The organism is Pseudomonas sp. LBUM1658 (assembly GCF_059716055.1).
The window spans coordinates 1,494,092-1,724,777 of record NZ_CP166798.1 but is presented as its reverse complement, the minus strand read 5'-3'; the positions used below and the strand labels follow the sequence as shown (position 1 = coordinate 1,724,777).

General features: G+C 58.1%; 193 protein-coding genes, 5 tRNA genes, 6 pseudogenes and 1 riboswitch (2 of these 205 cut by a window edge). Of the genes and pseudogenes, 84 read left to right on the top strand and 120 right to left on the bottom strand.

Annotation, left to right across the window (positions count from 1 at the left end; all coding sequences use genetic code 11):
• From ACA064_RS07855 to ACA064_RS07845, 3 genes are all read right to left on the bottom strand, one after another.
• On the bottom strand, positions 1-2,151 hold the 5' end (the start) of the coding sequence (locus tag ACA064_RS07855) for an amino acid adenylation domain-containing protein (RefSeq protein ID WP_497672862.1). The gene continues 4,389 nt to the left of window position 1, outside the view; 2,151 of the gene's 6,540 nt are visible here — the first part of the coding sequence; the start codon lies at positions 2,149-2,151; its stop codon lies off the left edge, out of view.
• Positions 2,152-2,164: 13 nt separating this feature from the next.
• Positions 2,165-17,677, bottom strand: coding sequence for a non-ribosomal peptide synthetase (locus ACA064_RS07850; RefSeq protein ID WP_497672861.1), 15,513 nt, complete (start codon positions 17,675-17,677; stop codon positions 2,165-2,167).
• Positions 17,678-18,007: 330 nt separating this feature from the next.
• Positions 18,008-18,742 (bottom strand): thioesterase II family protein, encoded by a 735-nt coding sequence (locus ACA064_RS07845; protein ID WP_497672860.1) that lies wholly within the window; start codon positions 18,740-18,742, stop codon positions 18,008-18,010.
• Positions 18,743-18,873: 131 nt separating this feature from the next.
• Here ACA064_RS07845 and ACA064_RS07840 point away from each other — a divergent pair, with 131 nt between their 5' ends.
• A complete protein-coding gene (locus ACA064_RS07840) occupies positions 18,874-20,007 on the top strand; it encodes a cupin-like domain-containing protein (RefSeq protein ID WP_497672859.1) in 1,134 nt (377 codons plus the stop codon).
• 277 nt (positions 20,008-20,284) lie between these two features.
• Here the strand turns inward: ACA064_RS07840 and ACA064_RS07835 are convergent, their stop codons facing one another.
• Complete coding sequence (locus tag ACA064_RS07835; protein ID WP_497672858.1) at positions 20,285-21,457, bottom strand: MFS transporter; 1,173 nt, start codon at positions 21,455-21,457, stop codon at positions 20,285-20,287.
• A gap of 271 nt (positions 21,458-21,728) precedes the next feature.
• On the opposite strand from ACA064_RS07835, the gene ACA064_RS07830 reads away from it, so the two are divergent.
• The gene (locus ACA064_RS07830; protein ID WP_497672857.1) at positions 21,729-23,570 is read left to right on the top strand and encodes a glycoside hydrolase family 15 protein; all 1,842 of its coding nucleotides are present in this window, start codon (positions 21,729-21,731) and stop codon (positions 23,568-23,570) included.
• A gap of 68 nt (positions 23,571-23,638) precedes the next feature.
• Here ACA064_RS07830 and ACA064_RS07825 read toward each other — a convergent pair whose 3' ends face one another.
• From ACA064_RS07825 to ACA064_RS07810, 4 genes are all read right to left on the bottom strand, one after another.
• Positions 23,639-24,064: a hypothetical protein gene (locus ACA064_RS07825; RefSeq protein ID WP_497672856.1), complete on the bottom strand. Its 426-nt coding sequence runs from the start codon at positions 24,062-24,064 to the stop codon at positions 23,639-23,641.
• Between the two features lie 258 nt (positions 24,065-24,322).
• Positions 24,323-24,559 carry a hypothetical protein gene (locus tag ACA064_RS07820; RefSeq protein WP_497672855.1) on the bottom strand — a complete coding sequence of 79 codons (237 nt, stop codon included), beginning with the start codon at positions 24,557-24,559 and terminating at the stop codon, positions 24,323-24,325.
• Positions 24,560-24,631: 72 nt separating this feature from the next.
• Positions 24,632-24,934 (bottom strand): hypothetical protein, encoded by a 303-nt coding sequence (locus ACA064_RS07815; protein ID WP_497672854.1) that lies wholly within the window; start codon positions 24,932-24,934, stop codon positions 24,632-24,634.
• Between the two features lie 106 nt (positions 24,935-25,040).
• Positions 25,041-25,412, bottom strand: coding sequence for a cupin domain-containing protein (locus tag ACA064_RS07810; RefSeq protein ID WP_497672853.1), 372 nt, complete (start codon positions 25,410-25,412; stop codon positions 25,041-25,043).
• A 272-nt stretch (positions 25,413-25,684) separates the two neighbouring features.
• On the opposite strand from ACA064_RS07810, the gene ACA064_RS07805 reads away from it, so the two are divergent.
• Positions 25,685-26,044: a hypothetical protein gene (locus ACA064_RS07805; RefSeq protein WP_497672852.1), complete on the top strand. Its 360-nt coding sequence runs from the start codon at positions 25,685-25,687 to the stop codon at positions 26,042-26,044.
• 64 nt (positions 26,045-26,108) lie between these two features.
• Here ACA064_RS07805 and ACA064_RS07800 read toward each other — a convergent pair.
• The 3 genes and pseudogenes from ACA064_RS07800 to ACA064_RS07790 all read right to left on the bottom strand — a co-directional run.
• A pseudogene (locus tag ACA064_RS07800) lies at positions 26,109-26,185 on the bottom strand (AzlC family ABC transporter permease); the annotation flags it as partial.
• A 139-nt stretch (positions 26,186-26,324) separates the two neighbouring features.
• Positions 26,325-26,783, bottom strand: coding sequence for a DUF2442 domain-containing protein (locus tag ACA064_RS07795; RefSeq protein ID WP_497672851.1), 459 nt, complete (start codon positions 26,781-26,783; stop codon positions 26,325-26,327).
• Between the two features lie 191 nt (positions 26,784-26,974).
• Positions 26,975-27,064, bottom strand: a tRNA-Ser gene (locus ACA064_RS07790).
• Positions 27,065-27,382: 318 nt separating this feature from the next.
• Between ACA064_RS07790 and ACA064_RS07785 the strand changes: the two genes are divergently transcribed.
• From ACA064_RS07785 to ACA064_RS07770, 4 genes and pseudogenes are all read left to right on the top strand, one after another.
• Positions 27,383-28,072: a crotonase/enoyl-CoA hydratase family protein gene (locus ACA064_RS07785; RefSeq protein WP_497672850.1), complete on the top strand. Its 690-nt coding sequence runs from the start codon at positions 27,383-27,385 to the stop codon at positions 28,070-28,072.
• A gap of 215 nt (positions 28,073-28,287) precedes the next feature.
• A complete protein-coding gene (locus tag ACA064_RS07780) occupies positions 28,288-29,010 on the top strand; it encodes a lysophospholipid acyltransferase family protein (RefSeq protein WP_497672849.1) in 723 nt (240 codons plus the stop codon).
• A gap of 133 nt (positions 29,011-29,143) precedes the next feature.
• Positions 29,144-30,115 carry a magnesium and cobalt transport protein CorA gene (locus ACA064_RS07775; protein WP_497672848.1) on the top strand — a complete coding sequence of 324 codons (972 nt, stop codon included), beginning with the start codon at positions 29,144-29,146 and terminating at the stop codon, positions 30,113-30,115.
• Between the two features lie 160 nt (positions 30,116-30,275).
• Positions 30,276-30,506, top strand: a pseudogene (locus ACA064_RS07770) (terminase); the annotation flags it as partial.
• A 29-nt stretch (positions 30,507-30,535) separates the two neighbouring features.
• Here ACA064_RS07770 and ACA064_RS07765 read toward each other — a convergent pair.
• The 3 genes from ACA064_RS07765 to ACA064_RS07755 all read right to left on the bottom strand — a co-directional run bounded on the left by ACA064_RS07765 (position 30,536) and on the right by ACA064_RS07755 (position 32,602).
• On the bottom strand, positions 30,536-31,333 hold the full coding sequence (locus ACA064_RS07765; RefSeq protein ID WP_497672847.1) for an acyl-CoA thioesterase: 798 nt from the start codon (positions 31,331-31,333) through the stop codon (positions 30,536-30,538).
• 134 nt (positions 31,334-31,467) lie between these two features.
• Positions 31,468-32,226, bottom strand: a complete 759-nt coding sequence (locus ACA064_RS07760) for a CHAD domain-containing protein (RefSeq protein ID WP_497672846.1) — start codon at positions 32,224-32,226, stop codon at positions 31,468-31,470.
• 97 nt (positions 32,227-32,323) lie between these two features.
• The gene (locus ACA064_RS07755; protein ID WP_497672845.1) at positions 32,324-32,602 is read right to left on the bottom strand and encodes a hypothetical protein; all 279 of its coding nucleotides are present in this window, start codon (positions 32,600-32,602) and stop codon (positions 32,324-32,326) included.
• A gap of 221 nt (positions 32,603-32,823) precedes the next feature.
• Here ACA064_RS07755 and ACA064_RS07750 point away from each other — a divergent pair, with 221 nt between their 5' ends.
• Positions 32,824-33,870 (top strand): patatin-like phospholipase family protein, encoded by a 1,047-nt coding sequence (locus tag ACA064_RS07750; protein ID WP_497672844.1) that lies wholly within the window; start codon positions 32,824-32,826, stop codon positions 33,868-33,870.
• 21 nt (positions 33,871-33,891) lie between these two features.
• On the opposite strand, the gene ACA064_RS07745 is transcribed toward ACA064_RS07750, so the two are convergent.
• The 6 genes from ACA064_RS07745 to kdpF all read right to left on the bottom strand — a co-directional run bounded on the left by ACA064_RS07745 (position 33,892) and on the right by kdpF (position 42,020).
• Positions 33,892-34,587, bottom strand: a complete 696-nt coding sequence (locus ACA064_RS07745; protein WP_497672843.1) for a response regulator — start codon at positions 34,585-34,587, stop codon at positions 33,892-33,894.
• Positions 34,588-34,624: 37 nt separating this feature from the next.
• Positions 34,625-37,276 carry a DUF4118 domain-containing protein gene (locus ACA064_RS07740; protein ID WP_497672842.1) on the bottom strand — a complete coding sequence of 884 codons (2,652 nt, stop codon included), beginning with the start codon at positions 37,274-37,276 and terminating at the stop codon, positions 34,625-34,627.
• Positions 37,277-37,397: 121 nt separating this feature from the next.
• A complete protein-coding gene (gene kdpC / locus ACA064_RS07735) occupies positions 37,398-37,943 on the bottom strand; it encodes a potassium-transporting ATPase subunit KdpC (protein WP_497672841.1) in 546 nt (181 codons plus the stop codon).
• Between the two features lie 215 nt (positions 37,944-38,158).
• Positions 38,159-40,222: a potassium-transporting ATPase subunit KdpB gene (kdpB, locus tag ACA064_RS07730; protein WP_497674193.1), complete on the bottom strand. Its 2,064-nt coding sequence runs from the start codon at positions 40,220-40,222 to the stop codon at positions 38,159-38,161.
• Positions 40,223-40,227: 5 nt separating this feature from the next.
• Positions 40,228-41,922, bottom strand: coding sequence for a potassium-transporting ATPase subunit KdpA (kdpA, locus tag ACA064_RS07725; protein ID WP_497672840.1), 1,695 nt, complete (start codon positions 41,920-41,922; stop codon positions 40,228-40,230).
• An 8-nt stretch (positions 41,923-41,930) separates the two neighbouring features.
• Positions 41,931-42,020: a K(+)-transporting ATPase subunit F gene (kdpF, locus tag ACA064_RS07720; RefSeq protein ID WP_007899818.1), complete on the bottom strand. Its 90-nt coding sequence runs from the start codon at positions 42,018-42,020 to the stop codon at positions 41,931-41,933.
• Between the two features lie 428 nt (positions 42,021-42,448).
• Here kdpF and ACA064_RS07715 point away from each other — a divergent pair, with 428 nt between their 5' ends.
• From ACA064_RS07715 to ACA064_RS07705, 3 genes are all read left to right on the top strand, one after another.
• Positions 42,449-42,616 (top strand): DUF2897 family protein, encoded by a 168-nt coding sequence (locus ACA064_RS07715; protein ID WP_008006000.1) that lies wholly within the window; start codon positions 42,449-42,451, stop codon positions 42,614-42,616.
• Between the two features lie 1,058 nt (positions 42,617-43,674).
• The gene (locus ACA064_RS07710; RefSeq protein WP_497672839.1) at positions 43,675-45,312 is read left to right on the top strand and encodes a ShlB/FhaC/HecB family hemolysin secretion/activation protein; all 1,638 of its coding nucleotides are present in this window, start codon (positions 43,675-43,677) and stop codon (positions 45,310-45,312) included.
• Positions 45,313-45,415: 103 nt separating this feature from the next.
• Positions 45,416-50,227, top strand: a complete 4,812-nt coding sequence (locus ACA064_RS07705) for a hemagglutinin repeat-containing protein (protein WP_497672838.1) — start codon at positions 45,416-45,418, stop codon at positions 50,225-50,227.
• 75 nt (positions 50,228-50,302) lie between these two features.
• On the opposite strand, the gene ACA064_RS07700 is transcribed toward ACA064_RS07705, so the two are convergent.
• A complete protein-coding gene (locus ACA064_RS07700) occupies positions 50,303-51,154 on the bottom strand; it encodes an urea carboxylase-associated family protein (RefSeq protein ID WP_497672837.1) in 852 nt (283 codons plus the stop codon).
• Between the two features lie 229 nt (positions 51,155-51,383).
• Positions 51,384-52,043, bottom strand: a complete 660-nt coding sequence (locus ACA064_RS07695; protein ID WP_497672836.1) for a GntR family transcriptional regulator — start codon at positions 52,041-52,043, stop codon at positions 51,384-51,386.
• A 167-nt stretch (positions 52,044-52,210) separates the two neighbouring features.
• On the opposite strand from ACA064_RS07695, the gene ACA064_RS07690 reads away from it, so the two are divergent.
• On the top strand, positions 52,211-52,768 hold the full coding sequence (locus ACA064_RS07690; RefSeq protein WP_497672835.1) for a TetR/AcrR family transcriptional regulator: 558 nt from the start codon (positions 52,211-52,213) through the stop codon (positions 52,766-52,768).
• Between the two features lie 3 nt (positions 52,769-52,771).
• Here the strand turns inward: ACA064_RS07690 and fabF are convergent, their stop codons facing one another.
• Positions 52,772-54,046, bottom strand: a complete 1,275-nt coding sequence (gene fabF / locus ACA064_RS07685; protein WP_497672834.1) for a beta-ketoacyl-ACP synthase II — start codon at positions 54,044-54,046, stop codon at positions 52,772-52,774.
• Positions 54,047-54,084: 38 nt separating this feature from the next.
• Positions 54,085-54,879: an SDR family NAD(P)-dependent oxidoreductase gene (locus ACA064_RS07680; RefSeq protein ID WP_497672833.1), complete on the bottom strand. Its 795-nt coding sequence runs from the start codon at positions 54,877-54,879 to the stop codon at positions 54,085-54,087.
• Between the two features lie 610 nt (positions 54,880-55,489).
• On the opposite strand from ACA064_RS07680, the gene ACA064_RS07675 reads away from it, so the two are divergent.
• Entirely contained in the window at positions 55,490-56,761 is a 1,272-nt protein-coding gene (locus ACA064_RS07675) for a Wzz/FepE/Etk N-terminal domain-containing protein (protein WP_497672832.1), read from the top strand.
• Positions 56,762-57,069: 308 nt separating this feature from the next.
• Here the strand turns inward: ACA064_RS07675 and ACA064_RS07670 are convergent.
• Together ACA064_RS07670 and ACA064_RS07665 are read right to left on the bottom strand one after the other, a co-directional pair.
• Positions 57,070-57,389 (bottom strand): annotated as a pseudogene (locus ACA064_RS07670) (IS66 family transposase zinc-finger binding domain-containing protein); the annotation flags it as partial.
• A pseudogene (locus ACA064_RS07665) lies at positions 57,377-57,819 on the bottom strand (IS3 family transposase); the annotation flags it as partial. The pseudogenes ACA064_RS07665 and ACA064_RS07670, both read right to left, overlap by 13 nt.
• Before the next feature lie 725 nt (positions 57,820-58,544).
• On the opposite strand from ACA064_RS07665, the gene ACA064_RS07660 reads away from it, so the two are divergent.
• From ACA064_RS07660 to ACA064_RS07630, 7 genes are all read left to right on the top strand, one after another.
• Positions 58,545-59,570, top strand: coding sequence for a glycosyltransferase (locus tag ACA064_RS07660; protein WP_497672831.1), 1,026 nt, complete (start codon positions 58,545-58,547; stop codon positions 59,568-59,570).
• Entirely contained in the window at positions 59,570-60,694 is a 1,125-nt protein-coding gene (locus tag ACA064_RS07655; RefSeq protein WP_497674192.1) for an NAD(P)/FAD-dependent oxidoreductase, read from the top strand. The genes ACA064_RS07660 and ACA064_RS07655 overlap by 1 nt, the downstream gene beginning before the upstream one ends.
• Positions 60,681-62,018 carry a hypothetical protein gene (locus ACA064_RS07650; protein WP_497672830.1) on the top strand — a complete coding sequence of 446 codons (1,338 nt, stop codon included), beginning with the start codon at positions 60,681-60,683 and terminating at the stop codon, positions 62,016-62,018. The genes ACA064_RS07655 and ACA064_RS07650 overlap by 14 nt, the downstream gene beginning before the upstream one ends.
• An 85-nt stretch (positions 62,019-62,103) precedes the next feature.
• Complete coding sequence (locus ACA064_RS07645; protein WP_497672829.1) at positions 62,104-62,895, top strand: NAD-dependent epimerase/dehydratase family protein; 792 nt, start codon at positions 62,104-62,106, stop codon at positions 62,893-62,895.
• Entirely contained in the window at positions 62,892-63,728 is an 837-nt protein-coding gene (locus ACA064_RS07640) for a sugar phosphate isomerase/epimerase family protein (protein WP_497672828.1), read from the top strand. The genes ACA064_RS07645 and ACA064_RS07640 overlap by 4 nt, the downstream gene beginning before the upstream one ends.
• Positions 63,725-64,081, top strand: a complete 357-nt coding sequence (locus ACA064_RS07635; RefSeq protein WP_497672827.1) for an EamA family transporter — start codon at positions 63,725-63,727, stop codon at positions 64,079-64,081. Before ACA064_RS07640 ends, ACA064_RS07635 begins: the two co-directional genes overlap by 4 nt.
• Positions 64,082-64,089: 8 nt before the next feature.
• On the top strand, positions 64,090-64,902 hold the full coding sequence (locus tag ACA064_RS07630) for a glycosyltransferase family 2 protein (RefSeq protein ID WP_497672826.1): 813 nt from the start codon (positions 64,090-64,092) through the stop codon (positions 64,900-64,902).
• A gap of 706 nt (positions 64,903-65,608) precedes the next feature.
• Here the strand turns inward: ACA064_RS07630 and tnpC are convergent.
• From tnpC to mtnA, 27 genes and pseudogenes are all read right to left on the bottom strand, one after another.
• Positions 65,609-67,162 (bottom strand): annotated as a pseudogene (tnpC, locus tag ACA064_RS07625) (IS66 family transposase).
• A gap of 17 nt (positions 67,163-67,179) precedes the next feature.
• Positions 67,180-67,539 carry an IS66 family insertion sequence element accessory protein TnpB gene (gene tnpB / locus ACA064_RS07620; protein ID WP_497672825.1) on the bottom strand — a complete coding sequence of 120 codons (360 nt, stop codon included), beginning with the start codon at positions 67,537-67,539 and terminating at the stop codon, positions 67,180-67,182.
• A gap of 288 nt (positions 67,540-67,827) precedes the next feature.
• On the bottom strand, positions 67,828-68,157 hold the full coding sequence (locus tag ACA064_RS07615; RefSeq protein WP_497672824.1) for a ComEA family DNA-binding protein: 330 nt from the start codon (positions 68,155-68,157) through the stop codon (positions 67,828-67,830).
• A gap of 113 nt (positions 68,158-68,270) precedes the next feature.
• A complete protein-coding gene (locus ACA064_RS07610; protein WP_497672823.1) occupies positions 68,271-70,265 on the bottom strand; it encodes a polysaccharide biosynthesis protein in 1,995 nt (664 codons plus the stop codon).
• 106 nt (positions 70,266-70,371) lie between these two features.
• Positions 70,372-71,388 carry an MraY family glycosyltransferase gene (locus ACA064_RS07605; RefSeq protein ID WP_497672822.1) on the bottom strand — a complete coding sequence of 339 codons (1,017 nt, stop codon included), beginning with the start codon at positions 71,386-71,388 and terminating at the stop codon, positions 70,372-70,374.
• Positions 71,385-72,368, bottom strand: coding sequence for a UDP-glucose 4-epimerase family protein (locus ACA064_RS07600; RefSeq protein WP_497672821.1), 984 nt, complete (start codon positions 72,366-72,368; stop codon positions 71,385-71,387). The genes ACA064_RS07605 and ACA064_RS07600 overlap by 4 nt, the downstream gene beginning before the upstream one ends.
• A 35-nt stretch (positions 72,369-72,403) precedes the next feature.
• Positions 72,404-73,531, bottom strand: a complete 1,128-nt coding sequence (locus tag ACA064_RS07595; protein ID WP_497672820.1) for a glycosyltransferase family 4 protein — start codon at positions 73,529-73,531, stop codon at positions 72,404-72,406.
• Positions 73,528-74,547, bottom strand: a complete 1,020-nt coding sequence (gene galE / locus ACA064_RS07590; RefSeq protein WP_497672819.1) for a UDP-glucose 4-epimerase GalE — start codon at positions 74,545-74,547, stop codon at positions 73,528-73,530. Before galE ends, ACA064_RS07595 begins: the two co-directional genes overlap by 4 nt.
• A gap of 140 nt (positions 74,548-74,687) precedes the next feature.
• Positions 74,688-75,740, bottom strand: coding sequence for an EpsG family protein (locus ACA064_RS07585; RefSeq protein ID WP_497672818.1), 1,053 nt, complete (start codon positions 75,738-75,740; stop codon positions 74,688-74,690).
• Positions 75,740-76,570: a glycosyltransferase family 2 protein gene (locus ACA064_RS07580; RefSeq protein ID WP_497672817.1), complete on the bottom strand. Its 831-nt coding sequence runs from the start codon at positions 76,568-76,570 to the stop codon at positions 75,740-75,742. The genes ACA064_RS07585 and ACA064_RS07580 overlap by 1 nt, the downstream gene beginning before the upstream one ends.
• An 83-nt stretch (positions 76,571-76,653) precedes the next feature.
• Complete coding sequence (locus tag ACA064_RS07575; protein ID WP_497672816.1) at positions 76,654-77,670, bottom strand: polysaccharide biosynthesis protein; 1,017 nt, start codon at positions 77,668-77,670, stop codon at positions 76,654-76,656.
• 26 nt (positions 77,671-77,696) lie between these two features.
• Positions 77,697-78,554, bottom strand: a complete 858-nt coding sequence (locus ACA064_RS07570) for a dTDP-4-dehydrorhamnose reductase family protein (RefSeq protein ID WP_497672815.1) — start codon at positions 78,552-78,554, stop codon at positions 77,697-77,699.
• Positions 78,555-78,627: 73 nt separating this feature from the next.
• Positions 78,628-80,079: a lipopolysaccharide biosynthesis protein gene (locus ACA064_RS07565; RefSeq protein ID WP_497672814.1), complete on the bottom strand. Its 1,452-nt coding sequence runs from the start codon at positions 80,077-80,079 to the stop codon at positions 78,628-78,630.
• Positions 80,080-80,169: 90 nt separating this feature from the next.
• Positions 80,170-81,369, bottom strand: coding sequence for a glycosyltransferase family 2 protein (locus ACA064_RS07560; protein ID WP_497672813.1), 1,200 nt, complete (start codon positions 81,367-81,369; stop codon positions 80,170-80,172).
• A gap of 874 nt (positions 81,370-82,243) precedes the next feature.
• Complete coding sequence (locus tag ACA064_RS07555) at positions 82,244-83,335, bottom strand: IS630 family transposase (protein ID WP_497674191.1); 1,092 nt, start codon at positions 83,333-83,335, stop codon at positions 82,244-82,246.
• 126 nt (positions 83,336-83,461) lie between these two features.
• Entirely contained in the window at positions 83,462-84,511 is a 1,050-nt protein-coding gene (locus ACA064_RS07550; protein ID WP_497672812.1) for an LPS O-antigen chain length determinant protein WzzB, read from the bottom strand.
• A 187-nt stretch (positions 84,512-84,698) separates the two neighbouring features.
• The gene (locus ACA064_RS07545; RefSeq protein WP_497672811.1) at positions 84,699-84,935 is read right to left on the bottom strand and encodes a lipopolysaccharide assembly protein LapA domain-containing protein; all 237 of its coding nucleotides are present in this window, start codon (positions 84,933-84,935) and stop codon (positions 84,699-84,701) included.
• Positions 84,936-84,961: 26 nt separating this feature from the next.
• Complete coding sequence (gene ihfB / locus ACA064_RS07540; protein ID WP_497672810.1) at positions 84,962-85,258, bottom strand: integration host factor subunit beta; 297 nt, start codon at positions 85,256-85,258, stop codon at positions 84,962-84,964.
• Positions 85,259-85,449: 191 nt separating this feature from the next.
• Positions 85,450-85,731 carry a hypothetical protein gene (locus tag ACA064_RS07535; protein ID WP_497672809.1) on the bottom strand — a complete coding sequence of 94 codons (282 nt, stop codon included), beginning with the start codon at positions 85,729-85,731 and terminating at the stop codon, positions 85,450-85,452.
• Positions 85,732-86,086: 355 nt separating this feature from the next.
• Positions 86,087-87,781, bottom strand: a complete 1,695-nt coding sequence (gene rpsA, locus ACA064_RS07530; protein ID WP_497672808.1) for a 30S ribosomal protein S1 — start codon at positions 87,779-87,781, stop codon at positions 86,087-86,089.
• A 123-nt stretch (positions 87,782-87,904) separates the two neighbouring features.
• Entirely contained in the window at positions 87,905-88,591 is a 687-nt protein-coding gene (gene cmk / locus ACA064_RS07525) for a (d)CMP kinase (RefSeq protein ID WP_497674190.1), read from the bottom strand.
• Entirely contained in the window at positions 88,591-90,798 is a 2,208-nt protein-coding gene (locus tag ACA064_RS07520; protein WP_497674189.1) for a bifunctional prephenate dehydrogenase/3-phosphoshikimate 1-carboxyvinyltransferase, read from the bottom strand. Before ACA064_RS07520 ends, cmk begins: the two co-directional genes overlap by 1 nt.
• A 28-nt stretch (positions 90,799-90,826) precedes the next feature.
• Positions 90,827-91,939, bottom strand: coding sequence for a histidinol-phosphate transaminase (gene hisC / locus ACA064_RS07515; protein ID WP_497672807.1), 1,113 nt, complete (start codon positions 91,937-91,939; stop codon positions 90,827-90,829).
• 10 nt (positions 91,940-91,949) lie between these two features.
• A complete protein-coding gene (gene pheA, locus ACA064_RS07510) occupies positions 91,950-93,044 on the bottom strand; it encodes a prephenate dehydratase (protein WP_497672806.1) in 1,095 nt (364 codons plus the stop codon).
• Positions 93,044-94,129 (bottom strand): 3-phosphoserine/phosphohydroxythreonine transaminase, encoded by a 1,086-nt coding sequence (serC, locus tag ACA064_RS07505; protein WP_497672805.1) that lies wholly within the window; start codon positions 94,127-94,129, stop codon positions 93,044-93,046. Before serC ends, pheA begins: the two co-directional genes overlap by 1 nt.
• A gap of 334 nt (positions 94,130-94,463) precedes the next feature.
• Positions 94,464-97,127, bottom strand: a complete 2,664-nt coding sequence (gene gyrA, locus ACA064_RS07500; protein ID WP_497672804.1) for a DNA gyrase subunit A — start codon at positions 97,125-97,127, stop codon at positions 94,464-94,466.
• A 433-nt stretch (positions 97,128-97,560) separates the two neighbouring features.
• Positions 97,561-98,637, bottom strand: a complete 1,077-nt coding sequence (gene mtnA / locus ACA064_RS07495) for an S-methyl-5-thioribose-1-phosphate isomerase (RefSeq protein ID WP_497672803.1) — start codon at positions 98,635-98,637, stop codon at positions 97,561-97,563.
• 108 nt (positions 98,638-98,745) lie between these two features.
• Between mtnA and ACA064_RS07490 the strand changes: the two genes are divergently transcribed.
• The 5 genes from ACA064_RS07490 to ACA064_RS07470 all read left to right on the top strand — a co-directional run bounded on the left by ACA064_RS07490 (position 98,746) and on the right by ACA064_RS07470 (position 103,698).
• The gene (locus ACA064_RS07490) at positions 98,746-100,077 is read left to right on the top strand and encodes a TRZ/ATZ family hydrolase (RefSeq protein WP_497672802.1); all 1,332 of its coding nucleotides are present in this window, start codon (positions 98,746-98,748) and stop codon (positions 100,075-100,077) included.
• 66 nt (positions 100,078-100,143) lie between these two features.
• Positions 100,144-100,842: a bifunctional 2-polyprenyl-6-hydroxyphenol methylase/3-demethylubiquinol 3-O-methyltransferase UbiG gene (gene ubiG / locus ACA064_RS07485; protein ID WP_150640208.1), complete on the top strand. Its 699-nt coding sequence runs from the start codon at positions 100,144-100,146 to the stop codon at positions 100,840-100,842.
• Positions 100,843-100,846: 4 nt separating this feature from the next.
• Positions 100,847-101,518, top strand: coding sequence for an N-acetylmuramic acid 6-phosphate phosphatase MupP (gene mupP, locus ACA064_RS07480; protein ID WP_497672801.1), 672 nt, complete (start codon positions 100,847-100,849; stop codon positions 101,516-101,518).
• A 147-nt stretch (positions 101,519-101,665) separates the two neighbouring features.
• On the top strand, positions 101,666-102,406 hold the full coding sequence (locus ACA064_RS07475; protein WP_497672800.1) for a YciK family oxidoreductase: 741 nt from the start codon (positions 101,666-101,668) through the stop codon (positions 102,404-102,406).
• A gap of 365 nt (positions 102,407-102,771) precedes the next feature.
• Entirely contained in the window at positions 102,772-103,698 is a 927-nt protein-coding gene (locus ACA064_RS07470) for a GGDEF domain-containing protein (RefSeq protein WP_497672799.1), read from the top strand.
• 474 nt (positions 103,699-104,172) lie between these two features.
• On the opposite strand, the gene ACA064_RS07465 is transcribed toward ACA064_RS07470, so the two are convergent.
• The 7 genes from ACA064_RS07465 to ACA064_RS07435 all read right to left on the bottom strand — a co-directional run bounded on the left by ACA064_RS07465 (position 104,173) and on the right by ACA064_RS07435 (position 112,096).
• A complete protein-coding gene (locus ACA064_RS07465) occupies positions 104,173-104,934 on the bottom strand; it encodes an iron-containing redox enzyme family protein (protein ID WP_497674188.1) in 762 nt (253 codons plus the stop codon).
• Between the two features lie 78 nt (positions 104,935-105,012).
• The gene (locus ACA064_RS07460) at positions 105,013-107,472 is read right to left on the bottom strand and encodes an EAL domain-containing protein (RefSeq protein ID WP_497672798.1); all 2,460 of its coding nucleotides are present in this window, start codon (positions 107,470-107,472) and stop codon (positions 105,013-105,015) included.
• Between the two features lie 199 nt (positions 107,473-107,671).
• Positions 107,672-109,498 (bottom strand): ABC transporter ATP-binding protein, encoded by a 1,827-nt coding sequence (locus ACA064_RS07455; RefSeq protein WP_497672797.1) that lies wholly within the window; start codon positions 109,496-109,498, stop codon positions 107,672-107,674.
• Entirely contained in the window at positions 109,491-110,093 is a 603-nt protein-coding gene (locus ACA064_RS07450) for a DsbA family protein (RefSeq protein ID WP_497674187.1), read from the bottom strand. The genes ACA064_RS07455 and ACA064_RS07450 overlap by 8 nt, the downstream gene beginning before the upstream one ends.
• A 36-nt stretch (positions 110,094-110,129) precedes the next feature.
• Entirely contained in the window at positions 110,130-111,071 is a 942-nt protein-coding gene (gene trhO, locus ACA064_RS07445) for an oxygen-dependent tRNA uridine(34) hydroxylase TrhO (RefSeq protein WP_497672796.1), read from the bottom strand.
• Between the two features lie 188 nt (positions 111,072-111,259).
• Entirely contained in the window at positions 111,260-111,559 is a 300-nt protein-coding gene (locus tag ACA064_RS07440; protein WP_497672795.1) for a BolA family protein, read from the bottom strand.
• 12 nt (positions 111,560-111,571) lie between these two features.
• Positions 111,572-112,096, bottom strand: a complete 525-nt coding sequence (locus tag ACA064_RS07435; RefSeq protein ID WP_150640218.1) for a DUF2059 domain-containing protein — start codon at positions 112,094-112,096, stop codon at positions 111,572-111,574.
• A 192-nt stretch (positions 112,097-112,288) separates the two neighbouring features.
• Here ACA064_RS07435 and ACA064_RS07430 point away from each other — a divergent pair, with 192 nt between their 5' ends.
• The gene (locus ACA064_RS07430; RefSeq protein WP_497672794.1) at positions 112,289-113,683 is read left to right on the top strand and encodes a class II fumarate hydratase; all 1,395 of its coding nucleotides are present in this window, start codon (positions 112,289-112,291) and stop codon (positions 113,681-113,683) included.
• 174 nt (positions 113,684-113,857) lie between these two features.
• On the opposite strand, the gene prmB is transcribed toward ACA064_RS07430, so the two are convergent.
• A complete protein-coding gene (gene prmB, locus ACA064_RS07425; protein ID WP_497672793.1) occupies positions 113,858-114,766 on the bottom strand; it encodes a 50S ribosomal protein L3 N(5)-glutamine methyltransferase in 909 nt (302 codons plus the stop codon).
• Between the two features lie 237 nt (positions 114,767-115,003).
• Between prmB and ACA064_RS07420 the strand changes: the two genes are divergently transcribed.
• The 8 genes from ACA064_RS07420 (at position 115,004) to ACA064_RS07385 (ending at position 121,404) form a co-directional block, all read left to right on the top strand.
• Entirely contained in the window at positions 115,004-115,594 is a 591-nt protein-coding gene (locus ACA064_RS07420) for a cysteine hydrolase family protein (protein ID WP_497672792.1), read from the top strand.
• 131 nt (positions 115,595-115,725) lie between these two features.
• Entirely contained in the window at positions 115,726-116,046 is a 321-nt protein-coding gene (locus tag ACA064_RS07415; RefSeq protein WP_497672791.1) for a hypothetical protein, read from the top strand.
• A 73-nt stretch (positions 116,047-116,119) separates the two neighbouring features.
• A complete protein-coding gene (locus tag ACA064_RS07410; protein WP_497672790.1) occupies positions 116,120-116,677 on the top strand; it encodes a Smr/MutS family protein in 558 nt (185 codons plus the stop codon).
• A 227-nt stretch (positions 116,678-116,904) separates the two neighbouring features.
• On the top strand, positions 116,905-117,309 hold the full coding sequence (locus ACA064_RS07405) for a hypothetical protein (protein WP_497672789.1): 405 nt from the start codon (positions 116,905-116,907) through the stop codon (positions 117,307-117,309).
• 565 nt (positions 117,310-117,874) lie between these two features.
• Complete coding sequence (gene folE / locus ACA064_RS07400) at positions 117,875-118,420, top strand: GTP cyclohydrolase I FolE (RefSeq protein ID WP_497672788.1); 546 nt, start codon at positions 117,875-117,877, stop codon at positions 118,418-118,420.
• A gap of 102 nt (positions 118,421-118,522) precedes the next feature.
• Positions 118,523-118,894, top strand: coding sequence for a glutathione S-transferase N-terminal domain-containing protein (locus ACA064_RS07395; RefSeq protein WP_497672787.1), 372 nt, complete (start codon positions 118,523-118,525; stop codon positions 118,892-118,894).
• A gap of 470 nt (positions 118,895-119,364) precedes the next feature.
• On the top strand, positions 119,365-120,714 hold the full coding sequence (locus ACA064_RS07390; protein WP_497672786.1) for an NCS2 family permease: 1,350 nt from the start codon (positions 119,365-119,367) through the stop codon (positions 120,712-120,714).
• A 63-nt stretch (positions 120,715-120,777) separates the two neighbouring features.
• Positions 120,778-121,404, top strand: coding sequence for a LysE family translocator (locus ACA064_RS07385; RefSeq protein ID WP_497672785.1), 627 nt, complete (start codon positions 120,778-120,780; stop codon positions 121,402-121,404).
• A 198-nt stretch (positions 121,405-121,602) separates the two neighbouring features.
• Here the strand turns inward: ACA064_RS07385 and uraH are convergent, their stop codons facing one another.
• Complete coding sequence (uraH, locus tag ACA064_RS07380) at positions 121,603-121,956, bottom strand: hydroxyisourate hydrolase (protein WP_489357023.1); 354 nt, start codon at positions 121,954-121,956, stop codon at positions 121,603-121,605.
• Between the two features lie 107 nt (positions 121,957-122,063).
• Here uraH and ACA064_RS07375 point away from each other — a divergent pair, with 107 nt between their 5' ends.
• The 9 genes from ACA064_RS07375 (at position 122,064) to ACA064_RS07335 (ending at position 130,489) form a co-directional block, all read left to right on the top strand.
• Positions 122,064-122,402: a hypothetical protein gene (locus ACA064_RS07375; RefSeq protein ID WP_497672784.1), complete on the top strand. Its 339-nt coding sequence runs from the start codon at positions 122,064-122,066 to the stop codon at positions 122,400-122,402.
• Positions 122,392-123,318: an allantoinase PuuE gene (gene puuE / locus ACA064_RS07370; RefSeq protein WP_497672783.1), complete on the top strand. Its 927-nt coding sequence runs from the start codon at positions 122,392-122,394 to the stop codon at positions 123,316-123,318. Before ACA064_RS07375 ends, puuE begins: the two co-directional genes overlap by 11 nt.
• Positions 123,315-123,830, top strand: coding sequence for a 2-oxo-4-hydroxy-4-carboxy-5-ureidoimidazoline decarboxylase (uraD, locus tag ACA064_RS07365; protein ID WP_497672782.1), 516 nt, complete (start codon positions 123,315-123,317; stop codon positions 123,828-123,830). Before puuE ends, uraD begins: the two co-directional genes overlap by 4 nt.
• A gap of 90 nt (positions 123,831-123,920) precedes the next feature.
• Positions 123,921-124,916: an allantoicase gene (alc, locus tag ACA064_RS07360; RefSeq protein WP_497672781.1), complete on the top strand. Its 996-nt coding sequence runs from the start codon at positions 123,921-123,923 to the stop codon at positions 124,914-124,916.
• 141 nt (positions 124,917-125,057) lie between these two features.
• Complete coding sequence (locus ACA064_RS07355; RefSeq protein WP_497672780.1) at positions 125,058-125,561, top strand: ureidoglycolate lyase; 504 nt, start codon at positions 125,058-125,060, stop codon at positions 125,559-125,561.
• 50 nt (positions 125,562-125,611) lie between these two features.
• Positions 125,612-126,919 carry a urate hydroxylase PuuD gene (locus tag ACA064_RS07350; RefSeq protein ID WP_497672779.1) on the top strand — a complete coding sequence of 436 codons (1,308 nt, stop codon included), beginning with the start codon at positions 125,612-125,614 and terminating at the stop codon, positions 126,917-126,919.
• A gap of 135 nt (positions 126,920-127,054) precedes the next feature.
• Entirely contained in the window at positions 127,055-128,413 is a 1,359-nt protein-coding gene (locus ACA064_RS07345) for a nucleobase:cation symporter-2 family protein (RefSeq protein ID WP_497672778.1), read from the top strand.
• A gap of 138 nt (positions 128,414-128,551) precedes the next feature.
• Entirely contained in the window at positions 128,552-129,337 is a 786-nt protein-coding gene (locus tag ACA064_RS07340; protein WP_497672777.1) for an outer membrane protein OmpK, read from the top strand.
• Positions 129,338-129,703: 366 nt separating this feature from the next.
• The gene (locus ACA064_RS07335) at positions 129,704-130,489 is read left to right on the top strand and encodes an outer membrane protein OmpK (RefSeq protein WP_497672776.1); all 786 of its coding nucleotides are present in this window, start codon (positions 129,704-129,706) and stop codon (positions 130,487-130,489) included.
• Between the two features lie 123 nt (positions 130,490-130,612).
• On the opposite strand, the gene ACA064_RS07330 is transcribed toward ACA064_RS07335, so the two are convergent.
• Both ACA064_RS07330 and ACA064_RS07325 read right to left on the bottom strand, forming a co-directional pair.
• Positions 130,613-131,785: a patatin-like phospholipase family protein gene (locus tag ACA064_RS07330; protein WP_497672775.1), complete on the bottom strand. Its 1,173-nt coding sequence runs from the start codon at positions 131,783-131,785 to the stop codon at positions 130,613-130,615.
• 46 nt (positions 131,786-131,831) lie between these two features.
• Complete coding sequence (locus ACA064_RS07325; protein WP_497672774.1) at positions 131,832-132,764, bottom strand: lipid A biosynthesis lauroyl acyltransferase; 933 nt, start codon at positions 132,762-132,764, stop codon at positions 131,832-131,834.
• Between the two features lie 121 nt (positions 132,765-132,885).
• Between ACA064_RS07325 and minC the strand changes: the two genes are divergently transcribed.
• From minC to ACA064_RS07290, 7 genes are all read left to right on the top strand, one after another.
• The gene (gene minC / locus ACA064_RS07320; RefSeq protein ID WP_497672773.1) at positions 132,886-133,620 is read left to right on the top strand and encodes a septum site-determining protein MinC; all 735 of its coding nucleotides are present in this window, start codon (positions 132,886-132,888) and stop codon (positions 133,618-133,620) included.
• A gap of 199 nt (positions 133,621-133,819) precedes the next feature.
• Positions 133,820-134,632, top strand: coding sequence for a septum site-determining protein MinD (gene minD, locus ACA064_RS07315; RefSeq protein ID WP_150640238.1), 813 nt, complete (start codon positions 133,820-133,822; stop codon positions 134,630-134,632).
• Positions 134,633-134,635: 3 nt separating this feature from the next.
• A complete protein-coding gene (gene minE, locus ACA064_RS07310; protein WP_150640239.1) occupies positions 134,636-134,890 on the top strand; it encodes a cell division topological specificity factor MinE in 255 nt (84 codons plus the stop codon).
• Positions 134,891-135,085: 195 nt separating this feature from the next.
• Positions 135,086-135,721 carry an RluA family pseudouridine synthase gene (locus ACA064_RS07305; RefSeq protein ID WP_150640240.1) on the top strand — a complete coding sequence of 212 codons (636 nt, stop codon included), beginning with the start codon at positions 135,086-135,088 and terminating at the stop codon, positions 135,719-135,721.
• A gap of 181 nt (positions 135,722-135,902) precedes the next feature.
• The gene (locus ACA064_RS07300; RefSeq protein WP_497672772.1) at positions 135,903-137,192 is read left to right on the top strand and encodes a M18 family aminopeptidase; all 1,290 of its coding nucleotides are present in this window, start codon (positions 135,903-135,905) and stop codon (positions 137,190-137,192) included.
• Positions 137,193-137,389: 197 nt separating this feature from the next.
• On the top strand, positions 137,390-137,566 hold the full coding sequence (locus ACA064_RS07295) for a hypothetical protein (RefSeq protein ID WP_497672771.1): 177 nt from the start codon (positions 137,390-137,392) through the stop codon (positions 137,564-137,566).
• 77 nt (positions 137,567-137,643) lie between these two features.
• Complete coding sequence (locus tag ACA064_RS07290) at positions 137,644-139,800, top strand: mechanosensitive ion channel family protein (RefSeq protein WP_497672770.1); 2,157 nt, start codon at positions 137,644-137,646, stop codon at positions 139,798-139,800.
• 94 nt (positions 139,801-139,894) lie between these two features.
• Here the strand turns inward: ACA064_RS07290 and ACA064_RS07285 are convergent, their stop codons facing one another.
• On the bottom strand, positions 139,895-140,419 hold the full coding sequence (locus tag ACA064_RS07285) for a hypothetical protein (RefSeq protein WP_497672769.1): 525 nt from the start codon (positions 140,417-140,419) through the stop codon (positions 139,895-139,897).
• A gap of 176 nt (positions 140,420-140,595) precedes the next feature.
• On the bottom strand, positions 140,596-141,309 hold the full coding sequence (locus ACA064_RS07280) for a UTRA domain-containing protein (protein ID WP_497672768.1): 714 nt from the start codon (positions 141,307-141,309) through the stop codon (positions 140,596-140,598).
• 362 nt (positions 141,310-141,671) lie between these two features.
• Between ACA064_RS07280 and ACA064_RS07275 the strand changes: the two genes are divergently transcribed.
• From ACA064_RS07275 to ACA064_RS07250, 6 genes are all read left to right on the top strand, one after another.
• Positions 141,672-142,739, top strand: coding sequence for an extracellular solute-binding protein (locus ACA064_RS07275; protein ID WP_497672767.1), 1,068 nt, complete (start codon positions 141,672-141,674; stop codon positions 142,737-142,739).
• Positions 142,740-143,019: 280 nt separating this feature from the next.
• Positions 143,020-143,826 (top strand): alkaline phosphatase family protein, encoded by an 807-nt coding sequence (locus tag ACA064_RS07270; protein ID WP_497672766.1) that lies wholly within the window; start codon positions 143,020-143,022, stop codon positions 143,824-143,826.
• Positions 143,823-144,668, top strand: coding sequence for an ABC transporter permease (locus tag ACA064_RS07265; protein ID WP_497672765.1), 846 nt, complete (start codon positions 143,823-143,825; stop codon positions 144,666-144,668). The genes ACA064_RS07270 and ACA064_RS07265 overlap by 4 nt, the downstream gene beginning before the upstream one ends.
• Positions 144,655-145,455 (top strand): ABC transporter permease, encoded by an 801-nt coding sequence (locus ACA064_RS07260; protein ID WP_497672764.1) that lies wholly within the window; start codon positions 144,655-144,657, stop codon positions 145,453-145,455. Before ACA064_RS07265 ends, ACA064_RS07260 begins: the two co-directional genes overlap by 14 nt.
• Positions 145,452-146,441, top strand: coding sequence for an ABC transporter ATP-binding protein (locus ACA064_RS07255; protein ID WP_497672763.1), 990 nt, complete (start codon positions 145,452-145,454; stop codon positions 146,439-146,441). Before ACA064_RS07260 ends, ACA064_RS07255 begins: the two co-directional genes overlap by 4 nt.
• A gap of 43 nt (positions 146,442-146,484) precedes the next feature.
• Positions 146,485-147,138, top strand: a complete 654-nt coding sequence (locus ACA064_RS07250; protein WP_497672762.1) for an HAD family hydrolase — start codon at positions 146,485-146,487, stop codon at positions 147,136-147,138.
• A gap of 191 nt (positions 147,139-147,329) precedes the next feature.
• Here the strand turns inward: ACA064_RS07250 and ACA064_RS07245 are convergent, their stop codons facing one another.
• Positions 147,330-148,292 (bottom strand): zinc-binding dehydrogenase, encoded by a 963-nt coding sequence (locus ACA064_RS07245; RefSeq protein WP_497672761.1) that lies wholly within the window; start codon positions 148,290-148,292, stop codon positions 147,330-147,332.
• A gap of 138 nt (positions 148,293-148,430) precedes the next feature.
• On the opposite strand from ACA064_RS07245, the gene ACA064_RS07240 reads away from it, so the two are divergent.
• The gene (locus ACA064_RS07240) at positions 148,431-150,512 is read left to right on the top strand and encodes a carboxy terminal-processing peptidase (protein ID WP_497672760.1); all 2,082 of its coding nucleotides are present in this window, start codon (positions 148,431-148,433) and stop codon (positions 150,510-150,512) included.
• A gap of 135 nt (positions 150,513-150,647) precedes the next feature.
• Positions 150,648-152,426, top strand: coding sequence for a bifunctional diguanylate cyclase/phosphodiesterase (locus tag ACA064_RS07235; protein ID WP_497672759.1), 1,779 nt, complete (start codon positions 150,648-150,650; stop codon positions 152,424-152,426).
• Between the two features lie 89 nt (positions 152,427-152,515).
• Here ACA064_RS07235 and ACA064_RS07230 read toward each other — a convergent pair whose 3' ends face one another.
• The 9 genes from ACA064_RS07230 to ACA064_RS07190 form a co-directional block, all read right to left on the bottom strand.
• Positions 152,516-152,929 carry an SEL1-like repeat protein gene (locus tag ACA064_RS07230; RefSeq protein ID WP_497672758.1) on the bottom strand — a complete coding sequence of 138 codons (414 nt, stop codon included), beginning with the start codon at positions 152,927-152,929 and terminating at the stop codon, positions 152,516-152,518.
• Positions 152,930-153,301 (bottom strand): hypothetical protein, encoded by a 372-nt coding sequence (locus ACA064_RS07225; protein ID WP_497672757.1) that lies wholly within the window; start codon positions 153,299-153,301, stop codon positions 152,930-152,932.
• A complete protein-coding gene (locus tag ACA064_RS07220; RefSeq protein WP_497672756.1) occupies positions 153,298-153,639 on the bottom strand; it encodes a helix-turn-helix domain-containing protein in 342 nt (113 codons plus the stop codon). Before ACA064_RS07220 ends, ACA064_RS07225 begins: the two co-directional genes overlap by 4 nt.
• 115 nt (positions 153,640-153,754) lie before the next feature.
• Positions 153,755-154,210: a YkvA family protein gene (locus ACA064_RS07215; RefSeq protein WP_497674186.1), complete on the bottom strand. Its 456-nt coding sequence runs from the start codon at positions 154,208-154,210 to the stop codon at positions 153,755-153,757.
• 293 nt (positions 154,211-154,503) lie between these two features.
• On the bottom strand, positions 154,504-155,232 hold the full coding sequence (gene bamJ, locus ACA064_RS07210; protein ID WP_497672755.1) for a BamJ family beta-barrel-assembly machinery protein: 729 nt from the start codon (positions 155,230-155,232) through the stop codon (positions 154,504-154,506).
• 484 nt (positions 155,233-155,716) lie between these two features.
• Positions 155,717-155,793: transfer RNA gene (locus tag ACA064_RS07205), tRNA-Asp, on the bottom strand.
• 18 nt (positions 155,794-155,811) lie between these two features.
• A tRNA-Val gene (locus tag ACA064_RS07200) sits at positions 155,812-155,887 on the bottom strand.
• A gap of 167 nt (positions 155,888-156,054) precedes the next feature.
• Positions 156,055-156,131, bottom strand: a tRNA-Asp gene (locus tag ACA064_RS07195).
• 19 nt (positions 156,132-156,150) lie between these two features.
• Positions 156,151-156,226 (bottom strand) — tRNA-Val (locus tag ACA064_RS07190).
• Between the two features lie 161 nt (positions 156,227-156,387).
• On the opposite strand from ACA064_RS07190, the gene rdgC reads away from it, so the two are divergent.
• Positions 156,388-157,308: a recombination-associated protein RdgC gene (gene rdgC / locus ACA064_RS07185; RefSeq protein WP_150640257.1), complete on the top strand. Its 921-nt coding sequence runs from the start codon at positions 156,388-156,390 to the stop codon at positions 157,306-157,308.
• Between the two features lie 282 nt (positions 157,309-157,590).
• Positions 157,591-157,905 (top strand): quaternary ammonium compound efflux SMR transporter SugE, encoded by a 315-nt coding sequence (gene sugE, locus ACA064_RS07180; protein WP_027922462.1) that lies wholly within the window; start codon positions 157,591-157,593, stop codon positions 157,903-157,905.
• Between the two features lie 137 nt (positions 157,906-158,042).
• Here sugE and ACA064_RS07175 read toward each other — a convergent pair whose 3' ends face one another.
• From ACA064_RS07175 to ACA064_RS07160, 4 genes are all read right to left on the bottom strand, one after another.
• Positions 158,043-159,917 (bottom strand): MFS transporter, encoded by a 1,875-nt coding sequence (locus tag ACA064_RS07175; protein ID WP_497672754.1) that lies wholly within the window; start codon positions 159,915-159,917, stop codon positions 158,043-158,045.
• An 83-nt stretch (positions 159,918-160,000) separates the two neighbouring features.
• Positions 160,001-161,152, bottom strand: coding sequence for a TDT family transporter (locus ACA064_RS07170; RefSeq protein ID WP_497672753.1), 1,152 nt, complete (start codon positions 161,150-161,152; stop codon positions 160,001-160,003).
• 107 nt (positions 161,153-161,259) lie between these two features.
• Positions 161,260-161,571: a cupin domain-containing protein gene (locus tag ACA064_RS07165; protein WP_497672752.1), complete on the bottom strand. Its 312-nt coding sequence runs from the start codon at positions 161,569-161,571 to the stop codon at positions 161,260-161,262.
• A 110-nt stretch (positions 161,572-161,681) separates the two neighbouring features.
• Positions 161,682-162,905: an MFS transporter gene (locus ACA064_RS07160; RefSeq protein WP_497672751.1), complete on the bottom strand. Its 1,224-nt coding sequence runs from the start codon at positions 162,903-162,905 to the stop codon at positions 161,682-161,684.
• A 91-nt stretch (positions 162,906-162,996) separates the two neighbouring features.
• Between ACA064_RS07160 and ACA064_RS07155 the strand changes: the two genes are divergently transcribed.
• Positions 162,997-163,542, top strand: a complete 546-nt coding sequence (locus ACA064_RS07155; protein ID WP_497672750.1) for a TetR/AcrR family transcriptional regulator — start codon at positions 162,997-162,999, stop codon at positions 163,540-163,542.
• Positions 163,543-163,803: 261 nt separating this feature from the next.
• Positions 163,804-167,274, top strand: a complete 3,471-nt coding sequence (locus ACA064_RS07150; RefSeq protein WP_497672749.1) for a hybrid sensor histidine kinase/response regulator — start codon at positions 163,804-163,806, stop codon at positions 167,272-167,274.
• A 140-nt stretch (positions 167,275-167,414) separates the two neighbouring features.
• On the opposite strand, the gene ACA064_RS07145 is transcribed toward ACA064_RS07150, so the two are convergent.
• Positions 167,415-168,779, bottom strand: a complete 1,365-nt coding sequence (locus ACA064_RS07145) for a DNA recombination protein RmuC (protein ID WP_497674185.1) — start codon at positions 168,777-168,779, stop codon at positions 167,415-167,417.
• 175 nt (positions 168,780-168,954) lie between these two features.
• Positions 168,955-169,275: a sel1 repeat family protein gene (locus tag ACA064_RS07140; RefSeq protein ID WP_497672748.1), complete on the bottom strand. Its 321-nt coding sequence runs from the start codon at positions 169,273-169,275 to the stop codon at positions 168,955-168,957.
• 978 nt (positions 169,276-170,253) lie between these two features.
• On the opposite strand from ACA064_RS07140, the gene ACA064_RS07135 reads away from it, so the two are divergent.
• From ACA064_RS07135 to ACA064_RS07125, 3 genes are all read left to right on the top strand, one after another.
• The gene (locus tag ACA064_RS07135) at positions 170,254-170,475 is read left to right on the top strand and encodes a hypothetical protein (protein WP_150640264.1); all 222 of its coding nucleotides are present in this window, start codon (positions 170,254-170,256) and stop codon (positions 170,473-170,475) included.
• A 268-nt stretch (positions 170,476-170,743) separates the two neighbouring features.
• Positions 170,744-171,226: a hypothetical protein gene (locus tag ACA064_RS07130; RefSeq protein WP_497672747.1), complete on the top strand. Its 483-nt coding sequence runs from the start codon at positions 170,744-170,746 to the stop codon at positions 171,224-171,226.
• 145 nt (positions 171,227-171,371) lie between these two features.
• Positions 171,372-172,643 carry an OmpP1/FadL family transporter gene (locus ACA064_RS07125; protein WP_497672746.1) on the top strand — a complete coding sequence of 424 codons (1,272 nt, stop codon included), beginning with the start codon at positions 171,372-171,374 and terminating at the stop codon, positions 172,641-172,643.
• Between the two features lie 86 nt (positions 172,644-172,729).
• On the opposite strand, the gene ACA064_RS07120 is transcribed toward ACA064_RS07125, so the two are convergent.
• The 14 genes from ACA064_RS07120 to cobO form a co-directional block, all read right to left on the bottom strand.
• Positions 172,730-173,281, bottom strand: a complete 552-nt coding sequence (locus ACA064_RS07120; RefSeq protein WP_497672745.1) for a glutathione peroxidase — start codon at positions 173,279-173,281, stop codon at positions 172,730-172,732.
• Between the two features lie 58 nt (positions 173,282-173,339).
• Positions 173,340-173,462: a hypothetical protein gene (locus ACA064_RS07115; protein ID WP_497672744.1), complete on the bottom strand. Its 123-nt coding sequence runs from the start codon at positions 173,460-173,462 to the stop codon at positions 173,340-173,342.
• Positions 173,459-174,667: an MFS transporter gene (locus ACA064_RS07110; RefSeq protein WP_150640268.1), complete on the bottom strand. Its 1,209-nt coding sequence runs from the start codon at positions 174,665-174,667 to the stop codon at positions 173,459-173,461. Before ACA064_RS07110 ends, ACA064_RS07115 begins: the two co-directional genes overlap by 4 nt.
• A 53-nt stretch (positions 174,668-174,720) precedes the next feature.
• Positions 174,721-175,125, bottom strand: a complete 405-nt coding sequence (locus tag ACA064_RS07105) for a MarR family winged helix-turn-helix transcriptional regulator (RefSeq protein ID WP_497672743.1) — start codon at positions 175,123-175,125, stop codon at positions 174,721-174,723.
• Positions 175,126-175,321: 196 nt separating this feature from the next.
• A complete protein-coding gene (locus ACA064_RS07100; RefSeq protein WP_497672742.1) occupies positions 175,322-176,053 on the bottom strand; it encodes an adenosylcobinamide-GDP ribazoletransferase in 732 nt (243 codons plus the stop codon).
• Positions 176,054-176,055: 2 nt separating this feature from the next.
• Positions 176,056-176,631, bottom strand: coding sequence for an alpha-ribazole phosphatase family protein (gene cobC / locus ACA064_RS07095; RefSeq protein WP_497672741.1), 576 nt, complete (start codon positions 176,629-176,631; stop codon positions 176,056-176,058).
• Positions 176,628-177,683 (bottom strand): nicotinate-nucleotide--dimethylbenzimidazole phosphoribosyltransferase, encoded by a 1,056-nt coding sequence (gene cobT / locus ACA064_RS07090; protein WP_497672740.1) that lies wholly within the window; start codon positions 177,681-177,683, stop codon positions 176,628-176,630. Before cobT ends, cobC begins: the two co-directional genes overlap by 4 nt.
• A complete protein-coding gene (gene cobU / locus ACA064_RS07085) occupies positions 177,680-178,201 on the bottom strand; it encodes a bifunctional adenosylcobinamide kinase/adenosylcobinamide-phosphate guanylyltransferase (RefSeq protein WP_497672739.1) in 522 nt (173 codons plus the stop codon). The genes cobT and cobU overlap by 4 nt, the downstream gene beginning before the upstream one ends.
• Before the next feature lie 150 nt (positions 178,202-178,351).
• Positions 178,352-179,803, bottom strand: a complete 1,452-nt coding sequence (locus ACA064_RS07080; RefSeq protein WP_497672738.1) for a cobyric acid synthase — start codon at positions 179,801-179,803, stop codon at positions 178,352-178,354.
• On the bottom strand, positions 179,800-180,795 hold the full coding sequence (gene cobD, locus ACA064_RS07075; protein WP_497672737.1) for a threonine-phosphate decarboxylase CobD: 996 nt from the start codon (positions 180,793-180,795) through the stop codon (positions 179,800-179,802). Before cobD ends, ACA064_RS07080 begins: the two co-directional genes overlap by 4 nt.
• Positions 180,788-181,696, bottom strand: coding sequence for an adenosylcobinamide-phosphate synthase CbiB (gene cbiB, locus ACA064_RS07070; protein ID WP_497672736.1), 909 nt, complete (start codon positions 181,694-181,696; stop codon positions 180,788-180,790). The genes cobD and cbiB overlap by 8 nt, the downstream gene beginning before the upstream one ends.
• Positions 181,693-182,343, bottom strand: a complete 651-nt coding sequence (bluB, locus tag ACA064_RS07065) for a 5,6-dimethylbenzimidazole synthase (protein ID WP_497672735.1) — start codon at positions 182,341-182,343, stop codon at positions 181,693-181,695. The genes cbiB and bluB overlap by 4 nt, the downstream gene beginning before the upstream one ends.
• Positions 182,340-183,722: a cobyrinic acid a,c-diamide synthase CobB gene (locus tag ACA064_RS07060; RefSeq protein ID WP_497672734.1), complete on the bottom strand. Its 1,383-nt coding sequence runs from the start codon at positions 183,720-183,722 to the stop codon at positions 182,340-182,342. Before ACA064_RS07060 ends, bluB begins: the two co-directional genes overlap by 4 nt.
• A gap of 10 nt (positions 183,723-183,732) precedes the next feature.
• The gene (gene cobO, locus ACA064_RS07055) at positions 183,733-184,344 is read right to left on the bottom strand and encodes a cob(I)yrinic acid a,c-diamide adenosyltransferase (protein ID WP_150640285.1); all 612 of its coding nucleotides are present in this window, start codon (positions 184,342-184,344) and stop codon (positions 183,733-183,735) included.
• A gap of 81 nt (positions 184,345-184,425) precedes the next feature.
• A riboswitch (cobalamin riboswitch) is annotated at positions 184,426-184,660 on the bottom strand.
• A gap of 154 nt (positions 184,661-184,814) precedes the next feature.
• Between cobO and ACA064_RS07050 the strand changes: the two genes are divergently transcribed.
• On the top strand, positions 184,815-186,128 hold the full coding sequence (locus ACA064_RS07050) for a PQQ-dependent sugar dehydrogenase (RefSeq protein WP_497672733.1): 1,314 nt from the start codon (positions 184,815-184,817) through the stop codon (positions 186,126-186,128).
• Between the two features lie 69 nt (positions 186,129-186,197).
• Here the strand turns inward: ACA064_RS07050 and ACA064_RS07045 are convergent, their stop codons facing one another.
• The 6 genes and pseudogenes from ACA064_RS07045 to ACA064_RS07020 all read right to left on the bottom strand — a co-directional run bounded on the left by ACA064_RS07045 (position 186,198) and on the right by ACA064_RS07020 (position 191,519).
• Positions 186,198-186,860: a class I SAM-dependent methyltransferase gene (locus tag ACA064_RS07045; protein ID WP_497672732.1), complete on the bottom strand. Its 663-nt coding sequence runs from the start codon at positions 186,858-186,860 to the stop codon at positions 186,198-186,200.
• A gap of 23 nt (positions 186,861-186,883) precedes the next feature.
• The gene (locus tag ACA064_RS07040) at positions 186,884-187,417 is read right to left on the bottom strand and encodes a C40 family peptidase (protein WP_497672731.1); all 534 of its coding nucleotides are present in this window, start codon (positions 187,415-187,417) and stop codon (positions 186,884-186,886) included.
• Between the two features lie 166 nt (positions 187,418-187,583).
• A complete protein-coding gene (locus ACA064_RS07035) occupies positions 187,584-188,204 on the bottom strand; it encodes a C40 family peptidase (protein ID WP_497672730.1) in 621 nt (206 codons plus the stop codon).
• Between the two features lie 223 nt (positions 188,205-188,427).
• Complete coding sequence (gene hda / locus ACA064_RS07030) at positions 188,428-189,132, bottom strand: DnaA regulatory inactivator Hda (protein WP_497672729.1); 705 nt, start codon at positions 189,130-189,132, stop codon at positions 188,428-188,430.
• Between the two features lie 237 nt (positions 189,133-189,369).
• Positions 189,370-190,431: pseudogene (locus ACA064_RS07025) on the bottom strand (AI-2E family transporter); the annotation flags it as partial.
• Between the two features lie 35 nt (positions 190,432-190,466).
• Positions 190,467-191,519, bottom strand: a complete 1,053-nt coding sequence (locus tag ACA064_RS07020; RefSeq protein WP_497672728.1) for a DUF2066 domain-containing protein — start codon at positions 191,517-191,519, stop codon at positions 190,467-190,469.
• A gap of 385 nt (positions 191,520-191,904) precedes the next feature.
• On the opposite strand from ACA064_RS07020, the gene purM reads away from it, so the two are divergent.
• The 5 genes from purM (at position 191,905) to ACA064_RS06995 (ending at position 196,050) form a co-directional block, all read left to right on the top strand.
• The gene (purM, locus tag ACA064_RS07015; protein WP_497672727.1) at positions 191,905-192,963 is read left to right on the top strand and encodes a phosphoribosylformylglycinamidine cyclo-ligase; all 1,059 of its coding nucleotides are present in this window, start codon (positions 191,905-191,907) and stop codon (positions 192,961-192,963) included.
• A 23-nt stretch (positions 192,964-192,986) separates the two neighbouring features.
• Positions 192,987-193,637 (top strand): phosphoribosylglycinamide formyltransferase, encoded by a 651-nt coding sequence (purN, locus tag ACA064_RS07010; RefSeq protein ID WP_497672726.1) that lies wholly within the window; start codon positions 192,987-192,989, stop codon positions 193,635-193,637.
• An 8-nt stretch (positions 193,638-193,645) separates the two neighbouring features.
• Positions 193,646-194,359 (top strand): DUF3108 domain-containing protein, encoded by a 714-nt coding sequence (locus tag ACA064_RS07005; RefSeq protein ID WP_497672725.1) that lies wholly within the window; start codon positions 193,646-193,648, stop codon positions 194,357-194,359.
• 379 nt (positions 194,360-194,738) lie between these two features.
• A complete protein-coding gene (locus ACA064_RS07000; protein WP_497672724.1) occupies positions 194,739-195,761 on the top strand; it encodes a hypothetical protein in 1,023 nt (340 codons plus the stop codon).
• Positions 195,745-196,050: a hypothetical protein gene (locus tag ACA064_RS06995; protein ID WP_497672723.1), complete on the top strand. Its 306-nt coding sequence runs from the start codon at positions 195,745-195,747 to the stop codon at positions 196,048-196,050. The genes ACA064_RS07000 and ACA064_RS06995 overlap by 17 nt, the downstream gene beginning before the upstream one ends.
• 92 nt (positions 196,051-196,142) lie before the next feature.
• On the opposite strand, the gene ACA064_RS06990 is transcribed toward ACA064_RS06995, so the two are convergent.
• The 7 genes from ACA064_RS06990 to ACA064_RS06960 form a co-directional block, all read right to left on the bottom strand.
• Complete coding sequence (locus tag ACA064_RS06990) at positions 196,143-196,682, bottom strand: DUF2058 domain-containing protein (protein ID WP_497672722.1); 540 nt, start codon at positions 196,680-196,682, stop codon at positions 196,143-196,145.
• Between the two features lie 24 nt (positions 196,683-196,706).
• Complete coding sequence (mazG, locus tag ACA064_RS06985; protein WP_497672721.1) at positions 196,707-197,540, bottom strand: nucleoside triphosphate pyrophosphohydrolase; 834 nt, start codon at positions 197,538-197,540, stop codon at positions 196,707-196,709.
• A 120-nt stretch (positions 197,541-197,660) separates the two neighbouring features.
• On the bottom strand, positions 197,661-199,904 hold the full coding sequence (gene relA / locus ACA064_RS06980) for a GTP diphosphokinase (RefSeq protein WP_497672720.1): 2,244 nt from the start codon (positions 199,902-199,904) through the stop codon (positions 197,661-197,663).
• 121 nt (positions 199,905-200,025) lie between these two features.
• Positions 200,026-201,378: a 23S rRNA (uracil(1939)-C(5))-methyltransferase RlmD gene (rlmD, locus tag ACA064_RS06975; protein WP_497672719.1), complete on the bottom strand. Its 1,353-nt coding sequence runs from the start codon at positions 201,376-201,378 to the stop codon at positions 200,026-200,028.
• The gene (gene cysM / locus ACA064_RS06970; RefSeq protein ID WP_497672718.1) at positions 201,378-202,280 is read right to left on the bottom strand and encodes a cysteine synthase CysM; all 903 of its coding nucleotides are present in this window, start codon (positions 202,278-202,280) and stop codon (positions 201,378-201,380) included. The genes rlmD and cysM overlap by 1 nt, the downstream gene beginning before the upstream one ends.
• A 179-nt stretch (positions 202,281-202,459) precedes the next feature.
• Positions 202,460-203,815 (bottom strand): HAMP domain-containing sensor histidine kinase, encoded by a 1,356-nt coding sequence (locus ACA064_RS06965; protein ID WP_497672717.1) that lies wholly within the window; start codon positions 203,813-203,815, stop codon positions 202,460-202,462.
• Positions 203,802-204,524 (bottom strand): response regulator transcription factor, encoded by a 723-nt coding sequence (locus ACA064_RS06960; protein ID WP_497672716.1) that lies wholly within the window; start codon positions 204,522-204,524, stop codon positions 203,802-203,804. The genes ACA064_RS06965 and ACA064_RS06960 overlap by 14 nt, the downstream gene beginning before the upstream one ends.
• A gap of 222 nt (positions 204,525-204,746) precedes the next feature.
• Here ACA064_RS06960 and ACA064_RS06955 point away from each other — a divergent pair, with 222 nt between their 5' ends.
• From ACA064_RS06955 to ACA064_RS06940, 4 genes are all read left to right on the top strand, one after another.
• Entirely contained in the window at positions 204,747-207,500 is a 2,754-nt protein-coding gene (locus tag ACA064_RS06955; RefSeq protein WP_497672715.1) for a response regulator, read from the top strand.
• Positions 207,501-207,566: 66 nt separating this feature from the next.
• Positions 207,567-208,556 carry a 2-hydroxyacid dehydrogenase gene (locus ACA064_RS06950; RefSeq protein WP_497672714.1) on the top strand — a complete coding sequence of 330 codons (990 nt, stop codon included), beginning with the start codon at positions 207,567-207,569 and terminating at the stop codon, positions 208,554-208,556.
• 91 nt (positions 208,557-208,647) lie between these two features.
• Positions 208,648-209,082, top strand: coding sequence for a hypothetical protein (locus ACA064_RS06945; protein WP_497672713.1), 435 nt, complete (start codon positions 208,648-208,650; stop codon positions 209,080-209,082).
• Positions 209,082-209,486: an META domain-containing protein gene (locus ACA064_RS06940; protein WP_497672712.1), complete on the top strand. Its 405-nt coding sequence runs from the start codon at positions 209,082-209,084 to the stop codon at positions 209,484-209,486. The genes ACA064_RS06945 and ACA064_RS06940 overlap by 1 nt, the downstream gene beginning before the upstream one ends.
• Positions 209,487-209,673: 187 nt before the next feature.
• Here ACA064_RS06940 and ACA064_RS06935 read toward each other — a convergent pair whose 3' ends face one another.
• On the bottom strand, positions 209,674-210,141 hold the full coding sequence (locus ACA064_RS06935) for a TlpA family protein disulfide reductase (protein WP_497672711.1): 468 nt from the start codon (positions 210,139-210,141) through the stop codon (positions 209,674-209,676).
• A gap of 126 nt (positions 210,142-210,267) precedes the next feature.
• Here ACA064_RS06935 and arsC point away from each other — a divergent pair, with 126 nt between their 5' ends.
• From arsC to ACA064_RS06920, 3 genes are read left to right on the top strand one after another with little or no spacing between them, the layout of a single operon-like run.
• Positions 210,268-210,621, top strand: a complete 354-nt coding sequence (gene arsC, locus ACA064_RS06930) for an arsenate reductase (glutaredoxin) (protein ID WP_497672710.1) — start codon at positions 210,268-210,270, stop codon at positions 210,619-210,621.
• On the top strand, positions 210,618-211,223 hold the full coding sequence (wrbA, locus tag ACA064_RS06925; protein ID WP_497672709.1) for an NAD(P)H:quinone oxidoreductase: 606 nt from the start codon (positions 210,618-210,620) through the stop codon (positions 211,221-211,223). The genes arsC and wrbA overlap by 4 nt, the downstream gene beginning before the upstream one ends.
• Positions 211,216-211,638, top strand: coding sequence for a DUF2069 domain-containing protein (locus ACA064_RS06920; protein ID WP_497672708.1), 423 nt, complete (start codon positions 211,216-211,218; stop codon positions 211,636-211,638). Before wrbA ends, ACA064_RS06920 begins: the two co-directional genes overlap by 8 nt.
• Positions 211,639-211,773: 135 nt before the next feature.
• Here ACA064_RS06920 and ACA064_RS06915 read toward each other — a convergent pair whose 3' ends face one another.
• Both ACA064_RS06915 and ttcA read right to left on the bottom strand, forming a co-directional pair.
• Complete coding sequence (locus ACA064_RS06915) at positions 211,774-212,445, bottom strand: DNA-3-methyladenine glycosylase I (RefSeq protein WP_497672707.1); 672 nt, start codon at positions 212,443-212,445, stop codon at positions 211,774-211,776.
• Between the two features lie 78 nt (positions 212,446-212,523).
• Complete coding sequence (gene ttcA / locus ACA064_RS06910; RefSeq protein WP_497672706.1) at positions 212,524-213,348, bottom strand: tRNA 2-thiocytidine(32) synthetase TtcA; 825 nt, start codon at positions 213,346-213,348, stop codon at positions 212,524-212,526.
• Positions 213,349-213,828: 480 nt separating this feature from the next.
• Between ttcA and ACA064_RS06905 the strand changes: the two genes are divergently transcribed.
• Together ACA064_RS06905 and ACA064_RS06900 are read left to right on the top strand one after the other, a co-directional pair.
• A complete protein-coding gene (locus tag ACA064_RS06905; RefSeq protein WP_150640311.1) occupies positions 213,829-214,431 on the top strand; it encodes a Yip1 family protein in 603 nt (200 codons plus the stop codon).
• 169 nt (positions 214,432-214,600) lie between these two features.
• On the top strand, positions 214,601-215,095 hold the full coding sequence (locus ACA064_RS06900) for a SprT family zinc-dependent metalloprotease (RefSeq protein ID WP_497672705.1): 495 nt from the start codon (positions 214,601-214,603) through the stop codon (positions 215,093-215,095).
• Positions 215,096-215,149: 54 nt separating this feature from the next.
• Here ACA064_RS06900 and ACA064_RS06895 read toward each other — a convergent pair whose 3' ends face one another.
• Both ACA064_RS06895 and ACA064_RS06890 read right to left on the bottom strand, forming a co-directional pair.
• Positions 215,150-216,331 carry a CaiB/BaiF CoA transferase family protein gene (locus ACA064_RS06895; protein WP_497672704.1) on the bottom strand — a complete coding sequence of 394 codons (1,182 nt, stop codon included), beginning with the start codon at positions 216,329-216,331 and terminating at the stop codon, positions 215,150-215,152.
• 150 nt (positions 216,332-216,481) lie between these two features.
• A complete protein-coding gene (locus ACA064_RS06890; protein WP_497672703.1) occupies positions 216,482-217,816 on the bottom strand; it encodes a dicarboxylate/amino acid:cation symporter in 1,335 nt (444 codons plus the stop codon).
• Between the two features lie 337 nt (positions 217,817-218,153).
• Between ACA064_RS06890 and ACA064_RS06885 the strand changes: the two genes are divergently transcribed.
• A complete protein-coding gene (locus ACA064_RS06885) occupies positions 218,154-219,152 on the top strand; it encodes an AraC family transcriptional regulator (protein WP_497672702.1) in 999 nt (332 codons plus the stop codon).
• 38 nt (positions 219,153-219,190) lie between these two features.
• Here ACA064_RS06885 and ACA064_RS06880 read toward each other — a convergent pair whose 3' ends face one another.
• The 3 genes from ACA064_RS06880 to ACA064_RS06870 form a co-directional block, all read right to left on the bottom strand.
• Entirely contained in the window at positions 219,191-220,537 is a 1,347-nt protein-coding gene (locus ACA064_RS06880; protein WP_497672701.1) for an ATP-binding protein, read from the bottom strand.
• Positions 220,534-221,211 carry a response regulator gene (locus ACA064_RS06875; RefSeq protein ID WP_497672700.1) on the bottom strand — a complete coding sequence of 226 codons (678 nt, stop codon included), beginning with the start codon at positions 221,209-221,211 and terminating at the stop codon, positions 220,534-220,536. The genes ACA064_RS06880 and ACA064_RS06875 overlap by 4 nt, the downstream gene beginning before the upstream one ends.
• A 117-nt stretch (positions 221,212-221,328) precedes the next feature.
• Entirely contained in the window at positions 221,329-221,931 is a 603-nt protein-coding gene (locus ACA064_RS06870; RefSeq protein WP_497672699.1) for a hypothetical protein, read from the bottom strand.
• 144 nt (positions 221,932-222,075) lie between these two features.
• Here ACA064_RS06870 and ACA064_RS06865 point away from each other — a divergent pair, with 144 nt between their 5' ends.
• Positions 222,076-222,882, top strand: coding sequence for a dienelactone hydrolase family protein (locus ACA064_RS06865; RefSeq protein WP_497672698.1), 807 nt, complete (start codon positions 222,076-222,078; stop codon positions 222,880-222,882).
• A 217-nt stretch (positions 222,883-223,099) separates the two neighbouring features.
• On the top strand, positions 223,100-223,825 hold the full coding sequence (locus ACA064_RS06860; RefSeq protein WP_497672697.1) for a 4'-phosphopantetheinyl transferase family protein: 726 nt from the start codon (positions 223,100-223,102) through the stop codon (positions 223,823-223,825).
• A 140-nt stretch (positions 223,826-223,965) separates the two neighbouring features.
• Here ACA064_RS06860 and ACA064_RS06855 read toward each other — a convergent pair whose 3' ends face one another.
• Positions 223,966-225,576, bottom strand: coding sequence for an ATP-binding protein (locus ACA064_RS06855; protein ID WP_497672696.1), 1,611 nt, complete (start codon positions 225,574-225,576; stop codon positions 223,966-223,968).
• Entirely contained in the window at positions 225,573-226,298 is a 726-nt protein-coding gene (locus ACA064_RS06850; protein ID WP_497672695.1) for a response regulator, read from the bottom strand. Before ACA064_RS06850 ends, ACA064_RS06855 begins: the two co-directional genes overlap by 4 nt.
• 735 nt (positions 226,299-227,033) lie before the next feature.
• On the opposite strand from ACA064_RS06850, the gene ACA064_RS06845 reads away from it, so the two are divergent.
• A complete protein-coding gene (locus ACA064_RS06845; protein ID WP_497672694.1) occupies positions 227,034-229,925 on the top strand; it encodes a ribonucleoside-diphosphate reductase subunit alpha in 2,892 nt (963 codons plus the stop codon).
• Between the two features lie 299 nt (positions 229,926-230,224).
• Here the strand turns inward: ACA064_RS06845 and flgE are convergent, their stop codons facing one another.
• Positions 230,225-230,686, bottom strand: partial view of a flagellar hook protein FlgE gene (gene flgE, locus ACA064_RS06840; protein ID WP_497672693.1) — the end only. Its footprint extends 867 nt past the window's final position; the window shows 462 of its 1,329 coding nt (coding positions 868-1,329); its start codon lies beyond the right edge, outside the window — the gene reads right to left on this strand; the stop codon is at positions 230,225-230,227.

The window sequence follows — 230,686 nt, the reverse complement described above, 5'->3', positions numbered from 1 at the left end:
ACTGTCATCGCGCAGCAGCAGGCTCGAACCATGGGTCAGCGGAGTGAGCCAGCGTTCATGGGCGCCATCGAAGGCAAAGGACATGAAGTGCAGTTCGCAGTCGGACTCGCCCATGGCGTAGCGCTGGCCGATGGCCTGGCAATGCATGGCCAGCGGACCGTGGGCGACACAGACCCCTTTGGGTTGGCCGGTGGAGCCCGAGGTGTAGATCACATAGGCCAGGCTCTCTGCCTGCAACGCGACTTGCGGTGCGCTGTCCGGCAGATGGCCGAGATCGAGGCTATCGAGCGCCAGACAACGCAGGCCGGTGCTCAGTGGCAACTGTTGGCGCAACCGCGAATCGCTAAGCAGCAAGGCGATCCCCGAGTCCTCTATCAGGTAGGCCAGGCGTTCGCGAGGGTAACTGGCATCCAGCGGCACATAGGCACCGCCGGCCTTGAGTACCGCCAGCATCGCCACCAGCATCTCCGGGCTACGCGGCAGGGCCACGCCTATCCGCACTTCAGGCCCTACGCCCTCGGCAAGCAGATGCCGGGCCAGTCGGTTGGCCCGGGACTCCAGCTCGGCATAGCTTAGTTGTTCATTGTCACAACGCACCGCCAGATGTTCCGGCTGCTGCCGGGCCATCTGCGAAAAGCGCTGATGCACCGGCAGCAAATCCATGGTCGCCAGCGCGTTGCTCGCCTCGAGTTGCAGCAGTTCATCCGCACCGAGCATCGGCAGATCGCCGATAGGTTGTTGCGGCTGGGCGACCATGCCTTGCAGCAGGCGCTGCCAATGCCGGGCCAAACGCTCGATGGTCGAAGCTTCGAACAGGTCTGTCGCATACACCAGCGACGCCGACAGTCCCCCTTCCGATTCATGGGTGTCGAGGGTCAGGTCGAACGGCGCGGCATGACTGTCCCAGCCCATGGCCTCGATGCTCAGCCCCGGCAACTGCGTGGCCCCACCGTTGGAGCGAGTGGCAGTCTGGTGGTTGAACATCACCTGGAACAACGAGCTGCGGCTCAGGCTGCGTGTCGGCGCCAAGGCTTCCACCAGTTGCTCGAAAGGCAAGTCCTGATGGGCCTGGGCTTCCAGCGCCGTTTGCTTGACCTGCTGCAACAGTTCGCTGAAGAGCATGCGCTCGTCGATCTCGGCCCGCAGCACCTGGGTGTTGACGAAGAAACCGATCAGCCCTTCGGTCTCGCTGCGGTTACGGTTGGCGATGGGCACGCCGACGCGGATGTCGCCCTGGCCGCTGTAGCGGTGCAGCAGGGTCTGGAACGACGCCAGTAACACCATGAACAGGGTCACCCCTTCACGCCGGGCGAGGTCCTGCAAGCCTTTGCTCAACAGCGGCTCGAGGACGATATCCAGGCCGGCCCCCCGATAGCTCTGGAGCGCCGGACGTGAATGATCCAGGGGCAATTCCAGCACCGACTGCTCGCCACCCAGGCGCTCGGCCCAATAGGCCAATTGCCGCTCACGCTCGCCGGCTTCCATCCAGTTGCGCTGCCAGAGGGCATAGTCGGCGTACTGGATTGGCAGCGGCGCCAACTCTACCGCCTCGTCCCGGCTGAGGCCGGCATACAGCTGGATCAACTCGCTGACCAGCACCTGCATCGACCCGCCATCGGAAACGATATGGTGCTGGACCGCGACCAGCACATGCTCGTCGTCGGCCAGGCGCAGCAAGCTCACGCGCAGCAGCGGGTCGCGCTGCAAATCGAATGGCCGGGCGATTTGCGCCTGGATAATCCCCTTGAGCTGCGCCTCATCGATCCCCGCGACGTCCTGCACCACCCGTTCCAGGGCAAAGGGCGCCTTGATCCACTGCAGGACCTTGCCCTGCTCGTCGGGGCTGAAGCCGGTACGCAGGCTTTCGTGGCGCTCGATCAGCGCATCGAAGCCGGCGTACAAGGCCTGCAGATCCAGCGCCCCGCGCAAACGCAGGACGGTCGGGATGTGATAGGCCGGACTGTCCGGCTCCATTTGCCAGAGGAACCACTGCCGCTCCTGAGCATAGGAAAGCAACAGGGGCTCACCGGCACTGCGCCGAAAAATCGGGGCAATGCCATAGAGGTTGATGCCCTGTTTGCCCAGTAGAATCGCCAGCGCCTTGCGTTTCTCGGGAGAAAGCGCGCCCACCGATTCAATCAACTGCTGCATGCCGTGGTCCTCGTTAGGAAATCAGTTTTTCAAGTTCATCTGCTGATAAACGATTGAGGGCCTCCAAGGATTTAGCCAAAACATCGTGAACAGGCTGCAAATCCGGTTGCAGGGCTTGCACCGCCTGGCTGAAGCCGTTCAGATCGGCGCTGTTGAACAGGGTCTTGATCGGTATCTCCAGGCCCAATTGCTCGCGCACCCGCAACGTCACCTGAGTAGCCAGCAAGGAGTGCCCGCCCAGTTCGAAGAAGTTGTCGCCAAGGCCGATTCGCTCAAGCTTGAGCACCTCGCCCCAGATCGCGGCAAGCTGTTGCTGCAAGGCCGTGACCGGCGCCACATATACTTGCTGCTGCAGGCTGACATCGGGTTTGGGCAAGGCCTTTCGATCCAGCTTGCCGTTGGCGCTCAACGGCATCTGCGGCAACAGCAGCACGTGGCTGGGCACCATGTAGTCCGGCAAGGACTGCCCGACATGTGCCTTGAGCTCGGCAACCAGCTCCTGGCTCTGATGTTCCATCGATGGCTCATCGACCGGCACCACATAGGCGGCCAACAGCAAGCCGTCCACGGCCACCACCACTGTTTCACGAACCTTTTCATGCTCCAGCAGGCGCGCCTCGATCTCACCCAGTTCGATCCGCAGACCGCGCAGCTTGACCTGATGGTCGATCCGCCCGGCGTACTCGATCATGCCGTTGGCGCGATAGCGCGCCAGGTCTCCGCTGCGGTACAGGCGCTCGCCGTCGCCCACCGGGCTGACCACGAAGCGTTCGGCGGTCAGCGTCGGACGCCGGTGATATCCGCGAGCCAGGCCCTGGCCCCCGAGGTACAGCTCACCCAGCACACCGACCGGCACCGGTTCTAGGTTGGCGTCGAGGATGTAGCAACTCAGGTTGGCAATCGGCTGGCCGATCGGCACGCTGTCGCGGCCTTCTTCGACACAGGTCCAGTGAGTGACGTCGATGGCGGCTTCGGTCGGGCCATAGAGGTTGTACAGGCCGGCATTCGGCAACTTGCTGAACACCTGCTGCTGGGCATCCGCCGGCAAGGCTTCGCCACTGCAGACGATCCGCTTCAGGCTCAGGCAGGTGGCGACCTCGGCGTCCTGCAGGAACGCCTGCAGCATCGACGGCACGAAATGCAAGGTGCTGACCTGCTCGCGCCTGATCAGCTCCACCAGCCGCGCCGGATCGCGGTGATCGCCCGGCGCGGCCAGCACCAGACGCGCACCGGTCATCAGTGGCCAGAAGAACTCCCAGACCGACACGTCGAAACTGAACGGGGTCTTTTGCAGCACCGTATCCTGCGCGTCGAGACCGTAGGCGTCCTGCATCCAGCACAGCCGGTTGGTCAGCGCCGAGTGGCGGTTGCCGGCGCCTTTGGGTTTGCCGGTGGAGCCCGAGGTGTAGATCACGTAAGCGAGGTTTTCCCCCTCGACCGTGATGTCCGGGTTGTCTGGCGAACAGGCGTCCAGCCAGTCGCCCGGCTGATCCAGCACCAGGGTTTGAACGCCGGGCGCCAGGGGAAGGCTGTCGACCAGTGTCGCTTGGGTCAGCAGCAACTCGACGCCGCTGTCCTCGATCATGTAACGCAGACGATGCTGCGGGTAGTCCGGGTCCAGCGGCACATAAGCGCCTCCGGCCTTGAGGGTCGCCAGCAACCCGATCACCATCTCGATCGAACGCTCCACGGCAATCCCCACCAGGCTTTCCGGCCCCACGCCCAACTCGATCAGCTTGTGCGCCAGGCGGTTGGCCCGGGCATTGAGCTGGGCGTAGTTCAGCCGGGTTCCAGCAAATGCCAGCGCCTCGGCATTCGGGGTTTTCAGCACCTGAGCCTCGATCAACTGCTGGATGCTGCTGGCCAGCGGATAAGGGGTATTGGTAGCGTTCCATTCGCCCACGATCAATTGCCGCTCGGCCTCACCCAACAGCTTGATCTCGCCCAGCAACTGATCGGAGTCGGACTCGGCCATCTGTTGCAGCAGCTGCTGCAGATGGGCTGCCAGTCGTTCGATCACCTGCGGGCTGAAATGCTCGCGGCCATAGGCGAATTGCAGTGACAGGGTTTCCCCCAGATCCACCAGTACCGTCAACGGGAAGTTGGTCTGTTCCTGGCTGGTGACCTGACCGAAGCTCATCCCTTGCGGCGCACCTTTTTCCAGCGCCGCGGACACCGGGTAGTTCTCGAACACCAGCAAGCTGTCGAACAGGCCTTCACCGCCCTGCCCGGCCCAGCGCTGGATATCGAACAATGGCGTGTGCTCGAGCTCGCGCAACCTGAGGTTCAGCGCCTGCACGTCCTGCAGCCAGGCGCCGAGCTGCTGCTCCGGACGTGGACTGGCAATGACCGGCAAGGTGTTGATGAACAGCCCGACTTGCTGCTCGACCCCCGGCAGGTCGGTCGGACGCCCCGACACCGTCGCGCCGAACGCCACGGTCTGCTGACCGGTATAACGCTGCAGCAGCAACAGCCACGCGCCTTGCACCAGGGTGTTGAGCGTAATTTTCCGGGCGCGGGCGAAGGCTTCCAGACGACGAGTCTGCCCGGCCTCGAGCAATTGCAGATGATTGCCATGACCGCTGACTGGCGCTGCCTGCGCGCTATCGCTGCAGCTGCGGGCCAGCCGGGTCGGTTCGTCCAGCTGGGCCAACTGCGCTTTCCAGAAGGTTTCGCTGGCCTGCGCGTCCTGGCGTTGCAGCCAGGCAATATAGTCGCTGTAACGCCCGGTCCGGCTCTGCGGGACTTGCCCGCTGTAGCGTTGCAGCACCTCGCCGAGCAACTGCGAATTGCTCCAGCCATCCATCAGAATATGGTGACTGGTGTAGATCAACTCATGGCTGTCGTCGCCGGTGCGCACCAGCACCAGGCGCAACAACGGCGCCACGGCAAGGTCCAGGCCGGCCTGCAATTGCTCTTCGGCCAAGGCCTCCAGCGCCTGCGGCAGGTCGGCCTGGCCACGCCAGTCATGGACGATGAAGGGTAGCTCGGCATGCCGTTGCACGATCTGCAGCGGCTGCTCCTGCTGGCTCGGCCAGATGAAGCGGGTCCGCAGCACTTCGTGAGCTTGCACGGTGTCTTGCCAGGCGGCGCGGAAACCTTCGACATTCAGCCCCTGCACGGTGACGCGCATCTGGTTGATGTAGTCGCCGCCACCTTGTTCGTAGAGGCTATGGAACAGCATGCCTTGCTGCATCGGCGACAACGGATAGATATCCTCGATGTCCCGGGCCGGCAACGGCAGGTCATTCAGCTGCTGCTGGTGCAGACGCGCCAGGGGGAAGTCCGCAGGCGTTACACCACCGTTGGCGGTCTCGCGGCAATAGGCAATCAGCGTCGCCAGTTCGCTGGCGTAGTCATCGGCCAGATGCTGGATGGTCTGCTCGTCGAACATCTGCCGACTGAAGCTCCAGTCCAGGCTCAACTCGCCGCCATAGACCTGACCGTTGAGTGACAGCCAGTTGCTCAATGGTGCGGCATCGCTCTGCTCGGCGCCGGCCTGCTCGCTGGCCGGCACGAACAGCGAGTGCTCATCGAACTGCTGGTCAAACTGGCCCAGGTAATTGAAGGTGATGCGTGGCCTGGCCAGATTGCCCAGTGCCGTTTGGGTCGTGGCATCTCCCAGGTAACGCAAGGCACCGAAACCGAGACCTTTACCGGGGATCGCCCGCAGCTGCTCCTTGATCGCCTTGATCGAAGCGTCGAGGGTCGCCTGGGGAGTCAAGCGCACCGGGTACAAGCTGGTGAACCAACCGACCGTGCGAGTCAGGTCGAGATCGTCGAACAGCTCCTCGCGGCCATGGCCTTCCAGTTCAATCGAGGTCTCGGCCTGCCCGGTCCAGCGACAGATCACCCGCGCCAGGGCAGTCAACAATAGATCGTTGACCTGGGTCCGGTAAGCGGCCGGGGCCTCTTGCAGCAATTGTCGGGTCAGACCCGGATCAAGACGCGTCTGCACGATCGCCAAGTGGCGGTTTACCAGGCTGCCCTGAGGGTGGTCGCAGGGCAGTTCGGCAGCAGCGCCCTGGGTCTGCCAATAGCCGAGCTCGCGTTGCAGTTCGGCGCTTTGCCCGTGAACCTGCAAACGTTCGGCCCAGGCCTTGAACGCATTGCTCTTGAGCGGCAGCTTGACGGCCTGCCCGAGCACTCGCTGTGCATAAGCACTCTGCAAGTCTTCGAGCAAAATGCGCCAGGACACACCGTCCACCGCCAAGTGGTGAATCACCAACAACAAACGCTGACTGCCATCGGCCATCTGCGCCAACAGGGCACGCAACAAGGGGCCTCGTTGCAGATCGAGGGAACGCTGGGCCTCGGCGCACGCGGCCTGAAGCTGATCGGCATCGGCCACTTCGGTTTGCCAGAGCAGCTGTACGGTCTGCTCAACCGGCAGGTGACTCGCCTGCCAGCCGGCTTGCGCCTGGCTGAAGCTCAGTCGCAGGGCATCGTGATGACTCAGCAGCGCCTGCAACGCTTGCTCAAGGGCCTCGGAATGCAGCCTCTGCGCCGGATTCAGCAACAACGACTGGTTCCAGTGATGACGCTCAGGGATGTCCTGGGCGAAGAAGTCATACTGGATCGGCAGCAGCGCAGTCGCCCCGCTGACCGCTCGCTGATCCACCAGCGCGCCGGCTTGGGAAACTTGAGCGACTCGCGCCAGCCCTTGCACTGTCTGGTGCTGGAACAGTTCCTTGGCGCTGAAGTGGATGCCGGCGGCACGGGCACGGCTCACCACCTGGATGGAGACAATGGAGTCACCGCCCAGCTCGAAGAAGTTGTCGGTGATACCGACCTGTTCGAGCTTGAGCACTTCTTGCCAGATGTCGACCAGGCTCTGTTCCATCGAGTTGGCTGGCGCCCTGTAGCCCTGCTGCGCTGCCGTGACATCCGGTTCCGGCAGGGCCTTGCGGTCCAGTTTGCCGTTCGGCGTCAGCGGTAACTGTTCGAGAAACACCAGGTGCGCGGGCAGCATGTAATCCGGCAAGGTTTCCTTGAGCCAGGCGCGCAGGCCTTCCTCAAGTTCCGGCTCTGCCTGGACCGGCACCAGGTAACCCACGAGCTGCGTGCCACTGCCGCCCTCCCGGGCAACCACCACTGCTTCATGGACCCGAGCATGTTCGAGCAGACGCTTTTCGATTTCCCCCAGCTCGATGCGGAAACCACGGACCTTGATCTGATGATCGACCCGTCCCAGGTATTCAATCTCGCCACTGGGCTGGTAACGCACCAGATCTCCGGTGCGATACATCCGCTCAGCGAGTTCGCTGAACGGGTTGGGCACGAAGCGTTCGGCGCTCAAGTCAGGCCGCAGCAGATAACCCCGGGCAATCCCCGCGCCCGCCAGATACAGCTCGCCGACGACGCCCAGCGGTACCGGCTGCAGCCGCGCATCAAGCACGTAGCTGCGGGTGCCGGCAATCGGTCGGCCGATGCTCGGCTGTCCACCAGCCACCCGCCGTACATAAGTCGAGTAGGTGGTGTCTTCGGAAGGTCCGTAGAGATCGTAGACATGGGCCAGCTGCCGATGACTGTAAAGCGCATCCACCAGCGGCTGCTTGAGCGGTTCGCCGGCCAGGTTGATGATCCGCACACTCTCGGGAATCTGCCCGGCCTGGTGCAAGGCGGCAATCGCCGAAGGCACGGTATTGATCAGGGTCACCCGATCGCGAGCCGGCAGCTCGGGCAGTTCCAGGGCATTTTGCGCAAGGACGAAGAAGCCGCCGCCAGCGAGGGTGACAAACAGTTCCCAGACCGACAGGTCGAAGCAGATCGAAGTGGAGGCCAGCACGCCTTCCAGTTCATGGCTGGAATAAACCTGATGGGCCCAGTGAATCAGCGCCACCGCATTGCGATGGGTAATCGCCACGCCCTTGGGTTTGCCGGTGGAGCCCGAGGTGTAGATCACATAGGCAAGGTTGTCGGGACCGGCGCAAGGCGCGAGGTTTTGGGTGTCGAGTCCCTGCTCGTCGCTGTCCGGTTCGACTGCCAGCACCTCGAGGCCCTCGGCGGCCATAGTCGCCAACGGCCCATCGACACCCACCAGCAGCAGCCGTGCCTGGCTGTCCTGCAGCATGTACGCCAGGCGCTCGGCCGGGTATTGCGGGTCCAGCGGGACATAGGCGCCACCCGCTTTCAACACCGCCAGCAAGGTGACGATCATTTCCACCGAACGCGGCAAAGCGATACCGACCCGCACCTCAGGGCCAACCCCGCGTTCCCGCAGATGAAGTGCCAGGCGGTTGGCTCGGGCATTGAGCTGACCATAGCTGAGCTGCTGTTCGCCGAAGATCATTGCCAGCTTGTCGGGGGTCGCCAACACTTGGGCCTCAACCAATTGATGAATGCAGTGCTCGGTCGAATGTTCCAGCTCGTTGCTGTTCCAGTCGTGCACGATCATCTGCTGCTCGGGTGAGTCGAGCAGCGGCAACTCGGCAATCTGCCGGGTCGGATCGGCGACTATCGCCCGCAACAGATTCAGCCAATGTCGCGCGAGTTGTTCAACGGTGCGGCGCTCGAACAGATCGGTGGCGTAGGTCAGGGAAGCGCATAGCCCGTCCTCTACCTCACCGGTGTCCAGCGTCAGGTCGAACTGGGCGGCGCCGCTATCCCAGGCGATGCCCTCGATGCGCAAGCCCGGCAGTTCGATCGGTTGGCGCTCGAGGTTCTGATGGTTGAACAGCACCTGGAACAGCGGGCTATGGCTCAGGCTGCGTTGCGGCTGCAGCGCGTCCACCAACTGTTCGAACGGCAAGTCCTGATGAGCCTGAGCCTCAAGCACCGTCTGGCGAACCTGTTGCAACAAGTGCTTGAAGTCTTGCTGCCCATCAACCTCGGTACGTAATACCTGGGTGTTGACGAAGAAGCCAAGCAAGCCTTCGGTCTCGACCCGGTTGCGGTTGGCCACCGGCACGCCGACGCGGATATCGCTCTGCCCGCTGTAGCGGTGCAGCAAGGTCTGGAACGAGGCCAGCAACAGCATGAACAGCGTGCTGCCTTCACGTCGGGCCAACGCCTGCAAGGCCTCGGCCAGCTCGCGGTCCAGCTGGAAATCCAGACGGGCGCCACGGAAACTCTGCTGGGCCGGGCGCGGGAAGTCGAACGGCAACTCCAGTACCGGCTGCTCGCCCGCCAGTTTTACGCTCCAGTAGGCCAACTGGCGCTGACTCTCGCCATCACTCATCCATTGGCGTTGCCATACGGCATAGTCGGCGTACTGCAACAGCATAGGCGCCAGGGCAACGGCTCGCCCTTCGCTATAACCGGCATAGAGTCGCACCAGCTCATCGACCATCAGCTGCATCGACCAGCCATCCGAGACGATGTGATGCTGGGTGATCACCAGCACATGCTGCTCCGCCCCCAGCGTCAGCAGCTTGACCCGTAATAGAGGCCCGGCGAGCAGGTCGAATGGACGCTGGATCTCGTCTTCCACTCGTTCCTTGATCGCCTGCTGATCCGCCAGCGACTCGCGTTCGATTTGCAGCGTCAGTGACGGCGCAATGACTTGCAAGGTGCACTCTCCTTGCTCGACGAAGGTCGTGCGCAAGGATTCATGACGCTCCACCAGGGTCTGCAGACTGCGCTGCAGCGCATCGATATCCAGACGGCCGCGCAGCTGCAGTGCACAAGGCACATGGTAAGCCGCGCTCTGCGGATCCAGTTGCCAGAGGAACCACTGCCGTTCCTGGGCAAAGGACAGCGCCATCGGCTGGCCGCGCTCCAGGGCGAGCATCGGCAATGCCAGCGTCTGCTGCTGTCGGGCGCACTCGGCGGCAAATGCCTTGAGGGTCGGCTGCTCGAACAGGGCACGCAGCGGCACGTCCAGTTTCAGTTCATGCCGGACCCGCGAAATAACCTGGGTCGCCGACAAGGAGTGGCCGCCTCGCTCAAAGAAGTGATCGGCCAGACCGATCGGTTCGACCTGCAGCACCGTTTCCCAGATGCTCGCCAGCTGCATTTGCAAAGCGCTGCGAGGTGCCTCGTAAGCGTGTTGCGCGAGGCTGAAATCGACAGTTGGCAGGGCCTTGCGGTCGAGCTTGCCGTTGTTGTTCAGCGGCAGGCCGGCCAGCAACAGCAGCTGCGTGGGCACCATGTACTCCGGCAGTGACTGGCGCAGGGCCGCCTTGAGCCCATCGAGGTACTGCTGCTGATGCAGTTCATCAGCCTGCATCAACGCCGGATCACTGGCCACCACATAAGCCACCAGCTGCGCGCCGGTCGGGCTGTTCTGGGCGATGACCGCCGCCTCGCGAACCTGATCCAGGCCTTGCAGGCAGGCTTCGATTTCGCCCATTTCGATGCGCAAGCCGCGAATCTTCACTTGATGATCGATACGCCCGACATACTCCAGGTCACCGGCCGGGTTGTAGCGCGCCAGGTCGCCGCTGCGATACAAACGTGCGCCCGGCTGGCTGGCGAATGGATCGGGCAGGAAGCGTTCGGCGGTCAGCCCTGGTCGGTCGAAATAGCTTTGCGCCAGGCTGGTGGCGGCACCGATGCACAACTCGCCGACCCCACCGGCGGGCAGCAGATTGCCGGCGCTATCGAGGACATACAGCGAGCGTCCGGCAATGGCCCGACCGACAGGAATACCGAAGGCGTCGCTGGCATCTTCCAGGCGGCACTCATGAACGCTGGAAACTACGGTGGCCTCGGTCGGCCCATAGGTGTTGAGCAAACGCACATGACCAAGCCCGGCGACGTGCCACAAGCGCAGACCTTCGACCGACATGGCTTCGCCACCGACATGCACCTGGCGCAACTCGCCGAGGCTACCTGCTCCGCTCGCACACTCCTGGGCCAGCAAATACCAATAGGCCGCCGGCAAGTCAGCCAGGGTCACTCGCTGACGGACGATTTCATCCACCAGTTGCCCGGCATCCCACAGTTCATCGCCGCGCATGATCAGCGCCGCGCCGACGCACAACGGCGGGAAGCACTGCTCGACAAAACCGTCGAAGCTGAAGGTGGCGAACTGCAGCACCCGGTCCCGGGCCGACAGCACGGAATACTCTGCAGCGCTCTGGCAGAATTCGCGCAGGGCCCCGTGATCAATAGCGACGCCCTTGGGTTGACCGGTCGAGCCGGAGGTGTAAATCACATAGGCCAGGTCGTTCACCGCGGCCAGATTCTGCGGATCGCTTTCAGAGTAACCGGCCAGTTCCGCGCCGGAGTGACTGAGGCACAACCCCGTCAACTGCGGCGGCAACGTCAGCTCCTCGAGCAATCCGGACTCCCACAGCAGCAAATCGAGTCGGCTGTCGCCAATCATGTAGGCCAAGCGCTCGGCCGGGTATTTCGGGTCCAGCGGCACGTACGCCGCCCCGGTCTTGAGTACCGCCAACAGGCTGACGATCAGTTGCGGGCCACGGCGCAGCGCCAGCCCGACTCGCTGACCCGGGCCGACCCCGCATTCGAGCAGACGGTGCGCCAGGCGATTGGCCCGGGCATTCAACTGGCCATAACTGAGCGCCTGATCGGCCGTTTGCAGCGCCAGCGCCTCGGGCGTCGCCGCGGCCTGTGCGGCAATCCGCTGATGCACCAGCGCCTGACTTTGCAGCGCCACTTCAGCGCCCGGGTTGCGGCCGAGCACGGCTTGGCGGCCGGCTTCATCGAGCAGTTCCAGAGCACCCAGCCGAGCGTCTGGCATCCGCACCAGTTGCTCCAGCAGATGACTGAGATTGGCCCCCAGCTCAACCACCTGAGCCGCGCTGAACCGCGCCCCGTCGTAGCTGAACTCCAGGCTCAGTCTGGCGCCCAGTTCAATGCCCAGGGTCAATGGATAATGGGTACGTTCATGGTTGCGCATCTCACCGAATTGCAAGCCGGCGGGGGCGCCTTGCTTCAAGGCCTCGGCCACCGGGAAGTTTTCGAACACCAGCAGGCTATCGAACAGCGCGCCCTGCTGCCCGGCCCAGCCTTGAATGTCGTAGAGCGGCACATGCTCGTGCTCACGCAGACTCAGATTCAACGCCTGCAGATCGCTCAACCACTGCGACACTGTCTGGTCCGCAGAGGCGGCACAGATGATCGGCAAGGTGTTGATAAACAGGCCCAGTTGCTGCTCGATTCCCGGCAACGGCGCCGAACGTCCGGCGACCGTGGCACCGAAAGCGACGCAATCCTGGCCGGTGTAGCGCTGCAGTAACAAGCTCCAGGCGGCTTGCAACAGGGTGTTGAGGGTGACTTTCTGCTGCCGGGCAAAGTCGCCAAGTCGCCGGGTCGCCGCGACATCCAGGGCCAAGCGGTATTCGCCGTCGGTGCTGGCGCTGGTCGGGCGGCGTAGCGCTTCGGCCAACAATGTCGGAGTCTGCAGCGGCGCCAGCGCGGCTTTCCAGAAATGCTCGGCGTCCACCGCCGATTGCTGCTGCAACCAGCCAAGGTAATCGCTGAACTGCCCCAGTGGCGCGCCCGGCGTTTGTCCGGCGTAGTGCTGGATCACTTCGGCGAGCAACTGCGCGTTGCTCCAGCCGTCCATCAGGATGTGGTGACTGGTGTAGATCAGCTGCCAGGCGTCAGCACCGGTGCGCACCAGCAGCAGCCGGAACAACGGTGCCGCGCTCAGCTCGAAGCCGCGAAGGCGTTCGGCGTCAGCCAGGGCATCAAGGTCCTGATCCGTCGCCTCGATCACCTGCAGCTGCACATCGATTTGACGATGAATCACCTGATGGGCGACTTCCAGCCCCAGCCAATGAAAACTGCTGCGCAGAATATCGTGGCGATCCAGCGCTGCCTGCCAGGCGCTGGTGAACTTCTGCAGGTCCAGCCCCTGAATATCCAGGCGCAGCTGGTTGATGTAGGCCCCCACTTCGGGCTCATACAAGGTGTGGAACAACATGCCTTGCTGCATCGGCGACAGCGGGTAAATATCCTCGATAACCGCAGCCGCGACCGGCAATGCGTCCAGCTGCGCCTGGCTGATGCGTGCCAACGGGAAGTCAGATGGCGTGGCTTGCCCGGTGGGAGTCAGGCAGCAATGCTCGATCAGCGCCTGGAGTTCCTCGATGTAGGCATCGGCCAGGCGCTGAACGCTGGACTCGGCGAACATCTCCCGGCTGAATCCCCATTGCAACGACAGCTCGCCGCCATAGATCTGGCCTTCCAGCGTCAGCCAGTTGGCCAGCGGCGCCTCGGCATCCTGGGCCTGGCCACTGCTTTCCGGCGCCGGCAGGAACAACGCCGACTCATCGAACTGGCGGTCGAACTGACCCAGGTAGTTGAAGGTGATCCGTGGTGGCGTCAGGCTGCCTAGAGATTCGCGCACCGACGGCTCGCCCAGGTAACGCAGCAGGCCATAACCCAGGCCTTTGCCGGGTACGGCACGCAGTTGCTCCTTCACCGCCTTGATCGAAGTCGACAGCTCGTGGTTCGGCTGCAACCTGACTGGAAACAGGCTGGTGAACCAGCCCAGGGTCCGGGTCAGATCCAGCTCGTCGAACACATCCTCGCGACCGTGACCTTCCAATTGAATCAGCGTGGAATCCTGCCCGCTCCAGCGACAGATGACCCGTGCCAGGGCGGTCAGCAGCAAGTCGTTGACCTGGGTGCGATAGGCCGCTGGCGCGCTTTGCAGCAGTTGCCGGGTCAGTTCCGCATCCAGTCGCGACTGGATTTTTTGCCCGTGACGATTCTGCAGGCCTCCTTGAGGATTATCACAGGGCAGTTCGACCGCGCCCTGGTGCTGCGCCTGCCAGTAAGGCAGCTGTTCGACGAGCTGCGCCGCGTGTTCTTGCAGCTGCCCGGCCCATGCCTGATAGGCGCTGGTCTTGGCCGGCAGGGCCGAGGCGTGGCTGTAAGCCTGCTGCAAATCTTCCAGCAGGATGCGCCAGGACACGCCATCCACCACCAGGTGATGGATCACCAGCAGCAAGCGCTGGCCGCCGTCTTCAAGGTCGACCAACATGGCACGGATCAGCGGCCCCTGCTGCAGATCCAGGCTGCGCTGCGCCTCGTCGCACAAGGCTGACAACGCCTCGACGGAAGCGGCCCGACGCAGCCACAACCCGGACTCGCCGACCGGGGCCGCATGCTGTTGGCGCCAGCCCGTCGGCTCCTGGGAGTAACGCAGGCGCAAGGCATCGTGGTGATTGATCAGCTGCGTCAGCGCCAGTTCCAGCCGCTCGGCGACCAGCACTTCACGCGGAGTCAACAGCAGCGATTGGTTCCAATGCCCGCGTGCCGGGATTGCCTGCTCAAAGAACGCCTGCTGGACCGGGGTCAGGATCACCTCGCCGGTGACCGGCCCCTGGTCGATCAGGTTGAGGTTATCAAACCCGGCCACCCGCGCCAGACTGCGCACACTCTGGTACTGGAACAGATCCCGCGGGCTGATGCGGATCCCCGCCTGGCGGGCGCGACTGACCACTTGAATCGAGACGATAGAGTCGCCGCCCAGCTCGAAAAAATTATCATCGAGGCCGACCCGTTCGAGCCCCAGGACATCGCGCCAGATGGCGGCCAGGGCCTTTTCCATCTCGCTTTCGGGTTCAACGAAACCTTGCTGCGGCGCCGCTTCCGGCTGCGGCAAAGCCTTGCGGTCGAGCTTGCCGTTGGCCGTGACCGGCAGTTTCGGCAAGCTCAGCAGATAGCTCGGCACCATGTATTCCGGCAGGCTGTCGAGCAGCCAGGTCTTCAGATCCTGCTGCCATTGCCCATCGACCTGCGGGCCCTCCAGCACCAGCCAGGCCACCAGATGCCGGGCGTTTTGCACCAGCACCACGGCCTCGCGCACCAGCGGATGCTGCATCAGCCGGGTCTCGATCTCGCCCAGCTCGATCCGCAGGCCACGCAGTTTGACTTGATGATCGAGTCGCCCGAGGTACTCGATCACCCCGTCGAGACGCTGACGCACCCGGTCGCCGGTGCGATACAGCCGCGCCCCGGCCTGGAACGGGCACGGCACGAAGCGTTCGGCACTGAGACCGGGACGTCGGTGATAACTGCGCGCCAGCCCGGCGCCGCCCAGGTACAGCTCGCCCGCCACGCCAGCGGGTACCGGCAACAGCTGAGCGTCGAGTACATAGGTGCGCAAATTTGCGATTGGCCGACCGATCGGCACGCTGTCCGCGCCTTCATCGATGCAGGTCCAGTGAGTGACGTCGATGGCCGCCTCGGTCGGACCGTAGAGGTTGTACAACGCCGCCGCCGGCAACCTGGCGAAGACCTGCTGCTGGGCGTCCAGCGGCAGTGCTTCGCCACTGCAGACAATCCGTTTCAAGCTGACACAGGCGGCGACGCCCGGCTCATGGATGAACGCCTGGAGCATCGAGGGCACGAAGTGCAAGGTGCTGATCCGCTGTTTGCCGATGGTTTCGATCAGCCGCGCCGGCTCGCGATGTTCACCGGGGGCGGCCACCACCAGTCGGGCACCGGTCATCAAAGGCCAGAAGAATTCCCAGACCGACACGTCGAAACTGAACGGGGTTTTCTGCAGGACCGCATCGCTGGCGTCCAGGCCATAGGCCTGTTGCATCCAGCACAGACGGTTAACCAGCGCGGCATGGCTATTGCCGGCGCCCTTGGGTTTGCCGGTGGATCCGGAGGTGTAAATCACATAGGCCAGATTCAGGGGGTTCATTGTGACTTGCGGGCGACTTTCGCTATAGCGATCCAGCCAGTCATCATCGCGGTCGAGGGTGATCACTTTTACCGCTTCGCTCGGCAGGGTCTGCAGCAGCGAGCTTTGCGTCAGCAACAGGGCGATGCCGCTGTCTTCGATCATGTAAGCCAGTCGTTCCCGCGGATATTCCGGGTCCAACGGCACATAGGCTCCGCCTGCTTTCAGAATCGCCAGCAGCCCGATGACCATTTCCAGCGAACGCTCGACAGCGATCCCCACCAGCACATCCGGGCCAACACCCTGTTCGCGCAGCAAATGGGCCAGCTGATTGGCCCGCGCATCGAGCTGCCCGTAGCTCATGTCACTCGCGCCAAACACCAGGGCCGTTGCCTGCGGAGTGCGTTGCGCCTGGTCTTCGATCAACTCATGGATGCAGCGTTCGACCGGGTAGGTTTCCTCGGTGCGATTCCAGTCGTGGACCAGCGCCTGATACTCGCTGGCCTCGAGCATCGGCAGTTCGCCGATGCGCTGGGTCGAATCACCGACCAGCGCCTGCAACAGGTGGGTCCAGTGCCGGGCCATGCGCTCGATGGTGACGGCGTCGAACAGGTCATTGGCATAAGTCAGGGCCGCCTGCAACTTGCCGGACTTTTCGTAAGTGTCGAGGGTCAGGTCGAACTGGGTGGTGCGGCTTTGCCATTCGATCAGGCCCAGCTCCAGGCCGGAAGCGGTGGTCACTGTGGAAATATCCGCCACCAGCGGCTGATGGTTGTACATCACCTGGAACAGCGGCGTGTGGCTCAGGCTGCGTTCCAGCTTGAGCGCTTCCACCAGCCGCTCGAAGGGCAGGTCCTGATGGGCCTGGGCGCCGAGGGCGGTTTCCTTGATATCCAGCAACAGGTCGGCGATCCGGGTCTGACCATTGAGCTGGGTGCGTAGTACCTGGGTGTTGACGAAGAAGCCGATCAGGCCTTCGATTTCCGCGCGGTTGCGGTTGGCGATCGGCACGCCGACCCGGATGTCGTTCTGGCCGGTGTAACGGTGCAGCAGCACGTTGAACGCGCCGAGCAATAACATGAACAGGGTGATGTTGTGCTGCTGCGCGATGGCCCGCAGTTGCTCGGCCAGCCGGCCGTCGATCGCGAATTCATAGCGAGTGCCGCAATAGCTGGGCATCGCCGGACGCGGGTGATCGGTCGGCAACTCCAGCACTGGATGATCAAAGCCCAGTTGCGCTTGCCAGTAGGCCAGTTGCCGCGCCTGCTCACCGGCTTCCAGCCAGCGGCGCTGCCAGAGCGCGTAGTCGCTGTATTGGACCGGTAGCGGCGCCAGTTGCGGTTGGTCGCCACGATCATGGGCGTCGTAACAGCGGATGAACTCGTCGATCAGCACGTTCATCGACCAGCCATCGGAAACGATGTGGTGCAAGGTCAGCAACAAGACGTGCTCTTGCTCGTCGAGCTTGAGCAGCTTGACTCGTAGCAGCGGCCCGACTGAAAGATCGAAGGGCAACAACGACTGCTGCCCTGCTTCGGCCACCACCGACTGCTCGCGCTCGGCGTCCGGCAAGGTACTGAAGTCGAGCTGCTCGATAGCCAATGACGCTTGCGCCGGGACCTGTTGCAGGCTGTCGTCGGGCTGACGCTGAAACACCGTGCGCAAGGTTTCATGCCGCGCCACCAGACTGGCGAACGCCTGCTCCATGGCCGGCAGATTCAACTGCCCTTTCAGGCGCACCGCGCCTGGAAGGTTATAGGCACCGCTCTGCGGATCCAGCTGCCAGAGAAACCACATGCGCTGCTGGGCGTATGACACTGCTTGACGATCCTGCGCCTCGACCCCCGCCGGAATCGGCAGCTGAGCGAAATCCACGCCCTCCTTCTGCAAGGCGGCCAGAAAAATCCGGCGCTTTTCCAGGGGCAACCCGATAAACCGGCGAGCGAGTTTCAAGGAGTCATCAGCATTCATTTCTTAGCATCCGGATCAATAGGCAGGAAGCACAAAGGCACGTCGTCCCTATAAAACGAATGCAGTCGGGAAAAATTAGCGGGTGAGAACAAGTATCAGAAGGGAGGGTAAACGTGCTGCCAAAGCAGCTGGAATCGGGGTGTAGCGAAGAATGAAGGTCGGACACAGAACCTGTGGCGAGGGAGCTTGCTCCCGCTGGGTTGCGAAGCGACCCTAAAATCAGTCACCGCGAACCTTCAGATATAACGCAGGTGCAGGCTTTACGACTGCTTCGCAGCCGAGCGGGAGCAAGCTCCCTCGCCACAGATATCACCGAACTGAAGCATCGCGTTAACCGACTGACGCCAAGGCATGACGCCGGTGATGGATTTCCAGGTGACTCTTGATCATCCGCAGGACCTTGGCTTCATGCTCGTGGATGAAGAAGTGCCCACCGGCGAGCATATCTACCGAAAAACTGCCCTGGGTTTCCTTGCACCAGCCGATCAGCTGTTCGGTACTGGCCCGGTCCGTCGTGCCGCCGAGCACATGCACCGGGCATTTGAGCAGCGGTCGGGGCGTCGGATTGAAACTGCCGCACAACAGAAAGTCGGCGCGCAGCACGGGTAAGGTCAGGCTCATCAACTCTTCATTGGCCAGCACTTCTTCGCTGGTACCTTCAAGGGTGCGCAGCTGGTCGATCAACTGTGCATCGGTTTTCGGCACGGAAAGCTCTCGATCATATTCCGTGCGCTGGGTTGGCGCCGCGGTACCCGACGGGAACAACGCCACCGGCTCCGGACACCCCAGCGCACGCAGGGCATGGGCCATCTCGCAGGCCAGCAAGGCACCCAGGCTATGACCGAACAAGGCATACGGCGCCCGCAACGTGGGCATGCATTCCTTGGCCAGTTGCAGCGCCAGGGTGCGCATGTCGGTCTGTAATGCTTCGTCAAAACGTGCGCCGCGCCCCGGCAGCTCCACCGGTTGCAACTGCAGCCACTGCGGCAGCTTGCTCCGCCAGCGGCTATAGACCATGGCGCTGGCCCCGGAATACGGCAGGCACAGCAGTGTCAGCTTGGTCACCGCGGTTACCTCATTAAATTGTCTGTAACAAAGGAACGGATAAAGGGCCGGACGAATTAGTCACAGGGACATAAATTTCCCGGATGCGCACTCGTTCCCTGTTCAGACCAAAACCAACAAGAGGCATCGTCGTGGACCTGCAGACCATCCTGTCAAAGCTGTTTGCCAATGCCGGCGCGGTTGGCATCGAAGGCGTCTTTCAGTTCGTGTTCGCCCCGCAGTTGGCGTTCTGGTCCGAGGTCAAGGCGCACAGCCGCACTGAAGCCGGTCGCCACTCCAATCCCGACGTCACCATCGAGGTGGCGGAAAAGGACTTCCTGGGAATCATGGGTGGCGTGGCCAATGTCGAGGAACTGTTCGCCAGCGGTCGACTGAAGATCGGCGGCAACATGGGCTTGGCGACGATGCTGCCGCAGATCATCGATCATGCGCGCCAGGGCGGTGGCAAGGTCGAGAAAGTCGACATGAACAAGCGCTATCCGACCCCGCCGCGCTTCAGCGAAAAGATTTCCGCCAGCCTGCCGACCCAGCGCACGGTGGAACGCCGGCCGCGCAGTGAAGTGTCGGTCAGCGAGTTCCAGCGGCGCTACCTGCCCTATGGCATCCCGCTGGTGATCAGCGATGCCTTGCAGGACTGGCCGCTGTTCAAACTCAGTCGCGAAGAGTCGCTGGTGCATTTCGCCGAGCTGCAAGGCATCACTCGCCATGGCGACTACGTGAAAAAAACCTTCTCCACCGAACGCGACTTCCGCTCCACCTCCATGGCCGACTTCATCGCCTCGCTGGAGACCCCGGCGGTCAAAGGCGCCAATGGCGAGCCGCCGGCCTATATGGGCAACAACATCCTGCCGGCGCAATTGATGGAGCAGATCAACTACCCGCCCTACTTCGAGCAGTCGTTGTTCATTGCCCCGCGAATCTGGATCGGCCCCAAAGGCACCCTGACCCCGCTGCACCGCGATGACACCGACAATCTATTCGCCCAGGTCTGGGGCCAGAAAACCTTCACCCTCGCTGCCCCCCACCATCGCGAGGCACTGGGCACCTGGTCGACTTCGCCAGAGGGCGGGCTCGATGGTTGCGAAGTCAACCCGGATGCGCCCGACTATCGGCGCTTCCCCGCCTCCCGCGATGTGACCTTCCTGCGGGTGACCCTGCAAGCCGGCGATTTGCTGTTTCTGCCCGAGGGCTGGTTTCATCAGGTCGAATCGGTATCGACTTCCCTGTCGGTGAATTTCTGGGTGAACTCGGCGCGCGGTTGGTAAACCGGCCTTCTTCGGGGGGAAACTTCCAAAGGCCGCCGGGTGCAGATCCTGTGGCGAGGGGGCTTGCCCCCGCTCGGCTGCGAAGCAGTCGTAAATACGGCTGATGTGTTCTACCTGAAAAACCGCGATTGCTGGTTTTGGGGCCGCTTCGCGACCCAACGGGGCGATGCGGCGTTCCGACAAGCCCCCTCGCCACAAGTAGAGTGCCCGGGGCTTAGTCTTCTTAACTGACTGGCATTGAGGAAACCCCAATCCCACAGGGACAAGCACTGACCACTCAACCCAGGCGTCGAAAGCTCAGGATCGCCGCGCCCAGGACCACGACCCCCGCCACCAGCGCCACCCAGAACCCGCTGCGGGCACCGAAGGCATCCACCAGCCAGCCCGAGCCGGCTGCGCCGATCGCCACCCCGATGCTTAAGCCAGTGACCAGCCAGGTCAGGCCTTCAGTAAGCTTGGCCGGCGGCACCAGGTTCTCCACCAACGCCATGGCCACGATCAAGGTCGGGGCAAAAAACAGTCCGGAGACGAACACCGCCATCGACAGGCCAAAAATATCGCTGGCCAATAGCAGCGGCAGCGTGGTCACCGCCGTAGCGACGCCCCCATACAGAAACAACCGCGGCAACGGGATGTCCAGTTTTAACGCACCGAAGACCAGCCCGGCCAGACACGAACCGATGGCGTACACCGACAGCACGATACTCGCGGCCGCTGGCTGGCCCTGTTGATGGGCAAAGGCCACGCTGACCACATCGACCACGCCGACGATAGTGCCCAGGGCAACCATCAACAGGCAGAGCAGACGAATCGCCCCTGAGCGAATGATCGAGCCACGGTCTTGATCCTCATGGGGATGCACCGGCGGCTCGGTTCCGCGCTGCAAGACAAACGCCGTCATGCCGACCGCCAGCATCAGCAACGCCGCCAGCGGACCGGCCTCGGGAAATGCCACCACGCACAACCCCACCGACAACGGCGGGCCAACGATAAAACACACCTCGTCCAGCACCGACTCCAGCGCATAGGCCGTCTGCAACTGCGGCTGGCCGCGATACAACTCGGTCCAGCGCGCCCGGACCATCGCCGACATGCTCGGCATGCACCCGGCCAGCGCAGCGAAAACAAACAGCGTCCAGCTCGGCGCCTGCAAGCGGGTGCAAAGCAACACCATCAACAACGCCCCACCACCGACCAGCGCCGACACTGGCAGCACCCGGCCCTGACCGAAACGATCGACCATGCGCGATACCTGGGGCGCACACAGCGCCGTGGCCAGGGCAAAGGTTGCCGCCACCGACCCCGCCAGCGCGTAACCGCCCTGTAATTGCGCGAGCATGGTGATCAGCCCGATGCCAGTCATGGAGATCGGCATCCGCGCGATCATCCCCGCCAGCACAAAGGCTCTGGCACCGGGGGCGTTGAATAACTCGCGATAGGGGTTTGCCATCTGGTTCCAGCCTCATCAGGGGCTTGCAACTTGCCACAAACCGCAATTGCGCAGAAGCAAAGATCAAAAGATCGCAGCCTGCGGCAGCTCCTACGAGGGATTTGCGTTTACCCGCGACATTGCAGGTGGACGCGATCGGCGTAGGAGCTGCCGCAGGCTGCGATCTTTTCGGCTTCACGCGCACCTGCAGGTCAAATCAACCACCTGGACCTGAACTCTGCCCTCCACCACCAGTCAGCTAATTAGGCCCTCTATACGGAGTTCCATGGCAATGGCTGCCCCTCATTCAGAACGACAAAGCACCGAACGACAGAGTCCGATCGATGCCCATGGCATCATCGGCGACATGCGCAGCGCGGCATTGGTCAACGACAAGGGCAGCATCGACTTCCTCTGCTGGCCGGAATTCGATAGCCCATCGATTTTCTGTTCCCTGCTCGACTCTCCGACCGCGGGGATTTTCCAACTGGCGCCGGATCTGCCCGATGCCCGACGTGAGCAGATTTATCTGCCCGACACCAACGTGCTGCAAACCCGCTGGTTGAGCGAACGCGCCGTGGTCGAGGTCACCGATCTGCTGAGCATCAGCGACAGCGAGGATGATTTGCCGCTGTTGATCCGCCGGGTGCGAGTGGTCAGCGGCAAAGCCAGCATTCGCATGCATTGCGCGGTGCGTCACGATTACTCCCGAGCAAGCACCAGGGCACGGATGGAAGGTTCGGATGTGTGCTTCGAGGCGCCCGCTCAACCCGGTTTACGTCTGGCTTCAAGCCACCCGCTGCAGATCGACGAACACGCCGCCAGCGCCGAATTCGTGCTCGAACTGGACCAGTGCGCCGAATTCATCCTCGGCGCAATCGACGACCCGCGGGTGCAGCCGGGGTGCAGCGAGCTGTGCCTGGAGCGCACCCTGAAGTTCTGGCGGGACTGGATCGGCCACTCCAACTATCGCGGCCGCTGGCGGGAAATGGTCAACCGTTCGGCGCTGGCGCTAAAGCTGCTGACCTCGCGCAAACACGGGGCAATCCTTGCCGCCGCCACCTTCGGCCTGCCGGAAACCCCGGGTGGCGAACGCAACTGGGATTACCGCTATACCTGGATCCGCGACGCCTCATTTACCGTCTACGCCTTCATGCGCCTGGGCTTCGTCGACGAAGCCAACGCCTATATGCGCTGGCTGCGTGGGCGGGTCAGCGATTGCAGCGGCAAATCGATGAAACTGAACATTCTGTACGCCATCGACGGCCGCCAGGAGTTGCCGGAAATCAAGTTGTCGCACCTGTCCGGCCACGGCAACGCGGCGCCGGTGCGGATCGGCAACCAGGCGTATGAGCAGATCCAACTGGATATTTTCGGCGAGTTGATGGACGCCGTATACCTGGTCAACAAATACGGCGAAGCCATCTCCCACGAAGGCTGGCGGCACACCATCGAGGTGATCGACCAGGTCTGCGAAAGCTGGCAACAGAAAGACGTCGGCATCTGGGAAATGCGTGGCGAACAGCATCATTTTCTGCACTCGCGGCTGATGTGCTGGGTCGCCGTCGACCGCGCCATCCGCCTGGCCTCCAAACGCTCCCTGCCCGCCCCGTTCGCCCGCTGGGACCAGACCCGACAAGCAATCTACGAGGACATCTGGAGCAATTTCTGGAACGAAGAACGCGGGCATTTCGTCCAGCACATTGGCAGTACCAGCCTCGACGGCTCGATGCTGCTGATGCCACTGGTGCGCTTCGTCGCCGCCACCGATCCACGCTGGTTATCGACCCTGCAAGCCATCGAGAAAAGCCTGGTGCGCGCCGGCATGGTCTATCGCTACCGCAACGACGACAGCCAGATCGACGGCCTGCCAGGCACCGAAGGCGCCTTCGCCGCATGCTCCTTCTGGTACGTCGAATGCCTGGCCCGCGCCGGCCAGGTGGAAAAAGCCCACCTGGAATTCGAACAACTGCTGCGCTACGCCAACCCGCTCGGGCTGTACGCCGAAGAGTTCGACAGCCATGCCCGGCACCTGGGCAATACCCCGCAAGCACTGACTCACCTGGCACTGATCAGCGCCGCGAGTTTTCTCGATCGCCGGTTGAGTCGGGAGAAAACCCTTTGGCAGCCGTAAAGGCCTGAACCAGAGACGAAAAAGCCCGGCACAGGGCCGGGCTTCAAACGCATCAACTGATCAGGAAATCAGTCGTGCCTGTGCTTGTTACTCTTGTGGCCGTGCTTGTGCTTCTTGCCGCTGGAATGGCTGTCGTTATCGCTAGCCAGGTTGCTACCCACTGCACCGCCCGCCGCGCCGCCAAGGCCAGCACCGATGGTGGAGCCGGTCGAACCACCGAGCTTGTTACCGATTACCGAACCGCCCGCCGAGCCGATACCACCGCCAATCGCGGCTTCAGTCCTGCTGCCCTTGCGAGCGCCCACGGCACTCCCCGCTGCGCCGCCAACTCCAGCGCCAATCGCTGCACCGGTGCTGCCACCGAGCTGCTGGCCCACCACGTTCCCTAACGCACCACCAAGACCACCGCCAACCGCGGCTGTACCATCGCCTGCCGCCATTGCACCCTGAGCGACCAAAAGCCCAAGAACCATTGTGGGCAATGTTAAACGCATGATGTGAACCTCAAAAAATGCTGGATATTGTAGGAGGGAAAATTCTGGATGATAGCAAGTTACGCACCGGAACCTGCTAAATCCCTGCGAGATGCAGGGGATTGGACATTTTTTGAGGGAATAGTTTTCACACATGCAAAAAAAAGCCCGCTGGGGAACGGGCTGAATGGATTTGCTTTTTAACGGATGGTTTGAGCCTACGCAGCCGCCTGTGAATAATTCGTGAAAGGAATGTCGCTGGGAAGAGAAAACCCGGGGCTACAGAGTTCTTTGGCCATTACCTATGCTTCTGGCAATGCCTATCGCTAAATCCATAGCAGCCTCCATATCCAGGTTATGCAGCTCCGGGGCGTAGTCCTCGACGATCGTCTTCCCGTTCGGCGCGTAAACATTAACCAGCAGCAGCAGGGAACCATCCTTCAGGATCTGCGCTTTCACTTCGATCCTGCAGCCATTGGAGAGCGTTTCCCGGTGATCCACATGGCGTTCAGTCATCTCCGGCATCCTTCTGAAGTTCAAGTCTCGTAGCAACACCCGGTCGCGTCACGCCACTCGGGTGCACCTTCGTTAAAAGTCAGGTAAATCCTTGATGGATCTACCCGAGCCACCATGCTCTTCAACTTCGACGGTCACGTGGCCATCCGGGAGCGCCTTGAGCACCAGCCGACCGCCATGGACCTGCTGGCCCTCGGCAATAAAGAGCGTATCGATAATGTCGCCGTCATCGATGGAGGCCACCACTACCGAAACTGGCACAACCTCTTCGTTGCCACTCTGGTGAGGTTCATCTCCGCCATAGGGCGCCCACTTGATGTATTCGACAATCCCGGCCTCATTCCTGCGAACGCCACTCACCACATAAAGAGACATGGGTCCACCTTGAAAGCTTGCGCTTTCAGCTACTGATCAAGACTCCAACCTACCCCCATTACGCGCCACCAGCCATAGCGTAACGACGAGTTGCGCCCTCAGCATTTCAAGCCTTGCGCGCATAGTTACTGGCGCCAAACCAGTCGACCACCACCACCGCCTCGTCTCCGACCACCCATGCATCGTGGCCTGCCGGCAGTGAGGTGATGTCTCCCGGCCCGGCGATGATCTCGGTGCCGTCATCCATAAGAATCGCCAGTCTGCCAGCGACGTGATACTGGAAGTGCGGCGCCTGGCAGGTAGGTGTCTGGGCCAGCGGCTGGATGTCATTGGTCCAGCGCCATCCGGGTTTAAAAGTAAAACGCCCAACCTCCGAATGGCCAATTCTCAGGATTTCAGCTTTGCCGTGAGGAAATTCGCGCGTTTCGTCGGGTTCCGAGAAGGACTTATGCTCAACCATTTGCTCGTAAGTAGACATGAAATAGCCCTCGAATGAGTGGCTGAAAAGTCTGTAGCAACGCAAATGGCATCTGCCTGCCACAGACTATTGGCATCGCACTTCATTGATGCATCTGATAATTCTAGACCCTTAATGGTGGAAACCCGAGGTTCGGCAGCTGACCGCGTACCGGACGCGATTTCGGAAAAAAGCATCGGGGATGGCGTTGCATTTCATCGCCACAGGATTGACGTCCGCTCGCTGCAAGCGCGCAATGCTTCTTCACCGATTGCCACCAAGGGAAGATCCAAATGGCAGACATCACAGTCTTGGCGGGGGACTTTCTGCAGGGTGATGGAGAATATCAAAACGGAGTCTTCACCCTCAGGACCTCTCTCAATCGTTGGCCCGGTATCACCCTCCCCCTCTCAGCGTTTAAAACGCTGGAAATAGCCAATGAGGAATCGATAAACAACGTCAAGGACGCCATAGGTTTCGGCATCGCCGGCGCCATGTTGCTCGGCCCCATAGGGGCGATCGCCGGATTCATGCTGGCGGGCAAGGAAACCGAAGTGACTTTTATCGCGACACTCAAGGACGGCAGAAAGCTCCTGGCTGCCGTTGACAGCACGACCTATGAAGAGATTTCAGGGCGAGTCCACCATAAGTAGCGCTCAAGTGCGCCGCACCACTGTGGTGGTGCGGCATACATCGAACCTGCCCCTCCTGTAGATTAAACGTCAGGCCCACACCAGCGCGTACCAGCGGTTGAACGTCTGTCGGTCGTGCTGGCTGACCAGCGCGAAAAACTCCGAAACACCTCTTCGGGCTCTTGTCATGTTCTCGTCACACCGGACTGGCACATTGAAGTCAGTCACAGGGACGTGACAACTTACTATCTGAAGCCCGCCATGTGCGGGCTTTTTTGCTTTCATGATTCCACAGCGCAATCTAAACGCAATTCTCCCTGCGCTCCTTGTGCTCGTACTCCCACCCCCTGCACGCCAACCCTACATGCTTTGGGATCAACGCTGCACCGCTGCTATACGCGGTGATAGTTCGACGGGTGAATCCCAGCTCGACAGCCGCCGCCGATAACGAGAGATTATTACTCAGCATCCAGCGTTTGAAATCACGGGTCGGCATGACCTCTCCCGATTGCTCCAGGGCCATGCGATGCAATGTCGTAGCGGAGAGCTCGATGTCATCACCCCAGGTCACGTCGAATCCCCACTCGCCTACCGCGACCTGGCTGAACAACCTCAGGTCTTGCAACGGCTCGAGCACAGGGAACGTCTTGATGTGTTCGGTGACATCCACGGTATGCCGCTTGCCGTTGTTCCACTCGATATCAAGGGCATGTTTGCCGGCAACTGGTTGCACAGCAGAAATGCGAAGCTTGCTGGTCATTAGTCAGTACCTCCGGTTTTGCTCATTCCATACACGCCAGAGATCTGCTTTCCAGTTTCGTTCGCTATGAAGGGTAGCCATAGCCGGATGCTAGAGAAATTTTTTCCCTAGCACAATAGACTTTTTAAAGACGCAAAAACCACAAAACCCCTGATTTCTTTCGAAACCAGGGGTTTTGTGTACATCGAATTTGGCGGTGAAGGAGAGATTCGAACTCTCGATACAATTTCTTGTATACACACTTTCCAGGCGTGCTCCTTAAGCCACTCGGACACTTCACCGTATCTCGTCAAACATGTTCTGTCTGTCGAGGCGCGCTAATGTAGTCGAAAGCTTTTCCAATGGCAAATATTTTTTTCAGAATTTTCATGCGCTTAGAGATTTATGTCGGTGGAAGCGGTTGGCCGCTGTGCCTGGCCATGGCAAACCGGCCAATCTCCGGCCTTGCCTGTGCTTCTATATAGAGGGCAACGTGGCGCTGGCGTGGCCGGCCAGGCTTGTCGGGCGGGCAAAGGCTGACTCACCGGTCAGTCACGGCGCTTTACCTGGCCGGTGGCGCTGGGTAACGTCTGCCCTACTTCATTACAAGGAATAGCGTCATGAGTGAGTTGATTTCTTACCACCTCGAAGACGGTATCGCGACCCTGACCTTGAGCAACGGCAAGGTCAATGCCATTTCCCCGGACGTGATTGCTGCTTTCAATGCTGCGTTGGATCAGGCGGTGACGGATCGCGCGGTGGTGATCATTACCGGGCAGCCGGGGATTTTGTCGGGCGGTTATGATTTGAAGGTGATGACCGCAGGTCCCAAGGAAGCGGTCAGCCTGGTGACGGCGGGATCGACCCTGGCCCGGCGCCTGTTGTCGCATCCCTTCCCGGTGATCGTCGCTTGCCCTGGGCATGCGGTGGCCAAGGGTGCATTTCTGCTGTTGTCGGCGGATTACCGGATCGGCGTCGAAGGCCCGTTCAGCATCGGCCTGAACGAAGTGCAGATCGGCATGACCATGCACCATGCTGGCATCGAGCTGGCCCGCGATCGTCTGCGCAAGTCGGCGTTCCATCGTTCGGTGATCAATGCCGAGATGTTTGACCCGCAAGGTGCGATGGATGCCGGGTTCCTCGACAAGGTGGTTGCTCCCGAGGAGCTGCAAGGCGCCGCACTGGCTGCCGCGCGTCAGTTGAAGAAGATCAACATGACTGCTCACAAGAACACCAAGTTGAAAGTACGCAAGGCCCTGCTGGAGACCCTGGACAAGGCGATCATCCAGGACCAGGAGTTTTTGGTTTAACCGCCGAACGTCACACAGAGAAAAGCCCGGCCATCGAGTCGGGCTTTTTCTTGGGTTTTCTTTGAAAAGCCTTACAGCCGCTCTAGACCGCATCTGACGTTTCAGATCGGAAACATGCGCTTAAACATCGGCTATCTCCCACCTCTATACAGGCAATTGCCGAAAACAGTGCACATCCGTACACTGCGCCACCTTTTGTCCCGGTGGGCCTGTAAATGCTCTATCTGTTTCGCATGGTGTTGATGGGCTTGCATTTTATTGCCGCGGGAGTGCTCGGGGTGGTGCTTGGGCTGTGTCGACCGTTCAATCCGGACAACAGCCGTTTATGCGCTCGCCTTTATGCCTGGCCGGCCATGTGTATCTTGCGTCTGCGGGTGAAAGCCGAGGTCGGGCCGTTGATGGACAAAGCTCCAGGCTGCGTGATCATTGCCAACCACCAGTCCAACTACGATTTGTTCGTGCTCGGCAATGTGGTTCCGCGGCGTACGGTGTGCATCGGCAAGAAGAGCCTGAAATGGGTGCCGTTGTTCGGGCAGTTGTTCTGGCTCGCCGGCAACGTGTTGATTGACCGTGGCAACGCGCATAAGGCCCGCCAGGCGATACTGACCACCACCCACACCTTGCGGCACAAGGACACCTCGATCTGGGTCTTCCCGGAAGGCACGCGCAACCTCGGCGAAGAGTTGCTGCCGTTCAAGAAAGGCGCGTTCCAGATGGCGATTGCCGCTGGAGTGCCGATCGTGCCGGTGTGTGTCAGCACCTATATCAAGCATATGCGCCTGAACCGCTGGCGCAGTGGCAAGATCCTGATCCGCTCGCTGCCGGCGATTCCCACCGCAGGGTTGAGCCTGGATGATATGCCGAGGCTGATCGCCCAGTGCCGCGAGCAGATGCGCGAGTGCATCGAATCGATGGATCGGCAGTTGCAACCCGCCTGAACCCAGCCCGCCTCGCGCGGGCGTTTTTTTGTCGGTGAACTGCGCCGATGTTGCTGACTCTGATCAGACAGAGCAGGCTAAGCATGCACCATGCCTGCCACTGCCATTGGCCACGAAGAAGCGAACAAGAATTATGGGTAGAGTCGTTGCTGCTGCGGTTTACAGCGCTGGTAAGAAAGTCACCAACATCACCCTCGATGAAGGCAGCGCCTGGGCGGCTAAGCCTGGGCACTTCGTCTGGATCGGTCTGGAAGAGCCGAATGCCCAGGAACTGGCCAACCTGCAAAAACAGTTCAACCTGCACGAACTGGCCATCGAAGACGCCCTGGAAAAACACAGCCGCCCGAAACTGGAAACCTTCGGCGATGCATTGTTTATCGTCACCTATTCGCCGGTGCGCACGGCGGGCAGGCTGGAGTTCATTGAGACCCATATCTTTGCCGGCAATGGCTACATCATCACTGCCCGCAACGGTCAATCAAAGTCTTACGCCCATGTCCGACAGCGTTGTGAGGCGCGACCGCTGTTGCTCGAGCACGGGGAAGATTTCGTACTCTATGCCCTGCTCGACTTCGTCATCGAAAACTACCAGCCGGTGGGCGAAGCGATCCATGCCGAGATCGATGAGCTGGAGAGCAACGTGATGTGTAGCTCACTGAATGAGCGCGACATCCAGAAACTCCACAGCCTGCGCCGCGATGTGCTGCGATTGCGTCGGTATGCCGCGCCGATGGTGGAGATCGGTGAGGAATTGCAGAAGCTGAGCTTTCCGTTCATTGACAAGAACATGCGGCCGTATTTCCGCGATGTGCAGATTCATGTCACCCGGCAGATGGAAGACCTGGCGACCCTGGCGGACATTGCCAGCCAGACCATCGAAGTCGGGGTGTTGCTGGAGGCTTCGCGGCAAAGTGTGGTGCAACGCAAGTTCGCGGCCTGGGCGGCGATTCTGGCGTTTCCGACGGCGGTGGCCGGGATCTACGGGATGAACTTCGAGAACATGCCCGAATTGACCTGGCAATATGGCTACTTTGCGGTAGTGGGGTTTATTACGGTGGGTTGTGTCGGGTTGTGGATGAGCTTCAAGCGGTCGGGGTGGTTATAGGTTCCGGCCGATGGGTTTTGCAGGTTAAACCGGTTGAGCCCTTCGCGAGCAAGCCGCCTCCTTGGTCGTCTATCACCCCCATAGCCAGCCTTGATTCGCTCAAGCCCTTTGGCGGGCCTATTCTTTATCTATAGGTTGCAACGGATCGAGGGCTACCAACATGGGCAAACGTCACCCCAATTTCCCCGCCTGGCAATGGCGTGTCCATCCAGGTAACCATCGCAATCCGACCAATCGGGTGTTGCAGCTGATTGCCGTGCAACTGTTTATCCTGGCGCTCCTGTTGATTGTTACGGGAGTGTTCGGGATGAGTTTTTCGAGCGTTGCCATTGGCATCGTCGGATTGCTCGCCGCATTAGTCCTGCAACGCCACGGTCACAGCCTGGAGGCTTAAGCCTGCGGGCCGTGGACTGAGCGGGTTTAACCGAAGACGGTAACCGTCTGGCGGCTCATTGCGATCAACTGTCCTTCAGCGCTCCACAAGGCTGCAGCCGCGTGACCATAACCGTCGCGGGCATGCTCGATCACCACCTGGTATTTGCACCAGTCCAGAGTGCTCAATTTCAGCAATGGCTGGACGAATTCGATGGTCCAGGTCAGGGTGCTGCCCGCTGCCGGTTTGTTCAAGTGTGGCAACAAGGCCGGAGGCCAGGCATCCACCAATGCCAGAATATGCGCCTCGGTCAAGGGTTCTTCCTTCACATCCCCGCGTAACCGCACCCAACCGCCCATTTCCCGCGACTTGTTACCGGTGAACGGCAAACCGCCGACGCTCCAGCGCATCGCCAGATGGCGCATGAATTCCGGGGTCACGCCCTGGATGTAAGGCAGTTCCTGACACTCGTCCCAGTGTTTCATGGCCGGCGCCGGTTCGGCCGCGACGTCGATTTCGGAAGAGCGAGAAGCGCCAAAACTGCCCTGGACCAGGGTCACCACCTGGCCGTTCTGCATGGCCCGGCCCAGCACCTGGCTGACAGCCTTGCCTTCGCGCAGAACATCCACTTCAAAGCTGATGGGTACATCGGGCTCGGCCGGGCCGACAAAGGTGATCGCCAACGAGCGCACCGGGCGATCGGCCGGAACTTTGGCGCGCATGGCTTCGTACTGCAAGGCGGCCATCAGCCCACCAAAACTGGCGCGCCCCTGAGCCCATTGCGCCGGAATAGACAGCTCGAGCGGATGGCTGCGGACAGCATCGACCAAATCGGAAAAGCGCATGAAAACCTCAAGCCAGGAAAAAGACTCAAGGATCTTAACCACCGATTACTGACTGCACAGCACTTATTCCGGCCAAAAAGACTGACAGATAAGCCGGACGCTACTGGCACCGCGCATTCTCTTGGAAGAGTGCGTCAGGATTTGAAGCAAGCCGCACTCAACTTGTCCAGCACCCGATCGGCGCGCTCTTCTGCCTGGGTCATGGTGGTTTTCCACACCGCTACACAGGGCTGCAAATCAGGCTCTTGCTCGGCTTTGGTCAGCCATTGCAAGCAATCATGCCAGTCGCCCAGCGCGCCTTGGGCAGACTTGAGACGAGGCATCGCCTGTTTGGGCAAGCGATCCAGCTCGGGATAGGCTTCGATGGCGTAACGCACGCGCTTGATCAGCAGGCGCAAGCGATGCCGGTCGTGGGCTGGATCGTGCAACGCCTTATCCAGAGACTTCCACTGCTTGGCCAGACGCTTTTCAATGCGCTGACGCAAACCCTTGAGCAAGCCCTGTCGCTGGGAAGCGCGCAAAAAGCGCGGAAATGCATCGAGGATCAGGAACAGTTGCGCCAGTTGTGGACTGTTCGCCACGTCGGGATAGGCTTTGGCCATTTGCAGCATACGGCGCTCGGCCGCTTCACGCTGACCATGGCTGTGCAGGTACGCGGCCAGGACTTCGCGGTCGCGCAAGGGTGTGGTCAAGTCGCCGACCGCAGCCGCAGCGGCCTCCAGCTGCTCGACACCGGGCAAACCGCGCAGGGGCCGCAACAGGCTGCGCAGACGGCGAGCCGTAGTACGCAAGTCGTGCAGCGCTTCAGCATCGGTCAGCGCATTCAAGCGTGCCTGACAGGCCAGCAAGCGAACTTCCAGACCGAACAACCGAGCCACCAACCGATTGATCATGGGGTTTACTCCATAGAGGCAGCTGCAAGGTTCAAGCGCCAAGCTTCAAGCTAACAGCCGGCGCGATTCAAGCTTGCGGCTTGTATCTGCTCCTTCATCAACGTCCCGCGCGGGATTCGCGGATGTAGAAGCGGGCTTTCTCGGCTTTTTTGGTACAACCTTCGTACGCCTCGAACTGCTGCTGAGTCTTGGCCCCGGTCAACAAGGACAGCGCCTTGGAATAGCTGACGGTGCCGGCGAAACCTTCGACCTTGGCCAGGTCCAGCTCATGCCATGCCGCGTCGAGCTGGCTACCGCAACTGTCACGGTACGCCGTTTTACCGGCACAACCGGCCAGAGCCAGCGCAATCAAAGGCAGACAGATCCAGGCTTTCATCGATGACACCTCAACATAATAAAACATTCGTGCACGTAAGACGGTAGGCCGCGTAAAAAGTGCCTTGCCCACCGCTGAAGAATGTAGCTGGCGCGAGAATACTCGCCTGCCGTCAGTGAGTGTCGAAAAAACGACCCTGGGCCGCCACCAGCCAGCCACAATGATTGAAGCGGTACCCTTGATGGGTGCATTGTTGACGCATGTTCGAGAAGGGGCCAGTCATGAAGAAGCGCGTCGCATTGGTACTGGGCTCGGGTGGTGCCAGGGGGTATGCCCATATCGGGGTGATCGAAGAGATCGAAAGACGCGGTTATGACATCGCCTGCATCGCCGGATGTTCAATGGGGGCAGTGGTGGGCGGAATCTATGCCGCCGGCAAGCTCAACGACTATCGGGACTGGATTGAAAGCCTGGACTACCTCGACGTGTTGCGTCTGGTGGACGTCAGCTTCCGTCTCGGGGCGATCCGTGGGGAGAAGGTCTTCGGCCAGATCCGCAAGATCGTCGGTGAAATCAATATCGAAGACCTGCGCATCCCCTACACGGCGGTGTGCACGGATCTGACCAACCAGCAGGAAATCTGGTTCCAGGAAGGCTGCCTGCATCAGGCCATGCGCGCCTCGGCGGCGATTCCCAGCCTGTTCACCCCGGTAATGCAGAACGGTCGGATGCTGGTGGACGGCGGCCTGCTCAACCCGCTGCCGATCGTCCCGGTAGTCTCCAGCCACTGCGACCTGATCATCGCCGTCAACCTTAACTCGACCAACCAGCGCCACTATCAATTGCCGGTGATTCAGCGCCCCGCCGCGTTCAAGAGCCGGTTCGACAACCTGATCAACTCCCTCGGTTCGCATTTGCCGTTTCGGCGCAAGCCAGCCGAGCAGTTGTTGCTGCTCGAACAGGAGGCCATGCGCAGCGAGGCTGCCGACCTGAGCAACCCGTGGATCGAGTCCGCCGAACCGGAAGCCCAGCAACCGGCTGCCGCCCCCGAAATAGAAGGAGCCGGAGCGCCGAAGTCGGCTACCGGGTCGTTCATCATCGACAACGTCGGCCCGGCGTCGCTGCTGGATCTGATCAACCAGAGTTTCGAGGTGATGCAGACCTCCCTGGCGCAATACAAGATCGCCGGTTATCCGCCGGATATCCTGATCAACGTGCCGAAGCGGGTGTGCCGGTTTTTCGAGTTCTACAAGGCCCCGGAGCTGATCGCCCTCGGCCGCGAGATAGCCCGGGATACCCTGGATCGGTATGAGAATGATAAGAATTGAAGATCTTTTCAGGGGCGACACCTAACCCAAGGCATCGATCAACCGATACCCCACCCCCGCCTCGGTCACGATAAACCTCGGCTGTGTCGGGTCGTCCGCCAGTTTCTGTCGCAGATGCCCGACCACAATCCGCAGGTAATGGCTGTCTTCAGTATGAGTCGGGCCCCAGATGTCCTTGAGCAGTTGCTGCTGGGTGATGACCCGCCCCGGATGCCGCGCCAGTTGCGCCAGCACCGCGTATTCCTTGCGAGTCAGGGCCACTTCGTTGCCATCCAGCAATACCCGGCGATAGGCCAGGTCGACGGTCAGCGGGCCGAAGTTGAGCGCTACTTCCCGGGCTTCGCCCGTCGGGGCCTGACGCAGTAAAGCGCGCACCCGGGCGAGGAATTCCTGAATGCCGAACGGCTTGGTCACGTAGTCGTTGGCACCGCCATCCAGTGCTTCGACTTTCTGCCCTTCGTTCGCGCGCACTGACAGTACCAGCACTGGCACCGTCGACCATTCGCGAAACTCACGCAGCACCTGCTGACCGTCCATGTCCGGTAAGCCGAGGTCGAGCACCAGCAGGTCCGGCTTGTTCAGCGCGGCCTGGGCCAGGCCTTCGCTGCCGCTGCCGGCTTCAAGGACTTTGTAGCCTTGGGAGGTCAGGCTGATGCGTAGAAATTTGCGAATCTGCGGTTCGTCGTCGATGACCAAAATGGTCGCGGTCTGGCTCATGAATTCTGATCGCGGCAGGGAAAGATCCGAAAGGGTATCAGGCTTCACGTTCAAAACCCGGCTGTTCCTGCAAAGGCAGATGAAGTGTGATGCAGGTGCCACGGCCGTCGATGCCGTCGGCGACGCTGATTCGCCCACCATGGGCGCCGACCATGCCCTGACAGATCGCCAGCCCCAGCCCCGTACCCTGTCCGCCGCGATCCCCGCGGGCAGCGGTGTAGAACATGTCGAAAATTTTCGCCCGTTCCGCTTCCGGAATGCCGGGTCCTTCATCGCTAACGGAAAAAAACAGCTCGCTGTCAGTCGAGCCGGCACTCAGTTGCAGACGCCCCTGAGGCAGTGAAAAGCGCGCAGCGTTCTCCAGCACATTGACCAGCGCCTGTTCAATCAGCGCCGCGTGAACATAGAGCAGCGGCAATTCGCCCGGCACCTCGGTGCTGACCTGCAACGGCGCCAGCACCGCGCGCAAGCGATTGCGCGCACTGCCGACGATATCCGCCGGCGACACCCAGTCCCGCGCCAGTTTCAAGGCACCATGGCCCAGACGAGTCATGTCCAGCAGGTTCTGGATATAGCGATCCAGCCGCTCGGCTTCATCGCGAGTGCCTTCGAGCAGTTCACGGCGGTCCTCCAGCGGGATCGCTTCGCCCAGGGCCAGCAAGCTGTCGATGCTGCCGCGCATGGACGTCAGCGGCGTGCGCAAATCATGGGACACCGAGGCCAGCAAGGCGCTGCGCAATTGCTCGGTTTCGCCATGCAGGCGTGCGGCCTCCAGATCCTCGGCCAATTGCGCCCGGGCCAGCGCCTGAGCCAACGGCTGGCTCAACGCGGTCAACAAACGGCGGCGCTGCCCGCTGAGTGGCTGGCCGTCCTTGGTGCACACGCCAAGTAACCCTAACGGCCCCTCCTCCACCGACAACGGCCACCACCACCAGCGCCCGAACGGCAAGGTACCGGTGCCCATGCCCGCCGGTTGATCGTGTTGCCAGGCCCAGTCGGCGGCGGCGCGCTCGGTTTCGGAAAACAGCTGCGGGCCACCGGTTTCGACCTTCCAGCTGCTCGGTCCGTCGCGATTGAGCAGGCACAACTGCAGATCGTTCCAGCCATCAAGGTGCTGGGCGGCGGCGCTGACCACTGCCTGACGGTCGGTGGCCGCGGTCAGTTTGCGCGACAGGTCGAGCAGTTCGCTGGTCTCTTCCTGGGTGTCGCGCAGCGCCTGCAACTGCCGGCGCTGGCGCGCTGCGAGGTTACCGGTGAGGGCCGCCATCAGCAGGAAAAACAACAAGGTCAGAACATCTTCTTCGCGCTGGATGCGGAAGGAGAAATTCGGTGGAATGAACAGAAAGTCGTAGGTCAGGAACGACAACGCCGCACAGGCCAGGGCCGGGCCGAGACTGCTGCGCACCGCCACCAGCAGCACCGCGGCGAGGAACACCAGCGAGATGTTCGGCAGCGGCAACACACTGGCCACCGCCCAGGCCAGGGCGCTGGCCAGTACCGTCGCCAGCACGGCCAGCCCATAGTCGAACCAGACCAATGAATGCGCTGCACGCATGCGCGGTACCGGTTGGTCGGCTTCACTGTCGAGGACGTTGATTTCCAGTCCGCGCGCATCACGCAACAGCCGTGAGGCCAAGCCGCCGCCGAACAGCCGACGGCGCAAACGCTGCCTCGACTGCCCGACCAGCACCAGGCTGGCACGGCGTTCGGCAGCGTGCTGGATCAAGGTTTTCGCCACCTCGCCGGCCCGCAACAACACCACTTCACCGCCCAGACGTTCGGCCAGTTGCTGGGCACTTTGCAGGCGTAAACGCGACTGCTCGTCGCGCACGCTGCCGTTATCCACATGCACCAGACTCCAGGGTAAATGCCGGCGCTGGGCGACTCGACTGGCGTGGCGCACCAGACGTTCGGCCTGGGCATCGCCATCGACCCCCACCAACAGGCGGCCGCGCACGGCCGGTGCCGCCTGGCCCAACTGCCGGTAGCCCTGGTGCAAATCATCATCGACCTGGGCCGCTGCAGTCTGCATCGCCAGTTCACGCAAGGCCGTGAGGTTGGTCTGGGTGAAGAACGCGTCGATCGCCGCCCGCGCCTGTTCCGGCACGTAGACTTTGCCGTCGCGCAAACGCTCCAGCAGTTCCCGGGGTGGCAGGTCAATCAGCAGCAGTTCGTAGGCTTCCTGCAGCACCCAGTCGGGCAAGGTTTCGCGGACCTGCACGCCAGTGATGCCGCGTACCTGATCGTTGAGGCTTTCCAGATGCTGGACGTTGACCGTGGTGAACACATCGATGCCGGCGGCCAACAGTTCCTGGATGTCTTGCCAGCGCTTGGCGTGGCGACTGCCGGGCGCATTGGTATGTGCCAGTTCGTCCACCAGTGCCAACTTTGGTTTGGCCTTGAGCAGGCCGTCGAGGTCCATCTCATCGAGCAGCACTCCGCGGTACTCTGAACGCAGCAACGGCTGCTGCGGCAAACCACCGAGCAGCGCCTCGGTTTCCGCGCGGCCGTGGGTTTCCGCCACGCCGACCAGCACTTTCACTCCCTGACGCAATTGGGTGTGGGCTGCTTGTAGCATGGCGTAGGTCTTGCCGACCCCGGGGGCGGCGCCGAGGAAGACTTTGAGCCGGCCACGACCGTCGCGGGGCAAGTCTGCTAACAGCGCGTCGGCGCGGCCGGAGTCACTCATGCTTGTTTCGCCTTGTACGTCTTGAGATTGGTTTGTCCCCGAAAAGATCGCAGCCTGCGGCAGCTCCTACAGGGATGTAAGCGGTCATTGCAGGAGCTGCCGAAGGCTGCGATCTTTTGATCTACAGCTGTTGCAGCGCGATATTCAGCGCCAGCACATTCACCACCGGCGGACCCACCAGGGGCCGCTCGACATGGGCATCGACCAGCTGTTGCACAGTGGTAACCGGCAGATTACGCGCGGCCGCGACCCGTGCCAGTTGATAGGCAATCGCCGCCGGTGGCAAGTGTGGATCAAGGCCGCTGCCGGAGGTAGTGAGCAACGCCAATGGAACCGCCCCCTGCCCCGACACCAACAGCTTGTTGGCGTCGTCTATCACTCGGGTGGCCAGCGCCGGGTTACTCGGCGACAGGTTGCTGGCACCGCTCGATACCGTGGCAAAGGCGCCCGCCGACGGGCGCGGATGGAACCAGGCATCACCAGTGAAATCCTGGGCAATCAGCGCCGAGCCACGGACCTTGCCGTCGGCATCGCGTACCAGGCTGCCGTTGGCCTGATCCGGGAACGCGACCTGGGCTACACCGGTGACTACCAACGGGTAGGCGACGCCGGTAATCAGGGTCATCAGGATAAGCAGGCTCAGAGCCGGACGTAACATAGTGGACATTTCAGATCCCTCGATTCAAAAACATACGTAGTGTCTGAAGTAGACACATAACCCTGTGGCGAGGGGGCTTGCCCCCGCTGGGCTGCGAAGCAGGTCCAAAACCTGCAAACTCATTCCTCCCAGGCACACCGCATGCACCGGGTTTACGACTGCTGCGCAGCCGAGCGGGGGCAAGCCCCCTCGCCACAAAAACGCGCTCCTCAGGCAGACTCGCGTCAAACCAACTGCAACGCCGTCAACAACATGTCGATCAACTTGATCCCCACAAACGGCACCAGAATCCCGCCAACGCCATAAATCAGCAGATTGCGCCGCAATAACGCCGCCGCGCTCGCCGCCTGGACTCGCACGCCGCGCAGCGCCAGCGGGATCAGCACCACGATGATCAAGGCGTTGAACACAATCGCCGAGAGGATCGCGCTCTGCGGGCTGCTCAGGTGCATGATGTTGAGCACGCCAAGCTGTGGATAAATCGAGGCGAACAGCGCCGGCAGGATCGCGAAGTACTTGGCCACGTCGTTGGCGATGGAAAAGGTGGTCAGCGCGCCACGGGTCACCAGCAATTCCTTGCCGATCTGCACCACGTCCAGCAGCTTTGTCGGGTCGCTGTCGAGGTCGACCATGTTCGCCGCTTCGCGGGCCGCCTGGGTGCCATCGTTCATCGCCATGCCGACGTCGGCCTGGGCTAGCGCCGGCGCATCATTGGCACCGTCGCCGCACATTGCGACCAGGCGTCCGTCATTCTGCTCATGCCGAATCCGCGCCAGCTTTTTCTCTGGAGTCGCTTCGGCCAGCACGTCATCCACACCGGCCTCAGCAGCAATCGCGGCGGCGGTCAGCGGGTTGTCGCCGGTCACCATCACGGTGCGAATACCCAGCTTGCGCAGTTCGGCGAAACGCTCGCGAATGCCGGGCTTGACCACGTCCTTGAGGTGGATGGCGCCGAGCAGTTTGCCCTCGGCGCAGACCAGCAACGGGGTGCCGCCGCTCTGGGCGATCTTGTCGATTTCCCGTGCCAGCGCCGGCTGCAGATCACGGCGTTGCAGACCGACAAAGCTCAGCAGCGAATCCACCGCGCCCTTGCGGTAAATCCGACCCTGGTAGTCGACACCGGACAAGCGGGTCTCGGCACTGAAGGGCACTGCAGTCAGTAACTCGGTGGCCGGTTCAGGCTGTGGATAAAGTCCGCGCAGGTACTCGACTATGGATTTGCCTTCCGCAGTGTCATCGGCCAGCGATGCCAACAACGCACCTTCGGCCAGCTCTTTGGCGCTGATCCCGGGTGCGGGATAAATCGCTGTGCAGCGGCGGTTACCGAAGGTGATGGTGCCGGTCTTGTCCAGCAGCAACACATGCACGTCACCCGCCGCTTCCACGGCGCGACCGGATTTGGCTATAACGTTGAGCCGCACCAGACGGTCCATCCCGGCAATACCGATGGCCGACAACAGGCCGCCGATGGTGGTCGGAATCAGGGTTACCAATAACGCCACCAGAAACACCAGCGGCAGGCTGCCGTTGGCGAAGTGAGCGAACGGCTGCAGGGTGACGACCACCAGCAGGAAGATCAGGGTCAGGCCGATCAGCAGGATATCCAGCGCCACTTCGTTGGGGGTTTTCTGGCGCTTGGCACCTTCCACCAGCGCGATCATCCGGTCGAGGGTCGACTCGCCGGGGTTGGCGGTGATCCGTACCAGCAGCCAGTCGGAGACCAGTCGGGTGTTGCCGGTGACGGCCGAGCGGTCGCCGCCGGACTCGCGGATCACCGGTGCCGACTCGCCGGTAATCGCCGCCTCGTTGACCGCCGCGATGCCTTCGATCACTTCGCCGTCACCGGGGATCATTTCCCCGACTTCGACCCGGACGACATCGCCTTTGCGCAGGCTGGTGGCGGGCACCACCTGAAAGCTTCCATCAGCTTTCTTGCGCCGGGCACTCAGGCCTTCGCTGCCGGCCTTGAGACTGTCGGCGCGGGCCTTGCCGCGACCTTCGGCCAGGGCTTCGGCAAAGTTGGCGAACAACACGGTGAACCACAGCCACAGGGCGATTTGCGCGGCCACGAAAGTCGGCACCGCCGGGTCCGGCACAAAGCACAGGACGGTGGTGAGGATCGCCGTCAGTTCGACCACCAGCATCACCGGCGCGCGCTTGAGCTGACGCGGGTCGAGCTTGACGAAGGCTTGCACCAGCGCCGGTCGCCAGAGGGCCGAAATCGCGGTTTTCCGTTGTTCCGACGCCTTGACGGCGGCGGTTTTGGTTGCGGGCATATTCATCATCAGATCCCTCAGAAGCCTAAGCTCAAGTGTTCAGCGATAGGACCCAGCGCCAAGGTCGGCAGGAAGGTCAGGCCGCCCACCAGCAAAATGGTCACAGTCAGCAAGGTCACAAACAGCGGGCCATGAGTCGGGAAGCTGTTCTGGCCGATCGGCGCGGTTTTCTTCATCGCCAGGCTGCCGGCCAGGGCCAGCACCGGGAGGATGTAACCGAAGCGACCGATCAACATGCCCAGGCCGAGCATCAGGTTGTGGAACCCGGTGTTGGCACCAAAACCGCCAAAGGCTGAACCGTTGTTGGCACTGGCCGAGGTGTAGGCATAGAGCAACTGACTGAAACCGTGGGGGCCGGGGTTACTCACCGAAGCCACCGGGCCGGGCAAACTCGCCGCGATCGCACCGAGCACCAGCACACCAATTGGCATCACCAACAAGGTCACGACCAGCAACTGGACTTCCCTGGCCTGGAGTTTCTTGCCGAGGTATTCCGGAGTACGACCGATCATCAAACCGGCGAGAAACACCGCGATCAGCACGTTGAGCAGCATGCCGTAGAGCCCGGCACCGACGCCGCCGAAGATCACTTCGCCGACCATCATGTTGACCAGCGCGACCATCCCGCTCAGCGGGTTGAGGCTGTCGTGCATGCCATTCACCGAACCGTTGGACGCGGCGGTGGTGGTCACCGACCAGAGCACCGTGGCGGTGGTGCCGAAGCGCGCTTCCTTGCCTTCCAGTGGTGCAGTTTGTTCGACCGCAACGTTGTCCAGGGTCGGGTTCGGCTGATACTCGGCCCACAACGAAGTGGCGCCGCCGATCAGGAACAACGCCAGCATGCAGGCGATGATCGCCCGGCTCTGGCGCAGGTCTTTCACGTAATGGCCAAAAGTGAACACCAGCGCAACGGGGATCAGAATGATCGACGTGACTTCGAACAGGTTGCTCCAGGCCGTCGGGTTCTCGAACGGATGAGCCGAGTTGACGCCGAAGAAGCCACCACCGTTGGTGCCCAGTTGCTTGATCGCAATCTGGCTGGCTGCCGGGCCCAGGGGAATCACTTGATCCACGCCTTGCATGGTCAGCGCATTCACGTATTGGGCGAAGGTTTGCGGTACGCCCTGCCAGACCAGGAACAGCGCCAGCAGCAGGCACAACGGCAACAGGCCATAGAGAGTGGCGCGGGTCATGTCGACCCAGAAGTTACCCAGGGTTTGCGCCGAACGCCGGCCGATGCCACGACACAGTGCAACCAGCACGGCCAGGCCGGTGGCAGCGCTGACGAAGTTCTGCACGGTCAGGCCAACCATCTGGCTGAGGTAGCTCAGGGAGGCTTCACCGCTGTAGGACTGCCAGTTGGTGTTGGTCATGAAACTGATGGCGGTGTTGAACGCCAACGTCCACTCCTGACCCGGCAGGTTTTGCGGGTTGAGCGGCAAATAACCCTGCAACAACAGGATTAAAAACAGCAGCAGAAAACCCGCGAGGTTGAAGGCGAGCAAGGCCAGGGTGTATTTCTGCCAGCTCTGTTCGGTCTGCGGATCGACGCCGGCCACTCGATAACAGCCGCGCTCCACAGGCCCGAGGACCGGCGTCAGCCAGGTTCGCTGGCCTTCCATCACCTTGTAGTAGAAGCGCCCGAGAAACGGTGCCGGTATCAGCACCAGGGCGAAGAAGGCGAGGATCAGCCAATAGTCATAACTGTGCATAGCCGCTCCTAGTTCCGATCCGCGCGCAACAGCGCAACCAGTAGATAAATGAACAGCCCCACTGCCAGCAGCAGTGACACTCCGTCCAGAACGCTCATGGAATTTCTCCGTCGTACGGCGATTGCCGCGTGTGCATTCATTGTCGGCAGGGAGGCTGTAAAGGAACGAGAGCGAGGGGTGAGGCGCGGCATAAAGAATGTGTAAAAAGTACGGGTATGTGGCGACTTGTCGGGCCTCATCGCGAGCAAGCCCGCACAGTGAATTTGTGTTGAACACAAAACAGGTGATCGACACAGATCCACTGTAGGAGCGAGCTTGCTCGCGATGGACGTTAACGATAACGAGTGGTTTCAGAATGAACGCGGCGCCCTTGAGTCCATCGCGAGCAAGTTCGCTCCTACACAGCGCTATCCACACCGATCAGGCCTACAATGGAACCACTGAGAAACGCAATTACTCAAAGTGGTATATGCACGACCATCGGACGAAACCCTTCGCCCAGTGGCCTGCCTTGAAGGAGAGCCCTATGCCCTGGTATGCCTGGTTAATTCTGATAGTTGCAATCGGCTCGATCGTCGGTGGTTTGATGATGCTGCGCGACACCGCCAACAAGGTGGAACTGACTGAAGAACAACGCAAACGCGTGGCCGAACGCAACGCGGAAGCGGACGCCAAGGATGCGCAAGATCGTTGATCCCCAAACCCTGTCATTGAGAACCAATGACAGGGTTTAACTTATCAATCGCCATGCACAACCCCTGTGGCGAGGGGGCTTGCTCCCGCTCGGCTGCGCAGCAGTCGTAAACCCGGTGCATGCGGTGCGTCTGACAGAATGGGGTAGCAGGTTTTAGGCCTGCTGCGCAGTCCAGCGGGGGCAAGCCCCCTCGCCACAATTGATCACCTGTTCATAGATCTGCGCTGCTGACACAAACCCCTCACCACAATTGATCAACCAATCAAAGATCTGCGCTGCCGACACAACCCTGTTGCGAGGGGGCTTGCCCCCGCTCGGCTGCGCAGCAGTCGTAAACCCGGTGCATGCGGTGCGTCTGACAGAATGGGGTCGCAGGTTTTAGGCCTGCTGCGCAGTCCAGCGGGGGCAAGCCCCCTCGCCACAATTGATCACCTGTTCATAGATCTGCGCTGCTGGCACAAACCCCTCACCACAATTGATCAGCCAATCAAAGATCTGCGCTGCCGGCACAAACCCCTCACCACAATTGATCAGCCAATCAAAGATCTGCGCTGCCGACACAAACCCCTCACCACAATTGATCAACCAATCAAAGATCTCCGCTGCCGACACAACCCTGTGGCGAGGGGGCTTGCCCCCGCTCGGCTGCGCAGCAGTCGTAAAGCCGGTGCATGCGGTGTACCTGACAGAATGGGGTAGCAGGTTTTAGGCCTGCTGCGCAGTCCAGCGGGAGCAAGCTCCCTCGCCACAATTGATCATCCAAGTCAAAGATTCCGCCGCTGACACAAACCCAATTGATGACTTGATCATAGATTTCCATTAGTAGAGCGAAATACACCATTCGTCCTACACAATCCCACGCCGAGTCCTAGGAACGTAGGGCACTTCTTACACCAAATTCAGACGCTAGCCCCCGTATTTGCTGGTCGAAATCGCTTTAAACTTTAGGTTTACAGCCATTGGCAATTACGAGTATCGGGCTTATGCCGAATGTTCATTTCAGGTTCGCACTCCGCACCTTCGCTTTCTGGTTGGCGATAATCCTGTCGATTGGACTGATGTATGCCCCCTCTGCCTGGGGTGACGATCCGTCGATCAGCGATCTGAACCTGCGCTCGCAAGACCGCGAACGGCGAACCCGCGAGCAACTGGAGCTCGACCAGCGTCTGCGTCTGCTGGAACGCTCCGGCGCCGCGCAACCGGAACACACAGCCCCCGAGTCGGCATCGCCTGGCAGCGAAAACTGCTGGAATTTTCAAGGACTGCGGCTGGCCGGCAATACCTTGATCACTCAGAAGCAGATCATCGCCCGACTCAAAACGCTGATCACGCCCTGCATGAATGCCCAACAGCTCAATCAGCTGTTGGCAGCCCTCACCCAGCTGTATGTCGATGCCGGCTATATCGCCAGCCGCCCCTATCTGGCGAGCCCGCCGCAAGATGCACAGAGCCTGGACATCATCATCGAGGAAGGCTTCGTCGAATCCATCGAACTGGAGGATCCGACCCTACCTGTGTCACTACAGGGCGCATTTCCCGGGATGCTTGGCTACCCCTTGCAACTGCGCAATCTGGAGCAGGGTCTCGACCAATTGAACCGCCTGCGCTCACTGGACCTGACCGCTGACATCGCGCCCGGCGCATTGGCCGGCGGCTCGCGGTTGATCATTCGTTCGCGCACTCAGGCGTCGCCCTTGGCCGCAGCGCTGAACTACAACAACCGAGGCAACCAGCAAACCGGGCGCGACCGTGCTGCGTTGAGCCTGACCCTCGATAGTCCCCTGGGGCTGAACGATTTCGTCAGCCTCAATGGCAGCACCTCGCTGAATCAGCAAGACGCCTACAGCCGCAGCCAAAGCCTGTATTACAACATTCCTTATGGTTTCTGGACCCTTGGCCTGAGCCTGAGCCGCGCCGAGTACCGTTACCCGATTCAGCTCAAGCACCAGGTCGTGGTCAGCAACGGTCAGACCGACCAGTACGATCTGAGCCTCAACCGCATGCTTTGGCGCGATCAGGGAACGTTGCTCAACGGCACGCTGCGCCTGAGTTCCAAACGCTCGGACAGCTACTTTGCCGGGCAGCGCCTGCTCATCCAGAGCCCGCGTCTGACAGTGGCCGAGGCCAGTCTCAATCTGCTCAAAGTCTCGGACGGAATCTGGAGCAGCACCCTCAGTTACGCCCAAGGGCTGGACTGGCTGGGCGCCGACCGCGATAGCGAGCGGCTTACGAAGCAGTTGCCACAAGCACAATTTCGCAAGTACCGCGCCGACATCAGCTACTGGCGCCAAAGCCGCGACGCCCTGTGGAACTGGGACAGCCAACTGGCTATGCAGTACAGCCCCGACCTGCTGCCGAGCCTCGAGCAAATGCTGTTGACCGATTACTACGCGGTCCGGGGTTTTCGTCTTGGCTCGCTGTCCGCCGCCAATGGCGCCGTATGGCGCAATACCCTGAGTCTGCCGCGAACATTCAGCCCGCAGCTACGCATCAGTCCGCGCGTGGGGCTCGACACTGGCTGGGGAAAGTATGCCCAAGGCGCCAGAAGCCAGCGATTGGCGGGCGCGAGCGTTGGCGTCGGGTTCAGCGGAAAAAACTTTCAAGTCGATTTCGACTACCAACGCGGGCTGTACAGCTCGCGACCTTTAAACCCGGAGCCAGGTTTCTGGCTAATGGAGGTGAACCTCTGGATTTGAAACAAAGGAAATCCTGGAAGATTTCCCAAGGAGTGATCACTCGTGCCCAAGGACGATAAGGACATTGCACGGAAACCCATAAAAACAATCAAAAGGTTTCTTCATGAAAACAAAAACAACAAATCCGCCCCTGCAACTCAAGCCCTGCCAGGCATTGCGCTGGGCTATTTCCGGACTGGTATTCGTTCATTACATACAACCGGCACTGGCTGAGAATCTAACCCCGGTCCCCGGCGGCGCCCAGGTTTCCCGTGAGCAAGGCGTTCCGGTGGTCGGCATTGTGGCACCCAATGGCGCGGGTGTTTCCCACAACCAGTTTTACGACTACAACGTCGAACGCCAGGGTCTGGTGCTGAATAACTCATTGGCGCCCGGCATGTCTCAATTGGCCGGTCAGCTCGGCGCCAACTCGCAGTTCAACGGACGCGACGCCAGCCTGATTCTCAACGAAGTCATCAGCCGCAATGCCTCGAGCATCGCCGGGGCGCAGGAAATTTTCGGCCGGGCTGCGGACTATGTGCTGGCCAACCCCAACGGCATCAACGTCAATGGTGCGAGCTTTATCAACACCCCGCGCGCCAGCTTCGTGGTCGGCAGCCCGGAACTCGAAGACGGTCGCCTCACCCGCCTGAACACCTTCAATGCCAGCGGTGATTTGCAGGTCGGACAGCTTGGCTTGCACAACAATGGCGGCGCCATCGACTTGCTCGCACCGCGGGTGACCACTGACGGCGAAATCAGCGCACAGAACACCTTGAACCTGACGGTCGGGCGCAACCAGGTGGACTACGCCAGTGGTAGCGTCGAGCAAAGCCGCAGCGAACCGGGCAGCCAGCAACGGGTCGACGCACAACTGTTCGGCGCCATGCGTGCGGGACGAATCAATATCGTCAGCACCGCCGATGGCGCCGGGGTCAGGATTGCAGCCCCCATCACCTCAAGGGCAGACCTGAAGATCGAGTCAGCGGGTGATCTGGAGATCACCGGTAAAACCCGACCCAACAACCTGAATGTACAACGCGCAGTGCTGAGCAGCACCGAGGGCGATGCCCGGTTGTCTGCCAAGGGCGACTTGACGCTCAAGGCTGCCAACGTCAACGGGCGCAACATCGATGTCGCAGCGGGCCGCAACCTGCGCCTCGACGCCCTGACCGCCGAACAAAAAACCGAGACCCGTGAAAACTGGGAAAACAAGTTCTGGTTCATCACAACCGAAACCTACGATAAAAACCGCACTGAAACCCGCCGTCGGCAACACGGCAGCCAACTGAACGCCAGCGCGGACCTGCAACTGAAAGCCGGTGAAAACGTCGACTTCAAAGCCTCTGGCGCCAAGGCTGGCGGCCAGCTACAGATCGATGCTGGCAAGGATCTGCTACTCAGTGCGCTGAACGATTCGACCGATATCAAAGAGAAGGTCAATCATCGCAAAAACCTCTGGCGCGGTGACTATGAACAGAACGAGCTCACCGAAAAAGCCCAAGACAGCCACCTGCAAAGCGCTGGCGCGATGAATCTCACCAGCAAAGGCAATCTGCAGGTGCGGGGCAGCGAGATCGAAAGCAACGGTGACATGACGCTTCAGGCTGGCGGAAAAATCGGGATTGGCGCTTCCCGCGTCGCCCAATCGAACTACAAGAAAAACTATCAGGGCGATCTGGTCTCCGGAAGCTTTTTCGGCGAGAACGGCAAGGACGATCAGAGCAAGGATCTGGCCGTTGGCAGCCGGGTCGAGGCCCAAGGCAAGCTGCGGATGACCTCCGAGGACGTCACCATCAGCGCCAGCCAGGTGCTGGGTCAACAGGACGCGCTGTTGATCAGCAAAAGCGGCGCTCTGACCATCGATGGTGAGCACAACGTTGAGCGCTCCGATAAATCGGATAAAGACAGCAAGCTCTTCGGCCTGATCAAGGATGAAACACGCACACAGAGCGAAACAGGTACTCACCTGCGTAGCGAGGTGAAATCGCAGAGCAATCTGCGCCTGCAAAGCGCCAGCGACTTGAACGTGACCGGCGCCGAGGTCAAGGCCCAAGGCAAGCTCGAACTCACGGCGAGCAACGACATCAACCTTCGGGCAGCCCAGAGCAGCGGGAAAACCATCCGCGAAACCGACACCCACGGTTTTTCCGCCTCGGCCGGGGAAACCAAAAAGGCTGCCGACGGAATCAAAGGCTCGAAGCAATACAAGGCCGAAGTCGGCTATACCCAGAAGGAAACAAAAAACACCCTGGACACCCTCACCCACGAGGGCAGCCAACTGAGTGGCAGCACAGTGGAACTGCTGGCCGGCAATAACCTGCAGGTCAAGGGTTCAAAGGTCGAGGCCACGGCCGGAGATCTGCAGGTCAAGGCAAAATCCATCGAGCTGCTAAGCGAAGCGGACAAAATTACCGACAGTACCCAGGAGAAGAACCTCAACCTGGGTGCATTTGCCACCGGCGGCATGGACCGCGCCGGGACTGGTTTGCAAGTCGGCAAAGAAAGCATCGACACCAACGTTCAAGCGTCCACCGTCAAGTCGAGCCAGCTCAGCGCCCGTGATGACCTGAAACTGATCGCCGATAATGGCCAGGGAAACATCATCACCGAAGCGGCCAAGGTCAAAGCCGGCAAAGACCTGGTGGTCAGCGCTGGCAGTCTGGAAAACCGTGCGGTTCATGACACCAGGTCCGAGACTTGCGACGTCAACCAATGGACCGCCAATCTGGGCGCCAGCCTCGAGTACAAGGACGTGACCCGGCCTGTGCAGAAGATGATCGAGGACACCGGGCAGAGCAAGTTCTACCAACCCTTGGCGATCGATGCGATCGAAACGCCGAACGTCGGCGTCGACCTGGCCTTCAATCTGCTCGACACCGAGACCGGCGCAGATTCGAGCAAAGCCGTGGTCAGCGAGTTCGAAGGCGGGGCGGTGAAGGTCGTGGTCGATGGCGCACTGACCGACATCGGCACCCGCTACACCGCCACTGATGGAAAGGTCGAGATCAAGGCCGACACCCATGAGTTCCTCGCTGCCGAAGACACCTCCAATACACACACCAAAGGCACCGACGTCGACGCCAGCTTGCGGGTCTATACCAGCACCGGCAGCGACATCAACGCCCGGGCGGCAGGTTCCGGCGGCAGCTTTGACCTGGCCAAAACCAATAGCACTGCGGTGCCCGGTAGCCTCTCAGGCAAGCAGGGTATCCAGATCCAGTTGGGCGCCGACGGCCGTTATGAGGGCACTCGCTTCGACGCCCAACAGGGCGCGTTGAGCATTCATACCCCAGGTTCATTGACCTTCGACGAAGCCCGCGACCGGCAAACCTCCAAGGAAAACACCTTAGGCGGCTTCGCCTGGCTGGAAGGCGGAACCAGTCCGACCAGCGGGAAAAAAGCCAACGGCGGTTTCCAGCTCGACAAATCCGACCTGCGTACCGAGGACACCCAGGGTCGTGGCGCCACATTCCACGCCAAGGGCCTTACCGACATTGTCGCCGGCCAGGACCTGACCTTTCATGGCTCGCAGATCGGTGACGCAAAAAACCAAAATGGCGAGGTCAATCTGAGCGCTGGCAATACCCTTGAATACCTCGCAGGTGTCGATACCCACGAGGCCCAAGGCAGCAAGATCGGTGGCGGCGCCCGGCTGAGTTTAAAAGCCAGTCAATCCGCCGCGAGCAGCACCCAAACCGGAGGCATCGGCGCGCAGTTCAGCCTGGGCAAAACCGACGAAAGCAGCCAGATCCAGCGCGGCGGCAGTATCGACAGCGCGGGCAAGGTTCATATCGAAGCGGAAAACGTCCGCCTGCAAGGGGTTCAGGGCAAGGCTCAAGCATTCGAACTGATAGCCAATAACGGCGACCTGATTCTCGAGTCGGCGACTTCCACCGAAAAACGCGATAACAAATCCATTGGTGCAGGCCTGGGCATCAACGCCACCGGTAGCTCGGACAGCAGCAAAAACGCTGACGGCCTGTTTGGTCGGGCGAAGCTGGAAATCGACAAGCTCGATAGCCTGACCCATGACAACACCCGACTCACCGCCGACCGGGTCCAACTCGACAGCCGCGGTGACACTCGACTGGCGGGGGCGACGATCAACGCCAAAGCCGTCAGCGGCCAGATCGATGGCGATTTGCTGGTTGAGAGCCGCCAGGATCAAGTGAAAGGGGCAACCGTGAAAGTGGATGCGCAACTGACCACCGAAAAGAACCCGAACGGCGTAGTCGACAAAGTTGCAGCGCTCGGCGGCCCTGCCACCGATACCCTCAAAGACAAAACCAAGGGCTTCTACGAGAAAGCCGCCGACAAGGCCAAAGACCTCAAGGACAACCTGGTGGCCAAGGTCGGTGACGCCAAGGAAAAACTCGGCAACAAGCTGACCCGCAGTGATAGCTACAATCTCGACAAGGCACGTACTGCTGCGCCGGCCTCGGCGCCGGTGCAGGAAGGTTTCAGCGCCAACGCCAACAGCGCCGAAATCGCCCGTTCACGGCTCAAGGATCTGTTCTTCAAGAACCCGCGCAACCGCGATATCACACCAACCTTGCTGGTGGATGTCAGCCATACCAGCAAGGACAGCGTCGCCCAGGCTTCAAGCATCAAGGGCATCGACAAGGTGGATTTGCAGGTGGGCGGCAAGGTCGATCTGATTGGCGCGCGGATCAGCTCCTCCCGAGGTGCGGTTGACCTGGGCGGCGCATCGGTCAACGCCAAGGACCTGAAGGGCCGTGACTACCGGGCCGATGTCAGCCTGAATTCGTCGACTTCTGTCACCCAGAGCGGCACTGAAATACTCAAGGAATTCCTGAAAAAACGCGACTCACAAACCAAGGAGGACGAGGTGTTCAATATCGGTCTGCTGCGCGGCGGCGGACATAACAACAGCCAGATACTGGCCAGCGGCATCGATCAGAAAACCCGCTAACCCATTCATAAGGAACTGATCGCAGCCTGTCACCAGCCCCGCTCTACGCAGGAACTGGTGCAGGCAGCGAACGACTTACTTCTCCCACTCAGCCTTGGCAATCTGCAACCCGTGCATTCCCTTGTAGGCCGCACGCTCCGGCTGGCTCCAGCCCTCGAGCAACGAATCCTCAAGCTGATAGATCTCCACCCCCAACGGCCGGCATACACTGAGCGGATCCTGCGCATCCGGCCCCCACATCGCCAATGACAAATCGCCTCCCGGGCAGGTGGACAAGGCGCAGAGCAAATCGATTTCGGCAAAGAACTCCAGATAGTCGCCCTTCTGCGCCGGACAGGCTTTCATGAAGTACATATCATCGTGATTGAGACCGGTGCACTGGAAGATATTCAGCACATCGTGCACGTCAAACTCGGTGAGACCATGGGGCAACACCGCGCGAGTCAGGTTCGAGTGGCAGTGATGGTGGAAGTCTTCGCCGGTGAGCATTTTATTCACATAGGGATCGCAACGGGTGCCCAGCAGATCGTGCAGTCGGCCGCCATGCTCATCGATACCGTAACCCGCCAGGCTGTCATCGGTGATGGTCACCAGAGGCCGCAAAAACGGCAGGTTCGACCAGAGCCGGTCATGGGTGCTGACATGGGCGCCCTGCAGCTGACGGGTACGCGCGGCCCACAAGCGTTCGCGCGGATCATTGGCATTCCAGACATTGAAATCCCCCACCTGCGGGCCGACCGGGGTAGTCACCCGAAACACCTGCCCGGCCGCAACCTTCCACGCCCGGCCCGTGCGGATCGGCACTTCGAACTGCTCGATCAGCGTGCGCCGGTCCTTCGCCTCGCGAATCCGCTCATAGAAGGCCTTGTCTACCTGCAGGGCCGAGCCTTTGCTGACCTGATAAGCCGCGGGATAGTCTTTGTACATGGTGAACATCCTCGATCAGTGGACATTTTTTTGTTCCGACTCTCGTCGCAGTAAACGCCGAACTTGTGGCGAGGGAGCTTGCTCCCGCTGGGCTGCGCAGCAGCCCTAAAACAGATCGCCGAGTTCTTTCTGAAATACCGCAGTAACCTTGTTGGGGCCGCTGCGCGACCCAGCGGGAGCAAGCTCCCTCGCCACAGTAATTGGCAGCTCTTAAAAGATGTGTAGATACCTATGCCGTAGTGGTGGTGGGATGGCTGAGCATGTCGAGTAACAGCTGTTCGGAGTCATCGAGGTACAGACTCATCGCCTCCTGGGCGGCGGCTTTCTTGCCCTCGGCCAGCAAGTCGTGAATCTGTCGGTCGCGCGCAAGCCAAGGCGATTGAAAGCGCTGCTCATCTGGCGCGGCGGAAAACACCAGACGCAACTGGGCGACGATGTTGGTGAAGAACTCATCGAACAACGGGCTGCGCATCAGCCCGACGATATGCTGGTGAAAACCCAGGCTATGGGTACCGACTGCCCGCCAGTCCTCGCGTTCACGGGCAAGCTCGGTGGCTTCGATAGCCTCGAGCATGCGATCGGACTGGTACTCGCGCAGCGGTTTGCTGCCGGCAATGGCCTGCAACTCCAGGGTGCGGCGAACCTGGAACAGATCGCGCACCTCATCGACGCCGAGGCGGCGCACCACCACCCCTTTGTTGCGCACATACCGGGTCAAGCCCTCTTGTCCCAATCGGTGCAAGGCTTCGCGAATAGTGTTTCGAGAAGCGTTGTAGGCTGTTACCAGATCGCTTTCGATCAGCGCCATACCGGGTAACAAACGGCCGCCGATAATGTCGGTGCGCATCTCCAGCGTGATGTGATCGGCCAGGGAAAGTCCGCTGCTCATGGTGATCGCCTCAGGATTGTTCAACAATCGTCAGCTAACCCATAACCATTATTCGTGCCAATGAGTATCTGTCGAGTTCCAGACAACGGCGCCTTGCAGGTGTAAAAGTACAGTCACCATCCAATTCACCTTGGTTAATATGGGGGCATTGTTGTGGAGACTCTTAGATGCGTTACTCGCAAGACCATAAAGCCCAGACCCATCAGCGCATCATCAAGGAAGCTTCAGTGCGCTTTCGCCGAGACGGAATCGGCGCCACCGGTCTGCAACCACTGATGAAAGCACTAGGCCTGACCCACGGTGGTTTTTATTCCCACTTCAAATCCAAAGACGAACTGGTAGAAAAAGCCCTCCAGGCCGCCGGCGAACAAGTCGAGGTTCGTTGCGCCGAACTCTTCGCCCAGGAACGCCCGCTGGAAGCATTCATCGACACCTACCTGTCCGAATGGCACCAGACCTCACCCGATCAGGGCTGCCCGTTGCCCACCATGTCCTCGGAACTCGGCCAGCGCGGGCAACCCAGCCCGACCAGCGATGCCATCCTCGACGCAAGACTCAAGCAAGTGGAAACCGCCCTCGGCGGCCCGGATGCCGCCGATCAGAGCATCATCGTGATGTCGACCCTGGTGGGGGCGCTGATGCTGTCGCGCAGTGTCGAGAACCCGGAACTGGCCTCGCGGATTCTCGACATCACTCGCGACTTCTTGAAACAGCAGTCCGACTAAACCTCAGCCCTGCCAACGCTTGAACAACACACTGGCATTCACCCCGCCAAAGCCGAAGCCATTGGACAACGCATACTCGATCGCCATCGGCCGCGCCTGGCCATGAACGATGTCCAGCCCTTCGGCTGCCGCATCCGGGTTATCCAGATTGAGCGTGGCCGGCGCGATCTGATCGCGGATCGCCAGGATCGTGAAGATCGCCTCTATCCCGCCCGCAGCGCCCAACAGATGCCCGGTGGCGGACTTGGTCGAAGTCACCGCGACCTCCGGGTGCTCACCGAACAACGACTTGATAGCAGCGATTTCAGCCTGATCACCCACCGGCGTAGAAGTCGCATGGGCATTGAGGTGCTGCACCTGGCCCGCGCTGATCCCCGCCTGAGCCAAGGCCAGCGCCATGGAACGCCGCGCCCCGCTGCCATCCTCCGGGCCGGCAGTCAGATGATAGGCATCGGCACTGGTGCCATAACCGACCAGCTCCGCCAACGGCTGAGCACCACGGGCCAACGCGTGCTCCAGCTCCTCAATCACCAGAATCCCCGCCCCCTCGCCCATCACAAAGCCATCCCGGCCACTGTCGAACGGCCGCGAAGCGCGCTCAGGCGTCTCGTTATAACCACTGGACAAGGCCTGGGCCGCCGCGAACCCGGCAAGACTGACCCGATCGATCGCCGCTTCCGCACCGCCACAGACCGCAATATCCGCCTCGCCACAGCGAATCAACCGTGCCGCATCACCAATCGCCTGAACACCTGCCGCACACGCGGTTACCGGCGCACCCAGCGGACCTTTGAAACCGTGCTGAATCGACACATGACCGGCCGCCAGATTGACCAGAAACGACGGAATAGTGAACGGCGACAACCGTCGCGGGCCCTTGCTGTCGGTAGTCCTTACCGCATCGGCAATCGCGCCGAAACCACCCACCCCAGAACCAATGATCGTTGCCGTACGCTCCTGCGCCTGAGCATCGCCCGCCACCCAACCCGCCTGCTCCAGCGCCTGCTGCGCCGCCGCCATGGCGAATAAAATGAACCGGTCCATCTTCTTCTGCTCTTTGGGAGAAGTCGCCCAATCCGGATCAAAACCCGCTTCAGCATCCTCCGCCAGAGTCGGCACCACACCGCCAACCCTGGCCGATAAACCCGCCACCACCGCCTCCGGCAACTGCCGCAGCCCCGAACGACCAGCGAGCAAACGTTCCCACACCGGCTCGACACCGCAACCCAACGGCGACACCAACCCCATGCCGGTCACAACCACTCGACGTCCACTCATAACTACACCACCTCAAATCGATTCATGGATCCCGCCCATTACTTATAGCGGGCAGCCGCACTGCTCTTCGACAAATTCGGTCCCAGCGCATGGCGCGCAGCCGTCACTGCCTCCCAATCCGCCGCATCCGGCAGCGACGGAATAGTGATCAACTCACCCTGATCAAAACCGGCCAACGCCGCACTGACCATCTCATCCGCCTCCATCACCATCTCCGCCGGAATCGCACCGGCATCGATACCCGAACGCTCCCAGATCTCAGTGCGAGTCACACCAGGCAACACCGCCTGCACCTGCACACCCGAACCATCCAGCTCAGCGTTCAACGACTGCGTCAGACTCAACACATAAGCCTTGGTCGCCGAATACGTCGCATTGAACCGCTCCGGAATCAACGCCACCACCGACCCCACATTGATAATCGCCCCCCGCCCCGCAGCGGAAAAACTCTGCGCCGCAGCCGAAGCCAAGCGCGTGACTGCCACTACGTTGAGCTGAATCATCCGCTCCATTTGATCCATATCGGCACTGGCCAATGGACCATCGGCAGCGATACCGGCGTTGTTCAGCAGCAGGCTGATGTTGGAATCGTTGCGTAAGCGTTGTTCGACCTTTAACAGATCCGCCTTGAGCGTCAGATCCGCCTTCAACACCTCGACCTGCACACCGTGCTCGGCGCGTAACCGAGTCGCGGCTGTTTCCAGGCGCTGCTCGTCGCGAGCTACCAGTAGCAGGTCGTAACCACGTGTTGCCAGGCGCTCAGCGTAGATCGCACCGATGCCGGAGGATGCGCCGGTGATGAGGGCCGTACCTTTGGATTGGACAGGGTTCATAGCTGTACTCCTGGGGGATGCTGAGGGAGCCTGAGTGTCCTGGGGGGGGCACCGCGGGCGATTGAGGTTTTATTATAGGCATAATTTTAGGATAATATGATAGTCGTAATTTAATTGGTCGAGGAATTTTCACGGCTCAAATGCCTTCAACGTCATACGTGCATTTACGACATTTCAATATAGCGGCGATGTGCGGATGAGCGCAGGATGGACGACGAAAAAATCAGCGGTCTCCCAGTGTCCTTTTTGACCGGCTAGGAGAGTGGAGGTAACCCTTCCTCATGTCATTTAGCAATGAGCATGGCTTAACCGAACAGGCATTGAGTCTCTCGTTGGGGTCTGTTTTTGGGACGGCGCTGGAGTGATGCTCACCGTGAACAAAAAAGCTGTTTTTTTGCTTTATGGTGTGGCTTTTGTTTTTTCTAAAAAGCCATAGCTTGTCAAGTCTTGTAATGTTTTTTATAGCAGGCAAAATGCCCGCCAGGCTCCTCGTTGGTCAGATTTTTGCCACATTAAGTTGCACGGATGCTTACCCCCGACGGAAAACTTAACAAGCACAAGCTTTTACGCAGAAATTTTTGTGGCTTTTATTTGAAGGTAGGGATGGGCTATGACCATTATTTCCCGTATTCCGACGGGTGGTACTTCGGATGAAATTGATTTATACGCAATATTCCAAGGTGTTTGGAAGCAAAAGAAACTGATTGCTTTATCTGCTTTTATAGTTGGAACGGCTGCATTGATTTACGCCTATACGGCGACTCCGGAATATCAGGTAAGCAGCGTTCTGCGCCCTGCAGCACTTAATGAGCTGGATGCTTTAAATCGTTCAGAAGTCTATAAGCTTCCTCCAGGTGACGCACTATCAAAGGTGGGGGCATCCCTTGAATCCTACGAAACGCGTCTTGGCTTTTTTCGAGCCAACGAGGCTCTCTTCCAAAAATTTAAACAGCCTGGGCGTACCCTTGAGCAAAGCTTCGAAGAATTCAACCGCAATTCAATCCAGCTAATTCTTCCGGACCCCAAAAAAGCTGATTCCCTGAGCGCTTACATTGGGTTACAGCTGAACTACCCCAAGGATGTTAATGGTGTAGCGATTCTCAACGGTTTTGTTGATTACGCGATTGCAGTTGAGCGTGAGCAGATCGCTGCGGATCTTAAAGTTATCGTTACTAATCGTTTGAGCGAATTGAGGGGTAAAATTGACGCTGTCCGCTCAGGCTACCAGTCTGAGAAAGAGGCGAAAATTGCATCCCTACTTGAAGCGGACAACCTGAAACGTGCTCAACTTCAGGACGAACTCAAAGGGCTGCGCTTACAATTGAAAACCGAGCGTGGTGATCGGATGGCTCAGCTAAGTGAGGCAATCAGCATTGCCACATCCTTGGGTATCCTGAAGCCGACTACCCCTTCTGCTTTGGCGGACTCCGGTCGCCCGTCTTCAGCCAGCGTCATGCGGACAGAAGTCAATAATCAGCAGATTCCACTCTATTTCATGGGTGTAGAAGCGCTTGAAGCAGAGCGAAAAGCATTACAATCACGTAAAACAGATGACTTTACCGAAAAACGTATTGCCGAGATCGCAAAAGAGCTGATGTTACTTCAAACAAACCGCCAAATCGAAATACTCAATCAACGTAAAAACGAAGATCTTTTCCTAAGGGATGTTCAGCCATTGCGGACAGAAGTTGCTCGTTTGCGTAACTTGAATATTGATATGAGTCGACTAAAACTGGTCACCATCGATCGGCAAGCTTTGGAACCAATGGGGCCAATCAAGCCGAAAAAAGCCATAATTATTGTGCTCGGTCTGGTTCTTGGTGGAGTGCTCGGGGTGATCTTGGCGCTTGTTCGTCACTATGTCATAGTACGACGCACATAATTATTGAACACTACTTCCCCTGCACTTGTACCGGTGTTTGATGAGAGACTCTTTCGCGACTCCGGAAAAAACTTGCACAATGATTCAAGCGGATCTGAGCTATGGATATAGGGAGTGCGGGATCAGTTGTGAGCCAATCATATCGCTAGCAGGGCATCACTATAAATCCTGCCCTCCATCGCGCACGAATGGTGGGAGTCTTATATTCCAAAGCAGGAAGACTTCGAAATGAAGAGGCGCAGCGAAGTAGAATCTGAAGCACTTCTCTGCCCCCCTCTCCCTGCCCCACATTCAAGAGTTGCTGGTCGGTCTTGATCCGGTGCCTTCAGCACTTGCACCCGCGCTCTATCGCAGTGGCAACGTGTCGGCTCAGCACTGTTTCGAAGTGAGACAGGCCGTCGACGTATGTTTGTCACCAACATCGCTAGCAAGTTGAAGCTGGCCATACTTTCGATCAATTGCACCGGCTTGTTGGCGGCGATCTGTGCGGTATCACAGCCACGGCAACGGTAGACCTTGCGGATGTGTTCATCACGCGAATCTGCATTGGCGCGATCGCCAGCTGTTCGCTAGTGTCTTCACCGATGGGGTGCTTGCAGCAACCAAAAACACAGGTCAGTTCATACTCATGCGAGCTTTTTCAGCGTAGTTCAACAGCAAGGTACCAATCGGCTCCCAGTTATGCGTCCGCCCTGACCAGTGCTCCTGGGTTTTCCGCTTGGCTCGTTCGTACACCTCATGTCGCCGGGTCAGGATCTGTGATCTAGTCCTCGATGACGCTCAGTCGACGTGACGAACCGGATATGGCTATACCGATGTTCGTTGTTGTACCAACGCATGAAATCTCTCACCCAACCCCGTGCAGTAGGCAAAGCCATCCTGCGGCCATTCCGGGAGTATTTTAGCGTTCTAAACAATGACTCCGAGGATGGGTTGTCATTGCTCAGCCGTGATCGGCCTCGCGAAGGTGTGATGCCCTGGTCATACACTTTGCTCAGCAGCGTCACCGATTTCATCGGTGCCCCGTTGTTCGAGTGCAACACCAGCGGTTCGTGTAAAACACTGCTCGCTGACGGCCTCGACGTTGCTATAGGCTGTGATGCGTCCCGACGCCAAAGGTGAAAAGTGTACACCTACCCCTAACCCCCGGCCTTTCGAAATCCCATCGTTGCCTCAGCGACCATCTTGAACAGGATACAAAGTGGTGGTGTTTCTCCCGGGTGGTGCTGGCTCAAGAAAGAAATCGGAAGCAAGGCATCCAGCATCAAATTACGGCTTAAATGTCGGACTCAAGGAGCGGTTACGTTACAAGCGACCGGCATGCCCCCAACGAATTACCGGCCCACCCAAGGCATCATCAAGGGTCAATAACCTTTGCGGCCTGTCAAGCATGTAGAAATTTCCGAAGCAGAAAATCAACATCGAGGATCTCTGGACAGTCTCATGACTTTCCTTTCCGAAATGGCCGTCACTCCTATAGGAGCGTTCAGTGTATTTTTTGTGATAAAGTCCTGCGTAAGTCTGGATCGTGGGGTCTCATGAGAGGCGGAACAGAGCTAAGGCTTTTGAATGGATGCTCCTTATTTGGTTAAATCTGACTGGAAATTACCGAATGGATTTTTTTTGGCAGGAACGGCTCATCCCCTCGTCAAATGAGACGAAACGCTGTTGCTTGAGTTCTGAAGCAATGAGTCCACTTGGTACGGTACGGAGCTAATACTGTTGTGCAAACCGTCATTCAATGTTGACTGCATCAATACAGTAGTCTTTTAGAGAATAAAAAATGGCGTTTTTCCCCTGCTTTTTATCTGTTGTCTTTGTAGTTCGCAATCAGCCAGAATATATTGAAAAAATTCTGACTGACGCTGCAAATGTAATTTCAACATTAGTCGACGATTACGAACTAATTATTATTGATAATGCATCGGACGACCAAAGCATATCAGTTATGAAACGCCTTACCAGCGAGAATGGATTAGCCAACTTGCAGGTGTACGCACTCACGAAAGAAGTAGATACAGATACCGCTACATGGGTCGGACTGGAAAACTCACTGGGCGATTTTGTGGCAGTTATTGACCCATTAGCGGACGACATAAATTTTTTACCTGAAATGTTGAACCAAGCTGTTAGCGGAGCTGATGTGGTGTTTGCCAATAACAAGCAAAAGCCAGCGCAAAGCCTTGCTTATCGCGGTGCTTTTGCCGTTTTCAATGGACTCTATAATTGGTTTAACGGGGTCCACCTGGCCAAAGAAGCACCCCAGTACCGCATTTTGAGTAAGCGAGTTATTAACTTCATTCTTCAGCATCCCCAACCTGCTATGTCCTATCGTCACCTCCCCGCTACGGGAGGGTTCGCCCGCTCATACCTAAACTACAGCGCGATGCCCAAAGTATCTCCACCAAAGCGCTTGGGAGAGAGTATAGATCGTGGTATACGCTTGCTGGTTTCGACCACGCGTGCTCCGATGCGTCTGGTAACATCACTTTCATTATTTGGTGCCGTTGCTAACCTGATTTATTGCATCTATGTGGTCGCCGTCGGAATTCTGAAAACTGATGTCGCTCCTGGCTGGATCAGTCTTTCACTTCAACAGTCGGGCATGTTTTTTTTAATCTCGCTGGTGCTTCTTGTGCTAGGTGAATACATTCTGAACATGGCCAGCTTGTCGAATGAAGGCCCTCCATACCATGTTGGGCAAGAGTTAACCAGTGCTCGTTTGACAAGGTGTGAGAAGCTGAACATTGAAGAGGTTACCTCAAATTCTGACAACACGACAGCTTCGGTCAATAAACGAGGCTCATGATGTTTGGTACCGACCCCAACTGTGATGCCGTAGTTATTGGTGGTGGATTTTATGGCGCGGCTATTGCTGTTTATCTAGCAAAGCAACGAGGTCTCAAGAGCGTCGTACTGGTGGAGTGCGAGTCAGCGCTATTGACACGCGCGTCCTATAACAACCAGGCGAGAGTCCATAACGGTTATCACTACCCACGTAGTTTCACGACTGCTTATCGCAGCCGTATAAACTTACCCAAGTTTGTGCGTGATTGGCCTGATGCGGTTACCCAAGACTTCACTAAGTTATACGCTATTGCACGCCGCAATTCGAAGGTCACTGCAGCACAGTTCCGGCGCTTTTGCCGAGAAATCGGGGCTAGGATTGAACCTTCCGACCATGAGTTGCGGGCGTTGTTTGAACCGCGCCTGATCGAAGATGTGTTTCTCGTAGAAGAATACGCATTCGACTCGACAAAACTGGCAAGCTGGGCTGAGCGAGAACTGAAAGAGTGCGGCGTACAGGTCCGCTATCAGACGCGAGTGACTGCTATCTCAAAAGGTCAAGATGCAACGCTTCAGGTAGTGGCAGAAACACAAAACGGTCTGCAGGAGCGGATATTCGGCCGTTATGTATTCAATTGCACCTATTCTGGCCTCAATCAGTTCAAAGGCGATTTCCTAGGCGTAAAAGCCGGTCTCAAACATGAAATAACGGAAATGACCTTGATCAAGATGCCCACTATCCTCAATGGTTTGGGCATTACCGTAATGGATGGTCCTTTTTTTTCGATAATGCCATTTCCTGCTCGTGGGCTACACACACTATCTCATGTTCGCTATACCCCCCACTTGCACTGGAGTGACCAGATCGGTATCGACCCTTACAGAAAGCTACACCAATACGAGCAAGCAACCCGTGTCGATCGCATGGTAAGGGACGTAGGACGGTATGTTCCTGCTGTTCTTGAGGCCAAGTATGTAGATTCTTTATTCGAAATAAAAACCGTTCTAATGAAGAGCGAGGGGAACGACGGAAGACCGATTCTTTTCGAGACTCATCCAGAGTTGCCGGGCTGCATCTCCATATTGGGCGGAAAGATCGACAATATTTACGATGTTATTGAAAGGCTCGAAAATGAAACATTTTAGAATAGAGCTGCATAAAATTGGACCGCCCTTTATAGCACTGATGGCTATGATTGGGTGTTGTTTTGTATTTTATCCTGGTGCGATGTCGTGGGACAGCTTGGAGCAGCTTCGCCAAGCACGTTCAAATGAATATGGTGACTGGCAACCCCCCACCATGGCTTTTTTATGGCGCCACTTATTATGGATAAGTGATGGGCCCGGCATGATGCTGATACTCCAGATGGCGATGCTTTTTAGTGCAACAGTGATTCTTTATTTTTGGAGCTTGAGAAACAACAATAGATGGAGTGCTGTGTTTTTATTGCTCCCTTTTTTTCCTTGGGTTGTAAACTTTCAGTTTGCCATCTGGAAAGATGTCGAACTCGCTTACTCCTGGCTTCTTGCGGTAGCGATAGCCATTTATTGTAGTGAGAGACAGAAATTTTCTGTACTGGCTTTTATTGCGATTATTTTGTTATTTCTCTATGGCTTCCTAGTGCGCGCAAACTCCCTTGCGGGCGCGATCTTTGTATTTCCGTTTTTGATGGCATGTATCTTCAAGAGAAACTCAATAAAATTTTTCTTACTAACATCTTCATGCGCCGTACTGTTTTTTTTGTTTTTGCCGACCGCAGTAAATAGCGCATTACTCGCCAAAGTTACTAATCCGCCTAGTTATATAATGTTTGACGATCTCGCCGCATTGAAATTAAAGGGCGCGAATGTTCCGGATTCAATTTTTCAGCCATTGGATGTGGCGGAGCTTGAGCGCTGTGAATCCTTGAAGCAAAATAGAGTTGGAGCTCCATTTTGCATTAATGAAAAGTTTGAAGATATCCGTATAAACCATTATAGCGTACTAAAGACAGCGTGGCTTTCAGCGGTTTCAGAGAATTTTGCGAAATATATTAGTTACAGAATAGGGGCCTTTTTTTCCTTAATTAGATCCCCTCATCAAGAACCTTACTACTACACTGAGTTTCGCATTGTAAATAGTCCGTACACCTTTGATTCTGATGTACCACCGAACTCTAAAGGCGTAGAATTTTTCGTACAATATATTCAAAACTCAAAATTGATATTTTCAGAAGTATTCAAGCCTTATTTCTGGCTCGTTGCATCACTGCTGATCTGCCTGGCTCTTTTAAAAGAGAAGACAACGACCGCCCCACTCTGGATGCTGCCACTTTCTGGTTTTACATATACGCTTGGCTTTCTTCCAATAACGCCTGCGATAGATTTTCGTTACGTATACTGGTTATGCCTAATTGTGACCGCATCTATTATGCTATGGGTGACTACTCGATTCAAAACAAGACAGAAGAAAATTAGCGAAGTGGGTTGATGTCGCATTTTTCTATGGTCATAATTTTGTGAACGGCTTCTGAGTTTCGGACTTTTAATTAAATATTGAATGCGGACCTACGCTAATGACAGCGCTAATTGGATTTTCAGGTTTTGTAGGCGGTACTCTTCTCCGACAGTATCACTTTGAAAAGCTTTTTCGCTCGCTCAACATCAACGATATCAATGGCCAAAAATTTGACACTGTGGTGTGTGCAGGCGCACCCGCCCAGAAGTGGATTGCGAATCAGGCGCCAGAGGTTGATCGCGTCAAAATCGAGAACCTCATATCTCACCTTAAAACTATCGAGTGCAAGAGTTTTGTTTTGATTAGCACAGCGGATGTCTTCAAGAGCGCCTTAGGAGTGGATGAGGATGCTCCTGTTGATGAATCAGGATTACATGCCTATGGCCTGCATCGTCGACTTCTGGAAAAGTTTGTCGAAAAACATTTCCCAAACCACTTAATAGTTCGTCTGCCTGGTCTGGTTGGCCCGGGCTTGCGGAAAAACGCCATATTTGATTTTTTGAATGATAACAACCTCCAGACGATTGATAGCCGAGGTAATTTTCAGTTTTACCCCATGGTCAACCTTTGGTATGACATACAAACGGCACTAAATGCGAGTTTGAAGTTGATTCATCTCACTGCGGCGCCTCTCAGTATTGCGGAGGTTGCACAAAAAGGATTTGGCAAAGCCTTTTTCAATGAAGTATCAAACCTGGTTGCCAGCTATGACATGCAGACTAAGTACGCCCAGTTATTTGGAGTATCTGGCCGCTATCAATACAGCGTTCGTGAAACTATTCAAGCAGTAAGATCTTATGCGCAATCGGAACCACGTACGCTAAAATCTGATTCAGAGGTGATCATATGAGGCTGGCCCTTTCTAATATCGCTTGGGATGTTGCAGAAGATGATGTGATTGCTACGTTGCTTCAGCGCTTTGCTGTGGATGCGATTGATGTCGCTCCAGGTAAATATTTTCCGGAACCAGCTAAGGCTACTGATGACGACATTGCAAGCGTCAAGAACTGGTGGGTTGAGCGTGGCATTGAAATTACCGGTATGCAGGCGTTGTTATTCGGCACCTCGGGCTTGAACGTTTTTGGCTCGCAGGAGAGTCAGTCTACTTTACTCCAACATCTGGCGGCGGTTTGTCGTATTGGCGCAGGTCTGGGTGCTACTCGCTTGGTATTTGGTTCACCGAAGAATCGTGATAGAACAGGACTGAACGATCAGGAGGCTCTGGACGTGGCTGTTCCATTTTTCAGACAACTGGGTGATATTGCCCTAGCTCGTGGTGTGATGATCTGCCTAGAACCAAATCCGACCTGCTATGGCGCGAACTTCATGACGACTAGCGCTGAAACGCTGAAAACTGTTAGGAAAATTTCTCACCCAGCCATCAGAATGCAGTTAGATACTGGTGCAATGGTCATAAACTGCGAAAATGCTCGTGTGATACTAAAAGAGTGTGCAACGTTGATTGGCCATGTGCACGCCAGCGAACCTGACCTATTGCCTATGGGCGAAGGAGGGACTGATCATGGACAAATGGGGTTACTCCTGAAGCAGCATCTACCCGAGCATTTGGTATCCATAGAGATGCTCGCGACTAAGCATGAACCGCATGCGGTGTCGATTGAGCGTGCTCTTACCGTGGCAGTGCAACATTACCGCAGAGATGACGTTGGGGCGATTGTATGAAGTGGCTAATCCTGTTTTTGGGAATTCTATCTAATGCCTCTGCCAGTGTACTGGTCAAGATGGCCATGATGCCTCCGCGCAAGTTCCCCTCTCTCAACGACCCTTCAGCCGCCTTGGGTAATTGGCCATTCTGGATAGGGCTTGGGCTTTATGGTGCAGCATTCCTTCTCTATGCCGCCGCTCTGGCCCGCCTCCCCCTCAATGTAGCGCATCCGGTTCTGACTGCAGGAGCAGTCGCGACTGTAGCCCTCTTTTCTGTGCTCATTTTTCGTGAGTCTTTCCACTGGACAACAGGGGTAGGAATCGCTTTGGTAATTGTTGGCGTAGCGCTGATTACAGCGCGAATTGCCTGAAGGTAAATATGCTCAAGTCTCCCGAAATCACTCCTGCACTACGTGCCGCTTGGCAAGTGCCGGCTTTCGAAAAACCACTATGGCTTGGTCGTCAGCATCCATGGTGCGTGGTAATTCCCGTCATCAATGAAGGTGAAAGAATAAAGAGCCTGTTAGCCAGGATGTCAGCTCTTAAAATCGAACTTCTCGCTGATATTATCATTGTTGATGGTGGCAGCACAGATGATTCCCTTGAACTCCACGCGCTACAACAGGCAGGTGTGCGAGGTCTTTTACTCAAGACAGATACTGGCAAACTAAGTGCACAACTCCGCTGTGCCTATGCATTTGCACTCGACCAAGGATACGAGGGCATAGTTACCATTGACGGCAATGATAAAGATGATCCAGAAGCAATACCCCGCTTTATCGAAGCGTTAAAACAAGGTATCGATTTCGTACAGGCATCTCGATTTGTGGCAGGAGGCGTTGCAGAGAACACACCTCAATCGCGAGATTTCGCCATTCGCTATATCCATGCGCCGATGCTGAGCTTATTTTCCGGTTTTAGATGGACTGATACCACTCAGGGTTTTCGTGCCTACAGCCGAAAAATGCTATTGGATCAAGATGTAGCGCTATTTCGCGATGAATTCATCAACTATGAACTGCTAGCCTATCTCTCCTATCGGGCCCCGAAATTAAATTATCGTTGCCTTGAACTACCAACAGTCAGACGTTATCCAAAAGGCGAAGTCCCGACTAAAATTAGCGGCATCAAGGGAAATCTTTCAGTTCTAAAAGTACTTTTTTGTGCATGTTTAGGCACCTATAATCCATAAACTGAATTTTACCACGGATAAATTATCGAGAGGGTGTCTCCGTGGTGTGGTGTTTAAACTCGGAAACAGCGTAAATAAGCTGATCAGCACCCAATGCTAGGATGCAGGGAGTATGAGTTCCGCACAACAAAAACGAACGGACGAGTTACCAACTGCGACACACAGTTTTGATTAAGGGGTTGTGGCGTAATAACCTAGCCTACGTCAACGCAACTGCTTGTAATCTTAAGGTTTTGCCGAGGGCGAAAGTGGGAGTGAGCACTATGTCACGCCTGTCATCGACATCTATTGCCATGTATTGGACCATTGCGCCAATGAGCAACTTACCTGCACGGAAGAAGTAGAAAGTACGTGCTAACTAATCTCCTCAATTCCTAATTTTTTCGATTGCAAATTAAGCGACCAGGATTCAGGTGACCACCATTAGTAGGACGGCTTTTGAACTGGATCAGCAAAAGCTCAACTTGCAATTTAAGTAGAACTGTTCTTCGCAATATAGCGCCCCCCAATTATAACTCTCAACTATACGACATAGAGAGCTACCAATCATGTTCGGCGGAACATAACGCTGTGAATAAAAAGACAATTTTTGTAATCTATTCCTGGATAGTGCCTGTGATCAGATCGCCGGAGATAATGCAAGCGATCCATCATCTACAGTAAGCGCCCCATAAACCACACATGGCAAAAAAAACGATGTGTGTATTTAGCGCGAGATAGTCGGGGAGCAGTTCCATGGCAGCAAGGCTTCGAAGTCTTCAATCGAAGCCGCCAGCGGCAAGCGTTCCAATACGTGACGCAGCCACGTATAGGGCTCTTGGCCGTTGGCTTTGGCAGTTTCGACCAGGCTATAGATCTGCGCACTGGCCGTCGCGCCCTTGGGCGTGTCGCTGAACATCCAATTTTTGCGACCGATAACAAAGGGTTTTACTGCTCGTTCTGCCCTGTTGTTATCGATGGGCAGGAAGCCGGCCTCGGTGTAACGCTCAAGCTTACTCCAGTTGCTGGCCAGATAACCGACGGCCTTACCCAAGGCACTTTGCGTCGTCACCTGGGGATGGGTTTTCTCCAGCCAGCTTTTCAGTTCTGCGAGTACCGGCAGGCCTTTTTCCTGTCGAGCGCTAAAGCGCTGGTCATCGCTGGCTTCTTTGAACTCGCGCTCGATGCCGTAGAGTTTGTTGATCAGGTTCAGCGCGATGTCGGCTCGCCCGGTCTTACCCTTGGGCTGCACTTTTTGCGCATCGACGAACTTACGTCGCGCATGTGCCCAGCAGCCCAAACGCTCGACACCTGGCTGCGCGCCCAAGGCGTTATAACCGGCGTAATCGTCGGTCATCAGGTAGCCGCGATAATCGGCAAGCAGGCGCAACGGCACCTCCTGCGCTCGGCTGGTGGTGTAGTCAAACAGGACAACTGGGCGTTCAGGCGGGCCGCTGGCTTGGACCCACATCCAAGACTGGCTGGTCGGGTCTCGATCCGGTTCCTTCAGCACTTGTACCCGCGTTTCGTCGCAGTGGATCACCGGACTTTCCAGCAATCGGTCGCGCATCAAATTCAGCAACGGTTGCAAGTGTTCGCCGCACTGGATCACCTAGCGCGCCAAGGTTTGGCGGGGGATATCGACGCCGTGTCGGCCAAGTACTTTTTCGAACCGATACAGTGGCAAACCGTCGACGTATTTGGTGGTCAGCAGCATCGCCAGGACGCTGTGACTGGCCATGCTCTTTTCAATCAGTTGTGCCGGTTTGTCAGCAGTGACCGGTGCCGTTTCACAACCACGGCAAGCGTAGACCTTGCGGATGTGTTTGATGACGCGGATCTGCATCGGCACGATCTCCAGCTGTTCGCTGGTTTCTTCGCCGATGACGTGTTTGCGGCAACCGCAAAGGCAAGTCAGTTCGTGTTCGGGCAGCTCGTGGATGACTTCAATACGCGGCAGGTCGGCGGACAGCGGTTTGCGTTTGCCACGGAGCTGGGTCGGGGCAACAAACTCTTCGTCAGACTCATCGGTGACCGGAACCGCGAGGCTTTCGGGCTCATTAAAGAGCGCGAGCTGCGGTGTCTGCGGATCGACTGTTTGTTCTGATTTGCTCGCGAACAAGCGCTGACGTAGCAACTTGATCTGTTCTTTCAGATCAACAATCTGACCTTGTTGAGCCAGAAGCGCTTCAGCTGTTTTGGCCTGCTGAGCGAGAGACTCAAGCAGCAGTTGCTTGAGTTGTACAGGGTCATCAGGAAGGTTGTCGGGCATCAAATTCATGCCCGGATTATATCCGATCAGGCGACGAATCTTGGTGTTAAAACTTGATGCGGACGGTTCGTCCACAGGTCAAAACCATCCAACAACCAATTCAATTCCTGCACGCTCAAAACAATCGGTTCGTCAGTAGGATCAGGCGCGGTTTTGAAACGTTCGGACTCCAGGCGCTTGAGCCAAAGGCAAAAGCCGTTGCGCTCCCAGTACAAGATCTTCACCCGGTTGCGGGGCTTGTTGAGGAAAACAAAAAGCACCGGGTCGAACACGGCAACCTTGATATCCAACTCGACTAGCGCAGCCAGGCCGTCGATGGATTTTCGGAAGTCGACTGGTTTCGGGGAGAGGTACACTTTTTCGACTTTGGCGTCGGGACGCATCATGGTTGCGGGCTCCTGATGGGAATCGGGAGCACAGCATCAGGCTTCAACTGGCGGCAGTGAATGTGTACTCGGTGGATCGCTTACGAAATAAAGCCCACCTTTAAAAAGTGGACTTATGGAGTAATTACGCAGCATTAGCACCCGCCTCATAAAAAACACCCTAGACCATCGAGGCCCAGGGCAATAAAGATGCTTAAAACCATAGGCCGAAGGTCGCAATGCCGCTCCGCCTAAGTGAACGGCATTGCAGTCAATGATAGGTCTTGGCTAGGACGAACAAGTCATACATCATTGGATGTCAAGCATGTCGCGATTCTTGTCCAGAATCGCCTTGCCAATCCCCTTGACCTCCAACAACTCATCTACCGAAGTGTATGGCCCATTGCTTTCGCGGTAAGCCACGATCGCCTTCGCCTTGGACTCGCCTATCCCTGAGAGTTCGCGCTGTAGGGTGGCAGCATCGACCGTATTGAGATTGACTCTGGAGGTCTGCCCGGCAGAGGTCACTTTTACCGCCACAGACGCATTGGTCTCCGATTTGGCAGGTGCAGCGTGTACGGCAAGAGAGGCACTGGCCAGCAGAGCAAAGACCAGAGAAGAGAAGTAGGCAATACGCATAAGTGACACTCCATGACATCGATAAGGGAGAAGCAGCTTTTCCGAGGCTGCATTTCAAACCTAGGCGATGTCATGCGTATGTCAAAAGTGGCTGAGTTACAGCATATGTGCAATCAGGGTTCGAGGCGGCGTTGCTGGTATATCCAATCGACGATCTCGCCGTCTGGTGCATACCCACTGACCGTGTCGCGTAGCAATTGACGGACTCGGGCATAGTCATCCTGTTCAACTGCCGCAAGCAGTTCCGTCAGTTTGGCCTTGAGCAAATCCCAGGATAGATGATCCTCATTGGCACTCATGATCATCGGATGTTGGGTAGCAACTACATTGTCGCCGATCAGCAACTCTTCGTAAAGCTTTTCGCCAGGGCGAAGTCCTGTGAACTCTATTGCTATGTCACCTTGCGGGTTTTTGTCCGAGCGAATACTCAAACCAGACAAGTGAATCATCTTCTCTGCCAGTTCGACAATCTTTACCGGTTCGCCCATATCCAGCACAAATACATCACCGCCCTGCCCCATGGAGCCAGCCTGGATCACCAGCTGCGCTGCTTCAGGAATGGTCATGAAGTAACGAGTGATCTTGGGATGGGTAACGGTCAACGGTCCACCCGATTTGATCTGCTTGTGGAACAGCGGAATCACCGAACCGGAGGATCCCAGCACATTACCAAACCGCACCATGGTGAAGCGGGTTTTATTCACCCGCGACACGTTAGCTGTATCACCAAACAACACCGGCGCAATCTCCCGGCTCAGTGCCTGAAGCGTCAATTCAGCAAGACGCTTGGTACTTCCCATCACGTTGGTGGGGCGCACAGCCTTGTCCGTAGAGATCAACACGAAATTAGCAACACCAGCTTGCAGCGCAGCCTGGGCCGTATTGAGCGTGCCGATCACATTGTTCAGAACGCCTTCGGCAATATTGTGCTCGACCATCGGCACGTGTTTGTAAGCGGCGGCGTGATAGACCGTGTCTACATGCCAGGTCTTCATTATGTCCAGGAGCTTGTCTCGATTACGGACAGATCCGAGGATTGGTAGCAGGCGAACCGACAAGGATTCGCGGGTGATTCGTTGCTCCAACTCCGACAAAATAGAGTAAAGGTTGAATTCGCTATGCTCAAAGAGCAAAAGTGTAGTCGGGCGCAACGCGAGGATCTGCCGGCACAGTTCCGAACCAATTGATCCCCCAGCTCCGGTTACAAGGACGTGTTGCTCTTTTATACAGTGCTCAAGCAATTCGCCTTGCGCGGGTACTGCATCGCGACCGAGCAAGTCGGCGATATCCACTTCCTGGATATCGTCGACTTTCACTCGACCACTGGCCAGATCCATAAAACCTGGGATGCTTCGAACGTGAAGAGGGAAGCCTTCGAGAAAACCGAGAATTTCCCGACGACGACCACGGTTGGATGAGGGAATCGCGAGGAGAATTTCCTGCGCACCTGTAGCATCGATCATTCGCTGAATGTGTTTCGGCTTGTAGACCTGAAGCCCAGAGATCACGCGATCCGTAATACTGCTATCGTCGTCGATAAACGCCACTGGTCGCATAACCCGTCCGATACGCAAGGCAGCAACCAATTGATTACCAGCAGCTCCGGCACCATAGATCGCGACTCTTGGTAAACCATTATCGCGATTAGTGAAAGGAACATGCTGGGCAGCTGCGAACCAATCACCCAAAAAATACTGACGCATGGCCAAGCGGAGTCCGCCCACCATAATGAGACTGAGCCACCAGTAGTTAAAAATGATTGAACGCGGCACGACGTTCTGATGGTTGCTGTACCAAAAAACCACCACGCCGAGAATCAGCGATGAGAGGGTGACCGCTTTGATGATTGCAATAAGCGCGTCATTACCGAAATAGCGCATTACGGCCCGATACATACCGAAACGAACAAAAAGAGGTATGGCTATGACTGGAGCACTCAAAAAAAGCCACGTGTGAGTGGTGAAAGGATTTACAATCTCATCCAAACCTAGACGAACAATAAACGAAAGCCATAATGCCGACCATACGAGAACGATGTCTGCAGAGACCTGAATCAATCGTTTTTGGCGCCGTGGTAACTCGACCAAAAATTTGCGTAATCTATCCATAACTACCTCGAACAAGTCACTTACTCCAAAACGCCATACCTATCCATTGTACTTATCTCCCAACATTAAGCACCAGATAAATAATGGCCGCGAAGGCGCACATCCTTTACCGGACCTCTGCGGCTCCCGCTTTAAATTTTAACGCCAGCAAAATCAAAGGTGCATATGCTAGCACCAAAGCCATTGCTCCATCGAGTTCTTTTATTACAACCAAGATTGCAATGGGTAACAACCAAAGTAAATTAATTAATCCAACTATTAACGTAACTTGAAGATGAGCCCCAAACCAACGAGCGGCAAACTGATATGCATGACTACGGTGAGCTTCATAGACCTTTTCCCCTCTAAAAAGCCGGTGGATAAGCGTGACCGTTGCATCAACAATAAAGGCTCCGAGCAATATTAACCAACCCCAAAAGAGATCTGAATGCTCCCATGCTCCCTGCAACGAAAGCGTCCCCAGTGCTATACCCAAAAAACCGCTCCCTGCGTCTCCCATGAAAATGCGCGCGGGGGGGAAATTCCAATATAGGAAACCAGAAACGGCAAGCGCTAGAAGTAGAGGCCCCCAAATTAAATTTAACGAACCCGACAACCAATAAAGCAAAGCCGCTCCGGTACAAACGCTTATCGCTTCGAGACTCGCCAAACCGTCGATGCCATCCATAAAATTATAAAGGTTTAGCATCCAAACCAGAAAAATAGCAGCAAGTACGCTACCTAACCACCCCATATTCACTACAAGGCCAAATACAGAAAGTGGTGGCAATCCCCCAAGCCAAAACAATACCCAAGCAGCTGCGGCAAAATGCCCCAACAACCTCCATCTGGCAGCAATGTGACCGTGATCATCCAAAAAACCTACGATTGCCACCCCGATTCCCGCACCAAGCAACGCCCAAACACTATTCCACGACAGGACTTCAGCGTACCCAAGCACAGGTAAAAAAAGCAAAAAACTCAATACAATTGACACCCCTCCCCCCCTAGGAGTAGGTACCACATGAGAGCTTCGAGCATTAGGGACGTCAATAAGGCTATTAGCTAGAGCGTACTTTCTTAACCCAAAAGTCAGAAAGAACGAGAGGCCAAATACGAAAGGAAATAACCACAATAAATTCATAATAGTTTACTCTCCAGATAGCTTTTTGCAGTCTTAGCCAGAGACACTGAAACGCTGACGGGAGGCGTCCACCCCAATAGATCATAATTTTTTTTAATATCAACCTGCAATGAACCACACAACCGATTGGAAAGCTCTTTCCTCTTCAAAAGCTTTGCCGCAGTAACTAATATTTTTTCGGGGACCGGGATAAGAAAAGCCTTTTTTCCTAACGCCGTTGCCATCATCCGCAGTAACTGTGGAGTGGACAAATCTTCGCCATCGCTAACGAAGAAAATTTGATTCGCCGCTGCAGGATGTTTTAAACATAAGTCTAAAAAATCAATCAAATTATCTAAAGACACGAAACTACGCTTATTAGAAATCGACCCAAAAGGTAAAGGTAAAGGAATTCTCCTATCTAAAAACTTCATCATATTCAAGAAGTTAGCTTTGACACCAGGCCCATAGACAAGCACAGGTCGAACAATCACAACTTCCATATTTGTTTCAGCTGAGAGGGCAAGTAGCTCGTTTTCCGCCTCAAACTTTGAGATTCCATATGGATCAGATGGAGATGCTATTCCATCTGTTTTATAAGCAAACCCAGGAACACTCCCCTCACCACTAACCTTGACTGAGCTAATAAAAACAAAGCGCTTCACGCCGAATGCTGCAGCTTGGCGAGCGAGATTTAAAGTACCTCGGACATTTACTTCTCGAAATTCAGCAAGGGGATCCACCGCAACTTCATTCATCACATGAACTCGCGCAGCTGAATGTACAACAACATCAACATCCTTAAGCCCGTCGCCCCAAGAGGTATCTCCGTTGAACTCCTTAAAGTGCACCGTTTTAATATTTTCTTGTGGAAACGTCTTTCCATCACGCGTACAAGCACGTAGAGAGTACTTGTTAGCCGCGCTTAAATAGTTCAAAAGCGCCCCACCAACAAAACCTGTAACACCTGTAAGAAGCACAACCAACTTAGAACCTTCCATAATCCACCTAGATGGCAAACTCAACAGCCAGCCTATTATTTGACCAAATAGCTCATAAGCCGTTTATTAACAACCAATGAATCGAAGTTCTCCTGAGCCATCTTATAGCTTTGCAATCCCATTATTTCAATCTGCTCAGGATTTTCAATGAAATAAACCATTTTTTTCGCAAGATCCACTGGAGACCATCGAGAAACTAAATATCCATTAAGACCATCAACGACTGTCGTCCTGCAACCTGGCACATCCGTGGTGATTACAGGCCTGCCAATCGCCATCGCCTCCTGAGTGCTCCTTGGAACACCCTCTCGATAATACGAAGGTAACACAAACACACTTGCAGCTGAGATCCAACTTACAACATCGCTAACATGACCTGGATGCTCAACTAGGCCCTCACGCTTAAGCGCCTCGAGGGCAGCTACAGTCAACCCACCCGGATTCGAATCATCAACCCCCCCCAGCATAATAAATCTAGCCGTAGCAAAACGGGCCTTAACCAAGCGCGCTGCCTGAATAAATTCGTTAACACCTTTTTCAGCTAATAAGCGCCCTACAAAAATAAAACTAACGGGTGAAGTAGGTGGTTTAGAATAAGGATAATCGTCCAACGTTAAACCAATTGCGCCAAGCACCTCCACTCTAGAAACTTTGAGTTTATACCGCTCAACCAGGTCTACCTTATCATCCTTATTTAGTAGAATTAATCTTTCGAGAAAGGGAAATGAAATCCGATAAAGAGAAACTTGAACCAGTTTCAAAAGTTTTCTTTTAAAACTGAACCCCTCAGGAGTCTCCGTAAAAACGTACCCAAGCCCCTCCAACATACCAAGTCGCCGCTTAACCCCAGCCAACACAGCGGCCAACGTACCAAAAATTACCGGTTTGGCAAAATATGAGAATACCAAATCTGGAGAAATTGATTTAATAACTCTTGCCAGCTTCAAAGTATCTGCTAAATCGCCAAATGGATTCAGCCCAGCACGACTAAAACTGTAGTCAACCGGATGCCCACCCAATGACTCAACTTTAGAGCGGCTATCAGCATCGTAGTCCAGTGCTAACGCATATACTTGATGCCCATCAGACGCTAAAGCACGTATTAGATCCGCTCGAAAGCCAAGAACACAACCTGCTGTAGTTCCAACCAAGACTATCTTCATTTACTTTTGTATCCATCGGGATTCTTGACTAGCCAATTCCATGTGTCTTTCATTATATCTTCCAACGTCAACTTCGCAAACCAGCCAAGTTCGCGACCGGCTTTGCTTGGATCAGACCAACATTCTGCTATATCTCCAGGTCTCCTGGCACTTACGCAGTAAGGTAATTTCCTATTCGAAGCCACCTCAAATGCCGACACCACCTCTAAAACAGAAAAGCCTTTGCCCGTGCCTAGATTCCATACATTTAAACCCGCTATACGATTCGCATAATCTAACGCGGCCAAATGCCCCTTAGCCAAATCCATCACATGTATATAATCCCTAACACCCGTGCCGTCGCGAGTTGGATAATCGTCTCCATAAACGCATAATTCCGAAAGTTTACCCAATGCCACCTTACCTATATAGGGAAGCAAATTATTAGGTTTACCGTTTGGATCCTCACCAATCAATCCACTCGGGTGCGCCCCGACGGGGTTAAAATAACGAAGTATGGCTACTCCCCAGCGAGAATCTGAAAGTACAAGATCCCGCAAAATTTGCTCCACCATTAACTTTGAACATCCATAGGGACTAGTTGGAGCGCCAACTGGAAAATCTTCAGTGATGGGCATATTTTTCGGAACACCGTAAACCGTTGCCGAAGAGCTAAAAACCAATTTGAAAACATTCGCTGCAGCCATAGCGTGCAATAAATTTATGCTGCCAATCACATTGTTATCATAATATTCAATGGGCTTTTCCACGCTTTCGCCCACTGCTTTTAGCCCTGCAAAATGTATAACAGCATCAATGGGAAATTTAGAGAATAATGAATCGAGCTTCTTATGATCACGAAGGTCGCCCTCAACAAACAAAAGGCTTTTACCAGCAAGAGTTTCTACACGCGACAGCGACTCTTTTGAACTATTACACAAATTATCAAATACAATAACATCATGACCGCTTGAAAGCAGTTCAAGAGCGGTATGCGAACCAATATATCCAGCGCCGCCCGTGAGTAATATCAACATTCCAAACCTCCAAAGTCACATCAAATCACACAGCGTCGCTTGATTAAAATTCATAAAAAACATTCTACGATTAAAGCACTTATGCGAGAAACCTAATATCTCCCCGAGCAGTGGCATGCCCCGCTCTACCATAAACACTATCAAAACAAACCATTCCCGAAGAAAAAATCATAAGGTAGAAAAGGAGAGGGTCCATCACCAGCCTCCATCAAGAAATTGCGATACGTACTAAATACCGCAAGTAGCCCAGCCATAAACATACCAACTTTAATAGGAAAACTAAAACCCAAACATAATCTGCTATGCGTCGCGATAATTGAAAGCGGAAGCGCGAAAGACATCAAATCTAAAAATCTAAGTCCTGCGTAGCTAATTCCGGATAACATCCAAAACAATAATGTAAATCCAGAACCTAAAGAAAACAGCTTCAGCTTTTCACTTCTAGGAAGTTGCGAAAAAAGCACAGAAATTAGAAATATGGATATAATTAAAACTTTACTCAATCCTGATAGAGCACCAGGCGACTCCGAAAGTTGATACGCAGACAATTTCATCAAGAAATAGCTCGCATTTAAATAAAACACAACGACCATCAAAAAAGCAAAACAGACGATGGCAAGTACTGTGGAAAGCCTTGCCCACCTTATTTGCGAAGCCCAAAGGAAAAGCAACGAGAAGAGAGACGAATAATGAAAGCACAAAGCGAGACCAGCTAAAATAAAACTTGGTTTCCTTTTTAAATTGCCGAATGCTTGAACCGCTAGCAATAGCAATATAGACGCCATACCAATGCGCAAAGCATTCATGCTGTACTGAAATATAAACGCTGGAATAAAGTAAGCCAGCAAAGCAAAACGTTCATTTATATTTGTTCTAAACAAATATAAAAACAACATCATGAATACAGTTGCGGATACTGCACGCACTGCAACAAATGTCGAACCAAAAACATTCACGTATAACCAACCCAACCCTACAAAACCGGGTTCCATACCCTCAAGCCACGTTCCGCCTTGTAAATTCTCCATTATGAGTTCGTAAGTATTTGTATCAGTACCCACCGAACCACGAAAAATGGCGATGAAGGCTATAGCTAACAGAGTTAAAAACCCAAACAATCTAGTTTTATTGCCCGTTATTTGAGTGCAGAAGAATGCAAATAAAATGAGAACCCAAAATACTATATATATCATTATATTTTAAAGCCAAGTTTTACTTTGATGACTCGTCGTACATAGCGAACGCATGACCAAGATGAAAAAATCACCAGAGAACCAAAGCCTATCAAAGTTTTTTTATAGAGAGCTTTATATGCACCTAACTCTCCCTTCTCCATCTTCCACAAACTAGCACTCAAACCCGCGTGCCCATACAAAGGTTTATGACAGTAAGTCAGCGGAATAGAGATTCTATAGCATTGAAGTTCAGAACAGCATATCTCGCACCACAACTGGTAGTCTTCCGAAAATCTCTTACCTATAAGAAACCGCATTGGAAGATTTTTTTTAAGCATGATCGAGGGGGTTGAAAACTTATTAGAAAATAACAGCTCCTGAGTTTTTACATTGTGAAAGCTAGCCTCGGCCAAACTATAAACAATAGAAACCTGGTCATTAAAATTTGTGCATCCCTGCCCAGTCAAAGTAACTTCAGGATGCTCGACCATCCAGCGGTATTGAATTTCAGTTTTTTGAAGATGCCAAGTATCATCAGAATCCAAAAATGCCACAAAAGATTTTGTGGCATTGTCCCAACCTACATTCCGCGCGGAACCTGGACCCATATTCCGCTCTAGTGGAATAACTTTGATCCACCCATCAGGATAGGAGCGTTGCACTTGATAGAGCAAATCTAACGTTCCATCACCGCTACAATCCTCAACTAGGATCACTTCCATCGGTCTTAACGTTTGAAAGAAAACAGACTCGAGTGCTCTATGAATCGTATCTTTGCAGCGATAGCAAGGAACAACGACAGTTACCTCAGCATAACTTACACTCGAGTCATTTATTTCTTTACTCATTTCTCAGTATTTTCCAGAACGTACATCAAACCGTCATTTAAGAGACAACAAGGCCATGCACCCCCGGCCTTGCCAGTTTATTCCTAATTCTGAGCGAGCTCTTCTTTAATATACTCCAGACTCAACAGCGTACTCTTTATTTCTTCTATAGAGAGCCGCTGAGTATTATGCGACGTATAATCCTCTGTCAGTGATACTTCTTGCTCGCCATTGAGTGAATATTTTTCATAGTTGAGATCTCTATTGTCTGCTGGAATACGGTAGTACTTACCCATATCCTCTGATTTTGCCATCTCTTCACGAGAAATCAGAGATTCATAGAGCTTCTCGCCGTGCCTCGTGCCAATTATCTTAATGTCACCCGACTTTGAGAACAGTTCTTTTAGCGCTTGTGCAAGGTCCTCTACTGTCGAAGCAGGAGCCTTTTGAACGAAGATATCTCCCTGCTTAGAATGTTCGAATGCATGTAACACTAGATCCACAGAGTCCTCTAAAGACATTAAAAACCTAGTCATATTAGGATCTGTTACAGTTAACTGCTGATTAGTTTTTAACTGATTAACAAATAGTGGAATTACCGACCCACGCGATGCCATTACATTTCCGTAACGTGTTGCGCAAATAACGGTTTCGGATTCAGCAGGAATCATCCTCGACTTAGCAATAACCAGTTTTTCCGCCATAGCTTTGGAAATACCCATAGCATTGATCGGATAAACAGCTTTATCAGTGCTTAACACCACTACCCGCTTTACCCGACATGCTATTGCCGCATTTAGTACATTTTCCGTACCCAACACGTTGGTTTTTACCGCTTCCATCGGGAAAAATTCACACGACGGAACTTGTTTTAGAGCCGCAGCATGAAAGACGTAATCGACACCAACCATAGCCTGGGATATACTCGAATAATCTCGTACGTCACCGATGTAAAATTTAACTTTATCATTCGATAAAGCTATACGCATATCTTCTTGTTTCTTCTCATCCCGACTGAAAATCCTGATTTCCTTGACATTCGTATCAAGAAAACGTTTCAGAACCGTATTACCAAAAGAGCCTGTGCCCCCGGTAATCATTAACACCTTATTATCAAACATTTTAATTACTCAAATTAGGAATGCCATCATTTGCCGGCATACATATTAGCTACGAGTACGTCCCAGGATGGAGGGTTGTACCCCATTATAGTGCGGAAACGGCTCGAATCCAATGACCGATTTATATCCACAGTTTCGTCGGCAGTTAGGGTGATGTCTTTACCGTACTCTTTGGCAACCATCTCGAGCAGTGAAAATTTGTCAATAGCATCTGCCGAGACATGGTACAAACCATGGACATCTTCACGAGGAAGGACATAGTCGCGAATGATTCTCGAAAGCTCAATTGTAGGCAGACCGGAAAAGATAGCTTTTGTATAACCCTTGACCATACCCTGTTGCGCAAGAAACCAGTCAATCAGCGAATTACTTGAATTTAGTTCATGTCCAATAATTGAAGTACGAAGCGTAATTGCTTGTTTAGAGTCATGTATTTCACCTATGTATTTCGACTTACCGTAAAGATCCTCTGCATCCGATACATCCGTCTCTGTATACGAACCTTTTTTCCCTGAAAAAACGCAATCTGTACTTATCTGCACTAGTCTTGCACCGGTGAGCTCACATAACTTTAACAGTCTGTGCGGTAGCAGCGAATTAATTGGAAGAGCAGCCAAAGGATCCTTCGCACTGGAAAACTGTTTAATCAATCCAACACAATTAATTACAACGTCGGGCTTAAGCCTTGAAAGCAGAACAATCAAATCATCAGAGTTCAAAACATCCACATTTGGAATCAAATAATCTTGGTGTTGCTTTGTGAAATATTTAAGGCCACCAGGACTTCGCAAGGTCCCCCTGACTTCATAGCGGCCATCTTCTACCAATTGCTTGAACATCACACTACCTAACATCCCTGTAGCGCCTAAGACCAAAACTTTCATGTACACACCCTCATATCCGCGTTTCAATTAGATGTATCGCCATCATTTCCAATACAGCGTAGACCAAGCAAAATCAGTGAAACTGGATAAGGCTTTTTCTAAACAAATAGAGACTTGTGACGACAACTGCGACCACACTTGCCAGCTCCAAAGCAAGGACAAAATAATCATTAAAAAATAGAGGCACAAGCTTAATAACAGAGTAAAAAACACACACTGAGATAACAATTGTTACAATCACTAACTTCACGATCTCAACAGAAATCTTGTTCAGAAAATCAAACCTTTTACCCACAAAAAAGAAGGTTAGCACGCAAGAAAAAATATTATATATCAACCAACCATATGCTCCGCCTATGGCTCCAAACTTGGAAACGAGGGGAGGTAATGAAAAGAGTATAATTGGCACCCATATCAAATTCAATCTCAGGGCCAACGTAGTCCACTTAGCGGCCAACTGAAGTGCATAAGGCACTATCAATAATGACTGTAATGCAGTGCCAACCAACAACACTGGTAAAAACAGCTGTATATTCGAACTCAACTCTCGCTCAAATAGAATACTTAGAGGTATCTCAGAGAAAAAGCATACTGCAACGCTTAACACTGTCATTAACAAAGCGATGCCACAAGAAGACGCACGAAATATGCCTACAACTTTAGCGGTATCTGAGGATGCCAAGTTCATGGAAAACCTTGGAAACAGCACAGAGTTTAGTGCAGACGAAAAAATATACGGAATTCCTGCCAAAGTGCCAGCCAAGGTATATGCCGCATAATCCGCTAACGGAATATGCCCACTTAAATAAACCTTATCGTACTGAACGACAAAGATAGAGGTTAATGAAATAAGTAACACCCCCCGACTAAACGAAAAGCCTTTTTTTAGATACAGCAACTTTACTCCCACTACAGCCCAAACAGCGGAATACTCCTTAAAAACCATAAAAAGCAATATCAATAGATACATGCCTTGCACTATAACTTGCAGCGCAAAGTAACCTTGAACATTGCACAAAGAGGGGAAGCAACTTAACACCAAAAGCACCCCGATAGTTCTCGCGATAGAATAGGGTGCGTAAAGCAAATTGAGTTTAAGCTGTAGTTCTCTCCCGATAAAAACGCCTTGTAGAATCATCACAGGCAAGTTCATCGCGATGAACAAACCCATAAACTTAATCGACACATCGACCTGAGTAGTTGAAAGCAAAGTAAAATTCAACCACTTATGCATAATGGCATCGGATGCGCACGCAACTAATACAGCGACACCCCCACCGACTATCGAAAAAAAGATCACGTAGGTCAGTATCAAAGAAGCTGCGGACCTGGAATATCGCTCAAAGGCATAACTCTCTTTTACCTTACGTCTTGCCAACTGCTGTATTAAGTTACTAGTAAGCCCCCCCTCAAAGACCATCATAACCATTACAAGGGTTGTAAAAAATCCAATGAGACCTATGGATTCGGCACCTAATAACTTAGCAAGTATCGGTAGCGACACCAGACTGGCGAGTGCATACACCAACCTTCCGGAGAAGCTAGCCAATAAAAGCGTTCTAAGGTTACTTTGCTTTATCACATCAGCATCCAGTTAGCTACGATTGAGTAAATATCACTCTACAATCCATAAAGGTAGTATTTTATGACCAAGCTTTAAGCTAAGACTCTCATCAAGTTTGTGCCTCGCTTGGAAAACATCACTAACAACCGCAACAGTTTCCGAACCATTACTAGGCCCTGGATTCATTAACCTTTTAAGCTTTGCGCTTACAAATTTAAGCCCTACGTTAACAAACTCCTTTAATACATCGGAATTTCCAACATGAGCACGTCCTTCGCGCTTAGCATTGCGCCAAGCTTCAAGCGTCTCGCTAAAATAATCCGAATGATGAAAAAAACAAAGCGCATAGAGCCTTGAAAGATTGAAGTTACCGGCTTCCATATTACTATTTTGCGATAGAGTCTCCCACGCTGCATGCCCCCAAACCGTTTCTACGCTAAAGAAACGAGGAATTACGCTAGGCCAGTTTAAGTTTTTAAATGGTGTTAAATGCGGGTCCTTCTCTAGATTGCCTTTATGCTTCCCTGTCGCACTTCTTCCGCTATTACTCCCACCACCGCCACCGGGCATTGTAAAAGGAAAATCTAATAAGTAATAATCCCCACCTGAAAGGGATAATGATATCGCGGCCGACATATCAGGGCTGGTGCCAAACAAAAGCCGTTCATTTCTCGCACGGATAATATCTAGAAGATCTCTATGCACTAAACCATGATATAGTTTTGGAAGTCCATCGGTTCCTTGGCAAGCACCTTCGAGTGCAAAACTCAACCGTTGGCTTACATTATATTTTTCTAAAGAAAAATCAAAAGAAGATAAATAAATTTTTCCGGCATGCGCCCCCCCATAATTTTTTGTCCTGAAATCGGGCCAATAATATGAAGCTTTTACCTTAGGAGTAATCATTTTTATAGATCGGTTTTTTGCATACTTGGCCACATCCACAATATATTGGGAAACTGTGTCATCATCGCCAATCAAGCATACATACTCACCTTCGGCGAGTTCTAGAGCCTTCTCATGATTTTCGGTCATGGACAAACGATCAGGCCAATGTACATATACTAGCCTAGGGTGCTTATTCATCTCAGCCCACTTTGCCAACTCGCATGCGTCATCGCTGGTATCATGTACGACTACCTGAATCAGATCGGACTGAATATCCAGCAAACTTTTGATACATGAAATTGCATACTGGGACCGATTATGTGTTGCTACAACTATTGAAATTAAATAATCCAACTTAACCACTTCAACCTCCAAAAAATAAAAAACCTAACATTACATCCCCATCTGAGGGGGCATTTCGAAATCAAGGGAATCATCTTTACGAGCTGAACGCCAAGTTTGTCTAGTGACTAATAATATTTTTGTAAGTCGTAAGATTTTAACGAGTCGATACAAGTCGGAGGTCTGGGCATCCCCGCTAACCCAAGGCAGCTGATTGACTCTCTGGATCAAGCGCGATAGAGCCCTGTTGATATTGAATGGTTGCCTGATCAAACGATAAGCAGTAAAGAGTGGTCCTTGAGATTGTATTTCACTTCGTTTGAAACCCCTAAGGCTGAAAAACAGAGGTACGAACGTGCCATGCTGACAATTCAGTTCGCGCTCAGCAACCTCCCGCCGAGGCCTGCGCCGCAGCAGGCAACACCTACTTTTCTGAGAAGACCTTGACTTTTCCGAGCTTTTACGAATCTTTACGATCATATCCTATATCGCTATCGCTTTTTTTTCACAGGTTTAGCTGGTGCTTTATTTGAACGCTGATGGCGTCTGCACCAGTATTTTCCAGATCACGGCTTCAGAGCAAAGCAAAGAACCCACTACTGACGACATTTTCCAAGCACCGCTAGAGCTTCGTAACAAAAAAATTACATTATGCCTGTTGTAGCGCCGCATGACTTCAAACGGTTGATTATACGACCATTGGAGCAGATTCCGTCATCTATGCAGACAATTTCGGTTACCGTTGGGTTTTAGAGCGTTAAAACTGCCCCGACCTCACTGATGAAGCCATTGCCTTAAGTCCCAGGAAAGCACTGGTTAATCGGGTTCTGATCTATGGCGTAACCGTCCGCATGAGGCTGTGATACCGCGACTCTTCGCCTAGTGGCCTGAGCGGTTAATCCATTAATTTATTTTTTATCACGCTCAGCTTTGCCTTATGTACCGAGCTAATGATGGCCTCAGCCGTTTTATTCCACTTGAACGGCTTGGCTGAATGCTCATTGTGAGCCTCGATAAATTGGCGGATAGCCGCCTTCAGGTCGGCGACGCTGGTGAAGGCGCCCCGATACAGCGCTCGTCTTTCCAGATGTGCAAACCAACCTTCCACGGCGTTCAGCCAAGACGCGCTGGTCGGTGTGAAGTGCAATTTGAAACGTGGATGCTTTTCCAGCCACTGCTTGATTGCAGCAGTTTTGTGGGTCGAACTGTTATCCAGAATCACATGCAGATCCAGTCCGGCTGGCGTGCTGCGGTCAATCTGTTGCAGAAAAGCCAGAAACTCCTTGGCTCGATGGCGCTGGGTAATCCGTCCGATTACCTGGCCGGTCATGATGTCGAAAGCCGCATACAGACTCGCCGTACCATGGCGCTTGTAATCATGCGTCCGACGTTCAACTTGACCTGGGCGTAGCGGTAGCATCGGTTGGGTGCGATCCAACGCCTGGATCTGGGTTTTCTCGTCAACCGACAACACCAGGGCGTTATCCGGTGGGTTCAGATAGAGCCCGACCACGTCGACTACCTTGTCGGCGAAATGAGGATCGTTGCTGATTTTGAAGGTCTTCAGACGATGGGGTTTGAGGTCGGAAGCGGCCCAGACCTGCCGAACCTGCCACGTGGTGACCCGCGCATACTTGGCCATCAAACGTACGCTCCAGTGAGTGGCTTCCTGGGGTACACGCCGGGTGGTCAGTGTCAGGATTTCGTTGATTTTTTCGGGCCCAAGTTTGAGTGGCTGGCCGCTGCGCGGCAGATCACTCAACCCTTCGATTCCCGCCTCCAGATAACGTTTTCGCCACTTGAATACCGTCGGCGGCGTGACCTGCAACTGCTCGCTGACGGCCTTGGGCGTCAATCCATCAGCCAGTAGAAGCAGGATGCGCGCTCGCAGGGCGAGGCTCTGTTCCAGCGTCCTCATACGCAACCAACCTTGCAGGGCGATGAGATCAGAAGGCGTTAAAGCGAAGGGGGAAGTCGGTCGGGCCATGCGCATAACCAATCCATGATATTGAGCGCACAGTATATCGCCACCGGTAGATAAATGAATTAACCGCTCAGTCCACTAGGCCACTTTCAAAAATTAATAATTCTTGCTTTCATTAACTAATGAAAGCTAACTTCTTTCTCTAGGAACTCGAAGCAAGGCGAATCGAATAAGGGCGATTAATCCACCGAGCATCAATCCAGCTACGACTCCAAGCGCCAAAATCAAGGCTTTTTTAGGCTTGATCGGGCTATCAGGCACTTCAACGCTACCGTCCTGTCGATAGACCGAAACATTTCCAGGATCAATATTCAATCTACTGTAAAAATTGTACTTCATTTGCAACGGACGCAAGTCAGCAATGAAGGCGTCGTCTGAAGACCTGGACTCCAGCGTCTTGACCTCTGCGGCCAAGGCCTTGCTGCCACGCCTGTAATTCGGTTGATTGTCCGTTTCCACGGATATATCCACTGAAGCATTAGAGGTTACATGCGGAGCCTCCAAGCCAATGGCTTGGGCAATTTGCAGTGCTTCCCGCAACTGTTGAATGTGATCTTCGCGCATCCGCTGTGCACTCTCTCGCAGGCCGCCGATCCGCTGTTCAAGATTACGCGCCCTTACTACAGCTTCGCTCCTGACGTTCTTGATCATCTCTGCCTCAGCCGCTTTACTGGCGCGCTGCACATAAGCCTTGGTCCACTCAGCCGTCTGCGCCGAGTCGTAACCTTGAACAGTCACGGTATAGCGATCCGGATTATCTTTATCCGGCCCTCCTACAATTAATTGCCTGGAGAAATTCTGATATTTCCGGTCCCGCGAACCCATACGCTCAGATTCACTAAGCGAAGGAAGATAGACGTCATTGAAAAAAGCCTGACGAAGTGACTCTCCCTGCAGGTTCCTAACAAACACGGCATAAACATCTTTAACCGTAAAGAGATCGAGATCTGCGTCTTTCCCGCGACCATAATTGAAGTCCGCAATGCCATTTTGTGTTGGGGGTAACATAAAAAGCTTGGCTTCGTATAGCGGCTTACTGAGAAACGCGTACGCGCCCGCACCCACAGTTACTAAAAGGGTGACGCCAATAATTAGCCACTTCTGCGCCCATAGCCCTCGAACGAGCGCGATCAGATCAATTTCGTCAGCGCCTTGCACATCAGCACGATTATTTACCATAAGAAGCCTCTTGTTCTTTTTTTTTGACATTTCCTGCAACTATGCTAAACGCATTAAAAGTACAAGATTGACAAGGCTCCAATACAGATAGCTGCAAACTGAGATCAAATAAATACAAGCTAAAATGCACCAAAAATCTTAGAAGAATCTTTTTAAAGCAATGATCTTTGCACCAGGACTACTCGTTTCAGTTCATCCGTTGCTTTAACCGTCGACGCGCGCCCATGAACCAGGTCAGTAAAGGGCCGATCGCCATACCCGCCAGAAGCGCCAACAGCACGAAAACTGATACAGGAAGCTGTGGAGCAGACCAGCCAAGGAATAACAGAGCTACAGGCTGGTTATTTTCAAGCATAAACAGAACGATAGCCAAGGCCATGAGTAACGCAAGTAGGACTAAAGCCACGCGTTTAAAGTTCCGCATGAAAACCTCTGCGCTTTGGCCTTGGGTTATAGATCATCGTCCTCCTCCTCATTCACCCGATCCCTCAACTCTTTCCCCGGCTTGAAATGAGGAACGAATTTTCCATCCAGACTGACCGACTGACCAGTCTTTGGGTTACGGCCTACGCGTGGTGCGCGGTAGTGCAAGGAGAAGCTGCCAAAGCCACGGATCTCGATCCGATCGCCGGTGGCCAGGCACTGGGACATTTGTTCGAGCATGGTCTTGATGGCCAGCTCCACATCCTTGGATGAGAGCAGCCCTTGATGGGTGACAATTCGTTCGATCAACTCCGACTTCGTCATATTTTTCCCTTCTTTTTCAAGCAGCTAGATCAGCGCTTCAAAGGTTTTAGCATGCTCGGAGGATTTTGAACAGCCCGTGTATTGACTTATCTGCATGGCGCTTGAGATAGCGCGTGCAGGCCAAGAGGCGCGACATTTGTTGAAGCAAAAAGTTTAGGTCTTGTGTTCTGGCAACAGGGAATTTGTGCCGTTCATCGACAGACAACCAGCATCTTGCGTGAGAGGTAGCCGGCCGGATTCCAGCCAAATAGGTAATCCCCCTCTTCTTCTTTGACATCGCTGGACTTGGTGATGACCTTGTAACCTGTGGCCTTACACTCGCGGGCTGCGCGCTTGTAGCATTTCTCCCAGCCTGAGCCGAGGCCGGAACAGTCGATCTCTATGCCGCTGACCCCGTGTATTACGTGAGTTTTGGTGTTTGTTGTACAGCTTGTCAGAACCAGCATTGCCATTATGAAAATGAGCTTGTTCATCCGTTTCCTTATGCAGGGTGGCCTACCCTGCTGTCAGCCACTTCAAGTCAAAGCCTAGCTTAACCTTGAATAGACGATTGATTGACTTAAAGAATGATACAGGTGGCGTCAAAAGATCGCAGCCGCGCAGCTCTTATGGGGGTCGTGTGTTTCCGGGATTTCAGGGTGCACCCGGTCGGGGCTGGGGTTGGGGCTGGCGAAGCCTGCGATCTTTTCAGAGGTACCCAAGATCAAAAGATCGCAGCCTGCGGCAGCTCCTACGGGGGGGTTTGTGCACACCTGATAGAGGGGGGGTCAAATCGCAGGCGTAAAAAAGGGCGACCGAAGTCGCCCTTTTTTTATGGTCGGACAGAACTTAGTTCTGTTTTTCCATTTGTGCACGCAACAGGTCGCCCAGAGTGGTAGGACCAGCAGCAATTTCCGAAGTCGCTGGCTTGTCGCGCAGGCTCTGGATTGCTTCTTTCTCTTCAGCATCGTCTTTCGACTTGATGGAGAGCTGGATTACACGGCTCTTACGGTCAACGCTGATGATCTTGGCTTCTACTTCCTGGCCTTCTTTCAGAACGTTGCGCGCGTCTTCAACGCGGTCACGGCTGATTTCGGAGGCTTTCAGAGTAGCTTCGATATCGGTAGCGAGGGTGATGATGGCGCCTTTGGCGTCAACTTCTTTCACGATACCCTTAACGATTGCGCCTTTATCGTTCTCTTGAACGTACTCGGAGAACGGATCGCTTTCCAGTTGCTTGATGCCCAGGGAGATGCGCTCGCGCTCTGGGTCAACCGACAGGATAACGGTGTCCAGCTCGTCGCCCTTCTTGAAGCGGCGAACGGCTTCTTCGCCCACTTCGTTCCAGGAGATGTCGGACAGGTGAACCAGGCCGTCGATGCCGCCGTCCAGACCAATGAAGATACCGAAATCGGTGATCGACTTGATGGTGCCGGAGATTTTATCGCCCTTGTTGAACTGGCCAGAGAAATCTTCCCATGGGTTAGATTTGCACTGTTTGATGCCGAGGGAGATACGACGACGCTCTTCGTCGATGTCCAGAACCATAACTTCCACTTCGTCGCCGACTTGTACGACTTTCGAAGGGTGGATGTTCTTGTTGGTCCAGTCCATTTCGGAAACGTGTACCAGGCCTTCCACGCCTTCTTCCAGCTCAGCGAAGCAGCCGTAGTCGGTCAGGTTGGTAACACGCGCGGTTACGCGAGTGCTTTCTGGGTAACGAGCCTTGATAGCGACCCATGGATCTTCGCCCAGCTGTTTCAAGCCCAGGGAAACACGATTGCGTTCGCGATCGTACTTCAGAACCTTGACATCGATCTCGTCGCCAACGTTGACGATTTCGGAAGGATGCTTGATACGCTTCCAAGCCATGTCGGTAATGTGCAGCAGGCCATCGACGCCACCCAGATCGACGAATGCGCCGTAATCGGTGAGGTTCTTGACGATACCTTTGACTTGTTGGCCTTCCTGCAGGGATTCCAGCAGAGCTTCACGCTCGGCGGAGTTCTCGGCTTCGAGGACGCTACGACGGGAAACGACAACGTTGTTGCGTTTCTGGTCGAGTTTGATGACCTTGAATTCCAGCTCTTTGCCTTCCAGGTGCGTGGTGTCGCGCACTGGACGGACGTCAACCAGAGAACCTGGCAGGAACGCACGGATGCCGTTAACGTCGACAGTGAAGCCGCCTTTAACCTTACCGTTGATAACGCCCTTGACCACTTCTTCGGCTGCGAAGGCTGCTTCCAGAACAATCCAGCATTCAGCGCGCTTGGCTTTTTCACGGGACAGCTTGGTTTCGCCAAAGCCGTCTTCGACCGCGTCCAGCGCAACGTGAACTTCGTCACCGATGTTGATGTTCAGTTCGCCAGCGTCGTTGTGGAACTGTTCCAGCGGAATGAGGCCTTCAGACTTCAAACCAGCGTGAACGGTTACCCAACCAGCCTGGTAATCGATGTCAACGATGACTGCGGTGATGATGGAGCCTGCCTGAAGGTTCAGGGTTTTTAGGCTTTCTTCAAAGAGTTCTGCAAAGCTTTCGCTCATTTTAATTCCTGTTGATAAGGGCGAAGAATACGCCCATCTGCCACATCCCAGACGATGTGGGTTACGTTCATATAAAAGAAAAGCCGCAGGACTATGCCTGGAGTCCCCTGCGAAATTTCTTGGTCACCCGGCGATATCGCGAATGGCGATCTCGCTCATGATGCGTTGCAACACCTGCTCGATGGACAATTCCGTGGAATCCAGCTGTATGGCGTCAGCCGCCGGCTTGAGCGGGGCTACAGCTCGCTGGGTGTCACGCTCATCGCGTGCACGTATCTCATCTAGCAGACTCGACAGACTAACATCATCGCCCATGGCCTTCAACTGCAAGTAACGACGACGAGCACGCTCCTCGGCACTGGCGGTCAGAAAGATCTTCAGCGGCGCATCGGGGAACACCACCGTGCCCATGTCCCGGCCATCCGCCACCAGCCCCGGATGTTCCTGAAACGCCCGCTGGCGCTGCAGCAAAGCATCGCGCACCGCCGGCAGCGCCGCTACCTGGGAAGCCCAGGCGCCGACTTGCTCGTTACGCAGGTCGTCGGTAACGTCATCGCCTTCGAGGATGATCCGCTGCGGATGACCGTCGGTCGCCGCGACGAACTGCACGTCGAGGTGAGCGGCGAGCAATTTCAGCGATTCTTCATTGGTCAGGTCGACCCCATGATTACGCGCAGCGAAGGCCAGCAAGCGGTACAACGCACCGGAATCCAGCAAGCACCAGCCCAGGCGCTTGGCCAGGATACCGGCGATGGTGCCTTTACCTGAACCGCTCGGCCCATCGATGGTAATGACTGGCGCTTTGATCATCACGATTGAGCCTCTTGCGCAACGCGGATACCCACCTGCGCGCACAGCGCGAGGAAGTTGGGGAAGGAAGTCGCGACGTTGGCGCAGTCATGGATGCGGATCGGCGCATTGGCGCGCAGCGATGCAACGCTGAAGGCCATGGCAATCCGGTGATCGCCGTGACCATGCACTTCACCGCCGCCGATCTGGCCGCCGTCGATGATGATGCCGTCCGGGGTCGGTTCGCATTTGACGCCCAGCGCCAGCAAGCCATCGGCCATTACCTGGATACGATCCGATTCCTTGACCCGCAGCTCTTCGGCGCCACGCAGCACCGTGCGCCCTTCGGCACAGGCGGCAGCCACGAACAGCACCGGGAATTCGTCGATGGCCAATGGAACCAGCTCTTCCGGGATCTCGATACCCTTGAGTTTAGCCGCGCGCACACGCAGGTCGGCTACTGGCTCGCCGCCGACTTCACGCTGGTTTTCCAGGGTGATATCGGCGCCCATCAGCCGCAGGATATCGATGACGCCGGTACGGGTCGGGTTGATGCCGACGTGCTCGAGCACCAGCTCGGAGCCTTCGGCGATCGACGCCGCGACCAGGAAGAACGCCGAGGAGGAAATATCCCCCGGGACTTCAATGTGGGTCGCCGTCAGTTTGTGTCCGGACTCGACCGAAGCCGTAGCGCCTTCCACGGTGACCGGGTAGCCGAAACCACGCAACATACGTTCGGTATGGTCGCGGGTCGGCGCCGGCTCGGTGACTGTGGTCTTGCCTTCGGCGTACAGGCCGGCCAACAGCAGGCAGGATTTAACCTGGGCGCTGGCCATCGGCATGGTGTAGGTCAGGCCTTTGAGCTTGTTGCCACCGCGAATGGTCATCGGCGGACGACCCTCTGCGGCCGTTTCGATGACGGCGCCCATTTCCCGCAGCGGATTGGCCACGCGGTTCATTGGGCGCTTGGACAGCGAAGCGTCACCGGTCAGGGTGCTGTCGAAGTTCTGCGCAGCCAAAAGGCCAGACAGCAGACGCATCGAGGTACCGGAGTTGCCCAGATAGATCGGACCCGGCGCTGGTTTCAGGCCGTGCAGGCCGACGCCGTGAATGGTCACGCGACCGTGGTGCGGACCTTCGATCACTACGCCCATGTCGCGGAAGGCTTGCAGGGTCGCCAGGGCGTCTTCGCCCTCGAGGAAACCTTCCACTTCGGTGACGCCTTCGGCCAGGGAGCCGAGCATGATCGAACGGTGGGAAATCGATTTATCGCCCGGTACACGAATCCGCCCAGTCAGGCGGCCACCAGGTTGTGCCAGGAAAATCAGGTCGTTGGAGTTCATAGCGTCCACATAGGCCCGGCGGGCCAGGATTTTACTGAAATGCTCGCGGGCAACCCGGGCGCGAGTGAACACGCCCAACAATTGGTGCCCATCCCCTGCATCGACCGCGTCGCGCAAGGCGTCGAGGTCGCTGCGAAATGTATCGAGTGTGCGCAGGACAGCTTCGCGATTGGCGAGGAAGATGTCGTGCCACATGACCGGGTCGCTACCGGCGATTCTTGTGAAATCGCGGAAACCGCCCGCAGCGTAACGGAAGATCTCAAGATTTTCATTGCGTTTGGCTAACGAATCGACCAAACCGAAGGCCAGCAGGTGTGGCAAATGGCTGGTCGCCGCCAACACCTCGTCGTGACGCTCGACCTGCATGTGCTCGACATCGGCGCCCAATTCGCGCCACAACCGGTCAACCACTGCCAGGGCAGCCGGATCGGTTTGATCCAGCGGTGTCAGTATCACTTTATGGCGACGGAACAGCTCGGCATTCGAGGCTTCCACCCCGCTCTGCTCGGAACCGGCAATTGGATGCCCCGGCACGAAACGCGCCGGCATGCCGCCGAACGCCTCGGTTGCCGCACGCACTACATTGCCTTTGGCGCTGCCGACATCGGTCAGAATCGCCTGCCCCAGATCCATGCCGGCCAAGCGCGCGAGCATTTTCTCCATGGCCAGAATCGGCACGGCCAGCTGAATTACGTCAGCCCCCTGGCAAGCAAGTGCCAGGTCCTCTTCGCAACGATCGACCACGCCCAGTTCAACCGCCAGCTTGCGCGATTGCGGGTCTAGATCGACGCCCACCACTTCGCGGCACAGGCCGCTTTCGCGCAAGCCTTTGGCAAAGGAGCCGCCGATCAGCCCCAGGCCGACCACCACCAGGCGACCGATCATAGGCACAGCAGGTTGCGCTGCAATGACATCAACCACGAGCCAGAACCTTGGCCAGCGCCTCGAGGAAGCGGCTGTTTTCCGCCGGCAGGCCAATGGTCACGCGCAGGTGATTCGGCATCCCGTAGTTGGCCACCGGACGCACGATCACGCCTTCATGCAGCAGCCCCTGGAACACCGGCGCGGCGACGCGACCCAGATCCACTGCAATGAAGTTGCCTTTGGAAGGAATCCAGCTCAGACCCAACTCGCGAAAGCCGGCTTCCAGCTGCTGCATGCCGGATTCGTTCAAGCGCCGGCTTTCAGCCAGGTACTCGGCGTCCTGTAGCGCGGCACAGGCCGCGGCCAGGGCGAGGCTGTTGACGTTGAACGGCTGACGCACCCGGTTCAGCACATCGGCAACCACGGCTGTGGATAAGCCGTAGCCAACACGCAATGCGGCCAGGCCGTAGGCCTTGGAGAAGGTCCGCGAAACCAGCAGATTCGGGTAAGCCGCGAGGAAGTCCAGGCCATCCGGCAGATCGCTGCCCTCGGCATACTCGATATAGGCTTCGTCGAGCACCACCAGCACGTGCTCAGGCACATCCTGAAGGAATTCGTCCAGGGCCTCGGCACCGAACCAGGTCCCGGTCGGGTTGTTCGGATTGGCGATGAATACCACGCGGGTATTGCTGTCGATGGCTTCGAGCATCGCCGGCAGGTCGTGCCCCCAGTCTTTGGCTGGAATCACACGCGCCTCGGCACCCACGGCCTGGGTGACGATCGGATAGACCGCGAACGCATGTTCGCTGAACACCGCATTCAGTCCCGGCGCCAGATAGGCACGGGCCACCAGTTCGAGAATGTCGTTGGAGCCGTTGCCCAGGGTCACCTGGTCGAGTTCTACGCGGCATTGCTCGGCCAGCAAACTCTTGAGAGCAAAGCCGTTGCCATCCGGATAACGGGTCAGCTCGACCAACGCTTCACGAATCGCCGCCAGGGCTTTAGGACTGGCGCCCAGCGGGTTTTCGTTGCTCGCCAGCTTGACGATTTTTGCCGGATCCAGATCCAGCTCGCGTGCCAATTCGTCCACAGGCTTTCCCGGGACGTAAGGCGAGAGTTGTTGTACGCCTGGCTGTGCCAGAGCGAGGAAATCGCCACTCATTATCTAAGCCTCAGAGAACCGCTTTCGGGTAGGAACCCAGCACCTTGAGTGCCACTGCTTCCTGACTGATCTTCTCCAGCACACCTTTGACCAGCGGGTCGCGGTGATGGCCGACGAAGTCGATGAAGAACACATAGGTCCATTTGCCGCTGCGCGAAGGCCGGGTTTCGATCCGCGTCAGGTCGATGCCATTGTCGTGGAACGGCACCAACAGCTCGTGAAGCGCGCCGGGCTTGTTGCTCATGGAGACGATGATCGAGGTCTTGTCGTCGCCGGTCGGCGGTACTTCCTGGCTGCCAATCATCAAGAAACGCGTGGAGTTGTCCGGACGGTCCTCGATTTTCTCGGCCAGACGGGTCAAGCCATAAAGCTCGGCCGCCATATCGCCGGCAATCGCCGCCGAGTTCCACTCACCCTTGACCCGCTTGGCCGCTTCGGCGTTGCTGGACACCGCCACGCGCTCGACATTCGGGTAATGGGCGTCCAGCCACTTGCGGCACTGGGCCAGCGACTGGGCGTGGGAATAGATACGGCTGATGCTGTCGGTCTTGGTATTTTCACCGACCAACAGGTGATGGTGGATCCGCAGCTCGACTTCGCCACAGATCACCATGTCGTGCTCGAGGAAGCTGTCGAGGGTGTGGTTGACCGCGCCCTCGGTGGAGTTTTCCACCGGGACCACGCCAAAGTTCACCGCACCGGCCGCCACTTCACGGAACACTTCATCGATCGCCGCCATTGGCTTGGAGATCACCGCATGCCCGAAGTGTTTCAGGGCCGCAGCCTGGGTGAAGGTGCCTTCCGGACCGAGGTAAGCCACTTTCAGCGGTTGCTCCAGGGCCAGGCAGGAAGACATGATTTCACGGAACAACCGCGCCATCTCTTCGTTGCCCAACGGACCCTGGTTGCGCTCCATGACACGCTTGAGCACCTGGGCTTCACGCTCAGGACGATAGAACACCGGCACTTCGCCTTCGGCCAGCGAAGCCATCTTGACTCGTGCGACTTCCTGGGCGCAGCGCGCGCGCTCACTGATCAGCTCGAGGACCTTTTCGTCCAGGCTATCAATACGCAGGCGCAGTGCCTTGAGTTCTTGCTCGGACATTAACCGTGTTCCTTCTCGAACTCTGCCATGTAGGCCACCAGCGCGTTGACCGCGACGATGTCTACGGCGTTGTAGATAGAGGCACGCATGCCACCTACCGAACGGTGACCCTTGAGGTTCAACAGGCCGCGTTCCTCGGCGCCCGCCAGGAACGGCTTGTCCAGGCGATCGTCAGCCAGGCGGAACGGCACGTTCATCCACGAGCGGTCGGACTTGTTGATCGGGTTGCTGTAGAGGCCGCTGGCGTCGATGAAGCCATACAGCGTGCGCTGTTTGACGTCATTGAGCTTGCCGATGGCTTCTACACCACCTTGCTCTTTCAGCCACTCGAACACCAGCCCGGACAGGTACCAGGCCAGCGTTGGCGGAGTGTTGTACATGGAGCCGTTGTCGGCCGCGACCTTGTAGTCGAGCATGGTCGGGCAGATCGAACGGGCGCGACCCAGCAGGTCTTCGCGAATGATAGTGACGACGAGACCGCTCGGACCGATGTTCTTCTGGGCGCCGGCGTAGATCATGCCGAAGCGCGAGATATCCACCGGGCGCGACAGGATGTCCGAAGACATGTCGGCAACCAGCGGCACATCGCCGGTTTCCGGGATCCACTGGAATTCCAGGCCGCCGATGGTTTCGTTCGGCGCGTAATGCACGTAGGCCGCGTCTTGCGACAGCTTCCATTCGTTCTGGCCGGGAATCGCGTAATAGTCGTAAGGCTTGGCCGTGGCCGCGACATTGACGGTGCCGAAGCGTGAAGCTTCGTCAATGGCTTTCTGCGACCAGATACCGGTGTCGATATAGTCGGCCTTGCCGGTTTCCGGCAACAGGTTCAGCGGAATCTGGGCAAATTGCTGGCTGGCGCCGCCTTGCAGAAACAGCACTTTATAGTTCGAGGGGATATCCAGCAGATCACGCAGATCCTGCTCGGCCTTGGTCGCAATGGACACGAACTCATCACTGCGATGGCTCATTTCCATGACGGACAGGCCCTTGCCATGCCAATCGAGGAGTTCACCCTGCGCGCGCTGCAGGACAGATTCAGGAAGCGCCGCGGGACCGGCACAGAAGTTATAGGCTCTCTTGCTCACATCCAATCTCGCTCTGATTTGGTGGGATCACGCAATAAATCATCGATCGACATGGGGCCCAATCTTCGAGATGGGACCCAATCACTGTGGGAGCGAGCTTGTGTGGCGAGGGGGCTTGCCCCCGTTCGATTGCGAAGCAATCGCAAAACCGGTCACGGCGTTTCTAATGCAAAATTGCGGTGACTGGCTTTAGGGGCGCTTCGCACCCCAACGGGGGCAAGCCCCCTCACCACACAAGCTCGCTCCCACATTTGATCTCCATGGGTGTCGAAATATTCACACGGGACAAATAACAAGGGGGGAGAATTTTCATCCGCCCCCCTTGCGTGTCCGTTTACTCCTGCGGTTCTTCGTCAGCCGCGGCATCGAGTTGTTGATCTTCAACAACATCATCGATGACTACACCGCCCTCAAACTCAGCGCGCTCTTCGCCCTCTTCGCCTTCCAGCTCTTCGCCTTCGACTTCGGACGGCTCCTGAACACGCTCCAGGCCGACCAGTTTTTCGTCGCTGGCCAGCTTGATCAGGGTCACGCCCTGGGTGTTGCGGCCGAGGCTGGAAACTTCGCTGACACGGGTACGAACCAGAGTGCCCTGGTCGGAAATCAGCATGATTTCCTCGCCGTCGAGCACCTGTACCGCACCGACCAGACGGCCGTTGCGATCGTTGCTGACCATGGCGATAACGCCCTGACCGCCACGCTTGTACTCAGGGAACTCGGTGATCGCCGTGCGCTTGCCATAACCACGCGCCGAAGCGGTGAGGATCTGGCTGCCTTCTTCCGGGATCAGCATGGAAATCAGCTTCTGCCCTTCCGGCAGACGCATGCCACGCACACCGCGAGCGGTACGGCCCATGGCGCGAACGTCGGACTCTTTGAAGCGGGTGACCTTGCCGCCGTCGGAGAACAGCATGACTTCGCGCTCGCCATCGGTGATGGCCGCGGAAATCAGTACGTCGCCTTCGTCCAGCTCCAGGGCGATCAGACCGACGCTGCGTTGGCGGCTGAATTGCTCCAGCGGAGTCTTCTTCACGGTACCGTCAGCGGTGGCCATGAAGATGAAGTGGCCTTCGGTGTACTCGTCGACCGGCAGCATGGTGGTGATGTATTCACCCTCACCCAGCGGCAGCAGGTTGACCAACGGACGACCACGGGCAGCGCGGGACGCTTCCGGAATTTCGTAGGTTTTCAGCCAGTAGACCTTGCCCTTGCTGGAGAACAGCAACAGCGTGGTGTGGCTGTTGGCGACCAGCAGGTGAGCGATGTAGTCCTCATCCTTGACGCCGGTGGCCGATTTGCCTTTACCGCCACGACGCTGGGCCTGGTACGCAGCCAATGGCTGGGTCTTGGCGTAGCCACCGTGGGAGATGGTCACGACGCGCTCTTCTTCCGGGATCATGTCACCCAGGGTCAGGTCGAGACGGGCATCGAGGATTTCGGTGCGACGCACATCGCCGTACTCGGCACGAATGACTTCCAGTTCCTCGCGGATCACTTCCATCAAGCGCACTGCGCTGTTGAGGATGCGGATCAGCTCACCGATCTGGTTGAGGATTTCCTGGTATTCGGCCAGCAGTTTTTCGTGTTCCAGGCCGGTCAGACGGTGCAGACGCAGCTCCAGAATGGCTTGCGCCTGTTCTGGCGAGAGGAAGTACTTGCCTTCGCGCAGACCGTATTGCGGGTCGAGGTTGTCCGGACGGCAGGAATCGGCGCCGGCACGTTCGACCATCGCCACTACCGCGCTGGATTCCCAAGGGGTGCTGATCAGCGCTTCCTTGGCTTCCGACGGCGTTGGCGAAGCCTTGATCAGGGCGATGACCGGGTCGATGTTCGACAGCGCAACGGCCTGACCTTCGAGGATGTGGCCACGTTCGCGGGCTTTACGCAGTTCGAACACGGTACGCCGGGTCACGACTTCGCGACGGTGACGCACGAAGGCTTCCAGCAGGTCCTTGAGGTTAAGGATCCGCGGACGGCCGTCGATCAGCGCCACGATGTTGATGCCGAACACCGCTTGCAGCTGGGTCTGGGCGTAGAGGTTGTTGAGGATCACCTCAGGCACTTCGCCACGACGCAGCTCGATCACCACGCGCATACCGTCTTTGTCGGACTCGTCGCGCAGTTCGGTGATGCCTTCGAGCTTCTTCTCTTTGACCAGCTCGGCGATCTTCTCGATCAGCCGCGCCTTGTTCAGCTGGTAAGGCAGTTCGGTGATGACGATCTGCTGACGACCACCGACCTTGTCGATGTCTTCGATGATCGAGCGGGCACGCATGTAAATGCGCCCGCGACCGGTGCGGTAGGCTTCGATGATACCGGCGCGACCGTTGATGATCGCCGCCGTCGGGAAGTCCGGACCGGGGATGAATTGCATCAGCTCATCGATGGTCAGCTCGGGATTTTCGATGAGTGCCAGGCAACCGTCGATGACTTCACCGAGGTTGTGCGGCGGAATGTTGGTCGCCATGCCCACGGCGATACCGCTGGAGCCGTTGACCAACAGGTTGGGGATTCTGGTCGGCATGACCGCGGGGATCATTTCGGTGCCGTCGTAGTTCGGCACCCAGTCCACGGTTTCTTTGTGCAGGTCGGCCAGAAGCTCGTGCGCCAGCTTGCTCATGCGCACTTCGGTGTATCGCATGGCCGCGGCGTTGTCGCCATCGACCGAACCGAAGTTGCCCTGGCCGTCTACCAGCAGGTAGCGCAGGGAAAAAGGCTGGGCCATACGAACGATGGTGTCGTAGACCGCGGTATCACCGTGGGGGTGATACTTACCGATCACGTCACCGACAACACGGGCGGATTTCTTGTACGGCTTGTTCCAGTCGTTACTCAGCTCGCTCATCGCGAACAGTACGCGCCGGTGCACGGGCTTCAAGCCATCGCGCGCATCAGGCAGTGCCCGCCCGACAATTACGCTCATTGCGTAATCGAGGTAGGACTGCCTCATCTCGTCTTCGATATTGACCGGGATGATTTCTTTGGCCAGTTCGCCCATGAGAAGCCTGATTCCTTTTTCTGGTGAAACCTCGTCACATCCATATGGGACGAACGAAGCTCGTCGCTGCAGGCTGAGTGCCGTGCATCGACTTACGACAAATCAACGAGTTATGCCATGGATCTGCGCAGTAAAGGCAGCCACATCGGGCAACCCTGGAAACCGCCGGATGTTATCACAATCGCCGCCACGCACCTATCCCCCTGACGCGCATGGAGCATAGTTAGTTGACCGGTGACAGGCTGATAGGGGACGAGAGAAGCTTAGAGCCGGGTTGAATGAAGATTTTGGATCTTTTACTGATGATCCGGCGTTGTGAACACTGACCGTAGGAGCTGCCGAAGGCTGCGATCTTTTGAGGATCGACGCCGATTCGCCGGGAAGATCAAAAGATCGCAGCCTGCGGCAGCTCCTACGCCGTCCGCAGCACGCTTTAATGCAGGCGCTTACGACACATCAACTGCGCCATTTTCGCGGTATCCGGCCGTTCGACTATGCCTTTTTCGGTAATGATCGCATCGATCAGGTCGGCCGGGGTGACGTCGAACACCGGGTTGAACGCATCGACATCGGCCCCTACCCGCTTGCCGCCGACTTCCAGCAGTTCACTGCCAGCCCGCTCTTCGATGGGGATGTCATCGCCGCTGGCCAGGCTCATGTCGATGGTCGAGCTCGGCGCCACCACCATGAAGCGCACGCCGTGGTGCATGGCGCAGACCGCCAGCTGATAGGTGCCGATCTTGTTCGCCACATCGCCATTGGCAGTGATCCGGTCAGCGCCAACAATTACCCAGGTGACGCCCTTGGTTTTCATGATATGCGCAGCCGCCGAGTCGGCGTTCAGGGTGACCGGGATGCCTTCGTTGGCCAGCTCCCAGGCGGTCAGCCTTGAACCTTGCAGCCAGGGCCGGGTTTCGTCGGCGTAGACGCGCTCGACCATGCCTTCCAGCCAGGCGCCACGAATCACCCCCAGCGCGGTACCGAAGCCGCCGGTCGCCAGGGCGCCGGTGTTGCAATGGGTCAGGATCGCCTGGGCATTGCCCTGATGCTTGCGGATCAGGTCGACACCCAGCTGCGCCATGGTCAGATTGGCTTCGCGATCACTTTCATGAATCGCCACGGCCTCGGCCTCAAGCACCGCTAACGGATGAGCGTGATTTTTCAGGCGTTCCAGACGCTCGCGCATGCGGTTCAGCGCCCAGAACAGATTGACTGCCGTCGGCCGCGAATCCGCGAGCAAGGCAAAATCCTCTTCCAGGGCAGCCTGCCAGTCACCGCCGGCGGCAAAGCGTGTACGCGCCGCCAGTACCACCGCATAAGCTGCGCTGATGCCGATGGCCGGGGCGCCGCGCACCACCATCGAGCGAATGGCCTCGGCCACGCCGGCGGCGGTGGTGTAGGCGATCCAGCTTTCTTCGAACGGCAGAATGCGCTGATCAAGCAGATACAGGGCGCCGTCCCGCCAATCGATGGCCTTCACCTTCTCCGCAGCCAACAGTCGATCGCGCATGCCTCACCCCATACTCACTAACAAAAGCCGCCGATTATAGCGATCCCCCCGCGAAGACGCTCGGGTATACTTCGCCATCCTTTATAACAGCACCGGAAACTGCCCGAGATGCCGAACACCGCCGCCCCGCTCGACTTAGTATTGCTGCCGACCTGGTTGGTGCCAGTCGAGCCCGCCGGTGTGGTTCTCAAAGAGCATGGCCTGGGCATCCGTGACGGGCGTATTGTATTTATCGGCCCACGTGCCGAAGCCTTGAAGCTGAAGGCCGGCGAGGTCCGCGAACTGCCGGGCATACTGCTCAGCCCTGGCCTGATCAATGCGCACGGGCATGCGGCGATGACCCTGTTCCGCGGCCTGGCCGATGACTTGCCACTGATGACCTGGCTGGAACAGCACATCTGGCCGGCCGAAGCCAAGTGGGTCGATGAAGACTTTGTCCGCGACGGCACCGATCTGGCCATCGCCGAACAGCTGAAAGGCGGTATCACCTGTTTCTCCGACATGTATTTCTTCCCGAAAGTTGCCAGCGAACGGGTACATAACAGCGGTATTCGCGCGCAGATCGCCATTCCGATCCTCGATTTCCCGATTCCCGGCGCCAGCGATGCCGATGAGGCGATCCGCCAGGGCGTCGCGTTGTTCAGCGATCTCAAGCACCATCCGCGGATCAAGGTCGCCTTGGGCCCCCATGCCCCCTACACCGTCGGCGACGAGAACCTCGAGAAAATCCGGGTGATCGCCGAGGAACTGGACGTCTCGATTCATATGCACGTTCATGAAACCGCCTTTGAAGTGCAGCAATCGGTCGAGCAGCGCGGCGAGCGACCACTGGCCCGTCTGGGACGCCTGGGTTTGCTCGGGCCGCGCTTCCAGGCCGTGCACATGACGCAAATCAGCGATGAAGACCTGACTTTACTGGTAGAAAGTAACAGCAGCGTAATTCATTGCCCGGAATCGAACCTGAAACTGGCCAGCGGCTTCTGCCCGGTCGAGCGTTTGTGGCAGGCCGGGATCAATGTGGCGGTCGGCACCGACGGCGCGGCCAGCAACAATGACCTCGACCTGCTCGGCGAAACCCGCACCGCGGCGCTGCTGGCCAAGGCCGTCGCCGGCTCGGCAACCGCCCTGGATGCCCATCGCGCCTTGCGCATGGCCACGCTCAATGGCGCCCGGGCGCTGGGGCTGGAGAGCGAAATTGGCTCACTGGAAGTCGGCAAGGCCGCCGACCTGGTGGCCTTTGATCTCTCCGGCCTGGCGCAACAACCGGTTTATGACCCGGTCTCGCAGCTTATCTATGCCACCGGGCGGGATTGCGTGAAACACCTGTGGGTCGCCGGCAAGCAATTGCTTGACGACCGGCGCCTGACCCGCCTGGACGAACAACAGCTCTGCGCCACGGCCACAGCCTGGGGCGAACGCATCAGCGGCCACGGCCAATAGATAGAAAACCCTTGAGCCGCGGCTCAAGGCTGACCACAGAATTTATCAGCTTTAGAGGATGACCCCATGAGCAACGTCGACCACGCTGAAATCGCCAAATTCGAAGCCCTCGCCCATCGCTGGTGGGACCGTGAAAGCGAATTCAAACCGCTGCACGACATCAACCCGCTGCGGGTCAACTGGATTGACGAGCGGGTAAAACTGGCCGGCAAGAAGGTCCTCGACGTCGGTTGCGGCGGCGGCATCCTCAGCGAAGCCATGGCTCAGCGCGGCGCGACCGTCATGGGCATCGACATGGGTGAAGCGCCGCTGGCGGTGGCCCAGCTGCATCAACTGGAGTCCGGCGTCAGCGTCGACTATCGGCAGATCACCGCCGAAGGCCTGGCCGAGGAAATGCCCGAGCAATTCGACGTGATCACCTGCCTGGAAATGCTCGAGCACGTGCCGGACCCGTCCTCGGTGATCCGCGCGTGCTTTCGCATGGTCAAGCCCGGCGGCCAAGTGTTCTTCTCCACCATTAACCGCAATCCGAAGGCGTTTTTGTTCGCCATCGTCGGCGCCGAATACATCATGAAGCTGCTGCCGCGCGGCACCCATGACTTCAAGAAATTCATTCGCCCTTCCGAGCTTGGCGCCTGGAGCCGCTCGGCCGGGCTGTCGGTCAAGGACATCATCGGCTTGACCTACAACCCGTTGACCAAGCACTACAAGCTGGCGTCGGACGTTGACGTCAACTACATGATCCAGACCCTGCGAGAGGAATAAGCCCATGCGTATCAGAGCGGTTCTTTTTGACATGGATGGCACTCTGCTCGACACCGCACCGGACTTTATCGCCATCTGCCAGAGCATGCGTGCCGAGCGCGGCCTGGCGCCGATTTCCGACAAGCACATCCGCGACGAGATCTCCGGCGGCGCCCGGGCCATGGTGGCAGTGACCTTCTCGATGGACCCGGAATCACCGGGCTTCGAGGAACTGCGCCTGGAGTTTCTGGAGCGCTACCTGAAAGACTGCGCCGTCCACAGCAAATTGTTCGACGGCATGGCCGAACTGCTGGCCGACATCGAAAAGGCCAACCTGATCTGGGGCGTCGTGACCAACAAGCCGTTACGTTTCGCCGAACCGATCATGCAACAACTGGGGTTGGCCGAGCGTTCGGCCCTGCTGATTTGCCCGGATCATGTGAAGAACAGCAAGCCTGATCCCGAGCCGCTGACCCTCGCCTGCAAGATGCTCGACCTCGATCCGGCCAGTGTGCTGTTCGTCGGCGACGACCTGCGCGATATCGAATCGGGCCGCGATGCCGGCACCAAAACCGCCGCCGTGACTTACGGCTATATTCATCCGGACGACAACCCGAGGCATTGGGGCGCGGATGTGGTGGTCGATCATCCGCTGGAGTTGCGCAAGGTGCTGGATAGCGCGTTGTGTGGTTGCTGATTATTTCGAACGGCGCTGACAGCAAAAGATCGCAGGCTACGCCAGCTCCTACACCGATCGCGCACATCCTGTAGGAGCTGCCGAAGGCTGCGATCTTTTCGGGATCGCCTTCACGGTGCCTGTTTCTGAATTTTGTTGAGGTTTTTTATGTTTGATTACTCCGCCCGCCCTGAATTGCTCAAAGACCGGGTCATCCTGGTTACCGGTGCCGGCCGCGGCATTGGTGCTGCTGCCGCCAAAACCTTTGCCGCCCATGGCGCCACCGTGCTGCTGCTGGGCAAGACCGAAGCCAATCTGATCAAGGTCTACGACGAAATCGAAGCGGCCGGCTACCCACAGCCGGTGGTCATTCCATTCAACCTGGAAACCGCGCTGCCCCATCAGTACGACGAGTTGGCAGCGATGGTCGAAAGCGAATTCGGGCATCTCGATGGTTTGCTGCACAACGCTTCGATCATTGGTCCGCGCACGCCCATCGAGCAGCTGTCCGGCGAGAACTTCATGCGCGTGATGCAAGTCAACGTCAACGCCATGTTCATGCTGACCAGCACTCTGCTACCGCTGCTCAAGCTGTCGCAGGATGCCTCGGTGGTGTTCACTTCAAGCAGCGTCGGACGCAAAGGCCGCGCCTATTGGGGCGCCTATGGGGTGTCGAAGTTTGCCACCGAAGGCCTGATGCAAACCCTGGCCGATGAACTGGACACCGTCGCCCCGGTGCGCGCCAACAGCATCAACCCTGGCGCCACCCGCACCAGCATGCGCGCGCAGGCATACCCGGGCGAAAACCCGAACATCAATCCAGCGCCTGAAGAAATCATGCCGGTCTATCTGTACCTGATGGGCCCGGACAGCACCGGCATCAGCGGCCAGGCTTTCGACGCTCAGTAAAATCCCCCTCCCCAGCGCCGCGACGGAATACCGCCGCGGCGAATGCAATAAAGTCATATGGCCAGCTTTTCTGTCATAAAAATGCCGAAGCGCTATATATATGCGTCACCGTGTTAACCAACGACTTGAATTCAAACGATTTTTATTTAACTGAACCGAATGGCACGAATTTCGCTCTAACACTGCTCAGACACGCAGAGTGTTAGCGAAACGGGACTCGCCTGGACCGGGACTACACGGTAGGTAAAGCGGACTAAGCTCTACTCACTTGTCCTACGGGACTGATGGATCCGTATGACGCGCAGCCCGAAGCCGCTCTCACCCAGCCTGTAAGACAGCATTACGTGCTTAGGGGCTCACATCATATGAAATCACCTAGCCAGACCAACGCAATTGACTTCGATAGCGCCAAATTGCAACGCCTGGGCTTTGGTCAGCATTCTCCTCTTCTACAGCGTCCCGTCAGTCTTGCGCAATTGCGCCAGCAACTAAGCCTGCAACTGCAAACCAGTCTTGAGCCACAACGCATTCTCGGATTGTTCTTCCGCGAAATTAAGCGGCTTGTGCCGCTGGATGCCTTGAACTACCAGCACCAGGCCAGCGACTTGCGCCTGGAGTTCGGCCAGGGTGGGCACCACAGTGTGAGCTATAGCCTCAGCCACGAAGGCGAGCACTTGGGCGAACTGGTATTTCGGCGCAATCAACGCTTTAGCGAACAGGAGCTGGGCAACCTGGAGTCTCTGCTCTGCGCCCTGCTCTACCCGGTGCGCAATGCCTTGTTGTACCGGGCAGCGACTCAAAGCGCGCTGCGCGACCCGTTGACGGACACCGGCAACCGCATCGCCATGGATCAGACGCTGCAGCGGGAAATAGACCTGTCTCGCCGACATCTGCAGCCGCTTTCGCTGTTGATGCTGGATATCGACCACTTCAAGAAAATCAACGACAGCCACGGTCATCCCGCCGGTGACCAGGTGCTCAAGGCTGTAGCCGCCTCGATCAAGGGCCAGTTGCGCAATGTCGACATGGTGTTTCGATTCGGCGGTGAGGAGTTTCTGATCCTGCTTTCCAATACCGACCGAGAACCCGCAGCGCTGGTCGGCGAACGCCTGCGCCATGCGGCACAGGCTCAGAATTATTGGGCGGATGACGCGTCTGTCCAACTGACGGTAAGCCTCGGCTGCTCAACGCTGTTACCCGCAGAGTCAGCCGAAAGCCTGTTGCGCCGAGCTGACAGCGCGTTGTACGTGGCAAAACGCCAAGGCCGCAATCAACTGGCGATGGCGGGCTGAAGATCAAAAGATCGCAGCCTGCGGCAGCTCCTACGGGGGATTGCGGACACCCACGATATTGCAGGTGCCTGCGATCTTTTCGGCGGACGCCACAATCGCCAAGATCAAAAGATCGCAGCCTGCGGCAGCTCCTACGGGGAGTTGCGGACACCCACGACATTGCAGGTGCATGCGGTCGGCGTAGGAGCTGGCGAAGCCTGCGATCTTTTCGGCGGACACCACCATGCCAAGATCAAAAGATCGCAGCCTGCGGCAGCTCCTACGGGGGATTGCGGACACCCACGACATTGCAGGTGCATGCGATCTTTTCGGCGGGCACCACCATCGCCAAGATCAAAAGATCGCAGCCTGCGGCAGCTCCTACGGGGGATTGCGGACACCCACGACATTGCAGGTGCCTGCGATCTTTTCGGCGGACACCACCATCGCCAAGATCAAAAGATCGCAGCCTGCGGCAGCTCCTGCGGGGGATTGTCAGCTCTCGGCCATTGCCATGTGCCCACGGCTTACCGAGACCTTTTCCGAGTGCTCCATCTGTATGCACCGTTCCAGGAACAGGAACATGTAGTCGTAACTCTTGCAAACTGCCTGACGCAACTCGGTCTGCAGCGCCTGGCTTGGGTTCGTACCCGCCAGCGTGCAGATGATTTCCAGCGCTTCCCAGGGATGGGCATCATCGTATTGGGCATGCATTTTCAGCCATTTCATCGCCCGTTTGCGGTCTTCCTCCGGGAAAGCCGCCGCATAAATGCCACTGGAGCAGACCAGTGCCGACCACTCGCCGGTCGCGCCCTCGATGGCATAGTTGGTCGCGGCAATCGCCACGATCAGCGAATCCGCCGAACTGGTATGCCAGCACCAATGGCTCAGGGCATGAAGCTCCGCGGGGACTTTTTGCGCCTGTAAATCTTCCAGGCTGACGCCGTGCGCACGGCTCCAGTGCACCCAGTAGTCGGCGTGATTGAGTTCTACACGAATGTTACGCATCAGCCAGCGGCGCGCCATGTCTTCGCCGGGGTGGCGTGCAAAGCGGGTTTTGGTCAGGTTTTGCGCCATGTACAAGGCGAACTGTTCAACAACTGGCCAGCCACCGATCAGGTACTGGCGTATGGTTTTGGTGCTGAGCTTGTTATCACGCATGCGCTGATACAGTTCGTGCTCAACCACCCGACGTTTGCTCTCGCTGCAATCCCGGATCAGTTTCTGCGCCCAGGCGGGGTAACTTGCGGCTTCCATAAGCGGGCCGGTTCTGTTGAATGTGTCGATCACTGTCGAACTCCTTTTGATTGTGATTGTACTGATCGGCAGAAGATTTCAACGGAACGTGCCGGGCACCTTGAACAACAAGGGTTGTGGTCGTGCAGGCCGACAATGCAGGCTGTCACAGGTAAACAATTGCGGGCGTTGGATAATGTACCCTTGAGCATAATCCACGCCGATTTCCAGCAAGGCCTGCTCAATCTGAGGGGTTTCAACAAACTCGGCAATGGTGCGCTTACCCATGACATGACCGATGTGATTGATCACTTCGACCATGGCGCGGTTAATCGGGTCGTCCAGCATGTCCTTTACGAAACTTCCATCGATCTTCAAGAAGTCTACAGGCAAATGTTTCAGATATGCGAACGAGGACATGCCGGCGCAGAAGTCATCCAGCGAAAAATGACAACCTAACCCTTTGAGTTCATTGATAAATCTTATTGCACTCCCCAGATTTGAAATGGCGCTGGTTTCTGTGATCTCAAAACAAATCATCTCAGGCGGGACAGCGTAGGAAATGAACTGCTGACGCAGGAAGTCCAGAAAGTCATCATCTCCGATAGTAATACCTGACAGATTTATCGCACACATTGCCATTGGCCCGTCGCGCCCTTCGGCGATACCTTGGGCAATGATCTTGAATACGTTCTGTACCACCCACCGATCCAGCGATGTCATCAACCCGTAACGCTCGGCGGCGGGAATGAAACTGTTGGGCAGAATCATCCGCCCCGATTCGTCATGCAGGCGCAGCAGTATTTCGATATGCCCGCCGCCACGCGGCGTCTGACCCAGGGCAGCGATTTCCTGGAAATATAAACAGAAGCGGTTTTCCTCGAGCGCCATGTGCAGTCGCTGTACCCAGGCCATCTCGCCAAAACGCAGGGACAACTCCGTATCGTCGGCATGGTAGACCTGCACCCGATTGCGCCCTTTCTCCTTGGCCATGTAGCAGGCCATGTCGGCGGCACGCAATAACGCTTCCAGGGTGGTGGGGGTTTGCGCGACATGAACCAGGCCGATGCTGATGGTGGTCACGAAAGGCCGGCCTTTCCACACGAAATGGAGGTTCTGCACGGTTTGACGCAACACTTCGGCGATTTTCTCCCCGGCTTCCGGCGGGCAGTTCTCAAGCAGAATGCCAAATTCGTCCCCGCCCAACCGGGCCAGGGTATCGCCTTCGCGCAGGCCCGATTGCAGCAAGGCGCAGATATGCCGCAGCAACTCATCACCGGCAGCATGGCCGCAGGTGTCATTGACCAGCTTGAACTGATCAAGGTCGAGAAACATCAAGGAATGACGCCCCGACTGGCGGGTCAGGTTGTGCAGCGCCTGTTCGAGGCGATATTCGAACTCGCGACGATTGGCCAGACCGGTCAGCGCATCGTGAGTCGCCTGCCATGAAAGGTTGGCAATGTACTGCCGCTCCTGAGTCATGTCGTGCAGCACCAGCACCGCGCCACTGACCTTGCCCGCATTGCGGATCGGCGCGCCCACCAGGGTGACCGAGACCGTACTGCCATCCAGGCGCTGAATCAGCTTCGAATGCTCGCTGCCGCCACTGAGTTGACCGCTCAGAATCCGCTCGATGAGCGTAAAACCGTCAGTCTGGGCGTTCTCATCCAAAAGATTGAACAGTGCCGCCAGCGGCAAGCCAGTGGCCTGCTCGGCTTTCCAGTGGGTCAGCTCTTCCGCCGCGGGGTTCATATAAGCGATCGCACCCTCCACATTGGTGGTGATGACCCCATCACCGATGGACTGCAGCGTGATTTGCGCCCGCTCTTTTTCCAGCTGCAAAGCGTCGGCAAATGCATGGCGTTGGGTCAGCAACTTGTGTGTGCGCAGCAATGCCAGGGCGATCAGCCCCAGTGCGGTGGCCAGGTTGGTAATCAGCAGCAGCCGCAAAATCATCCGCGAGCCTTCGCCCAATGCATCGCTGAAGGCCTTGGCGGCAGGCGTCACCCCCTCGTTGATACCCAGTATCGAGGCTTTCCAACGCTGAACATCGGCTGCAGTGGCCTGATCACTGACGATCCCCTGGTGCATCTCATTGGCAACAGTATCGAGCTGTACCAGATAGTTATCACCGACAGTCCAGCGATCGATGGCTTCTTCCAGGTAACTGAAATGACGAAAGTTCAGGTACAACCAGATCAGGCTGGAGACGTCGTCCGCATGGTTGCCCCCCTTGAGGATGGCCATACGGGCGGCATCAAGGTCCGCAGGCTGACGATCCAGGGCGACTCGCAGGTCATGCCCGCTCAGCGGCACGTCAATGGCTTTCTGGTACTTGAGGAAAATCGTTTCGTCGCGACTGTCGGCATACAGGCTGAGGTAATAGATAGCGTCTTTCTGGCCCTTGGACCACAGACTTTCACCTGCAACATAGCCGCGCACTGCTGATAGCACGTACAAGCTGACGCCGCCGAGCAACGCCTGAAATAGCACAACGGCGATAAATGGCCAGACGATGCCCAACAACCGTGGTGTTCCGAGAGTCCGCTTTTGCTTCATGTCGTCCCTTGCATTAAGCACTGGCCAGATGAACACCCGAGTGAGTCTTGCTCCTAACAGCACAGACTAGGCTAATTTTCGGCAGTTCGAACTGCTGGATGAGCGGTTGAATAGATTTAATGACGATGGGTACTTCAGCGGCAAGCGCAACCTTTCTCCCTGTGAGTTCAAGCACTAAGCACAGAAGTGCAAACAAAATTCAAGGTCGCTGTACCTGCTGCAAATGCCCATAAAGCTTGGCATACAGGCCGCCATCGGCAATCAGTTGCTGATGGTCGCCGTCTTCTGCTATCTGCCCACCATCGAACACCAGTACCCGATCGGCCTGTTTCACCGCAGACAAGCGGTGAGCAATGATCAAGGTTGTCCGGCCATTGAGGAAGCGCGCCAGCGCCTGATGCAGGTTGTATTCGGTCGCCGCATCCAGCGCCGAGGTCGCCTCGTCGAGTATCACTACCTTAGGCTCGGCCAGGACCATCCGCGCTATGGCCAGACGCTGACGCTGCCCGCCCGACAAGCGCACCCCGGAGCGCCCGACGATGCTGTCCAGCCCTTGAGGCAAGGTTCTGATCGTGGCATCCAGTTGAGCGATTTCCAGCGCCTGCCAGCAGGCCTCGTCACTGCGTGAACGGCCCATGGTCAGGTTGGCCCGTACCGTATCGTTGAACAGTGCCGGGTGCTGCAGGACCACCGCAACGTTTTCGCGCACGGTTTCCAGACCGATCTCCTGCTGGGTCGAACCGCCGAAACGGATGCTCCCTGCCTGTGGCGTATACAGCCCCAGCAGCAGTTGCACCAGGGTACTTTTACCGCCGCCGCTGGCCCCGACTATCGCGACTTTTTCGCCGGGAGCAATGGACAGGTCCATCTGGTCCAGCACCAGTTCGTCGCTATAACCGAAGCTCAAACCGCGAACCTCGATGCCGACCGTCTCGCGGCCGTGGAACGGGTCGATGCCACCGGGGTATTGCGGCTCGTCGGCACGGGACAGCAATTCGTTGATCCGGGTCAGCGCCCCGCCCGCCGCGTAATAGGCGTATTGCAGATTGAGCAGCTGCTCGACCGGACCGATCATGAACCAGAGGTAGCTGAATACCGCCAGCATCTGACCGATCGACAGGTCAGAAAACAGCACGGTGAGCATGGCCGCCGCGCGGAAGATGTCGATCCCGAACTGGAACAGCAAACCGCTGGCCCGGCTGGAGGCATCGCTCTTCCATTGCGAGTTCACCGCATAATTGCGAACTTCCTGCGCTCGCAACCCCAGCCGTCCGAGGAAAAAGCCCTGACGATTGCCGGCGCGGACTTCCTGGATCGCATCGAGGGTTTCGGTGAGCGCCTGGGTAAACCGTGAAGTGCTGTCGTTCTCGAGTTTTTTCAGGTGTTTGACGCGTTTGCCCAACTGCACCGTGGCGTAGATCACCAGCGGATTGAACAGCAGAATCAATAGCGCCAGCTGCCAGTGCATCCAGACCAGGATCCCGGCAGTCCCGACCAGCGTCAGCATGGCCACCAGAAAACGGCTGAGGGTTTCGCCGACAAATTTATCGATGGTGTCCAGGTCAGTGACCAGATGGGTCGTTACTGTGCCGCTGCCCAGGCTTTCATACTCACCGAGGGAGATGCGCTTGAGTCGTTCGATCAGCCTGACGCGAATCCGATAGACAATGTCTTTGGCCAGCCCGGCGAACAAGCGTGCCTGCAGCACGTTGAACAGCAGCGCGCCACAACGCAGGGTCAGGGTGATCAACAGCATCAGGCCGATGTAGCCGGCGGCGCTTTGCCAGGCCTCGGGCAGTGCGTGGTTCATGACCTTCAGCGCAGCGTCGCCATGCCCCAGCAGCACTTCGTCCACCAGCAACGGCAAGAGCAAGGGAATCGGCACACTGCACAAGGTCGCCAGGACCGCGACCCCATTGGCAATCCACAGGGCTTTCTTATGGTGTAACGCCAAACGCCGGATTTCCGCCCAGCTCAGCCGATCGACCCGCTTGGGTTGTTCCCCGCCATCGGCCTGATCATGCACAGGCGGCACGCTCCAGCCAACGACCGAGCAACGGCGACAGCTCGTTGAGCGGTTGATAGCCATTGGTCAGCAGCGCCAATTGGCCATTGCGCTCGGCGAGCAAAGTCGGGAATCCGGCAATACCCAGATCCTGCACCCAGGTGAAATCCGCAGCGGTCGCCGCATGCTGGTCGGCGCGGTCAAAGGCTGCCGCGAACTCGATCCGCGGCAAGCCGGCTGCCTCGGCCAATTCCACCAGGACACTGGCATGGGTAACGTCGCGGCCCTCGACATAAAAGGCTTGCTGAATCAGCTTGAGCAGTTTCCAGGCACAGTCCGGCGCCAGGCTGCGCGCCGTCACCAGTGCCCGGCAGGCCGGCTCGGTGTCGTAGACAAAACCTTCGGGCAAGGCACCCTCGGTTTTGAACGGTTGGCCGGTGGCCTCGGTGACCGCCTGCCAATGTTCGAGGATGTAGCGCCGTGTAGTTGGCTCCAGCGCGGCGCCGCTGCCGGTCCTCAAGCCGCCCACCACCAGATGCAACTCGATACCTGAGGCTCGCGCCTGCTCTGCCAAGGCCTCGGCCACCGGAGCAAAGCCCCAGCACCAGGAACACATCGGGTCCATGACATAGAGCAGGCGTGCGGACATGGTTCAGGCCTCGGTGTTGGACTGGCGGTAGTTGAAGCCAATCGGATGTGGCAGGTTGCGGGCTTTCGCCAGCTCGATCTGTTTTTGCCGGTCAATGGCGCTGCGCCGGGTTTTCTCGCTTAGTTTATCCCAGCAATGCGGGCAACTGATGCCAGCCACATAGTGCTCGGAGGTGCGGTCTTCGACGCTGACAGGTGTACGACAGGCATGACATTGATCGTAGTCTCCTTCGCTGAGGTCGTGACGCACAGTGACCCGGTTATCGAAGACAAAGCAGTCGCCGCGCCATTGGCTTTCTTCCTGCGGCACCTCTTCGAGGTACTTCAGAATGCCGCCCTTGAGGTGATACACCTCGCCGAAACCCTGGCTGAGCATGTAGCTCGAAGCCTTTTCGCAACGGATGCCACCGGTGCAGAACATCGCGACTTTTTTGTGTCGGGCCGGATCGAAGTTGGCTTTGATGTAGTCCGGAAACTCGCGAAAACTGGTGGTTTTCGGGTCGACGGCGCCTTCGAAGGTGCCGATCGAGACTTCATAATCGTTGCGGGTATCGATCAACAATACTTCCGGATCGCTGATCAGTGCGTTCCAGTTCTGCGGATCGACATAGGTGCCGACCTGCTTGTTCGGGTCAACACCGTCAACGCCGAGGGTGACGATTTCTTTCTTGAGCTTGACCTTGGTCCGATAGAACGGCTGATCTTCACAGTACGACTCTTTGTGATCGATGTCGTCCATGCGTGGATCGTTCTTCAACCAGGCCATCAGCCCGTCGATGCCTTCACGGCTACCGGAAACGGTGCCGTTGATGCCTTCTTCAGCGATCAACAACGTGCCTTTGATGCCGTTATCGACCATCGCCTGCAGCAGTGGCTCGCGCAGGGCAACGTAATCTTCAAGGGTGACGAACTTATACAGTGCCGCCACGACAATGTTTTGTGTCATGGGTAATCTCCAGGTGGCTACCCTCGCAAAGGGTGAACCGGATGCAAAAAAAAACGCGCCGGCTAACTCAAGTTAGTGGCGCGTTGCGGAGTGTAGCAAAAAGGCAGCAGCTAGCTGCAAGCTTCAAGCGGCAAGCTGAGCGGGTCGCCTTAAACTTGCAGCTTGTAGCTTATAGCTTGCAGCTGTCCCTAATGCTTACTCCCGCCGGCGCAGGTCGGCGATGCCGGGGCTGCGTCGATTTTCGCCCATTCTTCAGGCGTGTAGGTATGCAGCGCCAACGCATGGAACTCAGCCATCAAGTCGCCAAGCGTGGCGTATACCTTCTGGTGCCGCTTGACGCTGTTGAGCCCGACAAACTGCTCACTGACCAGCACTGCCTTGAAGTGGGTTTGCAGCCCACGACTGTGCATATGGCTTTCATCCAGTACTTGCAGATGCTCGGGCTGCAATGCGCTCAGCGCCGATTCGATACGTTGTTGCATGGTCATTCCCGGCTCCGCTTAAGGCTTTTTCTTGGCCGGTGCTGCTGCGCCTTTTGGCTCAAGCTCGGCGGTCATGTCAGCCAACAGCTTGTTGACTACAGGTACCGCGCTTTCCAGCTTGGCCTGAGTCATCTGGGCCGATTGCTGAGTCAGCTGCGGCATTTTTTCCAGAACTTTTTTGCCCAATGGCGATTTGTAGAACGCTACCAGGTCCTTGAGTTCGGTTTCGCTGAAGTTGCTGGTGTAGAGCTTGACCATGTCAGGCTTGAGCTTGTTCCAGCCAATAGCCTGGTCCAGAGCCGCGTTAGCCTTGGCCTGGTAGGTTTCCAGCAGGGCTTTTTTCGACTCGGGGGCTTTGGTTTGTTCAAAGCGCTGGGCGAACATTTGCTGCACTTGCATGTACACCGGGGTACCGAGCTTGTCGGCGTGGGCCAGAGTCAGAAAGGCTTCGGCACTGGCATTGTGGCTGGCGGTATCGGCAAGAGCCTGGCCGCTGGCGCAAACCAGAACAACCGCGGTACAGATGGCACGAAGACGAGTCATCAAGTTTCCTTTTCTAGCTGGCGAGGTAAAACCCCAAGGGCGACCATTCTGCACCTAAAAAACTCTGTCACTCAACCCCAAGCCTTACCAGGCCTGATTTGCAGGGTCCGAACGGTAGAAAAATCGACCGATGGAACCCTGACGGCGGATCACGGCCTAAACTGGCGAATCAGACCAACCGGAGTGTGACCGATGAGCCGTATCGAAACCGACAGCCTGGGCCAGGTTGAAGTCCCGGATGAAGCCTACTGGGGCGCTCAGACGCAACGCTCGCTAATCAACTTCGCCATCGGTAATGAACGCATGCCGATCGCGGTGCTGCACGCCCTGGCACTGATCAAGAAAGCCGCTGCGCGGGTCAACGACCGCAACGGTGACGTGCCCGCCGACATCGCCAGGCTGATCGAACAGGCCGCCGATGAAGTGCTCGATGGCGAGCACGATGAGCAGTTCCCGCTGGTGGTCTGGCAGACCGGTAGCGGCACCCAGAGCAACATGAACGTCAACGAAGTGATCGCCGGACGCGCCAACGAACTGGCCGGCAACCCCCGCGGCGGCAAGCTCCCGGTGCACCCCAACGATCATGTAAACCGCTCGCAGAGCTCCAACGACTGCTTCCCTACCGCCATGCACATCGCCGCCGCCCAAGCGGTGCAGCAGCATCTGCTGCCGGCGATCAACGAATTGTCCGGCGGGCTGGCGGAGCTGGCTGCGCGGCACATGAAGCTGGTCAAGACCGGCCGTACCCACATGATGGACGCGACGCCGATCACCTTTGGCCAGGAAATCTCGGCGTATATCGCGCAACTGGATTACGCCGAGAGAGCGATTCGCAGCGCCCTGCCAGCGGTCTGCGAACTGGCCCAGGGCGGTACCGCCGTGGGCACCGGGCTCAACTCGCCCCACGGTTTTGGCGAAGCGATCGCCGCCGAACTGGCCGCCCTCTCCGGCCTGCCGTTCGTCACCGCGCCGAACAAGTTCGCGGCGCTGGCCGGCCATGAGCCCTTGACCACCCTCTCCGGCGCGCTGAAAACCCTCGCTGTGACCTTGATGAAGATCGCCAATGACCTGCGTTTGCTGGGCTCTGGCCCCAGAGCCGGTTTTGCAGAGGTGAAACTGCCGGCCAACGAACCCGGTAGTTCGATCATGCCCGGCAAGGTCAATCCGACCCAGTGCGAAGCGCTATCGATGCTCGCCTGCCAGGTGTTGGGCAACGATGTGGCCATCGGCTTTGCCGCCAGTCAGGGGCATCTGCAACTGAACGTGTTCAAACCGGTGATCATTCACAACCTGCTGCAATCGATTCGATTACTGGGCGATGGCTGCAGCAACTTCCAGCAGCATTGCATCGCCGGACTGGAACCTGATCCGGTGCAAATGGCCGCACACCTGGAGCGTGGTTTGATGCTGGTGACAGCGTTGAATCCGCATATCGGCTACGACAAGTCGGCGGAAATCGCCAAGAAAGCCTATGCCGAAAACCTGACCCTGCGCGAGGCTGCGCTGCAGCTGGGGTATCTGACGGATGAAGAGTTCGATGCCTGGGTTCGGCCGGAGAATATGTTGGAGGCTGGGAAGAAGGGGTAGAAATCGCGGGTTCCCGCAATTTCACGGTATACCCGATCGACGTGGGATACGGCCATTTTTCGGGTGTACCCGGTCGGCGTAGGAGCTGCCGCAGGCTGCGATCTTTTCGAGGCACCCAAGATCAAAAGATCGCAGCCTGCGGCAGCTCCTACAGGGTTTGCGTACACCTGATATTTAAACCCGCGAAGCAAACAACGCCTGATGCTGACGACACTGTTCGGCGCTGAGCATGAACACACCATGGCCGCCGCGTTCGAAGTCGAGCCAGGCGAAGTCCACTTCCGGGTACAGCGCTTCGACGTGCACCTGGCTATTGCCGACTTCGACGATCAGCAAACCTTTTTCGGTCAGGTGATCCGCCGCTTCGCTGAGCATGCGCCGCACCAGGTTCAAGCCGTCCTCACCGCAGGCCAGGCCCAACTCGGGCTCATGCTGATACTCGTCCGGCATGTCGGCGAAATCTTCGGCATCGACGTACGGCGGGTTGGAAACGATCAGGTCGAAGCGTTGGCCCGGCAGACCATCGAAGCCGTCCCCCTGAACGGTATAGACCCGTTCGTCGACAGCATGACGCTCGATATTCTGATTGGCGACTTCCAGCGCTTCGAACGACAGGTCGGCCAGTACCACTTCGGCGTTCTGGAACTCATAAGCGCAAGCGATGCCAATGCAGCCGGAACCGGTGCACAGGTCAAGAATCCGTGCTGGTTCGGCGCCCAACCAGGGCTGAAAACGTTTTTCGATCAGCTCGCCAATCGGTGAACGGGGAATCAGCACTCGCTCGTCAACGATGAACGACATTCCGCAAAACCACGCTTCACCCAACAAGTAAGCGGTAGGGATGCGCTCCTCGATTCGACGCTTGAGCAGGCGCTGCAGATTGACCAGTTCGTCCTCTTCCAGGCTACAGTCCAGGTAGCTGTCTGCAATTTCCCAAGGCAGGTGCAACGCGCCGAGTACCAATTGACGGGCGTCGTCCCAGGCGTTGTCAGCTCCATGGCCGAAAAATAGATCCTCCCCATGAAAACGGCTGACGGCCCAACGGATGTGGTCGCGCAAGGTGCGCAGGCGGGAAGTGATCACGGGACAAACTCCTGAAAAAACGACTGACGATTCTAACAGCCAAAACGCCCCCCGACGACGCATGAAAAATGCCTTCCCGATGTAGGAACTATCCATTTTTCAAGCTTTTACTTGAACAGAACCGCCCTATTGACAAGGCTGTAGGCCAGCAACCACATAGCCTACGTTGGTAGCGATTCACAGAAGCCCTCAGCCAGAGGACAATGTCGCAAAAGCCCTACCCAAAGGAGCCCCAGAATGTCCGTTCCAAAGACGATGTTTCAACTCAGCGGCCGTGGTTATGCACCGGCCAATTTGAACCATGCCAGCCTGGTCATTATCGATGCCCAGAAAGAATACCTCAGTGGCCCTCTGGCCCTGACCGGCATGGATGCTGCCGTCGAAAACATCAAGCAACTGGTCGCCGCCGCCCGCAATGCCGGTCGGCCGATCGTGCATGTGCATCACCTTGGCACCGTGGGGGGCATGTTCGATCCTCAGGGTGAACGCGGTAAGTTCATCCCGGGCCTGGAGCCACAAGGTGACGAGACCATCGTCGGCAAGCTGCTGCCCAGTGCCTTCCACGGCACGGAGTTGGAAAAACGTCTGCAGGACCTCGGCTCGCTGGACCTGATCGTCTGCGGTTTCATGAGCCACTCCAGTGTCAGCACCACGGTACGCGCGGCCAAGAACCTGGGCTTTCGCTGCACCCTGGTGGAAGATGCGTGTGCGACCCGCGACCTGCCGTACAAAGGCGGCATCCTGAGCGCAGAAAATGTACAGCAGACGGAAATGGCGATCATGGCGGACAACTTCGCCACCCTCGCGCTGACCAAAGACCTGATCTGATCGACCCTTGATGAGCGGTCGATTCCGCCGCTCATCCACAAAGGTCTCTCATTTTCTGCAATTGTCTTAGCCTCAGGAACCACCCGGTCATCTCCCGGTCGAAGGGCCGATACCCATTGAGGAAGATCGGAATGAAGATATCCGATGGATTTGACGCTCGCCGCTTGCGCCCCAAGGGTCCGAGTAATTGGCGTTATCGCCTGGGCGCAGCTTTTTCGGCAGTACTGGCAACGTTCGGCGTGTTATTGGCAATGGCCGGTGCCGCCAGTCTGTTGGGTCGCCCGCCAGCACTCGGCGAACTGAATGCCAGCCCCGCCGGCTCGGCGGTCATTCTGGTGATCGGCCTGTTGCTGCTGTACGTCGGCATCTGGTTCTGGCGTCGCTGCCGTCGCCGTCGGCGCCTGTCCCACGGGCTGAACATTGCGCCGCACCTGATGAAGAAAAATGACTGAGTGTCGGGCAGGAGCGTTTTCTGCCCGATCCGTCTCGACTTGGGTAAACTAGCCGCCCTTCGCGGAGGCTGACATGCAAGACGACGATTTTTCCCTGTTCAAAAGCGAGATCCGCGGCGTCAAGCCGATCAAACATGATCGCGCCGAGACGGGCAAACCCAAGGCCGACCGTGCGCAGATCGCCAAATTGCGCCTGGCGGCGACCGTGCGCACCGATGCGACCACCGTTGACGGCCTGTCCGATCAATTCGTCATCGATGTCGGTCCGGAAGACGAGTTGATGTGGGCCCGTGACGGCGTTCAGGAAAGCCAGATGCGCAAGCTGAAGGTCGGCCAGATCCCGTTTGAAGGCAGCCTCGACCTGCACGGCATGAACGTGGAAAAAGCCCGCGAAACCCTCTGGGCCTTTCTGGCTGAAGCGACCAAATTCGAAATCCGCTGCGTGCGCGTCACCCACGGCAAGGCTGTGCGACTGGACGGCAAGCGGCCAATGATCAAGAGCCACGTCAACACCTGGTTGCGCCAGCATTCGCAAGTGCTCGGTTTCACCTCCTGCCAGCCGAAACACGGCGGTGCCGGCGCGGTGTACGTGATGCTCAAACGCACCATGATGGAAGGTCGCGACGAGTAAATCAGCGTCTTCCCGCTGACGCGTTTCCGCCAGTGCTGACTGCCACATTCTCGGCCGCAGCGCTCGTTCAGCTCAGTAAAACACTAGACAAAATAGCGCCACCTAGCCCAAGATAGGCAAGCCGGTGCCATTGTTTTGCCACCACATTCCATAAAAATCACAAACCACGTATAACGCTTTCTGGCCACCCATAAACATTTAGCAATACTTCTCCCAAGGATGAACTAGTGAAAGTCCCATTGGTTTTCTTACTTGTGCCAACGTGCCTCTGCGTCCAAGCAGCGGAGCAAAAGTTTCAATACCGATATGATCCGGATGTTGAATACTCTGTCGTTTCGACAGTCGAAACTAACTCGGCGCTCCAGGCAACAGTAAAAAGAGCTGGGACTTACTTCACCACCTATACGAAACTACAACTCGATTGCGTAAGTAGACGCGTTCGCCAAATGGGCTCCTACAACAGCATTCAGGGGCTGGAGACTGCAGAACTCGATCAAATAGAAGGTCGAATCGTCGACGGTTCGATTGCGGATGAAGTTGGTAAAATCGTATGTCAAGACACAACAACAACCGCAACAACGTCAGAAGTAAAGGATCTGCCCATCACGAAACAGAATGACGATCAGAGTTGATAATCTTTTATATGCCACAGCTTGCACGCTGACAGTTCGTACTACTTACAAACGGCTATAGCAAAGTTACTACTCTCTCGCAATAAGCTCTCTGTGGCAGTCAACCCGTGTGGGGGCAAGGATGCCCCGATCTTCATCTGCAGCGGTCATTGCGTTTCTCCAGGCCAAAACAACCCCGCTCGATGGCGGCTGCGAGAAACCGAAGCGATCGTCAAATTCCGCACCTCGCAATGCCAGCGACTGCCCCGACAGTTGCCCCCTCCAGCAGGCCAGAGTGGCCGACAAACACCTCCAGGCGGCCCCGACCGAATTGAAGCTCCGTGCCCGGCGGCAATACAACTGTCGGCACACCTACGTTACTATGTGCCTAATGACAGGCATGAACCTTGAATTCATTGCGAATCAGCTCGTCCAAAGCGTGCAAATGCTATTGTCGCCCTATGCCCGGTGGATCACTCCAGCGAAGACTGAAGCGATTTCGGGGAGCTGAAACAAAGCCTGAATGGTACAAAATTGGTACAGGCAGAAACCGTACCCCTCTAGAACCCATACGGAATAACGCTCTGTGACATTGGAACAGAATTACACCGCGATTCTTGGCCAGCTTGGCGAAGACCCCTTCCGCGAAGGCCTGCTCGACACGCCAAAACGTGCCGCGAAAGCCATGAAGTACCTTTGCCGCGGTTACGAACAAACGCTCGAAGAAGTCACCAACGGTGCCTTGTTCAGCTCCGATAACAGCGAAATGGTGCTGGTCAAGGACATCGAGCTCTACTCGCTGTGCGAACACCATTTGCTGCCGTTCATCGGCAAGGCGCATGTCGCCTATATCCCTAGCGGCAAGGTGCTGGGCCTGTCGAAGGTCGCGCGGATCGTCGATATGTACGCCCGGCGCCTGCAGATCCAGGAAAACCTCAGCCGGCAGATTGCCGACGCGGTCCAGGAAGTGACCGGCGCCCTGGGCGTTGCAGTGGTGATCGAAGCCAAACACATGTGCATGATGATGCGCGGTGTGGAGAAACAGAATTCGTCGATGATCACTTCGGTGATGCTCGGTGAGTTCCGCGAAAACGCAGCGACCCGCAGCGAGTTTCTAAGCCTGATCAAGTAACACCGCACTTGGAGAAAGCCGGCGTTTATCGCCGGTTTTTTTTCGCCCGCAGAAAATCAGGTAAGCTGCGCGCCTCTGTTCACCCTCCATGAGGCTTACACCGTGTTCGTCAAAGCGCTTCGAGTCGGCCTGGGCCAACTCATCATCTTCATCGACTTCATCAGCCGCCCGCGCAAGCAGCAGCGCCCGGTCGCCGCTCAGGCTCAGGTCGAACAGGCTGCCAAGGGCCTGACCCTGTATCAATTTCACGCCTGCCCGTTCTGCGTGAAAACTCGCCGCACCCTGCGTCGCTTGAATGTGCCGGTGGCCCTGCGCGATGCGAAAAATAACCAGCAGGATCGCCAGACCCTGCTGGAGCAAGGCGGCAAGATCAAAGTGCCGTGCCTGCGCATCGAAGAGAACGGCCAGACCACCTGGATGTATGAGTCCAAGGTGATCATTGATTATCTGGATAAGCGGTTTGCGGCGGCCTGATTAGGTTGTGTTGTTCTTGTTGGCCTCTTCGCGAGCAAGCTCGCTCCCACAGGTGATCAGTGTTGATCACAGATCTCCTTTACCCCACAAATCTACTGTGGGAGCGAGCTTGCTCGCGATAGGGCTCGCCCAGGCAACAGAGATCTCAGACAAAAATAAACCGGCCCATTCGCCGGTTTATTTGCATTCACCCTTCCCTCATGCCACTCCAGCAGCCTGGACCTGACGCACCAAGCTGCGCGCTGCTACTGGATCCTTCCCTCCTATATATCCTTCCTTTCATCCTTTTCGCACACAACAGCAAAAACATTATTTGCTTTTTTTGTATACAAAAGCATAATTCGTTTCGTGCGAGTTCCTGACCTAACGGTCAACAAAAGCCCGCAAGCCTTACATGCCTCAAAGAGCCGCTGCCACCCTCATGGGTCCGGTTCTGGAAAAAACAATAAAACTCTTGAGGAGTACTCGCTGTGGAAAGCCGCAAAACTGAAGCCCCTACGCTGGATCTCTCGCCGTCGTTGAACAACGGCTGGCTCGAACGCCTGTTCAAACTCAGCTTACACGGCACCACGGTGAAGACCGAGCTGATCGCCGGTCTGACCACCTTCATCACCATGGCTTACATCATCTTCGTCAACCCGAACATCATGGCGGACGCCGGGATCGACCATGGCGCCGCCTTTGTCGCGACCTGTATCGCCGCGGCGCTGGGCTGCCTGCTGATGGGCCTGTACGCCAACTGGCCGGTCGGCCTGGCACCCGGCATGGGCTTGAATGCGTTCTTCACCTACACCGTGGTCGGCACCATGGGCTACAACTGGGAAACCGCCCTCGGTGCGGTGTTTATTTCCGGTGTGTTGTTCATGTTCCTGACCTTTTCTCGAATTCGCGAGTGGCTGCTCAACAGCATCCCGGTGAGCTTGCGTTACGCCATGGGCGCGGGGGTCGGGTTGTTCCTCGGTCTCATCGGCCTGAAAACCGCCGGGATCGTCGTCGACAGCCCGGCCACCCTGATCAAACTCGGCTCCCTGCGCGAGCCTGGCCCGCTGCTCGCGGCCATCTGCTTCCTGATGATTGCCGTGCTCAGCTATCACCGGGTGTTCGGCGCGATTCTGATCAGCATCATCGCCGTGACACTTGCAGGCTGGGGCTTGGGCCTGGTGCACTACAGCGGTCTTATGTCGGCACCGCCAAGCCTGGCGCCGACCTGGATGGCCATGGACATCGCCGGCGTGTTCAACGTCAGCATGATCAGCGTGGTACTGGCATTCCTCTTTGTACACATGTTTGATACCGCCGGTACCCTGATGGGCGTCGCGCAACGGGCCGGCCTGGTAAACGCTGACGGCAAGATCGAAAACCTTTCCCGCGCACTGAAAGCCGACAGCGCTTCCAGCGTCTTCGGCGCCGTGGTTGGCGTACCGCCAGTTACCAGCTACGTAGAAAGTGCGGCGGGTGTAGCCGCCGGTGGCCGAACCGGTCTGACGGCGGTCACTGTCGGCGTACTGTTCATTGCCGCGATGTTTTTCGCGCCACTGGCTGGCATGATTCCCGCTTATGCAACGGCCGGCGCGCTGATTTATGTGGCGATGCTGATGATGGGCGGCATGAAGCACATTGAATGGGATGATGCCACTGACAGCATTCCAGCAATCGTTACGGCGATCATGATGCCGCTGACCTTCTCGGTCGCCGACGGAATCGCGCTGGGCTTTATCACCTACGTGACACTGAAGGCCGGCACTGGCAAGTACAAGGAAATTTCCGTAAGCCTGTGGGTACTCTGTGCGATCTTTATCGCCAAGTTCATTTTCTTGTAAGCGACACCGCTTCACCCAGCCTCACCCCGTCCGGTGGGGCTTTTGCACAGATGGAGGAAAGAGATGAGTCTGGAAACCTGGCTGCTGTTCAGCGGCGCGGCGCTGGTAGTGATCCTGATCCCGGGACCACTGTCGTTATTGATGATCAGCAATAGTTTGAACTACGGGGTGCGCCGTTCTTACCCGGCGTTTCTGGGCGGAGTGGTTGCCTCGATCTGCCTGCTGAGCGCCTCGGCCCTGGGCCTGGGCGCTTTGTTGCTGGCCTCGGAACAGCTGTTCAGTGCCCTGAAGATCGTCGGTGCGCTGTACCTGTTCTACCTCGCCTGGCAGAGCTGGCAGCAATCGCGGCAACCGGCTCACGCCACTGAAGTTCCGCAGGCTGCGCTGGTGCCGCGCTTTCGCGCACTGTTCGGGCGGGCGTTTGTGCTGGGAGCGAGCAATCCGAAGGACATTCTGTTTTTCGCCGCGTTTCTGCCGCAGTTTCTCAGTGCCCAGCAGCCGTTCCTGCCACAGCTGCTGATCATGATCGTCACCTGGACCGTGCTTGATCTGCTGTGCAAGCTGACCTACGGCCTGGGCGCCCATGGGGCGGCGCGGTATCTGCGCAGCGGCAAGGGCCAGAGCTGGTTCAACCGGATCAGTGCCGGGTTGTTCAGTGGCGCGGGGGCTGCGTCGTTGTTGAGTCGGTAAGGTAAAGCAAGATCAAAAGATCGCAGCCTGCGCCAGCTCCTACAAAGGCTGTGTACACCCGTCAATCGCGGGTGTGTGCGGTCGGCGTAGGAGCTGGCGCAGCCTGCGATCTTTTGATCTTTTCGACGGACGAAAAAAAGCCCGCAGCGTGAGCGGGCGAAAGACCAAAGAAGCTTTTGCGCAGATTCGTGGGAGAGTCTAGCTTCCTCTGTAGGTCGAATAGCTGTAAGGCGAAATCAGCAGTGGCACGTGATAGTGATCCTGCTCGGCCGAGATACCGAAGCGCAGCACCACCACATCGAGAAAGGCCGGCTCCGGCAGCTGTACGCCGCGGGCACGGTAGTAATCGCCGGCATGGAACTGCAGTTGATAGACCCCGGAACGGTAGTCATCACCTTGCAGCAGCGGGGCATCGCAGCGGCCATCACTGTTGGTCAGCGCGCTGGCGACCAGCTCCAGCTGCGTGCCTTCAACCCTATACAACTCAACCTTGATCGAGCTGCCAGGGCAACCGTGTGCGGCATCCAAAACGTGTGTAGTCAAACGTCCCATTGATTCTGCGCGCCTGCCTGCAATCAAGCAGTCAGGCCTCGCGCCTCCCAGAGTCAGTTAAAAAGGAGACCGCACCGTTTCGGAGCACGAAAAGGTCCGGCGAGGGATTGATTAAGACACTTTTCTTAAAAATTGTACACAATAAAAATCACATTTCACCCTACCGACTTACCAACCGCGGATTGCCAGTGAATTTGCAGCCGCGCCTTGAGAACTGCCACCCTTCCGTCCCTTACCTGACCAAACAGGCAGGTTTCTTGCAATACCAGCCCAAGATGACCATCGGTGAAAATTGTGAAAATTCAGGCTTACAAAGTGACAATAAAGTTGTATACAATCAATCCATCACTGTGACGCAAGCCTGCATCGCCACCATCAGGCCGCCACGCAACCCTTGTCATGAACAAGACACCACGAACAAGAAGGAAGACTGCAGTGAGCGCTGACTACCCACGCGACCTGATCGGTTACGGCAGTAACCCTCCTCACCCACACTGGCCGGGCAATGCCCGCATCGCCCTGTCCTTCGTGCTGAATTACGAAGAAGGCGGTGAGCGCAACATTCTGCACGGCGACAAAGAGTCGGAAGCCTTCCTCTCGGAAATGGTTTCGGCGCAACCGCTGCAGGGCGAGCGCAACATGAGCATGGAATCGCTGTACGAGTATGGCAGCCGTGCCGGTGTGTGGCGGATCCTCAAGCTGTTCAAGGAATTCGACATCCCGCTGACCATCTTCGCCGTCGCCATGGCCGCCCAGCGCCATCCGGACGTGATCCGTGCGATGGTCGAGGCCGGTCACGAGATCTGCAGCCACGGCTACCGCTGGATCGACTATCAGTACATGGACGAGGCCGAGGAACGCGAGCACATGCTCGAAGCGATCCGCATCCTCACCGAAATCAGCGGCGAGCGCCCGCTGGGCTGGTACACCGGCCGCACCGGGCCGAACACTCGTCGGCTGGTGATGGAGGAAGGTGGTTTCCTCTATGACTGCGACACCTATGACGACGACCTGCCCTACTGGGAACCGAACAACCCGACCGGCAAGCCGCACCTGGTGATCCCCTACACCCTGGACACCAATGACATGCGCTTCACCCAGGTTCAGGGTTTCAACACCGGCGACGATTTCTTCCAGTACCTCAAGGACGCCTTCGATGTGCTCTACGCCGAAGGTGCCGAGGCGCCGAAGATGCTTTCCATCGGCCTGCACTGCCGATTGATTGGCCGTCCGGCGCGTCTGGCCGCTCTGAAACGCTTTATCGAATACGCTAAAAGCCACGAACAGGTCTGGTTCAGCCGTCGGGTCGACATCGCCCGCCACTGGCATGAAACCCACCCGTACCAAGGGGCTGCGAAATGAGCCAGTTTCAATCCCTGAAGCCATCGACCCTGAGCCGTGAGGCTTTCGTCGAGGCCTTCGCCGATATCTACGAACATTCGCCATGGGTGGCCGAAAAGGCTTTCGACCTGGGCCAGGACGCGTCGATCGACCAGATCGAAACCCTGCACCAGCGCATGAGCGACATCCTGTTGAGCGCCGATCATGCCAGCCAGCTGGCATTGATCAACGCCCACCCGGACCTGGCGGGCAAAGCTGCCGTCCAGGGCCAGCTTACCGCAGCCAGCACTCAAGAACAGTCTGGCGCGGGTATTCACCAATGCACGGCCGAAGAGTTTCAGCGCTTCACCGAGCTGAACGAAGCCTACAAAGCCAAGTTCGCGTTTCCCTTCATCATGGCGGTAAAAGGCAGCGACCGGCATCAGATCCTCGCAGCGTTCGAAACGCGCATCCACAACTCGGCAGACGCCGAATTCAAATGCGCGCTGGCGGAGATCAATAAGATCGCATTGTTCCGATTATTGACCCTATAGCGACCGGGCCCCGTGAAACCTCATGAACGCTGATGTTTACCCGGGCCTTGCAAGCGTCCCAAGCCACTTTATTAAAGGCAGACAAGAAGAATGAAAGCTTACGCCGTACCTTTCGAGAAGTTCGTCAACCTGGCCGATGCCCGTCTGGGCACCAAGATCATTTCGGTGACCGATGACTGGTTCGCCGACGCCAATCGGCTGTTCCAGCCGACTCCGGCAGTGTGGAAGGAGGGCGTTTTCGATGACAACGGCAAGTGGATGGACGGCTGGGAGTCGCGCCGCAAGCGCTTCGAAGGCTACGACAGCGCGGTAATCCGCCTGGGCGTGCCGGGCTCGATCAAAGGCGTGGACATCGACACTTCATTCTTCACCGGCAACTTCCCGCCGTCTGCCTCGCTGGAAGCCTGCTTCCTGGCGCAAGGCGAACCGACTGAAGATACCCAGTGGGTCGAAGTGCTGTCGGCGGTCGAGTTGCAAGGCAACAGCCACCACTTCCACGAGATCAATAACGATCAGGCCTTCAGCCACCTGCGCTTCAACATCTACCCGGATGGCGGCGTAGCTCGTCTGCGGGTGTATGGCATTCCGTTCCGCGACTGGTCGGCAGTCGGCGACAACGAACAGGTGGATCTGGCAGCCGCTTTGAATGGCGGTCGCGCCCTGGCCTGCTCTGACGAACACTTCGGGCGCATGAGCAACATCCTCAACCCGGGTCGCGGCATCAACATGGGCGACGGCTGGGAAACTGCCCGTCGGCGCACACCTGGCAATGACTGGGTGATCGTCGCCCTTGGCCATCCAGGCGTGATCGAGAAAGTCGTAGTCGACACCCTGCACTTCAAGGGCAACTACCCGGACACCTGCTCGATCCAGGGCGCGTTCGTCAAGGGCGGTACCGACAGCCAAATTGAAACCCAATCGCTGTTCTGGCGTGAATTGCTGCCGGCACAGAAGCTGGAAATGCACGCCGAACATAGCTTTGCCGAGCAGATCAAGGCGCTGGGCCCGATTACCCATATTCGTCTGAACGTGTTCCCGGATGGTGGTGTGAGTCGCCTGCGGGTGTTGGGCAAGGTCGCTAAATAGAGATTGAAATGCAGAACCCATGTAGGAGCTGCCGCAGGCTGCGATCCTTTGATTTTAAAGATCAAAAGATCGCAGGCTTCGCCAGCTCCTACAGGGAATGCGGTGAACCGACAACGAATTTCAAAGATAAAGAAGACCAGCATGCGCACATTGACGATTGAACCGCTGACCAAAGAAGCCTTCGCCCCTTTCGGTGACGTGATCGAAACCGATGGCAGCGATCACTTCATGATCAACAACGGTTCGACCATGCGCTTCCATCGTCTGGCCGAGGTGGAAACCGCCACGCCGGACGACAAGGCGATCATCAGCATCTTCCGCGCCGATGCGCAGGACATGCCGTTGACCGTTTGTATGCTGGAGCGTCACCCGCTGGGCAGCCAGGCGTTCATACCGCTGCTCGGCAACCCCTTTCTGATCGTGGTCGCGCCACTTGGCGATGTACCTGTATCAGGTTTGGTCCGTGCCTTCGTCACCAACGGCAGGCAGGGCATTAATTACCATCGCGGCGTCTGGCACCACCCGGTGCTGACGATCGAAAAGCGGGATGACTTCCTGGTGGTTGATCGCAGTGGCACAGGCAATAACTGCGATGAGCATTTTTTCAAAGAGGATGAGCGGTTGATCCTTGCCCCCCACCAATAAGAGAAGGTCTGATCACTCGACTACAGAGTGACAGGCGAGAGGTAAAGACTGTGGAAGCACATCTGTTGGAATGGCTGAACCTGAGCATCCGCTGGGTTCATATGATCACTGGCGTCGCCTGGATCGGCGCTTCGTTCTACTTTGTCTGGCTGGAAAACAACCTCAATCGGGTCAACCCGAAAGACGGTCTGGCCGGCGACTTGTGGGCGATCCACGGTGGCGGTATCTACCACCTGGAAAAATACAAACTGGCCCCACCGACCATGCCGGACAACCTGCACTGGTTCAAATGGGAAGCCTACTTCACCTGGATGTCGGGCATCGCGCTGATGTGCGTGGTGTTCTACGCCAACCCGACGCTGTACCTGCTGGCCCCGGGCAGCAGCCTGAGCGGACCTGAAGGCGTGGCCCTGGGCATCGCTTCGTTGTTCGCCGGCTGGTTCATCTACTCCTTCCTGTGCGACTCGGCCCTGGGCAAACGCCCTGCCCTGCTCGGCCTGATCCTGTTCGTGCTGATCATTGGCGCAGCCTACGGTTTCAGCAAAGTGTTCAGCGGTCGTGGTGCGTACCTGCATGTCGGCGCCATTATCGGCACCATCATGGTCGGTAACGTGTTCCGCATCATCATGCCGGCACAGCGCGCATTGGTAGCGGCCATCGCCGAAAACCGCACGCCCGATCCAGCGCTGCCGGCCAAAGGCCTGTTGCGTTCACGGCACAACAACTACTTCACCTTGCCAGTGCTGTTCATCATGATCAGCAACCACTTCCCGAGCACCTACGGTAGCCAGTACAACTGGCTGATCCTGGCCGGGATCGCGGTACTGGCGGTGTTGGTGCGGCACTACTTCAACACCCGTCACAACAGCCATCGGTTCGCCTGGACCTTGCCGGTAGCGGCACTGGGCATGATCTGCCTGGCCTACGTGACCGGGCCGGCGCAGATGTCCAGCGCCCCTGAAGTGGCCAAGACAGCGGCAAAGATCGAGTACCAGCCGATTCCGGAAACCGCGATCAGCGGTGCCAAGCCTGAAGCGACTCCAGCGCCAGCACCTGCTGCGCAGCCGACACAAGCCGCGGCCGCCAAGCCTGCCGCCCCAGACTTCGACAAGGTTCACAGCGTGATTCAGGAACGCTGCGCAGTGTGCCACTCGGCCAAACCCACCAGCCCGCTGTTCAGTACGGCACCGGGTGGCGTGATGTTCGATACCCCGCAACAGATCCAGCAACAGGCCGCGCGGATTCAGGCACAGGCCGTCGCCACGCAGATCATGCCACTGGGCAACATCACCCAGATGACCCAGCAGGAACGCGACCTGATCGGCGCCTGGATTGTTCAGGGAGCGCCGACTAACTAAGCAGACATCAAGCCCTGTGGTATCGGGGCTTTTTGTGGCGAGCGGGCTTTGGTGGCTGGCCTGACAGATTCAAAAAAGCTGTTCGCAAGCACACAGCTGTTAAACCACAAGAATAAAAAAGATCCGAGGTGTTGCATGTCCGAGCTATCCGCAGCGCGCATCCCCGACGCACCCGCCATTCAGCGTTTGCCCCTTTTGCAACTGATCCTGGTTGGTCTGCAGCACGTTCTGCTGATGTACGGCGGTGCCATTGCGGTGCCGCTGATCATCGGGCAGGCCGCGGGCCTGAGTCGTGAAGAAATCGCCTTCCTGATCAACGCCGACCTGCTGGTGGCCGGGATCGCCACCGTGGTGCAATCGCTGGGCATCGGTCCCATGGGCATTCGCATGCCGGTGATGATGGGCGCCAGCTTCGCCGCAGTCGGTAGCATGGTGGCCATGGCCGGCATGCCGGGTATCGGTATGCCCGGGATCTTCGGTGCGACCATTGCCGCCGGCTTCTTCGGGATGATCATCGCGCCGTTCATGTCCAGGGTGGTGCGCTTCTTCCCGCCGCTGGTGACCGGCACTGTGATCACCTCGATCGGCTTGTCGCTGTTCCCCGTCGCAGTGAACTGGGCCGGCGGCGGCAACAGCGCCGCCGAGTTCGGCTCACCCATCTACCTGGGCATCGCCGCATTGGTGCTGGCGACCATCCTGCTGGTCCATCGCTTCATGCGTGGTTTCTGGGTCAACATCTCGGTGCTGATCGGCATGGCCCTGGGCTACGTCCTCTGCGGCATCATCGGCATGGTCGACCTCAGCGGCATGGCGCAGGCTCCCTGGCTGCAGATCGTCACGCCGCTGCACTTCGGCATGCCGCAGTTCCATCTCGCGCCAATCCTGTCGATGTGCCTGGTGGTGGTGATCATCTTCGTCGAGTCCACCGGAATGTTCCTGGCCCTGGGCAAGATCACCGGCCAGGAAGTCACCCCGCGGATGTTGCGGCGCGGCTTGCTGTGCGACGCCGGCGCCTCGTTCTTCGCCGGTTTCTTCAACACTTTCACCCACTCCTCCTTTGCCCAGAACATCGGCCTGGTGCAAATGACCGGCGTGCGCTGCCGCTCGGTGACCATAGTCGCCGGCGGCTTGTTGATCGTCCTCAGCCTGCTGCCCAAAGCGGCCTTTCTGGTGGCCTCGATTCCCTCGGCGGTGCTGGGCGGTGCGGCCATTGCGATGTTTGGCATGGTCGCCGCCACCGGGATCAAGATTCTCCAGGAAGCTGACATCGCCGACCGGCGCAATCAGTTGCTGGTGGCGGTGAGTATCGGCATGGGCCTGATTCCGGTGGTTCGTCCGGAGTTCTTTGCCCACCTGCCACTGTGGATGAGTCCGATCACCCACAGCGGTATCGCCATGGCGACTCTCAGTGCCCTCTCGCTGAACCTGTTGTTCAACATCCTCGGAGGTGCTGAGCGGGCCGCCGACACTCTGCGACCCGCTCACCCGCACTGACCGACAGCGGGCGGCATTGGCCGCCCGCTTCCAACCGCCACAACCACCACACGCATGACAGGCAGACCCGGCTGCAAGCCCGGTCGCAGTCAGCGGCTGCCTGCGCCTCGACAATAAGAATAATCAGGGAGCAACACGATGAAATTCACCTACTCAAGCCTGTTATTGAGCAGCGGACTGCTGGCAGCCACCCAAGTCATGGCCGGCGATTTGCTGCTCTGGCAGACCAACAGCCTGAGCTATCTGTATGGCAAGAATTTCAAGATCAATCCGTCGATCCAGCAGACGGTGACCTTCGAGCACGCCGACCGATGGAAGTACGGCGACAATTTCCTGTTCGTCGACAAGATTTTCTACAACGGTGACGAAGACCGCATCAAAGGTCCCCACGCCTTTTACGGCGAGTTCAGCCCGCGCTTCTCGTTCGGCAAGATCCTCGACCGGAAACTCGCCTACGGCCCGATCAAGGACGTGCTGCTGGCCATGACCTACGAGTACGGCGAAGGGGAAAGCGAGGCTTATCTGATCGGTCCCGGTTTCGACCTCGCGGTGCCAGGGTTCAACTACTTCAACCTGAATTTCTACCGCCGCCAGACCGAAGGCCCGCGCCCCGGCGACGGCGTCTGGCAAATCACCCCGTCGTGGTCCTACAGCATTCCCCTCGGTCGCTCGAACCTGTTGATCGACGGCTATATCGACTGGGTGGTGGACAACGACCAGAACTCACGCGGCACCTACCACGCCAACCTGCACATCAACCCGCAGATCAAATATGACCTGGGCAAAGCCCTGAACTGGCGCGAGAAGCAAGTCTACGTGGGCGCCGAATACAGCTACTGGAAGAACAAATACGGTATCCAGAGCAGCTCGAACCTGGACTCCAATCAGAACACCGCCAGCCTGTTGCTCAAGGTGCATTTCTAAATGGCCCGCAAGGCTCCCCCAATGCTGCTGCAAGCGCTCTGTTACGGGGCGCTTGAGCCATGTCGCGGGAGCCAGTATTCTCCGCGGCCGCCCGAATCTGGTCTAAAAAAAACTCCAGATTTAAAACCTGACCAGAAAGCCAACTTATCCCGGCACTGGTTAGTCTCCAGGCTCCCGAATCAACTCTCAATCGACTGCTTCCAGGCAGCCGAGCGGGAGTTTTTTGGTTTTTTTTGCCTTGGCTCAGCACCTGCTAACAGCAATAAAGCTGACCGATCGGATGACTTTTACAACAACGAAAAAAGGCGCCGCACCAGAGCGCCGGTTCAAAAAAACGTGGAACAACCTACTTTTGGGAGCAACCGAATGAAACGTACGTGCACCAGCCTGATGCTTGCCGGATCCTTGTTGGCGGGGGGCCAGGCCATGGCCGGCGATCTGCTGTTCTGGCAGAACAATAGCCTGACCTACCTGTATGGCCAGAACTTCGAGGTCAATCCTGAGATTCAGCAGACCGTGACCTTCGAACATGCCGATGCCTGGAAATACGGCGATAACTTCATGTTCATCGACAAGATTTTCTACAACGGCAAGAAGGACAACTTCGCCGGCCCGAACACCTACTACGGCGAACTGCAGCCGCGCCTGTCATTCGGCAAGATCTTCGACCAGAAACTCGAATTCGGCCCGATCAAGGACGTGCTGCTGGCCATGACCTACGAGTTTGGCGAAGGCGATACCGAGTCCTACCTGATCGGTCCGGGCTTCGACCTGGCGATCCCCGGTTTCGACTACTTCCAGTTGAACTTCTATAACCGCCACACCGAAGGTTCGCGCGCTGGCGACAACGTCTGGCAGATCACACCGGCCTGGGCCTATACCATTCCTGTGGGCAAATCGGACATCCTGATCGACGGGTTCATCGACTGGGTGGTCGACAACGACCAGAACGATAAAGGCACCTACCACGCCAACCTGCACATCAACCCGCAGATCAAATACGACCTGGGCAAGGCGCTGAATGTTGGCGAGAAGCAGCTGTATGTCGGTATCGAATACGACTACTGGAAGAACAAGTACGGGATCAAGGATAGCCAGTTCTTCGACACCGACCAGAACACCGCCAGCTTGTTGGTGAAGTTGCATTTCTGAGTCAGGACACAGGCCCTTTTGTAGGAGCGAGCTTGCTCGCGATGGACGTTAACAATAACGCGTGTTTTCTGAATAAACGCGGCGCCCTTGCGTCCATCGCGAGCAAGCTCGCTCCTACAGATCTCAAGACAAGGCAGTAAACACCGGTAACCCCAAAAACCGGCACAACTCTTCGCGCTTGGCCAGGGCATCGCTGCGGCCAAGCTCGATCAATTCACTGCAATACCCTGCTTCGAACAGCAAATAACTGAGCACGCCTGCGCCGCTGGTCTTGGTCGCGCCCGGTCCGCGCAGGAACAGGCGCAAGGCGGCCGGCAGCTCATGCCGATGGCGCGCGGCGATTTCGTCGATCGGTTGGCTCGGGGAAATCACCAACACCTCCACCGGCGCTACGCCGAGACTGCGGCTCGGGATACCCGCTGGCAGCAGATGGCTGAACTGATTCAACCGTTGCAACAACTCGATATCACTCTCCAGACTGTCAATGAAGGTGCTATTGAGCATGTGCCCGCCGATCTGCGCCAGCGTCGGTTGTTGCCCCGTGTAGGCACGCTGCAACGGATTCTGCAGGTCGACTCCCCGAGGGTTGCCGCTGACCCCGACCACCAGCACCCGGCTCGCCCCCAAGTGCAGCGCCGGACTGATCGGTGCTGACTGACGCACTGCGCCGTCACCGAAAAATTCCTGACCGAGTTTGACCGGAGCAAACAACAACGGGATTGCCGAACTGGCCAGCAAGTGTTCGACCGTCAGTTGAGTCGGCACGCCGATACGCCGATGACGTAGCCAGGCTTCGATGGTGCCGCTGCCTTGATAGAAAGTTACCGCCTGACCGGACTCATAGCCGAAAGCCGTCACCGCCACCGCCTGCAATTGTTTTTGCCGGATGGCTTGCTCGATCCCGGACAACTGCAGCTTGTTGTTCAACAAATGCCGTAACGGTGAACTATTGATCAGCGCCACCGGCACTGCAGCTCCCAGCCCCAGCAGACTGTGCCCGACGAACCGGGTGGCCTGGCCGACCACCCCAGGCCAATCGCTGCGCATCACTTGATGGCTGCGAAAACCCTGCCAGAACGCCGTCAGCCGTTCGACCGCGCCGCCGAAGTCCATTGCCCCGCTGGCCAGGCTGACCGCGTTGATCGCTCCGGCGGACGTGCCGACGATCACCGGAAACGGGTTCGGTGCAGCTACCGGCAGCAACTCGGCAATCGCCGCCAATACCCCTACCTGATACGCCGCCCGAGCCCCGCCGCCGGAAAGAATCAATCCTGTGACCGGTTCAGCTGGGCTCATCGCAACACTCCATGGCGCTTGGGGCAATCAATCTGACACTGCTGCGTCAGCCACGCTTCTCATACAACTTCGGCTCACCGGGCGGGCGGGTCTTGAACCGTCGGTGGGCCCAGAGATACTGCTCCGGGCATTCGCGCAGTACCGCTTCGACCCATTGATTGATCCGCAGACAATCGGCTTCTTCGCTTTCCCCCGGGAACTGCGTCAGGGGCGGGTGGATAACCAGGCGGTAGCCGCTGCCATCGGCCAGGCGCCGCTGGGTAAAGGGCACCACCAGGGCTTTGCCCAATCGGGCGAACTTGCTGGTAGCGGTGACCGTCGCCGCCGGGATGCCGAACAAGGGCAAGAACAGGCTCTGCTTGGCGCCGTAGTCCTGGTCCGGCGCATACCAGATCGCCCGTCCGGCACGCAGCAGCTTGAGCATGCCACGCACGTCTTCACGCTCCACGGCCAGAGACTCGGCGTTATGTCGCTCGCGGCCACGACGCTGGATAAAGTCAAACAGCGAGTTCTTGTGCTCGCGGTACATGCCGTCGATGGTGTGCTGCTGGCCGAGCAATGCCGCGCCGATTTCCAGGGTGGTGAAATGCACGGCCATCAGGATCACGCCCTTGCCCTCACGCTGGGCCTGGGTCAGATGTTCCAGTCCTTCGATATGGGCCAGACGCGCCAGACGCGGCTTGGACCACCACCAACTCATGGCCATTTCGAAAAAGGCGATCCCGGTGGAAGCGAAATTATCCTTGAGCAGCCGTTTGCGCTCGGTGGCGGACTTTTCCGGGAAACACAGCTCCAGGTTGCGCCTGGCGATGCGCCGTCGGTCGCCGGCCACTCGATACATCAAGGCACCCAGTGCGCGGCCGATCTTCAGCAACAGCGAATAGGGTAACTGAACGATCAGCCATAGCAGGCCGAGGCCAAACCACAGCGGCCAGAAACGCGGATGTAAAAATGCAGCTCTAAAACGCGGGCGATCCATTACAGATTCCGGACAGACAACAAGGTCGCGCATTCTACATCGGTTCGACTCGGGTTGCGGCTCGCGGGCGTTCTGGTTATAAGTCTCGGCACTTTCAGTGACAAGCCGTTTAATGCCGACCATGAGCCGAACCGAACCGCTAGACCAAGATCCTGTGTTCCAGTTGAAGGGCAGCATGCTCGCCATTACGGTGCTGGAACTGGCCCGCAACGACCTCGAAAGTCTCGACCGCCAGTTGGCCGCGAAGGTCGCCCAGGCGCCGAACTTCTTCAGCAACGCCCCGCTGGTGCTGGCCCTGGACAAGCTTCCAGCCGGCGAAGGCGCCGTCGACCTGCCCGCTCTGATGCGCATCTGTCGCCAGCATGGCCTGCGCACCCTGGCCATCCGCGCGAGCCGCATCGAAGACATTGCCGCAGCTATCGCGGTGGACCTTCCCGTACTGCCACCTTCCGGTGCGCGGGAGCGGCCGCTCGACCAGGAAGTCGAAATAAAGAAAAAACCGGAAAAACCGCCGGAACCGACCATTAAGCCGACAAAAATCATCACTTCGCCGGTGCGCGGCGGCCAACAGATCTATGCTCAGGGTGGCGATCTGGTAGTAGTGTCCTCGGTCAGTCCCGGCGCGGAACTTCTTGCCGATGGCAACATCCATGTATACGGCCCCATGCGGGGTCGTGCCTTGGCTGGAGTCAAGGGCGATACCCGGGCCAGAATTTTTTGTCAGCAAATGAGTGCCGAACTGCTATCGATCGCCGGTCAATATAAGGTTTCCGAAGACCTGCGTCGCGATCCGCTGTGGGGCTCGGGAGTTCAGATCAGCCTGTCGGGTGATATGTTGAACATCACTCGTCTTTAACGGATACTGCCGCATTTTCCAAGCATCTCTAAAACCTAGCGAAAACGGCTTAAACGAAGTAGGAAATCGGCGAAAAGCAGGTTTTACCCAAGGTAAATCCGCTTCGAAGCGAATTTCAGCCAAGGCTGTTCGACCGCAGTTGTTTTCAAGAGATGTTTTTCAGGGGCTAAAAGTCCTTTTTCCTTAGGGGTGAAACACCTTGGCCAAGATTCTAGTGGTTACATCCGGCAAGGGTGGTGTGGGTAAGACCACCACCAGCGCCGCTATCGGTACCGGCCTCGCTCTGCGCGGCCACAAAACAGTCATCGTCGACTTCGACGTCGGTTTGCGTAACCTCGACTTGATCATGGGCTGCGAACGCCGCGTGGTGTACGACTTCGTCAACGTGGTCAACGGCGAAGCGAACCTGCAGCAAGCCCTGATCAAAGACAAGCGCCTGGAAAACCTCTATGTGCTGGCTGCCAGTCAGACCCGCGACAAAGACGCGCTGACCCAGGAAGGCGTGGAAAAGGTGCTGATGGAGCTCAAGGAGACCTTCGAATTCGTGGTCTGCGACTCCCCGGCGGGCATCGAGAAAGGCGCCCACCTGGCCATGTACTTCGCTGATGAAGCGATCATCGTGACCAACCCTGAAGTGTCCTCGGTACGTGACTCCGACCGCATGTTGGGCCTGCTGGCCAGCAAATCGCGTCGTGCTGAAAAAGGCGAAGAGCCGATCAAGGAACACTTGCTGCTCACTCGCTACAACCCGGAGCGGGTGACCAAGGGCGAAATGCTCGGCGTCGAAGACGTCAAAGACATTCTCGCGGTGGCCCTGCTGGGTGTCATCCCTGAATCCCAAGCGGTACTCAAGGCTTCGAACCAGGGCGTGCCTGTGATCCTCGATGACCAAAGCGACGCCGGCCAGGCGTATAGCGATGCCGTCGATCGTCTGCTGGGCAAAACCGTGGAGCATCGTTTTCTCGATGCACAGAAGAAAGGATTCTTCGAGCGCCTGTTTGGAGGCAAATAGATAATGAACATTTTTGACTTCTTTCGTGCCACTAAAAAGGTAAATACCGCGTCGGTCGCGAAAGAGCGTCTACAGATCATCGTGGCGCACGAACGCGGCCAACGGACCACCCCGGACTACCTGCCGGCCTTGCAGAAGGAACTGGTCGAGGTGATCCGCAAGTACGTCAATATCGGGTCCGATGACGTGCATGTCGCTCTGGAAAACCAGGGCAGCTGCTCGATTCTGGAACTCAATATCACCCTGCCTGATCGCTGATCGATCCGGCTGGAGCCACGGCGGCTCGGGCCACTTCGCCCCCCTGTAGGAGCGAGCTTGCTCGCGATGGACTTGAAGCTAACGCGTTTCGTCAGGCAACACGCGTTATCGTTAACGACCATCGCGAGCAAGCTCGCTCCTACAAGGGGCTGGGGTGACCGAGCCGCCGTTGGCGTTTGTTACGAGGCTGTTTTAATGCCGTTGTCGAATATCCGCATCATCCATCAGGACGCCGCCGTTCTGGTGGTGGACAAGCCTACCCTGTTGCTTTCCGTGCCCGGCCGGGCCGAAGACAACAAGGACTGCCTGATTACCCGCTTGCAAGAAAACGGCTACCCCGAGGCGCGAATCGTCCATCGTCTGGACTGGGAAACCTCAGGCATTATCCTGCTGGCCCGCGATCCTGACACTCACCGCGAACTGTCTCGGCAGTTTCACGACCGCGAGACCGAAAAAGCCTACACCGCACTCTGCTGGGGCCAACCGGAACTGGACAGCGGCAGTATCGACTTGCCGCTGCGCTACGACCCGCCGACCAAACCGCGGCATGTGGTGGACCATGAGTTCGGCAAAAACGCCCTGACCTTCTGGCGAGTGCTGGAGCGTTGCGGCGACTGGTGCCGGGTCGAGCTGACACCGATCACCGGCCGTTCGCACCAGTTGCGGGTGCACATGCTCTCCATCGGCCACCCGCTGCTGGGCGACGGGCTGTATGCCCATCCGCAAGCCCTGGCGGCCTGGCCACGCTTGTGTTTGCACGCGAGCATGCTCAGCTTTACCCACCCGCAAACTGGCGAACGCTTGCGCTTCGAGTGCCCGGCACCGTTCTGAGCCAGGGTAAATACCCCTGTGTGTAGGAGCTGCCGCAGGCTGCGATCTTTTTCTCGATTTCACTTGAGTCTCAAGCAGAAGATCAAAAGATCGCAGCCTGCGGCAGCTCCTACAAGAGCCGTCCGGCACCAAACCTGCGACCAATACGGTAAACTCCCGCCATTGCTGTCTGGAGTTACTTATGCGCGAAGAGTTGAACCAAGGCCTGATCGACTTCCTCAAGGCCTCCCCTACCCCGTTTCATGCCACCGCCAGTCTTGTCCAGCGTCTGGAAGCGGCGGGTTACAAGCGTCTTGATGAGCGCGAGCCCTGGACTACCGAAGCCAACGGCCGCTACTACGTCACCCGCAATGATTCCTCCATTGTCGCCATCAAGCTCGGTCGCCACTCACCGCTGCACGGCGGTATCCGTCTGGTCGGCGCTCACACCGACAGCCCGTGCCTGCGAGTCAAGCCGCAGCCTGAGCTGCAACGCCAGGGCTTCTGGCAACTGGGCGTCGAAGTCTATGGCGGCGCCTTGCTCGCCCCTTGGTTCGACCGTGATCTGTCGCTGGCCGGGCGTGTGACCTTCCGTCGTGACGGCAAGGTCGAGAGCCAGTTGATCGACTTCAAACTGCCGATCGCCACCATCCCCAACCTGGCCATTCACCTCAATCGCGACGCCAACCTGGGCTGGCCGATCAACGCGCAAACCGAACTGCCGCCGATCCTCGCGCAGTTTGCCGGTGATGAGCGGGTCGACTTCCGCGCCGTATTGACCGACCAGCTCGCTCGCGAACATGGCCTGAACGCCGACGTGGTGCTCGATTACGAGCTGAGTTTCTACGACACCCAAAGCGCCGCGATCATTGGCCTGCATGGCGACTTCATCGCCGGCGCACGGCTGGACAATCTGCTGTCGTGCTATGCGGGGCTGCAAGCCTTGCTCAACACCGAGACCGACGAAACCTGCGTGCTGGTCTGCAACGACCACGAAGAAGTCGGTTCCAGCTCCGCCTGCGGCGCCGATGGCCCGATGCTCGAGCAAACCCTGCGCCGTCTGCTGCCAGAAGGGGACGAGTTCGTACGGACCATTCAGAAATCGCTGCTGGTCTCGGCCGACAACGCCCATGGCGTACATCCCAACTATGCGGACAAACACGACGCCAATCACGGCCCGAAACTCAATGCCGGCCCGGTAATCAAGGTCAACAGTAACCAGCGCTACGCCACCAACAGCGAGACCGCGGGCTTCTTCCGCCATCTGTGCATGGCTGAAGAAGTGCCGGTACAAAGCTTCGTGGTGCGCAGCGACATGGGCTGTGGTTCGACCATCGGCCCGATCACCGCCAGCCACCTCGGCGTGCGCACCGTGGACATCGGCCTGCCGACCTTCGCCATGCACTCGATCCGTGAACTGTGCGGCAGCCATGACCTGGCGCACCTGGTGAAAGTACTCGGCGCGTTCTACGCCAGCCGCGATTTGCCGTAAAGCCATTCGCGAGTGTGCCCTGAGCCCTGTAGGAGCGAGCTTGCTCGCGATGGACGTTAACGATAACGCGTGTTTTCTGATTAAACGCGCCGCCCTTGAGTCCATCGCGAGCAAGCTCGCTCCTACAAAATACCTCAACCCCTGTCGCGAAAAAGCGTCCTAGACTCAGACCTAGCCCCTCCGACAAGGTAGTCGCCATGATTTCGATGTCTGCGTTCAACTCCATGCTCATTCCGATCCTGGCAGGCATGATCCTGTTGGCCATCGGTTACAACTTTCGCGATAAGAACGCCGGCATCTTGAGTATGTGGATTGGCATGCTGCTGATCCTCGCCACCGTGGTGTACAAAATCCTCGCCAAACTCGCCGAATAAATGCGCTCGCTACGCTCGCATTGGTTTTAGCCGCCTCGTACACTCGGTCGATCCGTAATTTCAAGGTTGACCGCCTAGTGTTCGCTCGTCTTTTCGCCCTGCCCTCTTGCCTCTTCATCTGCCTGTTGATGCTGCTCCCCATGGCTACGGTCCAGGCCGTCGGCCTGCCGGGCCTGCTCAACGGCTCGGCGAAAGCCCAGCCGCAGGCGGAAGAGCCTCTGGGGCAATCGCTGGATGAAGTGATCAAGTCGCTGGAAAACGATCAGCAACGGGCAAAATTGCTGGCCGACCTGAAAAAGCTCCGCGACGCCACCAAGAAAGCCCAGCCTGCCGCCGAAGAAGGCGTACTCGGCTTGATCGGCGGTACCCTGGCCAGTCTCGAGAAACGGTTTTCCGGCATCGACAGTCCTCTCACCCAATGGTCGCAAGAGTTCGATCTGGCCGGGGAAGAGTTGATGGCGCTGATGCTGCCGGCCAGCGAATGGTTGCCGATCATTTCTGCGTTCGCCCTGGTTCTGATGCTCTGGAGCCTGCTGGCCGCGGCGCTGATCTGGCTCAGTCATCGGGTACGGACGCGCTTCGGTCTCACCGAAGAACTGCCGCAACACCCCAAGGCCTGGGACATACTGCGTTTTGCCTTGCGCAAGCTTGGCCCGTGGCTCATCGCGCTGCTGATCACCATCTACCTGAGCTACTCCCTGCCCTCGTCCCTGGGCAAAGACCTGGCAATGGTCTTGGCCTACGCACTGGTGGTCGGCACCTGTTTCTCGGCGGTCTGCGTGGTGGCGTTTGCCGTGCTCGACGGCCCGCATCGCCATCGCGCCTTGTACATCCTGCGGCATCAGGCCTTTCGCCCGCTGTGGCTGATCGGCAGCTTCGCCGCCTTCGGAGAAGCCTTGAGCGACCCACGCCTGGTGGCCAGCCTCGGGACACATCTGGCGCACACTGCCGCGACCGCCGCCAATGTGCTGGCCGCGCTGTCCACCGGGATGTTCATCCTGCGCTTCCGGCGGCCGATCGCGCACCTGATCCGCAACCAGCCCCTGTCACGGCGCCTGACCCGGCGCGCCCTGAGCGACACCCTCTCGATTCTCGGAACCTTCTGGTATTTGCCGGCGCTGGTGTTGGTGGCGATCTCGCTGTTTGCCACATTCGTATCGGCCGGCGATACCAGCACCGCATTGCGCCAGGCGCTGATCTGCACGGTGTTGCTGGTGTTGTGCATGGTGATCAACGGGCTGGTGCGCCGCCACGCACTCAAACCCCAGCGCGGACTCAAACGCCACGCCCTGTATTCGGAACGCCTGAAGAGCTTTTTCTATACCCTCGCGCACCTGCTGGTGTGGCTGGTGTTCATTGAGCTAGGCCTGCGCGTCTGGGGCATGTCGCTGATCCGCTTTGCCGAAGGCGACGGCCACGAAATCAGCGTCAAACTGTTCAGCCTCGGTGGCACGCTGATCTTCGCCTGGCTGATCTGGATCCTCAGCGACACCGCCGTGCATCACGCCCTGACCCGCTCGCGCAAAGGCCTGGCCAATGCCCGCGCGCAAACCATGATGCCGCTGATCCGCAACGTGCTGTTCGTGGCGATTTTCATCATTGCGCTGATCGTCGCCCTGGCAAATATGGGCATGAACGTCACGCCACTGCTGGCCGGTGCCGGGGTGATCGGCCTGGCCATCGGCTTCGGTGCCCAGTCGCTGGTCGCCGACCTGATCACCGGGCTGTTCATCATCATCGAAGACTCCCTGGCCATCGACGACTACGTGGACGTCGGCGGACACCTCGGCACCGTCGAAGGGCTGACCATCCGCACCGTACGCCTGCGGGACATCGACGGTATCGTGCATACGATTCCGTTCAGCGAAATCAAAAGCATCAAGAACTACTCACGGGAATTCGGCTACGCGATCTTCCGGGTGGCGATCCCGTACAACATGGAAATCGATGACGCGATCAAACTGATTCGCGAAGTCGGACAGAAAATGCGCACCGATCCGCTACAGCGTCGCGATATCTGGTCACCACTGGAGATTCAAGGAGTGGAGAGTTTCGAGTCCGGCAGCGCGATTCTTCGTGCCAGGTTCAAGACGGCGCCGATCAAACAGTGGGAAGTTTCCCGAGCGTTCAATTTATCGCTCAAGCGGCATCTGGATGAAGCGGGCCTGGATCTGGCGACACCGCGGATGAGTGTGCAGGTGGTGACGGCGGGGGGCGGGCCGCAAAACGAATAACGGACAAAGCCAGCTCGGGAAGAGCCCGAGCTGGCTTGACTTCGAAAATGGTTGCTCCCAGTCGCGCAGATTGTGCTGAATACCTGCTTCTGGATTATTTAATATCCAATACGATCTGCACCGGCTTAGCGGTATAAGGCTTTTCGGCTGGATATTTCACCCATGAGTCTTGTCCCGTTGGCACGACATAAACAACATCACCTCTTATATTTTCATTTCTGACTTTCCGCCCGGCAATCAAGAAGTTGTAGAGCGTGTCAAGATCCTCAAACGCGTCATCCCCGCTAAACTGCATAATCGCCGACCCATCGGACGTAAACATACGAACGTCTGCCTTACCCTGAGGCAGATTATTCCACGCTAACTTCCTATCCTCGGAATCTAAAAACATGAACGTGACGGGCTTATCTCTAACACAAAGATACCCATCTTTATCCAAACCAACATACTGCCCATTCGCTTCACCTCCCCCCACAACAGTGATAATAAAGTTTTCTCTAATGCATTGAAACTCAAATTGCACCGGATCACCGCCAACTCTTCGAGTGCCAATCCGACCTGGAAGCACTACAACCGGACGCCCTAAAACATTCATAGTTGCATTAAACTGATTAGACATACTGATTTCCTTATACAAATAATAGTCAAACACCGCAAACAAAAACGGCTCACGACAACTTTACATAAAAACCCAGAAATCCAACCAGAGAAAATTATCGACTTATCATTACGACATATTAATTAACCCAGCCAACTTATTTACCGTTCCCCACTACACCTTATTGCAACTCAAACTCAAGCCACATCCACCCCGACATGTATCGCATCATGCCGCCAAAACTCCAGATCACAATCGATCAACCGCCCATGCTGATCATAATTAACCCGCGCAATCCGTAACCCCGGACTCCCCAGCGACACCCGCAGCGCCGCCGCCGCATCCAGCGGCAACGCAGTCGGCACAATCTCGAACCGCACCCGCCCATAGTGCAAATCGTAATGCCGCGCATACAACTCGGTAATCGACTTATTGAGATCGAACTCGAGAATCCCCGGAAAATACTGCGGATTGAGGTAGTGCTCGACATACAACACCAGTCGCCCATCAATACGTCGCGCGCGGCAGATCTGGATTACGCTCGACAGAGCCGGCAACTGCAACCAGGCACAGACCGCCGCCGACGCCGGTTGCAGCCGCGCCGAAATCACTTCGGTGGACGGTACCCGGCCCTGGGCACTGACCATCGCGTGGAAGTGACTGCGCTGCATCAGGTTGTAGGCCAGGCGTGGCAGCGAGACAAACCAGCCGCGGCGTTCTTCCCGATAAATCTGACCTTGCGCTTCCAGCTGCAACAACGCCTCGCGCACAGTAATTCGCGTAGTACCGAACAACTCACTGAGTTTGCGTTCGGCCGGCAGTTTGCCACCGGGCGGCAACAGACCGTGTTTGATCTGCTCCTGCAACACCTGCCCAATGGTTGTCACCGCTTTGGTGGCCTCTTCACGCATCAAGGTTACCTTTCTGGACTAGACCAGCACTGTTTCCGGGCAGAACCGTGGATAAAATCGGCTCCTTAAACTCTTCGCAAGCCTAGGCAATGCATGTGACTGTCAGATGACGAAGCCGCCGAACGGTTGATCCAGACACCTGCAATTTAATGGCCAAGTCCTTTCATATCAGCCTTTTAGTCATGGTCTACGCTTATCTCGCAGCGTCCGTACAGGCGCTCGATAAATCCTTGCGGGCATGACAGCGACATCAGAATGTCATCCAGCCCGCCTAAATTGGCTCAGGTATTGCTGACCTAGACCAACCACCCCCAAAGACTGTAGCTAAAACGCAGCGTTGAAAACGCCCAAAGGAGCTTCGGATGAAACAGCTTTTCCTGGCATCACTGTTAGGCTCGACCATTGCCATGTGCACCGCAGCCATGGCAGCTGATACCGATTTGAAAACCCTGGAGGCCGCTGCGAGAGCGGAAGGTGCGGTCAATAGCGTCGGCATGCCCGATGACTGGGCCAACTGGAGAGGCACTTGGGAAGACCTGGCGAAGATCTATGGCCTCAAGCACATCGACACCGACATGAGCTCGGCCCAGGAAATCGCCAAGTTCGCCGCGGAAAAAGACAACGCCAGCGCTGATATCGGCGATGTCGGCGCAGCGTTCGGGCCCATCTCGGTCAAACAGGGCGTGGTCCAGCCTTACAAGCCAAGCACCTGGGATCAGATCCCGGATTGGGCGAAAGACAAGGACGGTAACTGGGCGCTGGCCTACACCGGCACCATCGCGTTCATCATCAATAAAAAGCTGCTGCACGGCTCCGAAGCCCCGAAAAGCTGGGCAGACCTGGAGAAAGGCAAATACAAGGTTTCCATCGGTGACGTGAGCACCGCCGCCCAGGCTGCCAACGGCGTGCTGGCAGCGGCCATCTCCAAGGGCGGCGATGAAAAGAACATTCAACCGGCGCTGTTGATGTTCGCCGAGATCGCCAAGCAAGGTCGTCTTTCGATGGCCAACCCGACCATTGCCACCATGGAGAAGGGCGAAATCGAAGTCGGTGTGGTCTGGGACTTTAACGGTTTGAGCTATCGCAACAAAATGGTCAACAAGGACGATTACATCGTGCTGATCCCGTCTGACGGTTCGGTGATTTCCGGTTACACCACCATTATCAACAAATACGCGAAACACCCGAACGCCGCCAAACTGGCCCGCGAGTACATCTTCAGCGATGCCGGCCAGACCAATCTGGCGCGTGGCAATGCCCGGCCGATCCGTGCCGAACACCTGAAGTTACCGGCTGACGTCCAGGCGCAACTGCTACCGAACGAACAGTACAAAAAGGTCACGCCTATCAAGGACGCCGATGCCTGGGAAAAGACCTCCAAAGGCTTGCCGCAGAAGTGGCAGGAAGAAGTGATTATTAATATGCAGTAATGCTGCATCCGTAGGAGCTGCCGAAGGCTGCGATCTTTTTCCCAGGCTCACTTGAGCCCCAAGTCAAAGATCAAAAGATCGCAGGCTTCGCCAGCTCCTACGCCGACCGAGTACACAGGCAATCCCTTGCCGAACGCCAATCCTGTAGGAGCTGCCGCAGGCTGCGATCTTTTTCCCAAGCTCACTTGAGTCTCAAGTCAAAGATCAAAAGATCGCAGCCTTCGGCAACTCCTACGCCGATCAGTTCCAGTTTCAGTCTCGATTTCGGAGTCGCCGCCCCATGCCACACAACGTCATCCTCGTGGTGCTCGATGGTCTGAATTACGAGGTCGCCCGGCATGCCATGGGGCACCTGCAGGCCTACACCGGCGCAGGTCGCGCGGTGCTCTATAAAATCGAGTGCGAACTGCCGGCACTGTCCCGACCGCTCTATGAATGCATTTTGACTGGCGTTGCGCCGATCGACAGCGGCATCGTCCATAACAACGTTTCGCGTCTGTCCAACCAGCGCAGCGTATTTCATTACGCCAGCGATGCCGGGCTCAGCACCGCCGCCGCGGCCTATCACTGGGTCAGCGAGCTGTATAACCGTTCGCCCTTCAACGCGGCACGCGATCGCCACACCGAAAACGCGGATCTGCCGATCCAGCACGGGCATTTTTACTGGAGCGATCACTATCCGGATTCGCATCTGTTCGCCGACGCGGAGAACCTGCGCCTGCGGCACTCGCCGAATTTTCTGTTGGTACACCCCATGAACATTGACGACGCCGGACACAAGCACGGCCTCGATACCCCCCAGTACCGCAACAGCGCTCGCTCGGCCGACATCATCCTCGCCGACTACCTGCAAGGCTGGCTCGACGCCGGTTATCAGGTACTGGTGACCGCCGACCACGGCATGAACAACGACCGCTCGCACAACGGCCTGCTCCCGGAAGAGCGTGAAGTGCCGCTGTTTGTCCTCGGCGATGCCTTCAGCCTCAATCGCCACGCCGCGCCAAAACAGACCGAACTCTGCGGGACTATCTGCGAGTTGCTGGGTGTCGCCCACGACAAACCAGTCTGCCGGGAGCTGTTGAAGTGAACTCGATCACTCGTGGCAAATGGCTGGCGGTGCTGTGCCTGGTGCCCTTTGCGCTGTTCTTTACCGTGTTCCAGATCGCCCCGCTGTTCTGGGTGATGCTCCACAGCGTGCAATCGGAAGAGTTCGGCTGGGGTCTGGCCAACTTCAGCAAGATCTTCAACTCCAGGTTCTATCTGCAGGCGATTCGATACAGCCTGGAGATCAGTTTCTGGTCCAGCATGTTCGGGATCATCATCGCCGTGCTGGGCAGCTACTCGCTGCGCCGGGTCGACTCGCGCCTGCGCAACTTCGTCAACGCCTTCGCCAACATGACCAGCAACTTTTCCGGCGTCCCCCTGGCCTTTGCCTTCATCATCCTGCTCGGTTTCAACGGCACCTTCACCATCATGCTCAAGCAGGCCGGGATCATTCAGGATTTCAACCTGTACTCCAAGACCGGGCTGATCATTCTCTACACCTATTTCCAGATTCCGCTGGGGGTGCTGCTGCTCTACCCGGCCTTCGACGCCCTGCGCGAAGACTGGCGTGAGTCCGCCGCCCTGCTGGGGGCTAACGGCTGGCAGTACTGGCGGCACATTGGCCTGCCAGTGCTGACGCCTGCGCTGCTCGGGACCTTCGTGATCCTGCTGGCCAATGCCCTTGGCGCCTACGCCACGGTGTATGCGCTGACGACCGGTAACTTCAACGTGCTGACGATCCGCATCGCGGCGATGGTCTCCGGCGACATCTCCCTGGACCCTAATATGGCCAGCGCCCTGGCCGTGGTGCTGGTGGCACTGATGACCCTGGTCACCATCGTGCATCAGTTGCTGTTGAAGAGGAGCTACCATGTCTCGCGCTGAAATCGGCCCTGCAGTCCTCTACCACCGGATAGTGGTGTACCTGCTGTTTGCCATTCTCTTGCTGCCGCTGGCCGGAACGTTGATCTACTCGATTTCCAGCAGTTGGTCGGCGACCATTCTACCCAGCGGTTTTACCCTCAAATGGTATATCCAGCTGTGGAGCGACCCGCGTTTTCTCGGGGCTTTCGGTCAGTCGTTGCTGGTCTGTGTCGGCGCTCTGGTGCTGTCGGTGGTGCTGATTCTGCCGCTGCTGTTCGTGGTGCATTACCACTTCCCCAAGCTTGACGCACTGATGAACATCCTGATCCTGTTGCCCTTCGCGATACCCCCCGTGGTGTCTTCGGTAGGGCTGTTGCAGCTCTATGGTTCCGGGCCGTTCGCGATGGTCGGCACGCCATGGATCCTGATCGGCTGCTACTTCACCGTGGCGCTGCCGTTCATGTACCGGGCAATCACCAACAACCTGCAGGCGATCAACCTGCGCGACCTGATGGACTCCGCCCAACTGCTCGGTGCCAGTACCTGGCAGGCGGCGTTTCTGGTGGTGCTGCCAAACCTGCGCAAGGGCCTGATGGTGGCGTTGCTGCTGTCCTTCTCGTTCCTCTTCGGTGAATTCGTGTTCGCCAACATCCTGGTCGGCACCCGTTACGAAACCTTGCAGGTCTACCTGAACAACATGCGCAACAGCAGCGGCCACTTCACCAGTGCACTGGTGATTTCTTACTTTTTCTTTGTGCTGGTTCTGACCTGGGCTGCCAATATCTTGAACAAGGACAAAAGCCAATGAGCTTCGTCAGCGTCCAACACCTGCAGAAAAATTACGCGGGCACCACGGTGTTCAGCGACATCAACTGCGAAATCCAGAAAGGTGAGTTCGTCACCCTGCTCGGCCCGTCCGGCTGCGGCAAGTCCACCTTGCTGCGCTGCATCGCCGGGCTGACCGCAGTGGACGGTGGCAACATCCTCCTCGATGGCCACGACCTGGTCCCGCTGAGCCCGCAAAAACGCGGGATCGGCATGGTGTTCCAGAGTTATGCGCTGTTCCCCAACATGACCGTGGAACAGAACGTCGCCTTTGGCCTGCGCATGCAAAAAGTCAATGCCGAAGACAGTCGCAAGCGCGTGCTTGAGGTGCTGCAGTTGGTGGAGTTGACCGACTTTGCCGCGCGTTATCCCCATCAGCTGTCCGGTGGCCAAAGCCAACGGGTGGCCCTGGCCCGCTCGCTGGTGACCCGGCCACGCCTGCTGCTGCTGGATGAGCCGCTGTCGGCGCTGGATGCACGGATTCGCAAACACCTGCGCGAACAGATTCGGCAGATCCAGCGCGAGCTGGGCTTGACCACCATCTTCGTCACCCACGATCAGGAAGAAGCCCTGACCATGTCTGACCGGATCTTTCTGATGAACCAGGGCAAGATCGTCCAGAGTGGTGACGCTGAAACCCTCTACACCGCGCCAATAGACGTGTTCGCCGCGGGTTTTATCGGCAACTACAACCTGCTGGATGCCGACAGCGCCAGCAAACTGCTGCAACGGCCGATCACCGGGCGCATCGCCATTCGTCCGGAAGCCATCGAGTTGAGCCTGAACGGTGAACTCGATGCGCAGGTCCGCAGCCACAGCCTGCTGGGCAACGTGATTCGTTATCGTATCGAAGCGCGCGGCGTGGAACTGGTGGTCGATGTGCTGAACCGTTCGGCGGCTGATATGCATGCCGACGGTCAACGGCTGGCGCTTTCCATCGATCCTTCGGCCCTGTGTGAGGTAGCCTGATGCCTTTGATGCGCCTGATTATTCTGAAGAGAGAGCTGCACTGATGGCTTTGGCAATTTTTGATCTGGACGAAACCCTGATCCATGGCGACTGCGCCACCTTGTGGAGCGAACAGATGGGCCGCCTCGGCTGGGTCGACGGCGAGTCCTTCATGCGGCGCAACAACGAGCTGATGGACGCCTACAGCCATGGCAAGCTGAACATGGAAGACTACATGGCCTTCAGCCTGGAACCGATAGCGGGGCGCACGCCTGAAGAGCTCGAGCACCTGGTGGCACCCTGGGTCGAGGATGTGATCGAGCCGATCATATTTAGCGACGCCTGCAAAGCGATCGCCGCACACCGCAAGGCCGGCGACCGGATTCTGGTGATCTCGGCCTCTGGCACCCACCTGGTCAAGCCCATTGCCGAGCGCCTGGGCGTCGACGAAATATTGGCGATCGAACTGGAAGTGACCCACGGCGTCTACAGCGGCAAGACCCTCGGCACCCTGACCTACCGCGAAGGCAAGATCACCCGTCTGCTGGAGTGGCTGGACACCGAAGAGGAAAACCTCGAAGGCGCGAGCTTCTACTCGGACTCACGCAACGATTTGCCATTGTTGCTGAAAGTCGACTTCCCCCATGTGGTCAACCCGGATCCGGTGCTGCTTGAACACGCCGAAAAAGCCGGGTGGCCGATACATCAGTGGAAGTAGCCGTACTGGATGACCAATGTGGCGAGGGGCTTGTTGTGGCGAGGGGGCTTGCCCCCGCTCGGCTGCGCAGCAGTCGTAAAGTCGGTAAACGCGGTGTGCCTGACACAACGCGCTGGCAGGTTTTAGGACCGCTTCGCGCTCCAGCGGGGGCAAGCCCCCTCGCCACACTTGCCCGCGAAGGTTTCAAGGTTTCAGACCAGACTCTCGTCAATCACCAACACCAGTTTGCCCGACACCTTGTTGGTCGCAAGTTCGGCAAAGGCAGCCTCTGCGTCCTTGATCGGGAAGGTCTTGGCCAGTTGCGGGCTGAGGCGCCCTTCGCCGAATAGCGGCCAGACGTGCTGACTCAGGTCGCTGAACAGGTCGGCCTTGAATTGCTCGTCCCGACTGCGCAGGGTCGAACCCAGCAGTTGCACGCGCTTGGCCAACACCTGAGCCAGGTCCACCTGCGCCTGGCGACCGCCCATCAGACCGATCAACACCCAGCGACCATCGCGCGCCAGAAGTTTAAGGTTCAACTCGGCATAGTTGGCGCCCACCGGATCAAGGATGACGTCGAATGGGCCTAGGTCATTCAAACTTTCCAGACCATCGGTACGGACCACGCCACCTTGGGCACCCAACGCTTCGCAGTACGCCAGCCGATCCGCCGAACCGACACTCACCCAGCATGGATTGCCAAATGCCTTGCACAGCTGAATAGCCGCCGAGCCGACACCGCTGGCGCCCGCGTGCAACAGTACTTTCTCGCCGGGCTTGAGCGCAGCCAGCTGGAACAGGTTCAACCACGCGGTGCTGTAAACCTCGGGCAACGCCGCCGCTTCGACCAGCGACAATCCCTCAGGTACCGGCAACACGTGACGTCCGTCAACCACCACTTCCTCGGCCATGCCTCCACCGGCCAGCAGCGCGCAGACGCGATCGCCCACCTGCCAGGTCGAACCCGGCCCGACTTCGCTGATCACCCCGGAACACTCCAGCCCCAATACCTGGCTGGCACCCGGTGGCGCGGGATAGAGCCCCGCTCGCTGTAACAGATCGGCCCGGTTCAAGCCCGCAGCCGCCACTCGAATGCGAACTTGCCCAACATCACATACGGGACTCGGCTCTTCTACCCATACCGCTTGACCTTCCACGCCTTGCAATGCCTTCACAGTGCCTCCATAGTGAGTCTGAACTGAGCCCGTTGCTGTAGCGTCGGGTTTTTTGCATTATGCGACCGGCCCCAATGGAACCGGCGACTTCAAAGACGGCCTAATATGCGTTATCAATTGCCCCCGCGTCGAATCAGCATGAAGCATTTGTTCCCCAGCACCGCCCTAGCTCTTTTCATCGGCCTCGGTCTATTGCCGTTGTCGACCAATTCATTCGCAGCCAATAGCTGGGACAAGCTTCAGCCCGATCGTGACGAGGTGATCGCCAGCCTTAACGTCGTCGAGTTGCTCAAGCGTCACCATTACAGCAAGCCGCCGCTCGATGACGCGCGCTCTGTGATTATCTATGACAGCTACCTGAAGCTGCTGGATCCGTCGCGCAGTTACTTTCTCGCCAGCGATATTGCCGAATTCGACAAATGGAAAAACCAATTTGACGATTTCCTCAAGAGCGGCGACCTGAAACCCGGGTTCACCATCTACAAGCGTTATCTGGACCGCGTCAAAGCGCGTCTGGACTTCACCTTGGCCGAGCTGAACAAAGGCGTCGACAAATTCGACTTCACCGTCAAGGAGAACTTGCTGATCGATCGCAAGGACGCTCCATGGCTCAAGACCACCGCAGAACTGGACGACCTGTGGCGCAAACGCGTCAAGGACGAAGTCCTGCGCATGAAGATTTCCGGCAAAGAGCCCAAGGCGATTCAAGAGCTGCTGACCAAGCGCTACAAGAATCAGCTGGCGCGCCTCGACCAGACCCGTGCCGAAGACATCTTCCAGGCTTACATCAACACCTTCGCCATGTCCTACGACCCGCACACCAACTATCTGTCGCCGGATAACGCGGAAAACTTCGACATCAACATGAGCCTGTCGCTGGAAGGCATCGGCGCCGTGTTGCAGAGCGATAATGACCAGGTAAAAGTCGTGCGTCTGGTGCCGGCAGGCCCGGCGGACAAGACCAAACAGGTTGCACCGGCTGACAAGATCATCGGCGTCGCCCAGGGCGACAAGGAAATGGTCGATGTCGTCGGCTGGCGTCTGGACGAAGTGGTCAAGCTGATCCGCGGGCCAAAAGGCTCGGTGGTGCGCCTGGAAGTGATCCCGGCCAGCAACGCGCCGAATGACCAGACCAGCAAGATCGTGGCCATCACTCGCGAAGCGGTGAAACTGGAAGAGCAGGCGGCGAAAAAGTCGATCCTCAAGCTGAAACAGGACGGCAAGGACTACAAGCTCGGGATTATTGAAATTCCGGCCTTCTATCTTGACTTCAAAGCCTTCCGCGCCGGTGATCCGGATTACAAGAGCACCACCCGCGATGTGAAGAAGCTGCTGACCGAACTGCAAAAAGAAAAAGTCGACGGCGTGGTCATCGACCTGCGCAACAACGGCGGCGGCTCGCTGCAGGAAGCTACCGAGCTGACCAGTCTGTTCATCGACAAAGGTCCGACCGTGCTGGTGCGTAATGCCGACGGTCGGGTCGATGTGCTGGAAGACGAAAATCCGGGTGCCTTCTACAAAGGTCCGATGGCCTTGCTGGTCAACCGTCTGTCGGCTTCGGCTTCGGAAATTTTTGCCGGCGCCATGCAGGACTACCACCGCGCGTTGATCGTCGGTGGCCAGACCTTCGGCAAAGGCACCGTGCAGACTATCCAGCCGCTGAATCACGGTGAGCTGAAACTGACACTGGCCAAGTTCTACCGGGTTTCCGGTCAGAGCACCCAGCATCAGGGCGTGCTGCCGGATATCGATTACCCGTCGATCCTCGACACCAAGGAAATCGGCGAGAGCGCCCTGCCCGAGGCCATGCCGTGGGACACCATCCGTCCTGCGATCAAGCCGGCTCTGGATCCGTTCAAACCGTACCTGGCGCAACTGAAGTCCGAGCATGACATACGCACGGCCAAGGACGCGGAGTTCGTGTTCATCCGCGACAAACTGGCCCTGGCCCAGCAGCTGATGACCGAAAAAACCGTCAGCCTCAACGAAGTCGAACGTCGGGCGCAGCACACCGATATCGAAGCCAAGCAGCTGGTGATGGAAAACATCCGCCGCAAGGCCAAGGGTGAAGAGCCGCTCAAAGAGCTGAAGAAGGAAGACGAGGACGCGATCGCGGCCGAGCCGGACAAGACCAAGCCAGAAGACGATGCCTACCTCAGCGAAACCGGGCGGATTCTATTGGACTACTTGAAGCTCAACACTGCGGTGGCCAAGCACTGACGATAATGGCAATTTAATATGAACGCTCCCCGGAGCGTCATCAAATAGTCATCATTCTGTCGTGAAATACAGGACTGGGAGACGCCGCTGAAAAGTAGCGCGCTCCCAGTCCTTTTTTTATCGACCGAGAATGCCATGACCACCACTGAACAGCTGAGCGCCTTGAGTTCAATACTCGCTCAAAGCGCTTTACACAGCCTGTTCCAGCCGATCATTTCCCTCTCCGAAAGACGCATCCTCGGTTACGAAGCCCTCACTCGAGGGCCGTCAAACAGCCCGCTGCACTCGCCCACTGCGCTGTTCGCCGTGGCTCGCAAGGCCGGTCGCCTCAATGAGCTGGAGATAGCTTGCCGTCACAGCGCCTGCCGAGGTTTCAACGAACAGAAACTCCCGGGAAAACTGTTCCTCAACGTTTCCCCCGAATCCCTCCTCGAAGCGGCTCACCAGCCCGGCCGCACGCTGCAGTTGCTGCAGAATTTCGGCATCGAACCGAGCCAGGTCGTCATCGAACTCACCGAACAGACCCCGACCGACGATTTCCAATTGCTGCAGAGTGCGCTGCATCACTACCGGGACATGGGGTTTTCGATTGCACTGGACGATCTCGGCGCGGGGTATTCCAGCCTGCGGTTGTGGTCCGAACTACGTCCGGACTACGTGAAAATCGACCGGCATTTCATTGATGGCATCCATCAGGACGCCCTCAAGCGCGAGTTCGTCGGCTCGATCCTGCAAATCGCCAAAGCCTCTCGGGCGCAAGTGATCGCTGAAGGGATCGAACTGTCGGAAGAACTCGCGGTGCTGACCGAAATGGGCGTCGATCTGGTCCAGGGTTATCTGCTCTGCCGCCCCCAGGAGCATCCGCCGCAAGAAGCGCGAACCCTGATGCCCAAACATGACAGCTCCACGATCGCCCTCAACGATGAAGGCAGCGACCTCAGCGCCCTGCTCAACGAACAACCGGCAGTAAGCCGTGACACACCGACCGCGACCGTCCTCGAAGCCTTCCGGCGCCAGGCCAACCTCAACTCCCTGGCGGTACTCGATGATCAGGGCCAGCCCTGCGGCATCGTCCACCGCCATTCGCTGTCGGATGTACTGCTCAAGCCTTTCGCCACCGACCTGTTCGCCCGCAAGCCCATCAGCCGCCTGATGAACGATGACTTCCTTGCGGTCGAGCTCAGCCAGTCCCTGCAACAGGTCAGCCGCCTGATCACCAGCCGCGCACGGCAACGGATCGAAGAGGACTTCATCATCACCCTCAATGGCGGTTACCTGGGGCTGGGACGAGTAATCGATGTGCTCAAGCTGATCACCGAGCTGAAGATCCAGCAAGCCCGCTACGCCAACCCCCTGACCCTGTTGCCGGGGAACGTGCCGATCCAGCAGTGCCTGACGCGCCTGCTGCAACAGGCTCGCGAATCGGTGATTTGTTATGTCGACATCGACAGCTTCAAGCCCTTCAACGATATCTATGGCTACGGCCGGGGCGACGAAGTGCTGCTGTGTCTGACGCAGTGCCTGAATGATCGCGTCGACCCGAGCCGCGACTTTGTCGGGCATATTGGCGGCGATGATTTTCTGCTGGTGCTGGGTCCTGAGGAGTGGCGCAAGCGTTTGAACCAGCTACAGGATGACTTCCACAGCCAATGCCGCCGTTTCTATCGCAGCGAACATCTGGAAGCCGGTTGCTTTATCGCCCCCAACCGCCAAGGCATCCGCCAGGAATTTGCCCTGCTGTCGCTATCCATCGGTGTCGTGCACTTATATCCACAGGCCTGTGGACAACTCGACTCCAGCCAGCTGGCGGAACTGGCGTCACAGGCCAAGCATCACGCCAAGAACGTGCCGGGATCCAGTATTCATGTGATCGACAGCCGGGAGGTTGGGTTGCTGGTGGGGTCTCTATTGTAGGAGCGAGCTTGCTCGCGATGGACTCAAAGGCGGCGCGTTTATTCAGAAAAAACGCGTTATCGTTACCTATATCGCGAGCAAGCTCGCTCCTACAGTTTCTCGGAACCACCGGTCGATTCCAGTTGCTGAAGCTTGATCTCGGCCAGCGGATGCCCGGCCTTCGCCGCTATTGCCCACCAACGAGCCGCCTCTGCCGCGTCAGGCGCTTTGCCGGGAGTTCCCGCGAGGCTGATCACGCCTACCTGATAGGCCGCCTTGCCGTCCCCTGCCAGCGCCGCCAGGCGCAACAAGCGCACGCCTTCTTCGCGAGCACCCAGACCTTGGCCGCGGAAGGTCAGGATATGCCCGTAAAAACTCTGCGCACCGACGTCCCCGAGGTTCGCCATACGCGAGAACTGGCCTTCAAGCCACTGCCAGCCACGTGGCTGACGCACGAACCACGACCAATGAAACAGCCTGCGCGCCAGCCAGTAACTGGCTCGCGCTCTCAGTCGCCAGAGCATTCAAGCCTCCGCCGATTCGGGATAGTCATACTCGAAAACCCGTACCACCTCGGACGCATGCCAGGAAGCGGCAGCAACGCCATCGGAAGGTCCGGAGAAACGCCCAAGGCGCTCGACACACTCGAAGAATCCGGTGCGCGGCAATCGGCTTGCGCCCTGGCTGATCACCAGTGAACTGCGCAACGGCTGCTCCGCTCGGGCATCCAGCGCCGCCAGGTGCTCCAGGGCGGCAGTCAGGGTTTGCATGGCCGGGCTGGGTAGCTGCAAGCGCTCAAGCAAGGCCCGGTAAGTCAGTAAATGGCGCTGGCGGCGGGCTTGATCGAGCTCACTCAGCAACCCGTCCCAGTGTTGTCGACTGATGCGTACGCTCACGACTCGTCCCTCCACCCTGGCACCGTCAACTCCCAGGCCAAGCTGCGGCGAATAGCAGCGTCTGGTTGACGCTCACCGCTTTCGATCAAGGCCAGATAAGACGGGCTGATGCCTACTGTGCGGGCCAGCGCCTCGATGGCGATGCCCTTCCCTTCGCGCAAACTGCGTAACTGATCCAGACCAGGAAGAATCTGGCCTGCTGCTGGCGCCTGACGAACTGTTGCTTCTCGTGGCGGTTGTTGGGTAACGCCTGCAGCCTTCAATAGAGCCTGATACTGAGCCCACGGCAGAACCGCATATTCGGGCTCGCCATCGCGTGCAATTATCTGAATATCCATTACTACCCCGTAGGACAACAACACTAAGCGAGTCGGCACTATTCCTTGGAAGTGTAATCCTAACAGCCGGCAAGGTCGCAAGGGGCTATGAATCTATGGATGAGCCTGAATCAATTCAAGTTTTTTTTGGTCCTTGCAGCTGGAGTTGTTCCGGTGTGTCCGGTAAACGCTCGACCACCGCCAGTTTTTCCGGCACTTGGCGTGCCCGCCAAGCACGGAAGGCATTGAGTTCGTCATCCAGGGTTTTCATCAGCCAAGCCAGTACGGCGATATCATCGAGCATGCCGAACATCGGAAAGAAATCCGGAATGGCATCCAGCGGGCTTAGGAAATACATCAGGCCCGCAACCACTGACAGCAGCGCTTTCGGACTGATCGCCCGATACTCGCCACGCCAATAGGCCAGACACAATGCCTGTAACAATCGTAGGTCATCTTTGAGCTTGCCCAGACGGCTGCCTTGGCTCACGCCCTTGCTCGCTACCGCAAAGAGCAGAGTCGGCAAACGCCCGCGGGCCAGCAGTCTGCCTGCCAGGGGCAGGAAACGGGCGAAATTCCAGGGTGTTTTCATCATCCCTCCCACTGAAATGTTATCCACACAAATTGTGGATAACCTTGTGAACAGAGCCGCTTTTAACGCCTGAAAGCCCCGATCCATAAGGGCTGAACTCAGATCGGGCGTTTTTTACTCACATAAAAAAACCCATTATTTCATTGACTTGGCGGTGCGACTGCGACTAGCACCGGCAATCTCAATGATATGACTGTTTGCGCAGGCGTGGGTTCGCTTTCTTTGCCCGGCGTCAATCACTAGATGCAACAACGCCCCGAATGGACGGGGCGCTGTTGTCGATCAGACGCGGATTACTTGGGTGCGTCTTCTTTGATTGCGTCTTGTTTTGCCGGATCCTTGATCGCCAGCAGTTCCAGGTCGAATACCAGCACCGAGTTGGCCGGGATTGCCGGGCTTGGGCTTTGCGCGCCGTAGGCCAGTTCGCTTGGAATGTACAGCTTGTAGGTCTCGCCAACGTGCATCAGTTGCAGGCCTTCGACCCAACCCGGGATCACACCGCTGACTGGCAAGTCGATCGGGCTGCCACGCTCGACGGAACTGTCGAAAACGGTACCGTTGGTCAGCTTGCCGGTGTAGTGAACAGTCACTACGTCAGTCGACTTGGGCTGAGCGCCATCGACTTTCTTGACCACTTCGTATTGCAGACCGGAAGCGGTGGTGGTTACACCGGCTTTCTTGGCGTTATCTTCGAGGAATTTCTTGCCGGCGGCTGCCGACTCTTCACTCATCTTGGCCATACGCTCTTCAGCACGCTTCTGCAGTGCAGCGAAGGCTTCGACCAGCTCGTCATCTTTGAGCTTCTGTTCTTTCTTGCCGACGGCATCTTCGATGCCCTGGGCTACCGCTTTGGAATCGAGATCATCCATGCCTTCCTGGGCAAGACTTTTGCCCATGTTCAGGCCGATGCCATAGGAAGCTTTTTGCGCCGGGGTTTTCAGCTCTACGCTGGTCTGCGAATCACAACCCGCTAGTACCAGGCCAACCAGGGCCACCGCCGCCGCCAACCGATGCTGTTTCATGCTATTTCCTTGTTCATGCGCCTAAAGGGCAATCGAGTGTAAAGTCGCGAGCTTATCAGGCGGCCACGACCAATGGCTACCGGCATGTGAGCCGGAAATTTCCGATAAGTTCACGTGTTTAAACGCATTTTGCCAGATTGGACGACTTTGGCTGTCGTCCCGAACGCACAGCAGGACCGGCCGTTTCTCACCACATTTGGCGCAATGGCTTCTAGCCGTACAACTTTGGCCAAGGCATAGCGGGGCTATAAACCGACATAGGTGTTTATCTTGCGCCTTATATCCGGCGTGCTTTTACTGATCCTCACCCTTTGCGCAAGGCAGTTACGAGGCCGTCAGTGATTACCGGCATGCCCGCAACGTCGAGTAATCGACACGTAATGTAAGAAAATAAAGCGTTTCACCGAATCGCAAGCACAAAAAAAGCGACTCAAGGTCGCTTTTTTTGTTGCTTCAAGGAGTTCAAGGGCCTTGAAGCCGAATATGGCGCAGCGGACGGGACTCGAACCCGCGACCCCCGGCGTGACAGGCCGGTATTCTAACCGACTGAACTACCGCTGCGCGTAACACTTGAAGTAATGGTGGGTGATGACGGGATCGAACCGCCGACCCTCTGCTTGTAAGGCAGATGCTCTCCCAGCTGAGCTAATCACCCTTCACTTTCGGTGTAGGCGCATTCTCTCACAAAAATTCATAACGTGCTGATTTAAATAAAAAAATATTCAAATTAGATAGAACTTTGCAAAAGCCTGACAGCAAAAAGCCCGCACTAGGCGGGCTTTCTGTGGTGACCTGGCGTTCAGCGTTCCAGGTTACCGAATATGGCGCAGCGGACGGGACTCGAACCCGCGACCCCCGGCGTGACAGGCCGGTATTCTAACCGACTGAACTACCGCTGCGCGTAACACTTGAAGCGAATGGTGGGTGATGACGGGATCGAACCGCCGACCCTCTGCTTGTAAGGCAGATGCTCTCCCAGCTGAGCTAATCACCCTTCACTTTCGGTGTGGCGCGCATTCTACGGAGCGCCCTCTACTCTGGCAAGCACTTTTTATAATAATTTTTTCAGGCCTTCCAAAGGCTTAGCTAAGGGTTGGCCTATGGAGCTTCGAAGCGAATAATGCCCCCCTTTTGTATAAAGGAGAGATTCACCCCATGTGGTTCAAAAACCTGCTTATCTATCGCCTGACCCAAGATCTGCCTTTTGATGCCGAGGCGTTGGAAACCGCATTGGCCACCAAACTGGCGCGTCCATGTGCAAGCCAGGAGTTGACCACCTACGGTTTCGTCGCGCCATTTGGCAAGGGCGAAGATGCGCCTTTGGTCCACGTCAGCCAGGACTTCCTGCTGATCGCCGCGCGCAAGGAAGAACGCATTTTGCCGGGCAGTGTCGTGCGTGATGCCCTGAAGGAAAAAGTCGAAGAGATTGAAGCCGAGCAGATGCGCAAGGTCTACAAGAAGGAGCGCGACCAGCTCAAGGATGAAATCATCCAGGCCTTCCTGCCCCGTGCCTTTATCCGTCGCTCGGCCACATTTGCCGCCATCGCGCCAAAACAGGGCCTGATCCTGGTCAACTCGGCCAGCCCGAAACGCGCCGAAGACCTGCTGTCGACCCTGCGGGAAGTGATTGGCTCGCTGCCAGTGCGTCCGCTGACCGTGAAAATGGCACCGACCGCCACCATGACCGACTGGGTAAAAACCCAAAAGGCTGCCGATGGGTTCTTCGTCCTCGACGAATGCGAACTGCGCGATACCCACGAAGACGGCGGCATCGTCCGGTGCAAGCGTCAGGACCTGACCAGCGACGAAATCCAGCTGCACCTGAGCACCGGTAAAGTGGTGACCCAGCTGTCACTGGCCTGGCAGGACAAACTGTCTTTCGTGCTCGACGACAAGATGGTGGTCAAGCGCCTGAAGTTCGAAGACCTGCTGCAGGATCAGGCGGAACAGGACGGCGGCGACGATGCCCTCGGCCAGCAGGACGCCAGCTTTACCCTGATGATGCTGACCTTCGGCGAGTTCCTTCCGATGCTGGTTGAAGCATTGGGTGGCGAAGAGACTCCGCAGGGGATCTAAGCTGACGCGATAGGTCGGTTAATGGGTATCTCATGTGGGAGCGAGCTTGCTCGCGATAGCGGACTGGCAGTCAACATCTCTGTTGAATGTAAGTGCCTCATCGCGAGCAAGCTCGCTCCCACATTATTGGATCTGCGGTGTTTTTGAATAAGTTGTTCAAAAACCGGCAAACTTGATCCTCAGATTAATACTGGGCACTATATTGCCCATCGCGAGGACGACCTCGCAGCTCAATCGAGTCATTAATCTGGGGACGACCCCGTCATTCGATGGAGGTCTTCCATGTCCTGGATCATTCTGTTTTTCGCCGGCCTGTTCGAAGTGGGCTGGGCCGTCGGCCTGAAATACACCGACGGTTTCAGCCGCCCTCTGCCCACCGCCCTGACCGTTGCCGCCATGGCGATCAGCCTTGGCTTGCTGGGCCTGGCCATGAAAGAGCTGCCGCTGGGCACCGCTTACGCGATCTGGACCGGAGTGGGCGCGGTCGGCACAGTGATTGCCGGGATCATTCTGTTTGGTGAGTCGATGGCGCTGTTTCGGCTGGCCAGTGTGGCGTTGATCATAGCCGGGTTGGTTGGGCTCAAGGTCAGCGCTTAGGCATCCGGCCTAGCCTCTGTAGGAGCGAGCTTGCTCGCGATGGACTCAAGGGCGGCGTGTTTATTCAGAAAACACGCGTTATCGTTAACGTCCATCGCGAGCAAGCTCGCTCCTACAATGAGGCCGGCAGACACTGTCTATCTAACCGCCCCGCGCAACTCCCCAACCAAAACCCGCAGCTTCTCAGGCTCTGCCGCCTCGGTGGCCACCGCCGGCCCCGCCACCAGCGTCACCCGCGACCACAATCGACGAAACAAACCCTTGCCCGGATCGCGACTGAAGAAACTCCCCCACAGCCCCTGCAAAGCCAAAGGAATCACCGGCACCGCAGTCTCTTCGAGAATCCGCGTCAGCCCGTTCTTGAACTCATTGAGCTCGCCATCGGCAGTCAACTTGCCTTCCGGAAAAATGCACACCAGTTCGCCGTCCTTCAGGTACTGAGCGATCCGCTTGAAGGCGCTTTCGTAGATCTGGATATCTTCCTGGCGCCCGGCGATCGGGATGGTCCCGGCGGTGCGAAAGATGAAGTTCAGCACGGGCAGGTTGTAGATCTTGTAATACATCACAAAGCGAATCGGCCGACGTACCGCCCCGCCAATCAGCAAGGCATCGACGAACGACACATGGTTGCACACCAGCAGCGCCGCACCTTCGTCGGGGATCAGATCCAGGTTGCGATGCTCGACGCGGTACATGGAATGGCTGAGCAGCCAGATCATGAAGCGCATGCTGAACTCTGGAACGATCTTGAAGATGTAGGCGTTCACCGCGATGTTCAGCAGCGACACCACCAGGAACAACTGCGGGATCGACAGCTTGGCCAGGCTCAACAAAACGATCGAGACAATCGCCGAGATCACCATGAACAAGGCATTGAGAATGTTGTTCGCGGCGATGACCCGCGCCCGCTCGTTTTCCGCGGTGCGCGACTGAATCAGCGCGTACAGCGGCACGATATAGAAGCCACCGAAAATCCCCAGCCCGAGGATATCGATCAACACCCACCAGGCCGGGCCGTAGCTGAGCACCGCGATCCAGTCGTTGGCCTGGACGTTCTGCGCGATGCCGCCGGAATGCCACCACAGCAGCAGGCCAAACACCGTCAGGCCGAACGAGCCGAACGGGACCAGGCCAATCTCCACTTTGCGCCCAGAGAGCTTTTCGCAGAGCATCGAGCCGGTCGCGATACCCACCGAGAACACCGTAAGAATCAGCGTCACCACGGTTTCATCGCCATACAGCCATTCTTTGGCGTAGGCCGGAATCTGCGTCAGGTAAATCGCCCCGACAAACCAGAACCAAGAGTTGCCGACGATCGAGCGGGACACTGCGGGTGTCTGCCCCAGGCCCAAACGCAAGGTGGCCCAGGACTGGCTGAAAATGTTCCAGTTCAGGCGCAGCTGTGGGGTGGCCGCTGCAGCCCGGGGAATGCCGCGACTGGCCAGATAACCGAGCACCGCGACTCCAACGATCGCGGTGGACACGATCGGCGCGTAGTGACTGGAGGACATCATGATCCCGGCGCCGATGGTCCCGGCCAGGATCGCCAGGAAGGTGCCCATTTCCACCAGACCGTTACCGCCCACCAGCTCCTCTTCGTGCAACGCCTGAGGCAGGATTGAGTACTTCACCGGACCGAACAGCGCCGAGTGAGTGCCCATGGCGAACAGCGCCACCAGCATCAACGACAATTGATCGAACATAAAACCCACGGCACCGACCGCCATGATCGCGATCTCACCGAGCTTGATCAGGCGGATCAACGCGTCCTTGGCGAACTTCTCGCCAAATTGCCCGGCCAGGGCCGAGAACAGAAAGAACGGCAGAATGAACAACAAGGCGCAGAGATTGACCCAGATCGAACGGTCGCCCTCGATTGTCAGCTTGTACAGAATGGCGAGGATCAGCGACTGCTTGAAGATATTGTCGTTGAACGCCCCAAGGGACTGGGTAACAAAAAACGGCAGGAAACGCCGGGTGCGAAGCAAGGTGAACTGCGAGGGGTGACTCATCTTCCATGTCCCTGAGTGGCGTGGATGCTGTTATTGGAATGTCGATCTTCGATCTAGGCCACAACCTTACCTAATCTTCGCCGCTATTTTGTTAATCCTGCAATGCAGGGTGAAACAAACAGCTCTCCTCGATAGGCCCCCTGGACGGTTCGTTTCGAGACGATCAGCCAGAGGATCGCCAATGCCGCCACCAGAACACTGCCAAAAACACTGAAAAACGTCAGATTCAGGGTGCTCGCCAACTTCAGCGTGGCCAATGAATAGACACCCAGCGGGAAGGTAAAACCCCACCAGCCAAGGTTGAACGGGATTCCCTCGCGCAGGTAACGCAGGGTAATCAGCAGTGCGCTCAGCAGCCACCAGAGCCCGAAGCCCCACAACGTGATCCCGGCCACCAACCCCAGGCCAGCGGCTATTTCGCCGATGCCGGGCAAACCATTGGCGGTGAAGATCGCCGGTGCATCCACGCCCAGCAGCAACATGCCCAGCGCTCCGGTGCCAATCGGCCCCAAGGCCAGCCAGCTCGAGGCAGCCATGCTCTCGTGGGGCAGTTTATGCAGGGCCATGCGCAGTAACAAAATAGTCAAAATGCTGAAGGCCACCGGTAGCGAAAACGCCCACAGCACATAGCTGGTGACCAGAACAACCAACTGCGCATGGACATCCGGCAGATGCGGGGCCAGCAAGCCACCGCTGGCGGCTGCGACTTCCGCGGCCACCACCGGCAGCAGCCAGACCGCAGTCATCTGGTCGATGCTGTGCTCCTGACGGGTGAACATCAGGTAGGGAATCAACACCCCGCAAGCCACCGACATCAGCACATCCAGCCACCACAGCACTTCAGCCAGTTGCACCACGCCCTCGCCCCAACGTGGCACGCCGAACAGTAGAAAGCCGTTGATGATGGTCGCCAGACCCATGGGAATGGTGCCAAAAAACATCGACACCGTGGAGTGGCCGAAAATTCGCCGCGCCTCGTCGAAGAACAACAGCCACCGTGCGGCATAGAGCCCGCAGAACAACACAAACAGCAGAATATTGAATAGCCACAAGCCCTCGGCAACGGCCTGCAGGCCGGGACTCTGGACCGGTAGCTGAGCCAGGGCCAACGCCAACACACCGGTACCCATGGTCGCGGCGAACCAGTTGGGGGTGAAATGGCGGATGGCTTCGCGGGGGTGCTGCAAATGGCTCAATGGCCGAAGGCCGGGTTTGACGCTGTTGGGGCATGGCATGTTGAACTCCTGTCCTCTGCGTGAGGAGGAGTTCATGGTAGAACCGCATCGAATATCTATATAACGGGTAATATCTCTAACTGTTATCTGCTCAGCAGATATAAACCCTAAACGCTGCCTTCCGACTCGACCACCAGAACCCTGGCTACGCCCACTGGGTGGGCGACATGCTCAGTGCCGATATCCGCATAAAAGATGTCACCCATCTCCAGCACTGCAACCTGCTCGATCCCATCCTCGCGATAGTGCATCCGTACTTGCCCATCGAGCACTACAAAGACTTCCTGGCCATCGTTGGTGTGCCATTTATAGGGCTGGTCGGTCCAGTGCAGGCGGGTGGTGATGCCGTTCATGTTGGCAATATCCAGCGCCGCCCAAGCGTAGTTGCCGGTGAAGGATTTGCTGCGAATGATTTTCATGGGGCTGTCCTTAATGGGGGCTGTCCTTGTGACTGGAGGCTGGGTCGTCGCGAGCCTGGCGCCAAGGCTACAACACCCACCAAGCCGTGGCGCGCAGACTTTCCCGCGACTCATTGTTCCATCGGCCAAGAATTGCCGGCAGCCGCACAGACCTTCGCCGGCCGCTGCAACATCAAGCCCAATAAAGCCCCGAGGGCCAGCAGGATCAACATCGCGCCGTATCCGTCTGTAGTCGCAATCAGGCCAAAGCGGCGAGTCAGACTCCCTGCCAGTAACGACGGCAGGCAGAACGCCAGGTAACTGAGCACATAAAACGCTGACATCAACCCGGCGCGCTCATGGGGCAAGGCCAGCGGCGCGACGCTGCGCAAGGCGCCGAGAAAGCCCGCGCCGAAGCCACTGCCAGCCACCAGGGTGCCAAAGAAAAACAGCGGCAGGCTGGCGCTGTGCACGGCGCTCAGGATCAGCGCAACGCCGATCGCCAACAGGCTCGCCCCCAGGCGCAGCACTTTGTCGGCGGGGTGATTGCGCAGGGTGAAAATCGCCAGAGCCCCGCTCAGGGTCAACACCGCCACTAGCCCGCCGCCGATCAGGTTCGAGGTCGAACCGGTCGCAGCGCGGACCAGCGACGGTGCCAATGACAGATAGAAACCACCCATGGCCCAGACGGCGACATCCACCGGCAAGGACAGCCATAACGCCCGACGTGCCTGGGCTGGCACATGCAGGGTCGGTCGCAGCGACGCCCAAGCCCCGGGTTGCCGGCTGACGCTTTCCGGCAACTGCCAGACGTACAGCGCCTGCAGCACAAACAAGCCGAACAGAATCCAGTAGGCCAACCGCAAGGGTTGCGGCGCGAACTCCACCAACAGACTGGTACCCATCGCGCCGCACGCCATGCCCAGCAGCGGCGCCATGCTGTTGACCAGCGGCCCTTGCTGGCGATCGGTGTCGAGCAACGCGGCACCGAGCACGCTGGTCGCCATGCCGGTAGCGAAACCTTGCAGCACCCTCGCGGCAATCAACCAGGCGACACTTTCGGCATTGATAAACAGCAGCATCGCCAGCATATCCAGGAGCAGCGCGGCGAAAATCACCGGCTTGCGCCCGAGGTAATCCGACAGTGAACCGACCGTCAGCAGGGCTGCCAGCAGGCTCAGGGCGTAGACCCCGAAGATCAGGGTCAGGGTCATCGAAGAAAACTGCAGCGCCTCCTGATACAGGTGATACAAGGGCGTTGGCGCGCTGGAGGCGGCCAGAAAACTGAGCAATGTGATTGCCAGGAACAGCAGACTGGAACGATTGGATAGCGGAGTATCGATGGAACTGGACATGGGTACGCTCCATTAAAGCTAAGTTTTCGCTTTTGCGGAGTGTGCTACTGGTCCAAGCTTAAAGCAAATTCTTTGTGTTAAGGTTCGACCTATGGCAATTAAAGAAGGTTTACGCCCGGGTGGCCGCAGTGCCCGGGTGCAGGAATCGATTCATTCAGCGGTCCGCGAACTCCTCGAAGAGCAGGAGCGTTCGACCGTGACCGTGCCGCAAATAGCCGCCCGCGCGGGTGTCACACCCTCGACCATCTACCGGCGCTGGGGCGATCTTTCGGTACTGCTGGCCGACGTCGCCCTGGCCCGCATGCGCCCCGACAGTGAACCGGCCAACACCGGCAGCCTGCGCGGCGACCTGCGGGCCTGGGCGGAACAGTATCTGGACGAGATGAGCTCCGAACCGGGTCGCAACATGTTGCGCGACGTGCAATGCAGCGCCACCCTGGGTTACTGCGCGACCATCATCGGCGGTCAATTGCAGATTATCCTCGAGCGGTATCGCGAAGGCACCGAAACGCTGCCCAGCGTGAATCGGCTGATCAATATGGTCGCAGCGCCGACGGTGTTCCGGATTCTGTTTTCAGCGGCGCCGCTGGAGGTGGAAGAGCTTCATCAGTTGATCGATATCGCGCTAGCTCAGTAACTCGGCAGCGCCTGTGCCAATCGCGAGCAAGCCCGCTCCCACATTGATCTGGGCCTGACACACCTTTATCGGTGTATGCGATTCCTGTGGGAGCGGGCTTGCTCGCGATGAGGCCGGCACAGACAACAACAATTCACCCGATACACCCCTGCGACACCCGGCCGCGCTGAGACCTTGGTCGACACTGACGAATCCCGGCCAGCATGCGAGACTGTCTGACCGGGCTGAATTGCCCGGGCGTCTTTTGTCTGTGGAGTTTCCATGTCGCTGTCCAGCGGGCTGATTGCCGCCGTCGCCCTGGCCTATATGGCCATCCTGTTCGCCATCGCCTTCTATGGTGACCGCCGCAGTGCGCCGTTGCCGCCACGGATGCGTGCCTGGGTGTATAGCCTGTCGCTGGCCGTCTACTGCACCAGCTGGACCTTCTTCGGCGCGGTGGGCCAGGCCGCCGAACAACTCTGGTCATTTCTGCCGATCTACCTGGGGCCGATTCTGTTGCTGGTGCTGGCGCCGTGGGTGCTGCAAAAAATGGTGATGATCAGCAAGCAGGAGAACATCACCTCCATCGCCGACTTCATCGCCGCCCGCTATGGAAAATCCCAGTCGCTGGCGGTAGTGGTCGCACTGATCTGCCTGGTCGGGGTCCTGCCGTATATTGCCCTGCAACTCAAGGGCATCGTGCTGGGGGTAAACCTGTTGATCGGTGCAGGGCCTGACGCCATGGGCACCCGTGCCCAGGATACGGCGCTGATCGTGTCGCTGGTCCTGGCGCTGTTCACCATCGTTTTCGGTACCCGAAACCTCGACGCCACCGAACACCACCGTGGCATGGTGCTGGCAATCGCCTTCGAATCGCTGGTCAAGCTGTTCGCCTTTCTGGCAGTCGGCGCCTTCGTCACCTTTGGTTTATACGATGGCTTCGACGACCTGTTCGATCAGGCCATGCTCGCGCCGCGCCTGGAGGAGTACTGGAAAGAAACCATCAACTGGCCGTCCATGGTGGTGCAGACCGGCGTCGCGATGATGGCGATCATCTGCCTGCCACGGCAATTTCACGTTACGGTGGTGGAAAACATCGATCCGCAGGATCTGAATCTGGCCAAGTGGGTGTTCCCCGCCTACCTGGCGCTGGCCGCACTGTTTGTGGTGCCGATCGCCCTGGCCGGGCAGATGATGCTGCCCAGCTCGGTGCTGCCCGACTCCTTCGTGATCAGCCTGCCACTGGCCCAGTCTCATCCGGCGCTGGCGCTGCTGGCGTTTATCGGCGGCGCCTCGGCAGCCACCGGGATGGTCATCGTCGCCAGCGTGGCACTCTCGACCATGGTCTCCAACGACATGCTGCTGCCGTGGCTGCTGCGGCGCAAAAACGCCGAGCGTCCGTTCGAAGTGTTCCGTTACTGGATGCTCTCGGTACGCCGGGTGAGCATCGTGGTAATCCTGTTGCTGGCCTACGTCAGCTATCGCCTGCTCGGCTCCACCGCCAGCCTGGCGACCATCGGCCAGATCGCCTTCGCCGCGGTCACCCAGCTGGCGCCGGCGATGCTCGGTGCGCTGTACTGGAAGCAGGCCAACCGCCGTGGGGTGTTTGCCGGTCTGGCCACCGGGACCTTCCTCTGGTTCTATACCCTGGTCCTGCCGATTGCCGCCAACGGCCTCGGCTGGTCGCTGAACAGTTTTCCTGGCCTGACCTGGCTGCACGGCAATCCGCTGAACCTGCCCATCACCCCGCTGACCCAAGGCGTGGTGCTGTCACTGGCGGGTAACTTCACCCTGTTCGCCTGGGTTTCGGTGCTGTCGCGGACCCGGGTCTCCGAGCACTGGCAGGCCGGACGTTTTATCGGTCAGGAAATCAGCGCCCGTCCCCGCGCCCGCTCGATGCTGGCGGTGCAGATCAATGACCTGCTCAGTCTGGCGGCGCGTTTTGTCGGTGAAGAGCGGGCGCGCCAAAGCTTTATTCGCTTCGCTTATCGCCAGGGCAAGGGCTTCAATCCGAACCAGAATGCCGACGACGAATGGATTGCTCACACCGAGCGTCTGCTGGCCGGTGTGCTCGGGGCATCCTCGACCCGGGCGGTGGTGAAAGCCGCCATCGAAGGCCGGGATATGCAGCTTGAGGACGTGGTGCGCATCGCCGACGAAGCCTCGGAGGTGCTGCAATTCAACCGCGCCCTGTTGCAAGGCGCGATCGAGAACATCACCCAGGGCATCAGCGTGGTCGACCAATCCCTCAAGCTGGTGGCCTGGAACCGACGCTATCTGGAGCTGTTCAACTACCCGGACGGGCTGATCCGCGTCGGTCGACCGATTGCCGATATCATCCGCTACAACGCCGAGCGCGGCCTCTGCGGCCCCGGTGAAGCCGAGGTGCACGTGGCCCGACGCCTGCACTGGATGCGCCAGGGCCGGGCGCATACCTCCGAACGTTTATTCCCCAACGGCCGGGTGATCGAGCTGATCGGCAATCCGATGCCCGGCGGCGGTTTCGTCATGAGTTTTACCGACATTACCGCGTTCCGCGAAGCCGAAAGGGCGCTGACCGAGGCCAACGAAGGGCTGGAGCAACGGGTCACCGCGCGCACCCATGAGTTGTCGCAACTGAACGTCGCACTGACCGAAGCCAAGGGCACCGCCGAGTTGGCCAACCAGTCGAAAACCCGCTTCCTTGCCGCGGTCAGCCACGACTTGATGCAACCGCTGAATGCCGCCCGCCTGTTCTCCGCCGCCCTCTCCCATCAAGAAGACGGGCTCTGCGCCGAGGCGCAGCAGTTGGTGCATCACCTGGACAGTTCACTGCGTTCGGCCGAAGACCTGATCAGCGATCTGCTGGATATGTCGCGCCTGGAAAACGGCATGATCAACCCGGATTCCAAGCCGTTTGTCCTCAACGATTTGTTCGATGCCCTCGGTGCCGAATTCAAGGCCCTGGCCCAGGAGCAAGGCACGAAGTTTCGTCTGCGCGGCAGCCGTTTGCGGGTCGACAGCGATATCAAACTGCTGCGGCGGATTCTGCAGAACTTCCTGACCAACGCCTTTCGTTACGCCAAAGGCCCGGTATTGCTGGGTGTGCGCCGTCGCAACGGGCAACTCTGCCTGGAAGTCTGGGATCGTGGACCGGGCATTGCGGAAGACAAGCGCCGGGTGATTTTTGAAGAATTCAAACGCCTGGACAGCCATCAGACTCGCGCCGAGAAAGGCCTGGGCCTGGGGCTGGCCATTGCCGACGGACTTTGCCGGGTACTGGGACATCAATTGCAGGTGCGCTCATGGCCCGGCAAGGGCAGCGTATTCAGCGTCAGCGTGCCACTGGCCAGCGCGCAAATCAGCGCCCCGGCCAAAGTCGCCGAGCATAACGGCCAACTGCTGAGCGGCATGCAAGTGCTGTGTATCGACAACGAAGACAGCATCCTGATCGGCATGAATAGCCTGCTGACGCGCTGGGGTTGCCAGGTCTGGACCGCACGCAACCGCGATGAATGCGCAACGCTGCTCAGCGAAGGCATTCGCCCGCAACTGGCACTGGTGGACTACCACCTGGATAACGGTGAGACCGGGACCGGCTTGATGGCCTGGCTGCGCACCGAACTTGGCGAGCCGGTGCCGGGGGTGGTGATCAGCGCCGATGGCCGACCGGAAATGGTCGTCGAGGTCCATGCGGCGGGCCTGGATTATCTGGCCAAACCTGTGAAACCGGCGGCGTTGAGGGCGTTGTTGAATCGGCATTTGCCACTGTAGCCGGAGATCTTCAGCGTGGATTAGACCGCTAAAGATCGCAGCCTTCGGCAGCTCCTACAGGATTTGTGTTCGCTCACATGCTGTAGGAAACACGCGGTCGGCGTAGGAGCTGCCACAGGCTGCGATCTTTTGATTTTCAATCAGTCCGGCAATTCCGCCATCCCGTCCACATCGGTCATCGCGCGCTCCAGCAGATCCGCTGGCAGGCTCTTGCTGGCCCGAGCGCCGAGCAGCTTGAGCTGCTCGCTGCGGCTGATCAGATTGCCGCGGCCTTCGGTCAGTTTGTTGCGCGCCGCGCTGTAGGCTTTGTCCAGTTGCTGCAGGCGATTGCCGACTTCGTCCAGGTCCTGGATGAACAACACGAACTTGTCGTACAGCCAGCCGGCGCGCTCGGCGATCTCCCGCGCGTTCTGGCTCTGGCGCTCTTGCTTCCACAAGCTGTCGATGACCCGCAATGTTGCCAGCAAAGTGGTCGGGCTGACGATGACAATGTTGCGATCGAAGGCTTCCTGAAACAGGTTCGGCTCCGCTTGCAACGCGGCGGAGAAAGCCGCTTCGATTGGCACGAAAAGCAGCACGAAATCCAGGCTATGCAAACCTTCCAGACGCTTGTAGTCCTTGCCGGCCAAGCCTTTGACATGATTGCGCAGAGACAGCACATGCTGTTTCAGCGCCGCCTGGCCAATCACTTCGTCATCGGCAGCCACGTATTGCTGATAAGCGGTGAGGCTGACCTTGGAATCGACCACTACCTGCTTGTCGCCCGGCAACATGATCAGCACGTCTGGTTGAAAACGTTCGCCATCCGGGCCTTTGAGGCTGACCTGGGTCTGGTATTCGCGGCCCTTCTCCAGGCCCGCATGCTCAAGCACTCGCTCGAGAATCAACTCACCCCAGTTGCCCTGGGTTTTCTGACCCTTGAGGGCGCGAGTCAGGTTGGTTGCCTCGTCACTCAGGCGCAGATTCAACTGCTGCAGACGCTCCAGCTCCTTGGCCAGGGAGAAACGCTCGCGGGCTTCGGCCTGGTAGCTTTCTTCAACGCGCTTTTCAAACGACTGAATGCGCTCTTTCAGTGGGTCGAGCAGTTGCCCCAGACGTTGCTGACTGGTCTCGGCAAAACGCTGCTCGCGCTCATCGAAGATCTTCCCGGCCAGTTCCGCAAATTGCGCACGCAGCTCGTCTCGCGAGCCCTGCAGGTCGCTCAGGCGTTGTTGATGGCTTTCCTGTTGTTCACGCAGCTCGGCGTTCAGCGACGCCGCCTGAGCGTCGAGGCGGCGTAACTCGGCCTCCTTGCTGCTGCGTTCCAGACTCCAGGCGTGAGCCGCGTCGCGCGCGTTGTCACGCTCGATCTGCAGCAGTTCGACTTCACGGCGAACCGCGGCCAGATCCGCTTGTTTAGTGGCATTGGCCTGGCTCAGGTCGCTGATTTCATCGCGACTGGCATCGAGCTGGGCATTGAGCCCCTCTTGCGCCAGTTGTGCAGTGCTCAGGCGCTCCTCCAGCAGCGACAGCTCGGATTGCCGGGCACTCAGGCGTCGCTGAGAGTGCCAGACCAACACCAATAGCGGCAGCGCGGCACCCGTCAGCCCCAGCAATGCGCTGGTCAAGTCCATAGCCATAACCACTCCTGCCGATGGGATAAAGCCTGAAGGTTAAACAAGGCGTCGGTCCAGGAACAGCTCAGTCTTCGATCTGACCCAGTTCGCGCCGGGCACACCGGTCACCTGCGCGGGCGGCCTGGCGCAGCAGATCATGACCGATTCGCCGATCCCGGGCACTGCCGCATTCGCGGTACATCAATTGTCCCAGACGACTTTGCGCAGCGACCACGCCATCACGGGCCGGTTGCTTGAGCAAACGTCCGGCGAAGTGTTTGACATTCCGGTTATCGCCCAGGCGCGGGCTGTCGAGCAGCCACATGGCGACACGCAATGCCAGGCGTTTGGGTGAGGTAACACCTGAAGATGTGGAGGTTACAGATGGTACTGAGCGAAACTTCATAAAGCACTGTGGGGTAGATCGGAAGGCGCGCCACTCTACTCCTTTTTTCGTACGCGTAAAGCCCAAAAAAATCCTGCACGCCCGTGCTAGAGCAAGCGCTTGGGACAATCCACAGAAGCTGTGGATAACTCAGTGGACAACCCTCCTGCAACTCCCTCAAACCCCCACGGAACGGGGCCCGCAGTCAAACTGACGATTTTTTCACCAGTAAAAAAAAACGATGTTTTTCATTGACTTAAAATTTCACTGAAGGCAGAGACCCGTTGTAAGGCTGAGTTGACAGTGCTGTAACACGCCGCGCAACCATTGTGCACAAGTACCCACGAAGCAGTTATATCAGGACAGTTTTTTGGCACCTTCTGCAGAAAAAAAACCGCTGGCGGACCGCTGAAGCAGCACCTTCCAACGGCTACTGTCCCGGCCACACCGGCCTGGCATAGGCCAGATTCTATGCTACCGTGATACCCCCTGCCTGCGGCCTGATCCGGTGACGAGCTTATTGCCGAACAGTTTTTTGCTTGGCACCCTTCCCTTCTGTAGCTCGATCCGTTACTATCCGCGGCGTTAGTACCAAGCTGAAAGTCAATTACGGTCGAAAAAGTCCCCCGGTATACCTTCCCTAAAGAGAAGCTTCTACCGACAACACGGGATCGACCACCTCGATGGTTTCCAGGTAACACTTGCGACGACACTGCCTTTGATCGAAAGCAAAGGGTGTTGCGAAGTGCTCATACTCTGACCGAACCAACCTGCATATTGATCAGGATCTTCACCCTGGGCCCCGAACCTTTGCCCTTGATGTGCTGCCTGCCCTCCTAAGTACCTACCTGCCAGCCCAAGCGCGCATAAATCCAAGCGCTTCTAACTGGCTGCTTTGTTCCAGTCGGGTTCTTCGTTCGACCAACGGTGGTCGACGTTACTGGAACGTTTTAACGTTGCACGGTTCTTATCCGTGTCATTTGTAGGAACACCATAACCATGAGTCAAATTCACACTCAGGATGCCATTCGCACCCTCACCAACGCTTTTGCACCAATGAACTGCCTGATCATGGCCGCTCGCAAAGGCTGCTTCAGCTTCACCCTGGTCAACGAACACGGCATCGCTCGTCACAGCGAACGCCTGTACCCCGATCAATACTCCAGCGCCGAGCCGCTGCAGGCCGTGATCGAGCGTACCCGTCAGGCACTGGTTGCCTGATACGCCAGAACGCCGAAAAGCCAAAACCCTGCCTCAACAGCAGGGTTTTTTATTGCTTGAAATTTCCGACCCCCGCGGACCGGCTTAAGCACCAACCGATATAACGATTATAACTCGAAGCCAGAAATATTTTAAAAACAGTCCTTTACAGCACGAATATGACACTACACTTCAACTCAAGCGGCATGAACCGCTTATGGCGAGACTGAACTCCCCCGCTGCCAAGCCGCTCAGATCTCGCCACCAATTCGCACGCGTGGAGGGCTGTATGGGTATCGCCGCCAGCGAGCTGTGCCGTTACGTGATCCGCCCGACTCTGATCTACCTCGGGTGCCACAGCCCGACCGCCGAATCACTGTTACTGGGCATTGCCGCCAGCCAGTCGGCACTCGGATCCGCCCTGCATGACCGCCGTGGACACGGGCTGTACCGGATTGCCGAAATCCGCCATCAGGCCCTCTGGGACCACTACCTGGCGCTCGACCCCGAACGTGCCAGCCTGGTTCGCGGCCTTGCCAGTCAACATGCTTTTCTCAGCGGACCGCACATGGAACTCACGGTCAATCTGCGTTACGCCACTGCCATCGCCTGGCTGCTGGTCGAGGAACAAAACACTCCCCTGCCTGAAGCGGACGATCTGCTCGCCATGGCGAGGATCTGGCGGCAGACATTTCACCCTCAAGGGCGCCTCAGGGACTTCACCTACGCCTGGCAAACTTTCATATCCCTTCCCAATCCAATCGCCTGCTAATGGGTGAATAGGCAATATCGCGCAATAATCCGGAATCCTGGTCCGATTGTCCTACAAAACCGCTCTATCTCAAGCGATACAGCCTATAGCGCTGGAGCGAAAATGTTGGTAATTTTCGCCCCGGTGATCACCAAGAGTTCTAATAATGAAAAAAGTAATGCTCAAAACCACGCTTAGTCTTGCCGTTACGTTGGCATCCACCCAGATTTTCGCCAGTGGCTTTGCCGTCAACGAACAAAGCATCAGCGGGATGGGCACTGGGTTCGCCGGGCGAGCTTCTTCTGCCGATGATGCAAGCACCGTATTTGGCAACCCTGCCGGCATGTCGCGCCTCAAGCGTGAACAAGTCACCGGCGGTGTCGCCGCGATCGATGCCCATACCGACATCAACGACGCCAGCTCCCGCCCTAATGGCGGCAGCAACAAAGGCGACATGGTGCCGCTCATTGCCGTCCCTATGGGTTATTACGTCAAGCCAATCGACGATCACTGGGCTGTGGGTTTCGGCATGTACGCGCCTTTCGGCCTGGTAACCGACTACGAGAACAATTTCGCCGGTCGCTATTTCGGCAGCAAAAGCGAAGTCACGGTGCTGACCTTGCAACCGACCATCAGCTATGCGTTCAACGACAAGGTTTCCATCGGCTTTGGTCCGACCATCAACCGTATTGACGGCGCCCTGGAATCCAATCTGTCGCTGAGCCAGGCCGCGCCGGATGGCAAGGTCAAGATCGAGGGTGACGACACCGCGCTAGGCTACAACGTCGGTGTCCTGGTGCAAGCCACCGACAGCACCCGCGTCGGCCTGACCTATCACTCGAAAGTGAAGTACAAGCTCGAAGGCAACACCAAGGTGAACTACGGGTTGCTGGCCCGCTTCGGCCAGAGCACCAGCCAGAAGTACGACGCTTCACTGGATATCACCACCCCCGAGTCGGTGGACCTCTCGGTCACCCACGCGCTGAACGACCAGTGGACTCTCTACGCAGGCAGCACCTGGACCCGCTGGAGCCGCCTGAAAGAGATCACCGTCGAGAACCAGGGCGTACCACCGGTTCTGGCGGGCCAGTTCGGGACCATTTCCGAAGAACAGGACTGGCACGACACCTGGGCTCATGCCATCGGCGCGTCCTATCAGCTGAACAAGCAATGGGTGCTGCGCACCGGCCTGACGGTTGACCAGGCACCGACCAACAACACCGACCGCTCTCCGCGCATCCCGACTGGCGATCGGAAGATCTTCAGCATCGGCGCCGGCTGGAGCCCGACTGACGATCTGACCATCGACGTCGCCTATTCCTACCTCAAGGAAGACGATGCCAAGATCGACAACCGCAACAATCGTGGCCAGGCCTACAACGCCACGTATGAAAACACGGCAAACGGCTTCGGTGTAGGCGCAACCTACAAGTTCTGATTCTCGGCGAGGTCGAACCACTCACCAGCCGAAAAAAAGCCCCGCCCTCTGCTACAGAAGAGGCGGGGCTTTTTAATGGGGGTTGATCAGGGTGTTGAAGCCAGGGCCTTTTCCACCGCTTCGATAAACTCTGGATTATCGGGTTTGGTCAGGCTGGAAAAGCTGGCGATCACCTTGCCACGGCGGTCGACCACGTATTTGTAGAAATTCCATTTCGGCGCACTGCTCTGTTGCGCCAGGATCTTGAACAAATGAGTCGCATCGGGACCGCGGACTTTTTGCGGTTCGGTCATGGTGAAGGTCACGCCGTAGTTCACATAACAGACCTTGGCTGTCTCGGAACCATCCTTGGCTTCCTGCTTGAAGTCATTGGAGGGCACGCCGACCAACTCCAGGCCTTGCTCCTTGTAGTTTTGATACAGCGCCTCGAGCCCTTTGAACTGTGGGGCGAAGCCACAGAAGCTGGCGGTATTGACTACCACCAGCGGTTTGCCGGCAAAGCGCTCGCACAGATCGATGGATTCCTTGGCGTGCAACTTGGGCAATGAGCCTTGCAACAATGGCGGGCACTCGGCAGCCAGCGCCGAACCGCCGAAAGCCACGAGTAGAGCTGGAACCGCAAGCCAGCGAATCAGCATGATCAATGTCCTTGAAAGGTCTTGGTCAGACTGCGAAGTTACTCGCCAAAAGGCGCACCTAGCAAGCACCCATGCCCAGTTGCATCAGCGCCAGGCCGCCCTGGTGCCAACCCCACCAGGCCAGCGCCAGCAGCAAGCTGCCCAGACCCAGGCCGACGCACCACGGCCAGAACCTGTTCATGCCAAACTGGTCTGCGCTTGCAGTCGCGCAACCGGACGCTCACGTACCGGCCAGTTCAACGCAGCGGCCAACAGGCTCAAGAGAATCGCCGCCTGCCAGATCAGGTCATAGCTGCCGGTGCGGTCGTAGACCACCCCGCCCAGCCAACCGCCGAGGAACGACCCCAACTGGTGGAAGAGGAACACGATACCGCCAAGCATCGACAGATTTCGCACACCGAACAGCGTCGCCACTGTGCCGTTGGTCAAGGGCACGGTCGACAGCCACAAAAAGCCCATGGCCATGCCAAACAGATAAGCGCTGACCTGCGTTACCGGCGCCCACAGGAACAGCCCGATCACCACCGCGCGCAGCAGATACAGCCCGGTCAGCAAGCGTGGCTTGGACATCCGCCCGCCGAGCCAGCCGGCGGTATAGGTGCCGAAGATATTGAACAGGCCGATCAGCGCCAATACCGTGGTGCCGGTCATTGCTGGTAGATGCTGGTCCACCAGATAGGCCGGCAAGTGCACGCCGATAAACACCACCTGAAAGCCACAGACAAAAAAACCGAACGCCAGCAACCAGAAGCCAGAGTGCGAGCAGGCCTCGCGCAAGGCTTCGGACAAAGTTTGCTCATGGCCGGCCAGCGGCAGCGGGTTGTCCTTGAGCATGCTCACCAGCGGCACGATCATCGCCACCAGCAGCCCCAACACCAACAGTGCCGTCGACCAGCCAAGCCAGCCGATCAACCCGAGGGTCCCGGGCAACATGGCGAATTGACCGAAAGAACCGGCGGCACTGGCGATACCCATGGCCATGCTGCGTTTTTCGGGAGCAACGGCACGTCCGACCACCCCCAGAATCACCGAGAACGAGGTACCCGACAGGCCGATGCCGATCAGCAGGCCTGCGCTCAGCGATAACGACCAGGCCGAGTCGGACAGCCCCATGAAGACCAACCCAAGGGCGTACAGCACCCCACCGATCAGCACCACTTTCGCCGCACCGAAACGGTCAGCCAGCGCACCGGTAAAAGGTTGCGCCAGGCCCCAGATCAGGTTCTGCAAGGCGATGGCGAAGGCGAACACTTCTCGTCCCCAGCCGAAATCGGCACTCATCGGCGCCAGAAACAGCCCGAAGCCATGCCGCACGCCCAAAGACAATGCAAGGATCAGCGCACTCCCGAGAAGAACCCAACCACTGGTACGCCACATCGATGTCATTGTTGTTCTCCGATAGCGGGTATATACCCGCTTAAGCTCAGAATTCTTTGCCTTCAGGCAAGTTCGTCCAGCAAGGCCAGTAGGGTTTCGCGCTTCTCTGCACCCAGTCGTTCGATCAAACGCTGTTGCGCCGCCTCCCACGCCGGCAAGGCCGCCGCCAGTCGTTCGCAGCCGGCCTCGGTGAGCAACACCACGCGATTGCGATGATCTTCACCTTCGACCAGGGTCACCAGACCTTCACCTTCGAGCACCCGCAGATTGCGGCCGAGGGTGCTGCGGTCCAGGCCCATGGCGTGAGCCAGGGTGGAAATACTCGGCTGGTCCAGGCGTTGCAAATTACACAGCAAAGAATACTGCGCAACGTTGATCCCGAAGCCGTCGAGAGCGCCGTCGTAATGCCTGCTGACGCCTCGAGCGGCGCGACGCAGGTTGGTGCATAAACATTGGGAGGGAAGCATGGTGCGTGTATATACCCGCGCTTGCCGAAAATCAAGTTATTCGATAAAGCGAGGCGGCCGACCGACCGGCCGGCCTGTTTGTGTGGAGTGCGCATGCGCCCTCGGAGCTGCCGCAGCCTGCGATCTTTTGATCTTGCTCCCGGGCAATATCCAGAACTGCCAAAGATCGCAGGCTGCACCAGCTCCCGAGAAACCTTCAGACCAGCGCCAACCCCACCAACACTGCTACTTCCAGCAATTCCAGCAATGCTCCGGCGGTATCTCCCGTGGTCCCGCCCAGGCGCCTCAGCATCACCTGCCGCAACCAGAAGAACACCACCGCAGCCAGCACCACGGCAAACACACCGCTCCACCCGGCAATCAACACACAGACCAGCGCACTCAACAGCAACACCTGTTTGCCGGCCAGACGCGGCAGGTGATCAGCCAGTGCCTGGCCCAGACCGCCGGCCCGCACGTAGGGCGTGGTCAGGAACAAGCCGAGCATTGCACTGCGACCGAGCAGTGGCGCCAGGAGTAACGCTGCGCTGTGCTGCTGCTCGACCAGCGCCAGCAGCGCGGTGAATTTGAGCAACAGCACCAGCACCAGCGTGACCACGGCAATCGGTCCGCTGCGCGGGTCCTTCATGATGGTCAGGGTTCGTTCACGATCGCCAAAACCACCCAGCCAGGCATCGGCACTGTCCGCCAGGCCATCGAGATGCAAGCCGCCGCTGAGCAATACCCAGGCGCTCAGCAGCAATGCCGCGTGTAATAACAACGGCGCTCCCGCCAGCAGCCAGTTCAGCGCATACAACAGCCCGCCTAACAGCAACCCCACCAGCGGATAGAACAGCAATGAACGCCCCAGTTCCTGCGGCTGCGGCATACCTGGCAGACGAATTGGCAAGCTGCTCAGAAATTGCAGGGCGATCCAGAAAGGCAGCATGGTCAGGCGTGTTCCCTGAGCACGATATTGGCTTCGACCCGTAGCGAGAACAGCGCGCCATGGCCAACTTCGACATTGAGCAATTGCTCACGGGGCAAACCCCGGGCCCGGGCCAGCAGCAGGCGCATCACCCCGCCATGACTGATCAACAACAGCCGCTCACCGGCATAATTCTGATGCAGGCGCTCGACCGCCGCCAGCACCCGTGCCGAAAACTGCATCACCGGCTCGCCTTCAGGCGGGGTAAAGCCGTAGGGGTCGGCCCAGAACAAACCCAAGGCTTGTGCGTCGGTTTCCATCAGGTCCGCCGCGCTCCGCCCTTCCCAGGCTCCGAAGTGTAATTCCTGCAGGTCTTTGTCCAGCGTGACCGGCAGATCGAGGCGCGCGCCCAGTTCATCGGCGAAACGCGCGCAACGTTGCAGCGGCGAACTGACCAACCGATCCCAGGGGCCCTTGGCCAACACTGCAGCGCGCATCTGCTCCCAGCCCAGCGCCGTCAGCGCGTCATCCAGGCTACCGCGCAAACCGCCACCGAGTTCGGTTTCGCCGTGGCGCAGCAAGTCCAGGTACAAGGTCATGCCGGACGATCCGCCACGGCGGCTTCGGCAAAGGTCGCCATCTGCCCGTGCAGCTCGCAGGCCAGTCGCAACAATGGCACGGCCAATGCGGCGCCGCTGCCCTCGCCCAGGCGCAAGCCCAGATCCAGTAGCGGCTCGGCGTTGAGTGCCTCAAGCACATGCCGATGACCCGGTTCGGCACCACGATGACCGAACAGCAACCAGTCGCGACTCGCCGGATTCAAGCGCACCGCGACCAACGCCGCGACGCTGCAGATAAATCCGTCCACCAGCACCGCCACGCCTTCCTGGGCGCAGGCCAGATAAGCCCCGACCAGTGCCGCGATCTCGAAGCCACCAAGATTGAACAAGGTCTGCAAGGCATCGCCGCGCTGGGCCCGATGCAAGACCAGGGCGCGCTCGATGACCTGGGCTTTATGATTGACACCCGCGGCATTCAGACCGGTACCCGGGCCGACCAGATGCGCCACCGGACAATCGAGTAATGCACATGCCACGGCGCTGGCCGCGGTGGTGTTACCGATGCCCATCTCGCCGCCGACAAACAGCTCGGCACCTGCCGCCAGGGCGCGGCGCACGCTGTCACGTCCGGCCTCCAGGGCCGATTCGCCCTGTGTTTGAGTCATGGCCGGGGCGTTGACGAAATTCTGCGTGCCTGCGCCAATGTTCAGGTGCCGCACCCCCGGCAGATCCAGCGAAGGTCTGACGGTACCCAGATCGACCACTTCCAATTGTGCGCCCAGCTGGCGCGCCAGCACGCTGATCGCCGCGCCGCCGCTGACGAAGTTGTGCAGCATCTGTGCGGTGACTTCCTGGGGGAACGCCGAAACGCCCTCGGCGACCACGCCATGGTCGCCGGCGAAAATTGCGATCCACAGCTGATTCAGACTCGGTTTGACCCGCCCTTGCAACCCGGCCAACTGCACCGCGATCGCCTCGAGCCGGCCGAGGGAACCGGCCGGTTTGGTCAGTTGCTGCTGACGGGCAGCGGCCTGTTCGACGGCCTGCGCGTCGATCGCCTTACACGGGTTCAGCCACCAGCAGTTACTCATAACGCAGTTCCTTTCAGAGTCAGGGGCAGGCCGGCGACGGTCAATACGACGCGCTGACAGCGACCGGCCAGGGCTTGATGCAACCAACCAGCTTCATCGACATAGCGGCGAGTCAGTTCGCCCAGCGGTACGACACCCATGCCGGTCTCATTGCTGACAAAAATAATCTCGCCCGGCAACGACGCCAGGCACTCCAGCAACGCTTCACGCTCAGCCGCCAGGCGTTCGGGGTTGTCCAGCATCAGCAGATTGGTCAGCCAGAGAGTCAAGCAATCCACCAGCAGGCAACGCTCGGCGCTCGCGGTTTCCCGCAGCACCCGGGCCAATTCCAGCGGTTCTTCGATCAGCGCCCATTCGGCGGGGCGACGGGCGCGGTGATGGGCGACCCGCTCGCTCATTTCGCCGTCCAGCGGCTGGCTGGTGGCGATGTATGTCACCGCCAGGCCGCTATCGGACGCGAGTTTTTCAGCCAGGCGACTTTTGCCGGAGCGGGCGCCGCCGAGGATCAGTTGCAGCATGTTTGAAATCCTTTAATTGGCGGTGAGGCAACTGGCCCCATCGCGAGCAAGCTCGCTCCCACATTGAATTTTCGTTGTGCAGAAAGTGCGTGCCTGACACAGATCAAATGTGGGAGCGGGCTTGCTCGCGATAGGGCCATAACATTCACCCTAAATCCCACAAAGTTCCCGCAAAAGCCCGGTATCCAGATGCTTCTCCACCATGTCGGCCAGGCGCTCGATGTCGCGCTCGCGCAGAGCGTGGTAGTCCACTTCCTGCACGTCCTGCAATCCAGCCCAGCGCAATAGCGCACTACAGGCCGGCGGCGATTCAAACAGACCATGCAGGTAGGTGCCGAAAATCTGCCCATCCGCACTTTGCGCTCCGTCGCAGCGACCGTCGTCCAGATGCACCGCAGCCCGCTCCAGCGCGGCACCACTGGTGACCCCGGCATGGATTTCATAACCACTGACCAGTGCGTCTTCCAGGGTCAGACGGCCCTGGACATTGCGCAATTGTTTCTCTTCTTCGAGAACCGTGGCAAAGGCCAACAAGCCCAGACCGGCACTCGAACCCGGCGCGCCTTCGAGGCCCAGCGGGTCATGCAGCTGCTCGCCGAGCATCTGCAAACCACCGCAGATCCCCAGCAACTTGCCGCCGTAACGCAGATGCCGGGCGATGGCCGTATCCCAGCCATTGGCGCGCAGGAACGCGAGGTCGCTGCGTACGCTTTTCGAGCCGGGCAGAATGATCAGGTCAGCCGCTGGAATCGGTTGACCGGGGCCGACGAATTGCAGATCGACTTGCGGGTGCAGGCGCAGCGGATCGAAATCAGTGTGGTTGCTGATGCGCGGCAAGACCGGCACTACCACCTTCAGTACCTGCTCGGCCTTATCGGTCTGACGCTGATCGATACCGTCTTCGGCTTCCAGATGCAGGTCCATGACATAGGGCAACACGCCGATCACCGGCTTGCCGGTGCGTGCCTCGAGCCAGTCGAGACCTGGCTGCAGCAAGGCAATGTCGCCGCGAAAACGGTTGATGATGAAGCCTTTGACCCGCGCCTGCTCACTGGCCGAGAGCAACTCCAGGGTACCCACCAGATGGGCAAAGACCCCGCCGCGATTGATATCGGCGATCAACAATACCGGGCAGTCCACCGCTTCGGCAAAGCCCATGTTGGCGATGTCTCCGGCGCGCAGATTGATCTCGGCCGGCGAGCCCGCGCCTTCGACCATCACCACCGGATAAACAGCACTCAACCGTTGATGGGAGGCCAACACCGCCCGCATGGCGATAGGCTTGTAGTCGTGATAGGCCACGGCGTTCATGCTGATCACCGCGCGACCATGAATGATTACCTGGGCGCCGGTATCGCTGTTGGGTTTGAGCAAGACCGGGTTCATGTCGGTGTGCGGCTGGAGATTGGCGGCCTGGGCCTGCACCGCCTGGGCACGACCGATTTCACCGCCGTCCGCAGTCACCGCGCTGTTGAGCGCCATGTTCTGTGGCTTGAACGGCACGACACTGACGCCCTGACGGATCAGCCAGCGGCACAGCGCGGTGACCAGGGTACTTTTACCGGCATCCGAGGTGGTGCCTTGCACCATCAGCGTGGTCATGGCGCTTGTTCCTGGGTATAGGCCTGGAAGGCTTGTTCGAGGCGCAGCCAATCTGCTTCATCGGCCGGCAAGCCGAATCGCAGGCTGCTGTTAAGAGTGAACAGGCGCAGCAGAATGCCGCGCCGGGCCATGAATTCATGTAATTGCTCGGCGTGCCCAGTGATCAACCATTGAAACAGCGCGCAGCCACCCTGTGGCTTAAAGCCATGGCGCTCAAGCACCTGTGCCAAACGCTGGCTGGCCTCTTCGCTGCGCAGACGTTGACGGACCTGGCCCACAGTGTCGCGCAGACATACCTGGCCCAACACCCGGGTCGGGCCGCTGACCGCCCACGGCCCGAGTTGTTCGGCGAGCAACTTCAACAGTTTGTGCTCAGCCAGCACGAACCCCAGACGTACCCCCGCCAGGCCGAAAAACTTGCCGAACGAACGTAAAACGATCAGCCCGACCTGGTGGGCATGTGCGGCCAGGCTCAGGTGTGGTGTGTTGTCCATGAACGCTTCATCGACCACCAGCCAGCCACCACGCTGCGCCAGCCGCGCATGCCAGTCGAGCAAGCGCTCCGGGGTCAGGCTCAGGCCGGTCGGGTTATTCGGGTTGACCACCACCAGCACGTCGAGGGTGTCGAGAAAGAACTCGACTTCCTGTTCCAACACTTCCCGCACCACGTAGCCGCCGCGCCGCCAAGCCTCGGCATGCTCGGCGTAACAGGGCGAGAGTACGCCGACCTTGCCGGTGCGACGCAATCGCGGCAGCAACTGGATCGCCGCTTGCGAACCCGGCACCGGCAGTACTTGAGTGGCGCCGTAGTAGTCGCAGGCGGCTTGCTCGAGACCATCATCGGTTTCCGGCAAGCGAGCCCAGGCGCGCAAGGGAATCTCCGGTACCGGAAACGGCCAGGGCGCGAGGCCGCTGGACAGGTCCAGCCAATCGGCTTCGGCAATGCCGTATTGCAACGCCGCCTTACGCAACCGCCCACCGTGCTCAAGCATAGAACTCAGCCCCCACGCAGAGAATCAGCAGCCATAACCACACGCCGCGCTGCACCAGTTGCCAGCCACGGTCGATGGAGTCGGCATCGGCCGATACACCCTCGCCCAGTTGCGGACGCTGGTGCAGTTCACCGTGATAAATCGCCGCCCCGCCCAACTCGACGCCCAGGGCACCCGCCCCCGCCGCCATCACCGGACCGGCGTTGGGGCTGTCCCAGGTCGGCCCCTGGGTCCGCCAGCATTTGAGTGCCAGGCGGGTCTTGCCCAGTAGCGCGTAGGTCAGGGCCACCAGGCGCGCAGGAATATAGTTGAGCACATCGTCGATCTTCGCCGCCGCCCAGCCGAATCGTTCGAAGCGTTCATTACGATAGCCCCACATCGCGTCCAGGGTATTGCTCAGGCGATAGAGCACCACCCCCGGAGCGCCGGCGATGGCAAACCAGAACAAGGCGGCAAACACCGCGTCGCTACCGTTCTCCAGCACCGATTCGGTGGCGGCCCGAGCGACCTCCGTTGTATCAAGCTCACTGGTCTGACGGCTGACCAGATAGCCCACTCGCCGCCGCGCTTCGTCCAGGTCATCGCTGCGCAGGGCTTGGGCGACCGGCTCGACATGCTCGCCAAGGCTGCGCAGACCAAGGGCGCAATACAGCGCGAGGATTTCCACCAGCCAGCCGATATAGGGTAGCCAGGAAAAGGCGGTCACCAACAGCGTCAGCGGCAACACCGCCAGCACCCAGGCGGTGACGCCATGGCTGCGCCAGCCACGCCCGCCGGAGTTGAAACGTTGCTCGATGCGATCGGCAAACCCGCCGAACGCCACCAGCGGATGCCAGCGTTTGGGTTCGCCCAGCAGCGCATCCAGCGCAACCGCGGCGACACTCAATAACGCCACACTCATTGACTCACTCCCCAATAATTCTCATACAGCAAATCACTCAGCGGACGCGGCTGCGCCCAGCCTTCGAGCACCAGCATCGGCGCCGGATAAAATTCCTTTACTGGCCCCAGGCACAACACCGCCAGCGGTTTGGCCCCGGCCGGCAGACCCAGCAGATCGGCCAGTGCCTGGGGCTCGAACAACGACACCCAGCCCATGCCCAGGCCTTCGGCGCGGGACGCCAGCCAGAGGTTTTGAATGGCGCAGGACAAGGACGCCATGTCCATTTCCGGCAACGTTCGGCGGCCGAAAATATGCCGCTCGCGATCATCCATCAGCGCCGCGACCAGCACTTCGGCGCAGTCGTTGATGCCTTCGACTTTCAACTTCATGAACTCGTCGGAACGTTCGCCCAGTGCCTCGGCGGTGCGCACCCGCTCCTCTTCCACCAGTTGCTGGATCTTGCCGCGCAACGGGCGATCACTGATGCGGATAAACCGCCATGGCTGCATCAAGCCAACGCTGGGGGCTTGATGGGCGGCTTCGAGCAGGCGCCGGAGCAGTTCAGGCTCGACCGTGCCGCCGCTGAAATGGCGCATGTCGCGGCGCTCGCCGATGACTCGGTAGACCGCCGCGCGTTCGTCCGAAGAAAATGCGTTGTCAGTCATGGCCTCTTCGCGAGCAAGCCCGCTCCCACATTAGATCGTGCATCCCCTGTAGGAGCGAGCTTGCTCGCGATAGCGGTTTGCGGGCCGGGCGCAAAAAGCGCGGCCACCGCCGATGGATTGGAAGGGAAATAAAAGTGCACATAAGAGGCGGTCATCCGCCCCTCGCGATACACCGCTTCGGCTCCACGCCCACCATTGGGACTCAGGCCACGGGCAATCGGCTCCAGCGCCGTGCTGGTCAACGAGTGGTGATAGGTATGGCCGCGCAGCGAACCCTCGGGCAGCTCAACCGCCTGCAAGGCCAGCGCCGCCAGACGCTTTTGCATCACCGCATCACCCGCCAGCAACCCCGCCAGTTCAGCACGCAAGCCCTCGACATCGGTCAGCGAATCGAGCAGATACAACATGCCGCCACACTCGGCCAGCAGCGGCTTGCCGGCCGCGTGGTGGGCGCGGATCGCGGCCAGCATCGTGGCGTTTTCCGCCAGCGCGACATGATGCAATTCCGGGTAGCCGCCCGGCAGGTACAAGCTGTCAGCCTCGGGCAGTTCGCGGTCATGGATCGGCGAGAAGAACAGCAACTCGGCGCCCATCGCCTGCAACAAGTCCAGGCTCGCGCCATAGGTGAACGCAAAGGCTTCATCGCGGGCCACGGCAATCCGTACACCGGCCAGCAGCGGTTCGGCGACAACCACCTCAGGCGCGGCAAATTCGACCGCTGGCGGCAGCGCTACTTCGCAACTGCTGGCCAAGGCTTCGGCCGCCGCGTCCAGGCGCAGGTCCAGATCATTCAGCTCGCTGGCCTGCACCAGGCCCAGGTGTCGGCTCGGCAGTTCGATCCCGGTTTCCCGGGACAACGCGCCATACCAGCGCAGGCCTTCGGTCAGGCTGCCTTCGAGCAATTGCGCGTGACGCAAGGTGCCTACGCGATTGGCCAGCACGCCGGCAAACGGTAGGTCCGGCTGATAACGCGCCAGGCCCAGGGCCAGGGCGCCGAAGGTCTGGGCCATGGCCGTGCCGTCGATCACTGCAAGCACCGGGACGCCAAAGTGCCGCGCCAGATCGGCGCTCGACGGTGTGCCGTCGAACAGGCCCATGACCCCTTCGATCAGGATCAGGTCTGCTTCGCCCGCCGCTTCCCACAGCAGTCGACGGCTTTCCTGTTCGCCGACCATCCACATATCCAGTTGATACACCGGCGCACCGCTGGCGCGTTCGAGAATCATCGGGTCGAGAAAATCCGGACCGCACTTGAACACCCGAACCTTGCGTCCCTGATTGCGATGCAAGCGGGCCAGAGCGGCGGTCACGGTGGTCTTGCCCTGACCGGAAGCCGGTGCGGCGATCAATACCGCCGGGCAATGACGTACATCCCTCATGCTTGAATACTCACAGCTCGATGCCTTTTTGCGCTTTGATCCCGGCCTGGAACGCATGTTTGAGCACGCCCATTTCGGTGACCGTGTCGGCCAGGTCGATCATTTCGGGTTTGGCGCCGCGACCCGTGACCAGTACATGCTGCATCGGCGGGCGAGCCTGCAAGTCGCTGAGCACCTGGTCCAGGTCCAGATAACCGTGCTTGAGGGCAATATTCAGCTCATCGAGCACCACCAGGCCAATGGCCGGATCACGCAACAATTCACGGGAGACGGCCCAGGCCGCTTCGGCCGCGGCGATGTCACGCTGGCGGTCCTGGGTTTCCCAGGTGAAGCCTTCGCCCATGACGTGAAAGCGTACTTGCTCGGGGAATCGTCGAAAGAACAGCTCCTCACCGGTGCTGTTGCGACCCTTGATGAACTGCACCACGCCGCATTGCATGCCGTGGCCCATGGCCCGGGCGAGCATGCCGAAGGCGGAGCTGCTCTTGCCTTTGCCGTTGCCGGTCAGGACCAGCAGCAATCCGCACTCGTTCGGCGAGTTGGCGATACGTTCGTCGATTACCGCTTTTTTGCGCAGCATGCGTGCCAGATGGCGTTCGTCACGATCGGGGGAATCAGTCATGGAGCAGCTCTCCGTTGGAAATGGATAACGGGGGGCAGGAATAAAAATAGACGGCATTAAGCCTGGCATCGCCCACCGTGATGCCGTTGGATGGATCAGGCCGGTCTCCGGGCTCATGAGTGGGTGTAATCCCCGACTGCGCGCCTTCCCGGGTCGACTCGCGACACAGTGGCACCAAGCACAGTCTTGACTCATTTACCGTTGCGGGGGCAGCGCCGGGATCGCTGCCCGCTCTGTACCAGAACGCGCACTCACCGGCTTCCCTGTTTCACTCTGTCGACCGGGGTCACAGAGCACCTGAAACAAGTCGCGAAGGTTAGAGGGTTGGGGGTGGAGCGTCAATTAAACCCGGGCAACTATCACCCTGGCATTGCCGTACTGTTCAAAAAGCGGCACGCGGCTGACAGGTTGAACCAACCGGCAGTTACGCGTCTCTATGAATACATCAGTGCATTCATAGGGAGATCAGCATGCTCAAGGCCCAACTTGCCCTTGTCATCGTGCTCACTGGCGGGCTTGCAGCCTGTAGTGAAACCGCCACCCTGCAGGTTTCCGATGGCACCGGGCCGTCGCCGAAGCTGCCGGAACCGAACAAAACCCTGATCCCCACGATGAACATCGCCCCGGCCATCGGCTGGCCTGAAGGTGCCAGACCGACCGCCGCGGGTGGCACTCAGGTAGCGGCGTTTGCCGAAGGGCTTGATCATCCGCGCTGGCTTTACGTATTGCCCAACGGTGATGTGCTGGTGGCCGAAACCAACTCGCCGCCCAAGCCCGACGATGGCAAAGGCATTTTGGGCTGGGTCATGGGCAAGGTCATGGGCCGCGCCGGTGCCACCGTCCCGAGCCCGAACCGGATCACCCTGCTGCGGGACAAGGACCATGATGGCATCGCCGAAACCCGCACAGTATTCCTCGAGAACCTCAACTCGCCGTTCGGCATGACCCTGGTGGGCAATGATCTGTACGTGGCGGACACCGACCGCCTGGTGCGCTTCCCTTACCAAAGCGGGCAAACCTCGATCACTGCGCAGCCAACCAAGGTGGTCGACCTGCCCGGCGGCACCCTGAATCACCACTGGACCAAGAACGTGATTGCCAGCAACGATGGCAGCAAGCTCTACGTTACCGTCGGTTCCAACAGCAACGTCGGTGAGAACGGTCTGGAGCAGGAACAAGGTCGCGCAGCGATCTGGGAAGTCGACCGCGCCACCGGTCAGCATCGGATTTTCGCCTCAGGCCTGCGCAACCCCAACGGCCTGGCCTGGGAACCACAGAGCGGGCAACTCTGGACCGCCGTCAACGAACGCGACGAAATCGGCAGCGACCTGGTGCCGGACTACATTACTTCGGTCAAGGACGGCGCCTTCTATGGCTGGCCCTTCAGTTACTACGGCCAGCACGTCGACGTACGCGTCACTCCGCAAGATCCGGCACTGGTGGCCAAAGCCATCGCTCCGGACTACGCCGTCGGCCCGCACACCGCATCATTGGGCCTGACCTTCGCCGAAGGCAGCAAGCTGCCAGCGCCGTTCACCCAAGGCGCATTCATCGGCCAGCACGGCTCCTGGAACCGCAAGCCCCATAGCGGCTACAAAGTAATCTTCGTGCCGTTCAGCGCCGGCAAACCCAGCGGCCAACCGATTGACGTGCTGACCGGCTTCCTCACTGCAGACGAGAAAGCCATGGGCCGACCAGTGGGGGTGGTGATTGATCGGCAAGGAGGATTGCTGGTGGCGGATGATGTGGGGAACAAGATCTGGCGGGTGTCGGCGGCCCCGTAGGAGCTGCCGAAGGCTGCGATCTTTATCGATCTCCTCTACGCCAAAGAAGCGTGGTGGTGCGATCCATGCCTACCGCTTACGGCACAGCGTCAAACCATCGCCCAGCGGCAGCAAAGACAAATCTACCCGCGGGTCATCCTTCAAGGCGCGGTTCAGGGCCTGGATGGCTCGGGTGTCTTCACTCTCGGGATTGACCTCGAGCACTCGCCCGCTCCACAGCGTGTTATCGAAAATCGCCAGCCCGCCGCTTCGCAGCAGACGCAAGGCGCTTTCCAGATAGGCCGGATAGTTGGCCTTGTCGGCATCGATGAAGATCAGATCGAAACTTGCGCCCTGCCTTTGCTGCTCGAGCTGCTCCAGGGTTTCCAGCGCCGGCGCCAGGCGCAAGTCAATCCGTTGTGCCAGGCCCGCCTCCTGCCAGTACCGGCGAGCGGTGGCGTTGTAATCACCGGGGATATCGCAGCAGATCAGACTGCCGTCATCCGGCAAGGCGGCGGCCATGCACAAGGCGCTGTAACCGGTGAAGGTGCCGACTTCCAGCAAGCGCCGGGCGCCGGTCAATTTGACCAACAAGGCGAGAAACTGGCCCTGCTCGGGCGCCACCTGCCAGCGGGCCATGGGCAGTGCCTGGGTTTCATCACGCAAACGGCGCAACAGTGGCGTTTCGCGCAGGGAAACATCCAGCAGGTAGCTGTAGAGGGAGTCGTCGAGATTGAGGGTGCGAGCGGTCATGACAACCTCTGCAAAGGTGCGACCTAAGGGTTACGCGCCAGACGCTCCGGCTGCAACACCCGCTTGGCGCTGAGATAGGCTTTCTGCCAATAGGCTTTGGACAGGGTATCGAGCTTCACCGTTCCGCCGGTGGCAGGCGCATGAACAAATCGGCCTTCGCCGACATAAATCCCGGCATGACTGACTTGCGAGCCGCCATTGGTGGCGAAAAATATCAGGTCGCCGGTCTGCAGTGCATTCTGGTCGACATCCTGCGCACGCATACCGATCATTTCGCGAGTCGTACGCGGCAGAGTGATGCCAGCGGCGTCACGATAAACGTAACCGATCAGACCACTGCAATCGAAACCCGAATCCGGCGTATTGCCGCCCCAGCGATAAGGTGTACCGACCAGGCCCAACGCTTGGAACAGCACATCTTCAGCCACTGGCGAGAATGCTTGGGAGGGGGCGAAAACAGGTGCCCGGATCACCGGCGCAGGTGGCGGAGTACGGCTGGCGCAAGCACTGAGCAGTGCCGCGAAAACGAGAAGCGCAAGGCGGGCCGACGTCGACATGTGCAGAACAATCCTGATCTGGATGCGGCTTTCTCTGCCGTGAGGCTGAAAAGAAAACCGCCTACGCAGAACGTAGGCGGTTTGCCATCAACCATAGATTCAGGATTCTAGCGGCTACGCGGCAAACTTCAAGTAAGACTTTAAGTTCGCCTTACTAAAAGTACGCTTACTTGTGAGCGGTCATTATAGTCGGCGCCATGGCGAGGGCTCGCTTGGCTTCGATGAAGGTCTTGCTCCAGTAGCTATCGCCCAGTTTGTCGACTCGAACACCACCGCTACGGCGGCTGCTGGAGTGGATGAACTGGTCATCACCCAGGTAGATCCCGGCGTGGCTGACGCGGCCACGGCCATTGGTGCTGAAGAACAGCAGATCACCGGGCTTGAGGTTGTTGCGAGCGACCAGCGGAGCGTCCACGTTGATCATTTCGCGAGTGGAACGCGGCAAGTTCATGCCCGCCTCTTCACGAAACAGATAACCGATGAAGCCACTGCAATCGAAGCCTGCCTCGGAGGTGCCGCCGAAACGATAACGGGTACCGATCAGGGACATGCCACGTTCGAGGATGCTATCGGCCAGGACCGGTAGCTGATAAGGCTTGTTATCGTCGAATACGGCCAGTTCTTTTTCAGTCGCCAGATCTTCCAGGTAAACAGTGGAGGACTGTGCAGTAACAGAGTTTTTAACCTGTTGTTGTGGCTCTTGCAGGGGCACTGGAGAGTGCGCAGCGCAACCAAACAACAGGGTAACGAGTGCGAGAGGCACGAGGGGTGCGAAGCGCTTTAGCATGGGCACAACCGTGGCTGATAGTTTTGAAGAGCCGCGACTATGCCTTCTATCATGCTCATTTGCAAATTCAATCGAGGGGAATGTGACTTTTCTGTTTGTCGTTTGCATCTAAGGCCTTAAGCCCCATATAGACGCTTGCGCACCCTGGACCCAGCCTCGGAGCAGGTTTTCTGGCGCCTGAAAAGCGCCAAAAAATGCTGCAAAGCGCGGTTTACCGGGCCATTTACCAGCCGAGGGTTTCTTTCAGGAAGGGAATGGTCAACTTGCGTTGCGCCTGCAACGAAGCCTGATCGAGACGCTCCAGCAGTTCGAACAAGGCGCTCATGCTGCGGGTACCGCGAGTCAGGATAAAGTGTCCGACCTCATCGGTCAGGTGCAGACCGCGACGTGAAGCACGCAGTTGCAGGGCACGCAGTTTGTCTTCATCGGAGAGCGGACGCATCTGGAAAATCAGCGCCAGGGTCAGGCGTGATTTCAAATCCGCCAACTTCACCGGCAGCTCCCGTGGCGAAGTCGAAGCGGCAATCAGCAAACGCCGACCGCTGTCGCGCAAACGATTGAACAGATGGAACAGCGCTTCTTCCCAGTCCGCCCGCCCCGCCACCGCCTGCAGATCATCCAGGCAGACCAGTTCGTATTGCTCGAGGTTGTCGAGAATTTCAATACCGCGATACAGCAGTTCAGCCAATGGCAGGTACACCGCCGGTTCGCCCATCTGCTCGAACCGCAGGCAAGCGGCTTGCAGCAAATGCGTACGCCCGACGCCGTCCTTGCCCCAGAGGTAGATCAGGCTTTCGGTCCAGCCGGCGTCGGCTTCGCAAAGCCGCTCGACATAGCCGAGTGCAGCGGCATTGGCGCCTGGGTAGTAGTTGATAAAGGTGGCGTCATCACGCAGACGCACACCTAGGGGCAGCTGAATCGGTTTCATGCTGACTGAACAGTTCCAAAGGAACCGTTAGTGGCCTCTGTGTAAAGTGTGCAAAGTTTATACCCGTGACGCCGGGCGCACAATGCAGCAGACCATAAGCAAAATCAAAGGTTTGCGTTAACCCGGAGGAATCGGTGGGGTTTGTTTGACGGTGCTTGTGACAGTCCCGGGGACGCCCAAGGCTAGTTCTGCATTGCCCCGGGCGGCCTTTGGCAGCACATCAGAAGGCCTTATTGAGTCTTCCGCTCCGCTGTACATACCCGAATCCTTGTACAAATCGTGCACATGACGCACCAGCACCATGATTACCGCGGCCACCGGCAAGGCCAGCAGGATCCCGGTAAAGCCAAACAGCTCACCGCCCGCCAGAATGGCGAAGATCACCGCCACCGGGTGCAGACCGATCCGGTCCCCCACCAGCAACGGGGTCAGGACCATGCCTTCCAGCGCCTGACCGACCATGAACACCGCGACGATGCCGATCAAGGGATACAGGTCGCCGCCAAACTGGAACAGGCCAGCCAGCAGGGCCGCGCCGATGCCAATGACGAAGCCCATGTACGGCACGATCGCCGCCAGGCCGGCAATCATCCCGATCAACAGCCCCAGTTCAAGCCCGACCAGCATCAAGCCGGCAGAATAGATCACGCCCAGGGCGACCATCACCAGCAACTGGCCACGGACAAAGGCCCCGAGCACCTCATGGCACTCGCCGGCCAATATCACCGCGCGCTCTTCACGATCGCGAGGCAGCAGGCCGCGGATCTTCGCCATCATCAGGTCCCAGTCCCGCAGCAGGTAGAAACTGACCACCGGGATCAATACCAGGTTGGCCAGCAAAGCGATCAAGGCCAGACCGGAAGCGGTCGCCTGGCTCAGCACTATGCCGACAATGTCGGTGGTCTGGCCCATATGCTCGGTGATGGCCGCCTTGATCTTGTCGAACTTCCAGAAACCATCGGCAAGCCCCAGCTTCGATTGCGCCCACGGCATGGCCGTGTGCTGCAACCAGTCGAGCATTTGCGGCAACAGTTCATACAAGCGCAACAGTTGCTTGGCCAGCATCGGCACCAGCACCAGCAACAGTGTCATGACGATCACGCTGAACAGCGCGAACACCGCCACCACGCCCCAGGCTCGCGAGAGACCGAGCGCCTCCAGGCGATCCACCAGCGGGTCGAACAGATAGGCCAACAGCAGCGCCACCAGGAACGGTGTGAGGATCGGATGCAACAGGTACACAAAGGCGAACAGCAGGATCACCCCACCCAACCACACCCAACGACGCGTATCAGCCATGAACCGCTCCAGCTTCTATATAAGGAAAGAACAACTTACCAACGGAAATGCAATTGCGCGGTCGGTGTCGGCGCAACAACCGGCGCCGCGCCGTCGACCGCTGGCTGAGCAGGCACCGGCGGCGTCACCGGCCCGGCAGGAACCTCTTGCAGCTTCGCCAGCCCCAACTGCGCGCGCAATTGTTCGGCGCTGCCAGTGACCCGATAGATAATCCGGTCGCCCTCGACGCGCAGCAGTTTCGCGCGAAATGGCTCAAGCAGTTGCCCGAGTGCCGCGTACCGCTCCAGGGTCATGCCCTGCACTTCCAGCAGCTGCTCGGTGGAGGCTCCGGCCTTGGCGACGAAGCGGGGCGCCAGTTTTTGACTGACAGCCAGCAGCACCGCATCGGCGAGAGCCGCGGTGTCGGCGCCCTGCACAGTGCCCTGTTCGCGCTGATCACCCAGCCACAGACGCCATTTGGCTTGCCACTGCCCGCCCTCTTCCTCATGGGCATGCACCGCCAGCAAGGCGTCGGCGGCGTAGCGTTGCGAAGCCGCGCGCAGCGGGGCAGGGTCGGTTCCTTCAAGATTCGGCGCAGTGGCGACAATCTGTTCATTCAAATCAGCCAACGGCAGACGCAACGGCAAGCCGCGGTGCTGGGCTGCACGACGCAACGGCGCGGCGCTGGCCTGGCCATCGCCGACCAGGCTCGAACCCTCAGCGGAATCATTGAGCCACCAACTCAGAATCGACGGGCGATTGCTGCCCCACAACGCCAACCCGGCCTGGCGCAAGGCGCGATCAGTGCTGGCCGGATCGAAATCCACCTGCAGGCTTTCCGGTGGCCCGGCGTCATAGCCGTAACGGCTGATGATCTGCTGCGGATCCTGGCGAATAGCCGCCAGCCCCGGGTTTTGCGCGGCCTTGGCATCGCCGGTCAGCCGCAGCACCAAGGTGTCCAGAGCGCGTTGCGTGGCTTGATCGCGCTCTTGCGGGGTCTGATTGCTGACCGGCTCGCGCACTCGATACAAACCATTGAGGGTTTCGGCATGACTCGCCAGGCTGAAAAAAGACAAACAGCCCACAACTAGATATTTACACAGACGCATGGAGTATTCCTGACGGCAAAAAGCGGCTGGAACAGGCCGCATGAACAGAATCGGGCAAGGCTGTGACCACAACGCCTGGCAAAACATTCACGGGACCTCGGTAAGTTTTCGAACAATCATAACCATAGCTGGTTAACGTCTATACCTTATACAGCCACGAAAGAGGCGACCATCATGTGTAATAACGGCTTTTTTTAACGTGATATGTCCCTGCCCGTCGGCCCGAGGATGGCCGCTGCCCCTCAAGCCTGATAAAATCGCGCGCCTTCGCAGACCGGCAACAGTCGGGCACCCGGAAATTCGCGTCGGCAAATGCCCTCGCCTGTTTCAGTGGGTCCCACTGGACTCGGTCGTTACCCCTGAATCCCCCCTAAAGGCCTGGATCATGAGCAAGCAACCCTCCCTGAGCTACAAGGACGCCGGTGTAGACATCGACGCCGGTGAAGCATTGGTCGAACGCATCAAGAGCGTCGCCAAGCGCACTGCGCGCCCGGAAGTCATGGGCGGCCTGGGCGGTTTCGGCGCCCTCTGCGAAATCCCGGCCGGCTACAAGCAACCGGTTCTGGTCTCCGGCACCGACGGCGTCGGCACCAAGCTGCGTCTGGCGCTGAACCTGAACAAGCACGACAGCATCGGCATCGACCTGGTTGCCATGTGCGTCAACGATCTGGTGGTCTGTGGCGCAGAGCCGCTGTTCTTCCTCGACTACTACGCCACCGGCAAACTGAATGTCGAGACCGCGACCCAGGTCGTGACCGGCATCGGTGCAGGCTGCGAACTGTCCGGCTGCTCCCTGGTCGGCGGCGAAACTGCTGAAATGCCTGGCATGTACGAAGGCGAAGACTACGATCTGGCCGGTTTTTGTGTCGGCGTCGTGGAAAAATCCGAAATCATCGACGGTTCGAAAGTCGCCGCCGGCGATGCCCTGCTCGCGCTGCCTTCTTCCGGTCCGCACTCCAACGGTTACTCGCTGATCCGCAAGATCATCGAAGTGTCCGGTGCCGACATCGAGAACATCCAGCTCGACGGCAAGCCGCTGACCGACCTGCTGATGGCCCCGACCCGTATCTACGTGAAGCCGCTGCTCAAGCTGATCAAGGACACCGGCGCAGTCAAGGCCATGGCCCACATCACCGGTGGCGGTCTGCTCGACAATATCCCGCGGGTGCTGCCAAAAGGCGCTCAGGCCGTGGTTGACGTCGCCAGCTGGCAGCGCCCGGCTGTGTTCGATTGGCTGCAAGAGAAAGGCAACGTTGAAGAAGTGGAAATGCACCGCGTGCTGAACTGCGGCGTGGGCATGGTCATCTGCGTGGCTCAGGAGCACGTTGAAATTGCCCTGAACGTTCTGCGTGAAGCCGGCGAGCAGCCATGGGTCATCGGCCAGATCGCGACTGCCGCCGAAGGCGCAGCCCAGGTCGAGCTGAAAAACCTCAAGGCGCATTGATGCAAGAGCGGATGCAAGAACGGATGCAAGCAACCTGTAATGTAGTGGTGCTGCTGTCCGGCACCGGCAGCAACTTGCAGGCGCTGATCGACGCCAGCCAGGCCGGGGACAACCCGGCTCGCATCCGCGCGGTGATCTCCAACCGCGCCGATGCCTATGGCCTGCAACGCGCCCGAGATGCGGGTATCGAAACCCGCACCCTCGATCACAAGGCTTTCGAAGGTCGCGAGGCCTTCGATGCCGCCTTGATCGAACTGATCGACGCCTTCGAACCCAAGCTGGTGGTTCTGGCCGGATTCATGCGCATTCTCAGCGCTGATTTCGTGCGTCACTACCAGGGTCGCCTGCTCAATATCCATCCTTCGCTGTTACCCAAATACAAAGGGTTACACACTCATCAGCGAGCGCTGGAGGCCGCAGACACCGAGCACGGCTGCAGCGTGCACTTCGTGACTGAGGAACTCGATGGTGGACCACTGGTCGTACAGGCAGTGATCCCGGTAGAGTTAGACGACTCGCCGCAAAGTCTGGCGCAGCGAGTCCATGTCCAGGAACACCGGATTTACCCGATGGCCGTACGCTGGTTTGCCGAAGGCCGGTTAGCGCTTGGCGAACAGGGTGCTTTACTGGATGGTGAGTTACTGGCGGCCAGCGGCCACTTGATTCTAAACTAGGAGATTTTATGCGTCGCGCCCTGCTCTTCGCTTGCGCTCTGTTTGCTCTGCCCGTTGTGCAGGCAGCAGAACTTCAACCTTTCTCCGCCAGCTATACCGCCGACTGGAAGCAACTTCCTATGAGCGGCACGGCAGAACGCAGCCTGAAAAAAAATGCCGACGGCTCATGGACCATGAGTTTCAAGGCATCCATGATGATCGCCAGCTTGACCGAAGAAAGTACGCTGACGCTGGACAAGGACACCCTGCTGCCGCAGTCGTATCACTTCGAGCGCGGCGGCCTGGGTAAAGCCAAGAAGGCCGACCTGGATTTCGACTGGTCGACCAAAATGGTCACTGGCACCGATCGCGGCGACCCCGTTAAATTGCCTTTGAATCGCGGCATGGTCGACAAATCCACCTATCAGCTTGCCTTGCAGCATGACGTAGCCGCTGGCAAGAAAAGCATGAGCTACCAGGTGGTTGATGGCGGCGATGTCGATACTTACGACTTCCGTGTGCTGGGCTCCGAAAAAGTCGACACCAAGGCCGGCCAGATCGAGGCGATCAAGGTCGAACGCGTACGCGACCCGACTCAAAGCAAACGCATCACCGTGATGTGGTTCGCCAAGGACTGGGATTACCTGCTGGTGCGCCTGCAACAGGTCGAGACCGACGGCAAGGAGTACAACATCATGCTCCTGAACGGCGACGTCAACGGCAAGACTGTCAAAGGCAGCTGATCCGCACTGAAAAAAAGCCTCGCGATTGCGGGGCTTTTTTTTGTCTGTTGATCGTTCCCACGCAGAGTGAACAATCGATCAGCCCTCCCCTCATCATCGCTTGCCTAATCGTCAACAATCCGAAAAAAGACACTCCCCTCAAAAAACACGGCAACGTACTACAGCCCCAACGGGGTCGATCACAGCAAAATACCCCCATTCCAACTGCCTCAAGCACGGCCAAAGAGCGAGCAAAAGAGGAGAAGCACTTAGTTTATCGCCAGCGGGGAAAGAGACACACAGGCTGCCCACGCGTGCCCCCAGGCTTCGAATTAAAGAAGAAATAACCAAGAACGACCTGAACACCAAGGACAAAATGTAAGGGACCACAAATACAACCATGAACAAATTAGTCAAATACAGTCAGCTAAAAAGCTGGGAAAAACATAAAGTCGAATCTCCATTTTTTGCAGTTTGGGTAATTCAGGATGCACTGCAAAGGACAGGATTTGATCGCCTTTGGGGAATTTCGGAGTTCGCTGCTGAATACAAAATCGGGTACACCCTCTGTCGCCGAGAAATACAGCGAATTCTTGAGTCTCAACGTTGGTATGTGGTCCTGGATAGACCGTTCAGCCCCTTATTCCCAAAGGCGCTCTCAACGGAAAGCACACATCAAGGAGTCATCTTTGGTGGCGCTAGAACGACTCCGCCAGACTCAGGACAACCGTACACCCCGCCGCCGGCTCCTCTCACCATCGGACGTTTGCTACCTAAAGAAGGTTTAACCGTCTATTTGGGGGGCGCAGGCATGGAGGGGGATTACATATCAAGCCAAATAGAAAAACTGGTATCCGTCGGCATTGATGGAGCCATTGCTGGAAAACTAACCGAAGGCATTTTTGTCGACGCAGCGGCGGTGATGAAATACCGCTACCCTGCCCGCTCAATCTCTGGCTTTACAGCCACAGGTCCATTCAAAATCAGCACGGACTGGAGCCTTCAGGCGGTTGGCATCAGCCGACCTCTGCCGAAAAACGGCCAGTTCAACTTGATTGGGTATTCATGGGGATCTCTTGTTGCTGCACAGACCGCCCTTTTCTATGCTGAAAAAGGAGAGATTATTGACAACCTGGTGCTCATCGGATCTCCGATATCGCAAGATTTTCTAAGTGAACTGAAAGGAACCAGAGGAATAAAGCGTGTACTTGTCATCGATTTGACCAACAAAGATGACAGGATTTTTGCCGGAATGTCCGATGCAGAATTAATCGCGAGCCTGCCCAGCTTGAGCGAACAAATGATGGAGTCGCAGCTATCAGGCTCCGGCCAAGGGCATTTCTTCTATGGAGTCGCAGGCGAACAGGGGGAGCTTCGGCGACGTCAATTGGCCGAGAGGTTAAAGATTGAAGGACTCAAGTAGAAACTGGCAGATCTCGGTCATTTTATGTACCGCCTGCGTCCTCGTTTTCCCCTTCAATGTGGCTGAGCTCTATATCTATCTCAAATTAGGCGTCTTTGAGCCCTATACCTACATCATGGCTATCCCTCCAGGCGGCGCGTCTTTTTTGCTAGTCCAGACAGCCGTCGCCATTGCGCTCTATCGCAGAGCGTGGATCAGGATGCATTCGATATTTTTGTTCCTGTGGTTGATCAATATCAGCATCTTCGGCTTGCTGATCTGGAGCACCGCTCCTGACCAAGCGCTGTAAGAAAAGTATCTGCACGTTGGGATTGCCTTTCCCACGAGAGCTGCAACACGACAAACCCCGCCTTTTGAGCGGGGTGTGTCACTTCTAACTCATCACCACATCAAATCATCCGGGATCTGATAAGCCGCGTACGGATCATCTTCATCCGGCGCCTCGGTGACAATATTGAGCTGCACAATGCGTTGCGGATCGCGCTCCTGGATCTTCAGCGCGGCCTCACGGGGGATCACTTCGTAGCCGCCACCATGATGAACGATGGCCAGCGAACCGTTGCTGAGCTTGTTGCGCATCAGCGTATTCACCGACAGGCGCTTGACCTTTTTGTCGTCGACGAAGTTGTAGTAGTCCTCGGTGGTCAGCTTCGGCAGGCGCGTGGCTTCGATCAATTGCTTGATCTGCGCGGCACGGGCTTTGTGCTCGACCTTTTCCTGTTGCTGACGATTGAGCTCCTGGTCGCGCTTGACCTTTTCGGCCAGGGCTTCCTGGGCCAGTCGCTGCTGGGTATCGTCCTGTTCAATCTGGCCCTTGTGGACCAGGCGCTGTTGTTTCTGTTTTTCTTTGCCGACCTGTTTGGCCTGCTTTTGGTTGACCAGCCCTGCTTTGAGCAACTGGTCGCGAAGGGAAAGGCTCATGTACTTACTCACTTAGGCAACGGCTCAGCCGCAGCTGGGCAAATTCTTTTCCTGGCGTTTGGCTTCGCCCCACAAGGCGTCCAACTCTTCTAGGGTGCAATCTTCTATGGGACGGTGGGTGTCGCGCAATGCCTGTTCGATAAATCGGAAGCGTCGCTCGAATTTGCTGTTGGCACTGCGCAAAGCAGTTTCCGGATCGACCTTGAGGTGCCGGGCCAGATTGACCACGGAAAACAGCAGATCACCGACCTCATCGGCGATAGCCGCCGAGTCGTTATCGGCCATGGCTTCGAGCACTTCATCGAGTTCTTCGCGGACCTTGTCCAGCACCGGCAAGGCGTCCGGCCAGTCGAAACCGACCTGCCCTGCGCGCTTCTGCAACTTCGCCGAACGGGACAGCGCCGGCAACGCCGCAGGTACATCGTCGAGCAAGGACAGCTGTTGCGGCGCCGCGGATTTCTCGGCCCGTTCTTCAGCCTTGATTTCCTCCCAGCGCTGTTTGACCTGTTCTTCATCCAGACGGGGGATATCCAGCGACGCATGCAGATCGCCGGTCGGGAACACATGAGGATGACGCCGAATCAATTTGCGGGTGATGCTATCGACCACGCCGTCGAATTCGAAGCGCCCTTCTTCCCGGGCCAGCTGGCTGTAATAAACCACCTGAAACAGCAAATCGCCCAGTTCGCCCTGCAGGTGATCGAAGTCACCGCGCTCGATGGCGTCAGCGACCTCGTAGGCCTCCTCCAGGGTATGGGGGACGATGGTTTGGTAAGTCTGTTTGAGATCCCACGGACAACCGTACTGCGGATCCCGCAGACAGCTCATCAGGTGCAACAAGTCTTCAAGGCTATACATCAATCACTCTCGTTGAAACGCGCCCCGTAGGAGCTGCCGCAGGCTGCAATCTTTTCTGGAGCGCCGCAAAAGCCAGATCAAAAGATCGCAGCCTGCGGCAGCTCCTACAGGGATCGCATTTCAAGGCGTTCTGTTGCGCCGGGTTTCAATGATGTTCGGCAATTGGGAAATACGCCCCAACAACCGCCCCAACGCATCCAGCCCCGGAATCTCGATGGTCAACGACATCAACGCGGTGTTGTCTTCCTTGTTCGAGCGGGTGTTGACCGCCAGTACATTGATCCGCTCGTTGAGCAGCACTTGCGAGACGTCACGCAGCAAACCGGATCGGTCGTAGGCGCGGATGATGATGTCGACCGGATAGGTCAGCACCGGCACCGGGCCCCAACTGACCTGGATAATCCGCTCCGGCTCACGGCCGCCCAACTGCAATACTGACGCGCAGTCCTGACGGTGGATGCTGACCCCTCGGCCCTGGGTGATGTAACCGACGATCGCATCCCCCGGCAGCGGCTGGCAGCAGCCGGCCATCTGGGTCATCAGGTTGCCGACGCCCTGGATCTGGATATCGCCGCGTTTACCGGGCTTGTAACCGGTGGCCTTGCGCGGAATCAGTTCCAGCTGTTCGTTGCCGCGTTCCGGCTCGACCAGTTGTTGCGCCAGGTTGACCAGTTGCGCCAGACGCAAATCACCGGCACCAAGGGCGGCGTACATGTCCTCGGCAGTCTTCATGTTGGCCTTATCGGCCAGCTTGTCGAAGTCCACCGCTGGCAGACCGAGGCGGCTGAGTTCGCGTTCGAGCAAGGTTTTACCGGCCGCGACGTTCTGATCGCGCGCCTGTAATTTGAACCAGTGAACAATCTTTGCCCGGGCCCGCGAGGTGGTGATGTAACCCAGGTTCGGGTTCAGCCAGTCGCGACTCGGCGTGCCGTGCTTACTGGTGATGATCTCGACCTGCTCACCGGTTTGCAGGCTGTAGTTGAGCGGAACGATGCGCCCGTTGATCTTGGCGCCGCGGCAGTTGTGACCGATTTCGGTGTGCACGCGGTAAGCGAAGTCCAGCGGTGTCGCGCCTTTGGGCAAGTCGATGGCGTGGCCGTCCGGGGTGAAGATGTAGACCCGGTCCGGTTCGATATCGACCCGCAGCTGTTCGGCAAGACCACCGATATCCCCCAGTTCTTCATGCCACTCGAGTACCTGACGCAGCCAGGAGATTTTCTCTTCGTAGTGATTGGAACCAGCTTTGACGTCGGTGCCCTTGTAGCGCCAGTGGGCGCAAACGCCCAGCTCGGCCTCTTCGTGCATCGCATGGGTGCGGATCTGTACTTCCAGCACCTTGCCTTCAGGACCGATGACCGCCGTATGCAATGAGCGGTAGCCGTTTTCTTTAGGGTTGGCGATGTAGTCGTCGAATTCTTTCGGGATGTGCCGCCACAAGGTATGGACGATGCCCAGCGCGGTGTAGCAGTCGCGCATTTCCGGCACCAGCACCCGCACCGCGCGCACGTCGTAGATCTGGCTGAATTCCAGACCCTTGCGCTGCATTTTGCGCCAGATCGAATAGATGTGTTTGGCCCGGCCGCTGATGTCGGCATCGACGCCAGTGGCCTGCAACTCGCTCTGCAATTGGTTCATCACATCGGTGATGAACCGCTCGCGATCAAGGCGACGTTCGTGCAGCAACTTGGCAATCTGCTTGTACTGATCGGGCTCCAGGTAACGGAAGGACAAGTCCTCCAGCTCCCACTTGATATGCCCGATCCCGAGACGGTGAGCCAAGGGCGCGTAGATGTCGAAGACTTCCCGCGCGACCCGGTTGCGCTTTTCGTCATCGGCGGTTTTCACCGCACGAATCGCACAGGTACGCTCGGCCAGTTTGATCAACGCGACACGCACGTCATCGACCATCGCCACCAACATCTTGCGCAGGTTTTCCACCTGACCCTGGCTGCCCAGTACCAACGACTGGCGCGGGCTCAGACTGGCGCTGATCGCCGCCATGCGCAGCACGCCGTCGATCAGCTTGGCCACCACCGGACCGAAACGCTGGCTGACCACCGATAGCTGGATCTGACCTTCACGGACTCCGCGGTACAGCACCGCGGCCACCAGCGAATCCTGATCGAGCTTGAGGTCGGCGAGAATTTCCGCGATCTCAAGACCCGTACGAAAACTCGACATGCCCTCGGCCCAGAGATTCTTCGCCGCATTGTCTTGCTGCTCGGCCTCGCGAGCGAACTCGCAGGCTTCTTTCAAGGCTTCGCGGTCCAGCGCCAGATCGACACTGACCGCATGATCGAGCCATGCCTCGAGATTGATACTGCCGTCGGTGTTGATCGGCTGGTGTGCTCTCACCTGTACCATCTTGCTTACCTTCCCTACGACGCACATTCAATGCGTCAAAATCGCTGACCTTTGTTGCCGATGTTCCCTCGCTGGGCTGGCGAGGGTCATGCATCAGCGGGCCAGTCGGACCAGAACCATCCTAGTTCGCTTCAAATAACGCCATGGCCTCGACATGTGCCGTCTGAGGAAACATATCGAGGATCCCGGCACGTTTTAACCGGTAGCCCTGCCTGATCAATTCAGCTGTGTCGCGCGCCAGGGTTGCCGGGTTGCACGACACATAAACCAACCGTTTGGCACCCAGGGTTGCGAGCTTGCGCACCACCTCGAAAGCACCGTCACGGGGTGGGTCCAAGAGTACCGCAGAAAAGCCCTCCCCGGCCCATTCGGCATCGGCCAAAGGCTGGGATAAATCGGCCTGAAAAAACTTCGCGTTATGCAGATTATTGCTGGCCGCATTTTCGGTGGCGCGTTCGACCATGGTCGCCACGCCTTCCACCGCTACTACTTCCTTGACCGAACGTGCCAGCGGCAGCGCGAAGTTGCCCAGCCCGCAGAACAAATCAAGCACCCGATCCTCAGCCTTCGGTGCCAACCACTCCAGTGCCTGGGCGACCATCGCTTCATTGACTCCGGCGTTGACCTGGATGAAATCTCCCGGCCGATAGGCCAGATGCAAATCCCACGTCTCCAGACGATAGCCCAGTTGCTGATCCGGCTCGACCGGTTGCGGCCCGTCTTCGCCATGCAGCCACAATTGGGCCTCGTGGAAAGCGCAGAATTCCTTGAGTATGGTCAAGTCAGCTACTGACAGCGGCGCCATGTGCCGCAGCAAAACTGCGCTGGATGACCCCCTGAACAATTCGACATGCCCCAATGCCTGGGGCTTGCTCAGACGTCGCAGCATTTCCGGCAAGCGCTTGATGATTGGCTGCAAGGGCTCTACCAGCACCGGACAATCATTGATGCCGACGATGTCCTGGCTGCCTGCCGCACGGAAACCCACCTCGAGTTTTTTCGCCTTGGCATCCCAGCGTACTGCCACCCGGGCGCGACGCCGGTAACCGAACTCGGGCCCGCTCAAAGGCGCGGCCCACTCTTCGGGCTCGACATGGGCAACCCGCGACAACTGCTCGGCGAGCATGCGCTGTTTCAGCGCAAGCTGTTCGGCATGGGGCAGATGCTGCACGCTGCAACCGCCACAGCGCCCGGCATGGGCGCAAGGTGCCGGACGGCGCAGCTCACTGGCCAGCAACACCCGTTCGGTGCGTGCCTCGACGACTTTAGCGTGAGCACCCAGGACCCGCGCTTCGACCTCTTCACCAGCCAGGGCGCCGGAGACGAACCAGGTACGCCCTTCAAGGAAGGCAATGCCACGGCCATCGTTGGCCAGTCGTTCGATGGTCAAGCGCTGTTTTTTACCGATGGGCACTTGCGGGGCCCGGCTGCCGCCAGTCGGTTGGAAGCGCAGGCCTCTCTCTTGCTTGGCCATCAGTTGGGCGCGTCGAAAATGCCGGTCGACAGGTAACGGTCGCCACGGTCACAGATGATCGCGACCATTACCGCGTTTTCGACTTCCCGGGACAGACGCAGCATCGCTGCCACCGCGCCACCGGAGGACACGCCACAGAAAATACCCTCTTCGCGGGCCAGACGACGGGTCACGTCCTCGGCTTCGCTTTGGGCCATGTCGACGATCCGGTCGACCCGATCGGCCTGATAGATCTTCGGCAGGTATTCCTGCGGCCAGCGGCGGATGCCGGGAATGGCCGAGCCCTCCATCGGTTGCAGGCCGACGATCTGCACCTGCGGGTTCTGCTCCTTCAGGTAGCGCGAAACGCCCATGATGGTGCCGGTGGTGCCCATGGAGCTGATGAAATGGGTGATGCTGCCTTCGGTCTGGCGCCAGATTTCCGGGCCGGTGCCGGTGTAGTGCGCCTCGGGGTTGTCACCGTTGGCGAACTGGTCGAGCACCTTGCCGCGGCCTTGGGCCTGCATTGTTTCCGCGAGGTCGCGCGCACCTTCCATGCCTTCTTCCTGGGTGACCAGAATCAGCTCGGCGCCATAGGCGGTCATCGCCGCCTTGCGCTCGGCGCTGGAGTTGCCGGGCATGATCAGGATCATCTTGTAGCCCTTGATCGCCGCGGCCATCGCCAGGGCGATCCCGGTGTTACCCGAGGTCGCTTCGATCAGCGTGTCGCCGGGATGAATCTGCCCGCGCAATTCGGCACGGGTGATCATCGACAGCGCCGGCCGGTCCTTGACCGAACCCGCCGGGTTATTACCCTCGAGCTTGAGCAGCAGGGTGTTGCTGGTGTCGCCGGGCAGGCGCTGTAAACGGACCAGCGGAGTGTTGCCGACGCAATCGGCGATGGTTGGGTACTGCAAGGTCATGGCGTATTCGCAATCCAGACTGCCGGGGCGACTATCATACCGACAAACGACTGGAGTCCATATCACGCAAAGTGCGGTGCTTATGGCTTATAGGTATAAGCAGGTAAATTGTAGGGTGAAGCAAGATCAAAAGATCGCAGCCTGCGGCAGCTCCTACGCGCGACGTGGTGTGCGCCTGATCACTGCGCCAACAACCGCATATTCAACCGCAACCCCTGCCCGGTATTTTCCGCCCACAAGCTGCCACCCTGGCGCTGCACCGCGTTGCGCGCGATGCTCAGGCCCAGGCCGAACCCACCGTCGCCGGGACGCGAGCCATCGAGTCGGGTGAACGGCGCGAAAATCCGCTCCAGTTCTTCCTCGGCCACGCCGCCGCCCTGGTCTTCCAGCCACAGGTGCCAATAAGCTCCTTGCCGACGACCGTCGAGGTGCACGATGCCACCCGCCGGAGAATGACGGATGGCATTGCGCAGGATGTTTTCCAGGGCCTGGGCCAAGGTGTTCAGATGGCCGCGCACCCAGCAGGAATCATCCAGTGAACATTGCAACTGGGTCGCCGGCCAGCCGCTTTCGAAACAGGCGTTTTCCGTGAGCATTTCCCATAGCGCCTGGACCTGGATCTCCTCTTGGGCCAGCGGTGCGCGTTCGGTGTCGAGCCAGGCCAGTTGCAGGGTGTCTTCCACCAGCCGCTGCATACCGTCGACTTCCCGCCCCAGGCGTTCACGCAGTTGCTCCAGGCTCTGCTCACTTTCACTGGCCACGCGCAATCGGCTCAAGGGCGTACGCAGTTCGTGAGACAGGTCCCGAAGCAATTGTTGCTGCAACGCCACGGTGCTTTGCAGCCGTTCGGACATCTGATCGAAAGCCCGACCCAGCTCACCCAACTCATCGGAGCGACTGGTGGTCTGGGTCGACAGGCGTGCGCCCAGTTGATCGGCGCGCCAGACGTTGGCCTGTTCGCGTAAATTATTCAAGGGCACTACCAGCAAACGATACAAACCGACGCACAGCAGCAGTGTAAACAATCCGGGAATCACCCCATTGGTCACCACCCGCCAGAACACCCGGTAACGTCCGGGCATAAAACGCTGCGGCAGTTCGATCACCAGGCTGCCGGCGGCAGGATCGTTGGGGAATGGAATTTTCAACCAGGGCAAACCCCGGGTACGCCGGCTCATCGGCCAATCCAGGTCCCGCAGAAAGGTCAGGCGCTGGCTCTGCGCTTCATTCAGCGGGTAGCTGCCGAGCGATTGCAGATCGTGGCCGATGATCCCGACCCAATTGCGTTCACGCTCACCCATGGCCTGCAACCAGGCATCGACGCCGGCACCCTCGCCTTGTACCCAGGCCTGCTCGGCTTCGGCGGCGTAACTGCTGAGGGTGATCCGGGCTTCATCGGACAAGAACAGATTCTTCTTCTCCATGTACCGACCCCAGGACCAGCTCAGCCAGATCATCAGCAGACAGAACGCCACCAGCAACAAAGCCAGCTTCCAGAACAGCGAGTGCCTGCCTGGCAGATCAGACCATTTCATCGATCGCACTCAGCACATAACCCTTGCCCCAGACCGTGCGCACTTCACGCTCGCTGTAGCCGATAGCCTTGAGCTTGCGGCGGATCTGACTGATATGCATATCCAGGCTGCGGTCGTGGGGGGCGTAACCGCGTTGCAGGACATGCTGATAAAGGAAGGCCTTGCTCAACACTTCATCGCCATTGCGGTTCAAGGTCTCCAGCAGCCGATACTCGCTGCGGGTTAAACCGGCCCATTGCCCGGCGTAGTGGACATCGCACCCTTCATCGTCGAAGCGCAGGCTTTGGCTATCGTTGTCGAGCGGCGCCGGAGTCTGTCGGCGATCCAGCGCGACCCGGCGCAGGATGGCTTCGATGCGCACCCGCAACTCGGCCATGCTGAAAGGTTTGGGCAGATAGTCGTCGGCCCCCAGCCGAAAACCACTGATGCGGTCCGCCTCGGCGCCCAATGCCGACATCATGATCACCGGGATCGAATGGCTTTCGCGCAAACGAGTCAGCACCGCCAGGCCATCCATGCCCGGCAGGAGAATATCCATCAGCACCAGGTCAAAGGCCTGCTGCCGGGCAATCGCCAGCCCCTCACTGCCGTTCTGGCACCAAGTCACTTGAAAACCACAGCGCCCCAGGTGCTCATGGACATAAGCACCCAACACAAGGTCGTCTTCAATCGCCAGAATACGGGGATGGCCAACAGATACGGGAGTCATTAGCTTCTGCAAGTAATTCTCAATTGGCGATTATTCAAGATTGCTCTCCCGCGAGCAACCCGAGCCTGCCAATCAAGGGCGCGGCACTTGCTGTAGCGGGGGGACATTGGCGTTAATCTACGAAGATTGCCGGTCTGCAAATGGCTACACTGCGTGCGAGTGCGTGTGCGGTCAGTCATTCGTTTGTCATTCAAAAATACGGCGTGGAAGCAGGAGAGTTGCGTGCTTGAGAAAATGGGAATAAAGGGCCGCGTGATATTGCTGACCTTGCTGCCGACCAGCCTTATGGCATTGGTGCTGGGCGGTTATTTCACATGGATGCAGCAGTCCGACCTGCAAACCCAGCTCTTGCAGCGTGGCGAAATGATCGCCGAACAACTGGCACCGCTGGTGGCCCCCGCGATGGGTCATGACAACACCGATCTGCTGGAGCGCATCGCCACTCAAGCCCTGGAACAGACGGATGTTCGTGCCGTGTCTTTTCTCGCTCCCGACCGCACGTTATTGGCGCATGCCGGCCCGAGCATGCTCAATCAGCCGCCGATCGGTAACAGCAGCCACATGGCGCAACGCAGCGGCAGCGACGCGACTCGTTATCTGCTGCCGGTGTTCGGCCGGCACCGCAACCTGGCCGGCGATCTGATCCCCGATGAAGCCGACCGACTGCTGGGCTGGGTCGAACTCGAGCTGTCCCACAGCGGCATGCTGCTGCGCGGCTATCGCAGTCTGTTTGCCAGCCTGCTGTTGATTGCCGCGGGCCTGGCCGGCACGGCGCTGCTGGCACTGCGCATCAGCCAGAGCATCAACAGACCGGTGAGCCGGATCAAACACGCCGTTGCGCAGCTCAAGGACGGCAACCTCGAAACCCGCCTGCCGGCACTCGGCAGCCACGAACTGGATGAGTTGGCGTCGGGTATCAACCGCATGGCCAGCACCCTGCAAAACGCCCAGGAAGAACTGCAGAACAGCATCGACCAGGCCACCGAGGATGTTCGACAGAACCTGGAGACCATTGAAATCCAGAACATCGAGCTGGACCTTGCGCGCAAGGAAGCGCTGGAAGCGAGCCGGATCAAATCCGAGTTCCTGGCCAACATGAGCCATGAAATCCGTACACCACTCAACGGCATCCTCGGCTTCACCCATCTGTTGCAGAAAAGCGAATTGACGCCCCGCCAACTGGATTACCTGGGCACCATCGAGAAATCCGCCGACAACCTGCTGGGGATCATCAACGAGATTCTCGACTTCTCGAAAATCGAGGCCGGCAAGCTGGTGCTCGACAGCATTCCCTTCAACCTGCGTGACCTGCTGCAGGACACCCTGACCATCCTCGCCCCGGCGGCCCATGCCAAGCAGCTGGAACTGGTGAGCCTGGTCTATCGCGATACGCCGCTGTCGCTGATCGGCGACCCGCTGCGCCTCAGACAGATCCTCACTAACCTGGTGAGCAACGCGATCAAGTTCACTCGCGAAGGCACCATCGTCGCCCGCGCCATGCTCGAAGAAGAGCATGAAGACAGCGTGCAATTGCGCATCAGCATTCAGGACACCGGCATCGGCTTGTCGAACCAGGATTTACGCGCACTGTTTCAAGCCTTCAGCCAGGCCGACAATTCACTGTCCCGGCAACCCGGCGGCACCGGTCTGGGGCTGGTGATTTCCAAGCGTCTGATCGAACAGATGGGCGGCGAAATCGGCGTCGAGAGCACGCCCGGCGAAGGCTCCGAGTTCTGGATCAGCCTGAGCCTGCCCAAAGCCCGCGACGATGCCGAGGACCTGCCGTCAGCGCCGCTGCTCGGCCGGCGGGTCGCGGTGCTGGAGAACCACGAACTGGCCCGCCAGGCGTTGCAGCATCAGTTGGAAGACTGTGGCCTGGAAGTCACGCCGTTCAATACCCTGGAAGCCTTGACCAACGGCATCACCAGCGCCCACCAGACCGATCAGGCGATCGACCTGGCGGTGCTCGGCGTCACCACCCAGGACATGCCGCCCGAGCGGCTCAATCAGCATATCTGGGACCTTGAGCATTTGGGCTGCAAGGTACTGGTGCTCTGCCCGACCACTGAACAGACCCTGTTTCATCTCTCGGTACCCAACCCCCACAGTCAATTGCAGGCCAAACCGGCCTGCACCCGCAAACTGCGCCGGGCCCTGGCCGACCTGGTCACCCCCCGGCCGTTGCGCAACGAGCCCGGTGAGCCGCTCTCCAGCCGCGCGCCGCGAGTGCTCTGCGTCGATGACAACCCGGCCAACCTGTTACTGGTGCAAACCCTGCTTGAAGGCATGGGGGCCAAGGTGCTCGCGGTCGAGAGCGGTTATGCCGCGGTCAAGGCCGTACAGTCGGAAGCCTTCGACCTGGTGCTGATGGACGTGCAAATGCCCGGTATGGACGGCCGCCAGAGCACTGAAGTGATTCGTCAGTGGGAAAACGAGCGCCACGGCACTCCGCTGCCGATCGTTGCCCTGACCGCCCATGCCATGGCCAATGAGAAGCGTGCCTTGCTGCAAAGCGGGATGGACGACTACCTGACCAAACCCATCAGCGAGCGCCAACTGGCCCAGGTGGTGTTGAAGTGGACCGGGCTGGCACTGCGCAATCAAGGGCTGGAGCGTGCCAGCGAGTCCTACGTCAATGGCGCCGAACTGCTGGTGCTCGATCATGAAGAAGGGCTGCGTCTGGCGGCCGGCAAAGCCGATCTGGCGGCCGACATGCTGGCAATGTTGCTTGCCTCGCTGGAGGCCGACCGTGAAGCCATCCGTATCGCCCGCGAAGCCAGCGACCAAAACGCGCTGATCGAGCGGGTCCATCGCCTGCACGGTGCCACCCGCTACTGCGGCGTACCGCAACTGCGTGCAGCCTGCCAGCGCAGTGAAACCCTGCTCAAGCAGGATGACCAAAAAGCCTGGGCCGCCCTCGATGAACTGGACCGGGCCATCAACCGCCTGGCCAGCGAAGCCCGCATCAGTGCCTGACCCACAGCAATAGCGGCGATTCAACTGAGCGTTAAGCTCAGCGCCCCCCGGAACAAGGATGAAGCCATGCGCACGATTCTCTTCAGCAGCCAGACCTATGATCGCGACAGCTTCCTCGGCACCGAGCTGCCGGCCGGTATCGAGTTGCAGTTTCAATCGGCGCGACTGAGCCTGGACACGGTGGCCCTGGCCGAGCACCACGAAGTGGTCTGTGCCTTTATCAATGACGACCTCGGCACCGCAGTGCTCGAACAGTTGGCGGCCGGTGGCACCCGACTGATTGCCCTGCGTTCGGCGGGCTACAACCATGTCGACCTGGCGGCGGCGAAACGCCTGGGGCTGAGCATCGTGCGGGTTCCGGCCTACTCGCCCCACGCGGTGGCCGAACATGCGGTGGCGTTGATTCTGGCACTGAACCGCCGCCTGCATCGGGCCTACAACCGTACCCGCGAAGGCGATTTCAGCCTGCACGGGCTGACCGGCTTCGATCTGGTGGGCAAAACCGTCGGCGTGGTCGGCACCGGGCAGATCGGCGCTACCTTCGCCAGAATCATGGCCGGGTTCGGCTGTCAGCTGCTGGCCTGTGATCCGTACCCCAATCCGCAAGTGGAGGCCCTTGGCGCCCGCTACCTGAGTCTGCCCGACCTGCTGGCGCAAGCGCAGATCATCAGCCTGCATTGCCCGCTGACCAGTGCAAGCAAACACCTGATCAACCAACAATCACTGGCCCAAATGCAGCCGGGCGCGATGCTGATCAACACCGGTCGCGGCGGCCTGGTGGACACCCCGGCGCTGATCGACGCGCTGAAGAACGGTCAATTGGGCTATCTGGGCCTGGATGTATATGAGGAAGAAGCGCAGTTGTTCTTCGAGGACCGCTCCGACCTGCCGCTGCAAGACGACGTGCTGGCACGTCTACTGACCTTCCCCAACGTCATCATCACCGCTCACCAGGCCTTCCTCACCCGCGAAGCCCTGGCTGCGATTGCCGCGACAACCTTGCACAACATTGCCGCGTGGGCCGCCGGCACTCCGCAGAATCTGGTGGAAGGCTGAGCTACGGGGCGGCTGCCTGATCGAAGGTCATTCGCCCGGGCCATGCTGGATTCGTCCGCGTGCTAGCATAGCGCCCATACTTGGAGGACCCATGGTCGAACACGATTTCCGCTACACCCTGATGAGCCCGCAACACACCCTGATCGAATGCCGCGCCCTGGTGCCGGGTCGTTATCAGGTCACCGGCAACGGTGGCTCGATACGCAGCGACGACGTGCTCGTGGTCACCCTCAAAGGCAGCAAGGACTTGTCCATGCGCCTGACAGTGGAAAAAGTCCGTCACCTGATCAACCCGATTGGCCAATGGGTCGCCGTGGCCAGTGGCCCGGTGTTCGGTGAACTGGCGATTCACACCTGGAAGGTCAACTGCGACGGTTGTTCGGCCGAGCTGAACTTCGAGTTTGCGGTCGACGCCAAACTTGGCAACAAGGCCCAAAAGCCTGCCGCCACGGCGCGCATTGCCGAACTTGGCTGGGTGAGCAAAGACGAGAAGCACTTGTGCCGCAAATGCCAGGAGGCAAATTGATGAAACGCCTTGCCCTTATGGGGATGGCTGGCGCTGGCCTGTTGGGCTGCGCCGCTGAACCGGTGAAGCTGAAACAGGAACACAGCTACATTCTGGAGTGGATCGGCGAACGTCCGCTGATCGACCGCAGCCACCTGACTATCACACTGGGTGAAGATGGTCGGGCGTATGGTACTGGCGGCTGCAACCACTGGTTCGCCCCCTACACCCTGGAAGGCGACAAGCTCAGCTTCGGCAAGGTCGGCAGCACCCGCAAACTGTGCGCACCGGCGTTGATGGAGCAGGAAAAGCGCTTCCTGCAATCGCTGGAAACCGTGCAACGCTGGGACATTTCGCCGATCGAGCAAGTGCGTTTCTGGCCCGCCCAAGGCAAGCCGTTGCGCTGGTGGCTGGAAGAGGGTTGATCGTACTTTAGATAGCCTTCACAGCTGAAACCGCCAAGATCGCAGCCTGCGACAGCTCCTACAGGAGATTGGCGTTCACTCGGTAATTGCGGGTGTACGCGGTCGGTGTAGGAGCTGCCGAAGGCTGCGATCTTTTAGAGCTCACCCGGTACATGGCTGCCCGACAATCGGCAAAAACACCCAATCCTCAGTTCTTCGCCTGCAACGCCTCAAGCTTCGCCATCACTCCCGCCGCCGTCTGCTCGCCCATCAGCTGCTCACGCACCTTGCCCTTGTCATCGATGATGTAGGTCACTGGCAACGCCTCACTGCGCGGCAACTCGAAATAATCGGCCGGGTCCTGGGCCAGCACGGTGAACCTGATCCCCAGCGCTTCACTGGCTTTCTTCAGTTCCTCGCCCTGCACATTGTCGAAATTGACCCCGAACACATCGATCGACTTGCCCTTCAACTGTTCGGACAACGCATTGAGCTCGGGAATCTCGGTTCGACACGGACCACACCATTCAGCCCAGTAATTGAGCACCAGCCATTGTTTGTCCAGGCGCTCGGACGCGACCTTCTGCCCCTGTTGATCGACGCCATAGTCATTGCCACAACCGCCGAGCAGCAAGGTTGTGATGATTGCCAATGTCACTGCCACTCGCCTGATCATGTCTTGGTCCTTGTCGAAAAACCGCTTCTGAATTCACCTTGACTGCGACCCATCGCCTCCCAAGGTTCAGGACTGCCCGTCACACAGGTAGAATAGCTGCCACCTTACGCAAGATGCGACCCGCACATGACCGATCTGACGCTTTATCACAACCCGCGCTGCTCGAAATCCCGCGGTGCGCTGGAACTGCTGCAAGCCCGTGGCCTGACTCCAAACGTGGTGCGCTACCTGGAAACTCCGCTGGATGCCGCGCAGTTGCGCAGCCTGCTGGGCAAATTGGGCATCAGCGCCCGAGAGCTGCTGCGCACCGGTGAAGAGGAATACAAGACCCTCAACCTGGCGGACAGCAGCCTGAGCGAGGAACAGTTGATCGCCGCCATGGCCACCAATCCGAAACTCATCGAGCGACCGATCCTGCAAATCGGCGACAAAGCCGTGATCGGTCGTCCGCCTGAGAAAGTGCTGGAGCTCCTGCCGTGAGTGCGCCGTACATCCTGGTGCTGTATTACAGCCGCAATGGCTCGACCAACGAAATGGCCCGACAGATAGCTCGCGGAATCGAACAAGGCGGGCTTGAAGCACGTCTGCGTACGGTGCCGGCGATTTCCACCGAGTGTGAAGCCGTAGCGCCGGACATCCCGGAAGAAGGCGCGCTGTACGCCAGCCTCGACGACCTGAAGAATTGCTCGGGCCTGGCCCTCGGCAGCCCGACCCGTTTCGGCAACATGGCCGCGCCATTGAAGTACTTTCTCGATGGCACCAGTAACCTGTGGCTGACCGGCGCCCTGGTCGGCAAACCGGCCGGGGTCTTCACCTCCACCGCCAGCCTGCACGGCGGCCAGGAAACCACCTTGTTGTCGATGATGCTGCCGTTACTGCACCACGGCATGCTGATCACTGGCCTGCCCTACAGTGAATCAGCTCTACTGGAAACCCGTGGTGGCGGTACCCCTTACGGCGCCAGCCACCACGCGGGTGCCGACGGCAAAAGTCCGTTGAACGAACACGAAGTCGCGCTGTGCCGGGCATTGGGCCTGCGTCTGGCGAAAACCGCCCTGCAACTGGAGAGCAACCGTGGCTAAAAAGCCCAAGATCCTGCCGCCAATCGAGTGGCTGGAACCGCGCGTGCGGGTCGCCCGTGGACTGAGCCTGATCTGCTTTCTCAGCCTGATCGGCCTGCTGTGCGCCTACTATCTGGTCGTCGCCGACCTGCATGGCGCGCGACCGTGGGTGATCCTGCTGATCGAACTGGTGCCGCTGCTGCTAATGGCACCGGGCATGCTCAGCGGCAGCGCCCGCGGGCATTCATGGATGTGCTTTGTGGTGAATTTGTACTTCATCAAGGGCGCGCTGGCCGCCTATGACCCGAACCGCCAGCTGTTCGGTCTGCTGGAAATGGCCGCCAGCCTGGCGCTGTTCTGCAGCGCGTTGCTGTACGTGCGCTGGCGGTTTCAACTCAATCGCAAGTTAGCGGGGGAAGGTGGGGTTCCGGCCTGACAGGAATGTGTCGCCTGATATGACGCCATCGCGAGCAAGCTCGCTCCCACATTTGATCTCTGGTGTTCACAAGAAGTGTGTCCACAGGAGATTCAGTGTGGGAGCGGGCTTGCTCGCGATGGGGTCACCTCGGTCTCAATGATTCACCGTGTAAGCCAGCATCATCGAGATCTGGCACATCGGCCGGCCACTCTCGGCATGCCACTGGTTGAAAGCGTTCTGCACGATCGCCAGATCCCGCAGGCTGGTCGGCACCTTGTCGACGATCTTCTGCGCATTCAGCGCCGCCACCACGTCGTAGCTCGGCACAAAGGTATCCTTGCCGACCATCCGCAGAAAACGCGGTGCCGACAAACCACCCAATTGGTGGCCATGTTTGCTCAGGTATTTCCATAGGCCGACGATATCGGTCACCGGCCACTCTGCGATCAGCGCGCCGAAACTGCCCTTCTCCTGCGCTACATCCAGCACCAGCTGCGCATTGCGCGGCACGCTCTTGAGCTTGCCCAGGTGGCGAATGATCCGCGCATCCTGCATCAGCCGTTCAAGGTGTTCGGCGCCCATCAGCACGACTTTCTCCGGATCGAAGCCGAAGAATACCTCTTCGAATGCTGGCCATTTGGCGTCCACCAGGCTGTGCTTGAGGCCGGCGCGGAACACCCTTAGCGCCAGGGTCGACAGGTAACGGTCATCGCTGATCTTGCGCAATTGCGCCGGGGTCTTGGGGACGGGCAGATGGGCTTCCAGTTCGGCCGCCGAACCGAAACGGTTCAGACAGTATTCGTGCAGCCACTTGTAATCGCGCATGCCCTCTCCTAATGACAAAAAACACAAACGGCGCTCAAGGGAGCGCCGTCAATCAGAATCACAGAACCGCGGTATGGATCAGAGGTTTACCACATTGACGAATCGCGAGGCGGCCGTTTCGTCGATGCGCAGGCTGGTGAAGTCGAACAGATTGCGGTCCGCCAATTGTGACGGAATGACGTTCTGCAAGCTGCGGAATATGCTTTCGGTGCGGCCCGGGGTCTTGCGTTCCCATTCCTGAAGCATTTCCTTGACCACCTGACGCTGCAGGTTTTCCTGAGAACCACAGAGGTTGCACGGAATAATCGGGAATTGCTTGAAGTCGGCGTAGGCCTGGATGTCTTTCTCGTTGCAGTAGGCCAGTGGCCGGATCACCACGTTGCGACCGTCATCGGCACGCAGCTTGGGCGGCATGGCCTTGAGCGAGCCGTTGTAGAACATGTTGAGGAAAAAGGTTTCGACTATGTCATCACGGTGGTGACCGAGGGCCATCTTGGTCGCGCCAATCTCGTCGGCGAAGGTGTACAGCGTGCCACGACGCAGGCGCGAGCATAGCGAGCAAGTGGTCTTGCCCTCGGGAATCAGCTCCTTGACCACTGAATAGGTGTCTTTTTCGACAATATGGTATTCCACACCCAGGGTCTTCAAATAAGCCGGCAGCACGTGCTCGGGAAAACCCGGCTGCTTCTGATCCATGTTTACCGCGACTATCTCGAACTTGATCGGTGCCACCTTCTGAAAGTGCAACAGCACATCGAGCAGGGTGTAACTGTCCTTGCCACCGGACAGGCAGACCATGACCTTGTCGCCGTCTTCGATCATTTTGAAATCGGCGACGGCCTCACCGGCCTGTCGGCGAAGGCGTTTCTGCAGCTTGTTCTGGTTGACCGTAAGAGTGCCCATGGCGCTGAAATCCGCGAAAGTGGGTGACGAAAAGCCGAGTATTTTACGCAAAAAGTCTGCTGGGGCGAAGAGCCCTCCTCTGAGTATCCCTCCAGGCTGTCGCAGCTTCTATTGGTGAGGCGCTTACTGTGGCGAGGGGGCTTGCGCCCCCGCTGGGGCGTGAAGCGGCCCTAAAACCTGAGCACCGGTTCTTCCTGACACACCGCATGTGCAGGTTTTACGACTGCTTCGCAGCCGAACGGGGGCAAGCCCCCTCGCCACAGCAAGCTCCCTCGCCACAGGGGTTATGCATACAGACGATGATGCGATTACCAGTCGCGTTTACAGCGCGATTTGCTCTAAAGGGCCGCACCGTTGCGAGCAACTCCTTTCTATACTGCGACATAAGGTCGCATACATATAGACCTTTACTTGCTCAGGCCGCTTGGCCCGTAAGCGCTCCGCTGGGGGGCGATGGCAATAACAATAGGAGTGACTGGCATGATCCATCACGTCGTGGGGCTCTTCACCCACCCTGATCAAGAATGGCGGGAAATTCGTGGCGACGCAGAGGAAAGCATCAGCCACATGTACCTTACCCACACGCTGATTCTCGCAGCGATTCCAGCAGTTTCAGCCTTTATCGGTACCACTCAGGTCGGCTGGGTTATTGGTAACCGCGCGCCGGTCATGCTCACTCAGGAAAGTGCGCTGTGGATGACGATCATGTCCTACCTGGCCATGCTCGGCGGCGTAGCCGTGATGGGCGCCTTCATTCACTGGATGGCCCGGACCTATGACGCGAGTCCCAGCCTGGCCCGTTGCGTCGCGTTTGCTACCTACACCGCTACGCCGCTCTTCGTCGGAGGTCTTGCGGCGCTGTATCCACACATGTGGCTGGGAATGATCGTCGGTACCGCGGCGATCTGTTACACGGTTTATCTGTTGTATGTCGGCTTGCCGACCTTCATGAACATTCCATCGGATGAAGGCTTTCTGTTTTCAAGCTCGGTGTTGGCCGTAGGGCTGGTCGTGCTGGTTGCGATCATGGCCTTTACCGTGATTGTCTGGGGCCTGGGCGTCGGCCCGGTCTATACCAATTGACCGGGGCAACTGACCGGGGCAACTGACGCTGTCTATAAAACAAATAGAAATCTGCCAACACAGGCCGCCGCAAGGCGGCCTTTTAATGCTGGATGACCATTGAGTACCTGAACGATTCGGAATACGCCGGGTTTGCGGCATACTCGGCATCTCTGGAGATCCGTACAGCATGCCCGAGCAACTCAATACCCGCGTCGAAGACTGTTTTCAACTAGCCGAATCCTTTTTCAAACGACCTTTCAAACGCCCGGTGGTCAGCCTCAAGTTGCGCGGCCAGAAAGCCGGCGTTGCGCATCTGCATGAAAACCTGCTGCGATTCAATCCGCAGTTGTACCGGGAAAATAGCGAAGACTTCCTCAAGCAGACCGTCGCCCACGAAGTTGCGCACCTGATCGCCCATCAACTGTTCGGCGAGCGTATCCAGCCCCATGGTGAAGAGTGGCAATTGATCATGCGCGGGGTCTACGAGCTGCCGCCCAATCGCTGTCACACCTATGCGATCAAGCGCCGCACCGCCACCCGCTACATATACCGTTGCCCATGCGCCAACAGCGACTTCCCGTTCTCGGCCCAGCGCCATAGCCTGGTGCGACAGGGGCGGCGCTATCTGTGCCGACGCTGTCGCAATACATTGGTGTTCAGTGGGGAGATGCGGGTGGAGTGAAGTGGTCGATTTCTGGCCTCTTCGCGAGCAAGCTCGCTCCCACAAGGGGCTGCGCTAACCAATCACCTTGGCACTGCGCAACTCTTCGATTCGCTGTGTGCTGTACCCCAGGTCGGCCAACACCTCATCGGTATGCGCGCCCAAGGTCGCGCCAATATGTCGAGGCTCAGGCAATCCGCCGGAAAATTTCAACGGACAGGCCATCTGCGGCTGGGTACTGCCATCACCCCGAGGCACCTGACTGACCAGTTGCCGGGCTTTCAATTGTGGATGCTCGTTGGCTTCGGCGAAGCTGAGCACCGGCTCTACACAAGCATCGACACTGGCAAACAACTCGCATAGCTGGGCAAAGTCATGCTTCTCGAACTCTATCTGCAGCTCCAGTTTGAGCGCCTGTTGCTGTTCAGGTTTGGGCGACAAACCTTGTGCCGCCAATTCCGGACGCCCCAGCGCCGTGCAGAGTTGCTGCATGAACGCCGGTTCAAGACTGCCCACTGATAACCAGCGGCCATCGCGACTGCGGTAGTAATCGTAGAAGCTGCCGCCGTTGAGCATCTGGTTCTCGCGCTCGGGCTCGACCCCGCAGGCTAGATAACCGGCACCGGCCATGGCGTTAAGGCTGAAAGCGCAGTCGGTCATGCTTACGTCCAGGTACTGGCCCTGGCCGCTGTGCTGCCGGGCGATCACCGCCGCCAGTAAACCGATCACGCCGTGCAGCGACCCACCGGCAATGTCCGCCGCCTGAATTCCCAAGGGCAATGGGCCGCTGTCCCGGCGCCCGGTATAGCTGGCCAGCCCGGCCAGGGCCAGGTAGTTGATGTCATGGCCGGCGCGATCCTGGTAAGGGCCGGTCTGGCCATAGCCAGTGATCGAGACGTAAATCAGTTTCGGGTTGATCGCCTTCAAGGCTTCGTAACCCAACCCCAGGCGCTCCATCACTCCCGGTCGGAACTGCTCCAGAATGATGTCGTAGTCCTGCACCAGTCGCTTGACCACCTCCAGCGCCGCAGGTTGCTTCAAGTCCAGCCCCAGACTGCGCTTGTTGCGATTGAGGTAGGCGTGGCTGGCGGATATCCCCTGATCATGGGGCGGCAATACCCGCAGCAAGTCCATGCGGGTCAGCGACTCGATGCGCAACACCTCGGCGCCCATGTCGGCCAGCAACAGCGAGGCGAACGGCCCCGGCAACAAGGTGGAAAAATCCAGTATTTTGAGTGATGCCAGAGGACCTTGCATGAGCGCTCCACAATTGCGATCGATTGTTCCCAGAATAGGCAGCCGGCAAGCCTGGGGCAATCACCACAAGCATCAGCCGGACTGACCGTTAAGCTCAAACCCCGGGCATGAAAAAACCCGCCGAAGCGGGTTTTTCATTACAACACAGTGTTACTTGACGGACGCTGGGGTCGGACCTTCAGCTACGCCCAGATCATCTTCTTCACGGGTGTCGGAGATGCCACGACCACCGGAAGCCAGTTCGGCCTGCAGCGTGTCTACGTCCAGTTCCTTGACCCACTTGGCCACGACCAGGGTCGCAACCGCGTTACCCACCAGGTTGGTCAGGGCACGAGCTTCGGACATGAAGCGGTCGATACCCAGGATCAGTGCCAGACCGGCCACCGGCAGGGTGCCAACGGCGGACAGGGTGGCAGCCAACACGATGAAGCCGCTACCGGTCACACCGGCGGCGCCCTTGGAGGACAACAGCAGCACCAGCAGCAAGGTGATCTGGTGAGTGATGTCCATGTGCGAGTCAGTCGCCTGAGCGATAAACACCGCGGCCATGGTCAGGTAGATCGAAGTACCGTCGAGGTTGAAGGAATAACCGGTCGGGATCACCAGACCCACTACAGACTTCTGTGCACCCAGGCGTTCCATTTTGATCAGCATGCGTGGCAGTGCAGATTCCGACGAGGAAGTACCCAGAACGATCAGCAGCTCTTCACGGATGTAGCGGATCAGCTTGAGGATGCTGAAGCCGTGGGCACGAGCGATACCGCCCAGCACTACCAACACGAACAACAAACAGGTGATGTAGAAGCAGATCATCAACTGGCCGAGTTGAACCAGCGAACCGACACCATAGGCGCCGATGGTGAAGGCCATCGCGCCGAATGCACCGATTGGCGCGAGCTTCATGATCATGTTGATGATGTTGAACATCACGTGGGCGAAGCGATCGATGAAGTCCAGCACCGGCTTGCCGTAAGCACCGAGGCGATGCAGGGCAAAACCGAAGATCACCGAGAACATCAGCACTTGCAGAATATCGCCATTGGCGAATGCGCCGACGATGGTGTTCGGGATCACATTGAGGATGAAACCGACAATGCTCTGGTCTTTACCGGCAGTGACATAGGCGGCGACTTTAGAGGCATCGAGAGTCGTTACGTCGATGTGCATGCCGGCACCCGGCTGAACGACGTTGACCACCACCAGACCGATCAGCAAGGCAATGGTGGAGACGATTTCGAAGTACAGCAGCGCGTAGCCACCGGTTTTGCCCACCGACTTCATGTTCTGCATACCAGCGATACCGCTGACGACGGTGCAGAAGATGATTGGTGCGATAACCATTTTGATCAGTTTGATGAACCCGTCACCGAACGGCTTGAGCGCCACGCCGGTCTCAGGGTAGAAGTGGCCGAGCAGAATGCCGAAAACGATGGCAACGATCACTTGCAGATACAGGGATTTGTACAGTGGCTGACGAGTCGTCATTGCAGAGTTCCTCAAGTGTGTCGCCCGGCAATCATCCGACTGACGCCCACGACACCTAAAGTGCGAACCCTCCTGCATTGGAGGGATTTGTTTTTGGCGAGCTGCACGCTGGCAGACCTCTCACTTTCTTATCGCAAGGCCCGTGCCACTTTGCCGAAAATCCCTGAAAGCCTTCTGTCATCCGGGTAGCCCGTTATTTAGCGGATCATTCGTCTGGTTCGACGTGGCGGATATCCGCCCATCGACGGACCATCGCCCTACAATTTGGCGGATATCCGCCTTGTCCGTCGATGGGGGCGTGGCTAACATCCGTCCCTTAATGGACGGATCTACCCTCATGCGCGAACGTACCATCGCCAGTCATTTTGCCCGCGCCGCCCTCGCAGGTGCGCGCAGGCAGGGCTACGACTATTCGGGTTTGCTGCAACAGCTTGGTATCCATGCCGAGTTGCTGGACGAACCCAAAGCGCGTATCGCCCCCGAACAATTCACCGCGCTGCTGCAATCGCTCTGGCAAGCGCTGGATGACGAGTACCTGGGTTTCGGCCACGGCCCGAGCAAACGCGGTACCTTCGCCATGATGTGCCACACCCTGATCCATTGCCGGACCCTGGACAAAGCGCTCAGCCGCGGCTTGCTGTTTTATAGCCTGTTCCCCAATGCTCCCCGGTTGAGCCTGGTCCGCGAGGGTGAAATGGCCCGGCTGAGCCTGGACGATTCGCAATTCTGGGACCCTGATCACTTTCTCAGCGAATGCTTGCTGGTGATCTGGCATCGACTCGGCAGTTGGCTGATTGGCCAGCGCATTCGCCTGGAGCAAGCCACATTCAGCTACTCCAGGCCCGAACACAGCGCCGAGTACGACCTGCTGTTCCCTTGTCCGCTGGAATTCTCGACACCTGAAAGCAGCCTGCTGTTTCACAGTCGCTACCTGAGCATGCCGCTGCTGCAGGACGAACGCACGCTCAAGCATTTCCTGGAACGCTCACCGGCCGATCTGCTGTCGCGACCCGATGACGGCGACAGCTTGAGCAGCCAGTTACGCCGTTTGCTCAGCCGTGACAGCCCACGCTGGCCGGATCTTGAATCGGTCGCTCAACTCCTGCACATCAGCCCGCAAACCTTGCGCCGGCATTTGCGCGAAGAAGGTTCGAGTTTTCAGGAACTGAAGGACCAACTGCGCCGCGACATCGCGATTTATCACCTCAGACGCGCCGATCTATCGTTGCAACAGATCGCCGAGCAGCTCGGCTTTTCCGAACCCTCGGCCTTTCACCGGGCGTTCAAGAAATGGACCGGGCTGACGCCGGGGGCTTATCGGGCGCAAGAGATTTGAGGGCCTGAAGATCAAAAGATCGCAGCCTGCGGCAGTTCCTACACCACCAAAAAATGAACCCGGAACGCTGCCCCGCCCAAGGGCGAATCATCCAGCGTCAGCTGCGCGCCATAGCTTTCGATGATGTCCTTGACCACCGCCAGGCCGATTCCCTGCCCCGGATGCTGGCGGTCCAGCCGCTCCCCTCGCTGAAGTATCCGCGCGCGCTGATCCGGCGGCACACCGGGGCCATCATCTTCCACGCACAACTCGGCACCACTCAAGACTTCGCGCACGCTGATGCGGATCTCGCTCAGGCACAGGCGGTAAGCGTTCTCCAGCAAGTTACCGAGCAACTCGAGCAAGGCACCCTGCTCGATCGGCACGTAATAGTGCTCGGGCAGGTCGAATGACACCCGTACCCGCTTGTCGCGATAGACCTTGTCCAGCGTATCGCACAGGCTTTGCAGCACCGGTTGCAGCCGCACCTGATGGCGTACCAGGCCGCTTTTACGCAGGCTGGCACGCTGCAACTGGTAGCCGATCTGCTGGCTCATGCGCTCGATCTGGGTTTGCAGCACCCAGGCCTGTTCCCGGTCCTGCGGGCGACGGGCCATGTCTTCACTCACCCCTTGCAAGACCGTCAACGGGGTTTTCAAGCTATGGGCCAGATCATCCAGGGAATCACGATAACGGCTGCGCTGCTCGCGCTCGCTGTGCAACAAGCGGTTCAGTGAGCCGGTTAATCGCAGCAGCTCACGGGGGTGTTTTTCGCTGAGGCTTTCGCGGGTGCCGCTCTCGATCTGGTCCAGCTCCTGACTCAAGCGCCGCAAGGCCTGCAAGCCCCAGGTCAAACCGATCCAGAGCAGCGCCAGCAACACCAATAGCGCGGCACCGAACCCCAGATAGAGATTTTCCCGCAGCCCTTCCAGGGTCAACTGATACTCACGCACCGGTTGCAGGGCAACAATACTGAACGCAGCGCTTTTACCACCGAGTAACTTGACCTCGACGTCATAGACGAAGAACTCCTGACCGCTGGCCTCGCGAAACCGTGAGAATTCATTACCACGCCCGTCGTAACGCGGCATGTAGTTGATGTTTTCTTCCCGGGTCGCCTTCGAGCGCCAGACCAGACGCCCTTCGCGGTCATAGATATAGCCGAGCAATCGGCTGTCGCTGAGGTTGAAGCGCTCATCCGGCAGCTGATCCGGCATCTGCAACTTATTGTTCTCGACCCGCGCGGCGGAAATCAGCGTGGTCACATCCGAAGCCAGGCGCTGCTCGATCGACTCCTGCAACGCCAGGCTGAACGCCCCTTGCATCGCCGGCAACAGCGCCAGCATGAACAGCACGGCCAAAGTGGTCGCCGCCAGCATCAGGCGCAAACGTAACGAACGAATCACCGGCAGCGCTCGTTGAACAGATAACCCAGGCCACGCACGGTATCGATCGGCTTGAATCCGGCCGGCCCTTCCAATTTACGTCGCAAGCGCCCGACCAGCACCTCGATCACATTTGGATCACGCTCGTCATCGTTCGGGTACAGCTGTTCCATCAAGCGGTCCTTGGCTACCACTTGCTGGTGATGGCGCATCAGGTATTCGAGGATCCGGTATTCATAGGCGGTCAACCCCAGCGACTGGTCGTCGAGGGTAGCCTGCTTGCGATTCAGATCGATCAGCAAGGGCCCGGCGATGATGGTCGATTGGGTAAATCCGCTGGAGCGGCGCAACAAGGCATTCAATCGCGCATCCAGTTCTTCGAACTGAAACGGCTTGACCACATAGTCGTCGGCACCGGCGGCCAGGCCTTCGACCTTGTCCTGCCAATTACCGCGGGCGGTGAGAATCAGGATCGGGAAGGTCTTGCCTCTGGAACGCAACTGGCGAATCAGATCGAGGCCGCCCATGCCCGGCAAACCGAGATCGATCACCGCCAGGTCATGATTGAACTGCTCGCCCTGGTACAACGCTTCCTCGGCATTGGCCACAGCCTCGACCACATGACCACTGTCCGTGAGTCGGGTTTGCAAGTGATGGCGCAGCAGCGCCTCATCTTCGACGACCAGCAGTTTCATAATGCTCTCCCAGGCAAAATCCACATCTCCAGGGGCGCTTTATGGCGCCCTGATCGCTTATACGGCAACGCCGGATCCTCTTCGGCCGATCCGGCGTCGATCTGTCCGGACCAGGCTTCAAAAAGCGAAGTTGGCCGCAAGATAGGTTTGTGCACTGCTGATCATGTGCAGCGAACCCCGTTTGCTGCCACTGTGGTCACTCATTTCAGTGCTGGCATTGCCGCGCAGATAACGGTAACCCAGTTCGACCGAGGCGTTTTGCGAAACTTGTTGCAGGATGCCGGCCTGCACACCCAAGGTATAACCTATGTCGGCGTCACGGCTGTAGCCCGTGGATTCCTGAGTCAGTTTGGTTAGACCGACCGAGCCCCCGCCAAACAATTTGGTGCTGCTGGTCACTGGCAGGAACATATCGTAACTACCCAAGAGGTTTTCCTGGCGCAGCTTGATGCCGTTGTGGGAACCGGAAACGTTGTCATAGGTGGCGTAGATACGGCCCTGGTCATTCTGTCGGCCGATGCGCAGCCCCCAGGTGGTGTCCTTGCCGATTATTCCGTTGGTATTGGGATGGTCCAGGTTGCGGCTGAGTGAATCGGATTTATGCACCTTGTCGCTGGTCTCGCCCAGGGTCAGGCTGGCGAAGTTGCTGTCAGAAGCCTGGACCACGGCACTGGCGCCAATAACAGTGATAGCCAGAATGAGTTTAGTGAAAGTCGTCATGGTTGATTTCCTTATGCGCTTTGCGCTGTTTGGGTACGGGGTCAGATTAACCAGCACCTCCTGAACTCCTGCTGAACACTCCCTGAACCTGTGCTGAACCAAATCGACTAGGCTTTCTACAGATCTTTCAAAGGAGGGCTGACCATGCGCGTGTTACTGGCTTTGGTATTACTGGCACTGAGCGGAGTGGGCCAAGCGGCGATCAAGACCCAGGAAATCCCCTACCAAAGTCCTGATGGCAGCAAGCTGATCGGCTACTACGCCTACAACGACAGCCTCAAGGGTCCGCGCCCCGGCATAGTCGTGGTCCATGAGTGGTGGGGCTTGAATGACTACGTCAAGCGCCGCGCCCGCGACCTGGCCGCCCTGGGGTACAGCGCACTGGCCATCGACATGTACGGCGACGGCAAGAACACCGAACACCCGAAAGACGCCATGGCCTTTATGCAAGCGGCGACCAAAGACAGCGCGGCAGTCAGTGCGCGCTTCAAGGCCGGGCTTGAGCTACTGAAAAAACAACCACGGACCGATCCGAACAAACTCGCCGCCATCGGTTACTGCTTTGGCGGCAAAGTCGTGCTGGATGCCGCGCGTCAGGGCGTGCCGCTGGCCGGCGTGGTGAGTTTCCACGGCCCGCTGGTAACCACCACCCCGGCTACCCCAGGTAGCGTCAAGGCTAAAATACTGGTGGAACACGGTGCCCTGGACAGCCTGGTCACGTCGGCTAACGTCATTGCCTTCAAGGCTGAAATGGACACGGCCGGAGCCGACTATAAATTCGTCAGCCTCGGCGGCGCCAAGCATGGCTTCAGCAACCCGGATTCCGATCGCCTGAGCCACAGCGAACATGGCGGGCCGGACATTGGTTACAACAAGGCGGCCGATGAGCGCTCGTGGGCGGGTATGCAGGCGTTCTTCAAGAAGATTTTTTTGGCTGATCAGAAATCCTGAGCCAAACATCAATCCCCTGTGGCGAGGGAGCTTGCTCCCGTTGGGCCGCGAAGCGGCCCCAAAACCTGCGACCGCGTTTTGCCAGACATACTGTGTCAGCAGATTTTACGACTGCTGCGCCCGAGCGCGGACCGGCCGGCGGGAGCGAGCTCCCTCGCCACAGGGGATCGTCTCAGGCTACTACCCAGCTTCGCCGCAACCCGGCAAAATGCCCGACATGAATCCACACCCCGCCCTTCCCGCCTGCTGCACTCCACTCGATGCCCACTGGCCGTTGCCTGTCGCCCTGCCGGACACAGTGCTGCTGGGCACTCATTTCGATCCATCACAGCTGACAGCCGATGATTTCCGCCGCAGCGCCATTGAGCCGCCGGCAAGTATTCAGCGTTCGGTGGCCAAGCGTCAGGCGGAGTTTCTTGCCGGCCGCCTGTGTGCCCGGGCGGCCCTGCAACAGCTTGAGGACCTCGATTATTGCCCGGCCATTGGCGAGGACCGCGCACCGGTGTGGCCGGCGCACATCTGCGGTTCGATCACCCACAGCACCGGTCGGGCCGCCGCCATTGTGGCGCACAAGGAGCATTGGCGCGGATTGGGAATGGATCTGGAAAACCTCCTCAACGCCGAACGCGCCCGGCGATTGGCCGGCGAAATCCTCATCCCGGCGGAACTGCAACGCATGGCCGCCGGACCGGCTGAGCAGATCGCGCTGCTGGTGACACTGACGTTTTCGGTAAAAGAAAGCCTGTTCAAGGCGCTCTACCCGATCGTCCGGCAACGCTTCTACTTCGAGCATGCCCAATTGCTTGAATGGAGTGAAAGCGGACATGCCCGCCTGCGCCTGCTGACCGATCTTTCCAGCGAATGGCGCAATGGCAGTGAGCTGGATGCGCAATTCAGTGTGAAGGATGGGCAGTTGTTGAGCCTGGTCAGCATCAAGGCCTGAGGTTTTTAGCGCCTGTCATAAGGCTCCTGTAGGAGCGAGCTTGCTCGCGATGGACTCAAGGGCGGCGCGTTTATTCAGAAAACACGCGTTATCGTTAACGTCCATATCGCGAGCAAGCTCCCACGGTCAGCCAAAACCTCTCAATTCTTCTCCTGATGCCGTGGCCAGCTCAGGCTGAAACAGGCGCCTCCGAGGTTCTTGCTCTTGCTGATCAACGCCCGGCCGTCATGCCAGTGGATGATCCGTCGCACAATCGACAACCCCAGGCCATGCCCACCGGAGGCGCGGGTGCGGCTGTCGTCCAGCCGCAAGAAGGGGGTAAAGATCCGTTCCCAGGCGCTTTCCGGCACTCCCGGACCGTCGTCCTCGACATCCACCCGACAGCGCAGCTGACCCACCTGATAGCTGATGGAGACCTGCGACTCGGCGTGGCGCATGGCGTTGCTCACCAGGTTCTGCAACGCCCGGTGCAGGTAACGCGGCTCAGCCTCGACCCAGGCGTCGTCACAGTCGGCCGCGGACAGACAAAGACCACGCTGAACCTTGATGTCGGCGCGCAACGGCGCCAATTCGCTGATCACCTGATTGACCAGTGCATCCAGATCGACCCGCTGGAAGTTCAGTGCCGGCGAGCCCTGCTCCAGGCGGGCATAGGTGAGCATTTCATCCACCAACCGGTCGAGGTCCTGGATATCGTTGTCCATGCCCACCCGGTATTTCTCCCGCGCTTGCTCGGTGGTGGCGGAACCGATCATCTCCAGACCGAACCGCAAACGCGCCACCGGCGTGCGCAACTCGTGGGACACCGCTCGCACCAGTTCGCGCTGAATTGCCAGCAAGCGTTGCAAATGCTCGGCCATGCCATTGAATGCAGCGGCCAGACGCCCGATCGAATCAGCCCCCCGGGCCGGCACGCGGGTTTCCAGGCTGCCCTTGGCGATCCGCGTCGCGGCCGATTCCAGACCGCTCAAGCGTCGCTCCAGTTGCCGCACCAGCAGATACACAATCAAGCCGATCAGGCTCAGGCCAAGCGCAGCAATCAACACCAGCCACTCGGGCGGATAAGGGTTCATCTGATACAGCGGACCGATTTCCAGGACCCAGGGTGTGCCGACCATTCCGGCAAATACCCTGATCGAATCGCCACCCTTGCCCAGCGCCATCACCGTATCGCCTTCAGAGACCCGGCGACGCTGGTCTTCGTCCATGTCCGCCTGATCCGGGGTGACCAGGTTCAGCTCAAAGCCAAAGCCCTTGTCGGCCTTGAGTGCTGCCAGGCGTTGCGGTTGCTCGGCTACCGGGTAGCGCACCAGTTCATCGGCCAACAGGTAAATAGTGGCCCGCGCCAGTTGCTCGCTGATCTGCTGCACTTCACCGGTGAGTACCAACTGCTCTTTATTGCTGACCAGACGATAGACCTTCGCCGCGTATGGACCGGTCTGTTCTACCAGCGCCTGACCGCGCAGCACGCGATTACGCTGCCCCAGATCCAGACTGGTCTGGGAAAAGGTCTGCAAGGCCAGGGGAATCCCCAGCAACCGCTCCCACACCAGCAGCGCCCGGCGCCGCTCCATCTCGGTCATCGGTTGCAGGTTGTCGGCCATCAATGAAAACGTACCGTGCGCCAGGCGCTCGCGGTACTGCTCGCTGCGCACCTGATTGAGCAGGTTCAAGGCCAGCACACCCAGCACCGCCACCAGGATCAGCGCCGCGCACATGCCGCCATAGATGCGCAGGAAAATCGAGTTCACAGCGGCAGGTCTGTGCAGGCTTCGGGGACGAACAGGTAGCCTTTGCTGCGAATGGTCTTGATCAGCCGCGGATGAACCGGGTCATCGCCGATCTTCGGACGGATGCGCGAGATCCGCACATCAATGGAACGGTCCTGACCGTCGTAACCGATACCGCGCAGCGCGGTGAAAATCTCTTCGCGGGAAAGAATCCGCCCGGCATTGGCCACCAGTAGCCACAGCAGATCGAACTCGGCACTGGTCAGCTCGATGCCATTGTCATGCAACCAGGCTTCGCGCAAAGCGTTGTCCACCACCAGCGGGCCGAACTGCAGACGCCGGAGTTTTTCCGGCGCCGCCGGTTCCGCCGGCTCGCTGCGCCGCAGCAGGGCCTGGATGCGTGCCAGCAGCAAGCGCGGGTGCACCGGCTTGCAGACGTAATCGTCGGCGCCCATGTCCAGGCCCAGGACCTGGTCCATATCGTCGGTGCGCGCGGTGAGCATCAGGATCGGCCCGTCATAACGATCGCGTACCTTGCGACAGATGCTCAGGCCGTCTTCGCCGGGGAGCATCAGGTCGAGAATGACCAGGTCCGGTTGCTCGGCAATGATCCGCGCCGCTGCCAGGGCTCCGTTGCCCTCGATAGCCACCCGCAGTCCGTTACTCTCCAGGTACTCGCGGGTCAACTCAGCCAGACGCTGGTCATCTTCGACAATCAATACCTGCCAGGCTTCTTGCTCCACCGGTGACCTCTGCTTGCCAAAACCACATTCAGGAAGGATCCACCCGTCTTTTTGTAATGATCGCAGTGGATAACACAGCCTATAGAACGGCCGATTGTAGCAACGGCCAGCCTTGAGTACACAAGCCGGTAAATACGCTCGGTAACAGCGTTTTTTTATGATAGGGTTCGCGCCCGCAAAAATCCGCCCAGGGCAGTTTTCGGCGGCAAAAAACTATGACAAACGGTCTACTCCAGCGCGCTCAAGGCCTACGCAATGTTTGCGGGTTTCATGCACAAATTACGCACACTTTATCCACAGGTAGTACGTTGCAATTCTGGGTCAAAACGCATTATCTTGTAGCCCGGCGACAAAAAAACCCTACATGTAGGGTTTTACACCAAAAAACCAAACACAGATCAGACAAGGAACTCAAGCGCTTTCTTGCTTCTGTTTGGTGGAACCAAACACTTTTTCCAAAGACCAAACCGCGCCTGCGGATGGCTGCTGTTTTTCCGCCTCTGACGGCGAAAACGGTACGGGTGTTGCAGTACTGATTAGTGACACCCTTCAAGATTTCGGTTCTCAGCCCTGCGGCTGGAAACCAAAGACTTCGGCATGGAAGCGACGCCCGAAAGAGCTCCTTCCTCCTGTCTCGAAGTTGTTATGCCCGGCGCTTGCCGGTTGTAGTGCTTCAGACGGAACGGTGGGCACCGTGATGGTGCCCAAACAAACATAGAGAACGTGGAGACACCCATGCAAACCGACACAACTCGCGAGAACCCGCAGGGTACCTTGCCGCAGGCCACCGATTCGAATCTGGATCTGTCCGCCACCGCGCCTGGTCAACTGCGCGTGATCAAGCGTAACGGCACTGTCGTTCCTTACACCGATGACAAAATCACCGTCGCCATCACCAAAGCGTTCCTCGCAGTTGAAGGCGGTACCGCCGCTGCCTCGTCGCGAATCCACGACACCGTTGCCCGCCTGACCGAACAGGTTACCGCGACCTTCAAGCGTCGCATGCCATCGGGCGGCACTATCCATATCGAAGAAATCCAGGACCAGGTCGAACTGGCCCTGATGCGTGCCGGCGAGCAAAAAGTCGCTCGCGACTATGTGATCTATCGTGACGCCCGCTCCAAGGAGCGTGCCGTTCGCTCCACTACCGACGAACCGGTGCAAGCTCACCCATCGATCCGTATCACTCTCGCCGATGGCAGCCTGGCGCCTCTGGACATGGGTCGTCTGAACACCATCGTGACCGAGGCCTGCGAAGGCCTGGAAGAAGTCGACGGTGACCTGATCCAGCGCGAAACCCTGAAGAACCTCTACGACGGCGTGGCGCTCAAAGACGTCAACACCGCGCTGGTGATGACTGCCCGGACTCTGGTCGAGCGTGAGCCGAACTACTCCTTCGTGACCGCTCGCCTGCTGATGGACACCCTGCGTGCCGAAGGCCTGAGCTTCCTCGAAGTCGCCGACAGCGCCACTCACCACGAAATGGTCGACCTGTACGCCAAGGCCCTGCCTTCGTACATCGCCAAGGGCATCCAGTTCGAATTGCTGAACCCGGTCCTGGCCACCTTCGACCTGGAAAAACTCGGCAAGGCGATCAACCACGAGCGTGACCAGCAGTTCACCTACCTGGGCCTGCAGACCCTGTACGACCGTTACTTCATCCACAGGGACGGTATCCGTTTCGAACTGCCGCAGATCTTCTTCATGCGCGTGGCCATGGGCCTGGCGATCGAAGAGAAGAACAAAGAAGACCGTGCCATCGAGTTCTACAACCTGTTGTCGTCCTTCGACTACATGTCTTCGACTCCGACCCTGTTCAACGCCGGCACCCTGCGTCCACAACTGTCGAGCTGCTACCTGACCACCGTGCCGGATGACCTGTCGGGCATCTACCACGCGATCCACGACAACGCCATGCTGTCGAAATTCGCTGGCGGCCTGGGCAACGACTGGACTCCGGTTCGCGCGCTGGGCTCGTGGATCAAGGGCACCAACGGCAAATCCCAGGGCGTCGTGCCTTTCCTGAAAGTGGTGAACGACACCGCCGTAGCCGTCAACCAGGGTGGCAAGCGCAAGGGCGCTGTCTGTGCCTACCTGGAAACCTGGCACATGGACATCGAAGAGTTCATCGAGCTGCGCAAGAACACCGGTGATGATCGTCGTCGTACCCACGACATGAACACCGCCAACTGGATCCCTGACCTGTTCATGAAGCGCGTCTTCGATGACGGCCAGTGGACCCTGTTCTCGCCGTCCGAAGTACCGGACCTGCATGACCTGACCGGCAAGGCCTTCGAAGAGCGCTACGAGTACTACGAAGCCCTGTCCCAGTACCCGGGCAAGATCAAGCTGTTCAAGACCATCCAGGCCAAAGACCTGTGGCGCAAAATGCTCTCCATGCTCTTCGAAACCGGCCACCCATGGCTGACCTTCAAAGATCCATGCAACCTGCGCAGCCCACAGCAGCACGTTGGCGTGGTTCACAGCTCGAACCTGTGCACCGAGATCACCTTGAACACCAACAAGGACGAGATCGCTGTCTGCAACCTGGGTTCGATCAACCTGCCGAACCACATCACCGACGGCAAGCTGGACACCGCCAAGCTGGAGCGCACCGTGAACACCGCTGTGCGGATGCTCGATAACGTGATCGACATCAACTACTACTCGGTGCCGCAAGCGAAGAACTCCAACTTCAAGCACCGTCCGGTCGGACTGGGCATCATGGGCTTCCAGGACGCTTTGTACCTGCAGCACATCCCGTACGGTTCCGACGCGGCCGTCGAATTCGCCGACAAGTCCATGGAAGCGGTCAGCTACTACGCGATCCAGGCTTCCTGCGACCTGGCCGATGAGCGCGGCGCCTACGAGACGTTCCAGGGCTCGCTGTGGTCCAAAGGTATCCTGCCGCTGGATTCGCAACAGATCCTGATCGAGCAACGTGGCCAGCAGTACATCGATGTCGACCTGAACGAATCCCTCGACTGGGCACCGGTTCGCGCCCGTGTACAGAAAGGCATTCGTAACTCCAACATCATGGCCATCGCACCGACCGCGACCATCGCCAACATCACTGGTGTATCGCAGTCGATCGAACCGACCTACCAGAACCTTTATGTGAAATCGAACCTCTCGGGCGAATTCACCGTGATCAACCCGTACCTGGTTCGCGACCTGAAAGCCCGCGGTCTGTGGGACTCGGTGATGATCAACGACCTGAAGTACTACGACGGTTCCGTGCAGCAAATCGAACGCATCCCGCAAGAACTCAAAGAGCTCTACGCGACTGCTTTCGAAGTGGATACCAAGTGGATCGTCGACGCCGCCAGCCGCCGTCAGAAGTGGATCGACCAGGCTCAGTCGCTGAACCTGTACATCGCCGGCGCTTCGGGCAAGAAGCTGGATGTGACCTACCGCATGGCCTGGTACCGTGGTCTGAAAACCACTTACTACCTCCGTGCCCTGGCCGCGACCAGCACCGAGAAGTCGACCATCAGCACCAACAAGCTGAACGCTGTTTCCAGCGGCAACCACGGTGACGATTCGGTCCTGGCAGCTCCTGCCGGTCCGGCGCCAGTGCCAAAAGCCTGCGCCATCGACGAGCCGGATTGCGAAGCTTGCCAATAAGCTGAGCCGGTAGGCGTCGCGAGGCGCTTACTCGAAAACCCTCGATGAGCCTCTGGCTTGTCGGGGGTTTTCTTTTGCCTCGAGAAATTCCGCTCCCACCCTGGCATTGCGCCCACGACATTGCGGGTGCATGCATTCGGCAAGGAGCTGGCGCAGCCTGCGATCTTTTCTGTAGACACCACCACCCTCAAGATCAAAAGATCGCAGCCTGCGGCAGCTCCTACAGGGGGATTGCGTATACCCATAAAAAAAGCCCCTCTTGCGAGGGGCTCTTTTTGCAGCGCGTCAGCCAACCGGCATCAGGTCATCTGAATGATGGTCTGCATGATGGTGCTTTGCGTGGAGATGGTCTTGGCGTTGGCCTGGTAGTTACTTTGCGCCTTGATCAGGTCCACCAGTTCGCTGGTCAGGTTGACGTTGGAGCCTTCCAGAGAGTTGGCAACGATCGATCCCAGAGTACCGACCTCGGGTGCGTCGTAGCCCGGCGTACCTGAGGCGAAGGTTTCTTTCCAACTGGTGCCGCCGGCCGGTTGCAGACCTTGTTCATTGTTGAAGCTGGCCAGGGAGATCTGCCCGATCGCCTGGCTCTGCTCGTTGCTGAAGTTGGCGAACAAGACACCGCTGCCATCGATTTTCAGCCCGGTGATTTCGCCAGTGGCATAGCCATCCGTAACCGGAGGGTTACGGTAGGTGACCGAGTTGTACTGGGTGATGTTCGCCATGTTGATGCCGATCCCGGTCGGGTTGGCGGCAGCTCCGTT

Bases quoted from the DNA above. Each gene is read 5' to 3' on its own strand.
- ACA064_RS07045 (WP_497672732.1), bottom strand. From the start codon at position 186,860: ATGACCGCTCGCACCCTCAATCTCGACGACTCCCTCTACAGCTACCTG.
- ACA064_RS07170 (WP_497672753.1), bottom strand. From the start codon at position 161,152: ATGCCATGCCCCAACAGCGTCAAACCCGGCCTTCGGCCATTGAGCCAT.
- gyrA (WP_497672804.1), bottom strand. From the start codon at position 97,127: ATGGGCGAACTGGCCAAAGAAATCATCCCGGTCAATATCGAAGACGAG.
- ACA064_RS07270 (WP_497672766.1), top strand. From the start codon at position 143,020: ATGCCACACAACGTCATCCTCGTGGTGCTCGATGGTCTGAATTACGAG.
- ACA064_RS07125 (WP_497672746.1), top strand. From the start codon at position 171,372: ATGAAAAAAGTAATGCTCAAAACCACGCTTAGTCTTGCCGTTACGTTG.
- kdpC (WP_497672841.1), bottom strand. From the start codon at position 37,943: ATGTCCACTATGTTACGTCCGGCTCTGAGCCTGCTTATCCTGATGACC.
- kdpA (WP_497672840.1), bottom strand. From the start codon at position 41,922: ATGCACAGTTATGACTATTGGCTGATCCTCGCCTTCTTCGCCCTGGTG.
- ACA064_RS07605 (WP_497672822.1), bottom strand. From the start codon at position 71,388: ATGAATTTATTGTGGTTATTTCCTTTCGTATTTGGCCTCTCGTTCTTT.
- ACA064_RS07215 (WP_497674186.1), bottom strand. From the start codon at position 154,210: ATGAAAACACCCTGGAATTTCGCCCGTTTCCTGCCCCTGGCAGGCAGA.
- ACA064_RS07050 (WP_497672733.1), top strand. From the start codon at position 184,815: ATGCTCAAGGCCCAACTTGCCCTTGTCATCGTGCTCACTGGCGGGCTT.
- cysM (WP_497672718.1), bottom strand. From the start codon at position 202,280: ATGACCTTGCAGTACCCAACCATCGCCGATTGCGTCGGCAACACTCCG.
- ACA064_RS07785 (WP_497672850.1), top strand. From the start codon at position 27,383: ATGAGTGAGTTGATTTCTTACCACCTCGAAGACGGTATCGCGACCCTG.
- ACA064_RS07355 (WP_497672780.1), top strand. From the start codon at position 125,058: ATGCGCACATTGACGATTGAACCGCTGACCAAAGAAGCCTTCGCCCCT.
- ACA064_RS07100 (WP_497672742.1), bottom strand. From the start codon at position 176,053: ATGCTGCCTTTCTGGATCGCCCTGCAATTTCTGAGCAGCTTGCCAATT.
- mtnA (WP_497672803.1), bottom strand. From the start codon at position 98,637: ATGCGCGATCGACTGTTGGCTGCGGAGAAGGTGAAGGCCATCGATTGG.
- ACA064_RS07230 (WP_497672758.1), bottom strand. From the start codon at position 152,929: ATGCTCTGGCGACTGAGAGCGCGAGCCAGTTACTGGCTGGCGCGCAGG.
- ACA064_RS07135 (WP_150640264.1), top strand. From the start codon at position 170,254: ATGAGTCAAATTCACACTCAGGATGCCATTCGCACCCTCACCAACGCT.
- ACA064_RS07150 (WP_497672749.1), top strand. From the start codon at position 163,804: ATGTCGCTGTCCAGCGGGCTGATTGCCGCCGTCGCCCTGGCCTATATG.
- cmk (WP_497674190.1), bottom strand. From the start codon at position 88,591: ATGATCAAAGCGCCAGTCATTACCATCGATGGGCCGAGCGGTTCAGGT.
- ACA064_RS07325 (WP_497672774.1), bottom strand. From the start codon at position 132,764: ATGGATCGCCCGCGTTTTAGAGCTGCATTTTTACATCCGCGTTTCTGG.
- ACA064_RS06950 (WP_497672714.1), top strand. From the start codon at position 207,567: ATGCGCACGATTCTCTTCAGCAGCCAGACCTATGATCGCGACAGCTTC.
- ACA064_RS07130 (WP_497672747.1), top strand. From the start codon at position 170,744: ATGGGTATCGCCGCCAGCGAGCTGTGCCGTTACGTGATCCGCCCGACT.
- ACA064_RS07575 (WP_497672816.1), bottom strand. From the start codon at position 77,670: ATGTTTGATAATAAGGTGTTAATGATTACCGGGGGCACAGGCTCTTTT.
- ACA064_RS07430 (WP_497672794.1), top strand. From the start codon at position 112,289: ATGAGCCGTATCGAAACCGACAGCCTGGGCCAGGTTGAAGTCCCGGAT.
- ACA064_RS06905 (WP_150640311.1), top strand. From the start codon at position 213,829: ATGATCCATCACGTCGTGGGGCTCTTCACCCACCCTGATCAAGAATGG.
- ACA064_RS07115 (WP_497672744.1), bottom strand. From the start codon at position 173,462: ATGAACAGGTTCTGGCCGTGGTGCGTCGGCCTGGGTCTGGGCAGCTTG.
- ACA064_RS07110 (WP_150640268.1), bottom strand. From the start codon at position 174,667: ATGACATCGATGTGGCGTACCAGTGGTTGGGTTCTTCTCGGGAGTGCG.
- ACA064_RS07340 (WP_497672777.1), top strand. From the start codon at position 128,552: ATGAAATTCACCTACTCAAGCCTGTTATTGAGCAGCGGACTGCTGGCA.
- ACA064_RS07835 (WP_497672858.1), bottom strand. From the start codon at position 21,457: ATGGCAAACCCCTATCGCGAGTTATTCAACGCCCCCGGTGCCAGAGCC.
- ACA064_RS07255 (WP_497672763.1), top strand. From the start codon at position 145,452: ATGAGCTTCGTCAGCGTCCAACACCTGCAGAAAAATTACGCGGGCACC.
- cobT (WP_497672740.1), bottom strand. From the start codon at position 177,683: ATGAGTAACTGCTGGTGGCTGAACCCGTGTAAGGCGATCGACGCGCAG.
- alc (WP_497672781.1), top strand. From the start codon at position 123,921: ATGAAAGCTTACGCCGTACCTTTCGAGAAGTTCGTCAACCTGGCCGAT.
- uraH (WP_489357023.1), bottom strand. From the start codon at position 121,956: ATGGGACGTTTGACTACACACGTTTTGGATGCCGCACACGGTTGCCCT.
- ACA064_RS07175 (WP_497672754.1), bottom strand. From the start codon at position 159,917: ATGAGTCACCCCTCGCAGTTCACCTTGCTTCGCACCCGGCGTTTCCTG.
- ACA064_RS07750 (WP_497672844.1), top strand. From the start codon at position 32,824: ATGAAGAAGCGCGTCGCATTGGTACTGGGCTCGGGTGGTGCCAGGGGG.
- ACA064_RS06990 (WP_497672722.1), bottom strand. From the start codon at position 196,682: ATGAGCCTTTCCCTTCGCGACCAGTTGCTCAAAGCAGGGCTGGTCAAC.
- ACA064_RS07710 (WP_497672839.1), top strand. From the start codon at position 43,675: ATGTATGCCCCCTCTGCCTGGGGTGACGATCCGTCGATCAGCGATCTG.
- ACA064_RS07415 (WP_497672791.1), top strand. From the start codon at position 115,726: ATGAAGATATCCGATGGATTTGACGCTCGCCGCTTGCGCCCCAAGGGT.
- ACA064_RS07410 (WP_497672790.1), top strand. From the start codon at position 116,120: ATGCAAGACGACGATTTTTCCCTGTTCAAAAGCGAGATCCGCGGCGTC.
- ACA064_RS06915 (WP_497672707.1), bottom strand. From the start codon at position 212,445: ATGCGCGATTACAAGTGGCTGCACGAATACTGTCTGAACCGTTTCGGT.
- ACA064_RS07035 (WP_497672730.1), bottom strand. From the start codon at position 188,204: ATGCTAAAGCGCTTCGCACCCCTCGTGCCTCTCGCACTCGTTACCCTG.
- ACA064_RS06945 (WP_497672713.1), top strand. From the start codon at position 208,648: ATGGTCGAACACGATTTCCGCTACACCCTGATGAGCCCGCAACACACC.
- ACA064_RS07815 (WP_497672854.1), bottom strand. From the start codon at position 24,934: ATGTCTCTTTATGTGGTGAGTGGCGTTCGCAGGAATGAGGCCGGGATT.
- ACA064_RS07660 (WP_497672831.1), top strand. From the start codon at position 58,545: ATGGCGTTTTTCCCCTGCTTTTTATCTGTTGTCTTTGTAGTTCGCAAT.
- ACA064_RS07820 (WP_497672855.1), bottom strand. From the start codon at position 24,559: ATGACTGAACGCCATGTGGATCACCGGGAAACGCTCTCCAATGGCTGC.
- ACA064_RS06875 (WP_497672700.1), bottom strand. From the start codon at position 221,211: ATGAAACTGCTGGTCGTCGAAGATGAGGCGCTGCTGCGCCATCACTTG.
- ACA064_RS07600 (WP_497672821.1), bottom strand. From the start codon at position 72,368: ATGGAAGGTTCTAAGTTGGTTGTGCTTCTTACAGGTGTTACAGGTTTT.
- ACA064_RS07220 (WP_497672756.1), bottom strand. From the start codon at position 153,639: ATGGATATTCAGATAATTGCACGCGATGGCGAGCCCGAATATGCGGTT.
- ACA064_RS07345 (WP_497672778.1), top strand. From the start codon at position 127,055: ATGTCCGAGCTATCCGCAGCGCGCATCCCCGACGCACCCGCCATTCAG.
- ACA064_RS07460 (WP_497672798.1), bottom strand. From the start codon at position 107,472: ATGAAGCAAAAGCGGACTCTCGGAACACCACGGTTGTTGGGCATCGTC.
- ACA064_RS07020 (WP_497672728.1), bottom strand. From the start codon at position 191,519: ATGCGTCTGTGTAAATATCTAGTTGTGGGCTGTTTGTCTTTTTTCAGC.
- hda (WP_497672729.1), bottom strand. From the start codon at position 189,132: ATGAAACCGATTCAGCTGCCCCTAGGTGTGCGTCTGCGTGATGACGCC.
- ACA064_RS07570 (WP_497672815.1), bottom strand. From the start codon at position 78,554: ATGAAAGTTTTGGTCTTAGGCGCTACAGGGATGTTAGGTAGTGTGATG.
- ACA064_RS07305 (WP_150640240.1), top strand. From the start codon at position 135,086: ATGCCGTTGTCGAATATCCGCATCATCCATCAGGACGCCGCCGTTCTG.
- ACA064_RS07755 (WP_497672845.1), bottom strand. From the start codon at position 32,602: ATGAAAGCCTGGATCTGTCTGCCTTTGATTGCGCTGGCTCTGGCCGGT.
- ACA064_RS07610 (WP_497672823.1), bottom strand. From the start codon at position 70,265: ATGGATAGATTACGCAAATTTTTGGTCGAGTTACCACGGCGCCAAAAA.
- ACA064_RS07550 (WP_497672812.1), bottom strand. From the start codon at position 84,511: ATGGTAAATAATCGTGCTGATGTGCAAGGCGCTGACGAAATTGATCTG.
- ACA064_RS07475 (WP_497672800.1), top strand. From the start codon at position 101,666: ATGTTTGATTACTCCGCCCGCCCTGAATTGCTCAAAGACCGGGTCATC.
- ACA064_RS07385 (WP_497672785.1), top strand. From the start codon at position 120,778: ATGAGTCTGGAAACCTGGCTGCTGTTCAGCGGCGCGGCGCTGGTAGTG.
- ACA064_RS07650 (WP_497672830.1), top strand. From the start codon at position 60,681: ATGAAACATTTTAGAATAGAGCTGCATAAAATTGGACCGCCCTTTATA.
- ACA064_RS06860 (WP_497672697.1), top strand. From the start codon at position 223,100: ATGAATCCACACCCCGCCCTTCCCGCCTGCTGCACTCCACTCGATGCC.
- ACA064_RS07545 (WP_497672811.1), bottom strand. From the start codon at position 84,935: ATGCGGAACTTTAAACGCGTGGCTTTAGTCCTACTTGCGTTACTCATG.
- galE (WP_497672819.1), bottom strand. From the start codon at position 74,547: ATGTTGATATTACTCACGGGCGGCGCTGGATATATTGGTTCGCATACC.
- ACA064_RS07335 (WP_497672776.1), top strand. From the start codon at position 129,704: ATGAAACGTACGTGCACCAGCCTGATGCTTGCCGGATCCTTGTTGGCG.
- ACA064_RS07640 (WP_497672828.1), top strand. From the start codon at position 62,892: ATGAGGCTGGCCCTTTCTAATATCGCTTGGGATGTTGCAGAAGATGAT.
- ACA064_RS07655 (WP_497674192.1), top strand. From the start codon at position 59,570: ATGTTTGGTACCGACCCCAACTGTGATGCCGTAGTTATTGGTGGTGGA.
- ACA064_RS07330 (WP_497672775.1), bottom strand. From the start codon at position 131,785: ATGAGCCCAGCTGAACCGGTCACAGGATTGATTCTTTCCGGCGGCGGG.
- rpsA (WP_497672808.1), bottom strand. From the start codon at position 87,781: ATGAGCGAAAGCTTTGCAGAACTCTTTGAAGAAAGCCTAAAAACCCTG.
- ACA064_RS07555 (WP_497674191.1), bottom strand. From the start codon at position 83,335: ATGGCCCGACCGACTTCCCCCTTCGCTTTAACGCCTTCTGATCTCATC.
- ACA064_RS07775 (WP_497672848.1), top strand. From the start codon at position 29,144: ATGGGTAGAGTCGTTGCTGCTGCGGTTTACAGCGCTGGTAAGAAAGTC.
- ACA064_RS07765 (WP_497672847.1), bottom strand. From the start codon at position 31,333: ATGCGCTTTTCCGATTTGGTCGATGCTGTCCGCAGCCATCCGCTCGAG.
- ACA064_RS07490 (WP_497672802.1), top strand. From the start codon at position 98,746: ATGCCGAACACCGCCGCCCCGCTCGACTTAGTATTGCTGCCGACCTGG.
- cbiB (WP_497672736.1), bottom strand. From the start codon at position 181,696: ATGAGTGTGGCGTTATTGAGTGTCGCCGCGGTTGCGCTGGATGCGCTG.
- ACA064_RS07850 (WP_497672861.1), bottom strand. From the start codon at position 17,677: ATGAATGCTGATGACTCCTTGAAACTCGCTCGCCGGTTTATCGGGTTG.
- ACA064_RS06890 (WP_497672703.1), bottom strand. From the start codon at position 217,816: ATGACGACTCGTCAGCCACTGTACAAATCCCTGTATCTGCAAGTGATC.
- ACA064_RS07810 (WP_497672853.1), bottom strand. From the start codon at position 25,412: ATGTCTACTTACGAGCAAATGGTTGAGCATAAGTCCTTCTCGGAACCC.
- ACA064_RS07005 (WP_497672725.1), top strand. From the start codon at position 193,646: ATGCGTCGCGCCCTGCTCTTCGCTTGCGCTCTGTTTGCTCTGCCCGTT.
- ACA064_RS07580 (WP_497672817.1), bottom strand. From the start codon at position 76,570: ATGAGTAAAGAAATAAATGACTCGAGTGTAAGTTATGCTGAGGTAACT.
- ACA064_RS07000 (WP_497672724.1), top strand. From the start codon at position 194,739: ATGAACAAATTAGTCAAATACAGTCAGCTAAAAAGCTGGGAAAAACAT.
- ACA064_RS06960 (WP_497672716.1), bottom strand. From the start codon at position 204,524: ATGACTCCCGTATCTGTTGGCCATCCCCGTATTCTGGCGATTGAAGAC.
- cobC (WP_497672741.1), bottom strand. From the start codon at position 176,631: ATGACCTTGTACCTGGACTTGCTGCGCCACGGCGAAACCGAACTCGGT.
- ACA064_RS06870 (WP_497672699.1), bottom strand. From the start codon at position 221,931: ATGACGACTTTCACTAAACTCATTCTGGCTATCACTGTTATTGGCGCC.
- ACA064_RS07250 (WP_497672762.1), top strand. From the start codon at position 146,485: ATGGCTTTGGCAATTTTTGATCTGGACGAAACCCTGATCCATGGCGAC.
- rlmD (WP_497672719.1), bottom strand. From the start codon at position 201,378: ATGGCCAAGCAAGAGAGAGGCCTGCGCTTCCAACCGACTGGCGGCAGC.
- ACA064_RS07300 (WP_497672772.1), top strand. From the start codon at position 135,903: ATGCGCGAAGAGTTGAACCAAGGCCTGATCGACTTCCTCAAGGCCTCC.
- ACA064_RS07155 (WP_497672750.1), top strand. From the start codon at position 162,997: ATGGCAATTAAAGAAGGTTTACGCCCGGGTGGCCGCAGTGCCCGGGTG.
- kdpF (WP_007899818.1), bottom strand. From the start codon at position 42,020: ATGAGCGTTCTGGACGGAGTGTCACTGCTGCTGGCAGTGGGGCTGTTC.
- mazG (WP_497672721.1), bottom strand. From the start codon at position 197,540: ATGTATAGCCTTGAAGACTTGTTGCACCTGATGAGCTGTCTGCGGGAT.
- ACA064_RS07690 (WP_497672835.1), top strand. From the start codon at position 52,211: ATGCGTTACTCGCAAGACCATAAAGCCCAGACCCATCAGCGCATCATC.
- minC (WP_497672773.1), top strand. From the start codon at position 132,886: ATGAGCCGAACCGAACCGCTAGACCAAGATCCTGTGTTCCAGTTGAAG.
- ACA064_RS07675 (WP_497672832.1), top strand. From the start codon at position 55,490: ATGACCATTATTTCCCGTATTCCGACGGGTGGTACTTCGGATGAAATT.
- ACA064_RS07165 (WP_497672752.1), bottom strand. From the start codon at position 161,571: ATGAAAATCATTCGCAGCAAATCCTTCACCGGCAACTACGCTTGGGCG.
- ttcA (WP_497672706.1), bottom strand. From the start codon at position 213,348: ATGGGCACTCTTACGGTCAACCAGAACAAGCTGCAGAAACGCCTTCGC.
- ACA064_RS07040 (WP_497672731.1), bottom strand. From the start codon at position 187,417: ATGTCGACGTCGGCCCGCCTTGCGCTTCTCGTTTTCGCGGCACTGCTC.
- ACA064_RS07615 (WP_497672824.1), bottom strand. From the start codon at position 68,157: ATGCGTATTGCCTACTTCTCTTCTCTGGTCTTTGCTCTGCTGGCCAGT.
- ACA064_RS06900 (WP_497672705.1), top strand. From the start codon at position 214,601: ATGCCCGAGCAACTCAATACCCGCGTCGAAGACTGTTTTCAACTAGCC.
- ACA064_RS07260 (WP_497672764.1), top strand. From the start codon at position 144,655: ATGTCTCGCGCTGAAATCGGCCCTGCAGTCCTCTACCACCGGATAGTG.
- ACA064_RS06895 (WP_497672704.1), bottom strand. From the start codon at position 216,331: ATGCAAGGTCCTCTGGCATCACTCAAAATACTGGATTTTTCCACCTTG.
- ubiG (WP_150640208.1), top strand. From the start codon at position 100,144: ATGAGCAACGTCGACCACGCTGAAATCGCCAAATTCGAAGCCCTCGCC.
- ACA064_RS07120 (WP_497672745.1), bottom strand. From the start codon at position 173,281: ATGCTGATTCGCTGGCTTGCGGTTCCAGCTCTACTCGTGGCTTTCGGC.
- ACA064_RS07235 (WP_497672759.1), top strand. From the start codon at position 150,648: ATGACCACCACTGAACAGCTGAGCGCCTTGAGTTCAATACTCGCTCAA.
- ACA064_RS07465 (WP_497674188.1), bottom strand. From the start codon at position 104,934: ATGGAAGCCGCAAGTTACCCCGCCTGGGCGCAGAAACTGATCCGGGAT.
- pheA (WP_497672806.1), bottom strand. From the start codon at position 93,044: ATGTCCGAGCAAGAACTCAAGGCACTGCGCCTGCGTATTGATAGCCTG.
- cobO (WP_150640285.1), bottom strand. From the start codon at position 184,344: ATGACTGATTCCCCCGATCGTGACGAACGCCATCTGGCACGCATGCTG.
- ACA064_RS07700 (WP_497672837.1), bottom strand. From the start codon at position 51,154: ATGTACAAAGACTATCCCGCGGCTTATCAGGTCAGCAAAGGCTCGGCC.
- ACA064_RS07795 (WP_497672851.1), bottom strand. From the start codon at position 26,783: ATGACCAGCAAGCTTCGCATTTCTGCTGTGCAACCAGTTGCCGGCAAA.
- rdgC (WP_150640257.1), top strand. From the start codon at position 156,388: ATGTGGTTCAAAAACCTGCTTATCTATCGCCTGACCCAAGATCTGCCT.
- ACA064_RS06940 (WP_497672712.1), top strand. From the start codon at position 209,082: ATGAAACGCCTTGCCCTTATGGGGATGGCTGGCGCTGGCCTGTTGGGC.
- ACA064_RS07295 (WP_497672771.1), top strand. From the start codon at position 137,390: ATGATTTCGATGTCTGCGTTCAACTCCATGCTCATTCCGATCCTGGCA.
- ACA064_RS07830 (WP_497672857.1), top strand. From the start codon at position 21,729: ATGGCTGCCCCTCATTCAGAACGACAAAGCACCGAACGACAGAGTCCG.
- ACA064_RS07715 (WP_008006000.1), top strand. From the start codon at position 42,449: ATGCCCTGGTATGCCTGGTTAATTCTGATAGTTGCAATCGGCTCGATC.
- ACA064_RS07630 (WP_497672826.1), top strand. From the start codon at position 64,090: ATGCTCAAGTCTCCCGAAATCACTCCTGCACTACGTGCCGCTTGGCAA.
- arsC (WP_497672710.1), top strand. From the start codon at position 210,268: ATGACCGATCTGACGCTTTATCACAACCCGCGCTGCTCGAAATCCCGC.
- hisC (WP_497672807.1), bottom strand. From the start codon at position 91,939: ATGAGTGGCGATTTCCTCGCTCTGGCACAGCCAGGCGTACAACAACTC.
- ACA064_RS07635 (WP_497672827.1), top strand. From the start codon at position 63,725: ATGAAGTGGCTAATCCTGTTTTTGGGAATTCTATCTAATGCCTCTGCC.
- cobD (WP_497672737.1), bottom strand. From the start codon at position 180,795: ATGCTTGAGCACGGTGGGCGGTTGCGTAAGGCGGCGTTGCAATACGGC.
- ACA064_RS07780 (WP_497672849.1), top strand. From the start codon at position 28,288: ATGCTCTATCTGTTTCGCATGGTGTTGATGGGCTTGCATTTTATTGCC.
- ACA064_RS06965 (WP_497672717.1), bottom strand. From the start codon at position 203,815: ATGAAATGGTCTGATCTGCCAGGCAGGCACTCGCTGTTCTGGAAGCTG.
- ACA064_RS07760 (WP_497672846.1), bottom strand. From the start codon at position 32,226: ATGATCAATCGGTTGGTGGCTCGGTTGTTCGGTCTGGAAGTTCGCTTG.
- mupP (WP_497672801.1), top strand. From the start codon at position 100,847: ATGCGTATCAGAGCGGTTCTTTTTGACATGGATGGCACTCTGCTCGAC.
- minE (WP_150640239.1), top strand. From the start codon at position 134,636: ATGAACATTTTTGACTTCTTTCGTGCCACTAAAAAGGTAAATACCGCG.
- ACA064_RS07680 (WP_497672833.1), bottom strand. From the start codon at position 54,879: ATGAACCCTGTCCAATCCAAAGGTACGGCCCTCATCACCGGCGCATCC.
- ACA064_RS07140 (WP_497672748.1), bottom strand. From the start codon at position 169,275: ATGAAGTTTCGCTCAGTACCATCTGTAACCTCCACATCTTCAGGTGTT.
- ACA064_RS07275 (WP_497672767.1), top strand. From the start codon at position 141,672: ATGAAACAGCTTTTCCTGGCATCACTGTTAGGCTCGACCATTGCCATG.
- ACA064_RS06935 (WP_497672711.1), bottom strand. From the start codon at position 210,141: ATGATCAGGCGAGTGGCAGTGACATTGGCAATCATCACAACCTTGCTG.
- ACA064_RS07280 (WP_497672768.1), bottom strand. From the start codon at position 141,309: ATGCGTGAAGAGGCCACCAAAGCGGTGACAACCATTGGGCAGGTGTTG.
- ACA064_RS07595 (WP_497672820.1), bottom strand. From the start codon at position 73,531: ATGAAGATAGTCTTGGTTGGAACTACAGCAGGTTGTGTTCTTGGCTTT.
- ACA064_RS06845 (WP_497672694.1), top strand. From the start codon at position 227,034: ATGCAAACCGACACAACTCGCGAGAACCCGCAGGGTACCTTGCCGCAG.
- ACA064_RS07740 (WP_497672842.1), bottom strand. From the start codon at position 37,276: ATGAGTGACTCCGGCCGCGCCGACGCGCTGTTAGCAGACTTGCCCCGC.
- relA (WP_497672720.1), bottom strand. From the start codon at position 199,904: ATGGTACAGGTGAGAGCACACCAGCCGATCAACACCGACGGCAGTATC.
- ACA064_RS07080 (WP_497672738.1), bottom strand. From the start codon at position 179,803: ATGACCACGCTGATGGTGCAAGGCACCACCTCGGATGCCGGTAAAAGT.
- ACA064_RS07805 (WP_497672852.1), top strand. From the start codon at position 25,685: ATGGCAGACATCACAGTCTTGGCGGGGGACTTTCTGCAGGGTGATGGA.
- ACA064_RS07520 (WP_497674189.1), bottom strand. From the start codon at position 90,798: ATGATCGGTCGCCTGGTGGTGGTCGGCCTGGGGCTGATCGGCGGCTCC.
- ACA064_RS07060 (WP_497672734.1), bottom strand. From the start codon at position 183,722: ATGAGGGATGTACGTCATTGCCCGGCGGTATTGATCGCCGCACCGGCT.
- ACA064_RS07105 (WP_497672743.1), bottom strand. From the start codon at position 175,125: ATGCTTCCCTCCCAATGTTTATGCACCAACCTGCGTCGCGCCGCTCGA.
- fabF (WP_497672834.1), bottom strand. From the start codon at position 54,046: ATGAGTGGACGTCGAGTGGTTGTGACCGGCATGGGGTTGGTGTCGCCG.
- trhO (WP_497672796.1), bottom strand. From the start codon at position 111,071: ATGACACAAAACATTGTCGTGGCGGCACTGTATAAGTTCGTCACCCTT.
- purN (WP_497672726.1), top strand. From the start codon at position 192,987: ATGCAAGCAACCTGTAATGTAGTGGTGCTGCTGTCCGGCACCGGCAGC.
- ACA064_RS07535 (WP_497672809.1), bottom strand. From the start codon at position 85,731: ATGAACAAGCTCATTTTCATAATGGCAATGCTGGTTCTGACAAGCTGT.
- cobU (WP_497672739.1), bottom strand. From the start codon at position 178,201: ATGCTGCAACTGATCCTCGGCGGCGCCCGCTCCGGCAAAAGTCGCCTG.
- ACA064_RS07695 (WP_497672836.1), bottom strand. From the start codon at position 52,043: ATGAGCAGCGGACTTTCCCTGGCCGATCACATCACGCTGGAGATGCGC.
- tnpB (WP_497672825.1), bottom strand. From the start codon at position 67,539: ATGATGCGTCCCGACGCCAAAGTCGAAAAAGTGTACCTCTCCCCGAAA.
- ACA064_RS07160 (WP_497672751.1), bottom strand. From the start codon at position 162,905: ATGTCCAGTTCCATCGATACTCCGCTATCCAATCGTTCCAGTCTGCTG.
- ACA064_RS07435 (WP_150640218.1), bottom strand. From the start codon at position 112,096: ATGACTCGTCTTCGTGCCATCTGTACCGCGGTTGTTCTGGTTTGCGCC.
- ACA064_RS06885 (WP_497672702.1), top strand. From the start codon at position 218,154: ATGCGCGAACGTACCATCGCCAGTCATTTTGCCCGCGCCGCCCTCGCA.
- uraD (WP_497672782.1), top strand. From the start codon at position 123,315: ATGAGCCAGTTTCAATCCCTGAAGCCATCGACCCTGAGCCGTGAGGCT.
- ACA064_RS07420 (WP_497672792.1), top strand. From the start codon at position 115,004: ATGTCCGTTCCAAAGACGATGTTTCAACTCAGCGGCCGTGGTTATGCA.
- bamJ (WP_497672755.1), bottom strand. From the start codon at position 155,232: ATGAAACAGCATCGGTTGGCGGCGGCGGTGGCCCTGGTTGGCCTGGTA.
- ACA064_RS06865 (WP_497672698.1), top strand. From the start codon at position 222,076: ATGCGCGTGTTACTGGCTTTGGTATTACTGGCACTGAGCGGAGTGGGC.
- ihfB (WP_497672810.1), bottom strand. From the start codon at position 85,258: ATGACGAAGTCGGAGTTGATCGAACGAATTGTCACCCATCAAGGGCTG.
- purM (WP_497672727.1), top strand. From the start codon at position 191,905: ATGAGCAAGCAACCCTCCCTGAGCTACAAGGACGCCGGTGTAGACATC.
- ACA064_RS07585 (WP_497672818.1), bottom strand. From the start codon at position 75,740: ATGATATATATAGTATTTTGGGTTCTCATTTTATTTGCATTCTTCTGC.
- ACA064_RS07645 (WP_497672829.1), top strand. From the start codon at position 62,104: ATGACAGCGCTAATTGGATTTTCAGGTTTTGTAGGCGGTACTCTTCTC.
- ACA064_RS07705 (WP_497672838.1), top strand. From the start codon at position 45,416: ATGAAAACAAAAACAACAAATCCGCCCCTGCAACTCAAGCCCTGCCAG.
- ACA064_RS07450 (WP_497674187.1), bottom strand. From the start codon at position 110,093: ATGTGTTCCTGGTGCTGGGGCTTTGCTCCGGTGGCCGAGGCCTTGGCA.
- sugE (WP_027922462.1), top strand. From the start codon at position 157,591: ATGTCCTGGATCATTCTGTTTTTCGCCGGCCTGTTCGAAGTGGGCTGG.
- ACA064_RS07470 (WP_497672799.1), top strand. From the start codon at position 102,772: ATGAAATCACCTAGCCAGACCAACGCAATTGACTTCGATAGCGCCAAA.
- bluB (WP_497672735.1), bottom strand. From the start codon at position 182,343: ATGACTGACAACGCATTTTCTTCGGACGAACGCGCGGCGGTCTACCGA.
- ACA064_RS07440 (WP_497672795.1), bottom strand. From the start codon at position 111,559: ATGACCATGCAACAACGTATCGAATCGGCGCTGAGCGCATTGCAGCCC.
- ACA064_RS07825 (WP_497672856.1), bottom strand. From the start codon at position 24,064: ATGCGTTTAACATTGCCCACAATGGTTCTTGGGCTTTTGGTCGCTCAG.
- ACA064_RS07240 (WP_497672760.1), top strand. From the start codon at position 148,431: ATGAAGCATTTGTTCCCCAGCACCGCCCTAGCTCTTTTCATCGGCCTC.
- ACA064_RS07285 (WP_497672769.1), bottom strand. From the start codon at position 140,419: ATGTCTAATCAGTTTAATGCAACTATGAATGTTTTAGGGCGTCCGGTT.
- ACA064_RS07745 (WP_497672843.1), bottom strand. From the start codon at position 34,587: ATGAGCCAGACCGCGACCATTTTGGTCATCGACGACGAACCGCAGATT.